The organism is Streptomyces sp. MMG1121 (genome assembly GCF_001280015.1).
In the GTDB taxonomy this organism is placed as follows: Bacteria; Actinomycetota; Actinomycetes; order Streptomycetales; family Streptomycetaceae; genus Streptomyces.
Genome location: NZ_LGDV01000213.1, coordinates 1 through 224,612, shown reverse-complemented (window position 1 = coordinate 224,612; position 224,612 = coordinate 1). Strand labels below are relative to the sequence as shown.

Annotated in this window: 209 protein-coding genes, 11 pseudogenes and 1 riboswitch; of the genes and pseudogenes, 117 read left to right on the top strand and 103 right to left on the bottom strand. The window is 71.4% G+C overall.

What is annotated here, in order from left to right; all coding sequences use genetic code 11:
• Positions 1-99: 99 nt before the first annotated feature.
• The 4 genes from ADK64_RS30705 to ADK64_RS30690 all read left to right on the top strand — a co-directional run bounded on the left by ADK64_RS30705 (position 100) and on the right by ADK64_RS30690 (position 4,406).
• Positions 100-1,281 carry a CaiB/BaiF CoA transferase family protein gene (locus ADK64_RS30705; RefSeq protein WP_053664251.1) on the top strand — a complete coding sequence of 394 codons (1,182 nt, stop codon included), beginning with the start codon at positions 100-102 and terminating at the stop codon, positions 1,279-1,281.
• A 36-nt stretch (positions 1,282-1,317) separates the two neighbouring features.
• A complete protein-coding gene (locus ADK64_RS30700; protein WP_053664249.1) occupies positions 1,318-2,109 on the top strand; it encodes an enoyl-CoA hydratase/isomerase family protein in 792 nt (263 codons plus the stop codon).
• 87 nt (positions 2,110-2,196) lie between these two features.
• The gene (locus ADK64_RS30695) at positions 2,197-3,315 is read left to right on the top strand and encodes an acyl-CoA dehydrogenase family protein (protein ID WP_234384759.1); all 1,119 of its coding nucleotides are present in this window, start codon (positions 2,197-2,199) and stop codon (positions 3,313-3,315) included.
• Between the two features lie 8 nt (positions 3,316-3,323).
• On the top strand, positions 3,324-4,406 hold the full coding sequence (locus ADK64_RS30690) for an acyl-CoA dehydrogenase family protein (RefSeq protein ID WP_053664245.1): 1,083 nt from the start codon (positions 3,324-3,326) through the stop codon (positions 4,404-4,406).
• 253 nt (positions 4,407-4,659) lie between these two features.
• On the opposite strand, the gene ADK64_RS30685 is transcribed toward ADK64_RS30690, so the two are convergent.
• Complete coding sequence (locus ADK64_RS30685) at positions 4,660-5,424, bottom strand: SDR family NAD(P)-dependent oxidoreductase (RefSeq protein WP_053664243.1); 765 nt, start codon at positions 5,422-5,424, stop codon at positions 4,660-4,662.
• A 315-nt stretch (positions 5,425-5,739) separates the two neighbouring features.
• Here ADK64_RS30685 and ADK64_RS30680 point away from each other — a divergent pair, with 315 nt between their 5' ends.
• A complete protein-coding gene (locus ADK64_RS30680) occupies positions 5,740-6,504 on the top strand; it encodes an alpha/beta hydrolase (RefSeq protein ID WP_053664242.1) in 765 nt (254 codons plus the stop codon).
• Between the two features lie 64 nt (positions 6,505-6,568).
• Here the strand turns inward: ADK64_RS30680 and ADK64_RS30675 are convergent.
• Positions 6,569-7,770, bottom strand: a pseudogene (locus ADK64_RS30675) (cation:proton antiporter).
• A 533-nt stretch (positions 7,771-8,303) separates the two neighbouring features.
• Between ADK64_RS30675 and ADK64_RS30670 the strand changes: the two are divergent.
• On the top strand, positions 8,304-9,512 hold the full coding sequence (locus ADK64_RS30670) for a helix-turn-helix domain-containing protein (protein WP_053664240.1): 1,209 nt from the start codon (positions 8,304-8,306) through the stop codon (positions 9,510-9,512).
• Here ADK64_RS30670 and ADK64_RS30665 read toward each other — a convergent pair.
• Complete coding sequence (locus ADK64_RS30665) at positions 9,502-11,373, bottom strand: alkyl/aryl-sulfatase (protein WP_053664237.1); 1,872 nt, start codon at positions 11,371-11,373, stop codon at positions 9,502-9,504. The genes ADK64_RS30670 and ADK64_RS30665 overlap by 11 nt on opposite strands.
• A 238-nt stretch (positions 11,374-11,611) precedes the next feature.
• Here ADK64_RS30665 and ADK64_RS30660 point away from each other — a divergent pair, with 238 nt between their 5' ends.
• The gene (locus ADK64_RS30660) at positions 11,612-12,226 is read left to right on the top strand and encodes a hypothetical protein (RefSeq protein WP_159046370.1); all 615 of its coding nucleotides are present in this window, start codon (positions 11,612-11,614) and stop codon (positions 12,224-12,226) included.
• Between the two features lie 67 nt (positions 12,227-12,293).
• On the opposite strand, the gene ADK64_RS30655 is transcribed toward ADK64_RS30660, so the two are convergent.
• The gene (locus tag ADK64_RS30655) at positions 12,294-12,572 is read right to left on the bottom strand and encodes a hypothetical protein (RefSeq protein WP_053664233.1); all 279 of its coding nucleotides are present in this window, start codon (positions 12,570-12,572) and stop codon (positions 12,294-12,296) included.
• A gap of 207 nt (positions 12,573-12,779) precedes the next feature.
• Here ADK64_RS30655 and ADK64_RS30650 point away from each other — a divergent pair, with 207 nt between their 5' ends.
• The 4 genes from ADK64_RS30650 to ADK64_RS30635 all read left to right on the top strand — a co-directional run bounded on the left by ADK64_RS30650 (position 12,780) and on the right by ADK64_RS30635 (position 17,670).
• A complete protein-coding gene (locus ADK64_RS30650; protein ID WP_053664231.1) occupies positions 12,780-13,439 on the top strand; it encodes a zinc ribbon domain-containing protein in 660 nt (219 codons plus the stop codon).
• 109 nt (positions 13,440-13,548) lie between these two features.
• A complete protein-coding gene (locus tag ADK64_RS30645) occupies positions 13,549-13,911 on the top strand; it encodes an ArsR/SmtB family transcription factor (protein ID WP_053664228.1) in 363 nt (120 codons plus the stop codon).
• The gene (gene mgtA, locus ADK64_RS30640) at positions 13,904-16,573 is read left to right on the top strand and encodes a magnesium-translocating P-type ATPase (RefSeq protein WP_053664226.1); all 2,670 of its coding nucleotides are present in this window, start codon (positions 13,904-13,906) and stop codon (positions 16,571-16,573) included. The genes ADK64_RS30645 and mgtA overlap by 8 nt, the downstream gene beginning before the upstream one ends.
• Positions 16,574-16,749: 176 nt before the next feature.
• Positions 16,750-17,670, top strand: coding sequence for an undecaprenyl-diphosphate phosphatase (locus tag ADK64_RS30635; RefSeq protein WP_053664224.1), 921 nt, complete (start codon positions 16,750-16,752; stop codon positions 17,668-17,670).
• Positions 17,671-18,273: 603 nt separating this feature from the next.
• On the opposite strand, the gene ADK64_RS30625 is transcribed toward ADK64_RS30635, so the two are convergent.
• Together ADK64_RS30625 and ADK64_RS47710 are read right to left on the bottom strand one after the other, a co-directional pair.
• Positions 18,274-20,019 carry a TIGR03767 family metallophosphoesterase gene (locus ADK64_RS30625; RefSeq protein ID WP_053664222.1) on the bottom strand — a complete coding sequence of 582 codons (1,746 nt, stop codon included), beginning with the start codon at positions 20,017-20,019 and terminating at the stop codon, positions 18,274-18,276.
• Between the two features lie 157 nt (positions 20,020-20,176).
• Positions 20,177-21,018, bottom strand: a pseudogene (locus ADK64_RS47710) (hypothetical protein); the annotation flags it as partial.
• Positions 21,019-21,023: 5 nt separating this feature from the next.
• Between ADK64_RS47710 and ADK64_RS46760 the strand changes: the two are divergent.
• Complete coding sequence (locus ADK64_RS46760; RefSeq protein WP_053664215.1) at positions 21,024-21,305, top strand: hypothetical protein; 282 nt, start codon at positions 21,024-21,026, stop codon at positions 21,303-21,305.
• Here ADK64_RS46760 and ADK64_RS30605 read toward each other — a convergent pair.
• Both ADK64_RS30605 and ADK64_RS30600 read right to left on the bottom strand, forming a co-directional pair.
• Entirely contained in the window at positions 21,261-22,685 is a 1,425-nt protein-coding gene (locus ADK64_RS30605; RefSeq protein ID WP_053664213.1) for a M1 family metallopeptidase, read from the bottom strand. The two genes, ADK64_RS46760 and ADK64_RS30605, sit on opposite strands and share 45 nt — an antisense overlap.
• The gene (locus ADK64_RS30600) at positions 22,682-26,539 is read right to left on the bottom strand and encodes a Pls/PosA family non-ribosomal peptide synthetase (protein ID WP_053664420.1); all 3,858 of its coding nucleotides are present in this window, start codon (positions 26,537-26,539) and stop codon (positions 22,682-22,684) included. The genes ADK64_RS30605 and ADK64_RS30600 overlap by 4 nt, the downstream gene beginning before the upstream one ends.
• A 662-nt stretch (positions 26,540-27,201) precedes the next feature.
• Between ADK64_RS30600 and ADK64_RS30595 the strand changes: the two genes are divergently transcribed.
• Positions 27,202-27,819 carry a TOPRIM nucleotidyl transferase/hydrolase domain-containing protein gene (locus ADK64_RS30595; RefSeq protein ID WP_053664211.1) on the top strand — a complete coding sequence of 206 codons (618 nt, stop codon included), beginning with the start codon at positions 27,202-27,204 and terminating at the stop codon, positions 27,817-27,819.
• Between the two features lie 356 nt (positions 27,820-28,175).
• Here the strand turns inward: ADK64_RS30595 and ADK64_RS30590 are convergent, their stop codons facing one another.
• The 3 genes from ADK64_RS30590 to ADK64_RS30580 all read right to left on the bottom strand — a co-directional run bounded on the left by ADK64_RS30590 (position 28,176) and on the right by ADK64_RS30580 (position 31,464).
• Positions 28,176-29,468 carry an alpha/beta hydrolase family protein gene (locus ADK64_RS30590; RefSeq protein ID WP_053664209.1) on the bottom strand — a complete coding sequence of 431 codons (1,293 nt, stop codon included), beginning with the start codon at positions 29,466-29,468 and terminating at the stop codon, positions 28,176-28,178.
• Positions 29,469-29,638: 170 nt separating this feature from the next.
• The gene (locus ADK64_RS30585) at positions 29,639-30,598 is read right to left on the bottom strand and encodes an asparaginase (RefSeq protein WP_053664207.1); all 960 of its coding nucleotides are present in this window, start codon (positions 30,596-30,598) and stop codon (positions 29,639-29,641) included.
• 461 nt (positions 30,599-31,059) lie between these two features.
• On the bottom strand, positions 31,060-31,464 hold the full coding sequence (locus tag ADK64_RS30580) for a hypothetical protein (RefSeq protein ID WP_053664205.1): 405 nt from the start codon (positions 31,462-31,464) through the stop codon (positions 31,060-31,062).
• A gap of 462 nt (positions 31,465-31,926) precedes the next feature.
• On the opposite strand from ADK64_RS30580, the gene ADK64_RS30575 reads away from it, so the two are divergent.
• Positions 31,927-32,469, top strand: a complete 543-nt coding sequence (locus tag ADK64_RS30575; RefSeq protein WP_053664204.1) for a GNAT family N-acetyltransferase — start codon at positions 31,927-31,929, stop codon at positions 32,467-32,469.
• A gap of 295 nt (positions 32,470-32,764) precedes the next feature.
• Here ADK64_RS30575 and ADK64_RS30570 read toward each other — a convergent pair whose 3' ends face one another.
• On the bottom strand, positions 32,765-33,271 hold the full coding sequence (locus ADK64_RS30570) for a carboxymuconolactone decarboxylase family protein (protein WP_053664202.1): 507 nt from the start codon (positions 33,269-33,271) through the stop codon (positions 32,765-32,767).
• A gap of 181 nt (positions 33,272-33,452) precedes the next feature.
• Between ADK64_RS30570 and ADK64_RS30565 the strand changes: the two genes are divergently transcribed.
• Complete coding sequence (locus ADK64_RS30565) at positions 33,453-33,749, top strand: hypothetical protein (protein WP_063789976.1); 297 nt, start codon at positions 33,453-33,455, stop codon at positions 33,747-33,749.
• Between the two features lie 49 nt (positions 33,750-33,798).
• On the opposite strand, the gene ADK64_RS30560 is transcribed toward ADK64_RS30565, so the two are convergent.
• The 3 genes and pseudogenes from ADK64_RS30560 to ADK64_RS30550 all read right to left on the bottom strand — a co-directional run bounded on the left by ADK64_RS30560 (position 33,799) and on the right by ADK64_RS30550 (position 35,664).
• The gene (locus tag ADK64_RS30560; RefSeq protein WP_053664416.1) at positions 33,799-34,743 is read right to left on the bottom strand and encodes a hypothetical protein; all 945 of its coding nucleotides are present in this window, start codon (positions 34,741-34,743) and stop codon (positions 33,799-33,801) included.
• A gap of 33 nt (positions 34,744-34,776) precedes the next feature.
• Positions 34,777-35,168, bottom strand: a pseudogene (locus tag ADK64_RS30555) (alpha-L-rhamnosidase C-terminal domain-containing protein); the annotation flags it as partial.
• 67 nt (positions 35,169-35,235) lie between these two features.
• Positions 35,236-35,664, bottom strand: a complete 429-nt coding sequence (locus tag ADK64_RS30550; RefSeq protein ID WP_159046369.1) for a hypothetical protein — start codon at positions 35,662-35,664, stop codon at positions 35,236-35,238.
• 731 nt (positions 35,665-36,395) lie between these two features.
• Here ADK64_RS30550 and ADK64_RS30545 point away from each other — a divergent pair.
• Complete coding sequence (locus ADK64_RS30545; protein WP_053664197.1) at positions 36,396-36,671, top strand: hypothetical protein; 276 nt, start codon at positions 36,396-36,398, stop codon at positions 36,669-36,671.
• An 11-nt stretch (positions 36,672-36,682) separates the two neighbouring features.
• Here the strand turns inward: ADK64_RS30545 and ADK64_RS30540 are convergent, their stop codons facing one another.
• The 4 genes from ADK64_RS30540 to ADK64_RS30525 all read right to left on the bottom strand — a co-directional run bounded on the left by ADK64_RS30540 (position 36,683) and on the right by ADK64_RS30525 (position 39,026).
• The gene (locus tag ADK64_RS30540) at positions 36,683-36,925 is read right to left on the bottom strand and encodes a hypothetical protein (protein ID WP_234384758.1); all 243 of its coding nucleotides are present in this window, start codon (positions 36,923-36,925) and stop codon (positions 36,683-36,685) included.
• A gap of 91 nt (positions 36,926-37,016) precedes the next feature.
• Positions 37,017-37,214, bottom strand: coding sequence for a hypothetical protein (locus ADK64_RS30535; protein WP_053664414.1), 198 nt, complete (start codon positions 37,212-37,214; stop codon positions 37,017-37,019).
• Positions 37,215-37,364: 150 nt separating this feature from the next.
• Positions 37,365-38,420, bottom strand: coding sequence for an alpha/beta hydrolase (locus ADK64_RS30530; protein ID WP_053664193.1), 1,056 nt, complete (start codon positions 38,418-38,420; stop codon positions 37,365-37,367).
• A 213-nt stretch (positions 38,421-38,633) separates the two neighbouring features.
• On the bottom strand, positions 38,634-39,026 hold the full coding sequence (locus ADK64_RS30525) for a winged helix-turn-helix transcriptional regulator (protein WP_078992927.1): 393 nt from the start codon (positions 39,024-39,026) through the stop codon (positions 38,634-38,636).
• Between the two features lie 105 nt (positions 39,027-39,131).
• On the opposite strand from ADK64_RS30525, the gene ADK64_RS30520 reads away from it, so the two are divergent.
• Positions 39,132-39,962 carry an alpha/beta fold hydrolase gene (locus ADK64_RS30520; protein WP_078992926.1) on the top strand — a complete coding sequence of 277 codons (831 nt, stop codon included), beginning with the start codon at positions 39,132-39,134 and terminating at the stop codon, positions 39,960-39,962.
• 261 nt (positions 39,963-40,223) lie between these two features.
• On the opposite strand, the gene ADK64_RS30515 is transcribed toward ADK64_RS30520, so the two are convergent.
• The 5 genes from ADK64_RS30515 to ADK64_RS30495 all read right to left on the bottom strand — a co-directional run bounded on the left by ADK64_RS30515 (position 40,224) and on the right by ADK64_RS30495 (position 44,700).
• Positions 40,224-41,477 carry an NAD(P)/FAD-dependent oxidoreductase gene (locus ADK64_RS30515; protein ID WP_199829748.1) on the bottom strand — a complete coding sequence of 418 codons (1,254 nt, stop codon included), beginning with the start codon at positions 41,475-41,477 and terminating at the stop codon, positions 40,224-40,226.
• Positions 41,474-41,668, bottom strand: a complete 195-nt coding sequence (locus ADK64_RS30510) for a ferredoxin (RefSeq protein ID WP_053664187.1) — start codon at positions 41,666-41,668, stop codon at positions 41,474-41,476. The genes ADK64_RS30515 and ADK64_RS30510 overlap by 4 nt, the downstream gene beginning before the upstream one ends.
• A gap of 37 nt (positions 41,669-41,705) precedes the next feature.
• Positions 41,706-42,935 carry a cytochrome P450 gene (locus ADK64_RS30505; RefSeq protein WP_053664185.1) on the bottom strand — a complete coding sequence of 410 codons (1,230 nt, stop codon included), beginning with the start codon at positions 42,933-42,935 and terminating at the stop codon, positions 41,706-41,708.
• 112 nt (positions 42,936-43,047) lie between these two features.
• Positions 43,048-43,665 (bottom strand): TetR/AcrR family transcriptional regulator, encoded by a 618-nt coding sequence (locus ADK64_RS30500; protein ID WP_053664183.1) that lies wholly within the window; start codon positions 43,663-43,665, stop codon positions 43,048-43,050.
• Positions 43,666-43,824: 159 nt separating this feature from the next.
• Positions 43,825-44,700, bottom strand: a complete 876-nt coding sequence (locus ADK64_RS30495; protein WP_053664181.1) for a helix-turn-helix transcriptional regulator — start codon at positions 44,698-44,700, stop codon at positions 43,825-43,827.
• Positions 44,701-44,774: 74 nt separating this feature from the next.
• Between ADK64_RS30495 and ADK64_RS30490 the strand changes: the two genes are divergently transcribed.
• The 5 genes from ADK64_RS30490 (at position 44,775) to ADK64_RS30470 (ending at position 50,388) form a co-directional block, all read left to right on the top strand.
• Positions 44,775-45,488: an SDR family NAD(P)-dependent oxidoreductase gene (locus ADK64_RS30490; RefSeq protein WP_053664179.1), complete on the top strand. Its 714-nt coding sequence runs from the start codon at positions 44,775-44,777 to the stop codon at positions 45,486-45,488.
• A 207-nt stretch (positions 45,489-45,695) separates the two neighbouring features.
• Positions 45,696-46,322, top strand: a complete 627-nt coding sequence (locus ADK64_RS30485) for a hypothetical protein (protein WP_053664177.1) — start codon at positions 45,696-45,698, stop codon at positions 46,320-46,322.
• A gap of 176 nt (positions 46,323-46,498) precedes the next feature.
• Positions 46,499-46,744 (top strand): Smr/MutS family protein, encoded by a 246-nt coding sequence (locus ADK64_RS30480; protein ID WP_053664175.1) that lies wholly within the window; start codon positions 46,499-46,501, stop codon positions 46,742-46,744.
• A gap of 465 nt (positions 46,745-47,209) precedes the next feature.
• Positions 47,210-47,410 carry a DUF6229 family protein gene (locus ADK64_RS30475; RefSeq protein WP_199829747.1) on the top strand — a complete coding sequence of 67 codons (201 nt, stop codon included), beginning with the start codon at positions 47,210-47,212 and terminating at the stop codon, positions 47,408-47,410.
• 143 nt (positions 47,411-47,553) lie between these two features.
• Entirely contained in the window at positions 47,554-50,388 is a 2,835-nt protein-coding gene (locus ADK64_RS30470) for a type 2 lanthipeptide synthetase LanM family protein (protein ID WP_053664173.1), read from the top strand.
• A gap of 13 nt (positions 50,389-50,401) precedes the next feature.
• On the opposite strand, the gene ADK64_RS30465 is transcribed toward ADK64_RS30470, so the two are convergent.
• On the bottom strand, positions 50,402-50,974 hold the full coding sequence (locus ADK64_RS30465) for a TetR/AcrR family transcriptional regulator (protein WP_053664171.1): 573 nt from the start codon (positions 50,972-50,974) through the stop codon (positions 50,402-50,404).
• A 110-nt stretch (positions 50,975-51,084) separates the two neighbouring features.
• On the opposite strand from ADK64_RS30465, the gene ADK64_RS30460 reads away from it, so the two are divergent.
• Together ADK64_RS30460 and ADK64_RS47705 are read left to right on the top strand one after the other, a co-directional pair.
• A complete protein-coding gene (locus ADK64_RS30460; RefSeq protein ID WP_053664169.1) occupies positions 51,085-51,969 on the top strand; it encodes an SDR family oxidoreductase in 885 nt (294 codons plus the stop codon).
• A 445-nt stretch (positions 51,970-52,414) separates the two neighbouring features.
• Positions 52,415-54,376 (top strand): S53 family peptidase, encoded by a 1,962-nt coding sequence (locus ADK64_RS47705; RefSeq protein ID WP_234384757.1) that lies wholly within the window; start codon positions 52,415-52,417, stop codon positions 54,374-54,376.
• 27 nt (positions 54,377-54,403) lie between these two features.
• Here the strand turns inward: ADK64_RS47705 and ADK64_RS47700 are convergent.
• Positions 54,404-54,589: pseudogene (locus ADK64_RS47700) on the bottom strand (SDR family oxidoreductase); the annotation flags it as partial.
• Here ADK64_RS47700 and ADK64_RS47695 point away from each other — a divergent pair.
• Positions 54,578-54,826 (top strand): hypothetical protein, encoded by a 249-nt coding sequence (locus tag ADK64_RS47695; protein ID WP_053664167.1) that lies wholly within the window; start codon positions 54,578-54,580, stop codon positions 54,824-54,826. The pseudogene ADK64_RS47700 and the gene ADK64_RS47695 overlap by 12 nt on opposite strands.
• Before the next feature lie 38 nt (positions 54,827-54,864).
• Here ADK64_RS47695 and hypE read toward each other — a convergent pair whose 3' ends face one another.
• The 6 genes from hypE to ADK64_RS30420 all read right to left on the bottom strand — a co-directional run bounded on the left by hypE (position 54,865) and on the right by ADK64_RS30420 (position 60,936).
• Positions 54,865-55,854 carry a hydrogenase expression/formation protein HypE gene (gene hypE / locus ADK64_RS30445; RefSeq protein ID WP_078992937.1) on the bottom strand — a complete coding sequence of 330 codons (990 nt, stop codon included), beginning with the start codon at positions 55,852-55,854 and terminating at the stop codon, positions 54,865-54,867.
• A 91-nt stretch (positions 55,855-55,945) separates the two neighbouring features.
• The gene (hypD, locus tag ADK64_RS30440; RefSeq protein WP_053664163.1) at positions 55,946-57,067 is read right to left on the bottom strand and encodes a hydrogenase formation protein HypD; all 1,122 of its coding nucleotides are present in this window, start codon (positions 57,065-57,067) and stop codon (positions 55,946-55,948) included.
• Complete coding sequence (locus tag ADK64_RS30435; RefSeq protein WP_053664161.1) at positions 57,064-57,402, bottom strand: HypC/HybG/HupF family hydrogenase formation chaperone; 339 nt, start codon at positions 57,400-57,402, stop codon at positions 57,064-57,066. Before ADK64_RS30435 ends, hypD begins: the two co-directional genes overlap by 4 nt.
• Before the next feature lie 10 nt (positions 57,403-57,412).
• Positions 57,413-59,779 (bottom strand): carbamoyltransferase HypF, encoded by a 2,367-nt coding sequence (gene hypF, locus ADK64_RS30430; RefSeq protein ID WP_053664159.1) that lies wholly within the window; start codon positions 59,777-59,779, stop codon positions 57,413-57,415.
• Positions 59,776-60,543, bottom strand: a complete 768-nt coding sequence (hypB, locus tag ADK64_RS30425; RefSeq protein WP_053664157.1) for a hydrogenase nickel incorporation protein HypB — start codon at positions 60,541-60,543, stop codon at positions 59,776-59,778. The genes hypF and hypB overlap by 4 nt, the downstream gene beginning before the upstream one ends.
• A gap of 3 nt (positions 60,544-60,546) precedes the next feature.
• Positions 60,547-60,936 (bottom strand): hydrogenase maturation nickel metallochaperone HypA, encoded by a 390-nt coding sequence (locus tag ADK64_RS30420; protein WP_053664155.1) that lies wholly within the window; start codon positions 60,934-60,936, stop codon positions 60,547-60,549.
• 77 nt (positions 60,937-61,013) lie between these two features.
• Between ADK64_RS30420 and ADK64_RS30415 the strand changes: the two genes are divergently transcribed.
• A complete protein-coding gene (locus tag ADK64_RS30415; RefSeq protein WP_053664153.1) occupies positions 61,014-61,421 on the top strand; it encodes a helix-turn-helix transcriptional regulator in 408 nt (135 codons plus the stop codon).
• On the opposite strand, the gene ADK64_RS49185 is transcribed toward ADK64_RS30415, so the two are convergent.
• The 8 genes from ADK64_RS49185 to ADK64_RS30380 form a co-directional block, all read right to left on the bottom strand.
• Positions 61,397-61,513 (bottom strand): DUF6893 family small protein, encoded by a 117-nt coding sequence (locus ADK64_RS49185; protein WP_420713058.1) that lies wholly within the window; start codon positions 61,511-61,513, stop codon positions 61,397-61,399. The genes ADK64_RS30415 and ADK64_RS49185 overlap by 25 nt on opposite strands.
• A gap of 2 nt (positions 61,514-61,515) precedes the next feature.
• On the bottom strand, positions 61,516-62,046 hold the full coding sequence (locus tag ADK64_RS30410) for a hydrogenase maturation protease (RefSeq protein ID WP_053664151.1): 531 nt from the start codon (positions 62,044-62,046) through the stop codon (positions 61,516-61,518).
• Positions 62,043-63,452 (bottom strand): hypothetical protein, encoded by a 1,410-nt coding sequence (locus ADK64_RS30405; RefSeq protein WP_053664149.1) that lies wholly within the window; start codon positions 63,450-63,452, stop codon positions 62,043-62,045. Before ADK64_RS30405 ends, ADK64_RS30410 begins: the two co-directional genes overlap by 4 nt.
• Complete coding sequence (locus tag ADK64_RS30400; RefSeq protein ID WP_053664147.1) at positions 63,449-64,099, bottom strand: DUF6084 family protein; 651 nt, start codon at positions 64,097-64,099, stop codon at positions 63,449-63,451. Before ADK64_RS30400 ends, ADK64_RS30405 begins: the two co-directional genes overlap by 4 nt.
• Positions 64,096-64,728 (bottom strand): DUF5947 family protein, encoded by a 633-nt coding sequence (locus ADK64_RS30395; RefSeq protein WP_053664144.1) that lies wholly within the window; start codon positions 64,726-64,728, stop codon positions 64,096-64,098. The genes ADK64_RS30400 and ADK64_RS30395 overlap by 4 nt, the downstream gene beginning before the upstream one ends.
• On the bottom strand, positions 64,725-65,603 hold the full coding sequence (locus ADK64_RS30390; protein WP_053664142.1) for a NifU family protein: 879 nt from the start codon (positions 65,601-65,603) through the stop codon (positions 64,725-64,727). The genes ADK64_RS30395 and ADK64_RS30390 overlap by 4 nt, the downstream gene beginning before the upstream one ends.
• 25 nt (positions 65,604-65,628) lie before the next feature.
• Positions 65,629-67,410 carry a nickel-dependent hydrogenase large subunit gene (locus tag ADK64_RS30385; RefSeq protein WP_053664140.1) on the bottom strand — a complete coding sequence of 594 codons (1,782 nt, stop codon included), beginning with the start codon at positions 67,408-67,410 and terminating at the stop codon, positions 65,629-65,631.
• Positions 67,411-67,492: 82 nt separating this feature from the next.
• Entirely contained in the window at positions 67,493-68,575 is a 1,083-nt protein-coding gene (locus tag ADK64_RS30380) for a hydrogenase expression protein HypE (protein WP_053664138.1), read from the bottom strand.
• A gap of 209 nt (positions 68,576-68,784) precedes the next feature.
• Between ADK64_RS30380 and ADK64_RS30375 the strand changes: the two genes are divergently transcribed.
• The 3 genes from ADK64_RS30375 to ADK64_RS30365 all read left to right on the top strand — a co-directional run bounded on the left by ADK64_RS30375 (position 68,785) and on the right by ADK64_RS30365 (position 70,554).
• On the top strand, positions 68,785-69,222 hold the full coding sequence (locus ADK64_RS30375) for a TIGR03618 family F420-dependent PPOX class oxidoreductase (protein ID WP_053664136.1): 438 nt from the start codon (positions 68,785-68,787) through the stop codon (positions 69,220-69,222).
• A gap of 100 nt (positions 69,223-69,322) precedes the next feature.
• Entirely contained in the window at positions 69,323-69,661 is a 339-nt protein-coding gene (locus ADK64_RS30370; RefSeq protein WP_053664134.1) for a PadR family transcriptional regulator, read from the top strand.
• Entirely contained in the window at positions 69,658-70,554 is an 897-nt protein-coding gene (locus ADK64_RS30365; protein WP_053664131.1) for a hypothetical protein, read from the top strand. Before ADK64_RS30370 ends, ADK64_RS30365 begins: the two co-directional genes overlap by 4 nt.
• A gap of 67 nt (positions 70,555-70,621) precedes the next feature.
• Here the strand turns inward: ADK64_RS30365 and ADK64_RS30360 are convergent, their stop codons facing one another.
• On the bottom strand, positions 70,622-71,398 hold the full coding sequence (locus ADK64_RS30360; protein WP_053664129.1) for a class I SAM-dependent methyltransferase: 777 nt from the start codon (positions 71,396-71,398) through the stop codon (positions 70,622-70,624).
• Between the two features lie 794 nt (positions 71,399-72,192).
• A complete protein-coding gene (locus ADK64_RS30355) occupies positions 72,193-72,429 on the bottom strand; it encodes a hypothetical protein (RefSeq protein WP_053664127.1) in 237 nt (78 codons plus the stop codon).
• A gap of 376 nt (positions 72,430-72,805) precedes the next feature.
• On the opposite strand from ADK64_RS30355, the gene ADK64_RS30350 reads away from it, so the two are divergent.
• Positions 72,806-73,750: a C45 family autoproteolytic acyltransferase/hydolase gene (locus ADK64_RS30350; RefSeq protein ID WP_053664125.1), complete on the top strand. Its 945-nt coding sequence runs from the start codon at positions 72,806-72,808 to the stop codon at positions 73,748-73,750.
• Positions 73,751-73,804: 54 nt separating this feature from the next.
• Here ADK64_RS30350 and ADK64_RS30345 read toward each other — a convergent pair whose 3' ends face one another.
• The gene (locus ADK64_RS30345; RefSeq protein WP_053664123.1) at positions 73,805-74,188 is read right to left on the bottom strand and encodes a hypothetical protein; all 384 of its coding nucleotides are present in this window, start codon (positions 74,186-74,188) and stop codon (positions 73,805-73,807) included.
• Between the two features lie 110 nt (positions 74,189-74,298).
• Here ADK64_RS30345 and ADK64_RS30340 point away from each other — a divergent pair, with 110 nt between their 5' ends.
• A complete protein-coding gene (locus ADK64_RS30340; protein WP_053664121.1) occupies positions 74,299-74,802 on the top strand; it encodes an LURP-one-related/scramblase family protein in 504 nt (167 codons plus the stop codon).
• A gap of 75 nt (positions 74,803-74,877) precedes the next feature.
• Complete coding sequence (locus ADK64_RS30335; protein ID WP_053664119.1) at positions 74,878-75,579, top strand: metal-dependent hydrolase; 702 nt, start codon at positions 74,878-74,880, stop codon at positions 75,577-75,579.
• Positions 75,580-75,591: 12 nt separating this feature from the next.
• Here the strand turns inward: ADK64_RS30335 and ADK64_RS30330 are convergent, their stop codons facing one another.
• Positions 75,592-77,160, bottom strand: a complete 1,569-nt coding sequence (locus ADK64_RS30330; RefSeq protein ID WP_053664117.1) for a purple acid phosphatase family protein — start codon at positions 77,158-77,160, stop codon at positions 75,592-75,594.
• Positions 77,161-77,428: 268 nt separating this feature from the next.
• Positions 77,429-78,166 (bottom strand): MgtC/SapB family protein, encoded by a 738-nt coding sequence (locus tag ADK64_RS30325; RefSeq protein ID WP_107093130.1) that lies wholly within the window; start codon positions 78,164-78,166, stop codon positions 77,429-77,431.
• A 269-nt stretch (positions 78,167-78,435) separates the two neighbouring features.
• Between ADK64_RS30325 and ADK64_RS30320 the strand changes: the two genes are divergently transcribed.
• Positions 78,436-79,446 carry a PP2C family protein-serine/threonine phosphatase gene (locus tag ADK64_RS30320; RefSeq protein ID WP_053664406.1) on the top strand — a complete coding sequence of 337 codons (1,011 nt, stop codon included), beginning with the start codon at positions 78,436-78,438 and terminating at the stop codon, positions 79,444-79,446.
• Between the two features lie 29 nt (positions 79,447-79,475).
• On the opposite strand, the gene ADK64_RS30315 is transcribed toward ADK64_RS30320, so the two are convergent.
• The gene (locus ADK64_RS30315) at positions 79,476-80,732 is read right to left on the bottom strand and encodes an amidohydrolase (RefSeq protein ID WP_053664114.1); all 1,257 of its coding nucleotides are present in this window, start codon (positions 80,730-80,732) and stop codon (positions 79,476-79,478) included.
• Positions 80,733-81,235: 503 nt separating this feature from the next.
• Between ADK64_RS30315 and ADK64_RS30310 the strand changes: the two genes are divergently transcribed.
• The 5 genes and pseudogenes from ADK64_RS30310 to ADK64_RS30290 form a co-directional block, all read left to right on the top strand.
• The gene (locus tag ADK64_RS30310; RefSeq protein ID WP_324614454.1) at positions 81,236-81,712 is read left to right on the top strand and encodes a hypothetical protein; all 477 of its coding nucleotides are present in this window, start codon (positions 81,236-81,238) and stop codon (positions 81,710-81,712) included.
• A gap of 176 nt (positions 81,713-81,888) precedes the next feature.
• Positions 81,889-83,004: a Gfo/Idh/MocA family protein gene (locus ADK64_RS30305; RefSeq protein ID WP_053664110.1), complete on the top strand. Its 1,116-nt coding sequence runs from the start codon at positions 81,889-81,891 to the stop codon at positions 83,002-83,004.
• A complete protein-coding gene (locus ADK64_RS30300) occupies positions 83,001-83,933 on the top strand; it encodes a PmoA family protein (RefSeq protein ID WP_053664108.1) in 933 nt (310 codons plus the stop codon). Before ADK64_RS30305 ends, ADK64_RS30300 begins: the two co-directional genes overlap by 4 nt.
• Complete coding sequence (locus tag ADK64_RS30295) at positions 83,927-84,760, top strand: cupin domain-containing protein (protein ID WP_234384756.1); 834 nt, start codon at positions 83,927-83,929, stop codon at positions 84,758-84,760. The genes ADK64_RS30300 and ADK64_RS30295 overlap by 7 nt, the downstream gene beginning before the upstream one ends.
• Positions 84,694-85,245 (top strand): annotated as a pseudogene (locus tag ADK64_RS30290) (zinc-binding dehydrogenase); the annotation flags it as partial. The gene ADK64_RS30295 and the pseudogene ADK64_RS30290, both read left to right, overlap by 67 nt.
• A 115-nt stretch (positions 85,246-85,360) precedes the next feature.
• Here the strand turns inward: ADK64_RS30290 and ADK64_RS30285 are convergent.
• The 3 genes from ADK64_RS30285 to ADK64_RS30275 form a co-directional block, all read right to left on the bottom strand.
• Entirely contained in the window at positions 85,361-86,599 is a 1,239-nt protein-coding gene (locus ADK64_RS30285) for an MFS transporter (RefSeq protein WP_078992922.1), read from the bottom strand.
• Positions 86,600-86,697: 98 nt separating this feature from the next.
• Entirely contained in the window at positions 86,698-87,876 is a 1,179-nt protein-coding gene (locus ADK64_RS30280) for a hypothetical protein (RefSeq protein WP_199829746.1), read from the bottom strand.
• 246 nt (positions 87,877-88,122) lie between these two features.
• Positions 88,123-88,713 carry a cysteine hydrolase family protein gene (locus ADK64_RS30275; RefSeq protein WP_053664106.1) on the bottom strand — a complete coding sequence of 197 codons (591 nt, stop codon included), beginning with the start codon at positions 88,711-88,713 and terminating at the stop codon, positions 88,123-88,125.
• A 143-nt stretch (positions 88,714-88,856) separates the two neighbouring features.
• Here ADK64_RS30275 and ADK64_RS30270 point away from each other — a divergent pair, with 143 nt between their 5' ends.
• Positions 88,857-89,852 carry a GlxA family transcriptional regulator gene (locus tag ADK64_RS30270; RefSeq protein ID WP_053664104.1) on the top strand — a complete coding sequence of 332 codons (996 nt, stop codon included), beginning with the start codon at positions 88,857-88,859 and terminating at the stop codon, positions 89,850-89,852.
• Positions 89,853-89,875: 23 nt separating this feature from the next.
• Here the strand turns inward: ADK64_RS30270 and ADK64_RS30265 are convergent, their stop codons facing one another.
• Positions 89,876-90,661 carry a hypothetical protein gene (locus ADK64_RS30265; RefSeq protein ID WP_199829745.1) on the bottom strand — a complete coding sequence of 262 codons (786 nt, stop codon included), beginning with the start codon at positions 90,659-90,661 and terminating at the stop codon, positions 89,876-89,878.
• Between the two features lie 120 nt (positions 90,662-90,781).
• On the opposite strand from ADK64_RS30265, the gene ADK64_RS30260 reads away from it, so the two are divergent.
• The gene (locus ADK64_RS30260; protein ID WP_159046368.1) at positions 90,782-90,970 is read left to right on the top strand and encodes a hypothetical protein; all 189 of its coding nucleotides are present in this window, start codon (positions 90,782-90,784) and stop codon (positions 90,968-90,970) included.
• 121 nt (positions 90,971-91,091) lie between these two features.
• Here ADK64_RS30260 and ADK64_RS30255 read toward each other — a convergent pair whose 3' ends face one another.
• Together ADK64_RS30255 and ADK64_RS30250 are read right to left on the bottom strand one after the other, a co-directional pair.
• Entirely contained in the window at positions 91,092-92,234 is a 1,143-nt protein-coding gene (locus ADK64_RS30255; protein WP_053664101.1) for an RNA polymerase sigma factor, read from the bottom strand.
• Positions 92,235-92,242: 8 nt separating this feature from the next.
• Positions 92,243-92,650 carry a YciI family protein gene (locus ADK64_RS30250; protein ID WP_053664099.1) on the bottom strand — a complete coding sequence of 136 codons (408 nt, stop codon included), beginning with the start codon at positions 92,648-92,650 and terminating at the stop codon, positions 92,243-92,245.
• 162 nt (positions 92,651-92,812) lie between these two features.
• Between ADK64_RS30250 and ADK64_RS30245 the strand changes: the two genes are divergently transcribed.
• The gene (locus ADK64_RS30245) at positions 92,813-93,427 is read left to right on the top strand and encodes a 2'-5' RNA ligase family protein (protein WP_107093129.1); all 615 of its coding nucleotides are present in this window, start codon (positions 92,813-92,815) and stop codon (positions 93,425-93,427) included.
• Positions 93,428-93,570: 143 nt separating this feature from the next.
• On the opposite strand, the gene ADK64_RS30240 is transcribed toward ADK64_RS30245, so the two are convergent.
• Positions 93,571-94,878, bottom strand: coding sequence for an MFS transporter (locus ADK64_RS30240; RefSeq protein WP_063789975.1), 1,308 nt, complete (start codon positions 94,876-94,878; stop codon positions 93,571-93,573).
• A 109-nt stretch (positions 94,879-94,987) separates the two neighbouring features.
• On the opposite strand from ADK64_RS30240, the gene ADK64_RS30235 reads away from it, so the two are divergent.
• Positions 94,988-95,506 carry a MarR family winged helix-turn-helix transcriptional regulator gene (locus ADK64_RS30235; protein WP_053664095.1) on the top strand — a complete coding sequence of 173 codons (519 nt, stop codon included), beginning with the start codon at positions 94,988-94,990 and terminating at the stop codon, positions 95,504-95,506.
• 60 nt (positions 95,507-95,566) lie between these two features.
• Here ADK64_RS30235 and ADK64_RS30230 read toward each other — a convergent pair whose 3' ends face one another.
• Entirely contained in the window at positions 95,567-95,953 is a 387-nt protein-coding gene (locus tag ADK64_RS30230) for a hypothetical protein (protein WP_053664093.1), read from the bottom strand.
• 89 nt (positions 95,954-96,042) lie between these two features.
• Here ADK64_RS30230 and ADK64_RS30225 point away from each other — a divergent pair, with 89 nt between their 5' ends.
• Positions 96,043-97,359: an MFS transporter gene (locus ADK64_RS30225; protein WP_234384754.1), complete on the top strand. Its 1,317-nt coding sequence runs from the start codon at positions 96,043-96,045 to the stop codon at positions 97,357-97,359.
• A 136-nt stretch (positions 97,360-97,495) separates the two neighbouring features.
• The gene (locus ADK64_RS30220) at positions 97,496-97,897 is read left to right on the top strand and encodes a PPOX class F420-dependent oxidoreductase (protein ID WP_234384753.1); all 402 of its coding nucleotides are present in this window, start codon (positions 97,496-97,498) and stop codon (positions 97,895-97,897) included.
• A 250-nt stretch (positions 97,898-98,147) separates the two neighbouring features.
• On the opposite strand, the gene ADK64_RS30215 is transcribed toward ADK64_RS30220, so the two are convergent.
• Positions 98,148-98,984, bottom strand: coding sequence for a YhjD/YihY/BrkB family envelope integrity protein (locus ADK64_RS30215; RefSeq protein ID WP_053664088.1), 837 nt, complete (start codon positions 98,982-98,984; stop codon positions 98,148-98,150).
• Positions 98,985-99,396: 412 nt separating this feature from the next.
• Here ADK64_RS30215 and ADK64_RS30210 point away from each other — a divergent pair, with 412 nt between their 5' ends.
• Positions 99,397-100,719 (top strand): hypothetical protein, encoded by a 1,323-nt coding sequence (locus tag ADK64_RS30210; protein ID WP_053664086.1) that lies wholly within the window; start codon positions 99,397-99,399, stop codon positions 100,717-100,719.
• A 130-nt stretch (positions 100,720-100,849) separates the two neighbouring features.
• On the opposite strand, the gene ADK64_RS30205 is transcribed toward ADK64_RS30210, so the two are convergent.
• Entirely contained in the window at positions 100,850-101,335 is a 486-nt protein-coding gene (locus tag ADK64_RS30205; protein WP_324614453.1) for a hypothetical protein, read from the bottom strand.
• A 278-nt stretch (positions 101,336-101,613) separates the two neighbouring features.
• On the opposite strand from ADK64_RS30205, the gene ADK64_RS30200 reads away from it, so the two are divergent.
• From ADK64_RS30200 to ADK64_RS46215, 3 genes are all read left to right on the top strand, one after another.
• Positions 101,614-102,057 (top strand): DUF7144 family membrane protein, encoded by a 444-nt coding sequence (locus tag ADK64_RS30200; RefSeq protein WP_053664084.1) that lies wholly within the window; start codon positions 101,614-101,616, stop codon positions 102,055-102,057.
• Positions 102,057-103,886, top strand: coding sequence for a glycoside hydrolase family 15 protein (locus ADK64_RS30195; RefSeq protein WP_053664082.1), 1,830 nt, complete (start codon positions 102,057-102,059; stop codon positions 103,884-103,886). Before ADK64_RS30200 ends, ADK64_RS30195 begins: the two co-directional genes overlap by 1 nt.
• Positions 103,887-104,186: 300 nt before the next feature.
• Positions 104,187-104,432: a hypothetical protein gene (locus ADK64_RS46215; RefSeq protein ID WP_053664079.1), complete on the top strand. Its 246-nt coding sequence runs from the start codon at positions 104,187-104,189 to the stop codon at positions 104,430-104,432.
• 33 nt (positions 104,433-104,465) lie between these two features.
• Here the strand turns inward: ADK64_RS46215 and ADK64_RS30185 are convergent, their stop codons facing one another.
• The 3 genes from ADK64_RS30185 to ADK64_RS30175 all read right to left on the bottom strand — a co-directional run bounded on the left by ADK64_RS30185 (position 104,466) and on the right by ADK64_RS30175 (position 106,418).
• On the bottom strand, positions 104,466-104,966 hold the full coding sequence (locus tag ADK64_RS30185; RefSeq protein WP_053664077.1) for a nucleoside deaminase: 501 nt from the start codon (positions 104,964-104,966) through the stop codon (positions 104,466-104,468).
• Positions 104,967-105,096: 130 nt separating this feature from the next.
• Positions 105,097-105,567: a cyanase gene (gene cynS, locus ADK64_RS30180; RefSeq protein WP_053664075.1), complete on the bottom strand. Its 471-nt coding sequence runs from the start codon at positions 105,565-105,567 to the stop codon at positions 105,097-105,099.
• Between the two features lie 242 nt (positions 105,568-105,809).
• Complete coding sequence (locus tag ADK64_RS30175) at positions 105,810-106,418, bottom strand: carbonic anhydrase (RefSeq protein ID WP_053664073.1); 609 nt, start codon at positions 106,416-106,418, stop codon at positions 105,810-105,812.
• Positions 106,419-106,544: 126 nt separating this feature from the next.
• Between ADK64_RS30175 and cynR the strand changes: the two genes are divergently transcribed.
• Complete coding sequence (cynR, locus tag ADK64_RS30170) at positions 106,545-107,456, top strand: transcriptional regulator CynR (protein WP_053664071.1); 912 nt, start codon at positions 106,545-106,547, stop codon at positions 107,454-107,456.
• 76 nt (positions 107,457-107,532) lie between these two features.
• Here cynR and ADK64_RS30165 read toward each other — a convergent pair whose 3' ends face one another.
• Complete coding sequence (locus tag ADK64_RS30165; protein WP_053664395.1) at positions 107,533-110,301, bottom strand: ATP-binding protein; 2,769 nt, start codon at positions 110,299-110,301, stop codon at positions 107,533-107,535.
• Positions 110,302-110,521: 220 nt separating this feature from the next.
• On the opposite strand from ADK64_RS30165, the gene ADK64_RS30160 reads away from it, so the two are divergent.
• Both ADK64_RS30160 and ADK64_RS30155 read left to right on the top strand, forming a co-directional pair.
• Entirely contained in the window at positions 110,522-111,436 is a 915-nt protein-coding gene (locus tag ADK64_RS30160) for an MBL fold metallo-hydrolase (RefSeq protein ID WP_053664069.1), read from the top strand.
• A gap of 22 nt (positions 111,437-111,458) precedes the next feature.
• Positions 111,459-112,949, top strand: a complete 1,491-nt coding sequence (locus tag ADK64_RS30155; RefSeq protein WP_053664067.1) for a carboxylesterase/lipase family protein — start codon at positions 111,459-111,461, stop codon at positions 112,947-112,949.
• Positions 112,950-113,010: 61 nt separating this feature from the next.
• Here ADK64_RS30155 and ADK64_RS30150 read toward each other — a convergent pair whose 3' ends face one another.
• From ADK64_RS30150 to ADK64_RS30135, 4 genes are all read right to left on the bottom strand, one after another.
• Positions 113,011-113,586, bottom strand: a complete 576-nt coding sequence (locus ADK64_RS30150; RefSeq protein WP_053664065.1) for a dihydrofolate reductase family protein — start codon at positions 113,584-113,586, stop codon at positions 113,011-113,013.
• A gap of 249 nt (positions 113,587-113,835) precedes the next feature.
• Positions 113,836-115,365: a CoA transferase gene (locus ADK64_RS30145; RefSeq protein ID WP_053664393.1), complete on the bottom strand. Its 1,530-nt coding sequence runs from the start codon at positions 115,363-115,365 to the stop codon at positions 113,836-113,838.
• A gap of 86 nt (positions 115,366-115,451) precedes the next feature.
• Positions 115,452-116,429 carry a 3-hydroxyacyl-CoA dehydrogenase family protein gene (locus tag ADK64_RS30140; protein WP_053664063.1) on the bottom strand — a complete coding sequence of 326 codons (978 nt, stop codon included), beginning with the start codon at positions 116,427-116,429 and terminating at the stop codon, positions 115,452-115,454.
• A gap of 32 nt (positions 116,430-116,461) precedes the next feature.
• Positions 116,462-117,196: an acetoacetate decarboxylase gene (locus tag ADK64_RS30135; RefSeq protein WP_053664061.1), complete on the bottom strand. Its 735-nt coding sequence runs from the start codon at positions 117,194-117,196 to the stop codon at positions 116,462-116,464.
• A 290-nt stretch (positions 117,197-117,486) separates the two neighbouring features.
• Between ADK64_RS30135 and ADK64_RS30130 the strand changes: the two genes are divergently transcribed.
• From ADK64_RS30130 to ADK64_RS30015, 24 genes are all read left to right on the top strand, one after another.
• The gene (locus ADK64_RS30130; RefSeq protein ID WP_053664059.1) at positions 117,487-117,930 is read left to right on the top strand and encodes a MarR family winged helix-turn-helix transcriptional regulator; all 444 of its coding nucleotides are present in this window, start codon (positions 117,487-117,489) and stop codon (positions 117,928-117,930) included.
• 232 nt (positions 117,931-118,162) lie between these two features.
• Complete coding sequence (locus tag ADK64_RS30125) at positions 118,163-119,632, top strand: hypothetical protein (protein WP_053664057.1); 1,470 nt, start codon at positions 118,163-118,165, stop codon at positions 119,630-119,632.
• Between the two features lie 42 nt (positions 119,633-119,674).
• Positions 119,675-120,145: a DUF5990 family protein gene (locus ADK64_RS30120; RefSeq protein ID WP_053664055.1), complete on the top strand. Its 471-nt coding sequence runs from the start codon at positions 119,675-119,677 to the stop codon at positions 120,143-120,145.
• Positions 120,146-120,688: 543 nt separating this feature from the next.
• Positions 120,689-121,216 carry a GNAT family N-acetyltransferase gene (locus ADK64_RS30115; RefSeq protein ID WP_053664053.1) on the top strand — a complete coding sequence of 176 codons (528 nt, stop codon included), beginning with the start codon at positions 120,689-120,691 and terminating at the stop codon, positions 121,214-121,216.
• Positions 121,217-121,328: 112 nt separating this feature from the next.
• Positions 121,329-121,964, top strand: a complete 636-nt coding sequence (locus tag ADK64_RS30110; RefSeq protein WP_053664051.1) for a DUF1345 domain-containing protein — start codon at positions 121,329-121,331, stop codon at positions 121,962-121,964.
• A gap of 1,721 nt (positions 121,965-123,685) precedes the next feature.
• Positions 123,686-124,363, top strand: coding sequence for a TetR/AcrR family transcriptional regulator C-terminal domain-containing protein (locus ADK64_RS46210; protein ID WP_159046367.1), 678 nt, complete (start codon positions 123,686-123,688; stop codon positions 124,361-124,363).
• Positions 124,363-125,202 carry an alpha/beta fold hydrolase gene (locus ADK64_RS30100; RefSeq protein ID WP_053664047.1) on the top strand — a complete coding sequence of 280 codons (840 nt, stop codon included), beginning with the start codon at positions 124,363-124,365 and terminating at the stop codon, positions 125,200-125,202. The genes ADK64_RS46210 and ADK64_RS30100 overlap by 1 nt, the downstream gene beginning before the upstream one ends.
• A gap of 695 nt (positions 125,203-125,897) precedes the next feature.
• On the top strand, positions 125,898-126,653 hold the full coding sequence (locus tag ADK64_RS30095; protein ID WP_053664045.1) for an aspartyl/asparaginyl beta-hydroxylase domain-containing protein: 756 nt from the start codon (positions 125,898-125,900) through the stop codon (positions 126,651-126,653).
• Positions 126,654-126,971: 318 nt separating this feature from the next.
• Positions 126,972-128,372: an MFS transporter gene (locus tag ADK64_RS30090; protein WP_107093127.1), complete on the top strand. Its 1,401-nt coding sequence runs from the start codon at positions 126,972-126,974 to the stop codon at positions 128,370-128,372.
• An 86-nt stretch (positions 128,373-128,458) separates the two neighbouring features.
• The gene (locus ADK64_RS30085; protein ID WP_053664043.1) at positions 128,459-129,529 is read left to right on the top strand and encodes a beta-ketoacyl-ACP synthase 3; all 1,071 of its coding nucleotides are present in this window, start codon (positions 128,459-128,461) and stop codon (positions 129,527-129,529) included.
• Positions 129,526-129,780, top strand: coding sequence for an acyl carrier protein (locus tag ADK64_RS30080; RefSeq protein ID WP_053664041.1), 255 nt, complete (start codon positions 129,526-129,528; stop codon positions 129,778-129,780). Before ADK64_RS30085 ends, ADK64_RS30080 begins: the two co-directional genes overlap by 4 nt.
• Positions 129,781-129,846: 66 nt before the next feature.
• Positions 129,847-130,737, top strand: coding sequence for a TauD/TfdA dioxygenase family protein (scoE, locus tag ADK64_RS30075; RefSeq protein WP_199829744.1), 891 nt, complete (start codon positions 129,847-129,849; stop codon positions 130,735-130,737).
• Positions 130,734-131,282 (top strand): FcoT family thioesterase, encoded by a 549-nt coding sequence (gene scoD, locus ADK64_RS30070; RefSeq protein ID WP_053664039.1) that lies wholly within the window; start codon positions 130,734-130,736, stop codon positions 131,280-131,282. Before scoE ends, scoD begins: the two co-directional genes overlap by 4 nt.
• A 44-nt stretch (positions 131,283-131,326) precedes the next feature.
• On the top strand, positions 131,327-132,907 hold the full coding sequence (locus ADK64_RS30065) for a long-chain-fatty-acid--CoA ligase (protein ID WP_053664037.1): 1,581 nt from the start codon (positions 131,327-131,329) through the stop codon (positions 132,905-132,907).
• A 36-nt stretch (positions 132,908-132,943) separates the two neighbouring features.
• On the top strand, positions 132,944-133,198 hold the full coding sequence (locus ADK64_RS30060; protein WP_053664035.1) for a phosphopantetheine-binding protein: 255 nt from the start codon (positions 132,944-132,946) through the stop codon (positions 133,196-133,198).
• Positions 133,185-137,519: a non-ribosomal peptide synthetase gene (locus ADK64_RS30055; protein ID WP_053664033.1), complete on the top strand. Its 4,335-nt coding sequence runs from the start codon at positions 133,185-133,187 to the stop codon at positions 137,517-137,519. The genes ADK64_RS30060 and ADK64_RS30055 overlap by 14 nt, the downstream gene beginning before the upstream one ends.
• Before the next feature lie 92 nt (positions 137,520-137,611).
• Positions 137,612-138,652, top strand: a complete 1,041-nt coding sequence (locus ADK64_RS30050) for an ABC transporter substrate-binding protein (protein ID WP_053664031.1) — start codon at positions 137,612-137,614, stop codon at positions 138,650-138,652.
• A gap of 56 nt (positions 138,653-138,708) precedes the next feature.
• On the top strand, positions 138,709-139,674 hold the full coding sequence (locus ADK64_RS30045; protein WP_053664029.1) for a FecCD family ABC transporter permease: 966 nt from the start codon (positions 138,709-138,711) through the stop codon (positions 139,672-139,674).
• A 13-nt stretch (positions 139,675-139,687) separates the two neighbouring features.
• Complete coding sequence (locus ADK64_RS30040; protein ID WP_053664027.1) at positions 139,688-140,536, top strand: ABC transporter ATP-binding protein; 849 nt, start codon at positions 139,688-139,690, stop codon at positions 140,534-140,536.
• A gap of 173 nt (positions 140,537-140,709) precedes the next feature.
• Positions 140,710-141,522, top strand: coding sequence for a hypothetical protein (locus ADK64_RS30035; protein WP_053664025.1), 813 nt, complete (start codon positions 140,710-140,712; stop codon positions 141,520-141,522).
• Positions 141,523-141,670: 148 nt separating this feature from the next.
• A complete protein-coding gene (locus ADK64_RS30030; RefSeq protein WP_053664023.1) occupies positions 141,671-142,261 on the top strand; it encodes a sigma-70 family RNA polymerase sigma factor in 591 nt (196 codons plus the stop codon).
• 379 nt (positions 142,262-142,640) lie between these two features.
• Positions 142,641-142,901: a hypothetical protein gene (locus tag ADK64_RS30025; protein ID WP_053664021.1), complete on the top strand. Its 261-nt coding sequence runs from the start codon at positions 142,641-142,643 to the stop codon at positions 142,899-142,901.
• Complete coding sequence (locus ADK64_RS30020) at positions 142,901-145,186, top strand: heavy metal translocating P-type ATPase (protein WP_053664019.1); 2,286 nt, start codon at positions 142,901-142,903, stop codon at positions 145,184-145,186. Before ADK64_RS30025 ends, ADK64_RS30020 begins: the two co-directional genes overlap by 1 nt.
• A gap of 73 nt (positions 145,187-145,259) precedes the next feature.
• On the top strand, positions 145,260-145,763 hold the full coding sequence (locus tag ADK64_RS30015) for a copper chaperone PCu(A)C (protein ID WP_053664018.1): 504 nt from the start codon (positions 145,260-145,262) through the stop codon (positions 145,761-145,763).
• Between the two features lie 20 nt (positions 145,764-145,783).
• On the opposite strand, the gene ADK64_RS30010 is transcribed toward ADK64_RS30015, so the two are convergent.
• Positions 145,784-146,152: an ArsR/SmtB family transcription factor gene (locus tag ADK64_RS30010; protein WP_053664016.1), complete on the bottom strand. Its 369-nt coding sequence runs from the start codon at positions 146,150-146,152 to the stop codon at positions 145,784-145,786.
• Positions 146,153-146,242: 90 nt separating this feature from the next.
• A riboswitch (cobalamin riboswitch) is annotated at positions 146,243-146,442 on the top strand.
• Between the two features lie 32 nt (positions 146,443-146,474).
• Here ADK64_RS30010 and ADK64_RS30005 point away from each other — a divergent pair.
• The 5 genes and pseudogenes from ADK64_RS30005 (at position 146,475) to ADK64_RS29990 (ending at position 151,947) form a co-directional block, all read left to right on the top strand.
• Positions 146,475-147,614, top strand: a complete 1,140-nt coding sequence (locus ADK64_RS30005; RefSeq protein WP_053664014.1) for a HoxN/HupN/NixA family nickel/cobalt transporter — start codon at positions 146,475-146,477, stop codon at positions 147,612-147,614.
• Positions 147,615-147,758: 144 nt separating this feature from the next.
• Positions 147,759-148,526, top strand: a pseudogene (locus ADK64_RS49180) (alanine racemase); the annotation flags it as partial.
• 321 nt (positions 148,527-148,847) lie between these two features.
• Positions 148,848-149,870, top strand: a pseudogene (locus tag ADK64_RS49175) (pyridoxal-phosphate dependent enzyme); the annotation flags it as partial.
• Positions 149,867-151,096, top strand: coding sequence for an aminotransferase class V-fold PLP-dependent enzyme (locus ADK64_RS29995; RefSeq protein WP_053664012.1), 1,230 nt, complete (start codon positions 149,867-149,869; stop codon positions 151,094-151,096). The pseudogene ADK64_RS49175 and the gene ADK64_RS29995, both read left to right, overlap by 4 nt.
• An 83-nt stretch (positions 151,097-151,179) precedes the next feature.
• On the top strand, positions 151,180-151,947 hold the full coding sequence (locus tag ADK64_RS29990; RefSeq protein ID WP_053664010.1) for a class I SAM-dependent methyltransferase: 768 nt from the start codon (positions 151,180-151,182) through the stop codon (positions 151,945-151,947).
• Positions 151,948-151,975: 28 nt separating this feature from the next.
• Here ADK64_RS29990 and ADK64_RS29985 read toward each other — a convergent pair whose 3' ends face one another.
• The 3 genes from ADK64_RS29985 to ADK64_RS29980 form a co-directional block, all read right to left on the bottom strand.
• A complete protein-coding gene (locus tag ADK64_RS29985) occupies positions 151,976-152,539 on the bottom strand; it encodes a GNAT family N-acetyltransferase (RefSeq protein ID WP_053664008.1) in 564 nt (187 codons plus the stop codon).
• Between the two features lie 54 nt (positions 152,540-152,593).
• Entirely contained in the window at positions 152,594-152,752 is a 159-nt protein-coding gene (locus ADK64_RS46205; protein WP_159046366.1) for a hypothetical protein, read from the bottom strand.
• 147 nt (positions 152,753-152,899) lie between these two features.
• Positions 152,900-153,580 carry a TetR/AcrR family transcriptional regulator gene (locus tag ADK64_RS29980; RefSeq protein WP_063789974.1) on the bottom strand — a complete coding sequence of 227 codons (681 nt, stop codon included), beginning with the start codon at positions 153,578-153,580 and terminating at the stop codon, positions 152,900-152,902.
• Between the two features lie 276 nt (positions 153,581-153,856).
• On the opposite strand from ADK64_RS29980, the gene ADK64_RS29975 reads away from it, so the two are divergent.
• Together ADK64_RS29975 and ADK64_RS29970 are read left to right on the top strand one after the other, a co-directional pair.
• Positions 153,857-154,633 carry an SDR family NAD(P)-dependent oxidoreductase gene (locus tag ADK64_RS29975; protein WP_053664004.1) on the top strand — a complete coding sequence of 259 codons (777 nt, stop codon included), beginning with the start codon at positions 153,857-153,859 and terminating at the stop codon, positions 154,631-154,633.
• A gap of 159 nt (positions 154,634-154,792) precedes the next feature.
• A complete protein-coding gene (locus ADK64_RS29970; protein WP_053664002.1) occupies positions 154,793-155,923 on the top strand; it encodes a hypothetical protein in 1,131 nt (376 codons plus the stop codon).
• 182 nt (positions 155,924-156,105) lie between these two features.
• Here the strand turns inward: ADK64_RS29970 and ADK64_RS29965 are convergent, their stop codons facing one another.
• Complete coding sequence (locus ADK64_RS29965; RefSeq protein ID WP_053664000.1) at positions 156,106-156,960, bottom strand: alpha/beta fold hydrolase; 855 nt, start codon at positions 156,958-156,960, stop codon at positions 156,106-156,108.
• A gap of 33 nt (positions 156,961-156,993) precedes the next feature.
• Positions 156,994-157,695: an alpha/beta hydrolase gene (locus ADK64_RS29960; protein WP_053663998.1), complete on the bottom strand. Its 702-nt coding sequence runs from the start codon at positions 157,693-157,695 to the stop codon at positions 156,994-156,996.
• Positions 157,696-157,892: 197 nt separating this feature from the next.
• On the opposite strand from ADK64_RS29960, the gene ADK64_RS29955 reads away from it, so the two are divergent.
• Positions 157,893-158,498 carry a CGNR zinc finger domain-containing protein gene (locus ADK64_RS29955; RefSeq protein ID WP_199829743.1) on the top strand — a complete coding sequence of 202 codons (606 nt, stop codon included), beginning with the start codon at positions 157,893-157,895 and terminating at the stop codon, positions 158,496-158,498.
• A gap of 146 nt (positions 158,499-158,644) precedes the next feature.
• On the opposite strand, the gene ADK64_RS29950 is transcribed toward ADK64_RS29955, so the two are convergent.
• Positions 158,645-159,166 (bottom strand): MarR family winged helix-turn-helix transcriptional regulator, encoded by a 522-nt coding sequence (locus ADK64_RS29950; RefSeq protein ID WP_053663994.1) that lies wholly within the window; start codon positions 159,164-159,166, stop codon positions 158,645-158,647.
• Between the two features lie 254 nt (positions 159,167-159,420).
• On the opposite strand from ADK64_RS29950, the gene ADK64_RS29945 reads away from it, so the two are divergent.
• Both ADK64_RS29945 and ADK64_RS29940 read left to right on the top strand, forming a co-directional pair.
• Positions 159,421-160,494, top strand: coding sequence for an alkene reductase (locus tag ADK64_RS29945; RefSeq protein WP_199829742.1), 1,074 nt, complete (start codon positions 159,421-159,423; stop codon positions 160,492-160,494).
• Positions 160,495-161,606: 1,112 nt separating this feature from the next.
• The gene (locus tag ADK64_RS29940) at positions 161,607-162,383 is read left to right on the top strand and encodes an SDR family oxidoreductase (protein WP_053663993.1); all 777 of its coding nucleotides are present in this window, start codon (positions 161,607-161,609) and stop codon (positions 162,381-162,383) included.
• A 69-nt stretch (positions 162,384-162,452) separates the two neighbouring features.
• Here ADK64_RS29940 and ADK64_RS29935 read toward each other — a convergent pair whose 3' ends face one another.
• The 6 genes and pseudogenes from ADK64_RS29935 to ADK64_RS29915 form a co-directional block, all read right to left on the bottom strand.
• Positions 162,453-163,349, bottom strand: a complete 897-nt coding sequence (locus tag ADK64_RS29935) for a LysR family transcriptional regulator (protein ID WP_053663991.1) — start codon at positions 163,347-163,349, stop codon at positions 162,453-162,455.
• A gap of 194 nt (positions 163,350-163,543) precedes the next feature.
• Positions 163,544-163,624: pseudogene (locus ADK64_RS47680) on the bottom strand (TetR/AcrR family transcriptional regulator); the annotation flags it as partial.
• 128 nt (positions 163,625-163,752) lie between these two features.
• On the bottom strand, positions 163,753-164,826 hold the full coding sequence (locus ADK64_RS29930; protein ID WP_078992918.1) for an acyl-CoA dehydrogenase family protein: 1,074 nt from the start codon (positions 164,824-164,826) through the stop codon (positions 163,753-163,755).
• A 25-nt stretch (positions 164,827-164,851) separates the two neighbouring features.
• Entirely contained in the window at positions 164,852-165,895 is a 1,044-nt protein-coding gene (locus ADK64_RS29925; protein ID WP_053663987.1) for an acyl-CoA dehydrogenase family protein, read from the bottom strand.
• Positions 165,895-167,064, bottom strand: a complete 1,170-nt coding sequence (locus ADK64_RS29920; protein WP_053663985.1) for an acyl-CoA dehydrogenase family protein — start codon at positions 167,062-167,064, stop codon at positions 165,895-165,897. The genes ADK64_RS29925 and ADK64_RS29920 overlap by 1 nt, the downstream gene beginning before the upstream one ends.
• Positions 167,064-167,921: an enoyl-CoA hydratase gene (locus ADK64_RS29915; RefSeq protein WP_053663983.1), complete on the bottom strand. Its 858-nt coding sequence runs from the start codon at positions 167,919-167,921 to the stop codon at positions 167,064-167,066. The genes ADK64_RS29920 and ADK64_RS29915 overlap by 1 nt, the downstream gene beginning before the upstream one ends.
• Positions 167,922-168,021: 100 nt before the next feature.
• Here ADK64_RS29915 and ADK64_RS29910 point away from each other — a divergent pair, with 100 nt between their 5' ends.
• From ADK64_RS29910 to ADK64_RS29895, 4 genes are read left to right on the top strand one after another with little or no spacing between them, the layout of a single operon-like run.
• Entirely contained in the window at positions 168,022-169,188 is a 1,167-nt protein-coding gene (locus ADK64_RS29910; RefSeq protein WP_053663981.1) for an acyl-CoA dehydrogenase family protein, read from the top strand.
• Positions 169,185-169,970, top strand: coding sequence for an SDR family oxidoreductase (locus ADK64_RS29905; protein WP_053663979.1), 786 nt, complete (start codon positions 169,185-169,187; stop codon positions 169,968-169,970). Before ADK64_RS29910 ends, ADK64_RS29905 begins: the two co-directional genes overlap by 4 nt.
• Before the next feature lie 42 nt (positions 169,971-170,012).
• Complete coding sequence (locus ADK64_RS29900) at positions 170,013-170,621, top strand: TetR/AcrR family transcriptional regulator (RefSeq protein ID WP_053663977.1); 609 nt, start codon at positions 170,013-170,015, stop codon at positions 170,619-170,621.
• Between the two features lie 22 nt (positions 170,622-170,643).
• A complete protein-coding gene (locus tag ADK64_RS29895; protein WP_053663975.1) occupies positions 170,644-171,801 on the top strand; it encodes an acetyl-CoA C-acetyltransferase in 1,158 nt (385 codons plus the stop codon).
• 58 nt (positions 171,802-171,859) lie between these two features.
• Here the strand turns inward: ADK64_RS29895 and ADK64_RS29890 are convergent, their stop codons facing one another.
• The 5 genes from ADK64_RS29890 to ADK64_RS29870 form a co-directional block, all read right to left on the bottom strand.
• On the bottom strand, positions 171,860-172,795 hold the full coding sequence (locus ADK64_RS29890) for a tyrosine-protein phosphatase (RefSeq protein WP_053663973.1): 936 nt from the start codon (positions 172,793-172,795) through the stop codon (positions 171,860-171,862).
• An 88-nt stretch (positions 172,796-172,883) separates the two neighbouring features.
• Positions 172,884-173,948, bottom strand: coding sequence for an NAD(P)H-dependent flavin oxidoreductase (locus ADK64_RS29885; RefSeq protein ID WP_053663971.1), 1,065 nt, complete (start codon positions 173,946-173,948; stop codon positions 172,884-172,886).
• Positions 173,945-174,715, bottom strand: coding sequence for a CoA-transferase subunit beta (locus ADK64_RS29880; protein WP_053663969.1), 771 nt, complete (start codon positions 174,713-174,715; stop codon positions 173,945-173,947). Before ADK64_RS29880 ends, ADK64_RS29885 begins: the two co-directional genes overlap by 4 nt.
• Complete coding sequence (locus ADK64_RS29875) at positions 174,712-175,560, bottom strand: CoA transferase subunit A (protein WP_053664382.1); 849 nt, start codon at positions 175,558-175,560, stop codon at positions 174,712-174,714. The genes ADK64_RS29880 and ADK64_RS29875 overlap by 4 nt, the downstream gene beginning before the upstream one ends.
• A gap of 14 nt (positions 175,561-175,574) precedes the next feature.
• Positions 175,575-176,339: an enoyl-CoA hydratase family protein gene (locus ADK64_RS29870; RefSeq protein ID WP_053663967.1), complete on the bottom strand. Its 765-nt coding sequence runs from the start codon at positions 176,337-176,339 to the stop codon at positions 175,575-175,577.
• A gap of 78 nt (positions 176,340-176,417) precedes the next feature.
• Here ADK64_RS29870 and ADK64_RS29865 point away from each other — a divergent pair, with 78 nt between their 5' ends.
• From ADK64_RS29865 to ADK64_RS29825, 9 genes are all read left to right on the top strand, one after another.
• Entirely contained in the window at positions 176,418-177,194 is a 777-nt protein-coding gene (locus ADK64_RS29865) for an SDR family oxidoreductase (protein WP_053663965.1), read from the top strand.
• 80 nt (positions 177,195-177,274) lie between these two features.
• Positions 177,275-178,186, top strand: a complete 912-nt coding sequence (locus ADK64_RS29860) for an SDR family oxidoreductase (RefSeq protein WP_053663962.1) — start codon at positions 177,275-177,277, stop codon at positions 178,184-178,186.
• 333 nt (positions 178,187-178,519) lie between these two features.
• A complete protein-coding gene (locus ADK64_RS29855) occupies positions 178,520-179,302 on the top strand; it encodes a 2-keto-4-pentenoate hydratase (protein WP_053663960.1) in 783 nt (260 codons plus the stop codon).
• Positions 179,303-179,309: 7 nt separating this feature from the next.
• Positions 179,310-180,221 (top strand): acetaldehyde dehydrogenase (acetylating), encoded by a 912-nt coding sequence (locus ADK64_RS29850; protein ID WP_053663958.1) that lies wholly within the window; start codon positions 179,310-179,312, stop codon positions 180,219-180,221.
• A 12-nt stretch (positions 180,222-180,233) separates the two neighbouring features.
• Positions 180,234-181,256 carry a 4-hydroxy-2-oxovalerate aldolase gene (gene dmpG, locus ADK64_RS29845; RefSeq protein WP_053663956.1) on the top strand — a complete coding sequence of 341 codons (1,023 nt, stop codon included), beginning with the start codon at positions 180,234-180,236 and terminating at the stop codon, positions 181,254-181,256.
• A 36-nt stretch (positions 181,257-181,292) separates the two neighbouring features.
• Positions 181,293-182,447 carry a Rieske 2Fe-2S domain-containing protein gene (locus tag ADK64_RS29840; protein WP_053663954.1) on the top strand — a complete coding sequence of 385 codons (1,155 nt, stop codon included), beginning with the start codon at positions 181,293-181,295 and terminating at the stop codon, positions 182,445-182,447.
• A gap of 1 nt (position 182,448) precedes the next feature.
• Positions 182,449-182,691: a hypothetical protein gene (locus ADK64_RS29835; protein WP_053663952.1), complete on the top strand. Its 243-nt coding sequence runs from the start codon at positions 182,449-182,451 to the stop codon at positions 182,689-182,691.
• On the top strand, positions 182,684-183,748 hold the full coding sequence (locus ADK64_RS29830; RefSeq protein ID WP_234384751.1) for a ferredoxin--NADP reductase: 1,065 nt from the start codon (positions 182,684-182,686) through the stop codon (positions 183,746-183,748). The genes ADK64_RS29835 and ADK64_RS29830 overlap by 8 nt, the downstream gene beginning before the upstream one ends.
• A gap of 63 nt (positions 183,749-183,811) precedes the next feature.
• Entirely contained in the window at positions 183,812-184,591 is a 780-nt protein-coding gene (locus ADK64_RS29825; RefSeq protein WP_053663948.1) for an SDR family oxidoreductase, read from the top strand.
• Between the two features lie 87 nt (positions 184,592-184,678).
• On the opposite strand, the gene ADK64_RS29820 is transcribed toward ADK64_RS29825, so the two are convergent.
• Positions 184,679-185,557 carry an IclR family transcriptional regulator gene (locus ADK64_RS29820; RefSeq protein WP_053664380.1) on the bottom strand — a complete coding sequence of 293 codons (879 nt, stop codon included), beginning with the start codon at positions 185,555-185,557 and terminating at the stop codon, positions 184,679-184,681.
• A 178-nt stretch (positions 185,558-185,735) separates the two neighbouring features.
• Here ADK64_RS29820 and hsaA (ADK64_RS29815) point away from each other — a divergent pair, with 178 nt between their 5' ends.
• The 10 genes from hsaA (ADK64_RS29815) (at position 185,736) to ADK64_RS29770 (ending at position 195,723) form a co-directional block, all read left to right on the top strand.
• The gene (gene hsaA, locus ADK64_RS29815; RefSeq protein WP_053663946.1) at positions 185,736-186,902 is read left to right on the top strand and encodes a 3-hydroxy-9,10-secoandrosta-1,3,5(10)-triene-9,17-dione monooxygenase oxygenase subunit; all 1,167 of its coding nucleotides are present in this window, start codon (positions 185,736-185,738) and stop codon (positions 186,900-186,902) included.
• 121 nt (positions 186,903-187,023) lie between these two features.
• The gene (hsaA, locus tag ADK64_RS29810) at positions 187,024-188,190 is read left to right on the top strand and encodes a 3-hydroxy-9,10-secoandrosta-1,3,5(10)-triene-9,17-dione monooxygenase oxygenase subunit (RefSeq protein WP_053663944.1); all 1,167 of its coding nucleotides are present in this window, start codon (positions 187,024-187,026) and stop codon (positions 188,188-188,190) included.
• Positions 188,191-188,202: 12 nt separating this feature from the next.
• Positions 188,203-189,072, top strand: a complete 870-nt coding sequence (gene hsaD / locus ADK64_RS29805; RefSeq protein ID WP_053663941.1) for a 4,5:9,10-diseco-3-hydroxy-5,9,17-trioxoandrosta-1(10),2-diene-4-oate hydrolase — start codon at positions 188,203-188,205, stop codon at positions 189,070-189,072.
• A 38-nt stretch (positions 189,073-189,110) separates the two neighbouring features.
• Positions 189,111-190,004 carry a VOC family protein gene (locus ADK64_RS29800; protein ID WP_053663939.1) on the top strand — a complete coding sequence of 298 codons (894 nt, stop codon included), beginning with the start codon at positions 189,111-189,113 and terminating at the stop codon, positions 190,002-190,004.
• Positions 189,992-190,474, top strand: coding sequence for a flavin reductase family protein (locus tag ADK64_RS29795; RefSeq protein WP_078992917.1), 483 nt, complete (start codon positions 189,992-189,994; stop codon positions 190,472-190,474). The genes ADK64_RS29800 and ADK64_RS29795 overlap by 13 nt, the downstream gene beginning before the upstream one ends.
• Positions 190,474-191,343, top strand: coding sequence for a MaoC/PaaZ C-terminal domain-containing protein (locus tag ADK64_RS29790; protein WP_053663937.1), 870 nt, complete (start codon positions 190,474-190,476; stop codon positions 191,341-191,343). Before ADK64_RS29795 ends, ADK64_RS29790 begins: the two co-directional genes overlap by 1 nt.
• A gap of 45 nt (positions 191,344-191,388) precedes the next feature.
• Positions 191,389-193,104: an FAD-dependent oxidoreductase gene (locus tag ADK64_RS29785; RefSeq protein WP_053663934.1), complete on the top strand. Its 1,716-nt coding sequence runs from the start codon at positions 191,389-191,391 to the stop codon at positions 193,102-193,104.
• Between the two features lie 13 nt (positions 193,105-193,117).
• On the top strand, positions 193,118-193,885 hold the full coding sequence (locus ADK64_RS29780; protein WP_053663932.1) for a glucose 1-dehydrogenase: 768 nt from the start codon (positions 193,118-193,120) through the stop codon (positions 193,883-193,885).
• A 162-nt stretch (positions 193,886-194,047) separates the two neighbouring features.
• The gene (locus ADK64_RS29775) at positions 194,048-194,812 is read left to right on the top strand and encodes a glucose 1-dehydrogenase (RefSeq protein WP_053663930.1); all 765 of its coding nucleotides are present in this window, start codon (positions 194,048-194,050) and stop codon (positions 194,810-194,812) included.
• Positions 194,809-195,723: an alpha/beta hydrolase gene (locus ADK64_RS29770; RefSeq protein WP_053663928.1), complete on the top strand. Its 915-nt coding sequence runs from the start codon at positions 194,809-194,811 to the stop codon at positions 195,721-195,723. Before ADK64_RS29775 ends, ADK64_RS29770 begins: the two co-directional genes overlap by 4 nt.
• Positions 195,724-195,820: 97 nt before the next feature.
• On the opposite strand, the gene ADK64_RS29765 is transcribed toward ADK64_RS29770, so the two are convergent.
• Together ADK64_RS29765 and ADK64_RS29760 are read right to left on the bottom strand one after the other, a co-directional pair.
• Positions 195,821-197,434 carry a flavin-containing monooxygenase gene (locus ADK64_RS29765; protein ID WP_053663926.1) on the bottom strand — a complete coding sequence of 538 codons (1,614 nt, stop codon included), beginning with the start codon at positions 197,432-197,434 and terminating at the stop codon, positions 195,821-195,823.
• Between the two features lie 72 nt (positions 197,435-197,506).
• Positions 197,507-199,051 (bottom strand): FadD3 family acyl-CoA ligase, encoded by a 1,545-nt coding sequence (locus ADK64_RS29760; RefSeq protein ID WP_053663924.1) that lies wholly within the window; start codon positions 199,049-199,051, stop codon positions 197,507-197,509.
• A gap of 591 nt (positions 199,052-199,642) precedes the next feature.
• On the opposite strand from ADK64_RS29760, the gene ADK64_RS29755 reads away from it, so the two are divergent.
• Positions 199,643-200,221: a Type-2Aa cytolytic delta-endotoxin gene (locus tag ADK64_RS29755; protein ID WP_053663922.1), complete on the top strand. Its 579-nt coding sequence runs from the start codon at positions 199,643-199,645 to the stop codon at positions 200,219-200,221.
• Between the two features lie 160 nt (positions 200,222-200,381).
• Here ADK64_RS29755 and denD read toward each other — a convergent pair whose 3' ends face one another.
• Complete coding sequence (gene denD / locus ADK64_RS29750; RefSeq protein WP_053663920.1) at positions 200,382-201,416, bottom strand: D-erythronate dehydrogenase; 1,035 nt, start codon at positions 201,414-201,416, stop codon at positions 200,382-200,384.
• A 180-nt stretch (positions 201,417-201,596) separates the two neighbouring features.
• Positions 201,597-202,178 (bottom strand): DinB family protein, encoded by a 582-nt coding sequence (locus ADK64_RS29745; protein ID WP_053663918.1) that lies wholly within the window; start codon positions 202,176-202,178, stop codon positions 201,597-201,599.
• Between the two features lie 89 nt (positions 202,179-202,267).
• On the opposite strand from ADK64_RS29745, the gene ADK64_RS29740 reads away from it, so the two are divergent.
• A complete protein-coding gene (locus tag ADK64_RS29740; protein WP_053663915.1) occupies positions 202,268-203,104 on the top strand; it encodes a class I SAM-dependent methyltransferase in 837 nt (278 codons plus the stop codon).
• A gap of 244 nt (positions 203,105-203,348) precedes the next feature.
• Here ADK64_RS29740 and ADK64_RS48730 read toward each other — a convergent pair whose 3' ends face one another.
• Positions 203,349-203,990, bottom strand: coding sequence for a transglycosylase family protein (locus ADK64_RS48730; protein WP_053663913.1), 642 nt, complete (start codon positions 203,988-203,990; stop codon positions 203,349-203,351).
• Between the two features lie 669 nt (positions 203,991-204,659).
• On the opposite strand from ADK64_RS48730, the gene ADK64_RS29730 reads away from it, so the two are divergent.
• The 3 genes and pseudogenes from ADK64_RS29730 to ADK64_RS29720 all read left to right on the top strand — a co-directional run bounded on the left by ADK64_RS29730 (position 204,660) and on the right by ADK64_RS29720 (position 206,205).
• The gene (locus ADK64_RS29730; RefSeq protein ID WP_053663911.1) at positions 204,660-204,872 is read left to right on the top strand and encodes a hypothetical protein; all 213 of its coding nucleotides are present in this window, start codon (positions 204,660-204,662) and stop codon (positions 204,870-204,872) included.
• Between the two features lie 354 nt (positions 204,873-205,226).
• A pseudogene (locus tag ADK64_RS29725) lies at positions 205,227-205,490 on the top strand (SDR family oxidoreductase); the annotation flags it as partial.
• A 316-nt stretch (positions 205,491-205,806) separates the two neighbouring features.
• Complete coding sequence (locus tag ADK64_RS29720) at positions 205,807-206,205, top strand: VOC family protein (protein ID WP_053663909.1); 399 nt, start codon at positions 205,807-205,809, stop codon at positions 206,203-206,205.
• Positions 206,206-206,431: 226 nt separating this feature from the next.
• Here ADK64_RS29720 and ADK64_RS29715 read toward each other — a convergent pair.
• From ADK64_RS29715 to ADK64_RS29700, 4 genes and pseudogenes are all read right to left on the bottom strand, one after another.
• Positions 206,432-207,345 (bottom strand): annotated as a pseudogene (locus ADK64_RS29715) (YceI family protein).
• A 129-nt stretch (positions 207,346-207,474) separates the two neighbouring features.
• On the bottom strand, positions 207,475-208,554 hold the full coding sequence (locus ADK64_RS29710; RefSeq protein ID WP_053663907.1) for a maleylacetate reductase: 1,080 nt from the start codon (positions 208,552-208,554) through the stop codon (positions 207,475-207,477).
• Positions 208,551-209,456 (bottom strand): intradiol ring-cleavage dioxygenase, encoded by a 906-nt coding sequence (locus ADK64_RS29705; RefSeq protein ID WP_053663905.1) that lies wholly within the window; start codon positions 209,454-209,456, stop codon positions 208,551-208,553. Before ADK64_RS29705 ends, ADK64_RS29710 begins: the two co-directional genes overlap by 4 nt.
• Before the next feature lie 47 nt (positions 209,457-209,503).
• Positions 209,504-211,243, bottom strand: coding sequence for an FAD-dependent oxidoreductase (locus tag ADK64_RS29700; RefSeq protein WP_053663903.1), 1,740 nt, complete (start codon positions 211,241-211,243; stop codon positions 209,504-209,506).
• A gap of 179 nt (positions 211,244-211,422) precedes the next feature.
• Here ADK64_RS29700 and ADK64_RS29695 point away from each other — a divergent pair, with 179 nt between their 5' ends.
• Both ADK64_RS29695 and ADK64_RS29690 read left to right on the top strand, forming a co-directional pair.
• Positions 211,423-213,138, top strand: coding sequence for a helix-turn-helix domain-containing protein (locus ADK64_RS29695; RefSeq protein WP_053664376.1), 1,716 nt, complete (start codon positions 211,423-211,425; stop codon positions 213,136-213,138).
• 324 nt (positions 213,139-213,462) lie between these two features.
• A complete protein-coding gene (locus ADK64_RS29690) occupies positions 213,463-214,677 on the top strand; it encodes an FAD-dependent monooxygenase (RefSeq protein WP_053663901.1) in 1,215 nt (404 codons plus the stop codon).
• 3 nt (positions 214,678-214,680) lie between these two features.
• Here the strand turns inward: ADK64_RS29690 and ADK64_RS46200 are convergent, their stop codons facing one another.
• Positions 214,681-214,851: a hypothetical protein gene (locus tag ADK64_RS46200; RefSeq protein WP_159046365.1), complete on the bottom strand. Its 171-nt coding sequence runs from the start codon at positions 214,849-214,851 to the stop codon at positions 214,681-214,683.
• Here ADK64_RS46200 and ADK64_RS29685 point away from each other — a divergent pair.
• The gene (locus ADK64_RS29685; protein WP_053663899.1) at positions 214,850-215,077 is read left to right on the top strand and encodes a hypothetical protein; all 228 of its coding nucleotides are present in this window, start codon (positions 214,850-214,852) and stop codon (positions 215,075-215,077) included. The two genes, ADK64_RS46200 and ADK64_RS29685, sit on opposite strands and share 2 nt — an antisense overlap.
• A gap of 123 nt (positions 215,078-215,200) precedes the next feature.
• Positions 215,201-215,356 (top strand): hypothetical protein, encoded by a 156-nt coding sequence (locus tag ADK64_RS46195; RefSeq protein ID WP_159046364.1) that lies wholly within the window; start codon positions 215,201-215,203, stop codon positions 215,354-215,356.
• Between the two features lie 89 nt (positions 215,357-215,445).
• Here ADK64_RS46195 and ADK64_RS29680 read toward each other — a convergent pair whose 3' ends face one another.
• The 10 genes and pseudogenes from ADK64_RS29680 to ADK64_RS29645 all read right to left on the bottom strand — a co-directional run.
• A complete protein-coding gene (locus ADK64_RS29680) occupies positions 215,446-215,931 on the bottom strand; it encodes a DUF3761 domain-containing protein (RefSeq protein WP_053663897.1) in 486 nt (161 codons plus the stop codon).
• The gene (locus tag ADK64_RS46190) at positions 215,928-216,362 is read right to left on the bottom strand and encodes a hypothetical protein (protein WP_159046363.1); all 435 of its coding nucleotides are present in this window, start codon (positions 216,360-216,362) and stop codon (positions 215,928-215,930) included. The genes ADK64_RS29680 and ADK64_RS46190 overlap by 4 nt, the downstream gene beginning before the upstream one ends.
• 23 nt (positions 216,363-216,385) lie before the next feature.
• The gene (locus ADK64_RS46740; RefSeq protein ID WP_053663896.1) at positions 216,386-216,640 is read right to left on the bottom strand and encodes a hypothetical protein; all 255 of its coding nucleotides are present in this window, start codon (positions 216,638-216,640) and stop codon (positions 216,386-216,388) included.
• Positions 216,641-216,646: 6 nt separating this feature from the next.
• Positions 216,647-216,883, bottom strand: a pseudogene (locus ADK64_RS49170) (hypothetical protein); the annotation flags it as partial.
• On the bottom strand, positions 216,844-217,068 hold the full coding sequence (locus ADK64_RS29670; protein ID WP_053663894.1) for a hypothetical protein: 225 nt from the start codon (positions 217,066-217,068) through the stop codon (positions 216,844-216,846). The pseudogene ADK64_RS49170 and the gene ADK64_RS29670, both read right to left, overlap by 40 nt.
• A 599-nt stretch (positions 217,069-217,667) precedes the next feature.
• The gene (locus tag ADK64_RS29665; protein WP_234384750.1) at positions 217,668-219,530 is read right to left on the bottom strand and encodes a trypsin-like serine peptidase; all 1,863 of its coding nucleotides are present in this window, start codon (positions 219,528-219,530) and stop codon (positions 217,668-217,670) included.
• 451 nt (positions 219,531-219,981) lie between these two features.
• Positions 219,982-220,599 carry a DUF4232 domain-containing protein gene (locus ADK64_RS29660; RefSeq protein WP_053663892.1) on the bottom strand — a complete coding sequence of 206 codons (618 nt, stop codon included), beginning with the start codon at positions 220,597-220,599 and terminating at the stop codon, positions 219,982-219,984.
• A gap of 522 nt (positions 220,600-221,121) precedes the next feature.
• A complete protein-coding gene (locus tag ADK64_RS29655; protein WP_053663890.1) occupies positions 221,122-221,613 on the bottom strand; it encodes a hypothetical protein in 492 nt (163 codons plus the stop codon).
• A gap of 254 nt (positions 221,614-221,867) precedes the next feature.
• On the bottom strand, positions 221,868-222,731 hold the full coding sequence (locus ADK64_RS29650) for an LLM class flavin-dependent oxidoreductase (protein ID WP_053663888.1): 864 nt from the start codon (positions 222,729-222,731) through the stop codon (positions 221,868-221,870).
• Between the two features lie 1,608 nt (positions 222,732-224,339).
• The coding region (locus ADK64_RS29645; protein ID WP_078992916.1) for a hypothetical protein at positions 224,340-224,612 on the bottom strand (273 nt) is incomplete at its 5' end.

Genomic DNA, 224,612 nt, shown 5'->3' with positions numbered 1-224,612 from the left:
CCGGAAAGAAGTATTGGACGGTATGAACCGGTGAGGGCTTGACTGGCTGTCAACGGCCCGGCGTACGGAGCCGGCCCCGATGCGGATCGGAGACATGTCATGTCGGCGGAACAGGAAACGCCCGGTGGCCCGGGGCCGCTGAACGGCGTACGGGTGGTCGAGCTGGCCAGCGTGATCATGGGACCCTACGCGGCCCAGCAGCTCGGGGATCTCGGCGCGGACGTGATCAAGGTCGAGGCGCCGGCCGGCGACATGACCCGTCAGTACCCGCCGACCCGCAGCCCGGGGATGGGTGCGCTGGCGCTCAACCTCAACCGCAACAAACGCAGTGTCGCGATCGATCTGAAAGCCCCGGGCGGCCGTGACGCGCTGCTCGCCCTGCTCGCGACCGCGGACGTGTTCATCACCAACATCCGCCCGCAGGCACTGCGGCGACTCGCCCTGGGCTACGAGGACGTGGCGGCCGTCAACTCCGGCCTGGTCTATCTGAACGCCCAGGGATTCCGCAGCGACTCCGCGCTCGGCGGACACGCGGCCTACGACGACGTCGTGCAGGCGGCCTCCGGTCTGGTGTGGCTGAACGAACAGGTCAGCGGCGTACCGCACTTCGTCCCCACCGTGCTCGTCGACAAGATCTGCGGTCTGGTCATCGTCCAGTCGGTGCTCGCCGCACTCCACCATCGAGACCGCACCGGTCAGGGACAGCGTGTCGAGGTCCCGATGGCCGACACCATGCTGGCCTTCAACCTGGTCGAGCATCTGGCGGCGGCGACCCCGGACCCGCCGCAGGGTCCGATCGGCTATGCGCGGGCGCTCAGTTCCCGGCGCAGGGCCACGCGCACCGCGGACGGCTGGATGTGCGTCCTGCCCTACAGCGACCGCAACTGGCGTGACTTCTTCGCGTTCGTCGGCCGCCCGGAACTGGCCGACGATCCCCGCTTCGACTCGCTCGCCGACCGCGCCCGCAACGTCGACGAACTCTACGTTCTGGCGGGCGAGTTGACCGGCCGTTTCACCAGCGCCGCATGGCAGGAGTTCTGCGACACGGCCGGCATTCCCGCGGCCCCCGTACTGAGCCTCGACGAGGCGGCCGGCAGTGACTACGCCGCCGAAGGCGGCCTGCTGCGGACGGTCGAGCACCCCACCGAGGGCGGTTACCGCCTCATCGGCCAGCCCGTGCGTTTCTGGGCCACCCCGGCCGGCCTGCACCGGCACTGCCCGCGGATCGGCGAGCACACCGAGGAGGTCCTCGCCGAGATCGGTCACCAGCCGTCCGTATGAGCGTCTGCCTGCATCACCCCCGGAAAAGAGGAGCCCATGAGCGAGCAGGAACCGCTGAGCATCGAGCACCGGCCGAACGGTGTCACCGTGCTCACCTTCGACAACCCCGACCGACGCAACCCGATGACCGCGCGGCTGACCGAGCAGTGGCAGCACACCATGCGGTCCCTGCGCGAAGCCCCCGACCTGCGTGCCGTCGTGGTCACCGGCACCGGCCCCGCGTTCTGCTCGGGCGCCGACCTCGACGAACTGGCCGACCGGCACGCCCAGGGCCTCCCCGGCGCCCGAGCCCGTCTGTCGGCCTTCTACCGGGCCTGGCTGACCGTCCGCGACCTGCCCGTCCCCACCGTGGCGGCCGTCAACGGCCATGCGGTGGGCGCCGGACTCGCCCTGGCGCTGGCCTGCGACCTGCGCTACGCCGCCGAGGAGGCACGACTCGGCGCGCCGTTCGTCCGGCTCGGCCTGCACCCGGGCATGGCCACCACCGCCCTGCTCGCCGAGGCTGTCGGCCTGCCGCGCGCCCGTGAACTGCTGCTGACGGGACGGCTGGTCAGCGGTACGCAGGCGGCCGCCATGGGCATGGTGCACGAGGCCCTGCCCGCCGAACAGGTACTCCGGGCCGCGCTCGCGGTGGCCGACGAGATGGCCGCCGCGGCCCCGCTGGCGGTCCGCCTGGCCAAGAGCGGACTGGCCCAGGGGCAGCCCACCGTCGAACAGGCGCTGACCTGGGAGGCGCTCGCTCAGCCGGTGACGACCACCACGGACGACTTCCGCGAGGGCATCCAGGCCCACCGGGAGCGCCGGCCCCCGCACTTCACGGGCGCCTGACCCCCGACCGGCCACGGACCACCACCTGTGAGGAGCACCCGAATGTCTCTCTCCGTCCTCGATGTCGGGGCAGTCCGACTACCTTCAATGACACAGCAGTTGAGGCGCGAGGTGCGAGCCTTCCTCGACGAGGAGCGCGCCGCCGGAACCGTCCTGGGCCGGCCCGACTCCTGGCTGACCGGCTGGGACCCCGCGTTCACGCGCCGCCTCGCCGCGCGCGGCTGGGTCGGCATGGCGCTGCCGCGGGAGTACGGCGGTGGCGGGCGCGGCAACCTCGAGCGCTACGTCGTCATCGAGGAGTTGCTCGCGGCCGGAGCGCCGGTATCGGCCCACTGGGTGGCGGACCGGCAGGCAGGACCGTCCATCCTGCGGCACGGCACCGAGGAGCAGCGCCGCCGCTTCCTGCCGAGGATCGCCGCCGGCCAGTGCTTCTTCTCGATCGGGATGAGCGAGCAGAACAGCGGTTCCGACCTGGCCTCGGTACAGACCCGGGCGGAGCGGGCCGGCGACGGCTGGCGGTTGTCCGGCACCAAGATGTGGACGGGCGGCGCGCACGTCAACGACTACGCGATCGTGCTCGCCCGCACCGACGCCGACGAGGACCCGCACGCCGGGCTGAGCCAGTTCATCGTCGACCTGCGCGATCCGCACCTGCGCGTCGAGCCGGTCCGTCTGCTCAGCGGGGAGCACACCTTCAACCGCGTCCACCTGGACGACGTCGAGCTGGGCGCCGACGCACTGCTCGGTCGCCCGGGCGACGGCTGGCAGCAGGTCACCGGGGAACTGGCCCTGGAGCGCAGCGGCCCGGAGCGCTTCCTGTCCACGCTGCCACTGCTGACCGCACTCGTGGGACAGCTGCGGCGCACCGCGTGCGGCCCGGACCAGCACGCGGGTGTGGGCCGTCTGACCGCACGGCTGGCCTCGATCCGGCAATTGTCGCTGGGCGTGGCCGCCGCGTTGGAGGCCGGCCGCCCGGCCGACGTACAGGCCGCGCTGGTCAAGGATCTCGGCACCCGCTTCGAGGGCGAACTCGTCGACGAGGTCCGCCGGATCCTGCCCGTCACCGCCCGCTTCGACACCACGCGCGGCACCTTCCCCGAACTGCTGGCCACCGCGATCCTGCACGCGCCGGGGTACACGCTGCGCGGCGGCACCAACGAGATCCTGCGCGGAATCATCACCCGAGGCCTGGAGCTGTCCTCATGAGTACCGAAATGAGTACCGAGTCCGTCATCGAACGAGCCGCCGCCGTACCGGTCGGAGCGGACGGGACCGGCGCCCCGGAGCGGACCGCCGACGCCGACGCCGACTCCGCCCGGCCGGTCCGGGACGAACCGCGCGGCGCCGACGCCCTGCCGCCCCTCGGCACCGACCCGGCCGCCCTGGTGGCCCTGGTCCGCGAGGCCGGCCACCGGGGCACCCCGGCTCCGCTCGCCGAGACGCTCCTCGTGGCACGCCCGCTGCTGGCCGAGGCCGGACTCGCCGTCCCGGCCGGCCTGCTCACGGTCGCCTCCGGCCCGCTCGACGTACGGTTCACCCACGTGGACGCGGGCAACAGGGTCGGCCCACCGGGTACGCGCGGCACCGACGACGCCCTGCGTGTGAGCGGCACACTGCACCGGGTGCCGTGGGCCCGCGCGGCCGACGCCGTGGTCGTACTGGCGCAGGGACCCTCGGCCGGACCCGTGCTTCTGCTCCTCGAACCCGCCGACTGCACGCGGGTCGAGGGCGTGAACCTGGCGGGCGAGCCCAGGGACGACCTCGTTCTGGCCGACGCCGCCGTACCCGCCGAGCGGGTCCGCCGGATCCCGGCCGCACTCGTCCGGGAGGGGCGATGGCGCTCGGGCCTGGCGCGGGCCGCCCTCATCGCCGGCGCGGCGCGACGCTGCGTCGAGCTGACGGTCGCTCATACGACGTCCCGCGTGCAGTTCGGCCGCCCGCTGGGCCGCTTCCAGGCGGTCAAGCAGGAGGAGGCCAGGCTGGTCGAGGAGGCGGCGCTGATCATGGCGGCCGTCGAGGCGGCGGCCGCCGCCCTTGCCGAACCGGACACCGCCGAGTTCGCCGCCTGGATCGCGGCCGCGCAGGCCTCCGCGTCGGTGGCCGAGATCACCCGCATCGCCCACCAGCTGCACGGCGCGATCGGCTTCACCGAGCTCAGCCCGCTCCGTCTGGCCACGACCCGCATGTGGTCCTGGCGCGACGAGGACGGCAGCGAACATGCCTGGTTCCGGAGGATCGGGCGGCACGTGGTGGAAGGCGACGGCGACCGCCTGTGGCCACAGGTGACCGGCGGCTGACCCGGCGTGCGGACCGGCGGCCAGGCGCGGACGTCGCGCACCTGACGGCTGCGCGCGGTGCCGCTGGCCGGGCTGGGCCCGGATCGATGCGGCCGGGGCAGCATTCCTGTCGGATCGGCCCGCGGTCCGCGGTGCCGTGCAGCGCAAGGCGGAGGGTCGCCCTGGTACGGGGGACGTACACGGGCGTGCCCGGCAGCGCGGCGAGGCGCGGTGGCGGGCGCCGTGGGCCGGGCGAGTCCGGTCGGACGGTCACTCAGCGCGTGACGACCGCGGCCGTCGTCCGTCCGCCGTCGACGTCCAGGACGATGCCGTGGACGAACGAAGCCTCGTCACTGGCGAGGTAGACCGCGGCGTGTGCGATCTCCTCCGGCCTGCCCGGTCGCCCGGCCGGGGTCCCGTTCATCATCGCCACGCCCGGGTGCACCTCGCCCGGCGCCGGATCCTGCACCACTCCCGGGGAGATCGCGTTCACGCGCACGCCCTGCGGGCCGAACTCGGCCGCCCAGGCACGGGTCAGGGTCTCGACCGCGCCCTTGGTGGAGCTGTAGAGCGCACCCATCGGAATGCCCAGGCGGGCGATCCACGAGCCCAGGTTGATGATCGCGCCGCCGCCGGCCTGCGCCATGGCGGGTGCGACAGCGGCGGTGAGGAAGTAGGGGGCCTTGACGTTCACGGCGTAGACCTCGTCGAACGTCTTCTCGTCGGTCGCCGTGGTGACGTCGCCGGGATAGACGCCCGCGTTGTTGACCAGGATGTCGAGGTGCCCGCCCAGCGCGGCGGTGGCGCGAGCGGCCAGTGTGCGGGAGGCCTCGGCACTGCCGTCGAGCCGAGCCCGTACGAACTCGGCACGGCCGCCACGGGCCCGGATCCCGTTCACCACCTCTGTGCCGCGCTCCTCGTTGCGTCCGGAGATCACGACATGGGCCCCCTCGGCGGCGAACGCCTCCGCGATCGCCCGGCCGATGTTGCTCGTGGCACCGGTCACCAGTGCCGTCCTGCCCCGCAGGCGCCCGGTCATGTGCTGCTCCCTGTTTCCTCGCCGACGCGTTCAGCGCGTCGCGTTGTGCGGACACCGGGAACCGTAGGACGCAAAAAATGGACCGACAAGTCCAATCAGGTGGGGGTGCCCTACGCCTGGAAAAAGGGTTGGGGGTGATCACGTACGGCGGGTAGCGTGTGGAACACCGTGACACCGTGTCATCGAGCGAGGAGGTGAGACCCATGAACGCTGTATCCGAGTGGGTGCTCCCTCTCTTCGTCACGGTCAGGCGATCGACGTAGGTGTCGCCGGGAGCGCCTCACCGAACAAGGCACTCCCGAAAGGCAACACACCATGCATTCTGTGCAGTTCACCGCGGAGACGTCGTCGAACGGCGTCGTCGAACGCGACTTCACCGTGGGCGGGATCCCCGGCGTCCTCTGGTCGCCCGCTTCCGGCCCCGATCGGGCACCCCTGGTACTGATGGGCCACGGCGGCGGCACGCACAAGCGATGGCCGGCGATGACCGGCCGTGCACACCGCCTCGTGACCGGCGGCGGTTTCCACGTCGCCGTCATCGATGCGCCCGGCCACGGCGATCGGCCGCGCACCGCGCACGACGAGCAGGAGATCGCCGCGCTGTACCGGGCCCGGGCGGCGGGCGAGCCGGAAGGCCCGGTCGTCGTCCGCTACAACGCCCACCTGGCGGATCGCGCCGTGCCCGAGTGGCAGGCGACCCTGGATGCCCTCGAGGAGCTTCCGGAGATCGGCGCCGAAGGGCCGGTCGGCTACTTCGGTCTGAACATGGGCACCGCGATCGGGGTGCCGTTCGTGGCGGCCGACCCCAGGATCACCGCCGCGGTCTTCGGCCTCCACTGGCCCGATGCGCTCGCCGAGACGGCGAGGCGGATCACCATCCCGGTCGAGTTCATGCTCCAGTGGGACGACGAGCACATACCGCGCGCCTCCGGTCTCGCGTTGTTCGACGCCTTCGCCTCTACGGAGAAGACGTTGCACGCCAACGCCGGCAGGCACAAGGAACTGCCCAGGTTCGAGGCCGACAGCGCGGTCCGGTTCTTCGCCCGTCACCTCCGCCGGGCGGTCACGGCACCGGCCTGAGTCCGAGGGGTGTCGGCGCCCGGACCCCTGCCGGGCGCCGACGCCGCCGCGACCGGACGCGTGCTCACCACGCTTCCGCGTCCTCCGTCTCCACCGAGGGGCGCGCGGCCGGGCTGCGCAGCCTCAAGGCGGTCAGCGGGAAGACCAGGACGGAGATCATGGCCGCCCCGACCAGGGCGGCCGCCTCCCCGGAGCTGATGGTCCTGTCGTCGACGCCGATCGTCGTGATGGCCACGACCAGCGGCAGGCAGGTGGCGGAGCACAGCAGCAGGCCCGTGCGGTCGCGGCGGTTCAGGTCGCGGGGCGCTAGAAGCGCGGCGGGGACCCCGCGGACGAGGAGGAAGAGCACGAGGAAGACCGGCAGCAGGAGCAGCGGCCGGCCGCCGTGCAGCAGGGCGCTCAGGTCGAAGTCGATGCCGGTCACCACGAAGAAGAGCGGCACGAGGAAGCCGAAACCCATGGCCTCGACCTTGGCGACGATCGCCGCGCTGCTGTCGGGAACGGCACCCTGCAGGACCAGCCGGGTGAGCAGGCCGACCGCGAAGGCGCCCAGCAGGGTGTCCAGTCCGAAGACGGCGGCCAGGCCGAGCATGGCGGCGAGCAGCAGCATGACGAATCGGACCGCGAACTGGGCGCTGGAGTGGAGCGTCGTCGTGACGACCCGCGAGAACCAGGGGCGACGCGGGTGCAGCGCCCAGTGCACGGCGAGCGCGGTCAGTGCCGCGAAGGCGACGAGCAGGACGGTGGACCTGCCCGGGTTACGGCCGCTGAGCAGCAGGGAGATCGCGATGATCGGGCCGAACTCGCCGAGGGCCCCGCCAGCACCACCGTGCCGAACCGGCCGCCGAGCAGACCGCCGTCCCGCAGGATCGGCAGGACCGCGCCGAGGGCGGTACTGGTCAGCGCGGTGCCGACGACGAAGCTCCGCTGGACGTCACCGCCGTTGAGGGCGAAGGCGAGGCCGAGGCCCGCCGCGAGCGAGACGAGCCAGGCACCCGCGGCACGATGCAGGATCTCGCCGCGCACCTCCCCGAACTCGATCTCGTACCCGGCCAGGAAGATCAGCATGGTCAGGCCGAGGTCGGACAGCGTGTCGATGGTCTGGTCGTGGTGCGCCCAGCCCAAAGCGTCCGGCCCGACGACGATGCCGAGCACGATCTCGAACACGGCCACCGGGACGGGAAGCCGGCGGTTCAGCGCGTAGCTGAGCAGCGGGGCGAGCACCGCGATGGCCATGATGAGGATCAGCGTCCCGGGATGCGACATGCTTCATATCTAAATATTCTCGGGCAAACCGGACAACCTGAGGGGGGAGTGGAACCTGGTCGAGCCGGAGGTCGCGCTCGTGGTCGAGTACCGCGGGCCGCGACCGCATGCGCCGCGTGGGACGGTGTCATCGGACTGCCCCCGGGCGCCAAGATCGTTCCCGAACTCGCGTCCTGCGGCGGTCAGTTGGACAAGACCACGTCGTAAGCTGGTCGGGGCGCCCGGCTTTCACCGGCGCCGCGCCCGCAACGGTCGCGGACCGGCACCTCCCGCCACCGCGAGGAGTTGTGCGTCGCGCTCGGGACGCAGCCGCAATGCCCACGTCGTCCGCCAGCCCGTGCTGTGCCGCGTCATAGGGGACATGAGGATCCTCCGCAGGGTCCGTCGCACGGTCGCCCGTACGTTTCTTCGCCTGGTCGCATCACCGGCGTGGCGCCGATCCTGCGGGCAGCGCGGCAGGAAGGTCACCCGTCGGGATCACAGACGTGGTCGGCCAGTACTGTGACGGATCACAGTCAGCGGTGAGGTGGTCCATGGAGTACGCGGAGCGCTCGTACGACGGGCAGTCCACCGGGCTGTCCCCGGCAGCGGCGGCCCTCGCCGCCCGCTGCGAGCCGCGCGTCAACGCACTGGCCCGGCGCATGGCCCGCGGGGTCTTCGAGCAACTGCGCGGCTACTCCGAACTGCCCTCCGACGTGAAGGACGTGGAGATCGCCGCGACCGCCCGGCACGCCATGCGCCTGTTCCTGCGCGGCACCGCGGAAGGCGCGGGTCCCGACGCGCTGGAGTACTTCCGCGAACGCGCCGCACAGCGCGCCGAGGAAGGCATGCCGCTGCACCTGCTGCTGCACACCTACGGTCTGGGGGTACGGGAGCTGTGGCGGGCCCTTCGGGAAGCCGCCGCCCCCGACGAACTGGCCCCACTGGCCGAACTGGCCGAGGCGCTGTTCACGGCCGAGGACCTGATCGTGGGCGCCGTCACCGAGAGCTACCTCGACGAACAGGCCGCCCTCGTCGCCGAACGGCAGGAGCGGCGCCGCTCCCGCGCCCGGTCCGTGCTGGAGGGCCGGACGCCCTTGGACGGGCCCGCGCTGGTGGTGTTCGTGCGCTTCGGCGGCTCGGCGGCCCGGGGCGCCGGCTCCTCACCGGTGGCGACCCGGCGCCTGCTGCGCCGGGTCCAGGCCGCACTGGACCGCGCCTTCGCGACGGAGACCCTGGCGCTGCTCGACGCGCACGGAGGCCACGCCGTCGTACCCGGTGCCACCCGTCTGCCGGAGCGGGCCCGGGAGTCGCTGTGCGAGACGGCCGCCGACCCGGACCTGCGGCTGGCCGCCGCCGTCGCGGCCGGCGCCACGGACGCCCCGGACGCGGCCCGGCTGGCCCGGGAAGTGGTCGGGATCGCCGCCGCATGCGGCCACGAACCCGCCGTCCACCACCTGGAGGAGGTGCTGCTGGAGTACCACCTGTCCCGCCCGAGCGAGGGCAGCGCCAGGATCGCCGCTCGTCTCGCACCGCTGGACGGACGGCCCGAACTCGTCCAGACCCTGCGCACCCACCTGGCCCAGCGCCAGGACCGCCGGGCCACCGCCCGCCTGCTCAGCCTCCACCCGAACTCCGTCGACAACCGCCTGACCCGCGTTCAGGAACTCACCGGCCTGGATCTCGCCGACCCCCGGGACGTGGCCCTGGCACTCGCGGCGCTGTTGCTGCGGGAGACGCGGCCGGACGAGATCAGGGGGTGACGATCGCGAAGTCCGGGTCGGGCGCGTCCAGCAGCGCCCCGAACGTCAGCAGGGCCTGGACATCACCGTCGAGGACCGCACCCCCGCCCGCGATCTCGGCCGCGAACGTCGTACGACCGCCCAGCACCGCGTTCAGGGTGGTGCGGGCCAGCCGCAGGGTGACGGCGGGCCGTTCACCGCGCGGGGCGTCCCCGGGCATGGGGGTGAGCGCGCCGTTGGACAGCAGCAGCGACCAGGCCTCGCCGGTGTCGGTGAACTCCCAGCGCAGCAGCAGCCGTCCGGCCTCGGCGGCGCGCGGACCGTTCAGCCGTACGGCCATGGACTGGAAGACCTGCCGGGCGGTGAGCGCGGCCAGGATGTCCGGCGCGGAGCGCGTCGGAGTGCCGAGGATCCCTTCGCGCAGTTCGGCGGCACCCACGAGATAGAAGTTCCGCCAGGGGCCGCACTCGGATCCCTGCCCGAGCCGTTCGAAGGTGTCGGCCTGCAGGCCCCGGGCCCCGGCGTGCCCGGGCTCGGCGAACAGCACGTGCGCCAGCACCTCCGCCACCCACCTCAGGTCCCCGTCCTCGTACGACTTCCTCGCCTTGGCGACCACCGTGTCAGCGCCGCCCATGAACTCCACGTACCGGCGGGCCGCCTCGACGGGCTCGTGCTGCCACAGATGGGCCGGGTTGCCGTCGAACCAGCCCATGTACCGCTGGTAGACCGCCTTGGCGTTGTGGCTGAGCGAGCCGTAGTAGCCGCGCACGTGCCAGGCCCGCTCCAGCGCGGGCGGGAACCGCAGCTCCTCGGCGATCTCCGCGCCCGTGTGCCCGGCGTTGATCAGCCGGACGGACTGGTCGTGCAGATAGGCGTAGGCGTCGCGCTGCTCCTCCAGGAAGCGTACGGCCCGCTCCCGCCCCCAGGTGGGCCAGTGATGGGAGGCGAAGACGACGTCGGTGGCGTCGGCGAACAGCCGGACCGTCTCCGTCAGATAGCGCGCCCAGGCGCTCGGGTCCCGCACCAGCGCGCCGCGCAGGGTCAGCACGTTGTGCAAGGTGTGACAGGCGTTCTCGGCGACGCACAGCACCCGCAGGTCGGGGAAGTGGAAGTTCATCTCCGCCGGAGCCTCGGTGCCCGGGGTGAGCTGGAAGACCATCCGGACCCCGTCGACGGTCTCCTCCTGCCCGGTCGCGGTGATGTCGAGCGTCGGCGCGATCAGGCCGACGGTGCCCGTCGACGTCGTCTGCCCGAGGCCGCACCCGATCTGCCCGGCCGGCCCCTTCGGCAGCGCCGCCCCGTACATGTAGCCGGAGCGGCGGGCCATGGCGGTGCCGGTGAAGACGTTCTCGCTCGCCGCGTGCTCCAGGAAGCCGGCCGGCGCGATGACCGGCACCCGCCCGGCCGCCACCTCCTCCGGATCGACCACGCCCCGCACGCCGCCGAAATGGTCGACGTGCGAGTGGGTGTAGATCACGGCGGTCACGGGCCGGACACCGCGGTGCTCGCGGTACAACTCCAGCGCGGCGGCGGCCACCTCCGCGCTGATCAGCGGATCGACGACGACGACACCGCGCTCGCCCTCCACGAACGTGATGTTCGACAGGTCCAGGCCCCGCACCTGGTAGATGCCCGGCACCACCTCGTACAGCCCCTGCCGCGCCACGAGTCCGCTCTGCCGCCACAGCGAGGGATGCGCGGAGGGCGGACACTCCTGCTCCAGGAAGCCGTAGGCATCCGCGTCCCACACCACCCGTCCCCCGGCATCCCGCACCACACCGGGCTCCAGCCGGGCGACGAAGCCCCGCCCGGCGTCCGCGAAGTCCCGCTCGTCATCCCAGTCCGGCCCGCCGCCGACGAGGCCCAGATCGCTGTCGCTCATGGTCGACGATCCTCACATCCCCGCCCCTGTCGCGCCTGATGACAGGTCACAGACGACCCGCTGACGCATCACAGGCGTCCGTGGCGAAGGCGAACGCGGGGCGACACCCCGGCCGGTCGATCCGCACTTATGAGTTGCGCAATCAGGCAACTGTTAGACTCCCGCTCTCCGGACGGCGACGCTTTCCTTTCGCGGGGGAGACATGCAGGGGCCCGAACCTTCAGAGGCAGAGATCAACGTGACGTTTGAAAGGGCCTTGGACAAGGCCCTGAACTCACAGCAGGTCAAGGACGCGCTGGACCGCTCCGCCGCTCTCGACCGCGAACAACTGCGCACCAGGGCGCTGCGGGCGCGCGCCGCGATCACCGGTGCCGCGGCCGTGGAGTATCGCGCGTTCCTCGAAGTCCGGGCGGCGGCAGCGACGAGTGGGCGGGACGACGAGGTCGGCCTCCATCGGACCGGGGCGCGAGGCGGTGGCGGCCTGCTCCCCCTGCTGGCGGTGCTCGTACCCGGTGTGGCGGCCGCCGCGGCGGCCGCCCTCCTCGTGTCTGGGTACGGCCTGCGGGCGTTCGGGGGCCGCCTCCATGTCGCTGACGGACTGATCACCGCGGGAGTGATCGCCGCGGTGGTGACCGCCGGAGTGCTGATCGGGGACCTCGTCCACGTGCTGGTGGCGGCGGCGCGCAACCGATCGGACGATCCGGCGGATCCGCAGGACGGCCCGGCCCAGGATCTGCCCAGGGCGCGCGAGGAGTGGGAACTGGCTCTGCTCGAGCGCGGCGTCATCCCCTTCCTGCTGGGCCGCCTGGAGGAGGCGACCGTGACGGGGCGCGGCGGTCGCCGACCTCGTTGAGCCGGGCGGGGCGTGGGCCGGCGGTCCATGTGCCGCGGGTGTGAACACCCTTGTGGCGAGGGGCGGTTCAGGCATCGGAGCCGGGTTGGACGCCGGCTGCGGAGTGCACCGGCGAGGTGCTGCAGCTGGGCCAGCCGTCGCCGATCACCAGGGTCAGGCCGCTGCCGCTGCCCAGTTCGAGACGCGAGGCGGGAAGGCCGAGGGCACCGGTGACCGCCTGGGCCGCGCCGTTCCGGCCGGTGCCGGTCTCGATCTTCACGGCTGTCCGGCCGACCAGCTTGCCGACACCGCCCAAGCCGTCGTCGAGCGAGACGCCGTGGATGGCGCCGTTCAGGTCCTCGCACATCATCCGACGCCCGCCGCCACCAGGACCAGCACCGACAGGCACATGGCGAGGGTGCCCAGCACCCGCCTGCCGCTGTCCGGCCGGTGGCCCGGCTTCTGCACCGCGGCTGTCTCGGGTCCGGGGTCGGATGCGACGGCGAGAACCAGTACGTCTCCCCCAGCGTCGTACGGCAGTGTGTGCCGACGGCCTGACCTGTGGGGGGACCACATGACCGGCGAGATCTACTTCAGCCACAACTACCGAGACCTGTGCGAGCGCAACGGCACGGGCGCGGGTTTCCAGTTCGAGTTCTCGTGCGCGCGCTGCTACGACACCTGGCGCTCCCCGTTCGAGCCGTACACCGGCGAGCGGGCGGCCACCTGGCTCCGCAAGGGTGTCGACCTGGCCTGGGGGGTGCTGGGCCGGACCGGCGGTGGTCTCACCTCCGCGGCCGACGGACTGGTGGGGGCCGGCTGGGGACGGGCCCGCGACCACGCCTTCGAGCGGGCGATCAGCAACGCGCAGGGGCACTTCAACCGTTGCGCGCGCTGCACCGACTATGTGTGCGGCCGCTGCTGGAACGCGGCCCAGGGCCTGTGCCTGCACTGCGCCCCGGACACCGCGGCCGAGGCGGTGGCGGCCCAGCAGCGCGGCCTCAACGACATGGCCGCGCAGCGGTCGTACGCGGCGGGCCGGCAGGCCGGGCAGGGCTACGACCCCACGGCAGCACGGCAGTTGGTCTGCCCGCAGTGCGGTACCGAGACCCACGGCGCCGCGTTCTGCTCCGGCTGCGGCCACCGGCTGGCCCAGCCCACCCGGTGTTCCTCCTGCTCCACCGTCGTGCCGGACGGCGCCGCCTTCTGCCCGGGGTGTGGTGCACGGAGGTAGCGGACGGCACACCTGAGCGCAGATCTCTGCGCACAGGTCACGTCGTCGGCACCCCTACACTGGGTGGGCACGCGTGCGGTGGCTGTGATGTGGCGGACGGGAGAGAACTGTGGCGCAGGTTGCCGACGGTTTCGAGGATCCGTCCACCGAGGTGCTCGCCGAGGCGGCCGCCGCCTTCGGGCTGTTGGCCGCGGCGCCGCGGCTGCACATCATGTGGGCGCTGTCCCAGGGCGAGAGCGACGTGAGTCGTCTCGCGGACCGGGTCGGCGGGGCGCTGCCCGCGGTCAGCCAGCATCTGTCGAAGCTGAAGCTCGCGGGACTCGTCCGCTCCCGCCGCGAGGGACGGCGACAGATCTACTACGTCGGCGACCCCGATGTCGTCATGGTCGTCCGGGTGATGGTGGGGCAACTGGCCCAGCGCGCCGCGGAACCGCCCGCTCCGCCGCGCGGGCTGCAGGGGACCGGTGCCTAGGGCGGTCCCGGTCCGGGGAGAGGACGCCGAGGCGCCGATTCCCGGGGCCGTGCCGGGCGCGCGAGCGGCGGGCGAGCCCGAGCCGGCTGCCGGTGCATCGGGCGCGGTGACCGCACTGCAGGTCCTGCGCCGCCTGGGCGCCGGGCCGCGTGGGCTGACGGAGGAGGAGGCCGCGCTCCGGCTGGCCCGCTTCGGGGTGAACACGCTGCCGGCCCGGAAGGACGCGTCCTGGCCGAGGCTTCTCGTGCGCAGCCTGCGCGACCCCTTCACCGCGGTGCTGCTGTGCCTGGCCCTGGTCTCCGCCGCCGTCTTCGCCTGGTCCACCGCCTGCGTGATCCTCTCGCTGGTCGCGGCCAGCTGTGTGCTGCGGGCTTCGGGCGAGTACCGCTCCGACCGGTCCATGGCCGGGCTGCGCGAGCTGGTCGCCACCACGTCCACCGTCCTGCGCCGCGCCGAGGAGGCCGCGGCACCGGCGGCCCGGGAGATTCCGGTGGAGGAGCTGGTCCCCGGCGACATCGTCAAGCTCGGCGCGGGGGACCTGGTCCCGGCGGACATGCGGCTGCTGCGCGCACGGGGGCTCACGGTCCACCAGTCGGCGCTGACCGGGGAGTCGGCCCCCGTCGTCAAGCACGCGGCGGACCTTCCCGCGGCCGCCGATACCGCGGGGTTCGAGCAGCCGCAGCTGTGCTTCCAGGGCAGTAGCGTCGCCACCGGCAGCGGCACCGCGGTCGTGGTGGAGACCGGCGGGCGCACCCGGTTCGCGGCCGCGCACGAGCGCACGGTCGGACGGCGGGAGGCGAGCGCCTTCGACCGGTCCGTCTACGGCATCTCGTGGATCCTGATCCGGTTCATGCTCCTCACCCCGCCACTGGTGCTGATGGCCAACGCCGCGCTGCGTGACCGCGGCCTGGAGACCCTGCCGTTCGCGGTGGCGGTGGCGGTGGGGCTGACACCGGAGATGCTGCCCGTCGTCGTCACCACGTGCCTGGCCCGCGGGGCGGCGCTGCTGGCCCGCGCGCACGGCGTGATCGTCAAACGGCTCCCCGCACTGCACGACCTGGGCGCCGTCGACGTACTGTGCCTGGACAAGACGGGCACCCTCACCCAGGACAGGCCCGTCGTCGAGCGGGGCCTGCACGCAGACGGCGGCACCGATCCCGAAGCGGTGCGCTGGGCCGCCGTCAACGCCTGGTGGACCCTGCAACTCGCGGAACTGCCCGAGCCCGACGCCCTCGACGAGGCGCTCCTGGACGCGGCCGACGAGGACGACCTCATGGCGTACGACGGCGTAGCGGCGCTCCCGTTCGATCCCGTGCGCCGCCTGTCCACGGCGGTGGTCCGCACCCCTGGCCGGCTGGGCACGCACACGCTCGTCGTCAAGGGTGCCGTGGAAGCCGTCCTGGAACGCTGTGACCTGGAGCCGGACGCGACGGAACGGCTCACGGAACTCGCGGACCGGGCCGCGCGGGACGGACTGCGGGTACTGGCCGTCGCCACGGCCGAACGCCCGGCCCGCCTGCGTGACTACACCCCGGCCGACGAACGTGGCCTGGCCTTCCGCGGCTTCGTCACGCTGCGCGACGCCCTCGCGCCGACCGCCGCGCCCGCCCTCACCGCGTTCGCCGAGCGCGGTGTCACGATCAAGATCCTCACCGGTGACCACCCCGGCACCGCGGCGCGCGCCTGCCGCGACCTGGGCATCTCGCTCGGCCCGCACGACGTCCTCACCGCCGACCGCATCGACGGCCTGACCGATGCCGAACTGGCCGCGCTGGCCCGTCGTACGACGGTCTTCGCCCGCTGCACCCCGGAGCACAAGGCACGGATCAGTGCCGCGCTGCGCACCGGCGGCCACACGGTGGGCTTCCTCGGGGACGGGGTCAACGACGTGTCCGCGCTGTGGGCGGCCGACGTCGGAATCGCCCCGCAGGGCGCCGCCGACGTGGCTCGGGAGGGCGCCGACGTGGTACTCGCCGACAAGGACCTCACCGCCATCGACCACGCCATCTCCGCGGGCCGCCACAGCGGGGGCAACATCGCCACGTATCTGCGCATCACCCTGTCGTCGAACCTCGGCAACGTCATCGCGATGCTCGCCGCGGGCCTGCTCCTTCCCTTCCTGCCGATGCTCCCGGCCCAGGTGCTGGTGCAGAACCTGTGCTTCGACACGGTGCAGCTCGCCTTCGCCTACGACCGCCCCCACCCGTCTCTGCTGCGCCGCCCGACCGCGCTCGACCCGCGCGCCCTGCTGCGCTTCATCACCGGGTTCGGCGTCCTCAACGCCGCTGCCGACCTGGCGACCTTCGTCGTCCTGGCCCTCGCCCTGAACGGCGCCGGGCCGGGGGAGGACGAGGCGGTCTTCCACTCCGGCTGGTTCACCGAGAACCTGATCACCCAGAGTCTGGTGATGCTGCTCCTGCGCACCGGCCGTCGGCTGTTCGAGGGCCGCACGCCCGGCCCGGTCGGCTGGACCGCGGCCGCCCTGGCGGTCATCGGCGTGGTCCTCCCGCCGTCACCGCTCGGTCCGCTGCTCGGCCTGACCGCGCTGCCGCTGGAGTATTACCTGCTTCTCACCTTCGTGCTGGCGCTGTATGCCGCCGGGCTCGTGCTGGCCCGGGGGCGCTACGAGAGGAACCTCATCGGCCCGGAAGAACCGCTGTAATCCGGGCATTCCTGCCGCTGGAGCCGCAGCGGCGGAACGGCGTCGATCGGTGAACCGGGCGCATCACGCGACCTGATCGGATTCTTGCACTCGGCCAGTAGCTTCTGCGTGCGGAGCCGCCGAGAGCGTTGTCCTGGGCTCCGTCCTCTCGCGCACCCGGAGTCAAAGGCCAGCCCATGTCCGTCCTGACCTATCCCGAAGCAGTGGGCGTCGGTCTGCTGCAAGGCGTCACCGAACTGTTCCCGGTGTCCAGCCTCGGGCACAGCATCCTGATACCCGCCCTCCTGGGCGGGCACTGGAAGCACGATCTGGACGTTTCCGCCGACGGGTCCCTGTACCTGAACGAGCTGGTCGGTCTCCATCTGGCCACCGCACTGGCGCTCGTCGCCTACTTCTGGCGGGACTGGGTGCGGGTTGTCCGCGGGCTGGCGACGTCGATCACACAGCGGCGCATCCAGACCGTGGACCAGCGGCTCGCGTGGCTGATCGTCACGGCCTGTGTCCCGGTCGCCGTGGCCGGCGTGGCACTCGACAAAGTGTTCCGCACCACTCTCGGCCGGCCCGTACCGACAGCGATCTTCCTGGCCCTGAACGGCATCGTGCTCTTCGTCACCGAGCAGCTGCGGCGCGGTGGAACGGGACGCCGGCGTGCCGGAGCCGCCGCAACGGCGCAGGAGGAGCAGCTGACCCCGGAGGAACTGTCGGACCAGCGGATCACCGGGATGTCCATGCGGCAGGCGATGGTGATCGGCGCGGCCCAGATCCTCGCCCTCCTTCCCGGCATCAGCCGTTCCGGCTCCACGATCAGCGCGGGCATCTTCCGTGGCCTCAATCACGAGGACTCCGCACGCTTCGCGTTCCTGCTGGCCACACCGGTGATCGGCGGTGCGGCCCTGCTCAAGCTGCCCCCGCTGCTCGGGGCACAGGGCAACGGCCTGCGCGGTCCGCTGCTGGCGGGCAGTGTGGCCGCCTTCGTGGCGGCGTATTTCGCCACGCGCTACCTCGTCCGGTACTTCGAGAACCGGACCCTCATCCCGTTCGCCGTCTACTGCTCCGTCGCCGGACTCGGCAGCCTCGCCTACTTCGCGATCGGGTGACCGGTCCGGCGCCGGTCCACGCCGTGCCACGGCCGGCTCCTCGAGGGCCTCAGCACCCACGTCCATCCCGTCGCCTCCTGAGCGATGATGGAACGGAGGAGCCGAGCGATGGCGTGGATCTTCGTCGACGGTGACGATGTGGCCGTACGTCTGGCGTGGTGGGAAAAGGCAGCCGCACGCCGGGGCGATGTGCGTGTGCCGCTGACGGCGGTGTGCCGCGTGACGGTCGAAACCGCCTGGTGGCGTGCCCTGCGAGGGGTACCGCGGCGCGGTGTCTGGATTCCCGGGGTGCGGTGCGTCGGTACGCGTGGCCACGAGGCGGGTCTGGATTTCGTGAGCGTACGGTCCGGCAGGCCCGTCGTGTGCGTCGAGCTGCGGCCGACCGCTCCGTTCCGCCTCCTTGCCGTCTGCGTGCCGACCGGTGCGGAGGCGGGGGCCGTCGCTCGATCGCTCGGCCGGAGCGCGCCGAGGATCGACACGTCCACGCCCTGCCGCCAACCGCTTCCGGTGCCTGCGGAGACCTCCGAGGTCACGGCCGTACGAACCGGGCATCGGCGGCGCTGATGCCCGCGGCGGGGCGTGCGGCGTCGCCTTCGCCGGCTGCTACGTCGCGGGCTTGGTCAGCAGCAGTTCGGTGTTGTGGTCGGCGGCCGTGCCGATGCGGGCGGCGGGGGTGGCGTAGGGGTCGTTGTAGGCGAGTTCGCGGTACAGGGCGGCCAGTCCGGGGTCGGAGGTGTCGGTGAAGTCGGTCCGGTACGGTGCGGCGGACTCGACGAGTGTGGTGAACAGCGAGAGGGTGCCGTCCTGGTTGTCGGCCACCTCGATGATCCGGGCGTGGTGCGGGTAGTCCACGTGGGAGGCGGTGTTGATCTCCCAGAAGGCGCGCTCGGGGACGGTGTGGCCGTGCGGGATGATCTGGTTGGTGTGGGTGTGCCCGTTGACCCAGGCCACGACGTTCGGGAAGCGCTGGAGGAGAGCGACGAGTTCGTCGCCGCTGTGGCGGCCTTCGAACGGGTGGTACGGGTCGGGCAGCAGATTGCCCATCGTGCCGCTGGTGTGGTGGCTGAAGACGACGATCAGGCGCCCGTCGGATCCGCCGCGCACCACGCCGCCGTCGGAGTCGTACCAGTGACCGCTGTGCGTCTTGAGGACCGACTCCAGCCAGTTCAGCTGCCCGGTGCCGAGTGAACCGTCGGCGAAGCCTGCGCGGTTGGTGGTGTCGAGGCTGATGCCGAGGACGCCGTCGGCGAGGTCGAAGGTGTAGTAGAGGTGCCCGCTGCTCACCGAGTCCTTGGTGAATCCGTGGCCGACGGGGCCGGGGCCCGTGTACGCGGGGTTCAGGTGGGCCTGGGCGAATTCGACGGGCGTGAAGGGGTGGCGGCGCTCGTCGGGCGTCACCGTACGGATCGCACCGCCGCCGGCCAGCAGCTTGCCGAGCAGGACGACGGCCTGGCCCGGGTCGTGCAGCAGGGCGTCCGCCAGCGCGGCGGCGGTGGCGTCGTCGCAGCCTTCCACCTTGAGTGAGCCCGTGTAGAGGTCGCCCAGCAGACCGAGGTCGGGCAGACTGCCCTCGACGCTGTCGTCGTGGTTGCCCACCGTCGTGTACCACGGGACGCTCAGGCCGGGCGCGTCGAAGGGACGGACGGCACCGCTCAGGAATCCGGGGATGCGCGGCAGGCCCTTGGCCTTGTAGCTGTCCTGGAGAGCCGACTCGGGATTCCAGTACTCGGCGCTGCCGGAGTTCTGCACGCCCTCGTACCGCGCGAGGTCACCGCTGTTGGGGGTGATCCGGCCGCCGCTCATGACCGACAGGTACCAGTCGAGTTCGATCCGCTCGTGGTTGTCGGTGTTGTCACCGGTGGCCATGACCAGACTGAACGGCAGCCCGGTGTACGGACCTTGGCGCACCGCGTTGACCCGTTCGACGAGCGACGAGGCGCCCCGCACGGTCAGCGCCTCCTGCGGCCGGTGCGCGCTGTCGATGAGCCGCGCCAGGTACTCGAACCGCACCGGCGACTCGGTGTCCGTCAGATGCAGGTCGGTGAACTGGACGAAGGAGGCGAGCCCGGTCCGCCGGTCGTCCCGCCCGGACGCGGCACCGGCCAGTTCGGCGCGCACCACCAGCGGCCAGCCGGGACCGGCCGCCAGACGCTTGTACGCACCGTCGCCGACCGGCGTCGCCACCTGCTCCAAAGTGGTGCCGTCGATGCGCACCGCACGCGCGGCCGTCGCTGCCAGGGCCCTGTCCTGCGCCAGTGCGCGGCCCGGAGTCAGGACCGGCCACAACGCCGCGCCGGCAACGGCCGCGGAGGCTCCCGACACGAACCGACGACGGCTCAACCCGCTCATGAATCCCCCTGTCCACGGCGGCATTCGAGTGTCACGCCCGAGGGCCGGACGCGTCCGCCGGGGCAACCTTACTGACGGGTAGACAAGTGTCCAGGGCACGGATGGAAACTTGGGGGAAACAGGGGGAACGAGGGGCGGCGAGGGATTTGGCGGACCCGCGTGGCGCGATGCGCAGGATGCCGGCGATGGTGCCTTCGTAGAGGACGCCGCCGGGCGCGAGGGTGCCGACCTGCTGGAGGGTGTCGTAGGGTACGCCCGCGCCCAGGGGGAGAGTGCGGCTGACCTTGCCGGTGCCGGGGTCGATCTGGACGTAGGCGAACCGGTCCCGGGGCGAAGGAGCCGTGGAGCCCGGTGTCGCCGGGTTACGCAGCACGGTGTGGATGCGGTCGTCGCCGAGGGAGAGCCGTGGCACGGCGGCCGAGCGGAGGGTGTTGTCCCACTTCAGCTCGCCCCCCCCTTGCCGTCGGGGCGGACGTCGACCCGGCTCATGCCTCCGGTGAAGCCGGCCGACGGCGGCACACTCGGCCCGGAGCCGGGCGGCAGGGCGGGGTACGGGTAGCCGTAGGTACTGGCCACGTACACCGAACGCCCCGCGCCGATCGGCGAGTTCTCGCTGCCGCTGCCACCTGCTCGCAACACCGGGACCTCGCAGACCTGTCGGCCGTCACCGGCGCGGTAGACGAGGAGGTGCACGGTGGGGGAGGCGTTGTCGACGAGGGTGACGTAGTCGGTGCCGGTGCGCGGGCCGAAGAAGGTCGGGGTCGACCCCGTACCCCGGCTCAGCTGCCCCGGCTTGCGGCCCGGACCACGGTCGTACGCCCGCCGCCAGCACACGTGCGGGGTGCCGTCGGCGGAAGCGGTCAGCAGATAGGTCGCGTAGGTGGTCGCGACCAACGTGCCTTGCGGAGCGGTGGAGATGCTGTTCGCGATCTGCTCACCGGCCGGCAGGGCAAGGGACTTGACCGTGCCGGTGCGGTCGTCGGCGGTTCCGACGAGGCCGTGCCGTGCCCACCCCCTACGACCTGCTCGTCCTGCTCGCGGTCTCCCCGGCCTGTCACGCCTGGGCGGTGCGCAGCGGATGCCGCACCCAGCAGCTCGTCCACGCCCGCTGGGAGGACTCCCCGGATGTCCGCACGACACCGGCCGGGGAGCCGGAGTCCCGACGCGCCCGACTCCTGCGCCCCGGCGAACGGCCCGTCCGAGGCATCGCGGTCTCGGACGGGCCGCCGGACAGGGCCGGTTCAGGCCTGCGCGCCCACGGGCCCCGGCCGTGGCAAGGGCGGTAGCCGCCTGTCGTAGAGCCAGGCGCGCAACAGGGGCTCGATCGTCGAGGGACGGGAGCGGCCGGCATGAGCGATGAACGCGGCGGTGTCCGCGCTCTTGCCCTGGTGAGCCTCGTGCCAGCCGCGCAGCACCGCGAAGAAGCGCTCGTCGCCCAACGTCAGGCGCAGCGCGTGCAGTGCGCACGCGCCCCGGTTGTAGACGCGGTCGTCGAAGATACGGTGCGGTCCGGGGTCGGCGATCCGCAGGCTCTGTGAACCCTTGGCGAGCGTGTGCCACGACTCCCGGGCGATGGTGTCCGCGGAGTCCTCACCGATGTGCTCCGACCACAGCCACTCGCCGTAGGTGGCGAAGCCCTCGTTGAGCCAGATGTCGCGCCAGTCCCGCAGACTGACGCTGTTGCCGTACCACTGGTGGACGAGTTCGTGCGCGACGAGCGTCTCACAGCTCCGGTCGCCGTCGATGTGGTTGCGTCCGAAGACGGACACGGTCTGGTTCTCCACGGGCTCGTCCAGGTCGGCGTCCACGACGACCGCGCCGTACGTCTCGAAGGGATACGGCCCGAACCAGCCGGTGAACGCGCTGAGCATGGCGGGCTGGCGGCCCAGATCGTGCCGGGCCTGACGGGACAGGCGCGCGGGGAAGGCATTGCGGCCGGTGATACGGCGGCCCGTCGCGGTGTCCTGGGCCTGCCAGCTCTCGTGGGCGAAGCGGCCAGTGTACAGCGAGGCGAGATAGGGGGCCATGGGGCCCCGGTGGTGGTAGGTCCAGCACGCCCCGGTGCGCGTCTCGCTGCGCTCCAGCAGCGTTCCGTTGGCGAGTGCTTGGTGGCCGCGCGGCACGGTGACCCGGAAGGTGAACTCGGCCTTGTCGTCCGGGCGGTCGTTGCACGGGAACCACGACGGGGCGCCGAGCGGCTGGGAGGCGACCAGTGTTCCGTCGTGCGCGTCGCCGGTACGGTCCCAGCCGATCTGCCCGAACGTCGTGTGCACCGGCCGCGGCCGGCCGCCGTAGCCGATCTCCAGGCTGAAGGGGGTACCCGCGTGGATGGGGCGCGGCGCGGGCAGGAGCAGCTTGTTCCGCCTCCTGCCGGGCCGGACCGCGGTGCCGTCGATCCTCGCGTCGTACACGGTCAGCTTGGACAGGTCGAGTTCGACCTGCGGCAGCGTCCGGTCCGCCACCGCCCGGATGTGCGCCCGCCCGTCGAGCGTGCCGGCGACCGGGTCGTACGCCAGGTGCAGGTCGTAGGAGAGGGTGCGGTGACCGTCCGTTCCGTGGCTCGCGAAATAGCGCTCGGCCTGCCACGGCACGTGGTCCGCGACCGTCGCCGTGAGCGGGAGGAGTGCCGCGCCGCGGATGAGCGCGCGCCGGCTGCACCAGCTCATGCCGCCTCACCTCCGGCGAGCGGGGCGACGGTGGCCGGCGCGCCGACACCGGCGATGGGGTTGCCCGCCCAGCGGGTGCCGTCCGGCACCGTCTCACCGCGCATCACGAGCGAAGCGGCGGCGATGGACGCGCCGGCGCCGATCTCCGTGCCGGGCAGGGCGATGCTGTGCGGGCCCAGGGAGGCGCCGGCCGCCAGGTGCACGGTGTCCATCCGCATGATCCGGTCGTGGAAGAGATGCGTCTGGAGCACACATCCGCGGTTGACGCTGACCCCGTCGCCGAGGCTGACCAGGTCGGTCTCCGGCAGCCAGTACGAGTCGCACCACACCCCGCGTCCGATGCGTGCGCCGAGGCTGCGCAGCCACCAGTTCAGCACGGGTGTGCCCAGGTGCGCCCCCGCCCCCCACGGCACGGCCAGCACCTCAACGAACGTGTCGAACAGCTCGTTGCGCCACACGAACGACGACCACAACGGCCGTTCGCCGGGCTGGAACCGGCCCACGAGAAGCCACTTGGCGCCGGTCGTGGTCAGGCACGCCACCAGGGAGGCGGCCATCAGCAGCGGCGCGGCGGCGAGCGCGGCCAGCGGCAGCCCGCCGAGGTCCAGGGTCTCCTGCGAAGTGACGAACAGGCACTCCGCCAGCACCGTGCCGAGGATCACGGGCAGCAGACGGCACAGTTCCACCGCCGCACGGGCCACCACCAGCCGCCGGGGCGGGGCGAACGTCCGTGCCGGGTCACCGGTCTCCGGCAGCCGCGGCAGCGGCATCGCCGGCCGTCCGATCCAGGACATCCCCGGCTCGCCCTGCGTCGGCGCGTCGGACAGCACACCGACCAGAGCGCGGTCGCCGACGTCGCGGCCGGGGCCGACGATGCCCGAGTTGCCGACGAACGCCCGCTCACCGATGCGCACATGCCCCAACCGCATCCACCCACCGCGCAGTTCGTACGGCGCGACGAGGGTGTCGTCGGCGAGGAACGCCCCGTCGTCCACCCGGAGCAGGGACGGCAGCGGCAGCACCGTCGAGATCTCGGTGCCACGGCCGACGCGCGCGCCGAGCAGCCGCAGCCAGTACGGCGTCGCCAGGCTCGCGTACAGGGGGAAGAAGCCGGCCCGGGCACCGTCGAGCAGACGCGACACCAGCCAGGCGCGCCAGGCCACGCCCCCGTCCGCGCGGTGCAGACCGGGCTTGATCGAGCGGTTCAGCAGCCGTACGGCGAGCGCGGTCAGCAGCATCCCGCACACCGTGGTCACGACCGCGAACAGCGGCGCGGCGGCCAGCAGGCGCAGGGCCGCGCCCGACAGCGCAGGCGTGTGGCGCACCAGCAGCCAGGTGGTGAACAGAGCCGGGGCCGCGGCCAGCAGGGACAGCAACGGGAGCCCGGTGAGGGACAGCGCGTAGGCCAGGTGCCAGCGGCGACGGCGGCCCTCCGGCGGCGCCGGCCAGCCGACACCCGCGAGACGCTCGGCGGCCTCGGCCGGCCTCGCCGGCGAACCGGTCCATACGGTGCCGTCCGGAATGCGGTCGCCGAGACAGCTGCCGCCGGTCAGCTCCGCGCCACGGCCGACGACGGCGCCCGGCAGGAGCGTGCTGCGGTGACCCACCCGCGCACCCGCGCCGACGCTGACCCGGCCGACGTGCAGCGTGTCACCGTCGAGCCACCAGCCCGCGATGTCCGCCTCGGGTTCGATGCTGCACCCCTCGCCCAGGTCGGCCAGGCCGGTCACCGGGGGCATGGTGTGCAGCCGTACGTCGCGTCCGGTCCGGCAGCCGAGGAGGCGGGCGTACACGGCCGCCCACGGCGTGCCGAGCAGCGACGGCACGCCGAACGTCGCGACCGCCCGCTCCGCGCTCCACAGCCGCAGATGCACGCCTCCGCCGCGCGGATGGGCGCCCGGAGTGACCGAACCGGCCAGCGCGCGGGCCAGGGACGCGCCGATCAGACAGCGCAGGGGTGCGCTGAACAGCACCGCCCAGCCGACCAGGACCAGCCACCAGGGCGTGTGCGGGGCCCACTTGTGCGGCGCGATCCAGCCGAGCACGTTGTCCGCCGCTGCCAGGCCGACCAGCCCGCGCAGCCCGGTGATCCCGTAGCCGGCCAACTGGACGAAGAACTGCACGACGGCGGTCCGCCGAGGCACCGGGCGTGCCGGGCGCACCTCCTGCGCGGGACCGGCGAGGGAGTCGAGATGGGCGGCCATGCGGTGCAGCACCGAGTGCCGGTAGAGGTCCGCGACGGACAGGCCCGGATACTCCTCGCGCAGCATCGAGGCCATGCGGGCGGCGGTCAGACTGGTGCCGCCGAGCGCCACGAAGTCGCTGTCGGGGCCGGGCCGCAGACCGAGCAACTGCTCCCAGACGTCGGCCAGTCGCGCCGCCGTCCCGGTGAGCCGGTGCGCCGCGTCACCGCCGCCGTCGGCGCCACCCGCCAGCGGCACCGGCCAGGGCAGCGCCTTGCGGTCGACCTTCCCAGAGGCACGCGTGGGCAGAGTCGTCACCTCGGCCAGCACCGGCACCAGCGGAGCGGGCAGCCGCTCGGCCAGCAAGGCCCTGGCCCGGCCGGCCTCGAACGCGGACCGCCCGTCGGCGGCCGGGTCCGCCATGACGTAGCCCACCAGGATCTGCGCGCCGGCCTCCGTCGACTGCACGGCCGCGGCCGCGCCGCGCACCCCCGGCAGCGTGAGCAGAGCCGCGTCGATCTCACCCAGCTCGACGCGCCGCCCGCCGAGCTTGACCTGGTCGTCGACGCGTCCGAGGAACACCAGCCCCTCGGCGTCGGCGCGCACCAGATCGCCCGAGCGGTAGGCGCGCGGCGAATCCAGCGCGGGGCACGGCCGGAACCGTTCCGCATCCTTCGCACGGTCGAGGTAACGCGCGGTACCGGCCCCGGCGATGACCAGCTCGCCCTGCTCCCCGTACGCCACCGGTTCCCCGGCCTCGTCGACCACGGTCAGTTCCCAGCCCGCCAGCGGCAGTCCGATGCGCACGGTACGGCCGGGCTCCAGACGGGCGGCGCACGCCACGACGGTGGTCTCCGTGGGGCCGTAGGTGTTCCACATCTCCCGCTCGGGACCGGCGAACCGCTCGACCAGGCCGGGAGGGCACGCCTCGCCGCCCAGGATCAGCAGCCGCACCCGCCGCAACGCCTGTTCGGGCCACATGGCCAGCAGGGTCGGCACGGTGGAGACGACGGTGATGCGCCGGTCGTCGAGCCAGGCCCCGAGTTCATGCCCGGCCCGGACCAGCGAGCGTTCGGCCGGCACCAGGCAGGCGCCCGAGCGCCACGCCAGCCACATCTCCTCGCAGGAGGCGTCGAAGGCGACGGACAGTCCCGCCAGGACCCGGTCGCCCGGGCCGAGCGGCCGGCCCGGCAGGAACAGCCGTGCCTCGGCGTCGACGAAGGCGGCCGCGGACCGATGGCTGACGGCCACGCCCTTGGGCGCGCCGGTCGAGCCGGAGGTGAAGATGATCCACGCGTCGTCCTCCGGAACGGGCGCGCGGCGGTCGTTCGCCGCTCCCGCGGGTACCCGCAGGCCGGCGGGCTGCGGCTGGGGTCCGAGCACGAGGCACACCCCGGCCTCGCGGAAGACGGTGAGGGCCCGCTCCTCGGGATCGTCCGCGTCGACCGGGACGTAGGCCGCTGCGCAGTGCAGTACGGCGAGGATGGACAGATACAGCTCCGCGGTACCCGAGGGCACCCGGATCCCCACCCGGTCGCCGGGACCGACGCCCTGCGCGGTGAGCCACCGGGCACGGCGGAGAACCTCGGCGCACAGCTCGCGGTACGTCAGCACCTCGGCCCCCGTGTCCAGGGCGGGAGCGTCCGGGTGCCGGGCGGCGGTGGTGTGCAGGACGTCGACGAGGGTACGCGGGGGTGAAGCGGGCGCGGAACGGAAGAGGGCCCGGTCGTCAGGCGGTGTGAGGGGTGCGAGGGGTGGGAGCGGTGTGAGGGGCGGGAGGGGCGCATCGAATGCGGGCGAAGACAAAGTGGTGCCTCTGGTGTGCGGTGCCGAGGGATGCGAAGTCCATTACGGCTTGTCAGAGGGGCTTGCTCCCCGGGACGTTCACCAACTGAATGCAATTAATCCACGACCGGCTCATGGGGGTAAGTTGATGAACCCCAAACCGTTATTCGACCATTGGGATTGACGTACACTTTTTCTTTCCGATTCGGGAAAGAAAAAAGCGTGAGAACGGTTTGATTTCTGCGTGATCAGTGGGTGACCTGCTACGTCGCTCAGGGTGGGCGGCCTTTTGTTCGATGCGCAGGGGCAGTTGGGGCCGACGTTCGGCGAGACACGGCAGGATCCCGCCTTCGCCCGGCCTGGCCACCGGCTGCCGTCGAAGCGAGGCGTGCCCACACGGTCAAGAAATTCAACGACCAGTTCGGGTCCGCAATGCGCGAACGCGGCCATGGCCGAAGCGCGCAACGCGCACCTGGGTCATGCGACATTCCCTCCGCTCCGGCCGAAATTCCCTACCGCGATGACCGGCAAGGGCGGACACTCGTCTCATGGCTGACATGGGCACGTTCCGGGAGGCGGTCATCGCGTGGGCGGCCGGGGGCCCCGGCGACCCCGCACGTGAACTGGCCGCGAGGCTGTCCGTCCGCACGGGCGTCCTGCTCGAAGGGCCGAGCGACGCCGCAGCGGTCGGCGCGCTGGCCGCGCGGCGGGGCCGCAACCTGGCGGCCGAAGGAGTCTGCGTCCTGCCGATGGGCGGTGCGATGAGTGTCGGACGCTTCGCCCGCCTCCTCGGGCCACTCGGCCTCGGCCTGCGCCTCACGGGGCTGTGCGACGAGGCGGAGCGTAGCTATTACGCCCGCGGTTTGGGGCGGGCCGGTGCGGCACAGCAGAGGTTCTTCGTCTGCGCGGCGGATCTGGAGGACGAGTTGATCCGCGCGCTGGGTGTGACCCGGGTGGAGGAACTCGTGAGGGCGGAGGGCGATCTGCGTGCCCTGCAGAGTTTCCTGCGCCAGCCCGCACAGCGGAGCCGTACCTCACAGCAGCAGTTGCGGCGCTTCCTCGGCACGAAGAAAGGGCGCAAGATCCACTACGGGCGTGTACTCGTCGAGGCCCTCGATCCCGACCGCGTACCCGCCCCACTCGACGGTCTGCTCTCCAGCGTCTGAGCGCTGGGTGGTGTCCGATCCAACAGCCCCGCCTGATGCTCCCGCCCAGTGCCCAGTGCCCAGTGCCCAGTGCCCAGCGCTGTGCCGCGCCGCACCGGGAACGTCTCTTCCGTCCGCTCCCGACTCGGTCCGGTCGCAGAGGCCGGCGGAGGTGCGATTGCCTGGACGCACATGGAATGCCGTGATGATTTCCGCCCGCCTTGCATGAGGGGATCCGCGCTTCCACGACATCCGGCTGCAGTCGCACGAACGACCCCGTGCCCGGACCGACGCCGGACGCGGTGACACGGACACGGACTCACCGGGGCCGGACTCGACATCGGCCAGCTGGGCGACTTGGCTTGCATCGGGTTGGCTCAGTTCACGAACATCATGTCGGGGTACTTCGCCGACGGCCCTTCCAGCAGCTCGCCGCTGCCACCGCGCAGCCAGTGGTCGAAGTACGCGGAAACATAAGCCTCGTTGGTGCGAATCGCGGTGGTCGGGCTGATGGTGCCGAGGTCGGCCGTCCGGACGGAGCAGGGCAGATGCAACTGCGGGAGGAGCGCCTCCGCATCGGTGAAAGAGGCGTGTTCCGAGCCGCGCAGGGTGAGCTGTCTGGTCCAGCCCGGAGTATGGGCGCGGAACGCCTGCCAACCCGGCCCGGTGTCGGTGTCGCCGTCCTTGCCCAGGAGCAGGAAGGGCCGGTCGAGGCCGTGCTGGGCGACCGGCATGAGTGAACCGTCGATATTGGTCAGGTTGCCGTCCATGTTGATCCCTGCGGCGATCCGATGGTCGGCGTCCATCGCCTGCGCGGCGGCGGTGCCGCCCATCGAGTGGCCGAACATGCCCACTTCGGACAGGTCCAGGGCGCCGGCCAGGCCGTCGGGCAGCCGTCGGCCGTCCGCGTCGGGGTTTCGGCCGCTGTCCAGCGACTGGAGTTGGTCAAGGACGAAGCTGGTGTCGGCGACCCTGATGGCCAGTGACTTGCGGACGTACGCGTCGGGATCGGCGGGCGGCGACATGGTCGCGAGGGTGCCGTTCGGGAACTGGACCTCGGGCGATTCGTAGGTGTTGTCGACGGTGACGACGACATAGCCGTGGCCCGCCAGATCGGCCGCCAACGTGGTGCCCCAAGTGCGGGGTTCGCCGAGCCCGGGGGAGTAGAGCACCACGGGCAGGTGCCCGCTGCGTCCGGCCGCCACGGGAGCGCCCGTCGCAACATGGGTGACGGTACCGGCCCAGTCCGCCCGGCCGACCGGAAGGTCCATCCCGAGGTAGTCATTGGCGGTGACCTGGTCGAAATGCGTGGCAGCCGCGGGCAGCATGTACGGGGCCGGCGGATGGTGGGTCGTCCGGGTCGTGGGGTAGTAGACGGTGATCATCAGCTCCCGGTACTTCTGCCCGGGCTGCCAAGGACCGGGGCGTGAGCGGTCCACCAGATGGAGAGGCACCGCACCGACGTGATGTCGGCCGGACGGGACGGGCAGGGTCAGTTGCCGGGCAGGCGACGCGGCGGTGGCGGCGGGGACGGCCGCGTCCGCGGGTGGGACGGCAGCGCCAGCGGGCAGAGCGGTGGCCAGGGCGCAGAGTGGTGCTACAGCGCAGGCGGCGAGTGCGCGCAGCCACGTGGCGGCCGTACGACGACGGTGCGGGTGACGGTTCGTCATGCATCCAGGATCATCCTTCGCGGACCCCCGCACATCAGGGAAACCCCGGATCGCCGTTCGGGGTCCCACCAGGTTCTCCCCGACTGGCACACAGGGTCCGGTGACCGGGTCGAAGACCGCCGCGGAGCGGTGCGCTGCCGGAAACGCGGACTGCGCGCGGGGTGCGGTGACTACTCCTGCAAGATCTCCGCGGGGCGCACGGCGCCGACCGGCTTGCCGTGTCCGAGGACGGGGGTCGTGGCCAGCTCGGCGAGCGTGGGGTGCGTGTCCGTGGCGACACCCAGCCGACGCAGCGCGGCGATCAGGACCACGGGCCGGGCCAGGGGCGAGCCGTCGGCGATCTTCAGGGCGACGGAGGAGCCGTCGGGAAGCGCCATCGCGTAGACGCCTTCCGCGCCGTCCTTGGCGACCGAGCCGGGCAGCGCGTGCATCAGGCGGGTCACGTCCCGGCCTGTGCCCCCGACGTATTCGGCGTGCCGGTTCATGGCGTCGGCGATCCGTCGCTCCAGGGATCCGGTCGGGCTCGTCGCCAGCTCGGCGAAGGCGCGGGCCAAGCCTCGGTAGCCGATGGCGAACAGCGGTGCACCGCAGCCGTCGACACCGGTCGCGGCTGTCTTCTCTCCGGCCAGATCCTCGACGGTCTCGCGCAGGGCACGCTGCAACGGGTGGCGTGGATCAAGGTACGTCGCCGTGTCCCAGCCGTTCGCGACACAGGTGGCGAGCATCGCGGCGTGCTTGCCCGAGCAGTTCATCGTGAGCCGTGTGGGTCCGCCACCGTCCGCGACGTGGGCGCGCAGCGCGGCCTCACCGATGGGCAGTCCCGGCGTGCACCGCAGATCGCCGATGTCCAGGCCGGCGCCCTCGAGGATCTCGCGTACCCCGTCCAGGTGGAAGGCCTCGCCGGAGTGACTCGCACAGGCCAGCGCCAGCAGCTCGCCGTCCAGGCCGAGCCCGGCACGCAGCATGCCGAGCGCCTGAAGCGGTTTGTTGGCCGACCTGGGGTACATCGGCCGGTCCGGCTCGCCGACGCTCAGCACGGTCTGTCCGTGCGGCCCGGTCGCATGGACGGTTCCGTGGTGCACCGATTCCAGGAAGTCGCCTCGCCAGACCTCCGCCACTATCGCGTGCACAGGGTTCCCCCTTCTCTCCGGTGGCCCGCGCCTGACCGGTCGGACCGGTCGGACCGTCAACACCTATCACTTGCGGGCGTGGCATGGTCGACCTCGATGCTCGCCTGCGCGAACACCCTGCCCCGTAGTGGGCGAACTGGAAACTGCGCAGCAACCCCTGTGTGAGATACCTGAGTTGGCGCGTGGAGGATCAAAAATCGCAGCGGATCACCCGGACCGCGAAGGACCCGGTGGAACTCTGCCGGGCGATCGTGGTGGTGATGTCGGCCCAGGGCCGGACGGTCAAGGACATCAACCAGACTGATGCAGGTCGGTGAGGACTACGTCGGCGATGTCGTCCACGCCTGCGACGAGCGGGGATTCGACGCACCAGGGCGTCTCTGGTGGGTCGGGGCATGGTCCCCTTGCGCCCGGATCCGGATCCGGCTGCGTGTGTGACCATGCCCCAGGACTCTCGGCACTCAGGAACCTGCTGGGGCGTCCTCGATGTCCGAGATGAGCTTGGTGCTCAGATCACTCTGCACCGACAGCTGGGTGTGCCCGGCGTCAGGGCCGGTGCCCCAAGTGAGGGTGACCGTGGTGAACAGGTGCCCGGCGCCGCTGTCGAAGTACCGGACCTCCCAACGGGTGGGCACGTCCTGGGCGCGCAGGACACCATCGGCGTGGTTGGCTTCCTCCCAGGCGGCCAGGCGCTGGCGAAAGTCTTGCGTCAGGTAGTGGGCGCGCAGTTCGTCCGACAGATCGTCGGTGCCGTCAGAGACGGCGTCGATGTACGCCCCGTAGAAGTCGGCCACCCGGTCCACTGCGGAGTCCGGGCTCCCGCTCCGGACCGTGTCCTGCGCTGTGTTCGTCTGGCTGTCCGGCATGGATTCCCCTCTTGATCAACACTGTTCGTCCCGTTCCTGGATCGGCTATGGGACGTCCCCAACCTCCCCGGCGGTGTTGGCGCGACACCCCGCAGCACATCCATCCACCCAAACGAATGATCACTTTTCCGCCGCCGCTTTTCTGTTGTGGCAGCCGGTCTGATCAACCAGAGACACCCGACGTGAACACCGGACCGGCGCTACGCACACACGGATTGGCCACCCGGTGGAGAGCTGATCGCACGGCGGGTGCTAAGAACGCGCCCCCTCAGTTCGGCACGCGGACCTCCCGGCACTCGCGCACCGCGAGTCCGATTTCCGTGTCGGACAACAACGAGGTCAGCCGAATGACAGCCACCTTCAACCACACCGTCATCGCTGCACCCGCCCATGGCGTGAGCCCGCTGCCCGACCGCCTCTGCGCTGAGGGGGTGTGTCAGAGGCGGGTGTCATGATCCCGGGATGACCACAAGCACCATCGCCTTCCAACAGTTCACGACCGCCAAGGACGTCGCCCCGGAGCTCCGACAGACTCTCGCTGATTGCTGGGTCGAGGTCACCAATGCAGGCGGCGCGGCCGGATTCCCGTTTCCTCCCGTCGATGCCGCCACCGTGCTGTCGGCTCTCGACCGCATCATCAACCAGCTCTGCCCGGACACCTGTCGACTCCTCACGGCAAGGGTGGACGGGGAGCTTGCGGGCTGGCTCAACATCCGGCGTGACCCGTTCGAGCTGATCGCACACTGGGGAACCCTCCACCACGTCCAGACCCGCACCTCCGTGCGCGGGCAAGGTGTCGGGCGTGCCCTCATGGAAGAAGCCCGCAGGATCGCGCGGGACGAGATAGGGCTGGAACAACTGCATCTCGCCGCTCGCGGCGGTGTGGGCCTTGAAGGCTTCTACCGACGGCTCGGCTGGCAGGAGATCGGCCGGTGGCCAGGCGCTCTGAGGTTTGCGGCAGGCGACGACTGTGACGAGATCCTGATGATGCTCGCCCCGCTCTGACACTTCATGCCGCCCATGCCACCCATGGCGCCGCGGCTCCCGCACGGCCTCAGGCCCTGGCGAGCCTTGTCCCAGCCTGGCGCCCCCTCCCAGCGGGGCCGGTGCGGAGTCTGGTGAGGATTCGCCAGTTCTGGAGGTGGGCGAAGCCATGCCCGACGGGGGCGCGTTGGCGGTGGTGTTTGCCGGAACAGATCGGTTGGTCCTTCCGGTAGGGCGGTGGGTGGGGACGAGGGTGCCGTCGAGCAGGACCACTTCCCCTTGGGGACTTCTTCGAGGGCCGGCGGCCCGGGTGGCCTCACTTCCACGGGGCGGAGAACGACCGACCCGGCACCGGCTTGGCTATCAGCGCCACCGGGACGAAGAAGTTGACCTGGCCGATCGCGAACATGAGCGTGGCGAGCGCCTTGGGTCCATAGTGCCCGGCTGCCTGCGCGTACAGCTCGTCGGAGACCCGCTCGCCGTCTGCGGACGGCTGCAGCACCGCCTCCACCAGGGCCAGCGCGGCACGCTCGGCACCGGTGAAGTACGGCGAGTCCTGCCAGGACACCACCGACGTGATCCGCTCGTCCGACTCCCCGGCCTTGCGCAGGAAGCCCGCGTGCAGGACGGTCAGGTAGGTGCTGCCGACGATCTGACCAGCACGCAGCTGCGCCAGGCTGATCGTGGTGCGCGGAACCGAACCGTTGCCGGTGACCTTGAACAGCGCCGCCGACACCGCGGCCAGCTCGGGCACGAGGTCCGCGGGGTCCTCGGACATCCGGGGAGCCATCGGAACCTCCGCCGTGATCGAACGTGTCTCCATCGCCGTCTCCTTCGGGCTTTCTGTCGTGGTCACTGCCCTGACGGATCGCGCCCGAGAAATGTGACCGACGCCGCCGGACGTGTGGGAAACGTCCGAGACCGACCGGCTCCTACTCCCCTAGGCTGCACTCAAGGCTGCTCGACCGAGGGGGAGATCGATGAGCCAGGAACGGTCCGGACCCATGCGCCGCACCTTCGTATCCGGCCGTCGTCTGACTCTCCTCGGGGGCGGTTTCTCCACCGACGACGACGGTGAACCGGGCCGCCGCTCCTCCTACCGGGCCGCCGTGGCAACCGGCGCGCTGTCTGCCGGTTGGGCGCTCGAAGACGGCGTCGGGGCCCTCTTCGTGGATGGCTCGCTGTCGGACGCCGTGACCCGCGTGCCGCAGGCCCGTCTGTACCGGGTGGAGCCGGGCGACGGCGGCGGCGGGACCGAGGAGCGGGCCTTGCCGTGCCGCGCGCTTGTCGCGGCACAGTGACCTGGTCCAGTGCCGTCGGCAGCTCAGAAACCTCAGCACCCGCGCCGCGTCACACCGTTGCCCCGCCGCCCGCGGGCCACTCGCCGTCGGTCACCTCGTGTGCGACGCGGCGCCAGTGGACTTCCCCACCCGGAAGAGGCCAGGCCCAGCTCGGCTGTCGGGCCGTGTGCAGTTCCTGGAGGCGCCGGGCGAGGGCCGGTCCTGCGATGGCGGCACCGTCCGGGACGCCGGCGCCGTGGGCGGTGCGGAGTTCGGCGAAACGGGCCAACTCGGCCTCGTAGAGGTGTATCGCCTGCTCGGTGCCCGCGGCCACCTCGTCGCTCGGGGCAGTGCGGTGCAGATGCAGCAGTGAGGGTGCGGTCGACTCGGCGATCGCCGCGGCGAGCCGGGCGTGCCCGTCCAGGATCAGATGGCAGTCCAGACCGCTGACCCACCACAACAGAACGGGCGGGAGCGTTCCCTCACGGGCCTGCTTGCGATACGCCTTGACCCGGCTGTCGTCCGCGTCGGGCATCGGGCGCAGCGGGAGGACCTCCCACGAGCCGTTGTGGATGAACCAGTCGATGTATCCGTCGGGATGGCCCTCGACGAGCATCGACTTCCAGTACTCGGCCTGCGGCCGGCGTCCGTGGTTCCAGCGCAGGAGCGGGCTCTCGCGGGAGAGCAGCCAGCGGCCGTCGTGCAGCGGGCTGCCCGATGCGTCGAGCAGGTGCTGTACGAAGCGGTACGCCCAGCGGTCAAGGCGGTCGGCCAGAGCCCGTCCCGTCGCGGCACGCAACGGCGGGAGAGGAGAGCGGTAGGCGTCCGTGCGCCAGAACTCCACTCCGCAGAAGTCCTCGTCGACGGCGGCGAGGAGCGTCACTCGTGACTGCTGTGCAAGAAGCAGCCGCCGCTCGGCGCTGAAGAGGCACAGGCCTGGCTGCCGGCGTGCCTGGACCTCCAGAGACAAGCCCGTCCACGTGCCGTCGCCGTGAATGATGTCCGTGCGCCACATGCCGACACCGTACAAGGGCAGAAAACGGGCACTTCAGTGGGCTTCTCGGTCCTCCGCCCCCGTGGGTATGAGCGTTGCCGTCAGGTCGTAGTGTGCCCCGACGGCAGCCGGTACGAGGCCGTGCCGTTCGTGAAGCCCAGGTACTGCACGCCCTGGACGCGGGACAGGGGTGTCCTGCCCTCGCGGACGGTGGACGGGTCCGTGGTGGGGATGGACAGGGTCGCCGTGCTGTTGGCGGGGATCGTGGCCCGGTAGGCGAGGGTCCCGTGTTCGGTCCGCCATTCGCTGACGATCTCGCCGTACGGCGACACGTGCGAGCCGGACACGTGGGTGATCCTCCCGGTCGGGTCGAGGTGAGGGCACAGGAAGAAGTGGCGGAAGCCGGGGCCGGCCGGGTCCTTGGCGATGCCGGCCATGCCCTCGTACGGTCTGGCTGGTCCATTGAAACCGTTCAAAAACGGAACGGGCCGTCGGCGTGGTCCGGCCCCGGGATCAGCCGATGAGCGAGCGGAACTGCTCGAGCGTACGGCGCCTCATGGTGAGGAAGGCGAGCCAGGAGCCGTCGGCGTAGTGCAGCCGGAAGCGGGCCATCAGCTGGGTACGAGGCCGGCGTTCGACCCGGGTGACCCAGGTCCGCGGCACCTCCCACACCGGGGTGCCGTCGAGAGGCTTCACCAGTCCCACCCGCTGGTCGGTCACGCGCAGCAGCAGCGCGCCGGAGCTGCGCGGCATACCCGCGGCGATACTGTCGGCTCCGCCGGACTGAGCGCCGACGGCGCCGACCAGCTGGTTCGCGAGGGCGCCCCCGATGTTCACGCTGATGCCCTTGGCGCTCTTGGCGGGGACGACGGAGCCGTACCCCAGGAGTCGCTCATCGGGGGCCAGTTGACTGAGTGCGGAACGCTCGTGCAGGGCGGACATGCTCATGATCATAGATGCCCGGGAGGGCGCATCCGGCACGGGTTGCCACGTACCGGCCCGTCGGCGGATCGGTCCGCGGATCCGCCCCGTGCCGGTGTCCGGAGGAGAAGCCTCGGCCGTGGTCTTCCCGGCCGAGACGGAAGTCGTCCGGACGGTCGCGGCGGCGCTCCTCATCGCGCCGCGCGAAGACATCGACGGCCCGCGCGACGTTCGGCCGCACACTTCACCGCGTGGACCGCGACATGCCGGAGCGCCGGACTGCGCGGTCGACGTGGTGCCCCTTGATTCAGGACTGCCGCCTGTCGACGGTGACGGATTGGATCCCGACGTCCGTGAGGGGGCGGCCGTTCCGTGCTGTCGGGGCCTCGGCGATGGCGTCCACGACCTCTTGCCGTGGATCACCTCGCCCGGTTTCCCGGTTCGCGGGTCCCGCCACTGCCTGGATCCATCCGTGAGGCCGGCGAAGTTCGCGACGGTTTCACCCTTCCCGGGCTGCGGCCATCTCTTCCGCGCCGGAGTCGTGCGATGCCTGGATCACCTGCCCACGCGAACCGCGAGAGCAGGTCGGCGAGCGCCTGCCTCTGGGCCGGGTGTGTGGTCGGTACGGCGTCCGGATCGGCGCTCATCGGCCAGTCGAACGGCACGGCGGCATCGGGCACCCGCCTACCGTGTTCGCCTGTCGGCAGGCTGTGGCTTGCCTCAAAAATCGAACAAGCGATCTAATTCAAGGCATGCGTCACGTCGACCACGGCGAAGCGCCGGCACCCCGACAGGTCGGGGCCGTGCTCGGCCTGCGAAGCCGGCCTTTGACCGGCCCCGGCCGGTACCACTTGCTGCTCGCCCGCGACGGTCGTCCGGTGCAGCACGGCTGGTGGCGGATCGAGGAGATCGCCCGCGGGAAGTTCCGTAGCTGGGTCCGCGGGTACGTCGGCATGGCCGGCGCCCGCGTCACCCTCACCGACGAGGACACCGGCGATGTACTGGGCACCTGGCCCGAGCGGTCCTAGGACCCGCGCGGCTATTCGACCGCCGGGTCCTCCTGGGCATGCCGCACGGCCTTCTTCACGGCCTGCTCCACGTCATAGCGGCTGGCTTCGGTGGCCGCGGCGTGCGCGGTGATGGCCGCCTGTACCGCGTCGGACGCCTGGCGCCAGCGCCGCAGCTGAGCGTCGTACTCGTCACCGGTGAGGCCCGCGAGCTTCGCGCGCTCTTCCTCGGCGGATCGTTCCAGCTTGATCAACTCATCGGGGACGTCTGCCACGGGCACGGATCCTAGACCCCTCGTGCGACGCGTATGCCCCCTTGCCTACCCCCCGATCGGGTAGAAGTACTCCCGGTAGAAGTGGTCGAGGTCACTGCTCGCGCCTCTCGGCGGCGGCGAACAGTGCGCAAGCCAGGATGATCAGGATGAAGCTCACGATGGCCTCGTAGCCATGGAAGAACGACAGGCGTCGCACCAGGCCTACGTGCCACTGCGTGAACTCCTGCACCAGCCCCAGCGCACCTTGCACCAGGGCGATGAACCCGACTATTTCCAGCACCTTCTTCATGCACACGACTCTGACCTCAGGCACGCGCCCGTGCTATCGGCCGTGCGTCGAGGCGTCGTCGCCGAAGGTGCGCGCTCCGGGCGGGGCAGTCATCCCAAAGTCGGTCTCGCCGCTACTTCGGTCGCCTCCGCCTGTCGCCGGACGGCTTGGTCATGCCTTCGGCGCGGTGGTGTGGCGGCTCAGGAAGTTGAAGGCCGCCGGGTACAACCGCGTCCAGGTGTTGTAGTTGTGGCCGCCGTTGGGCAGCACCATGGTCTGCGTCTGGACCTTGGTGGTGGCAGCGGTCTTCGCGAACTGCTCGATGTAGTGCGGCGGGCTGAGCCGGTCCTCGGCCGACGTGGCCAGGAACAGGCTCACCGATGCTGTGGTGTGCGTCACCATGTACGTCGGGCTGGTGTGTTCGCGTGTTCGCGGGTCCGTGATCACGCCCGTGTCGCCGGTCAGCGGATCGGGATCCAGTGCGGCGCCGACGCCGAAGACCTTCGGGTAGGCCAGGGGGAGCCGCGCGGCGCAGAAGCCTCCGGTGGAGAAGCCCATGACGCCCCAGCCCTTGGGACCGGAGAGGGTACGGAACTTGTGGCCGATCAGTTCCGGCACGTCACGCGCCATCCAGGTGGCGACCTTCCGGCCGGGCTGATCGGTGCAGTCGGTGTCGATGCCGCCCGGATCGACCACCGGCATGGCCAGGATGAACGGGTGTGAGGTGCCCGTCTTCATCAGTTGCTGGAAGTCCTGGGGCATGCCGCCGTGTTCCAGCCAGGACGCGGGACTGCCCGGCACGCCGTGCAGGAGCAGCACGACCGGGAAGCGCGTGTGGCGGTACTGGGGCTGGTTGTACTGCGGCGGCGTCCACACGATGACCTGCCCGGACAGTTGTGAGTGCTTGCCGCGGAAGTAGGTGTCCAGGAGTCCCGCGTCGCTGTGGGTGAACTTCGCGCGGTCGGCCGGGGGGCCGGGCATGGCGACGGCCCCGTTGTTCCTGCCCAGGAGATCGTCCCAGGAGGCATAGAGGCCGTAGTCGTTGTTGATCCAGGTCGCGACCACCGAGATTGCCGTGAGCTGGCACAGACCGATCATGATCAGCCGTAGCAGCCAGCGCAGTGACTGGGGACCCCGTAGATGTGACCAGAGCACCATGGTGCCGACCACGCACAATGCGGTGGCCGCGATCAGCAGGACCAAGAACGGTGTCCCCGTCAGACTCATGGGCGATCCCCCTGGCAGTTCGATGGTGAAGTGATAGCCGTGCGCCACATAATCACAGTTGGGCGCTTTGTGAGAGCCGTGATTCCGTCGCGGCCCAGGCGTGAGAACCGGCACACGGACCGCTTCGCGAAGCGCCGGCCGGTTGCCCCGGTGCCGTCGTGACGATGGTCACTCGGTCGGGAGGGCGCGCCTCCGGGATCCGCGACCGCACCGTCAACAACGCCCTCCCGGCGGCTCGTCGGCCTGGCGCCGGTTCAGTTCCGCGATCTCCGGCATGTGCTGTTCGGCCCATGCGCGCAGTGCGGCGAGCGGCTGCTCCAGGGACAGACCGAGGTCGGTGAGGCGGTAGTGCACCGCTGGAGGCACGGTCGCCTCCACGCGGCGGGCGACCAGACCGTCACGGACCAGGCTCTGCAGGGTGACGGAGAGCATCTTCTGCGAGACACCCGGCATGCGGCGCCGCAGGTCCGCGAAGCGGATCTCGCCAGGGGCTTCCTCGGCGAGGACCTTGACGGCCATCGAGGTCCACTTTGTCCCGATCCGGTCCAGGAGCTGTCGTGTCGGACACAGCGGATCGAAGAGGTCACCGCGCTGCGACGTGGTCACGCCGGACTCACCACCTGAGGGAAAAGTGCCGTCTTGGGACCTCAACGGTAGTTCCCTACGGTTGCTTCGTCACCGATGGATACTGCTTCCCGCATGGAGATACGTATGCCTGAGCTGCGTCGAGTCGCCGTCAACGGTGTGGAACTGAACGTAGCCCTGGACGGGGCAGGCCCCGCCGTTCTGCTGTTGCACGGGTTCCCGCACACGTGGGAGCTGTGGCGGCAGATCATGGCCGGGCTCGCCGACCGGTACACCGTCATCGCGCCGGACCTGCGCGGCTTCGGGGCGAGCAGCCGTGCCGCGTCCGGATACGACGCCGGTACCCTGGCCGACGACGCCGCGGCACTGCTCGCGGAACTCGGGGTGTCCGGCGCCGCGGTGATCGCCATCGATGCCGGGACGCCTCCGGCGTTTCTCCTGGCCATGCGCCGACCGGACCTGGTGCGACAACTCGTCGTCATGGAGTCCCTGCTCGGACGGTTGCCCGGTGCCGAGGACTTCCTCGCGGCGGGCGCCCCGTGGTGGTTCGGCTTCCATGCGGTGCCCGGCCTCGCGGAGCACGTCCTGAGCGGCAACGAAGCCCGCTACATCGCCTGGTTCCTCACCGCTGGGACTCTCGGTGAGGGAGCAACGCCGCGGATCCGGGACGCCTTCGTCCGGGCCTTCACCGGACGGGAGGCGCTGCGCTGTGCGTTCTCGTACTACCGGGCCCTGCCCGAAAGCGCGGCGCAGATAGAGCAGGCCGTCGCTGACGGAAGGCTGACCGTACCCACGATGGCCGTGGGCGCACACCCCGTCGGTGCGGCCCTGGAGAACCAACTCCGCCCCATCACCGACGATCTGACGGGACGTCGTATCGAGGACTGTGGACACATCATTCCGCTGCACCGCCCGCGGGCCCTCCTTGATCTGCTGCGGCCCTTCCTGGCGGGTTGAGCAGGACGACGCCCCAGGCTACGGAGAAGATCCGTTCTCCGGTGCAGGAGGCCGCGGACCTGCGTGCCGCCCCGGACGTCAGCCGCTGCTGCGCCGCCTCCCCTGGCCGCATTGCCCTTGACCAGGAAGGGCTCCATGGTGGCGGTCGTCATCGGCCTGCCCGGCGCCACGGAGGCGCGGCCGTCGACGCCGACGGCAGCCTCGCGCCCGGTTCGGGGCGCGCGAGCAGGCACGATCGTCCGCGGATCGGCACGGCGAACGTCAGCCCGGCCCGCTGCCCTGGGCCACTGCCGCGGGCCGGGGCGGCCCCGTCCGGTCGGTGACGGCCTCCTGCCATACGGACTTGGCGGCGATGGCGTTCCGCCACCGGCGCAGTTCGCGCGGGGGCATGCCCACGGCCAGTGCCCCGGTGAGTGTCCGGCCGGCGCGGTAGGCGACGAGGAAGCGGCCGTCCGCCGGGTCGCCGTCGAGCACCTGCGCCTCGTCGTGGCCGCGGAGGTTGCCGAACGCCTGGATCCTGATCCCGTACTGGTCGGACCAGAAGTAGGGGATGGGGGCGTACGGCCGCGGCTGTTCGGGACGCAGCAGATTGCGGGCGGCGGCCATGCCCTGTTCGGCGGCGTTGGTGCGGTGCTCGACGCGCATGCTCGTGCCGAACAGCGGGTTGAACCAGCGGGCCACGTCCCCGGCCGCGTACACGCCGGGCGCGGCCGCGCTGTACATGTCGCACTCCACACCGTCGGTCGTCCGCAGGCCGCTGCCTTGCAGCCAAGCCGTGTTGGGCCGGGAGCCGACGGCGACCAGTACGTCGTCCGCCGGGACGACCGTCCCGCTGTCCAGCCGTACTCCGGTGACCCGTCCGGCAGCCGTCTCGATCCCGGCGGCCGTCGTGCCCGTCCGCAGATCCACGCCGTTCTCGCGGTGCACCTGTGCCAGGTATGAGCCGACCTGCCGGCCGACGGCGTGGGCGAGCGGGACGGAGGCGGGTTCGACGAGCGTGACGGCCGTGCCCAGGGTACGGGCGGCGGCGGCGACCTCGGCGCCGAGGAACCCGGCGCCCACCACGACGAGTCGGCCGCCGGCGGCCAGCCTGGCGCGCAGGGCGAGGGCATCCCGCAGGTCGCGCAGCACGTGCACCCCCGCCACGTCGCACTCGGGCAGACGGCGCGGCCGGACTCCGGTGGCGATGAGGAGTCCGTCGTAGGCGAGTTCGGTGCCGTCGGCGAGTGTCACCGTGCGTGCGGCGGGGGAGAGGGCGGTCGCGCGCACGCCGAGCCGCATGTCCAGGCCGAGCGCGTCCAGGTCCGTGGTCCGGCGCAGCTGGACGCGCTCGGCCGGCCAGGCGCCGGTGAGGATCTGTTTGGACAGCGGCGGCCGGTCGTAGGGGAGATGCCTCTCTTCGCCGACGAGCGTGAGGGAGCCGTCGAAGCCCTCGCGTCGCAGCGTCTCGGCCGCCGTGAGCCCGGCCGCCGAGGCTCCCACGATGACCACGCGGCGGGGTGCGCCGACGGTCACTCCGCCACCAGCCGGATCGCCGCGGCGGGACAGATGGCCGCAGCGTTTCGGACCCCGTCCTGGTGCGCGGCGTCCGGATGGAGGTTCAGCAGCTCGACGATGCCGTCGTCGTCCTGGTCGAAGATCTCGGGAGCCTCCAGGACGCACTGTCCGGACGCCACGCACTTGGGCTGGTCGACTTCCACACGCATGGGTTTTCCCTTCTGACGCACTGGTGACCGGCGGGGTTTACCAGGTGATCGGGAGTTTGTAGACGCCGTAGACGATGCCGTCGTGCTTGAACTCCAACTGGTCCATCTCGCAGGCGAGTTGCAGGGTCGGGACGCGGGAGTGCAGGGTGCTGAAGGCGACTTGGAGTTCGATGCGGGCCAACGGCTGGCCGAGGCACTGGTGCACGCCGTATCCGAAGGCGACGTGGTGGCGTGCGTTGCGGGTGATGTCGAGCCGGTAGGGGTCGGGGAAGGCCTCCGGGTCACGGTTGGCGATGTCGCCCGCCAGGACGACTCCGTCGCCCGCGCGGATGACCTGCCCGTCGATCTCGATGTCCGCCAGCGCCGTACGGCGGCGCCCGGAGTGGGTGATGGTGAGGTAGCGCAGCAGTTCCTCCACCGCCGCGGCCACCGCCCTGGGGTCGTCGGTGTCGCGCAGGAGGGCGAGCTGATCGGGGTGCTGGAGCAGGGCGAGGGTACCGAGCGTGATCATGTTCGCCGTGGTCTCGTGGCCCGCGCCGAGCATGAGGACACCCGTCTTCGCGGCTTCGCCCTGGGTCATCTGGCCGGTGTTCACGCGCTCGGTGGCGAGCGCGGACAGCAAGTCCGTTCCGGGGCGGGTGCGTTTGGTGCTGAGCAGATCGTCCAGATAGTCGGTGAGGGTCGTCTGTGCCGCGAGGACCTCCTCGGGTGTCGACGTACGGCGGACGATGACTTTGGTGTTGCGCTGGAAGAGGTCGTGGTCCTCGTACGGCACCCCGAGCAGTTCGCAGATGACCAGGCTCGGCAGGGGCAGCGCCAGTGCCTCGACCAGATCGGCCGGCCGGGGACCGGCGAGCATGGTGTCGATCAGGGCGTCGGTGGTCTTCTGGATGGACGGGCGCAGTGCCTCGACCTTCTTGATGGCGAAGGGTGCCGTCACCATGCGCCGCAAGCGGGCGTGCTCCGGGTCGTCCATGGTGAGGAACGTGCGGCGGACCGAGTCGGTCGCCTTGCCGCCCGCGTTGCGGTGCGGGTATCCGGGACGTGAGGCGTCGGCGCTGATCCGGGGGTCGCCGAGCAGTGTGCGCAGGTGGTCGTAGCGGGTGACCAGCCACGGGCTGGTGCCGTCCCAGATGCGAACCCGGGAGAGGGGTTTGTCCGCTTGGAGGGTCCGCAGCGCGGGCGGCGGATCGAAGGGGCATCCGGTCGCCCTGGGCAGCGGGAACGGGAGCTGTTCGGTTGTCGTGTCCGCCGATGTCTCAGCCATACGTGCCTCCTCGGCAGGAGTGGTCACGGCACACTCCTAACGGCGTTAGGTGCTCAAGGCAACGATATGGATTCTGTCCGCCGCATCAACCACGCCTCATGGTTCACAGTCGCTATCCGGCCATGATGCGCTCGAGCAGGTTGTCCGCTCTCCGTGCGATTGCTTCCCTGTCGGCCTCGAACGGCAAGGCCATGGCGATGGCCACGATGCCGTGCAGCGAGGACCACAACAGAAGGGCGTCGAGTTCGCTGTCCGCCGACGCACGGCGGGCGCCCCGGCAGGCTGCGACCGCGTCCTCCCAGGTCTCGTACAAGGCCCACACCGGATGCAGTGGCGACTGTGCGCGCGGCGCCGTGATGCGCTGTAGGCCGAACATCAGCCGGTACCGGCTGGGCTTCTCCACTGCGAACAGGCAGTACCGCTGGGCCATCGCGCGCAACGCCGCACGGGGTCCACCGTCCTGCTCCCGGGCCCACGCCTCACGCAACTCGGCGACCAGTCCGTCGTACGCCCGTTGCGTCACCGCCGCCACCAGCTCGGACCGGTCCTTGAAGTGCAGATAGATGCTCGGCGCCGAGATCCCGACCTCCCGTGCGACCGCGCGCAACGACACGGCCTCCTCCCGGCCGGACTCCGACAAGAGCCGCGCGGCGGCCGCGAGGATCTCCTCCTTCAGGGCACTGCCCTCGCCCCACTGGCTCGGCGTGCGGCGCTTGAACGCTTCCGTCATCCCGGCTCCCTCCGCCCTCCTGGCGAAGCATTATCGAAGGTGGCCGGATTACGGGCCCCGCGCGGTCCGCCTCGCGCTGTCGGCGTGCGGCCCGGGCAGCCAGGAGACCGCCGTCCGGCGGTACCTCGGCCGGGACCGTGTGTACACCGTGATCTTCGCCTACGAGAGCGGCCGGTCCGCGTCGGAGCCTGGCCGTCCCCCTCCGTCAGGGCTTTCTCCGGTGACCGGGGTGGCGACGGCGAGGGACTCCAGGGCACGGGCGGAAGGCGAACCCGGGTCGGCCGTGACCAGAACCACCTCCTGGTCGTCCTCCGGCACCAGCAGCACGTCGCAGTTCAGCCGCAGCCTGCCCAGCTCCGGATGGTCGAGGGTCTTGGTGCGATGGCCCGGCGCGTGCACCGGGTGGGTGCGCCAGATCTTCCGGAACTCCTCGCTGCCGGCGTGCAACTCGTCGAGCAGGGCGGCGAGTCGGGTGTCGTGGGGGTAGCGCTCGGCGGCTCGGCGCAGCCGTGCCACCGCGATGGGCCCGAACTCCCTTGTGCTGGAGGTCTCGTAGGTTCGCCCTTCACCGAGGAAGCGGCGCCGGGCCAGGTTGGTCGTGCGACGCCCCAGATCGTCGCCGAACAGGGCCCGGGCCGCCGGATTGAAGGCGAGGAGACCGTAGGCGGCGTCGGTGACGATCGCGGCGGTTCCGGGCAGCCGCTGCAGCATCCCCGCCACCTGCGGGCGCACCCGCCGTACGGGCCGGGCGGCGGGCGGTGCGGCCGACCCGGCCAGCCGGAACAGGTGACTGCGCTCGGCCGGGGCGAGCCGCAGCGCGGTGGCGAGCGCGTCCAGGACGCGGGGAGAGGGCCGGGGGCCACGAGCCTGTTCGAGCCTGACGTAGTAGTCGACCGACATGTGGGCCAGCTCCGCGACCTCCTCCCGGCGCAGGCCGGGCGTACGGCGTGGGGCGCCGTCCGGCAGGCCGACCTCTCGCGCCGTGAGCCCCGCTCGGCGTTCTCGCAGATAGCGGGCCAGTTCCTGCCTCGCCATGCCACTGCCTCCTCGTCCTGCCTGGTACAGGTGATCCCTGGCAGGACGGCGCCGGCCGGGGAACCGTGGCTGACATGAACGATCGCACAGCACTCGTCACCGGTGCCAACAAGGGCATCGGCCACCACATCGCCCGCCAGCTCGCCGCCGAGGGGTTCACCGTGTACGTCGGCTCCCGCGACGCCGGCCGCGGGGAGGCCGCGGCCGCGGAGATCGGCGCCGACGCCCGCCCGCTGGTCCTCGACGTCACCGACGCGGACGGCATCGCACACGCCGCGGCCCGAGTCGACCGCCTGGACGTACTCGTCAACAACGCCGGCATCGCCGTACCCCTCGACCCGCCCGCCGAGGCGACCGTCGCTGACTTCCGGCGGATCTACGAGACCAACCTCTTCGGTGTCGTCGCCGTCACCAACGCCTTCCTGCCCGTCCTGCGCCGCTCGGCCCGGCCCCGCATCGTGAACGTCTCCAGCGGCACCGGTTCCCTGACCTGGAGCACCGGCCCCAACCCCCAGTTCACCCCGGGCGTAGGCTCCGGCGCCGCCTACCGTTCCTCCAAGGCCGCGCTGAACGCGCTCACCGTCTTCTACGCCCAGACACTCGGCGCCCCCTTCAAGGTCAACGCCCTCGCCCCCGGAGTGCGGGCCACCGACCTCAGCCCCGGGGCCAGGGACCGGGGCGGCGATCCGAAGGAGGGCGCGTGGGGGGCCGTACGGCTCGCTCTGCTGCCGGACGACGGGCCGACCGGAGCATTCTTCTCCTGGAACGGGACACCGGTCCCCTGGTGAACCCTGTGCCGCCGGCAGCGTGAGCCTGGCGGCCTGACCGGCCTGGTCCGGTCAGGCCGGGCTCGGGCGGTCACCCGAGCCACGACTCCCGCCCCCGGGGCGCCGCTTCGGAGAACCCGTTGACGCGCAGGCCCCCGACCGCCATAGTTACCGGCCGGTAGGGGATCGCTGTCGCCGTCGACGGCTCGACCAGGGGGCTCGCAGAACATGACCGACCACGCCCGCGCGGCGCTGCAACTGCTGCGCGAGAACGGCCACTTCCAGTGGTACGTCATCCCTCTCCTGCTCTTCGTGATCTACGTCTACGCCGTGGAGGCGGAACGGCGCAACTGGAGCGTGTTCTTCGCCGGCCTCGCGTTGTGGGGCATGGACTGGTTCAACGAGATAGGCAACGCACTCGTCTTCCACTTCACCGGACGGGCCCCGGTCTGGGGCGCGTCGGGCAGGACGGCCTATCAGATCCTCATCGGCCTCAACATCGAGATCTGCTTCATGTTCGCGGTCATGGGCATCGCGGCGGCGAAGCTCCTTCCCCCGCGCGGCACACGCGTTCTGGGGCTCCCCAACCGGCCCGTGCTCATCGCCGTGAACTCGGCCGCGTCCGTGGTGGTCGAGATCTGGCTGCACCACGTGGGCGTGCTCACGTGGGACTGGAGCTGGTGGCAGGCGGACGCTCCCTATCTCATCCTCCTGGTCGGGTACGCCCCGTTCTTCGTGGTCAGCTTCCTCGTCCACGACATGCCGCGGGTGCGGACCAAGGCCATGACGGTCAGCGCGATCCTCGGCATCGACGCCGTGGCCCTGCTGGTGTTCGGCTCCCTCGGCTGGCTCTGACCGACGGCCGTGGGCGGCTCCGCGGCTTCCTGGAGTCAGAGACGCCGCGCATCCAGGGCGGTCGAAGCGCGCACGACCGGCCGGCCGGTGGGGCCGCGGTGTTCATGAGAGGCTGCCTGGGCCGCCGCAGCGGTCGTTATTCCGGGCACCCGTGCCGCGTCACCAGGAGGTTCCGCATGATGTCGCTCGATCTCCACCCGATCTTCCGCAACAACCGCGACATCGAACTGGCGCTGCGTCAGTTCCTCTTCAGGGCCAACCACTCGGGCGAGCCGGTTGCGGAGATCATTCCTGGCAAGGGTTCCGGGCGGCTCAAGGCTCGCGTTCTCGCGTTCCTGGACCAGCAGCACATCAGGAAGCTGTACGTGAGACGCGAGGTGGACACGGACAACACCGGACGCATTCTCGTCTACTTCCACTGATCGGCGCACCCGTTCCTCGTAGACCCCCTGGAGCGTGCGGCCCGTCGCGCGGCGCACATCCGGGCCACGGTCCGCCGCAAGGGCCAAACAGGGCAGGTCGCTTCGGGCAGTGCGAGGGCGGGAGGCCGTGGACGGGGCCGCATCCGGCACCGCACTCCTGCCGCCCTCGCATGTGGTTTTCGCCGCAGACGCTGGGGCGTGTGGCGTGGGCATACCGATCCGGCGGGGCCCGGTCGCTCGCTTCCGCCCGGCCCTGCGCACCGGCGGATCCGGTCGGTCTGTCGAACGCCGCTCCCCGTCCCGGTCATCGCTCGATCATGGCGTCGTACCGCCGGTCCCACATGCCCCGGGCGCCTCGCACGACTCAGGCGACTGTGGCCGGATTGGCCGTCTCACGCGTGGCCGAACCCCAACATACTCAGAGCCTGCCCAGTCCATCCCCTCGCTCATCCCTGGAGGTCGACCATGCCCCAGAGCAGTGTGCACGCCCACGCGGTGCTCGACGCCTGGCTGACAGGCGCCGAGAGTGCGTTCGGGCAGGTGAACCCCGCCGGCCCGCTCTACGTCGGCGGTGCCGCCGCGGAGGCCGCACTCACCGACCCGAGTGACTCGCTGTACGGCTTCTGCTCCAGCCCGAGCGGATCGCACGGCAGCTGGTGCTGCTGATCGTCCACACGGCCTGAGCCTCGTTCGCGTTCGCGGACCAAGGGCGCGGGTCCAAGGACCGTGACGCGGGGAACAGCTCTGTGTTCCCCGCGTCCTGGGGCACCGCGAGCAGCGCGCGTGCGACGCCGAGGGGAAGGCCGAGGGTGACCGGAACAGTACCGCGCAAGCCGCAGGACGAGGACGAGACCCAGTGGTTCGCCCGGCCCGTGCGGCGTATCGCCCAGCCGTGGCGGGACGAACTGGCCCGGCGGCTCGCCGCCGTGGACGGCCTGGACCGGGCAGAACGGGACGTGGTGCTGGACGCCGGGCACGTCGCCCTGCTGAAGTCCCTGCACGCGAAGCTGTCCCGGCTGTTCCTGATCGAACTGCACGCGCTCCGCCTGGCCGCGGGCGACGGAGGCGCGCAGGCCGGATCCGACACGCAGACCTGGGCGGCCTTCATCGAGGAGGCCGGCCGAGAGGGCTACCTCGACCGGCTGGCGGACCGGTACCCGAGTGCCGGTCCGCGGGTCGCGTCCGTGGCACGGCTGTGGCTGACGGCGACGGCCGCCTTCGCCGAACGGCTCGCCGCGGACCGCGAGCGGTTGCGTCCGCTGTCGGGAGCACCCGCGGGTGCGGTACGTGCGGTCTCGTTCGGTGCCGGCGACAGCCACAGAGGCGGACTCACGGTCAGCCGGGTCGACCTCGACGGCGGCACTGTCATGTACAAACCCCGGCCGTCCGAGGCGGACGTGGCGCTCGGCGCGTTGCTGGAGGAGCTGTTCGCGTCCTTCCCCGATGCCCCGGCACCGCATGAGCGCATCCGCGTGCCGCGTACGCTCGCGTGTGCCGGGTACGGATGGGCCGAGTTCATACGCCACCGGTTCTGCGCCGACGAAGCCGAACTCGCCGCGTTCTACCGCAACGTCGGCCACTGGCTGGCCGTACTCCGCTTCACCGGCGGAACCGACATGCACGCCGAGAACATGATCGCCGCCGGCCCGGTCCCGGTGATCGTGGACGCCGAGACGCTCTTCGACGCGCCCGCGCCCTTCCCGCCCAGCGGCCGCGGTGACGCGGTGGACGTGGCCGCGGCCGCCATCCGCCGTACGGTGCTGCGTACCGGACTGCTCCCCGTACGCGGCACGGGTTTCGCGCTCGGCGGGGTGGACATCTCCGGTGTCGGCGCGTTGCCCGGTCAGCAGCCGCTCATCCCCAACCCGGTGATCGCGGACGCGGGAACCGCCGCCGCCCGTTTCCAGGTGGACCTCGTGGCGATGCCCGTCGCCGGCAACCATCCCAGCCGTACTCCGGTGCTCAGCACGTACTGGGACCGGATCCTGTACGGGTTCCGGGAGATGACCGCCTACCTGCGTCGGCCCGGAACAGATCCGTCCGCGCTGCTGCGCCGTTTCCAGGGCACCTGGGCACGCCGCATCCTGCGCCCCACGCAGGCCTACGTCGACATCGGCCGGATGCTGTGGCACCCGGCGTCCCTGCACGACGAGAAGGCGGCCGTCGAGCGGGCCCGGGACATCCTCCGGCGCAACGCCGAGGTCCTGCCCGGAGCACCGTCGGACCGGGCGGCCATCGACGGTGAGACAGCCGACCTGCTGGCAGGCGACGTACCGATGTTCGGCTTCACCGTGGACGCGGCCGCGATCCGGAACACGGTCGAGGACTGGCGCACCGCCGATCTTGCGCTGGAGGAGTCGGTGATCCAGGACGCGCTGGTCGGCGCGTACCTCAACGAGCGTTCGCTGCCCGCGCGGGAGCAGGCCGCGGCCGTTGGTCCGCACGCCCGTGACCGGGAGCGGCGCCGCCGTGCTCTGGCGGCCCGGATGGTACGGCGGCTGTGCGACGGGGCGGTGCGCGGGGAGGACGGCACGGTCACCTGGATCAGTCCGGTGTTCACCCCGGCCGGCTGGTCCATCCGCGTACTGCCCGCGGACCTCTACACCGGTCAGGGCGGTGTGGTGCTCGCGCTCGCCGAATACCTGAGCGAGGTGCGGGCCGGGCGCGCGGACGGGATTCCCGGCGTCGCCGAGCACTTCGCAGGGGCGTTGCGGGTGCTGGTCGGTACCGAGGACCGGACGCCCACGCCGTCCGCCGGAGCGTTCAGCGGCGCCGCGTCGCAGGTGTGGACCTGGCTGGCGCTGCACCGGGTGGTGGGCGAGGACTGGATGCTCCAACGGGCCGCCGAACGAGCCGCGTTGCTCGCGCCGGGCGCCAGGCTCGTCGAGGACGACGTCGAGGTGGACCTTCTGAACGGCGCGGCCGGTGCGGTCGTACCGTTGCTGAACCTCGCGGGGGCGACCGGCCAGGAGCGCTGGCTGGCCGCCGCCGCCCACCTCGGGCGTCGGCTCTCCGGGCAGGCCACGCTGGACGCGAGCGGTGCCCGCTGGGTCACCCGCCTCAACCCCGAGGGCATCGGCGGGTTCGCCCACGGGGCCACCGGCATCGGCTGGGCGCTGGCCCGGCTCGCCCTCAGCGAGGCCGGATCCGCCACCGAACGGCGCGGCTGGGCCGACCTCGCACGGCGGGCCCTCGCCTACCAGGAGTCGCTGTACCAGCCGGCCGCGGGCAACTGGCTCGACGTCCGCATCGGCGCCGAGGAGGACTTCTTCACCAGTTGGTGTCACGGCAGCGCGGGCATCGGCGTCGGCATGCTCGACCTTCACCGGCGGACCGGTGACCCCGGGCACCTCGACATGGCGCAACGGGCCGCGCAGGCCTGCGCCGCGGAGGGCTTCGGCTGGAGCCACACCCTGTGCCACGGCGACCTCGGCCTGTGGCAGTTCCTGACCACCCTCGGCTTCGGTGACCCGTCCGACCTCGACGGCGAGATCCTCACCGGTCTGGAACAGCGCGGTCCGGTCGGCGGTCTGGCCCGCGAAGCGTTCTCCCCGAGCCTGATGTCGGGCCTCTCCGGAGTCCTGCACACGCTCCTGCGCATGCATCACGCGGCCGATCTGCCTGATCCGCTCGTTCTGGACTGACCTCGACCAGGTACTAGCCGAGTGCGGCCGCCGCGGCTCGGAGTTCATCGAGGGCGTGGCCGGTGAGTTCGGCCAGCGTCTGCCGGTTGGCCGGATCGGCCCACTGCTCGAAGGCGTCGTAGAAGGCGCGGATGCCGAGCTCGGCGGCGAGGCTCGCGGTCGGCTCCGGTACGCCGCGCTCGCGGAGTGCGTCGGTCACGGCCCCGGCCAGCCTGGCGCGCTTGAAGGCGGCGCGCTCCTGCAGCTCGCTGTTGGCGGCCATGACCGGGCGGAGCTGGGCGCTGAACGCGCGGCGGTCGTCCGTGAAGGTGGCGGTGATGGCGTCGAGGGCCGCCCGGACCGCGTCGAGAGGTGTGGCCGGGCCGGGTGCCGCGGTGATCGCGTCGGCGAGGAGCCGGGCGTGCGTGTCCTGGCCGGCGAACAGCACTTCCCGCTTGTCGGGGAAGTGCCGGAAGAAGGTGGTCTTGGTCAGACCGGCTCGATCGGCGATCTCGTTGACGGTGGTGGCGTCGTAGCCCTGTTCGGTGAACAGGTCGAGTGCGGCGCGCACCAGCCGTTCCCGTGCGTTCGGTTCCCATCGAGCCATGGGAACAGCATAAGTGATGTGACTTGGTACCGTCATCTCGAGTATGGTGATGGAACCAAGTCACATCACTTCGTCCCGCCCGGGCGGAGCCACGTCCCAGGAGGCCACTCATGCGTGTATTCGTCACCGGCGCCGGCGGTCACATCGGATCCGCCGTGGTGCCCGAACTGATCCGGGCCGGACACCAGGTCGTCGGCCTGGCCCGGTCCGCGGCCTCGGCCGCCGCGGTCGACGCCATGGGCGCAGTGGTGCGCCGCGGCGACGTCGACGACCTGGACGGTCTGCGGGAGGCCGCCGTCGACGCGGACGCGGTCATCCACCTCGCGTTCGACCACGGAGCCATCGCCGCCGGGAAGTTCGCCGACGCGGTGGCCGCCGACCTGACCGTGGTGCGGACGCTCGGCGACGCGCTGGCCGGCACGGGCAAGGCACTGATCGGTGTCGGCCTGACGCGCACCGGCGACGCGAAGCGCGACAGGGCGATCGACGCCAACCCCCGGTCCGCCGTCGCGCGGGCGATCACCGGCTTCACCGAACGCGACGTGCGGACCGTGCTCGTCGCGATCCCGCCCGTCACGCACAGCGCGCGGGACAGGACCGGCTTCATCCCCACGCTGATCAAGATCGCCCGCGACACCGGCGTCTCCGGCTACGTCGGCGACGGCGCCAACCGCTGGCCCGCCGGTCACGCCCTGGACGTCGGTCACCTGTACCGACTGGCGCTGGAGAAGGCCCCGGCCGGCTCGCAGCTGTACGCGGCGACCGAGGAGGGCATCACGGTGCGTGAGATCGCCGAGACCATCGGCCGCCATCTGGACGTCCCGGCCGTGAGCATCCCGCCCGAGCGGGCCGCGGACCACTTCAGGGCCTTCCCGTTCATCACGCTCGACATCACGATGTCCCACACGGACACCAGGCGGTTGCTGGGCTGGGAGCCGTCCCACCCCGGCCTGATCGCCGACCTGGAGGACGGCCACTACTTCGCCACCGACTGACGCCGGGCCAGCCGTGGCCGATGGCATCACTTCGCCGGGCGGCGTGCGCGCGAGCGCGGACGGTGTCGTCCACGCCGTCGGTCAGCCTGCCGGCCGTCGGTCTCCAGGCCCCGGTCGATGGCGTCGGAATGTTCCCTCAGCCGGTCGATCTCCCGGCGCAGCCAGGACCCGGGACCGGTGGCGCGTCCGGCGCGCGGGTGAAAGTCGCGCGGCACCCGGTGGCGGGTGCCCGACGGGCGGCACGGCACCATGTCGCGCCTGCCGCCGGTGTCCAACCGCCCCGGCCCCGCAACCCGACTGTGCTCGGCAGATCACTGCAACCCGGGGCCCCGGTGCCACGTCATACGAGGAGCGGGGCCGGGATCCGCCGGGTGCCGGAGCGATCGGGCTGGGCTGGGGGACAGACGTGGCAAGAGCGTTGTCGAAGAGGTGGGGAGTGGCTTCCGTGACCGGAGGCCGTCGCAGAGCCGCAACCGCCTTGGTCGGCTGTGCCGTTGTGGTGGCCGCCGGAGCGGGGCTGGAGGTGCCCGGCACCGCACAGGCGGCGTCCACCGCGCAGGTGCCGGGAACGGCTGCCCCCGCTGTGTACGCCGGGCCCCTTGCCGGTGCCGTGTCGGCGTCGCAGCATCTGACCGTCCAGGTGTGGCTGAAGCCTGATCTGGCCGGAGCCGCCAGGTTCGCCGACGCGGTCGCCACCCCGGGCAGCGCCGAGTTCCACCACTATCTGAGCCCCCGTGCCTACACCGACAGATTCGGTCCTTCCGCCGCACACGCCAAGGCGCTTGCGGCGTGGCTGAGCGCCGAGGGCCTGACACAGGTCCACGTCAGCGGCGACCGTGACTACGTCTCCGCGACAGGGCCGGTGTCGCAGGTGCAGTCGGCATTCCAGGTACGGATCAACCGGTATCGGGGCAAGGACGCGAACGGCAGGCCCAGGGTGATCCAGTCCAACGACCGTGACGTGTCGGTGCCGGCCGCGCTGGCGCCCGAGGTGCTGGGAGTGACCGGGCTGGGCGGCCCCCGGCCGGCCGCGCCCCGGAGCGCGGCCATGCTGGCGGCGGGCCGGTCCGCCGAGGCGGTGAAAGCACCGGCCTGCTCCCGGTATTGGGCGCAGCGCACACAGACCTTCCACCCGGCCTACCGAGGGCTGACCCAGGGATCGCTGCCGGTGTGCGGCTACACCGCCGGCCAGATCCGTGCCGCCTACGGGGCGACGTGGACGGACACCGGCAAAGGCCAGACCGTGGCGCTGACCGAGGACGAGACGCCGACCGCGATGTTCCAGACGCTGAAGGACTACGCGAAGGCCAACCACCTCCCCGCACCGAAACCCTCTCAGTTCCGGGAAGTCCGGGCGGGAAAGTCATGTGGCACCACCCCCGCCCCCACGCACGGTGCGGCGCAGTCCGCCGCCGTCAATGACGAGGCGGAGATGGACTCCGAGGCCGTCTACGCTCTGGCGCCGGACGCCAACCAGCTGATGGTGATCGGAGAGGGCTGCGACGAGGATCAGGCACTGCTCGACGCCGCTCTCGCCGTACTGACCGGCGACGGGCACCGGCCCAGCGCCTCCATCGAATCCAACTCGTGGCAGATTCCCCTGGGCGAGGTGCCGGAGCAGACCGTGCACGCCATCGACCTGCGGGCCGCTGCCGAGGGGGTCGGTGCGTACTTCGCCTCCGGCGACACTCCGGGCCTGACGGCGACCGACTCCGACCCGTACGTCATGGCGGTCGGTGGCACCAGTCTCGGCATCGGGGCGGCGGACAACCGGGTGTTCGAGACCGGATGGTCCGACGACTACGGTTCCCTGGACCACGGCAAGTGGACCGACCTGGGCGTCAGCGGGGGCGGCGGAGGCACCAGCCTCGACTACGGACAGCCCGCCTACCAGAAGGGCGTCGTCCCCGCGTCGATGTCGCGCGTCCGGATCGGCAAGCGGATCGCCACCGACCGGGCCGTGCCCGACCTCGCCGCCGACGCCGACCCCGACACCGGCCTTCTGACCGGGTACACCGAGTCGGTGGGCAACGGGAAGCCGGGACCGTACCGGACCATGGTGAACGCAGGCACCAGCCTGGCGTGCCCGCTGATCGCCGGCCTCGTCGCCGACGCTCAGCAGGGCCGCACATCGGCGTTCGGCTTCATCAACCCGCTGATCTACCGGCTCGCCGGCACCCGGGCGTTCCACGACATCCTGCCGGTCAGCGCGTCGGCGCCCCAGCAGAACCGGGGTGCCTACCTCCCGGCGAACGGACCGGCGGACAGCGCGGGCGTCGACGTCTTCGACTCCCAGGAACACGCCTACACCCAGCAGGTCACCGCCAAGGGCTACGACACCATGACGGGCCTCGGCACCCCGAACGGCGCCGCCTTCATCACCGGACTGCGCCACGCCGCACACTGACCGGCCGACACGGCCGTAGCGGGCGGGCAGGGCGATGCCGGCGTTGCCGACGAGCACGTCGAGTCCGCCGTCGGCCTCGATCTGGGCGAAGGCGGCCGCGGCCGCGGCGTCGTCCGTGACATCGAGCTGGACGAAACGGGCACCGGATTCCTCCGCGGCCGTCCGGCCGCGGGCCTCGTCGCGGGCACCGATGTACACGTCGTGCCCGACGGCGAACTCCGGGACTCCGACGCCCCGGCCCCACTCCCGGACCTGCCGGAACGCAAGGTCGTCGACCACCCCGCGGTCGGCCGGACCGCGCTCGACTGCGACACGCTCCTCGTCGCCCTGGACGATCTGCGCACCACGGTCCGCACCGCCGAACCCGGCACCGAGGACGCCGAGCGCCTCGCCCTCGCCCCCGTTCTGGGCACCCAGGCGGATCACCTCAAGGACATCGGGGTCTCGTAGGGCGGTCTCGAACGTTCCCTCCGCGCGCCCCCGGTCCCTCAGCAGATCCTGGGCAGTTGTTCCCCGAGAGGCATGTCCACCACGCGTGTTCCGCCCAGGCCGGTGGCGGAGACGACCATGCCCGGATGGTCGGTCACACACCGGCCGATGGCCACCGCCTCCTTGCCGAGGGGGTGCGCGCGCAGGGCTGCCAGGCACTCGTCCGCCTGATCCGGCGGGACGAAGGCGACGAGCTTTCCCTCGTTGGCGACGTAGAGGGGGTCCAGGCCCAGCAACGCGCACGCGTTGGCGACCGTGTCCGGGACCGGGAGGCGGTCCTCGCGCAGGACGATCCCGACGCCGGACGCGGCAGCGATCTCGTTGAGCGTGGTGCCCAGCCCGCCGCGCGTCGGGTCGCGCAGGACATGGACGTCGGGGCAGGCGGCGAGCAGATCGACGACCAGGTCGCCCAGCGCAGCGGTGTCGCTCTCGATCTCCACGCCGAACTCCAGGCCCTCGCGGACGCTCATGATGGCCACGCCGTGCACCCCGATGAGGCCGCTGACCAGGACGACGTCGTCCGGCTGGGCGCGCCCGGGACCGATGTCGACGCCGTCGGGGATCCTGCCGATGCCGGCGGTGTTGATGAACACGCCGTCCCCGTGCCCGGCTTCGACCACCTTGGTGTCCCCGGTGACCACGGTGACCCCGGCCTTGCGGGCGGCTTCGCCGAGGTCATGGGCCACCCTGGCGACGACGGCGAGTTCGACGCCCTCCTCCAGGATGAAGCCGCAGGAGAGGAAGAGCGGGCGGGCGCCGGCCATGGCGAGGTCGTTGACGGTGCCGTTGACGGCCAGGTCGCCGATGCTGCCGCCGGGGAAGAACAGGGGTCGCACGACGAAGGAGTCCGTCGAGAAGGCGAGCCGTTCGGCGGACGCGGGCAGGCGGGCGGAGTCGCCGAGTTCGGCAAGGATCTGGTTGCCGAAGGCTGGGGCGAAGAGATGCTCCACCAGCTCGGCGGAGAGGGTTCCGCCACCGCCGTGGCCCATGACGATCCGCTCGTGGTCGCGCAGTGGCGCGGGGCAGGTCCAGCCGGAGAAGTCGGCCGGTGGGTACTTCGAGCCCGCTGCGTCGGGTGCGTCAGCCAAGGGAACTCGCCTCCTCCCTGGGCGGGACCTCGAGCCTGCGGTACAGGTAGTAGGCCGCGCAGGCGCCCTCGCTGGAGACCATGGTGGCGCCGAGCGGGTTGCGCGGGGTGCACTGTTTGCCGAAGGCGGCGCACTCGTGCGGCTTGATCAGCCCCTGGAGGACCTCGCCGCTGCGGCACACGGTGGACTCGCGGGTGTTGATGCCGGTCACCGAGAAGCGGTACTCGGCGTCGTAGTCCCGGTACTTGGGGGAGAGCCGCCAGCCGCTGCGGGGAATCATGCCGATCCCGCGCCAGGACCGGTCGGTCACCTCGAAGACGTCGGCGAGCATCGCCTTGGCGGCGGGGCTGCCACCCGGCTGAACGGCACGCGGGTAGGCGTTCTCGACGGTGTGCCGGCCCTCCTCCAACTGCCGCACCGCGCGCCGGATTCCCTCCAGGATGTCCAGCGGCTCGAAGCCGGTGACCACGATGGGAACCTTGTGGCGTTCGGCGAGTTCGGGGTACTCGGCGGTGCCCATGACCGTGCAGACGTGCCCGGCCGCGAGGAACGCCTGCACCCGGCAGTCGGGAGCGTTCATGATGGCGTCGATCGCCGGCGGTACCCGGACGTGGGAGACGAGCAGGCTGAAGTTGGTGATGCCGAGCTTCTTCGCCTGGTAGACCGTCATGGCGTTGGGCGGCGCGGTGGTCTCGAACCCGATGCCGAAGAACACCACCTGCCGGTCGGGGTTGGCCTCGGCGAGGCGCAGTGCGTCCAGCGGCGAGTACACCACCCTGATGTCCCCGCCCTCGCTCTTGACCTTGAACAGATCACGGCCGCTGCCGGGTACCCGGAGCATGTCGCCGAAGGAGCAGAAGATCACCTCGGGACGGGCGGCGATGTCCAGGGCCTTGTCGATGATCTCCAGAGGGGTGACGCAGACGGGGCAGCCCGGACCGTGGATGAGCTGGATCTGCCCGGGCAGGAGTTGATCGATGCCGTGCCGGATGATCGAGTGGGTCTGCCCACCGCACACCTCCATGAGGGACCATGGGCGGGTCGTGATCGCTCTGATGTCGTCGAAGAGGCGCTTCGCGAGCACGGGGTTGCTGAACTCGTCGAGGTACTTCATGACCGTCCTTCCTCGTCGGCGGACTCCGTGGCATGGGGTGCGGTGTCCGCGGGACGCTCCGCACCGGCGTCGCGGGCCGCTTTGGCCCAGGCGTCGCCGAACTCCTCCTCCAGCACCCCGAGGTTCTCGAAGAGTTCCAGCGTCTGTTTCGCCGACTCCTCGTCCAGTCGCTGCAACGCGAAGCCCACGTGGACGATCGCGTAGTCGCCGACCTGCATGTCGGGTACGTATTCCAGGCACACGTCCTTGACGACTCCGCCGAAGTCGACCTTCGCCATGCGCGTCGCGTCCCGTTCCTCGATCTCCAGCACACGGCCGGGAACGGCCAGGCACATGATGAGCTCCTCACTCTCCGGTCCGGGCGGCGACGATCAACTGGCCGAGGGCCAGGCCGCCGTCGTTGGGGGGCACCCTGTGGTGCGCGAGTACGGTGAAGCCGTCCTGTTCCAGTGCGGTGCGGCAGCCCGAGACGAGCAGGGTGTTGCAGAACACCCCGCCCGACAGGGCCACCGTGTCGAGTCCCGTGCGCACTCTGGCCGCGTCGCACACGTCGTGGACGAGGGCGACGACGGCGTCGTGGAAGCGGCGGGCGACGCGCGGCGCCGGGACCCCGGCCAGGGTCTCCACGGCCACGGCCGCCAGCACCGGCCCGGCGTCGGCCACCAACGGGGCTTCCCGCGCTTCGGATTCCGGGTGCAGAGCGAACCGGTAGGCACCGCCGGCGGTGCTGTCGCCGTCGGACAGCGCAGCGTTCTCCAGCTCCATCGCGGCCTGCGCCTCGTAGGCGACCCGGTGGCAGACCCCGGTGAGGGAGGACACCGCGTCGAAGAGGCGGCCCATGCTGGAGGTCGGCACGCAGTTGAAGTCGCGCTCCAACTGCCTTCTCAGCAGGGACCGTTCGTCCGCGGTGGTGACGGCGACGCTCGGCAGGTCCGCGCTCCAGGGCAGGCCGGCCGCCCACAGGTGGGCGAGCGCCATCCGGTACGGGTTGCGTACCGCCGCGTCACCGCCGGGCAGCGGGACGTAGCCGAGACGGGCGAAGCGCCGGTAGCCGGCGTAGTCGGCCAGCAGCACCTCGCCGCCCCAGACCGCGCCGTCGTCGCCGTATCCGGTGCCGTCGAAGGCGACGCCGATCACCGGGCGGGAGCCGTCGAGACCGTGCTCGGCCATGGCGGAGGCGATGTGCGCGTGGTGGTGCTGTACGCGTACGACCGGCAGGTCACGCGCCTGTCCCGTGCGGACCGCCCACTGGGACGACCGGTAGCCGGGGTGGAGATCGGCCGCCAGGAGGCGCGGGGTGACGCGGGTGAGGTCCGCCAGCTGGGCGGTGGCCCGCTCGAACGCGGTCAGCGTGGCCAGGTCGTCCATGTCGCCGACGTGCGCGGAGAGCCAGGCGTAGCGGTCGTCACCGACGCAGAAGGTGTTCTTCAGGTCGCCGCCGACCGCGAGTGCGGGGACGACGGGTGCGGGCAGCGCGACCGGGAAGGGGGCGTAGCCGCGGGAGCGCCGTACGGGCAGTTCCGCGCCGTCGCAGACGCGGACGACGGAGTCGTCGCACGGCACGTGGATGGGCCGGTCGTGCAGCAGCCAGGCGTCGGCCAGGCCGTCGAGCCGGACCAGGGCGTCCCCGTCGTCGGTGGCGATGGGCTCGCCGGCCCGGTTGCCGCTGGTCAGCACGAGCACGCTGGGGCCCGGCGGATCGCCCGGCAGACCGAGCAGCAGCCGGTGCAGCGGGGAGTACGGCAGCATGACGCCGAGGTCGGGGCTGCCGGGCGCGACCTCGGCTGTCACGTCGGGCGGGGCGGGATCGCGGCGGCGCAGCAGGACGATCGGTTTGCGCGGGCCGAGCAGGAGGGCGCGCTCGGCATCGCCGACACGGGCGATGCGTTCCGCCGTGACGAGGGAGTCGGCGAGCACCGCGAAGGGCTTGGCGCCACGGTTCTTGCGTTTGCGCAGGGTGCGTACGGCGAGCGGGTCGGAGGCGTCGCAGGCCAGGTGGTAGCCGCCGATCCCCTTGACGGCCACGACGGCCCCGTCCGCCAGCATCCGCCGGGCCTCGGCCAGCGCCTCGGCGTCGCGTACGGCACCGGGCGCTCGTACGGCGTCGGGCAGGGTGTGGGTGGTGCCGGGTGCGTGCAGCAGGGCCAGGCGCGGGCCGCAGTCCGGGCACGCGATGGGCTGGGCGTGGAAGCGGCGGTCGGCGGGGTCCTCGTACTCGCGGGCGCAGTCGGGGCAGAGGGGGAAGCCGGCCATGGTGGTGGTGGCCCGGTCGTAGGGCAGGCCGGTGATGATCGTGAAGCGGGGGCCGCAGTGGGTGCAGGTGATGAACGGGTGCCGGTGGCGGCGGTCGGCGGGGTCGGCGAGTTCGGCCAGACAGGCGTCGCAGGTGGCGGTGTCCGGGGAGACCAGGGTGCGGCCCGGTCCGGCGCCGGAGGGCCGGATGGTGAAGCCGCTGTCGTGGCCGAGGGGGACGGCGTGGTGCGCCACGGACTCGACGAGGGCCAGGGGCGGCGCGCGTGTGCCGATCTCCGCGCAGAACGCGTCCACGGCGGCGGCCGGGCCCTCGACCTCCGCGTCCACACCGCGGGCGTCGTTGGCGACCCAGCCGGTGAGCCCGTGCTCGGCCGCGAGCGCGTGCACGAACGGGCGGAAACCGACACCCTGGACGACGCCCCGTACGGTGACGTGCCGACGCGCGCGGGTCGTGGTCATGGCAGGCCGGCCGCCCCGGGGCCGGTGTCCGCGGACGCGGGACGCGGGTGGTCGTGGTGGTGCGGGGGGCGGTCATGTGCCCGCGCGAGTACGGGCTCGTGCGGGGTCCCGCCGTCGGCGCAGGCCAGTGCGTGGGCGAGGAGCGCGTCGACGCCCTCGCCGGTGCGTGCGGAGGTCTCGATGACGGGAACGCCCGGGTTGACCTGCCGTACGCCCGCCAGGAAGGCCGGCCGGTCGAAGCCGACGGCCTCCGCGAGGTCGCTCTTGGTGATCACGACGGCCTGGGCCAGCCCGAAGGCGGCCGGGTACTTCAGCGGCTTGTCCTCGCCTTCCGTCACCGAGACCAGCACGATCCGCAGGGTCTCGCCGAGGTCGTAGGAGGCGGGGCAGACGAGATTGCCGACGTTCTCCACGAACAGCAGCCGGGTGCCCTCGGGGAGCCAGGGTTCGAGCCGGGCCTGGAGCAGCGCGGCCTCCAGATGGCACAGGCCGTCGGTGAGGATCTGCTGGACGGGGGCCCGGGAGCGGGCCAGGCGCCGGGCGTCGTTCTCGGTGGCGAGGTCGGCGGTGACGGCGGCGACCGGCGTGCCGCGCTCGCGGGCGCGGGTGAGCAGCAGCTCCAGCAGGGCGGTCTTGCCGCTGCCGGGGCTGGACATCAGATTGACGGCGGTCGTGCCGTGCCGGTCGAGGTAGCGGCGGAGCGCGGTGGCGTTCTCGTCGTTCCTGGCGAGTACGGCTCGGTGCAGATCGACCGAGCGGCACATGGGCTACCTCCCGGTGGTGGAGTGCTCCGTGACGGGGACGGCGGGGTCCGGCGCGGGGCGGGGGTCCGTGACCAGCCGGACGATCTCCAGTTCGCGGCCGGAGAGCAGGACGAGCGGCCGACCGCACGGGTCGCACCAGAGCATCGGCGGCATCCCGGTGGGGCCCGCGTGGCCGCAGCCGTCGCAGCGGGCCCGTCCCTCAACAGTCTCGATCAACAGGTCCGCGCCCGCCAGCGGGGTGTCCTGGGTAGCCACCGCGAACGCGAGGTCCAGCGCCTCGGGAACGACCGCGGCCAGCTCACCGATCCGCAGCGTCACCGAGCGGACGAGGTCCGTGCCCACGAGCGGTGTCACCGCGTCGACGACGGCCGTGGCGATCGACAGTTCGTGCATGGCCCTCACCTCCCGTGCGTCCCGTCCGCGCCCGACGAGTGGGGAGGGGCGGGGCGGGTGGCTAGGCTGGAAGAGCGATGAACGCACACGAGACCGAGCGCCGGATGCTGCTCACCCCGGTCCTGCTCCTGCTGCTGGCCGAGCGTCCCGGACACGGCTACGAGCTGGTGCAGCGGCTGGACCCGATGGGCTGGCCGGAGACGGAGTCCGCACACGTCTACCGGGTGCTGCGCGGGCTGGAGGCGTGCGGTTCCGTGGTCTCCCGCTGGGACGCCTCCGACCACGGACCGGCGCGGCGCGTGTACACGCTGACCGACCAGGGCGCCATGGAACTCGCGCTGTGGTTCGTCCGCCTGGGCGAACTGCACGGCATCCTCCATGTCTTCCTCGAACGGTATGTGCAACTGAAGGACGCGGCGGGCCCCGTCGGCGGCCCGGAGCCGGAACCTCCGGCGCACCGCTACATGCGTCGGATCCGCAAGTAGCGCTGTACGTCCGGCAGGTTGCGCGCCATCTCGTAGGCGATCACCAGACCGGCCGCCAGGCCGATCCACGTCAAGCCCGAACGTGCCCACATCGTCAGCTCCTCGTCGTTGGGTGTGCGGCCCGGTGGGTGAGACCGAGCACGAGATCGACCGCCGGGTCCACGGCTCGCGCCACCGGCGGGGTGAGCCCCAGGCCGTCGCCGACGTCGCCGGGTTCGCACCCGACCACGTAGACGTGATCCGGCAGGCTGCCGCCCACCGCGGCGCGCAGGCCGTGGACCAGGCGCAGTACGGCCGCCGGATCCATGGAGTGGCCGTCCATGGCCACCCGCCCGGGGGCGGTGTCGTCGGCCGCGGGGTGGCCGGCGTCGATGGTGTAGAGCGTGCCGGGCGGTCCGTCCCGGTGCACCGCGTCCACCAGGACGAGGGTGCCGCAGCCGTCCAGCAGCCGGTAGGCCAGGTCCAGTCCGCGGATCCCGGCATCCACCAGTTCGACCCCGGCCGGCAGTGCGGCAAGGGCGCGGCCGGCCAGTCGCCGGACGGTCTCGACGCCGAATCCGTCGTCGCGCCGGAAGATGTTGCCGACACCGGCCACCAGCACGGCCGGGCCGGGGTCCCCGGTCACGGCGTCTCCCCGGTGAGCGGCGCGACCTCGTCCGGCTTGAAGTACAGGAACCGGCCCTGGGCGCGGCGCAGATCCGTGCCGGGGTCGTCGTCCAGGACCACCGCGAGGTGCGTCTCCCCGTCCAGGTCGGTCACCACGGCCTCGACGGTGGCGTGCCGCCCGCGCAGGAAGATGTCCTGGGCGTCGCTGCGGCGAAGACCCGGCGTGAGCACGACGCGGCTGCCGGCGCCGAGCGGTACGCCGTGCACGACGACCGTGGCGGCCCCGTCCGGGGACCCGGGATCCTGCTCCGGGTCCCACCAGGGGTGTCCTGTCCCACCGGGCAGTTCGAGCCCCTGGCCGGGCCGGGTCCCCGGCTCCGGGGCGAGGTCGCGCAGCTCGCGGATCGCGCCGTGCAGCCGGTCCCGCACGGCGGCCGGCATGTCGTCGACCAGGTCGATGACCTCGGCGGCGCGCGGGTCGGTGCCCCGTGCCTCGCGCTTCTCCCGGTCGGTGAGGGCAGCGGTGCGCAACGAGAGGATCTCGTCGATCTCCGTGGCGTCGTAGAGCGGGCCCGGGCTCTCCTCGGCGAGTGCGGGATGGTCCTCGAGGATGATCGGCGCGGACAGCACGACGTCGTCGCTGTGGTGGGCACCGGCCAGGACCGGCCAGGTGTGGTCGTTGTGACACTCCGCCACCTCGGGCCGCGCCCACTCCGGCGGATCGGTCATGGACAGGAAGTGGCCGCCCGGCGCGGCGAGCAGCAGATGGGTGCCGATCATGGAGTGGGCGAGAGCCGCTGCGCGGTCGGTACCCGCGTCGGTGGTTCGGGTGGTGTTGCGCACGGTGACGGTGAGCCGGAGCACGCGGTAGGGGCCGGGCACCTCCGCCAGCTCGGGGCTCAGCGTCCCGGTCACCCGTGCGGTACGCCGCACCAGTCGCCCCACGGTCCGCCCGGCCGGGTCCGTCACCGGTTCGCGGCTGGTGCCCGCCGGAAGGTCGAAGGCGACGTCCCAGTCCTCGTCGTCCGAGGTCAGGTCCCGGGCGGGCAGATGGATCCGGACCCGCTCCTCGGCTCCCTCGTCCCACGGCACGAGGATGCGGTCGTGCAGCTCCAGTTCCGGTACCTCGGTGTACGTTCCGCCGGCCCCGAGGCGTTCGACGGTGCGCCGTCGCACCCGCAGGAAGCGCAGTTCGGCGTCCACCCTCGGCGCGCCGCGCGGTTCCAGCAGGCACTGCGTGCGCTGGGTGCTGCTCTCGCCGAGGGCGGAGGCGGTGGGCGGGGCGAGGACGCCGAACTGCCACCGGACGCGGTTCTTGGCGGCCGAGGCACGGTAGGGGTAGAGGACGTAGCCCTCGTAGAGGACGGCGTCGGCGACCGCGCGTGCGTGGTCGAGGGTGTCGTCGGTGTGCACGGCTCGGCTCATGGTGGCGGGCCCCCTTTCGTCCGGCCGGCGGCGAGGAGTTCGGCGAAGACCTGCTCCCAGGAGGGCAGGGCGCGCTCGGACCGGTAGCGGCGCAGCGCCTCCAGACAGTCGTCGCGCACGCGGATCCACCCGGTGCCGGGGAAGTAGGCGTCGATCAGCTCCCGCCACACCCGCACGGGCATGCGGTACGCGGACTCCTTGTGCCAGGGGACCGGTTCCGCGTGGAAGCCCTGGGGGCCGATCGTGAAGACGGTGCCGGAGTACAGCAGCAGGAGCGGGATCTCGCCCCCGGCGAGCGCACGGAAGTAGGACGCGGAGGCCACTTCCGTGTCGTAGGTGCACGGCACCGGCAGCTCGACCTCGGTTGCCCCGGTGAACCCGGGAACGGCGAGGGACGCGTGCGCGAACTGCAGGGGTTTGAGCGTGGTGTCCCAGCGACCGGGTTCACCGAAGAGGTCGGCGAGCATGTCGATCTCCTCCGGTGCGTAGGTGCGGCGAGCGGGCTCGATGCGGATCTGGCAGCGCAGCGCGATCGCGTGGACGGGCCGGTGGTCGCTCTCCTCGATCCGCAGCCCGAACAGGAGGGTGGGACTCGCACCGTACGGTTCGGGCCGTACGCCGGTGCAGCTGAACTCCAGGTCGGTCACGGCGCGCCCCCGGGGTCGTCCGGCAGCGTGCGGGCGGCGGAGCGTACGCGCTCGAAGAACGCCGCGAGGTCGGCACGCGCCTCGGCGCCGCCGTCGAAGCCCTTCCAGTGCAACCGCATCCGGCCGACCAGTTCGTAGCAGACGTCGACCGGCACGAGCGCGCACAGGGTGGGCCCGCCGCGCTCCTGGTGGACGAGGAGGGCCTCCACGTCGGGTTCCAGCAGCGCGGCCAGCCGGGTGCGGCCGAGGACGTCGTCCCAGGCCTGGGGATCGAGTTCGCTCTCGGTGGCGCCGGCCGGGCTGGGGTAGAAGGCGCAGAGCCGGTCCAGGACGGAATTGCGGAAGAAGAAGGCGAGGCCGACGGGGATCTGGAGCCGGCTCCGGTCCCGCTCGTCCAACTGGAAGGACTCGTCGAGGAGATAGCGGCCGGGCACCGCACGGAACCGGCCCTGCCCGGCACCGGGCCGGTCGAGCAGCAGGTGACAGGCCGGGCACACGCACTTGAGGCTGCGCTGCCGGGTGTCGACGAGGTGCCGGTGCTCGGCGGGCAGCGGCTCGTCGCACAGCTCGCACCGCTCGCCGCGCCGCTCGGGCCGGCGGGTGAACTGCCGCAGGACCTCGGCGGTCACGGCACGGCCTCCTGGCGTTCGGGCAGAGCCACGCGCACGGCTCCCGCGTCCTCCAGCAGGGGCAGCGGCTCCAGGTGCCCGCGCGTGCCGGTGCCCGCGTGCCGTACGTCGTACTCGGCCGCACAGCCGGCACAGCGCAGCAGGTCACCGGCCAGGGCCGCTTCGGCGAGCCGGGTACCGCAGCCCGGACAGCGGTCGCGGTAGGCGTACAGACCGCCCGGCAGCCGTACGAACAGCAGGGTGGTGCCGTCCACCTGCACCGTGGCGAAGGCGTGCTCTCGGGCGGGCAGGCGGTCGGCGCGGACGGAGTGCCAGTGCGCGGCCGGGCCGGGTGCGTCCTCGGGCCGGTGGGGGAGGATCTGCAACAGGTGCGGTCCGGTGGCGTCGGTGGCGCCCTCGACGTCGACGCGGGCGATCTCGGGTGCGACGCGGGCGACGGCCTCCTCGATGGTCCAGCGCACGGTCTGGGCCGAGGAGGGGCAGCCGTCGCAGCTGCCGCGCAGCCGCAGCCGCAGGACGGGGCCGTCCGCCGTGCCGTCGTCGAGACCGAGGACGTCGACGTCGCCGGCGTGGGAACCGAGGTAGGGACGCACCTTGTCCAGGGCGTGCTCGACCCGGGTCAGGGTGTCCTCGGGGTGCAGGTCGTGCAGGATCAGCAGGTCGGCGACGAGTTCGTCGGCGGCGAGCACGGCCAGGGGGTCCGCTCCGTGCGGGGCGTTGCCGAGCAGCCGGACCGCGCGGGACAGACCCTCGCCGTAGAACTCGACGAGGGTGCGGACCAGTTCCTCGGCGGTCGCGCGGACCTGCGGATCGGCCGTGCGCGCGACTTCGTCCAGGAGAGCGGCGATCCGCTCGCCCGTGTCCTGTCCGGCCATCGACGGCCCCTTTCCCCGCGTCGGGTCAGACGGCGAGCCCGCTCAGGCCGGTGGGCATGTGTGTGTGCTCCACGGTCCGGCCGCCGCCGACGTACATGTGGACGCCGCAGGGCAGACAGGGGTCGAAGCTGCGCACGGCGCGCATGATGTCGATGCCCTTGAAGTTCTCCGGCGGGTTCTCCTCGAAGATCGGTGTGTTCTGCACCGCGTCCTCGTACGGGCCCGGCGTGCCGTAGGAGTCGCGCACACTGGCGTTCCAGGGAGTCGGCGGGTACGGGTGGTAGTTGGCGATCTTCCCGTCGCGGATCACCATGTGGTGGCTGAGCACGCCGCGCACGGCCTCGGTGAAACCGCAGCCGATCGACTCGTCGGGGACGTCGAACCGCTCCCAGGTCTGGGTGTGGCCGGCCCGGATCTCGGCCATCGCCTGTTCGGCGAAGTGCAGGGCGGCGGCCGCCGCGTAGGCCTGGAAGTAGGTGCGGGCCCGATTGCGTTCGATGGCGTTGCTCCACTTCGGGATGTGCCACTCCAGGGTCGTCTCGGGCTTGGTCATGGTGCGCGGCAGGTTGATCACCACGCTGTCCCCGGTGGCCTTCACGTATCCGATGTCCACCAGCCCGGACAGCGCCGTGGACCACAGGCGGGCGATGGGACCGCCGCCGGTGTCCAGGGCGAGGTAGTTCTCGCCGTCGAACCAGCGCGGGGACATCACCCAGCTGTACTTGTCCTCGAAGTCCCGTTTCTGCGGGGCGGGGACGGTGTGCTGGTTCCACGGGTGGCGTTCGTCGACCGGATTGCCCAGCGGATCGAACTCGACGAACTTCTCCATACCGGCCCAGTCCTCGTAGTAGGAGCTGCCGAGCAGGATGCGGATGCCGAGGTTGATCTCGGTGAGGTCGTTCGTGACGAGCTCGCCGTCGACGATGACACCGGGGGTGACGAACATCCGCCGACCCCAGTCGGTCATGCGCGCGTAGGTGAAGTCGCAGTACTCGGGGTCGTTGAGCGCGCCCCAGCAGCCGAGCATGACGCGGCGTCGGCCGACGTTCTCGTATCCGGGCAGGGCCTCGTAGAAGAAGTCGAAGAGGTCGTCGTGGAGCGGGACGACACGCTTCATGAACTCCACGTACCGGGTCAGGCGGCTGAGGTAGTCGGTGAACAGCTGGACCGTGGCGACCGTGCCGACACCGCCCGGGTAGAGGGTGGAGGGGTGCACATGGCGGCCCTCCATCAGGCAGAACATCTCCCGGGTGTAGCGGCTGACCTGGAGGGCCTCGCGATAGAACTCGCCCTCCAGGGGATTGAGCGAGCGCATGATGTCGGCGATGGTCCGGTACCCGTGGTCCGCCGCGTGCGGCGCCTCGGTCCGCTCGGCCAGTTCCAGGACACCCGGATTGGTCTCCCGGACCATCTTCTCGCAGTAGTCCACCCCGACGAGGTTCTCCTGGAAGATGTTGTGGTCGAACATGTACTCCGCGGCCTCGCCGAGGTTGATGATCCACTCGCCGAGATGCGGGGGCGCGACGCCGTACGCCATGTTCTGGGTGTACACCGAGCAGGTGGCGTGGTTGTCGCCGCAGATGCCGCAGATGCGGCTGGTGATGAAGTGCGCGTCACGAGGATCCTTGCCGCGCATGAAGATGCTGTAGCCGCGGAAGACCGACGAGGTGCTGTAGCACTCGGCGACCCGTTTGGCCTTGAAGTCGATCTTCGTGTGGATGCCGAGGCTGCCCACGATGCGCGTGATGGGGTCCCAGGACATCTCCACGAGGCCGCCGCCGGCCGGTTTGCCCGTCACCGTCGCCATGATGCCGCTCCGATTTCCTGTCGAGTGCTGTGCGCGGCGCTCACGCGGGTGGCGTGGTCCGCGCAGGTGTCCGCCCGGCCGGTCACCATGGCGCCCGGTAGCCGGTGCTGAGCTTCTCGCCCTTGGTCCGCCACTTGGGTTCCCTGTCCACGGTCTTCTCCGTGAAGTGCCGCAGTCGCCGAACGACCGAGCCGTAGACGCTGCTGGCTGTCGAGGAGACGTGTCCGCCAGGGGGTTCGTCCATGAACGGCATGAACTTGTCAGGGAATCCGGGCATCGTGCAGGCGATGCAGATACCGCCGACGTTCGGGCAGCCGCCGACCCCGTTGATCCAGCCCCGCTTGGGGACGTTGCACTTGACCACGGGGCCCCAGCAGCCCAGTTTCACCAGGCACTGCGGCGATCCGTACTCCTCCGCGAACTGTCCCTGTTCGTAGTATCCGGCCCGGTCACAGCCCTCGTGCACCGTGGCGCCGAAGAGCCAGGTCGGCCGCAGTTCCGCGTCCAGCGGGATCATGGGTGCCGCGCCGGTGGCCTGGTAGAGCAGGTAGAGCAGTGTCTCCGAGGCGTTGTCCGGGTGCACCGGACAGCCCGGGATGCACACGATCGGGATTCCGGCCTGGGACTTCCATTCCCAGCCCAGATAGTCGGGCACGCCCATCGCACCGGTGGGGTTGCCCGCCATCGCGTGGATGCCGCCGTACGTGGCGCAGGTGCCCATCGCCACCACGGCGAGCGCCTTCGGCGTGAGGCGGTCGAGCCACTCGCTGGTAGTGATCGGCTGGCCGGTCTCCGGGTCGTCGCCGAAACCGCACCAGTACCCCTCCGCCTTGACCTTCTCGTTGGGGATGGACCCCTCGACGACCAGGACGAACGGGTCGATCTCGCCCCGTTCTCCCTTGAAGAACCACTCGATGAACGTGTCCGCTCCCTGGACCGGCCCGCACTCGAAGTCGATCAGTGGCCAGTGCACGGCCACCTTGGGGAGCCCGGGCAGGGCTCCGAGCGCGAGCTCTTCGATGCTCGGCTGGGTCGCGGCGGTCAGCGAGACCGAGTCCCCGTCGCAGCTCAGCCCGGCGTTGATCCACAGAATGTGTACGGTCGGTTTGTCCTGCTGATCGGCGAATGCGGCTGATGAGGCCACAGTGTCGGTCGAGGCGTTCATAAGCCCTCCTCGGATCCGCGCAGGGCACAGAACGGCTGGAGTCAGCCTTTTTCCCGGTGTATCACCGCCGCCGGGCGGCGGGTAAGTGTGATCTGGCCTTACGGAGGCTGTTCCGATGTCCCGCCGGGGCCCGACAGCCCGCTGGATCCGTGAGGAGAACGGCTGTGACACAGTGGCTCCGCAAGAGATGATCAAGGCAAGGAGCGGTCATGGCAGCGGAGTTGACCGAGCTGGTACGCAAGCGGCTCGAGGAGCCGAACTTCTGGTACGTGGCCACGGTGACACCGGACGGGGCGCCGCATGTCACGCCGATGTGGGTGGGGCTGGAAGACGGGCTGATCGTCTTCAACACCTCGGTCGGCCGGGTCAAGGAGGAGAACCTCCGCAATGACGCCCGGGTCTACTTCTCGCACGCCGACGCCGAGAACCCCTACGACCGGGTGCAGATCTCCGGCCGCGCGGTGCGCTTCGTGGAGGGCGAGGAGGCCGAGCGCGGCATGGACCGACTGGCCCGCAAGTACCTGGGCCTGAACGGGTATCCGTGGCTGGTCGAAGGCGAGCAGCGGGTCCATGTCGTGGTCGAGCCGGAGCGCGTGCGGCACATCGTGGGCGTCGAACCGTTCCGGCCTGGAGTCGTCCCCTCTTGAGCCTGACAAGGTGATGGCCCGCGTCGTCGTGGGTCCGGCCTGACCTCCCGGCCGCCACCGCCCAGGCGGTATATGCCGGTGGGTGACTTATGGTGGGGGCATGAGTGACCGTGCGATGCAGGAACCGACGCTGCTGCTCCTGACCGCGCTCGCGGACGAGCCACGCCATGGCTATGCGATCGCGCGCGAGGTGGAGAAGATCTCGGGCGGGCGGGTGACGATGCGGACCGGCACCTTGTACGGCGCTCTGGAGCGACTGCTGCAGCAGGAGCTGATCGAGGTGCACAAGGAGGAGGTCGTCGAGAGCCGACTGCGCCGCACCTACACGCTCACCTCCGCCGGCCGCCAGGTCCTGGCCGCCGAGGCCGAGCGAATGGTCGCCACCGCGCACGAGGCCACCCGGCGCCTGGGCGCAGCCGGGGAGGCGGCCACCGCATGAACTCCTTTCTCCTGCGCTTGTACCCGGCGGACTTCCGCCGGGTGTTCGGCGACGAGATAGCCGAGTCATACCGGGAGGCGACCGAGGGGGCCGGTCGAACGGCCCGCCTGCGTGAGGCCTCTGACGTCGTCGCCCACGCCCTGCGACTGCGTCTCGGTGTCGGCTCGGCCTACCCCGGTGGCCGGCTCTTCGCCGCGGTCGCCCCTTTCGCGCTGGCCGCGACGGCCGCGTACGCCGCCTTCAACCTCATCTCGACGCTTGGCGACATGTACGCCATCGGCGACCCCGCCTTCCTCGCGCCGCTCGTCTACACCATGAACGGCTGCTACCTTCTGGCGCTCCTCGGCGCCGTCGTCGCGCTGGGCGGCCGCTTCGTCCCCGGTGCGCTGTGCGCGCTGGCCGGAATGGTGGGCGCCTCCGTCTGCTTCGTCGCCCCGCTGGGGCTCTGGTCCGACCTGCCTCAGCCGTTCGCATTCGCGTCCTTCCTGCTCGCTCCGGTCCTGGTGGCCGCCCTCCCGCTGGCCTGCCCGCCCGATCTGCGCCCGGCCCGCCGCGTGCGCAGTGCCGCCGGGATCGTGGCCCTCGTGATCTGGGCCCTGCTGCTGTTGGCGGCCGTTGTCGTGATCGACCCGAGCGGTCTCGGCCTCGTCTTCTGCTGGCGCTACGGCGTCCCGATGCTCGCCGCCCTGGCCCTGGCAGGCCGCCCGGCCTTCGCCCGGATCCGCACCGCCGGCCGATTCACCTGTGCCGCCGTACCGTTCCTCGTCACGGGGTACTACGCCGGAGTGGTCCACAACGAGGAACTGCTCCCGCTCCTCGGTGCCCTCGCCGTCACCGCCGTAACCCTCCGCCTCCGCCGGGGTGGCGACTCCGGCACGGCGAACTCCGTTTGACATGGCCTGAGTTGACGGCGGCAACGGGTGGCGACCCCGGCCGTGAGCGCGGTGCAGGCGGGTGCGCTCAGCCGGCGGTGACGCGGATCTTGGACTGGCCGTGTCCGAGCGCCTCCCAGTCGTCCATGAAGCGGGCATGCAGCCCATGCTTCTCGGCGAGGGACACGAGGGTCTCCGTGCGGTAGTAGAAGTCCTCGCGCAGGACCTGGTGTTCGGCACCTGACGTGCGATCGAAGGTGAAGTCGAAGAAGCCGCCGGGAGCCAGCACGCGGCCCACGTGGGCGAGGCACTCGTCGATGATGCCGATCGGCGAGTGCGAGAAGACGCTGTGCGCGTGGACGACGTCGAAGTGTCCTGTGGGCAGGAAGTCCAGGGTCAGGTTCTGCGTGATGGTCAGATGCGGAACCTTGTCCTGGAGTCCCTGTGCGGTCAGCGTCCGCTTCGCGGCGATGAGGATGTCCGGGGATATGTCGATGCCGTAGTAGTGGCCGGGTTCGAGGTGCTCGATGAAGCGCCACCCGGCCCGCAGGTTGCCGCAGCCGATGTCGAGCATGCGGGACCCGGGGGTGAGTCCGTGCCGCGACAGGTAGTCGAACTGCATCTGTCCCAGCGCCAGCCATCGCTCGTGCGTCTGGCTGCCGACCGCGGCCTCGGGGTTGCGGCGGGTGTCCGAGGCCATGACGGCGCGGTAGTAGGCGACGTGGTCGGGGTGCTTGAAGGCGAGCCACCGGTCCCGTGCGGCCCGCTTCAGGTAAGGGCCGATGTGCTGCGGCCGGGTCACGGCGTACCGGACCTTGTGCGCGAGCGTGCCCCGGTTGACCACGAGGTTCTTCTTGCTGGCCATGCGTGCTCCATCCCTTCGATTCCACAGGGTCCGCCCCTGGAGCGGCGGCGCGTGTCGCTCAGACTGTATATGACGTTGACCGACGTATACAGGTGAGGGGGATATGACGTCGTCATGCTGCCGGGTTGTGGTGGGGAAGATCTGCGTGGAAGCGGGAGGCGTCATGGCCGAGTTCGGCGCCCTGGTGCGCCGTGTCCGGGCGAACCCGGCCCGTCACGTTCCTCGCGGACCCCGGCGATGGTCCAGTACGTGCGCCACCGTTCGTCGGCGCGTGGATCGCCGAGGTCCGCTACGCGCAGGACGCTGGTCGCCCGGGGTGCGTCTTGATGAAGTGCCGGAGCCAGGCGGGCGCCGAGATGCTCGACGGCGTCGGTGGATTCCGCGCCTGGGGCAGCAGCACCGTGCCGGCCGGGCGTGCGTCGGAGGAGGGCGACACCGAACTCGGTTTCGAGCTGGGGGATGGCTCTGCTCGGCGGCGGGCGCAGGCGCTTCGTGGCGCGGCCCCCGGCGGAGTCAGGGTCGGCGCTCTACCTGCGTCGTCCCGCCGGCGGCCCGCACACCGCACCGAGAGTGCGGGCCGCCGGCCTTGCGCCGACCGGGGAGCCGGCTGGCCACGCCGGACCTGGTGTTTCCACCGCCCGGCCCGGACGACGTTCTTCGGTACGTGTGACTCCAGCCGGGCCCGAGGCCCGCCACCTGGGCGACGACCGGCGTGGATCGTGGTCCCGGCCGCATCCGAGCCGCGGCAAGGGCGGCCGAGATCCGACCCGGGAGGAGCCTGTCACTGGCCTGGTTCACGCTCCGGGCAGGAACCCGTCCCCATGAGCGGAGATGTGGGCCTCCAGGGCCGAGAGGGCCTGCTGAGTGACGTCCGGTGTGCCGGAACCACGGCGCTCGGCGTAGTACGCCGCACCGAGCTTCTTCAGCAGATCGTTGCCAGCACGCTGTTGCTGGACCTCGTCCACCTTTTGCTTGCCCTGGTTCAGGGCGCTCTGAGCCTGTTCCTTGGCCCGGTCGAGAAAGCCTGCCACAACCGCCTCCATTCGCACGTACTGCTCTTCGCTTCCCGCTGCCCCCTCACACATGCTCACGCGAACGGCGGACGGGCCAGGCGGTGCCGACGGATCAACTTGCCCCTGAGCATGCCCGCCAGGGGCGGTCACAAGCCAATCACACATCAATGCGCCTGGCGCTGCCATCCGCCGGCCGGTGCCTGGTATCAGGCGGGTGCCCTGCCGTGCCCGGTCCGCTGCACCACGCCGGCAATCCGGCATGCCCCGTACGAACAAGGCTTCCGCCCCGGCATGGAGCTGAAGCGCGTCCAGGTCTGTCTCGGCATCGTGAATTGCCTGCGAATTCAGCTAGGTTGCCATCACTTCACCTGACCCCGACAAGGGAGCGGCACTCATGAGCCAGCAGCAGAAGACCTTCCGTGCCATCGAGGTCGGCGACGGCAGCGATGGACAGTGGGCTGCCCATGCACAGGCCCTGTGGCCGCTCGGTGAGGGGTGGATGACCGAGGAGCGTCGGACCCCGGAGGGCGCGGTTCGCGCTCGGAGACTTTTCGAGGCACACATGCCGGAATTGGTCCCGGTGCTCGATCGTCTCGCCGGTCAGCTCGACCGGCCCGATGGGGAAACCTTTCTCACGCTCGCGAACCTGCGACCGTTCTTTTCGAACTGCACGCAGATCGGCGACAACGGCACCCTGCTGCGCAACTACGACTTCAGCCCCGACGAATGCGAGGGCACCATAGTCTCCTCCCACTTCCTGCGCCCGGTGATCGGAATGCAGGACGCGGCCTGGGGCCTGCTGGACGGGATGAACGATGCCGGGCTCGCGGTCTCGCTCACCTTCGGCGGCAGGTTCATCCATGGCCCGGGCTTCGCCATCCTCATCGTCCTGCGCTACCTGCTGGAAACGTGTGACACCGTTGACGAGGCGGTCGGCAAGCTGCGGTCCCTGCCGATCTCCCTACCGCAGAACGTCACCCTCGTCGACCCGGTCGAGGCGGTGACGGTGTTCGTGGGACCGGACATGCCCTTGACCGAGGCGCCGGACGCCTGCGCTGCCAACCACCAGCATCTGCCGGTGCCTGACGAACAGGAGCGGTCCTCCCAGACCCAGGAGCGCCTGGAGGCCGTTCGCGCGGCGGGCACGGACGTGGCGGCGATGCTGAAGGCGCCGCTGTATCGGTCCGGGGACGACGAGGGGTCGGGAACGGTCTACACCGCCCACTACAAGCCCTCCGAAGGCCAGGTGACCTACTACTGGCCCGGCGAGTCCTGGGCACAGTCCTTCGACGGCTTCACCCCGGGGTCCCGCACCGTGACGATCGGCCGAGCCGGCTGAACGAAGAAGGCTGGGCCCTGGGTAACCCGGGTGCGCCCGGGCGGCGCCGGGACCTCAGTACTCGCGCCTCCCGCGGAAGGCCCGGCGGATGAGGCGGATCACGAGCCAGACGGCCAGGACGATGAAAAGGATCACGAGGACCACGAGGACCAGGAGGAAGATGCCGAGCTTCTTGAGGAAGCTCTTCTTCTTGGTCGTCGTCCTGTGGAGACGGACCGCCGACGCGTGATGTGTAGAAGTGGTGTGCCTTAGGCGGATGGTGGAGACGGCACCCTGAAGGGTCGGCGCGGTGCGTACGGTACCGATGGTCGTCGTGTTCTGCCTGGCCGCGGTCGGTGCGGCGGCGGCCGGTGTCGCCGCCAGGCCGAGGCCGAGCAGCAGCGTCACCAGTACGGCCACGGCACGGCCCTTGCGGCCCTGCCGGTGTGTGTGGGTCATGCGAGTCTCCCCGTGTCACGTGTGGATGCCGTTGCTGTCTTGCGCAACGCCGCAACTATTATCGCTGCGGACAGCGATTCTTCCCATCTCCGGATCTGGACGGGGTTCTGATGCGTTATCTGATACGCGACCGCATGCTGGCTTTCCACGAGGAGGCCTGGGTCGAGACGGAACACCGGGAGAAGCTGTTCAAGGTCAACCGCAAACTGCTGCGGCTGCGCACCACGTTCGACTTCGTCGACACCGGGGGCGACCAGGTGGCGAGCATCGTCAAGAAGGCGCTCACCTTCCACCACACGATCCTCATCAAGCAGAACGGTGAGATCGTGGGCCGCATCAGCAAGCGGACGTTCCGGATATTCGGGGACCGCTTCAAGGTGAGCCTGCGCGGCGGGCGCCGGCTGCGCATCGCGGGGAACCTCTTCGACCGCGAGTTCGACATCGCGGACGACAGCGGCACCCTGGCACACATCTCGCGCCGCTGGTTCACCATCCGGGACGCCTATGCGGTCGACGTGATGAGCGACCCGGACTGGCTGCTGCTGATCATTCTCGCGGTGTGTGTGGACCACATCATCGAGGACCGCGAGGGCGAGCAGCTCACCAACCTCTGACGCAAGCACATCTGTGTCACTCGGACATCGACGCGCCGTTGTCGCGGCGCCGAATCGGGGGAGAACCACCTCACCATGATGGGCCATTCGCACGCCGTGAGCGGCGCCCTGCTGTTCGCCGGCACCGCTCCCTATCTGCCGCCCGTGCTGCTGCACACGCACCTGTCGCCCCGCGAGATCCTCATGGGCACGGTCCTGTGTGCGGGCGCCGCACTACTGCCCGACCTGGACCACCACGACGGCACGATCGCGAACTTCCTCGGTCCGGTCTCCCGGCTGCTGTGCCGGTTCGTCGCCTTCGTCTCCGGCGGTCACCGCCATGCCACCCACTCCTTGTTCTTCGTCGCCCTCATGACCGTGGGTACCTGGGCCGGAATCGCCTATCTGGGCAGGCCGTTCACGCTCGCGATGTGCTTCTTCCTGCTGGCGCTGGCGGTGCGGGCACTCAATCTCTGCCCGCCCGGGCACGGTTTCCACGCCTGGGGAACCATCGTGGCGATGTCCGCGCTGGGCACCGCCGCCATCGCCAAGTTCATTCCCTCCGCGCCGGGTTGGCTGCCCTACGCGATCGGCCTGGGCTGCGTGGCCCATCTGCTGGGCGACTCGATCACCAAGCGGGGCGCGCCCTGGTTGTGGCCGCTGAAGACCCGCTACGAGATCGTGCTGATCAAGAGCAGCGGCAACAAGGTGGAGACGGAGATACTGACACCGCTGATGGGCGCCGGGACCATCGTCCTGCTCTGGCTGACCGTCCTGGCGCCGCATCCCCTGCACTGAGCCGGGTCGGCGTCAGCGGTCGCCCCGTGGACGGGTGAGGGTGAAGCGGTCGACGGGGACGAGGTCGCCGTAGGGTCCGCTGACCGTGTAGTAGGTGACGTGGATCGAGGTCGTGCCACCGCGACGGCCGGGGTCGACCTCGAACGCGGCGAAGCCGTAGGGGTGCTGGCCGTCGCGCACCGCCGACCAGGGGGCGTCCTCGATGACGTAGACAGGCGGCCGTTTGCCGGTCGCCGGGTCGGCCGGGCCCACCTTCGTGATCACCCGGCACTGCGGGGTGGGGAAGAGCAGCTGGTTGGAGGGGGCCGAGGTGCCGCCCCCGCCGATCACCATGTGCACGGTGCCCTTGGTGGTGTCGACGGTGTGCGTGTCGGTGGCGACCGGGATCGGCGTGCGGGTGTCGTTGGGCTGCTGGCCCCGGACGGGGTGCGAGCGCTCGTAGTGGTGCTCGTGGCCGCAGACGACCAGGTCGACGCCGTAGCGGTCGAAGAGCGGCACCCACTCCTCGCGGACGCCGAGGTCGGCGCCGTTGAACTTGTCCGCCGTCGAGATCACCACCTGGTGCATGCACACGACGACCCAGTCGATGTCGGGGTTCGCGCGGGAGGCGGCGAGTTCGGCCTCCAGCCAGCGCTTCTGGGCACCGTCGGAGTAGCCGTGCACGTAGGAGCTGCCGGCGTCCTGGAAGGCGACGTCGTCGTTGTTGAGGCTGATCACGCGCACCGCTCCGGCGGTGAACGCGTACCACAGGCCGTGCAGTTCGGCGTCGGCTCCCGAGTCGGGCAGGCTGAAATAGGTCTGGTAGGCGCCGTAGCCGATGGGGCCGTTGCCGAGTTCGTTCTCGTGGTTGCCGGCGGCCGGCATCCAGGGACGGTGGCGGGCCGATCGGGAGTTGTTCTCGAACCAGTCGGACCAGGTGCGCACCCGGTCCGTGGACAGGTTGGCGTAGCAGAGGTCGCCGTTGACCAGGTGGAACAGCGGAGCGATCCGCTCGACGCCGGCGGTGGTGTCCCCGGCGGCGGGGGAACCGAGGTTGTCGTTGACGTAGAGGCCGGCGGCGTTCTTCTGGCCGAGGGTCGGTGTGCCCTGGTCGCCGAAGCTGGTGAAGGTGAACGCCGACCTGCCGCGCGGGGCGGTGCGTACGGTGCCGAACTCGGCCTGCGCGCCCTCGTGTACGGCGGCGTAGACATAGTCGGTGTCCGGCCTGAGGCCGCTCACCCGGGCGTGGTGCACCTGCACCTCGGTGCCGGACTTGGCGTCACGGTACGTCGTGGTCTGCGCGGGGACGCTACGGCCGAGGCCGCCGGCCGGGGTGCCGAGCAGCACGCGGGGCCGCGACACGGAGGCGGCGGTGTGCCAGGAGACCACGACCTCACGGGAGGCGTCGGTCCCGAACTGCAGATGCAGACCGGCGACCCTCGGTGCCCCCAGCGCACCCGGCTTCTCCCACAGCATCGGGCTCGCCGCGGCCGAGGGCGCACCGGCCAGTCCCACGGCACCGGCCAGCCCCGCCCCGGACGCGCCCGCCAGCAGCGTGCGTCTGCTGGGGCCTGAACGGACAACGGATTCAGGTGTGTTCATGACCGGCGATTCTCTCCGGGAGCCGATGAACGGCACGGTGAGATCCGGGTGAACGAAACGTCAAACGTGACGTCGGCGGCCTGTGCGCGCCACCCGGTCGCGCATGCGCCGGCGGCGAGCCCATGAGGGGCGGGAGGGGCGCCGGACGCCTGCGGTCCGGCAGCGTCCCAGGAGGGGCGAGGACCGTATGGTCCGCGTGGCTGGGCTGACGTTGCCGGCGCAGTCACGCACAGCACGGGAAACACGGCGGACCGGCGTGGCGAAGCGGCTATTCGTCGTCCGCGGCGGCGGTGATCTCGACCTCGAGCACGCCCTCGTCGTGGAACAGTTCCGAGGTCAGCCGAGCGGTGTCGGCACCGCCTTCCAGGTGCAGCAGTACGCGCGCGGCGTCATCGGTGCGGCCGGGCAGTCGGTCCACCCTGACCTGCACGATCCGGTAACCGTGTTGGGTACAGGCCTGCATGAGGCGGGGCAGCAGCGCCGTGCCGGTCCGGTAGGTCAGGCGCGCCTCGAAGGCCGCGGCGGTGGTGCCGGGCTCCAGCCGGGAGGTGAACACGGGGTAGCCGCGCACCACGAGGAAGTGCAGGGCCGTCACCGCCAGCGCGAGGATCGGCAGCCCGCCACCACAGGCCATGCCGACCGCGCAGGTCAGCCAGATGGTGGCGGCCGTGGTGAGGCCCCGTACGGCGTCTCTGCGCACGAAGATCAGGCCGCCGCCGATGAAACCGATCCCGGAGACGATCTGCGCCGCCACGCGAGAGGGGTCGAAGGAGACGGTCTCCGTTCCGAGCATCGCCGTGAACCCGTGCTGGGAGACCTCCATCATCAACGCGCTCGCGATGCCGACCAGGGTGTGGGTGCGCAGGCCGGCGCTCTTCTGCTGGGCGGCGCGTTCCCAGCCGATGAGGCTGGACAACAGCAGTGCCAGGGCCAGCTCGGCCAACTGCCGTGGTCCCTGGCCGTTGTGGATGTCCCACAACGGCGCCGACACCATTGCCCCTGCCATACCCACCTCGCACCCCTTCCGGCCGTTCCGTCGATTGCGACGCCTACCCCGCGCCGGGCCGGTGACGCCGACGGCGCGCCGGTGACGCCAGTTGAACCGCTGGCCGAGATGCCCGAGTTCGGTGCGGCGGGGGTGGTTCGAAGGCGGTGATGTCGTCTATTTACCAGGAGCGACGGGTACGTCTGCGATTATGCGCCGTGCCGGTCAGGGTGCGCGGGAGGGGTTTCAACGACGTGTCCACAGAGAACCGCCAGTCGCGGGTGCTGTCCATGCTGCCCTTCGTGGTCATGGGCGCCGTAGCCGTGGTCGACCTGGCGTCCGGCCCGTCGGTGGGCTACTTTCCGCTGGTGGCGGTGGGCCCGGCGTTCGCCCCGCTGGTCGGCGGGTGGAAGCGCACCGCCTGCGTCGGCGGGCTGTCCCTGCTGCTCTGCACCGCACTGAGCTGGTACGACGAGATGACCAACCTCCGGCGCGGCGCCACGATCCTCGTCTCGGTCCTGGGCATCACCGTCGCCGGACTGGTGGCCGTGTCCATGCGCCGGAAACGGGAAGCGGAGCTGGACAGCGTCCGGTCGATCGCCGAGGCCGCGCAGCGGGTGCTGCTCAAGCCGGTGCCACGGCTGGCCGGCCGGCTGCGGGCAGCCGTCTCCTACACGTCCGCCGTGGCCGAGGCCCGCATCGGCGGAGACCTGTACGAGGTCGTCGCCGCCCCGCAGGGCGTACGTGTGATCGTCGGCGACGTGCAGGGCAAAGGACTGGAGGCAGTGGAGACCGCGGCCCTGGTCCTCGGCGCGTTCCGCGAAGCGGCCCTGGACGAAGCGGACTTGATCCAGGCCGGACGCAGACTGGCCCGCTCCGTCGACCGGCAACTGGACGGCGATAAGTTCGTCACCGCCATCCTCGCCGAGGCGAGCGCGCATCGAGTGACATTCCTGAACTTCGGCCACCCCGCCCCGATGCTCCTGCGTGACGACGGCACCGTGGAGCTGCCGGAACCGGCCTCCTACGCACTGCCGCTCGGCCTCGGCGCACACGGCACAGCCGAACCCGAGCCCTACGACGCCGCCTTCCTCCCCGGTGACCAACTGCTGCTCTACACCGACGGCATCATCGAGGCCCGCGACCACGCGGGCCGCTTCTACCCGCTCACCGAACGTGCCCATCTGCTCAAGGAACACGATCCCGAGACCGCGCTGGAGACGCTGCGCCAGGATCTGCTGCAGCATGTCAGCGGCCCCCTTGACGACGACGCCGCGATGCTGCTGCTGCGCTACAGGTGAAGCGGCCCGCCTCGTCCCGGCCCCCTGGATCAGGGGGCGGCGGTCCCGGCCAGCCAGGTGCGGGCGGCGACGACCAGGGTCTGGACTCCGGTGCTGAGCGTGGGCTCGATGACCGGAGCGAAGTGCGGTGAGTGGTTGCTGGGCAGGGAATCGGTGTTCCCGGAGCTCAATGCCGCCATGGCCGTCTCCGCGTCGAGTCCGCCCCAGAACCAGAAGACGGTCGGGACGCCGGCTGCCTCGCCGAAGACACCGACGTCCTCGCTCGCGGCGACGAGCGGCATCGGCAGCAGGCGCTGCTGTCCGAAGTGGGCTGCGAAGGCGGCGACCGTGGCCGTCGTCGCCTCCGGATCGCTGACCAGCAGCGGGGCGCTGTGCGTCCACGTGATCTCCGGCGGTTCGGGGGCCGCGCCGGCCGTGCACTCGGCATGGATGATGCGCTCGATCGCCTCCATGACGCGGGTGCGGACCTGGGGGGAGTAACTGCGCACATTGATGCCGAGTTCGGCCGTGTCCGGGATGATGTTGTCCTTGGTCCCGGCCTGCAGCCGGCCGACGGTGACCACGGCCGCTTCCGCGGGCGGGACCTCCCGGGCGACGATGCCCTGAAGCCGGGTGACCACGTGGGCGGCCATCAGGACCGGGTCCACGGTGGCTTCCGGGCGGGAGCCGTGACCGCCCCGCCCGTGGAGCACGACGGACGCGCTGTCCGCCGCGGCCATGAGCGGTCCGCCGGCGTGACCGATGAACCCGGCGGGGAGCGGTCCCACGTGCTGGCCCAGTACGATGTCCGGCTTCGGGAAGCGCTGGAAGAGGCCGTCCTCCACCATGTCCCGGGCCCCGCGGGCCAGTTCCTCGGCGGGCTGGAAGACGACCAGCAGCGTGCCGGACCAGGAATCGGCGGCACGGGCCAGCAGGGTGGCGGCGCCCACCAGGCAGGTGGCGTGCATGTCATGCCCGCAGGCGTGCATCACGGGGACCTCGCGTCCCTCGGCGTCGGTCGCCCGCGCGCTGCTCGCGTACGGCAGGCCCGTCTTCTCCTCGACGGGCAGGGCGTCGAAGTCGGCGCGGAGCATGACCACCGGCCCGTCGCCCTTGCGCAGTACGCCGACCACCCCGGTGCCGCCGACCCGTTCGGTGACCTCGAAGCCGGCGGAGCCCAGGGCCTCGGCCACGCGCCCTGCCGTGCGGTGCTCCTGAAGGGACAACTCCGGGTGCTGGTGGAGATCGCGATAGAAGTCCGCGAGGTCCGCACTCAGCTCTTCAAGGTCACGCCAATCGCTCGCCACGGGCCTGGGCTCCTTCGTTCCGTCGCGGCAGGGACCACACCTGCGCCTGAGCCGATCATTGCACTGTCCACCCGTCCCCGAGCAGGCCAGGTGGTCTCTCGTGTCCGGTCGCGGGGCCGTCGCTCCTGGGGCACCATGAACGAGACGATCGAGGGGAATCCGGGCAGGGTCGGCATACCGGCCGCCACGGGCGTTCTGTCGCCTCGGGTGTCCAGTGGGGTGTCGGCCAGGCCACCACGTTTTCTCTGTGCCGCGTGCCCGCCGCGACTTCTTCCTCCGCGCAGGCGGGATGCGGCGAAGTCCGGTGGGATGTGGCAGGGAAGGGAGTCGATGCCATGGGAAGCGGCGCGTCTTGGGGCGGACGACCACGGCGGTATCACGGCGCCGGCGTTGTCGCAGGAGTCGTTCTGGCTGCTGCGGGAAGCCTGTCGCTCGTGGCATGCGGTGGCAACGGTGGCAAGGACAACGGCGGTGCGTCGTTCAGTGCCCGTCCCTCGCCGCCCGTGACGGCGTCGTTCTCGGGTACCGCGCCTTCCGCGCTGGCCTCGGCCGCCTCCTCCGCCGTGGCATCGGCCCACGCGTCGGCATCCGCCGCGGCCTCCTCGGCCTCGGCCCGGGCCTCGGAGTTCGAGGCGTCGGTGTCGGCCGAGACCGAGCGGGCGAACGCCGCGGCCCGCGCCGAGCTGGCGAAGGTCAAGGGGCGCGGCAACGCGACGTCCGATGTCTCCCTCACCGGCCTGCCGCGGTCGGAGACCGGCGGGCTGCTCGCGCTGCACGTCAACATCCGCAACTCGACGGCCAAGACGGCGTCCTACGCTGTCCAGGTCGATTTCCGCAACTCCGACGGGAAGGTCGTCGAGACCCGCTACGTCGGCACGGAACACCTCAAGTCCGGTGGGACGGTCCATCCGCTGGCCATCAGTCATCAGCCTCCGGAGCCGAGGCTGACCGCCGAAGTCGCCAAGGCGCAGCGGTACTGACGTACTGACGTCGTCGCCGACAGGGCCGGGAGCCGGCCCTGTCCCTCTCGCACCTGCGAATCCCTCCGCACAAGGGGTTGTCCTGACAATCCCCGCGCCCCTAGGGTCGCCTCGTACGGAGCAAGCGCTTACTGCATGGCGCTCGACTCCGTCTGCCGAGCCTTCAGGAGCGCCGTATGTCCCTGCCCGCACCCCGCCGCCGCGTCGCCGTCATCGGCACCGGCGCCATCGTCACCGGCAGCCATCTCCCCGCCCTCAGAGCCCATGGCGAGCGCGTCGAACTCGTCGCCGCCGTCGATGTGGACGAGAGCAGACTGGCCGCCTTCCGGCAGGAAGCGGGTGCGCAGGTCACCGGTTTCACCTCGACCGAGGCCATGCTCGACGCCGTACGCCCCGATCTCGTGCTCATCGGCACCCCGCCGGCGCTGCACCGGGAGCAGACCGTCGCCGCGCTCAAGGCGGGTGCCTGGGTGCTGTGCGAGAAGCCGTTGTGCCTGTCGCTCGCCGAGTACGACGACATCGCCGCCGCGGAGGAGGCCTCCGGCGCCTACGCCTCGGTGGTCTTCCAGCACCGCTACGGCTCCGGAGCCGTACATGCCCGGGACCTGATCGAGCGCGGCGAGCTGGGTACCCCACTGCTGGCGCACTGCCAGACCACCTGGCACCGGGACACCGGCTACTACTCCGTACCGTGGCGCGGCCGCTGGGCGACCGAGGGCGGCGGGCCGACCATGGGCCACGGCATCCACCAGTACGACCTGCTGCTGCACTTGCTGGGGGAGTGGGCCGAGGTGCGGGCCATGGCGGCGCGGCTGGTCCACGACGTCGAGAGCGAGGACGTCTCCACCGCCCTGGTCCGCTTCCGTAGCGGCGCGCTCGCCACCGTCGTCAACAGCGTCCTGTCCGCGGACGAGGTCAGCCGTATCCGTGTCGACTGCGCCGACGCCACGCTGGAACTGACCCATCTGTACGGGCACGGCAACGCCGACTGGGTCTACACCCCCGCACCGCACGTCGACCCCGGGCGTGCCGAGGTCTGGCGCACCCCCGCCACCGACGTGCCCAGCTCGCACAGCGCTCAACTCGGCGCCCTCCTCGATGCGTTGGACCGCGGTGTGCGGCCCCCGGGCAGTGGGACCGGCGCCCGCATCACCCTGGAGTTCGCCGCCGCCCTGTACAAGGCGGCGTTCACCGGGCAACCGGTGCGGGCGGGCGAGATCGGCCCCGGCGACCCCTACTACGCGGCCATGCACGGCGACCACCCCGACTGGGCACCGAAGGAGCGCGCATGAGCATCCGAGTCAGCCACGTCCACGGCGACCACCTCGCGGTCGAGGCACCGAACGGCACCGAGATCCTCCGCTACGTGTACCGCCCCGACCCGGACGCCTTCGAGGCCCGCAAGCCCTACGCCCACCCCGTGCGCACCCTCGCCGGACGTACCGTGACCGGGTACCGGCCGAACGACCACCGCTGGCACAAGGGTCTGCAGATGACGGCCAGCCATCTGTCCGGGCAGAACTTCTGGGGCGGCAACTGCTATGTGCACGGCGAGGGTTACCTCCGTCTGCCCGAGCGGGTCGGCTCGATGCGGCACGACGGCTTCACCGGCCTCACCGTCACCGACGAACGCCTCGACCTCACCGAGGAGTTGACCTGGGTCGAGAACGGCGGCCGGGAGTGGGCCCGCGAGGTGCGCGGACTCGCCGTGCACACGGTGGACGAGGAGGCCGGCGCCTGGACCCTGGACTGGTCGATCCAGCTCGCCAACATCCATGACGAGCCCCTGCTGTTCGGCTCGCCGACCACCGCGGGCCGCGAGATGGCCGGCTACACCGGACTGCAGTGGCGCGGTCCGCGCGACTTCACCGGCGGCGGTGTGTTCACACCCGACTCCGAACCGGGCTTCGGCGCCGACAAGGTGATGGGCAGTCAGGGGCCGTGGCTGGCCTACACCACCGAGCACGACGGGACCGACGGCCACTCCACGCTCGTCTTCGCGCACGCCCCGGAGAACCTGGACGAGTCGTCCGCGGTCCACGCCTCGCACTGGTTCGTGCGCTCCGAACCGATCCCGACCGTCGCGTTCTCCTGGGCCTTCTTCGAGGAGTTCGCCCTGCCACCGGGGGAGAGCTTCGACTACCGCTACCGGATCGTGATCGCCGACGGCGCCTGGGACCGCGAGCAGGTCGGCCGCCATCTGGAGGCCCTGGCGTGGTGAGCGAGGCGAAGCCCGCGCCGACCCGGCCGTTGCCCGGTGCCGTCGGACTGTCGCACCTGAGTGCCTACGACTGGGAGGCCGCCGACGGTGTCTGCGGCGGCAGCCCGCATCTGCACCTGGTGTGCACCGAGGCGTACGTCGTCACCGCCGGCCGCGGCGCGGTACAGACCCTGAGCCCGGACGGCTACCGCGACATCCCGCTGGGACCGGGCTCCCTCGCCTGGTTCACCCCGGGCACCGTGCACCGCTTGGTGCAGGGCGGTGGTCTGCGGATCACCGTGCTCATGCAGAACAGCGGACTGCCCGAAGCCGGGGACGCGGTGTTCACGTTCCCGCCCGAGGTGCTCGCCGACCCCGAGCGGTACGCGGCCGCCGCCACCCTGCCGCCGGGCACCGGAGCGGACACCGAGGCCGCCGCCCGACGCCGCAGGGACCTCGCTGTCGAGGGCTATCTCGCCCTGCGCGAGGCCATGACCGCCGGGGACAGCGGCCCGTACCGTGCCTTCCAGCAGTCCGCCGCCCGTCTGGTGCGGGCCCGGGTGCCCGCCTGGCGCGAGCTGTGGCGGGCGGGCGCGCTCGCCGCCGCCGAACGCACCGGCGCCCAGCTCGACGCCCTGGAGTCCGGCGAGCCCGCCTATCTCGACGACGCGACCGCGTACCGGAGCGAGCCGAGCCGCCTGGGCGGCTTCGGGATGTGCGGGCGCCGCGACGAGTACGCCCTGCCGGGGACGACGCTGCCGTACGAGGACGAGTCCGCGCGCGCGGTGCGTCGAAGGTGTTCGTCGTGGACCGCGTGCTCGAGCGGCTGCAGAAGGCCGAGGAGATAGGGGCGATCCCGATCAACTTCGCCGAGGGCAACCCGGTCGAGCAGATCAAGGAGCAGACGAACGGTGAAGGTACGGACAAGGGCATCGACGCGGTCGGGTACCAGGCCATGGCCAAGGGCGCGGACCGCGAGGAGCCCGCGGCCGTCCTGAACTCGATCATCGACAGCGTCCGGGCGACCGGAGCGCTCGGCATACCCGGCCTGTACGTGCCGGCCGACCCGGGGGCGCCGGACGAGCAGGCCAAGCACGGCCGGCTCATGGTCGCGATCGGCAAGCTCTTCGAGAAGGGTCTGCGTCTGGGCACCGGGCAGTGCAATGTGAAGCGCTACAACCGGCAGTTGCGCGACCTCATCATCTCGGGCCGCGCACGGCCGAGTTTCGTCGTCTCCCATGAGCTGTCCCTGAACGACGCGCCCACGGCCTACGACAAGTTCGACAAGCGCGTCGAGGGCTACACCAAGGTCGTTCTGCACCCGGGGCAGTAGCTGCTCGCAGTGGCCGCCCGTGGGCTCGGCGACCGGTCCCGTCAGCTCGCTGGGCGAGTCCGCAGAGGTGCCCCCGCTCCAGGACCGGGCGGGGGCACCTCCCGTATCAGGGCAGTCAGCGGACGGCTTGCAGCTGGGGCAGGTCGCGGTCGCGGCCGGAGCCGGCCCCGGCCGCGACGAACGCGGGGCGGCCGGCGAGCAGCCCGGCGGCTGCCTCGGGGACGAGGAGGGCGAGCAGGAGCAGGAGCGGTATCCGCCAGCCGCCGGTGAGGCTGTGCAGGAGGCCGATCATCAGGGGCCCGGCGCCGGCGATCAGATATCCGCCGGTCTGGGCCATGCCGGAGAGGCGGGCGGCGATCTGTGGGGTGGGGGAGCGCAGGCTGAGCAGGGTGAAGGCGAGCGGGAAGGCGCTGCCGGTGGCGAGGCCGAGCACGCAGATCCACAGCCATCCGGCGTGGGGCGCGAGGAGCAGGCCGGTCAGGGCTGCGGCCTTCGTCGCGGCGACGGCGGCCACGAGCGGGCGTTGGGTGGCCATGCGGGTGGCGAGAACGGGAACGGCCAGGCCGAGGGGAATGCTGATGATCTGCACGGCCGACACCATCATCCCGGCCTCGGCCGGCCGGTAGCCGTCGGCGTGCATGATCTCCGGCAGCCATGCCATGAGGGCGTAGAACATCAGGGAGACCAGGCCGAGGAAGGCGGCGACCGCCCAGGCGAGCGGAGAGCGGATCAGGGACACCGTGGCGTCGGGTGTGCTCGGCCGGCTGTGGGCGCGGCGCCGGTGGCCGCGTACGGCGAGTGGCCCCCAGGCGAGTGCGGCCAGCAGGGAGGGCAGCGCCCAGGCGGCGAGCGCGGTGCGCCAGCCGGCGGCGTCGGCGAGGGGGATGGCGAGGGCGGCGGCGAGGGCCCCGCTGGCGGCCATGAGCATCATCGCCACACCGGTGAGGGAGCCGACGCGGGCGGCGAAATGGCGTTTGATGACGGCGGGCAGCAGGACGTTGCCGGCGGCGATCCCCGCACCGGCGAGGACCGTGCCGGTGAACAGCGTCAAGGGGGAGGGCAGGGCCCGGAGGAGGATGCCCAGGGTGAGGAGGGCGAGGGCGGCGGTGATGGTGGTCTCGGTGCCGATGCGGCGGGCGATCGGCGGCGCGAGGGAGGCGAAGACGCCGAGGCAGAGCACGGGCAGCGTGGTCAGGATGCTGACCTGGGTGCCGGAGAGGTGGAAGGCGTCCTGCAACTGGCTGAGGACGGGGGAGATGCCGGTGATGGCGGCGCGCAGGTTGAGCGCGAGGAGGACCAGGCCGCCAAGTGCCCAGAGTCTGGCCGCGCGATGAATGACGCGTGAGTTTTTCACTGTTTCCCTTGGAAATGCCCGAAGGCTTCCCCCTGCCGGAGACGGTGTCTCCGGGTTCGGGGGAAGCCTTCGGGGCGTGGTGCCGGGGTTGCGGCGGGTCAGACGAGGGCCGGGGTGGCGGCCGACCGGTTGTGGAAGGGGCAGACGAGCTGGTTGGCCTGGCCCTTGGTGAGCGCGGCGGCGCCGGACGCGCCGGTACCGGCTCCGCCGAGGAGCTGGAGGATCTCGGTGGACAGCAGATCCTGCCTGCCCTTGAGGGCGTCGGCGGTGGTCTGGTCGGTGGAGAACACCATCTCGGCGGCGATGTTGTCCATGACGATGCGGGCGAGGTTGTCGAGGGCGACGGCCACCGGGTCGGCGGCGGACTGCGCGGTCATGAGGTCGATCAGATGGGAGCCGACCTTGTCCTGGTTCATGAAGTTCTTGATGATGATGCTGTTCTGGTTCAGCTCGTAGGTGGTCCACAGGGACAGCACCACCACGTACAGGCCGGACCAGGCGGCGTCCCCGACCTTCTGGCGCCAACGGGTCATCAGGTCGCTGACGCCCTGGATCTGCACCTTGGACGACCAGTACATGTTCGTGCGGATGCTCGGGTACACGGAGCCGGAGAAGTCCTCGAAGGCCTTCATGTCGAACTCGCGCCTGCTGATCGTGGCGGCGATGTAGTCGTGGGCCTTGTCGAGGATGAACGCGCAGGAGTCCTGCAGATCGGCCGGGAGCTTGGCGTCCGCGAGGGTCTTGCGGGCGGTGTCCAGGGTGGCGGAGAACGTCTGGAGCGGGGTGATCCAGCTCGTGTCCTTCGGGCCGTTGAAGGCGACCATGGCCAGATCGTGTGCGTCGGTGTAGGGGGCCTGGGCCGGCGGAATGTAGTTCGGGTCCAGAGAGGGCGCGCAGATGGAGTAGATGCCGAGCGGGGTGTGGGCGATGGACTTGGCCAGCTCGAACACCTCGTCGACGGGCTTGACCGTCTCCAGTACGGTCCCGTTGTTCACGAGGTAGTACGTGCCGCCGACCATGTCGTTGTTGACGATGACGACCGGGCCGAGGTGCTTGCTCAGGTTGCCGCGCAGGGTGTCGTAGTTGGTGCGCATGCCGGTGTCGACCGCACGGATGTTGTCGCGAGCGGCCTTCTTCCGGGCGGCCTCGGCGGTGCTGGTGTCGGGAGTTCCGCCGTCGGCGTTCGCGGTGCCGGACGCGGCGAGGTTGGTGAAGGCGGCGGTCGCCGCGGTGGCGGCGCCGGCGGCGAGAACGGTTCTGCGGTTGGGTATGGGCACTTCCTGTCATCCCCCTCTGGAATGGACGCGCGGCATCCCCGTGTACGCGCGTTGTGTGGTGTGGTGCTTGTCCCCCGGCGGGCACACGTTTTCGGCCATTTCGGCGGTGCGCCCCGATCGATCACAGGTGCGATCACAGCAACATCCCGCCCCGCACGACGGGGATGGCCGCGCCGCCGCGGAGAGCGGATCGCGCGGGGGGCAAGTGTTCTTCTCCGCGGCGGAGTTCGGTGTTCCGGTCTGCCGTCAGCCCAGGACGTCGGCGGACGGGACGACGACGCCGTACAGGTCGGCGATCGTCGCGAGAGCGCCGTGGTGGAGCTGGGCGGCCGACACCTCCGCGACGTCGGTCTTCAGGGACCTGGTGGCGGTGGCGTCGGCGACCACGGTGGGCCTGTTGCCGCGCAGGAACGCGCCCTGGGCGGTGAACGCGATGCACATGTGTGTCATGAAGCCGGCCAGGATCAGGTCGGTGTTCCCGGCCTCGTCCACCAGCTCGCCGAGGTCGGTGCCGTGGAACGCGTTCGGGGCCTGCTTCGTGACGACCGGCTCACCGTCGATCGGGGCGACCCGCTTGTGGATCTGCCCGACCTCGGCGTTGAGGTCGTACGGGCTGCCCTCGCCGCCGTCGTGCCGGACGTGAATGACCTTCGCACCGGCGGCGCGGGCGTCTTCCAGCAGCTCGGACGCGCGGTCCAGGGCGGTCGGCCAGCCCTCCAGCTCCATCACGCCCCGGGTGTAGGTGTTCTGGACGTCGATCAGGACCAGCGTGGAGTTCGCGAGCACCGCCGGGGTCTGGTCGAGAGAGCTGAGGTCACGCAGGGTTTTCGAAGGCACAACTGCCCCTTGTCGTAAAGATCATGTGGAGATTTTCGGCCAACTGTGTGGGCGGAGTAGACGCTACGATCCGGCCAGGTCGGCGGCAATGTCGTAAAACTTGCAGAACCTGACATGCCGCCCGGACACCCGGGGGGAACCGAATGAGCCAGATTCGAAGACTCGTCGTCATCGTGCTGTTCGAGGGCGTCGACCTGCTCGACGTCACCGGACCACCGGAGGTCTTCGCGCTCCTGCGCCGCGAGATGGACGGCGATCCCGGCTATGACGTCGCGCTCGCCGCCGAAACCCTGCAACCCGTCACCACGTCCGCCGGAGTTCGCATCGTCCCCGACCTGACGCTCGACGACGCCGCCCGCCGCCGCATCGACACCCTCCTCGTCCCCGGCTCCGTCGAAGTCGACCACCGCCGTCAGGTCCACGCCCTCGTGGACCCCGCGGTCGTCGCCCGGGTCGAACAGCTCGCCGCTCGTTCGCGCCGTATCGCCTCGGTGTGCGTCGGCGCGCACCTGCTCGCCGCGGCCGGACTCCTGGACGGCAAACGGGCGACCACCCACTGGTCGACCGCGCCGCAGCTCGCCGCCGACCACCCGGCCGTCGAGGTCGACGCCGACCCGATCTTCATTCGCCAGGGCAACGTCTGGACCGGCGCAGGTCTGACCGCGTGCCTCGACCTGTCCCTGGCCCTGGTCGCCGAGGACTTCGGAGAGCCCGCCGCCGTCGCCGTCGCCCGCCAGCTCGTCATGTACCTCAAACGCCACAGCGGCCAGAGCCAGTTCAGCGTGCCTCTCGAAACCGGCCCCACCTCCCGCCGCATGGACGACCTGCGGCTCCACATCAGCCAGAACCTCACCCGGCCACTGTCCGTCGCCGACCTCGCCACGCACGCGAGCATCGGTGAACGCCACCTCAGCCGCCTCTTCCGCGACGAACTCGGCACCACACCCGGCGCCTACGTCGAGTCCGTACGCCTCGAAGCCGCCCGGGCCCGACTGGAGACCACGGACGACACCCTCGACCGCATCGCCGCCCTCAGCGGCTTCAACACCATCGACACCCTGATCCGCGTCTTCCGCCGCCGCCTCAACACCACCCCCAGCGACTACCGCAAACGGTTCCGGCACGTCCCGGCGCCCTGAACCCGAAGCGGCGGAACGGCCGGTCAGCGCGTGGTGCGGGAGCCGTGGCCGCTCGTGAGCACGGCCACGGCGGCGAGCAGGGCCAGGACGACACCGGTGAACCACGTCGTCGCCGCGGTCACGGTCATCGAGCGGCTGGCCACGCCCAGGCCGACGGGGAACAGGGCCAGGCCCAGGTAGCAGGCGAGGAAGAGACCCGCGAGGGCTTCACCGCGCCGGGCCGCGGCGGCCGTACCGGCCACAAGGCCGACGGCAGACTTGAACAGTACCCCGGCCCCCGCACCGGCGGTGAGCACGAAGACCGGCAGGCCGGTGACGTGCAGGGCGACCGCGAGGAGGGTCATCCCCGCGGCCTGGGCGAGCAGGCCGACCGTCCACCGGGTCCGGTCGCGAAGGCGGCCGGTGAGAACCTGGGCCGCCGCGGCGGCACCGAACACGGTGAACACGATCAGCCCGGCCAGCGCGTGGGAGGGGTGGTGCAGGGTCCCGCTGACGAACCCGGGGGCCACGGACGCGAACAGGCCGAAGACGGCCATGGACGCGAACCCCGCCGCTGCCGCGCCCGGGTATCCCCGCTCGCCCAAGGCGGCGCCGACCCGCTGGGGCCGGTACGACGGCCGGACCGCCGGCTTGCGTACGGTCTCCGGAGTCAGGGCGATGGCGGCGACGCCCGTCAGGAGCAGCACGCCGAAGACCGCGTACGGCAGGTGCAGCGGCGCGCCCAGGTACTGGGCGAGCACCCCCGCGGCGAGCGGGCCGAGGCCCAGACCGCCGACGTTGGCCGCGGTCGACACGAGCGTCAGTGACACGGACCGCCCGCGCCACCCTGCCGGCAGCCGGGCAGCTGCGCGCGGCGGTCGACCTCGTCCGGGGCGAGCCGTGCGGCGAGACCACGGTCGGCGTGACGCAGGGGGCTCCACCCCCGCCCCTTGGTGCCGCAGGCACCCGAGTGGACGCTCGGGGTCGTCCAGCCCCGCGGCCTGCCGCCGTCCGCGGCCGCCGCCGAGCCGGGCGTGGCCCGGGCGACGGTCCGCGCTGCGGCAGTCGGCACTCGCGTCTCGGCCTCGCCTGCCGTGATGACCGGGCGGGGCTTCTACGACCACCACCGCGAGGGCTGACCGCGAACGAGCCGCGAGACGTGGTCACCGGCACACGGCACTCGCCGGCACTCGACGGTTTCCGGGGCACGGCCGCGGCTCACGTCGGGCCACGTGCCGCGGGGAGTCCGAGCACGACCCCTCAGCGGCGGCGGGCGTTGAGCCGGGCCGCCTGGCGCGTCAGGTAGTCGCGCTCGGCGCGGGCGGGTGCCTTCTGGGCCGCCTCGGCGTACAGCCGTGCCGCCGTCGCCAGGTCGCCGTCGCGCTCGTGGAGGTACGCCGACACCGCGGCGTAGCGGGGCAGCGAGTCGTCCAGCGGTGCGAGCGCCGCCAGCCCCGCGCGCGGTCCGTCGGCCTCGCCGACGGCCACTGCGCGGTTGAGGCGAACGACCGGGCTGTCGGTCAGGCGGGCCAGCTCGTCGTACCACTCGACGATCTGCACCCAGTCGGTCTCCCCGGCGGTGGGCGCGTCGGCGTGGAGCGCCGCGATGGCGGCCTGGGCCTGGAACTCGCCCAGCCGGTCGCGGGCCAGGGCCGCCTGCAGGATCTCCACACCCTCCGTGATCGACTGGGTGTCCCACCGGCTGCGGTCCTGTTCGGCGAGCGGCACCAGGCTGCCGTCGGGTGCGATCCGGGTGGCCCGCCGGGCGTGGTGGAGCAGCATGAGGGCCAGCAGCCCCGCCACTTCGGGGTGATCGATCGCGGCCGCGAGTCGCCGGGTGAGCCGGATGGCCTCGGTGGCGAGGTCGACGTCGCCGGAGTAGCCCTCGTTGAAGACCAGATAGAGCACGCGCAGCACGGTGGCGACGTCGCCGGGCCGGTCGAACCGCACGCCGGAGACGGTGCGCTTGGCACGGCTGATGCGCTGCGCCATCGTCGCCTCGGGCACCAGGTAGGCCTGCGCGATCTGACGGGTGGTCAGCCCGCCGACGGCGCGCAGCGTGAGGGCGACCGCGGACGACGCCGTCAGCGACGGGTGGGCGCACAGGAAGTAGAGCTGGAGCGTGTCGTCCACGGCGGGCGCGGGCCCGGGCGCCGGTTCCTCGTCGACGAGGTCCTCACGCCGGCGGCGGGCGGCGTCCGCCCGGGTCGCGTCGAGGAACCGGCGCCACGCCACGGTGACCAGCCAGCCCTTCGGGTCTCGCGGCGGGTCGGCCGGCCAGACGCGCACGGCCTCGACCAGCGCGTCCTGCACGGCGTCCTCGGCCGCCGCGAAGTCGGCTCCGCGGCGGACGAGGATCCCGAGCACGCCCGGCGTGAGGCTCCTCAGCAGGACCTCGTCCATCGATGTGGTCACTCCGTGATGGTGGGCGGCTCGGTCAGGAAGGGGCGCAGTTCGAGCCACTCGTGGATCGGCCTGCCGCCCGCGCCGGGGGCCGCCGACAGTTCTCCGGCCAGCTCGACCGCGCGCTCGTAGGTGTCGACGTCGATCACCATCCAGCCGGCGATGAGGTCCTTGGTCTCGGCGAACGGGCCGTCGGTGACCGGCGGGCGCCCCTCACCGTCGTACCGGACGAACGTGCCCTGGGGAGCGAGCGCCTGACCGTCGACGAACTCGCCGGTCTTCTCGAGCCGGGCCGCGAAGTCGTTCATGTACTGCACGTGCGCGGAGATCTCCTCCGGCGTCCACTGGTCCATCGGCACGTCGTTGACCGCAGCCGGAGCGCCGCGGTAGTGCTTGAGCAGCAGGTACTTGGCCATCGTGGTTCTCCTCGGTGCTGGTGCGACCCATTGTGGTCGCGTTCACCACTGGGACGGAGCCGGCCACGGGTTCTCGACATCGCCGGCCGAAGATTTTTCTCCGACCGGGTCGTCACGGCAGGTGGTCCACCGCGCCGCGGACGACCTCGTGCCCTGTTCCGCATGAATCATGGCAGTGTGGACGGAAACCAGATTTTCGGTGAGGGCGAGCCGATGGACGCGCTCGAAGTGGCGCGGACACCCAGGACGGCGGTGGCGTGGCTGCCGCCGCAATCGCTCTGGCCGGTGATCCAGGACATCCGCTGGGAGCACGATCCGCAGGTACGGCGGTGGCCGCCGCACGTGAATCTGCTGTTCGGCTTCGTACCGGAGGAGGAGTTCGCGCGGGCCGTGCCGCTGCTCTCCGCGGCCGCGGCGCAGAACCCGGCGTTCACCGCGCGTCTGGCCGGCGTGCGGTACTTCCGGCATCGGTACGACGCGACGGTGTGGCTCGATCCGGCAGCGGCGGGCCTGGCACCGTGGGCCCGTCTCCAGGGGGCGCTCGAGCTGCGGTTCCCGCTGTGCCACGGGCGCGGTGGCCGCTTCACCCCGCATCTCTCCCTCGGCCGCGCACGCGACCCGCGGCGACTGGCCGCCGAGTGCGCTGCGCGGCTCGGCACTCTGTCGGCGGTGGTGGAGGAGGTGGTCGTGCTCAGCCGTCGGGGCGAGGAACCCATGCGGCCCCGGGCCGTGATCACGCTGGGCACCGGCGAGGCCCGCCGCCTGCCGGAGCGCTGAGGCGGCCGCCGTCGGCCCTCGGTGACCGGCCGGGCGTCTTCGGCGAGGGGCCGGGCCGGCATCGGCTCCGATCCGGCGGCGTCGAGGTCCCGGTCGGACTCACGCGCGGTACCGGTCCCTGGCGAAGACCGCACCAGGCGCGGTCACCCGGTGCGTCCGTGCTGGTGCTCGGTCGATGCGTGCGCCGGTTCGGTCGAGTGCTCTTCGCCGTGATGGTTCTCGGGTGAGTTCGCGCGGGTGAGCGGGGTCGCTACTCCGTCGGTGGCGGTGAAGCGGCGGACGCCCGGTACGGCCGCGGTTCCGGTGCAGGCCAGGCCCACCGCGATCGCGGCGGCCCACAGGGGAGCCCGTGGGCCCCACGCGTCTGCCGCGAGCGGGGCGAGGACGTAGCCGAGGGGCGTGGCGCCCAGGGAGAGCAGCCAGTCGTACGACGTGACGCGGGCGAGCACCTTGGGCGGGATGGCGGCCTGGACGGAGGTCTCCCAGACGGGGTTGAGGAAGCCGAGGCCGGCCAGGGCGAGGCCGTAGGCGACGATGACGGCGACGGCTGGGGCGCCGGCTGCGAAGAGGGCGAGCGGCAGTGCGTATGTCGCGATGCCCAGGTTGGCCACCAGGATCGGCCGACGAGGGCGGGCACGTCCGGCGAGGAGGGAACCGAGCAGCAGTCCGACGGCGCCGGCCTGGAGGATGGCCACCCAGGTGCCCTCACCGCCCAACTGCCTTACGGCCAGGGCGGGTCCGAGCGTCGACAGCACGGCCGCGGCACCGTTCCAGACGGCGTGCGCGATGAGGCTCGTCCAGTACCAGTCACGGCTGCGGACCTCCTGCCAGCCCTCCACGAGGTCGACCCGCAGCGAGCCGCGCTCTCCCGGGAGGTGGGCGATGCGGATCAGGGCGAGACTGGCCGCGCTGACGGCGAAGGACGTGGCGTCCACGATGAACGCCCACCCGGGTCCGGCGGTCAGGATCAGCGCTCCTGCCAGGGCCGGGCCGCCGAAGCCGGTGGTACTGCTGACCACGCCGAGCGCGGAGTTGGCGGCCTGCCGGTCCTCCTCTCGCACCGTGCCGGTGATCAGCCGTGGCAGGGTCGGCATGGCGAACGCGGAGGCGGCGCCGCCGACCGACGAAGCGAGTGCGATCTGCCACAACTCGGCTGTGCTGCCGAGGAGTTGGATGCCCACCCAGAGTTGTGCGGCACACCGGACGAGATCGGTGCCGAGTGCCACCGTGCGGGCGTTGAACCGGTCCGCGACGACTCCGCCGAGGGGCAGCAGCAGAAGCCGCGGGACCATCGCGCAACCGAGGACGAGTGCGAGGGCCGACGTGGACCCGGTGGCCCGCAACACGGCGAGGGAGAGTGCGGCGGGCACGACGGCGTCGCCGACGAGGGACAGCGACCGTCCGAGGAAGAGCAGCCGGAAGGCGCGGTTGTGCAGCAGTCGGTAGGGCATGGCGGCGAATGTATTTCGATGCCAAAGATTCGTCAACGAAATATATGGCAGCGAAATATGAGGTGCCGAAATATCTGAAGCCGAAGCGCCACGCCGTACCCTGGGAGACATGGAGCGGACGAAGCCCACAGGGCACGACCGGACGGATGAGCACGTCACCCGCTGGAAGACGGTGCTGCCCGACCTCGACCCTGACATCGAGGGCGCGGTGACCCGGATGCAGAAGATCACCTCGCATCTCGGCAAGGTTCGGGAGCGGTCGCTGGTCAACTACGAACTGGAACGCCACGAGTTCGAAACCCTGCACAGGCTCGCCGCCCGCGCGGGCCGGGCGGCCCCGTCCGAACTCGCCGCCGATCTCGACCTCGCCCCGGCGTCGGTCACCGGCCGCCTCGACGCCCTGGAGCGCCGCGGCTTCGTGCGCCGCACGCCGTCGAAGACGGACCGGCGCCGCGTCGACGTCGAACTGACCGAAGCCGGCCGTGCGATCTGGCTGGGCGCGATGGACGTGCTCGGTGACGAGGAATACCGGCTGCTCGGCACTCTCTCGCGCGAGGAACGCCGCACCCTGTCCGACCTGCTGCGCCGCGTCGCTCTCGCGGCGGAGGCACCCGGCCGGCGGTCCTGACGGCCGGCGGTCGAGCCTGTCCGGGCCGACCGTGGCGCCCGGGCCCGGCACGTCCGGGGCTCAGGCGGGCGTGTCCATCCGCTGGGCGCCGATGACCTTGAGGAGTTGCAGGTTCCGGTAGGCGCTGGAGCCCGGTTCGGCGGTGAAGAGCACTACTTGCTGCTCGCGGTCCGGCACGGTGAGGAGGTCGAAGTCCAGCTCGATCGGGCCGACCTGCGGGTGCTGGAAGACCTGCCGGGCATGGTGGTCGATTCCGAGCTCCTGGGAATTCCAGAGCCGGGCGAAGTCCTCGCTGCCGGCCAGGAGTTCGGCGATGAGCGGGCGGACCTCGGCCCTGTCCGGGTAGCGGGTGGTGGCCACCCTCGGATGGCTGACGGCACTGATCACGAGCCGCCGGTGGTCGTGCCTGATCGCGAACGCCCGGCAGGACGGAGTCGCCACCTGCATCGGCGACGGCAGGCGGTGCAAGCCGAAGTCTATCGATATCAAGTATCTTGATGTCGAGATTTGACCTACGGTGGAACGGGGGCCTCGCCATGCGAGGGGACAGGGACGGACTGATAGCGCAGCTGCGGCGGCCGCCGGGCGGGCGGGACGCGCGGATCATGCTGCTCGCGCAGTGCGTGGACCGGACCGGGACGGGGGTGTGGGCGGCGGCCTCGGTGCTGTACTTCACCTTCGTGAGCCGGCTGGACGCGCGCCAGCTGGGGCTGCTGCTGGGGGTGGGGGCGATCGCGGGGATCGCCGGGTCACCGCTCGCGGGCCGGGCCGCCGAACGGCTCTCCGTGCGCGCCCTGCTGATCGGCTGTCATCTGCTGCGACTGGGTACCATGCTCCTGCTGCTGGTCGCCGACGACTTCGCCGCGCTGCTGTCCGTGGTCGCTCTCACCTGCCTGGGGGAGCGAGCGGCGAAGACCCTGGAGATGCTCTTCGCCACCCGGGTCGCGGGCGAGCGGCGATCCACCTACCAGGCGCTGTTCCGTAGTGTGGCCAACGCCGGATACGCGATCGGCGCGGGCATCGCCGCGCTCGGCCTCGGCGTGGGCACCGCGAACGCCTACCGTGCTCTGATCCTGGCCAACGCGCTCTCCTTCGTCCTGGCCGCCGCACTGGTCTGGCGGACCCGGGAGCCGGTCGGCCACGGCCTGGTCGTGGCGCAGAACGACAGCAGTACCCCTGGCGAACCGTCGTCCGCCCCCAGCCCCTGGCGGGACCACGGATACCTGCTCTTCGTACTGCTCGACATCCCCATGAACCTGGACGACTCGGTTCTCAACGTCGGCCTGCCGTTGTGGCTCGTGCATCACACCAGCGCGCCGCACGCAGTGGTCCCCGCCTTCCTGGTGGTCAACACCGTGCTCGTCGTGGTCCTCCAGCTCCGGGTCTCGGCCCGGGCCGAAGGGGCGCGCGGAGCGGCTGCGGCAGTGGGCTGGTACGGCATGACCTTCCTCGCCTGCTGCCTGGTACTGGCGACCGCCACCGGCGGCAGGGCCTGGTCGGCCTCATTCGCCATGCTGGGAGCCGCGATTCTGGTCACCCTGGCCGAACTGTTGCGCTCGGTGAGTTCCTGGGAGCTGGCGGTCAGCCTGGCTCCGCCGCGTGCCCGGGCTTCCTACCTGGGAGTGGCCGGGATGTCCCAGTCGGTGCAGAAGTCGGTGGGTCCGCTGCTGCTCACCGGTGCGGTGATGACGGCCGGTCCGGCGGGCTGGCTGGCCCTGGGTGCGGTGGTCACCGGGCTGAGCCTGGTGCAGCGACGGACCGGCCTGCGTCGACTGGCGACCCTCGCCGGCCCGGCCGCGCCCCGACAGGCGGCCGGCGCGGCGAGGGTCGCCAGTCGGGCCGACCAGTCATAGGAGCTATGGAGCCATGCAGCCGTGCAGGCGCGGTGCAGTTGGTGGTCGTCGGTCTCAGGGGGGAGGGGAGGGCCGGTTCCGTTGCCGGGGCTACCGTTGCTCCAGCCCCCTTCGTGCCGACCCCGGGAGAGCCCCCGTGCCCGTGCCCCTCGACGACGACCTGGTAGCGCTGCTGCGCCGCCCCAGCACCTGCTACATCGCTACGACGATGCCTGACGGTTCGCCCCAGCTCACCCAGACCTGGGTCGACACCGACGGCGAGCACGTCCTGATCAACAGCGTCGAGTCGCATCAGAAGACCCGGAACATCGCGCGTGACCCGCGGGTGGCCGTCGCGGTCGCCGACCCTGCGGAACCGTCCTCCTACATCCAGATCCGCGGCCGTGTCGTGCGCGTGACCACGGAGGGCGCGGTCGACCACATCGAGACGCTCGCGCAGAAGTATCTCGGCGGGCCCTACCCCTGGTTCGGCGGTCGTGACCAGGTTCGGGTGATCTATGTGATCCGACCGGAGCGGATCAGCGGACCTGGCCGCTGACGTTGGTGAGGCGCGTGTCTCCCGTCCCGATCCCCACCCTGCCGATCCCGGCGGAGGTGAGCCGGGGCGTCACAGACCCGCGTCGCGCTCGGAGAACGCGCGGACACCGCCCAGGGCCAGTGCCGTGACGATCTTTTCCCCGGGGCTCCCTCCTTGGCCCCGCCCGAGTTGCCCGGCGCGGGTTGGGCACCACAGGTGTCCGGTCGGCATGTCGCACCAGCTGTCCTGGCCGGAGGCCGTCCGACCAGGGCTACGATCCCCGCTTCGCCGCCAGATACCTGCTCAGTGGCGGCTCCTGGGCCAGCACCGCTCCGATGGTCACCGCGAAGGTGATCGCGGCGGACAGGACGATCAGCCAGGACAGCAGGGCGAGGACCATGCCGAAGGAGCCGTACTCGTTCAGGGAGCGGTTGAGGGCACCGGGCATGTACAGCCGTGCGGTCAGGCTGAGCGCGGTCGTGGCGGCCGAGGCCAGCAGTGCGCCCGGCAGGAGCGTCAACCAGGGAACGCGGCCGGCCAGCAGCAGGTGCTGCGTCCCCAGCCAGATCCCGATGCCCACCAGGAAGACGAGAGGGGCACCGAGCCAGAGGCCGGAGCCGAAACCGTTGCGGACCGGCCCTTGGAGAAGGACGACCAGCACCAGTGCGAGCAGCCAGACCACCCAGCGCCAGGCGGCGATTCGGGTGCCCAGCCTCGGCAGACGCCAGGCGCGCTCGCAGACCCGGGCCATGGCACGGCTGAAACTGGTCGCGGAGATCAGGGTGATGAGCAGGCCGACGGCCCCGCTCGTGTCCCGTAGGGCCGTGTCGGTGGACGGGGTGAGAACCTGTTGCACCTGCTGGTCGGCAGGGCCGGTGAGACCGAACAGGGCCCGCAGCGACTCGCTGAGCTGCTCGCGGACGGCCTGCGGGGTGAACGCCGCGATCGCGAACAACAGAGGTACGCAGGCCAGGAATGCCTGAGCCGCCAGCCTCGTGGCCGCGTCCAGCAGGTTCGCGGACAGCAGGCGGCTCGTCAGCGCGGTGACGACGGGGAAACGCCGTTCGGCGTCGGCTCGCAGACGCACCAGCCGTGCCGTCCACGACATACCGCCTCCCGACCGCGTGCCGCCCTGTCGTAGGACAGTCAAAGCGGCCCGACACGTGGGCGGCGAGCGGGGCGGGCCCGATCGGGCGCGCTCAGCCGTCACGGGGGGGCGCGAGGGCAGGCAGCCCGCCCAGGCCCTGTGGACCGGTCGGTTCGGCGGGGGTCCGGCAGCATGGCGGCGGTCAGCCGCTCCAGAGAGCGTTCCGGCGTTCGATCACCGGACCTCGTCGGTCCTCGGGAGCCGGCCAGGAGCGGGTCGGGCAGTGCGTGCAGCGGCCCGGCCGACCGCGGGGGACGGAGCGCGTACGGCGGTGTCGGCGCCGCTGACCCGAACGGGCTACCCCTGGTCGCGTGGCCGCCCCGTTACAGGTCGGCTGAACAGACTTGGAGGTGGAGGCGGCGAGGAGGTACCGGTGGCTGACGGCGACGCACATCCGGAGGACCCTGCGGAACGGCCCGATCCGGAACAACCGCGGGCGCGGGCGGCGGCCCTCGAAGGCGAGCAGGCGCGGCCGCCCCGGCACCGCCTCACCTCCTTCCTCGCCGCTGTGCTCATCGTCGTCGGATGTGTCCTCGCCCCGCTCTCCGTCATCGCCGTGTGGGCGGCCGACGAGTTGGGCGACACCGACCGCTACGTGGCCACGGTCGCCCCGCTCGCCTCGAACCCCGAGGTGCAGAACGCCGTGGCCAACAGGGCCACCGACGCGCTCATGACCCACCTCGACCTGCCCGCACTGCTCTCGGAAGCGGTCCCCCAGGACCGGCCCCGTCTGCAGAAGGCGCTGGGCGGCAGGCTCGGCGACTCGCTCGAAGAGGCCGTGCGCAGCTTCGTCCACGACAAGGCCCGGGCGGTCGCCGCGTCGGACGCCTTCAAGACCGTCTGGACCGACGCCAACCGCAGGATCCACAGCTCTCTCGACAAGGCCCTCACCGGCAGCGGCGGCGGCGCGGTCCAGCTGAAGAACGACACGGTCACTCTCGACCTCGCTCCCCTCATCGACCAGGTCAGAACGCGCCTCGTCGATGCCGGGATGTCCGTCGCCGCACACATCCCCACCGTGCACACCGACTTCACCCTCGTCAGATCCGAGCAGGTCGGCAAGGCGAGGACATACGTCCGGCTGCTCCAGCTCGCGGGCAACTGGCTGCCGGTGCTGGCCGTCGTGCTGATCGCCGCCGGCGTCCTGCTCTCGGTCCGGCGGCGCCGGGCCCTGGTCGCCGGCTGCCTCGGCGTCGCCGTCGCCACCGGGGTGCTCGGCATCGGACTGCGCGCGTTCCGCGTGATCTACCTGGACCGGCTGCCCGCCGACGTCTCCCAGGGCGCGGCCGGCGCCGTGTACGACGCGCTGACCCACTTCCTGCAGACCACCGTGCGCATGGTCGTGGCCCTCGGTGTCGTCATCGCCCTGGGCGCCTGGCTCACCGGCCCGGGCCGGCACGCGGGGCTCGTCCGACGGCTGTGGACCTCCGGCATCGGAGCGGTACGCGTCACCGCCGACCGCGCCGGTCTGCGCACCGGGCCGGTCGGTCCCTTCGTACGCCGTCACCGCACGTGGCTCACCTGGATCCTGGTGGCTCTGTCGTTGCTGGTCTACCTGTTGTGGTCGTACCCCACCGGCTGGGTGGTGGTCGGCATCGCCCTGTGCCTGCTGTTCCTGCTGGCCGTGGTGGAGTTCCTGGCGGCAGAGCCGTCGGCCTCGCCCGGCGAGCAGGCCGCGGCCGGGGCGTCCGCCTGACATGCGTCCGCCCCCGCCCGGCCGGTCAGCTCTCGTCCCCGCCACCAACGCGGGAGGCGGGCATGCGCGCCGGGCGTCCACACCACGCCAAGACCACGCCGGCCATGCCCATGCCGTGGCCGCTGCCGCGTCAATACCGCACAGCGGCACCGACCTCGGCCTGCACCGTTGCGGAGAGGTCGCGGGTGCTGCGCGCCGTCGCCGTGCCCGACGTGCCTGCCGCCACATCGGGGACCGTCACCACGACCACGTCCAGCAGATTCCCTCCCGAGTCCCGGAAGTCGACCTGAACGGCGAAGGACTTCTTCGCGTCCGTGGTGTTGTCCGCCGTCACCGTGACGGTGCTGCGCCCGCTGCCGTCCGTGCCCCTGGCGCCGAGCTTCACATCGGCCTTGGTGTCGATGCCGCCCTTGACCGAGTCGATTTCCCGGCGGGCCTCGGCGTTGGCCGAGGCCAGGGCATCGGCCGCCCCAGAGCCCACGGACGCGGCCGCGGAGGCCGCCTTGCTCGCGACGCCCGACGGAGTACCGGTGTGGTCCGAGCATCCGCTCGCGCAGAGGGCGACAGACGCCAACAGCACGGTCACCGTCGCACCCCGTCCCATGTCGCCCAGCACGCACCGGCCTCCCTGCCCCCGTGGTCGGTCAACTCTTGCGGTCCTCCGAGTGAAGTACCAGCGGCCGAAACCCGCATGTCCAGGTCCGGGCAGGCGGAGGCCCGACAGCACACGTGCGGCCCCGGGCCCAGCCGTGCGGTGGGCCACGGCAGCTCCCGGCACCCCTCACCCGAGCGGCGTAACGCCTGTGGCCGAGTCACCTGTCCGGCCCCACGGTCGAAAGGGCGAGGACGTGGCGCCCGAGGGCGCCGTCCGCCCCACGAGAACGGAGCGCCACCATGACCGCACAGCCCCACTCCGGACCGTCCTCCGGTGGCTACGGCCCGGGCCCCGCCCCGAAGAATTCCTGGGCCACCGGCGGCGCCACCTTCGCCGGCGTGCTGATGCTGTTGAACGGCATCCTGGCCATCTTCCAAGGCATCTCCGCGATCGCCGCGGACGACGTCTACGCCCGCATCGACCACTACGTGTACAAGGCCAACCTCACCGGCTGGGGCTGGATCCTGCTGGTTCTCGGTGTCATCGCCGCCGTCGCCGGCTGGGGCATCCTCTCCGGCGCCGCATGGGCACGCGCGGTCGGCATCGTGCTGGCCTCCCTGAGCCTGGTGGCCCAGTTCCTCTTCCTCCCGTACGCACCCCTGTGGTCCGTGATCATGATGGCCATCGACGTGTTCGTCATCTGGGCGCTCGCGGTCCACCAGCCGGAAGCCACGCGTCGCTGATGCGTCGCTATCCGCCCATCGCCGACCACGGCATGGTCGGCGACCTCCAGACGGCGGCCCTGGTCTCCTCCGAGGGAGTCGTCGACTGGTTCTGTTCGCCGCGCTTCGACTCGCCGAGCCTCTTCGCGGCACTGCTCGACCACGATCGCGGAGGCCACTTCGCGATCAGCGTGGCGGGCCCCGACGTCACCACCCGCCAGCTGTACCTCGCCGACACCGCGGTGCTCATCACCCGCTTCCTCACCCCGGACGGCGTCGGCGAGGTCGTCGACTTCATGCCGCCGAACCGCAGTGGGAGGGCCACGGACCGGCACCAGTTGGTCAGGGTCGTACGGGTGACCCGGGGCAGAATCCGCTTCAGCCTCTCCTGCCGTCCCCGCTTCGACTACGCCCGGGCCTCCCACCGGCTCGACCTGCGCGGTGACACGGCGCACTTCTCCGGCCCCGGCACCGACGCCCGCCTCCAGGTCACCGGAGCGGGCCCGATACACCTGGAGCGCGACGGCCAGGACGTCACGGCCGTCGCCGAGCTGGAGCAGGGACAGTCGGCAGCCGCCGTACTGACCGTGTATGCGACGGGCGGTGAGGCGCCCCCGGAACCGACCGAACGGAGCATACGTGCCGACTTCGAGGAAACCTGCGCCTACTGGTACCGCTGGATCCGGCGCAGCCGTTACCGGGGACGCTGGCAGGAGACGGTCAACCGCTCCGCGATCACCCTCAAGCTGCTCACCTACGCTCCCACCGGCGCACCCGTCGCGGCGCTGACCACGGGCCTGCCCGAGCAACTCGGGGGCGAACGCAACTGGGACTACCGCTACACCTGGGTACGCGATGCCTCCTTGTCCGTCCACGCCCTCTTCGGCCTGGGCTTCGCCGACGAGGCCCATGCCTTCCGCCGCTGGATCATCGAGCGGGTGCTGGCCGGCGGCACGGTCACCGGTGAACCCCTGCAGATCATGTACCGCGTCGACGGCGACCCCCACCTGGGCGAGGAGATCCTCGGCCAACTGGAGGGCTACGGCGGCTCGTCCCCCGTCCGGATCGGCAACGCCGCCGCCGACCAGCTCCAGCTCGACATCTACGGCGAGGCCGTCCACGCCCTCACCCACACCGACGACCTGGCCCACTTCATGGGCTACGACGGCTGGCGCGGCCTGTGTCGCGTACTGGACTGGCTGGTGAAGAAGTGGGACCGGCCGGACGAGGGCATCTGGGAGACCCGCGGCGGCCGGCAGGACTTCACCTACAGCCGTGTGATGTGCTGGACGGCCTTCGACCGTGGCATCCGCGTCGCTCACGAACTGGCCCGACCCGCCGACGTGCCCGTCTGGACCGAGGCCCGTGACACGATCCTCCGGCAGATCATGGACCGCGGCTGGAGCGAGCGCCGTAAGGCGTTCGTCCAGCGCTACGGCAGCGACGTCCTCGACGCCTCCCTGCTCCTCATGCCGGCGGTCGGTTTCATCACGCCACGCGACCCGCGCTGGCTGTCCACCCTCGATGCCATGGACGCGGAACTGGTCTCCGACAGCCTCGTCTACCGCTACGACCCCGGCGCGTCCCCCGACGGCCTGCGCGGCAGCGAAGGCACCTTCTCACTGTGCAGCTTCCTCTACGTCGATGCCCTCGCCCGCGCCGGCCGACTCGGCCAGGCCCGCTACGCCTTCGACAAGATGCTCACCTACGCCAACCACGTCGGCCTCTTCGCCGAGGAGATCGGTGCCAGGGGCGAGCAACTCGGCAACTTTCCCCAGGCGTTCACCCATCTCGCGCTCATCACGGCGGCCATGGCGCTCGACGGGGAGCTGGACCGCGCGGACTGGTGAACCGTGTGCTGCTTCCTGGGGGAGGGGCTGCTGCTGGGTCACGCAGTGGATTCCGCCGCCAGCGCGTTGCCGAGGTCGACGGAGTTCGGACCGTGCGGCGCGAGCCAGGGGGCGAGTAGCGCGGCGGGACTCAACAGGGCGACGAAGCCCAAGCAGAACAGCTGCCGCGGTGACCGCGCGGCCGCGGACCGCAGTGCGGCCAGACGGGTCGACGCGTCAGGACGACGCTCATGCCGCAGACCTCCTCGCCCTGAGGGTGATCCGCGGGTCGACCAGAGGCAGCATCAGGTCGACGACGAGGTGCACGGTCATGAACAGGGCGACGATGACCAGGGAGATGGCCTGTACGGTCGGGAAGTCCTGGGTCGCGGCGGCCAGTTCGAGAAGCTGCCCGAGCCGCCCGCGCCGGACGCGCTCTCCACGAGGACCGTGCAGACCAACAAGATCGAGACGATCAGCCCTCCCGTGGTCAGCACGGTGCCCGGCGCGTTGCGCAGCACATGCCGGCGGATCACGTGCCGCTCGCGCCCGGGCAGCACGTCGTAGGGCACCTCGTCGACCAGGTCGGGGACGGCGGGGTCAGCCGGCAGTCGGGGCGCCGGACACACGGCGTTCGCCGCCGTTGCCTTCCTGCCAGAACCGGTAGACCTCGACGGCGTCCTCGTGCGGCTCGTAGCGCATGGGCAGCCGGCGCTCGGCCCAGTTCCTGGCGAACTCGCCGTAGAAGGTGTCGAGTTCGAAGTACCTGCGGTCGTCGACGTAGTGGGGCTCGTAGGCATCGCGGGTGGTGAGGAAGACGACCTCGTCCGGCGAGCAGTAGTACAGCGAACCCAGGCACATCGGGCAGGGGTGGGCGAGGACGTAGATGGTGGCCCCGGTCAGATGCTCGGTGCCCTGCTTCATACAGGCCTCGCGGATGGCGAGGATCTCCGCGTGCGCGGTCGGGTCGTTGGTCTGGGCGACCCTGTTCGGGCTCTCGGCCAGGATCTCGCCGTCCTTGACGATGACGGTCGCGAACGGGCGGCCGCCCTCGGCGACGTTCTGCCGGGCGATGTCGATGGTGCGCTGGACGAAGTCCATGGGATCTCCTCCGTGGGTGAAGGGCGGGTGCCGCCTCGCAGGGCGGTGTGGTGGGGGGAGAGGCGTCGCGGGGCCGGACCGGACCGGTAGGTGGTCCGTCCCTGCCCCGCTTGCTGGTACGGCCTCCGGATCAGAAGGGCTTGGTCGGCAGGTACTTGCCGTCCAGGGTGATCACGGCACGCTCACCGCCCTCGGGGTCGGCGACCTTCTTCACGTCCAGCTTGAAGTTGATCGCGGAGATGATGCCGTCGCCGAACTGCTCGTGCACCAGGGCCTTGAGGGTCGTGCCGTAGACCTGGAGCATCTCGTAGAAGCGGTAGACGGTCGGGTCGGTGGGAATGCCGCCCGGGATCGAACCGCGGGTCGGGATCGTCTGGAGCAACAGCGTCGCGTCCTCGTCCAGGCCCAGCAGCTCGGCGACCGCCTCGGCGGACGCCTGGGGGAGCGGGTGCTGGCCGAGCACCGCGGCGGTGGTGAAGGCGACCGACAGACCGGAGGCGTCGGCGACCTGCTGCCAGGAGAGGTTCTTGCGGACCTTGGCCTCGACGGCCACGATCGCGAGCTGCTGGCGGGCGGTCGAGTCGAACTGGGCGTGCACCATGAGAGGGCTCCTTTTTCTGGGGTGCCGGTCCGTACGGAATGTGCGGCACAGCGGGTTGTCAGGGGGACGGTCCCGGGGCCGTGCCGCGGGCGGGACCACGTCAAGGGCTCAGGGACCGGGGCCGTGGACGAGGGCCCGGGACAGGGCCTTGGATCGGCTTGGATCGGTCTTGGATCGGTCTTGGATCGGGCCTCGGATCCGGCCTTGGATCGGCTTGGAGTGGTCTTGGAATCCGGCCTTGGTCAGGACGCCAGGGCGGCGGTTTCCGTGCCGGTGACACCGAGGGCTTCGACGCGCCCGGTGGCGATGTCGAAGACCCATCCGTGCAGCGTGACCTTCTTCTCCGCCAGGGCCCGGGCCACGGAGGGGAGCGTGGCCAGGTTGGCCAGCTGGGCGAGCACGTTCTGGCGCACCAGTGCCCCTGCCTTCTGCGGGCCCGCCGCCAGGCCGGCGGTGCGGGCCAGTGCGGCGTCCGCGTGCCGCAGCCAGTCGGCGACCGCCGGCGCGCCAGTGAGGTCGTGTTCTTCGGCCAGGGCGGTCATCGCGCCGCAGGCGGAGTGCCCGCACACCACGATGTCGGTCACCCCGAGCACGGCGACGGCGTACTCGATGCTCGCCGTCACGCCGTTGGCGCGGGGGGTGTAGGCGGGGACGAGGTTGCCCGCGGTGCGGATGACGAAGAGTTCACCCGGTTCGCCCTGGGTGATCAGCTCCGGTACGACCCGGGCGTCCGAGCAGCCGATGAACAGTGTGTGCGGTGTGTGGTGCGCGGCCAGATGGGCGAAGAGGTCCGCCTTGGCCGGGAAGACGTCCTGCTGGAAACGGGCGATGCCGTCGGCGAGGTCAGGCATGGGTCACTCCCTTCGATAGCTGTCGAGCCCCTCGGGGTCGACGAGATCCACCATGCATGACCTGGGTCTATAGAGTCCAAGAGTCAATAACCATGACCCCTATTGATGTCATCTATAGTTACTCCCATGGCTGCTCTGGAACTGCGTCACCTGCGCTACCTGCTGGCCGTCGCCGAGCACGGGCACTTCACCCGCGCCGCCGAAGACCTGCATATCTCCCAGCCCACCCTGTCGCAGCAGATCAAACAGCTCGAACACACCCTTGGCGTGCAACTGCTGGACCGCACCGGCCGCACGGTGCGGCTCACCGACGCCGGCGCCGTCTACGCCGACCACGCCCGGCGAGCGCTGCGCGACCTGGCCGCTGCCGAACGCGCCGTCCACGACGTCCAGGACCTCTCCCGCGGCCATCTGAGGCTGGCGGTCACCCCGACCTTCACCGCCTACCTGGTCGGCCCGCTCACCGCCGAGCTGCACACCCGCCACACCGGCATCAGCCTGACCCTGGTGGAGATGAACCAGGACCGTATCGAAGCGGCCCTGCTCGCCGACGACCTCGATCTCGGCATCGCCTTCGCCCGCCCCCACCCGACCGGCCTCAGCGCCGCACCGCTGTTCACCGAAACGCTCAGCCTCGTCGCCGGCACCGGCACCCACCGCGACCAGGCGGCGGACTGCCTACCGGTCGGGTCGCTGAGAGGTCGTCAACTGGCACTGCTCAGCGGCGATTTCGCCACCCGCGGCCATATTGACGCGTACTTCGCCGACCACGGGGTCGCTCCACGCATCTCGGTCGAGGCCAACTCCATTCAGGCCCTCACCGAGATCGTCCGGCGCACCCCGCTGACCACGGTCCTGCCCGACGCCATCACTCACGACCACCCTCACCTCACACCCGTCCCCCTCGACCCGCCCCTGCCCACCCGCACCGTCGCCCTCCTCCGGCGTGAAGGCGCCTACCACAGCGCCGCCGCCCGCGCATTCACCAAGCTCACCCACGACCTCGTCCGCACCCGCGGCTACGCCCCACCCCTGTGACCCGTGTCCGGACGACTCCTCACTTCCGAGGGGGACCGCACGCACACCGAGGGGAAGGGGGCTTTCGGGCCTGCCCTCAAGTCTGATGTCCGGCCGTCGCGCGGGTGCCCTCGACGAGGTCGCGGAGCTGGGAGCGGGCGGTGACGCCGAGCTTGGGGAAGGTGCGGTAGAGGTGAGAGCTGATCGTGCGCGGGGAGAGGAACAGCCTCTCGCCGATCTCGCGGTTGGTCAGCCCGCGGGCAGCGAGCCTGACGATCTGCCGCTGCTGTGGGGAGAGTTCGGCGAGCACGTCGGGAGCCGCGTCCGTGACGTCGAGGCCGGCGGCACGTGACTCGGACCGGGCGCGTTCGGTCCACGGGCGTGCGCCAAGGCGCCCGAAGGTCTCCAGCGCCTCGGTGAGCAGAGGTCGCGCCTCCGCGATCCGCCGCTGACGCCGTAGCCACTCTGCCAGGTCCAGCTGGGTCTGGGCGCGCTCGAAGGGCCAGTGCCGCCACGCCGGGTCCGCCAGGGCCGCCCGGAAGTGCGGCTCGGCATCCTCGGGGTCCGCCAGCAGGCCCCGGGCCCGCCCGAGCAGCGCACGCAGACGGGGTGAGGTGTTGTCCGCGAGCGCGCGTGCGGAACGCTCGACGAGCGCGGCGGCCTCCTCGCGCCGCCCGCAGCGCGCGGCGACGGCGGCCAGATCCGCGAGAGCCGGATAGGAGGCGTGGTAGTGCACGGGCGCGCCGTCCGGTGCGAAGACCGTACGGAGCTGGTCGTAGGCGGTCGCGTAGGCGCCGTCCGCGGCTGCCGCGACACCGAGCGCACGGCGGGCGTAGACGGAGACGGAGCGGCTCTCCAGCGGATCGATCAGGGCGAGCGCGTCACGGACCCGTGCGCGGGCCGCCGCCGTGTCCCCCTGGAGGGCCAGCACGGTGGCATCCGCGGTGGCCGCGCAGGCCACGGCGTGGTCGAGGCCGGTTGCCGAGCCGACCAGGGTGGTGCGGGCGCAGGCCTCACGTGCCTGGTCCCACCTTCCTCGTTCCACATGGGCCCAGGCGACCGCACCGCCCAGTCCCTCCGGCAGCGCTCCTTGCAGCGTCCAGTGGTCGAGGGCCTCGTCGAAGGCGCGGACGGCCCGCGGGGTGTCGTCCAGGATCCACGCCATGATCCCGAGAGCGGCGAGCTGCTCGGGCCGGGCATCTGCATCGGCCATCAACTGGCCGAGTGAGCTGACGAGTTGGGCGCGGTCGTCGAAGGGATCCGTGACGGCTCTCACCCAGGTGCGCAACCAGGTGCGGGAGGTGTCCTCGGGCAGGTTCCGCAGGATTCGCTGGATGCGGGTGCGCTGGCCGTCCTCTCCGGAGTAGAAGCGGACCACGGCGGCGCTGCCCAGAAGGTCCAGCGCGGTGGTGGGCTGCGAGACCGCCAACTGTTCGGCGGTGTGGGCCAGTCGGGCGAAGACCACGGTATGGCGTGCCGTCAGGGCCGCCAGCCGTCCGGCTCGCACGGCGGCGGTGGCCAGCAGCGACGCGTCATCGGTGCGCGCGCGTGCCCCGGCGGTCAGTTCCTCGACCCAGGCGATGTCCCCGGTGAACACAGCCGCGTCGGCGGCCCCGACCAGCAGCCGGGCACTGTCCTCGCGCCCCGGCGCCAGCTCGGCGGCGCGCTGCAGCGCCCTGGCCGCCGCCGCATGGCCACCGCGCCGGCGGGCCCGGTCGGCGGTCCGCTCCAACTCCGCCGCTACGGCCGCGTCCGGGCCCGGGCAGGCGGCGGCCAGGTGCCAGGCACGCCGATCCGGTTCGTCCCGCAGCATCGCGGCGAGGACCAGGTGGGCCTTGCTCCGGTCGTCGAAGGACGCGGCGTGATACACGCCGGACCGGACGAGCGGGTGGCGGAACCGGACGACCGGGCCGGTCCGGCGGACCAACCCGGCCTGCTCGGCGGGCAGCCAGGCGTCGTCCGATGCGTTCGGCAGCCCGGCGGCGACGGCGATCGCGGAGTCGACGGTATCCATGGCGGCGAGCAGCAACAGGGCCCGCGTGGTGGCGGCGGGAAGGCGGGCCAGACGGGCGCCGAAGACGCGCTCCAGGTGATCGGTGAGCGGGAGCGGACCTGCCGACGGCAGCGCGGGCGGCGGTTCGGCAGCCGTGTCCTGTACGGAAGCCGCCCTCGCCAGTTCGGTCAGCGCCAACGGGTTGCCGCCGGCCTGGTCGAGGATCCGCGCTCTGGTCCGGCCGGTGGGAGCCTTCGGCTGTACGTCCAGCAGTCGGTTGGCCGCGACCACGTCGAGCGGCTCCACGGTGAGCGTCGGTACGTGACGGTCGAAGCCCGGGAGGTGCTCGCCGCTACGGGCGCCGATCAGCAGCGTGACCGGTTCGCCCGACAGCCGTCTCGCGGCGAAGGACAGTACGTCCAGGGAAGAACGGTCGAACCACTGGGCGTCGTCCAGCACCACGAGAACGGGATGCCGCTCGCCCAGGGCCGACAGCAGGCTCAGCACGGCGACCCCGGTCAGCATGAGGTCGGGGCCCGACGCGGCCGGTCCGGTGCCGAAGGCGTCGTACAGCGCCGCCCGCTGCCTCTGCGGCAGCACGTCCACCTCGGCCGACACCGGCCGCAGCAGCTGATGCAGCGCGGCGAACGCCAGGCTCGACTCCGACTCGCTTCCCTCGGCGCGCAGTACACGGGCGCCGCCGGACTCGGCCCGGCGCAGCACGCGGTCCAACAGCACGCTCTTCCCCGTGCCCACGTCACCCACCAGCACCAGAGCGGGATCGGCCGCCGCCGAGTCGACCGCACGGAACAGGCGCGCCAGCTCCTCGTCCCTGCCGACGATCAGATCCCCCGGAGCCTGCCCCGCTCCCATGACAGTGCTGAGGCCGTCTGCCTGCTCGTCCACGGACTCTCCAGGAATCGTGGCTCTTGGACCGGAGCCGCCTCGCCTCGTCCAGCCCAGGCTACAAGCGGCGAGTCCGGTGTCCGGGTGCGTGTGCGCAGGTGCAGTCAGGTGACGGATACCGGGCCCGGCGGGGCCGCTCGTACGGTTCCGGGGAAAGCCGAAATCCTGCGGACACCAGGGATGCCTCGTGGAACAGATCAAGCTCGGCGATGTGAGCGTCACCAGGGTCTGGGAGTACTACGGTTCCGTCGACATGACGCCTGACACCTTCTTCCCGGACAGCCCGAAGGAGGTGTGGGACGACGGGGGCTCCTGGCTGACCCCGCATTTCCTCGATCCCGAGTCCACCGTCGTGAACTGCGCGATCCAGACCTGGGTGCTGCACAGCGAGGGCAGGACCATCCTCGTCGACACCGGCGTGGGAAATCACAAGGAGCGCCCGTACGCCCCGGTCTGGCGCCACCTCGAAACCGACTTCCTGGCCGGTCTCGCCCGGGCCGGCGTCGCACCCGAGGACGTGGACATCGTGATCAACACGCATCTCCACGTCGATCACGTCGGCTGGAACACGTACTTGGACGGGCGGAACTGGGTGCCCACATTCCCCAACGCCACGTATCTGATGCCGAAGGACGACTTCGACTTCTGGAATCCCGTCAACGGCCACACGTCGGTGCTCGGCCGCGGCAACCAGAACGTGTTCGAGGACAGCGTGGCCCCCGTGCACGCATCCGGTCGGACACGACTCTGGGAGAACAGCTACCGGATCGACGCCGGCCTCCGCCTGGACGCCGCTCCCGGGCACACCCCCGGCTCCTCCGTGCTCACTCTCACCTCGGGGACGGACCGCGCGGTGTTCGTCGGCGACCTGCTGCACAGCCCCGTACAGATCCTCGAACCGGACACCAACAGCTGCTTCTGCGAGGACCCCGCGGGTGCCCGCGCCACCCGCCGCAAGGTGCTGGGCTGGGCCGCCGACAACAACGCGCTCGTGATCCCGGCGCACCTGGGCGGGCACGGCGCCGCGGAAGTCACGCGCGACGGGGACACGTTCGCCATCAAGGGCTGGGCGCCCTTCGCCCCGTACCTCGAACAGGCCTGAGAACTCACGGAAAGGCACCACCGTGGCCCATCACCCCCACCCCGTCGTGACCACCGCTCAGGGCGCTGTCCGCGGCCTGTCCCAGGACACCACCGCCATGTTCCTGAACATCCCTTATGCCGCTCCTCCCAGCGGTGCCGGCCGGTTCGCGCCGCCTGAGCCGCACGCGCCCTGGCACGGGGTACGGGACGCGACCGTGCCGGGGCCCAACGCGCCGCAGTCCGAGCGCGGGCTCGGCGGCATCGACATGTCCCCGTACTTCGGCACCGGTTGGAGCCGCGGGGAGGACTACCTCACCGTCAACGTCTGGACGCCTGCCGTCCCCAGCGGTGACCTGCCTGTCATGGTCTTCGTCCACGGCGGCGGATTCGTCGCCGGATCGACGCGGTCCGCGCTGTACGACGGCTCCGCCTTCGCCCGCGACGGCGTGGTCTTCGTCACCCTGAACTACCGGCTCGGCATCGCCGGATTCCTGGACCTCCCCGGAGCGCCGTCCAACCGAGGCCTGCTCGACGTCGTCGCCGCGCTGCGCTGGGTACGGGAGAACATCGCCGCCTTCGGAGGCGACCCCCACAAGGTCACCCTGCTCGGCCAGTCGGCCGGGGCGACCATCGTCGGCGGCGTCCTTGCCGCCTCCCGGGCGACGGGCCTCTTCCGCAGGGCGATCGTCCAGAGCGGCAGCGGTCTGGGGGCGTTCACGGCCGAGCAGGCCGCCCGCGTCACCGGAGCGGCGGCCGAGTTCCTCGGCACCGAGCCCCATGCCGACGCCTTCGCGAAGATCTCCGACGACCGCCTGGTCGAGGCCGCTTCCCGACTGGCGGGCATCGACCTGCGGACCGAGACGCACTACGACCCACTGATCGGGCTCAGCCCCTTCAGCCTGGTCCTCGACACGCAGCCCGCCGAGTCCGTCGCCGCCGGTCTCGGCGCCGACGTCGACCTCCTCATCGGGACCAACGCCGAAGAGGGGAACCTCTACCTCGTCCCCGTGGGCAAGTACTCCACCTCGACCTCCGAGGACGTCGCCGCGGCGGCAGCAAGCTCGCACCCGGACCCGGCGCAGCTCGTCGAGACATACCGGAAGGCACGCCCTGCGGCGTCCTCCGGCGAGTTGCGGTCCGCCATCATGGGCGACGCGCTGTTCGGCGCGGGCACCTGGGCCCTGGCCGACGCGCATGCCGCCCACCCCGAATCCGCCACCTACGGCTATGAGTTCGCCTGGCGGTCACACGCCCTCGGCGGAGAACTCGGCGCCGCCCACGCGATGGAGCTGCCTTTCGCCTTCGATCTCGCGCACCTTCCTCAACTACGCGGTCCTGACGCCCTGTTCGGCCCCGACAGGCCCCCCGCGGGGCTGGCCGCCCGTATGCACGAGACCTGGATCCGATTCGCCGGAACCGGCACCCCTGACTGGGATCCGTACGAGACCACACGCCGGGCCACGATGCGCATCGGCGCCGAGTGGACGCAGGTGGACGACCCCCGCCGCCGGGAGCGACAGGCCTGGAGCTGATCCGGCGGACGGCATCGCTGAGCGGTTGGCGCCGGCACGGGGCAGCAGGACGCCCGGGGCGTCATCGGCGGACGACGTCGAAGACCTGCTTCTGCACCCCGTTGCCGTAGACCTCGTGCTCGACCAGCCTCAGCTTCTGGGTGTCCTTGTCCGTGGTGCTGAACAGGCGCTTGCCGGCGCCGAGCAGCAGTGGGTAGACGAGCAGGTGGTAGCGGTCGATCAGGCCCGCGTCCGAGAGGCCGTGGTTCAGCGCGGCACTGCCGTGGGCGATGATCGGGCCGCCGTCGGTCTCCTTGAGGGCGGCGACCTCGTCGAGGGAGCGCAGGATGGTGGTCTCGCCCCAGTCGGAGACCAGCTCGTCCTCGGTGAGGGTGCTGGAGACGACGTACTTCGGCAGCGTGTTGTAGTGCGCGAACTCCGCCATGTCCGGCCATACCGGGCTGAACGCCTCGTAGCTGACCCGGCCCATCAGGATCGCAGCGGACTCCCGCTGCTCACGCTCCTTGATCTCGAACGCGTCGGGGACGAACTCGACCTCCTTGAAGGTCCATCCGGAGTTGCGGTAACCGGGCTCGCCGCCCGGCGCCTCCATGACGCCGTCGAGCGAGATGAAGGCCGTGCTGATCAATGTGCGCATGGGAGCTGTTCCTCGGTGTCGTGGACGTGGACGTGCGGTGTCTGGCTGCGCGGCGCCCGCATGGGCCGCCTTCACCGCGCATGAGCCGCATTCACGGCATGGGCGCCCCTGAGGTCACGGCGGCATCCAGCACTGCTCCAGTGTCTGACCGACGAAAAAAATTGTCAAGGAGAGGAAAGTTGTCGGTGGCTGGATGGCAAGGTGCGGCCCGGGGCGGGGGCCCGGGCCGCACGGACCGGTCAGTGAGGGTCAGCTGTGGCGGGGGAGCCAGACGGGGGCGCTGCTGCCGCGGGGGACCAGGATGGTGCGGAAGCGTCCGGGGGTCCTGGACATGATCACCTGGTCGGTGACGCCCTGGTAGTGGCCGCAGGGGGTGTCGGCGGTGAAGGTGTCCGGGTCGAGGTAGGCGTGCGGGGAGGCGGGGTCGGGGTTGAGGGCGACTTCGTGGGCGTAGGCGCGGTCGAACACGCCGAGGCTGAGGATCCAGGTGGCGACACGGGTGAGGTTGAGGGTGACGCGGTAGCTGCCGCCGTCCGTGGCACGGCGCATCAGGGCGGCGAGCGCACCGGTGGTGGCCAGCCAGGAGAGGACGTAGTCGTTGACGACGCTGATGTAGGGAAGGGCCGGCGCACTGGTCGGCCGGGCCGCGACACCGTCCTCGCCCTCCATGAGCATGATCCCGCCGAGGGCACCGGCGGTCTGGTCGAAGCCGACGCGGTCGGCCCATGGCCCGGTCTCCCCGGCGAGAGAGAAGCTGAGGTGGATGATGCCGGGGCGGATCGCCGCGGCCTCCTCGGCGCTCAGGCCGATCTTCTGCAGGTAGCCGGGGCGCCGGTTGGCGTAGAAGAGGTCGGCGTCGCGCAGCAGATTGCGGATCCGTGCCTGCCCCTCGGGGCCGTAGGGGTCGATGGTGGTGGAGCGGACACCGACGTTGGCGGTGTTGTACGTGGAGTCGTGCTCCAACTCGTCGGGCCGCCAGATGTTCAGCACGTCCGCGCCGTGCTGGGCCAGGTCCCGGCCGACGCCTGCGCCGGCGATGATGTGGCCCATGCCCAGGGCACGTACGCCCGAGAGCGGCTGGTCGACGGCGGCGGGCAGGGGTTCGGGCTCGCTGTCGCCGATCCTCTCGATCTTGATGAGCGGTTCCTGGGCGATGTACTCGTACGCCGGTTCCCGCAGGAACTCCTCGGTGGTGCGCAGCATCGGCATGACCACGCCGATCTCATCGCCGGCCTGCTCCAGGTCGGCGGCGTTCCATTTGCCGATGGCGTCCGCGACGGCCGCCTTCTCGGGCCAGGTGCGCAGCAGCTTGTAGACGGAGTTCTTGATCTTCGGATACGGGTTGAGCGGCATGACCCAGCGGCCGTCGCGTGCCTGGTAGAAGTCGAAGCCCAGGGGGTTGGCCGGATCCGAGGGCGTGCCGCCGGGGTAGCCGTTGAGCAGTTCCCACTTCTTGTCGTAGAAGGGGCAGAGCCGGTGCGGGGCCTTGCGCAGGTCCATCGTGATGTCCTGGCCTTCGCCGCCGCGGTGCCGCCACAGCGCGGCCAGGGCAACGGACTTGGCGGTCATACCCAGCGCCGGGACGGCTCCCAGGCGCATGATGCTCGGGACGATCGGGTCGCTGCCGATGAACGTGATCGTTCCGCCGCTGTCCTCAGGGTGGAGGCCGACCGTCGCGAGGATTTCGCGCAGGGCCTGGTGGATGTCGAAGCCGTCGTCGTGGGTGAGCGGGTTGGCGATGGCCCTCTGGATGCGGTCGGTGAGTTCGTCGGCGCTCATGGACACTGCAGCCTTTGCTTCGTGGTGAGGTGGTCGGGTGGGGCTGGTCCGGGCGGCGCTCGCGCGCGGCGGCCCGGGACGGCCGATCAGACGTCGAAGGTCTCGCCGAGGGCGTGCATGATGGCGATCTGCTTGCGGTCGCGTTCGGCGGCGAGTTCGTCGATGGTCGCGCCGAAGTCCTTGGCCTGTGCGGTCAGCAACTGTCTGGTGGGCTCGTCGAACGCGACCTTCTCCTGCTCCATCGCGGCCCAGCGGCGCTCCATGCCGATGCCTAGGTGGCTGATGAAGTGGGCCAGACCGCCCTCGCCGCCGCCGAGGTGGAAGGAGCGGAAGGGGCCGGCGACGGCCCACCGTTGGCCGATGGACGAGGTGACGACGTCATCCAGCTCCTGCATCGTGACCACGCCTTCGCTCACGAGGTGCACGCACTCGCGGAAGAGCGCCGACTGCAGCCGGTTGGCGACGAAACCGGGCACCTCCTTGCGTAGCACCTGCGGCCGCTTGCCGAGTTGGCGATAGAAGGCGCGGGCGCGTTCGGTCGTCTCGGCCGAGGTCCGCTCGCCGGGCACCACCTCCACCAGCGGCACCAGGTGCGGCGGGTTGAACGGGTGGCCGACGACGAGCCGCTCCGGCGCCTTGAGGACGGTGGCGATCTCGGTGGCCGGGATACCGGAAGTGGAGGTGGCGAGCAGGGCGCCGGCGGGCGCGTTGGCCTCGATGGTGCGCCACATCTCGTGCTTGACGTCCAGTCGCTCCGGTCCGTTCTCCTGCACCATGTCCGCCTCGCGGACCGCGGCGGCCAGGTCCGCCTCGAAGGCCAGGCGACCGGTGAGGTCCGCGGTGTCCAGCCCGAGCGCCTCCAGTGCGGGCGCGGCCTCCGCGATGTGTCCGCGCACCGCCTCGGCTGCGCCGGGCTGCGGGTCGCTGACGGTGACGGAGAGACCGCGGGCCAGGAACAGGGCCGCCCAGGAGGCGCCGATGACACCTCCCCCGACCACCGTGACCTTGCGGATGCCGGCGATGCCGTCGTTCTCGGACATGGGGGAGGGCGTGGGGGAGGACATGGGGACCTTCTCGGCTCGGTGGGTGGGGGAGGTCAGGCCAGGTAGTCATGGACGACCCGGGCTCGGCCCAGGGTGAGGTCGGTGAGGATGTGGGCGGCGGAGACCACCTCCAGGACCGGCAGGTCCGCGAGCGGGGCCAGGGCGTGGGCGAAGAGCTGCAGCCGGGCGGGACCGGTCCAGGAGCCCTTGACCGTGAGATCGCTGATCCGCGACCGGACGAGTTCGCAGATGCGCGGCGAACCGTCGTAGTTCGGCAGCTTCTTGAGCATGTACGTGGGCCGCGTGAGCTCCTCTCGCGCCTGCTCCGCGGCCAGCGGTGCGTGTTTGTAGCCCATCGTCGCGCGGGCGACCGGCAGTGAGCCGTAGTCGAGGGTGCCGGCAAGGGTGTCGTGGTCGACGAACAGCCGTGGCCGGCCGAGCTTCTTCGGGAAGGCGCCGGTCTCGCGCCCGCTGGCGATGGCCGGGAAGTTGTCCACGTACATCGACAGGCTGTACTCACCCGGCTCGCCCTCGTACTCGACGACGGCGAGCTGGCCGGACTCCGTGTAGTCGCCCAGTCCTGTGACGTCCGGCATGCGCATGACCTCGAACCGGACCAGCGGCTCCACCACCCGCAGCGGCTGCGGCACGACCCTCTCCAAGGCCTCGGGGTCCGTCCGGTAGGTGATGTTCAGATACTCGCGGTCCACGAACCGGTACGGGCCTGTGGGGAAGGCTGGTGCGTCCAGTGGCGTGGTCGGTACCCGGACGACGTTCTCGGCTCGCATGGCTCTCGCCCACCTTTCTCGTCCCTCGGCCCAAGTGGACGATACCGGGATGAAATACCGCACACATCTCATCCGTCGCCCCGGAGAGGCGCACGATGGACAGCGGGTTGCATTTTGCAACAAGTTCACCGTAAACCCGGAGAGTGCTGTGTTGCAAACTGCAACTCACGAGGGGTGCGGTATGTGTGATCATGCACGGGATGAGGATCGCCCGTGCCGGACCTCGCCCGTCCGGTGTCTGCGGGCGGTGTCGCGGCGGGGCGCGCGGGACCGAAGGGAAGGACCAGCACGTGGCCGATGACGACCGAGAGCTCCAGGGGCTCGTCCGCGAGCTGGTGACCCTCTCCCGGCGCTTCCGGGCCAACGCCGAACGGCTCCACCCGGACCTGAGCTTCGTCGACTACTCCCTGCTGTCCGAGATGGCCGAGCGGAACGGGGCCCGCGCGGGAGACCTGGTCGGCCTCTACGGCATCAACAAGTCCACGATCAGCCGCCAGGTCGCCGCCCTGCAGCGCGCCGGCCTGGTGGTACGCGAGACCGCCCCGGACAACCGCCGCGTCCAGCTGCTGTACCCCAGCGACCAGGGCCGGGAACTCCTCGCCCGCGCCGATGCCCTGATGCACCGCGAGGTCGACACCCGCACCGACGGCTGGTCCCCGGGCGAGGTCAGGACCCTGCGCAGCCTCCTCGCCCGCTACAACGCGGCTTCCTCGGCGATCACAGAGGACACCTGACAGGGAGAACTCGGCCGATGATGTGCCGAGCCGGAGGGCGAGGCCGCCGCCGAGATCGCGGCGGTGGGACGCGATCGCCCGACCAGGTGAGTACGGCAGACCGGCGAGCCGGCCGCGACACGACGTTTCGTCTGGAGGGCGGCGGCCTGCTGTGCGCTTCGCCGCGCTGGGTGCCCCGCGGTCACGGTCGTCTCCATAGAATGTCCTGCCTCACTACCCATCAGGAGCGGTGATGCGTACCTACGGCGAGGCGCGGCACGAGGAACGGCAGACCCGCGCGAACGCCACTCCCCACGCGCGGTCGTGTCCCGATCACCGGGGGCTCCCGGACCTGCAGCGGGCAGCGGGCAACGCCGCGGTGACGCGCATGATCGGCCGGGTCTCGACCTCGCGGGACGGGCTGGGCGGACGCCCGGACGTCCAGCGCTTTCCGAAACAGTCCGAGGTGCGGCAGGAGGAGTTCCACCGGCTCGCCACAGGGGCTCCGAACAACCTGTCACCGTCCCAGGCACACGATCTCCATGTCACCGCGGTCGGCACCCTGCGGAGCGATTTCGAAAAGCCGACCGACCATGAAGCGACCATGCGCCGGGCTGCCGAGCATGTGCGGGCGGCGGAGGCGATGCGGGTGCGCGGCGCGTCCCAACGGGTGGCGAGCGCCTTCGCGATCAGCGTGGCGGTCCGCAATCTCGGCGGCCTGAACGCGCTCATGGGACACAACGGCGCCGACAGCCTGCTCGACACCTTCACCCACTGCGTCTCCGCGGCCATGGACAAAGTCGGTGGAAGCGTCTCCAAATTCCGGTTCGGTCCCCGTCTGGAGTTCATCGTCGTCGGCGACGACGTGCGGCGCAGCCACATCGAGGCACAGCTGATGGCTGCTCAGGCAGAGATCCAGCGGCAGGCCACGGCAAGCGGTCTCGACGCGGTCGGACACCCGAAGTACCAGAGTGACCTCTCCGAGAAGGGAAGCGGAATCCGATACGGCATCCGTCCCATCAGGGCCGCCGACAGCCCGGCCGGCCAGGAACGGGGCACCGCCGGCACTCCTGGTCACGGACGGGGAACCGCCTTCAAGAGTTCCGCCCAGGAACGCAAGGAGAAATTCCTCGGGGCAGCCGTGGACAGCTACGGGCTCTCGTCCTCCGGCGCCGCGGAACTGTTCGCGAGCAGCGGCGCGGACGAGGTCGACGAACTCACAGGATTCGACAAGGCCGCCGATCGACGCCTCACCCTGGCCAACGCCGTCCGCTACGTGGCCGAGGCCGCTGCCACGGGCGTCTACGTCGAGGTCGATCTGCGCAATCTGGGCGGCTTGACGAAGGAACTGGGCAGGAAACGGGCCGACGAGGTCTACGCCGCGATGTCGGCCATGACCGAGAAGGCGGTGATGGGCCTCGACGCCGACGTCTCCCGATTCCGTCACGGCGGAGACGAATTCAGCTTCATCGTCGTGGGACACGACGCCACTCCGAGTGCCGTGGACTCGGCGCTGGTCTCCGCACAGCAAGCCATCAAGCAGTACGTCGAGGCCCAGGGGCTCAGCGAGATCCGGCATCCGAAGCATCCGGACGACCTCGGCAGACAAGGCACCGGCATCATCTTCGGTGTCGCCTCGATCACTCCTGCCACAGAGAACGTGGACAGCGTCGTCAACACCATCCTGTCGGCTGCCGACCGGCAGGTGGAAGCTAAGAAATAGGCCCTGTCACCATGCGCGGAAGTGGCCAAGGAGGATGGGCACATGCAGATCCGGATCGAGGCATTCGACCTGCCGGGCCGTAGATGTGGTGCGAGCCCGGACTTTCCCGGCTACGACAACATCCACGTCGCGGTCCAACGACGCGGCCTCAGGGACGAGTTGCTCGATCCTCACCCCGGCGACGCCCCCTCCGCGACCTGGACGCTGGACTGCACGGCGACACGGTCCGCGTCCGGCATCGACCTGAAAGGGCCGTACATCCAGGGCCGGCCCGGAGGCCGGTTCGTCTACCTGTCCTGGGGCACCGTCGACGAGGCCGGGACCTTCACCCTGTTCCGCCGGGCGAAGCTGATGTTCGACGGGATCGACTCGGGTGTCGCCGAGGCCGCGATGGGCTCCGGACTGCTGCTGGCGCGCCTGGGACTCACCGACGCCAAGGGCCATCCCCTGTGCGCCGCCGTGCGGCCACCGCACATCGAATGGTCCGCCGCGGCCACGGGCGGGACTCGCTGACATGCCGCACCAGCCGGCGGCGCCGGGACTTCGGTATGGGCCATCAGCAGGCTCCCGCCCTGCTCTCCGTCCACCAGACCGGGCCGTCGCATGCGCCCCGCTCGGCGCGCGGTCGTTCCAGTGAGGCGGTGAGACGTGTGCCGCCCTCGTCGCGGGTGTCGAGGTCGGTCGCGAACGACAGCGGGATGTGTCGGTGTGCGCTGGGCCGAACTCGCTGCCGACGCGTACGGTGACCTCCCGACGCCCGCCACCTCGCCGACTCGTTCGTGACGCAGTCGGCCATGGTGGCCCGCGGCCTCGGTGTCGCTCTCGTCCCCGACGCGACAGCATCGCGCACGTTCCGGCAGCCGTCGCCTACCGGCCGCTCACCGAGCGCGCCGACATCGCCGAACTCCTCGTCGTCACCCGGGCAGGCACGCGCGAACCGCTGGTCCAGGGGTTCCTCCATCTCGCATCGGGCATCGGTCCACCCGGCACATCCCGGATGACTGAGACCAGTCCGCGAGCCCCCGGCCTCGATCCGCCCAGCTAGGGTGACGGGCTGTGAACGCTCCTCGGCTCCGCACGGCCCAGGCCATCGGCACCAGGCGGCTGGACCTGCTGCCCCTGCGGGTCGAGCACGCCGTCGAGATGGCCGCGGTGCTGTCCGATCCGGCCCTGCACACCTTCATCGGCGGCACTCCGGACACCCCGCACCTGCTGCGTTCGCGCTACCAGCGCATGACCGCAGGCTCCCCCGACCCGGCCGTCTCCTGGCTGAACTGGGTGATCCGGCTCCGTGCCGAGTCCTGCCTGACGGGCACGGTCCAGGCGACGATCCGCTCCTCCCGCCCCGGCCCCACAGCCGAGATCGCCTGGGTGGTGGGGACCCCGTGGCAGGGAAGAGGCATCGCCACCGAAGCAGCCCGAGGACTCGTCGAGTGGCTCGCCATGCAGTCGGTGCACACCGTGATCGCCCACATCCACCCCGATCATCGCGCGTCCGCTGCCGTCGCTGCCGCCGCCGGGCTCAGCCGCACCGATGCATGGCACGACGGAGAGATCCGATGGCGACGTCGCATCGGGCGGTGATCGCACCGGTCCACAGATTTTGCCCCTCGCAGTCGCCGCCCGCGTACAGCCGGGGCCCCTGATGGCGTCCTCACCGCGCTGACCAGCGGCGGGACCGCTACGGTGGGGCCGTATGAGCATGAGGCTGCCGGTGTCCGCGGTCCGTAGGCTGGCCTGCTCGGTGGCCGTCGGCGCGGTGGTCGGTGCCGCCGTCGGCATGGCGACGCACGCACTGCTGGGGAACCTCGCCGGGATCGCCGCGACGGGAGCCGTCTTCAACGTGGCGGGGTGGCTCGTGCTCTGGCCGATGGACGCCTCCGCCACCCACCGCAATGCCGGACGCGAGGATCTGCGGCCCCTCGCGGAGGAGTTGGTGGTGGTGGCCGCCGCCCTGTGCGGCCTGGTCGCGATCGTCTCGCTGCTGCTCGTGAACGACGCCGGGACCAGCCGTGCCGCCGCCCCGACCGCACTCGCCGGTGTGTTCCTGGCCTGGGCCGCACTGCATCTGATGTACGCCGGCCGCTACGCCTACCTGTACTACGGCGAACCCGCCGGCGGGATCGACTTCAACTCCCAGCAGCCGCCCGCCTACCGGGACTTCCTGTACTTCAGCTACAACCTCGGCATGACCTATCAGGTCTCCGACACCGACGTCTCCAGCCCGGTGATCCGTGCGATGGTGCTGCGGCACACACTGCTGTCGTACGTCTTCGGCACCGGCATCCTCGCAACCACCCTCAACCTGGTCGTGAGCATGGTCACCGGGTGATCGGCCAGGCATTGCGGGCCGCGTGCAGGGTGAACTCCATCGAGACCGGGAACCACTGGCGTTCCTCGCGAGTACGGCCCGCGATGCGCACCCGCAACCGGACCGCGGGAACTTGCCCGGCTCGGGCTGGGCGGCGGCCGCCTCCTTGGTGATCGGGCCCACGCCGACCCAGGGTTCAGCGGACGACCGGTGTGGTCGGTTCGGTCGGTGTGACCGGCTGGTCGAAGTCGATGTGGTGCCCCTGCAGCCACATCATCGACTCGCCGCCGTCCTTAGCCGCCTTGCGGAACATGACCGGCAGCATGAGGTCGCGGATGACGCGGGCCACCGGACCGGCCAGCGCCGAGTGAAGGCGGTCCGGCCGATTCGGTGCAGGAACGTGGCCATGGGAGTGCGACAACTTTCCGTCTGTGGGTGCGGACGGGGTCCGTGGGTGCGGGCTCTGGGTGAGCGGGCCCAGTGCGGACGGGATCAGCGGGGAAGGACTCCGTGGGAACGAACTCTGTGCGGACGGGGCCGAGCGGCGGCGTCCTCCGGGGCGTCCAGGCGCGGCACCGGAGCCGTGCGAAGCACGGTGCGCATGACTTCGGCCTTCGGGCCGTCGAGTTCGGCCTCGCCCATGGGGGCGCAGATGACGCCGGGGTCCGATGGAGTTGATCCGCGCCTCGCGCTCGGCCAGGACCGGCCGCCCAACCGGGAAGCCGCCCGGTTCGGCGCGCTTGGCGGAGCCGTACGACTGCCCCGTGTCGGCGAGGTTCTTCTCCTGCGTGACCGGCAGGGACGGAAGACTCCTGGGCAGCGGTGGGGCGCGGTTGCAGTCGCTCCTCGGCGGTGAGCCGGTCTGCGTAGGAGCGACCGGCGGTGTGCACGACGTCGGCGACCGGACCCGGCGCCGCCCCCGCTCGTGCCGGCTCGGCGACGGAAGCGGGGGAGCAGACGTCGACCTGGCACCCGCTCCGCCGACGACCAGTGCACCGTGATTCATACGACCTCTGCTTCCTCAGGAGAAGGGTCCGGCACGCCGGGAAAGCACTCGGTCACCGTGGGCCGGACCCTGTCTCTCGTCCTTTGTCCCTCGTCTCTCACCCCGAGGCGTGCTGGCCGGCGGCCGGGCCCTCGGGGGGTGGGGCGCCCGCTGCCGCGGTCACCATCGTTGTACCGGGCAGGGGCGTACCGCGCCGGTCGTTCGTACCCGGCGCGCACCGGCCTGTCGGCCATTCGGCCGACACCGCTCACCGGGTCCGCCGCCGATGGCTCCGCCTCCGCCGCTTGCCGATGCTGCGGCTCCCGTCGAGGCCCGCACGATGGGTGGTGGCCTCGTCCTGACACACGAGGAGGTTCGCGAGCCGGCAGTCGGATTCGTGCATCGCCTCATGGAGTCGGGCTGTGTCGCCCTGGTCGTCATCTTCGGCACCTTCGCCACGGCGTGGCGGCGTTGCGCCCCGGACAGGCCTACCTGCCGTGATCTTCCAAGGGATCGGCGTGCCTCGTGTTCAGGGACACCCGGCACCCCGACGAGACGTGTCGCGCCGCTGACCCCGGCCCGTGGCGCGGCAGCCGTCGTGATCAGCCGTAGCTACCACCCCGACGAGCCATGTCTGAGCGGCGAGGACGGCGTGCGGTACGTGCTGCGCTGCCCGGGGCCGAGCCCAGCCGCCGAAGTCCCCGTCGCGTCCTCTCGCACCCTTGCACTATGCGTCCATTGGACGCATAGTGGCGCCATGAAGGCGGGATCGGCGCCATGGTGGCGGGCGCGGTACGCGGCGTTGGGGCGGCAGCGGCCGCGTGCGGGCGGGCTTGAGCTGGGGCGGATCACCAACGTGGCGCTGGAGATCGTGGACGCCGAAGGGCTTGCGGCGCTCACCATGCGCAGGGTGGCCGAGGAGATGGGTGTGCGGCACACCTCGCTGTATCGACACGTGGCCAGCAGGGACGAACTGCTGGTGGAACTCGTCGACCAGGTGCTGGGCGAGGTGGTGCCGGCGGTGACCGGCAGAGGATGGCGAGCGGATCTGGAACACGTCGCATGGGAGTTCAGGCGGGTTCTGCTCGCGCATCCCGCGATCGTTCCGCTGCTGACGATGGGGCAGTTGCTCGGGCCCAACGCCCTGCGCGGACGGGAGATCGGGCTCGGACTGTTGATCCGGGCCGGATGGGAACCGTCACGGGCCGTCCGGATCTATCTGACGGTCGCGCATTTCGTCATCGGCGCCGCACTGCTGGGCACCGGCGGCGCGGCGCGCGGCGTCGTGGAGCGGAACGCCATGAGGGACCTGTTCGCCGGGCTGCCGCAGTACCCGCTCGTACGGGAACTCGCCGAGCCACTCAACCTTCCCGACGGTGACGAGGAGTTCACCTTCGGTTTGAGCGCCCTCCTCAACGGTATGGGAGACCCCTGATGAGCCTTGCCGACTGGATCGCCGGCGGCGACAGGGTGGAGCTGACCGGGCATTGCCTCTTCGTCCGCCAAGACGGCGCAGGCAGACCTGTGACGCTGCTGCACGGCTTCCCCACCTCGTCCCACGACTGGGCGATGACCGTCCCGCACCTGGTCCAGGCCGGATGCCAGGTGACCACCGTGGATCTGCTCGGGTTCGGACAGAGCGACAAGCCGTCCCGCCACCGCTACTCCATCCATGAGCAGGCCGACCTGATCGAGGCCGTCTGGAGGCATCTGGGCATCGGCGAAACCGCGCTCGTCGCCCACGACTACGGCGTCTCGGTCGCCCAGGAGCTGCTGGCTCGTGACCCGGGTCGCCTCACCCGCACCGCCCTGTTGAACGGCGGCCTCTACGCCGACCTGCACCGCCCGATCTTCGTACAGCGCCTCCTGCACAGCCGTGTCGGCCCGCTCCTGGCCCGGCTCACCGACGAGAAGAGGTTCAGCGCAAATCTGCGCAGCGTCCTGGCCAAACCCGTGCCGGACGAGCTTCTGCACGACATGTGGACGTCCGTGATCCGTGAGAACGGCCACCACCTGGCCCCGCGTCTGCTCCAGTACATCGACGATCGCCGCGCGCACTTCCACCGCTGGACCGGCTCCCTCGAGCAGTACGAGGGCCCGCTCCTGTTCGTCTGGGGGCCGGAAGACCCCGTCAGCGGGGCCCACGTCCTGGAACGCCTCCGCCAACGACGCCCCCGGGCCACCTTCACCGTGTTGCACGGCGTAGGCCACTATCCGCAGGTCGAAGCGCCTGAGGAGACAGCACGGGCGCTGGCCGCGTTCCTTGCGGGCTAGTGCCCCGAGTCGCCTGGCCGCATTACTCCATTACTGCATCACTCCATCGCTCCATACTCCCGACGACGAATCGCCGACTCATCCTGGCGAGCGGACCGGTCCGCACAAGGACGGTGAGCTGATCGCCTCGGGCGTCCCCCGCCCCATCCCGGGGCGGGTGCACCGGTACTGTTGCCCGACCAACTGTGATAGGTGCAGCGTGAGTTCGGGCTGAAGCCGGTCGTCGGCGAGTGGAACGCCGCTGCGCGGAACCAGTGCCGCACGGTGAGATCCGGGTCGGTGACCCGGGGCCGGAGCGGCCGTGGCTGTCCAAGCCGCGCGTCACCCTGCCGATGGCCTCCAGCGCCCCTCGGCGCCCGTCGTTGCCCCCGTCCGCGACGGTCAGTGCCCCGCCGCTGGTCTCCGCCGGCAACCGCCCGGTCGACGTGCCCCCTTCGCGGCCCGACACTCAGCCCTGCCGCCCCACCGGCCGAATGGGCCGAAAGTCTCGGGAACTCATCGTCCTGACGGTCCGACTTCTAGTTCGGCAGGCTGAAATCACGGACCTGTAGGGCCAGGACACGGGCCCGACGCTGGAAGGTGGCGCCGATGGCACCCTGCACATCCAGGGCGGCAAGGGAGCAGTGGTGTGCGCGGAAATCCGACGCCTGCCGCGGGAGGTCTGTCCGCCCTCCCTTCTTGTCCCGGAGGCTCATGTGACACCCGAGATAGACGACGCTTTCGATGCCATACGCGCGGAGTTCGGACCGGATTCGATCTCGCGCGTGGAGGAGATGCTCGCGCCGCGTCGAGGCGACGAACGGCACCCGTTGCAGAAGGGTGCGAAATGGATTCTGCCGGGCCTTTCGCCGACTCCCTGGCACGATCCCTACGGGTATCCGGAACTCGCCCCGTGCGTGAATGCGCTGGAGGAGAGTCACCGGGCGATCAAGGAGGAACTCGCCGCGGCCTGGACCGATCACCGGGAGGTCTTCTCCGACTACGAGCACCATGTGACGCGTCAACGGGACTGGCAGGCCCTCTATCTCTATCGTGGTGGCGCCCTTCTTCCGGCTTCGGCGGCCTCCGTGCCCACCGCCTACCGGGTCCTCGAGGAGTTCGCCGTCGACACCGGGACGATCTGTCCGCTCCTCGAGTGCCACTTCTCCACCCTGTTGCCCGGCGCGGCCATCGCGCCCCACTGCGATCTGTGGAACTTCAGCATCAACTTGCATCTCGCGGTCGACATTCCGGAGGGATCCAGCATCACGGTCGCAGGTGAGACGCGCACCTGGGAGGAGGGTCGCTGCCTGCTGTTCGACTACTCGTTCGAGCATGAGGCGCGTAACGACGGGGCGCGTCCGCGAACCTGTCTGCTCGTGGATCTGTGGCATCCGGAAACCACGCCGCCTGAACGACGTGCCCTGGTGGCACTGATCACGGAAATCCGTCGGCTCATGGGGGAGAAGTGATGCGGAAAACAGAGCTCGCCTAATTACGCCTGCATTCTCGACCGGCCGCCCGCGCTCACCCGACAGTCTACGGCTGTCGGGATTTCGTGCTGCATTCTTTCAGGAATTGGAGAATAGGCACTCCGCTCAATTCGGCCGTTTCCAAGCCTGGTTGAGGATGCTATGGTGACTGAAAAAGATCGAACTCTTGATCTGTTGATCGCCCTCGTGGGTGGTTATTGTTCGTGCTCGGTTCGTGTGTCCCGTGTTCTGTCGGTGATATCGAGCCGAGTGGAATTCGCATTCACCGTTCCGTATTCTGAACCCGAGGGGTGGCCGATGATGTCCGTGACCGAACCGGCCCGGGCACCGCATCGTGAACGGCTCGGACTTCCGCTGCTGGTCCTGGCAGCGGGGCAGTTGGTGATCTCGCTCGACTACAGCATCGTGTACGTGGCGCTGCCCGGGATCGGGGAGCGGCTGGGCTTCTCGGACCACGACCTGCAGTGGGTGGTGAGCGCCTATGTCGTCACCTCCGGTGGCTTCCTGCTGCTGGGTGGCCGGGCTGCCGATCTGCTGGGCCGGCGTCGGATGTTCGTCGTCGCCGCGCTGCTCTACGCCGGATCGTCCCTCGTGGGCGGCCTCGCCCAGGAGCCCTGGCTGCTCATAGCCGTCCGGGCCGTCCAGGGCATCGGAGGGTCCTTGCTCTTCCCGGCCACCCTGTCCCTGATCAACACCCTCTACGAGGAAGGCCCGGTCCGGAACCGGGCGTTGGCCGTGTGGGGCGCCGCCGGGGCCGGTGGACTGTGCTTCGGATCGCTTCTCGGCGGGGTCCTGGTGGAGACGTTCGGCTGGCCATCGGTGTTCTTCGTCAACGTGCCGGTGGCGACCGGCATCGCCCTGTCGGGCCGTGCGTTGTTCCCGGCCGACCGCGTCCGCGACGGCTCAAGGCGCTTCGACGCCGTGGGCGCGCTGACGGCAACGGGCGGCCTGACACTGCTGGTGTTCCTGCTCGTGCACGCACCCGCCGCCGGCTGGCGCAGCCCGGGCACCCTCGCGAGCGCCGCCGCCTCCCTCGTCCTGCTGGCCCTGTTCGCGGTGGCGGAGTCGCGCTCCCGCGACCCGCTCGTGCCGGGGCGTCTGCTGGCGCACCGCGGGCTGCCCGCCGCCATGGCGGTGACGGCCCTGTTCAGCGCGACGTTCAGCTCCGCGCCGTACTTCCTCACGCTCTACTTCCAGCGGGTGCACGGCTACAGCGCGCTGGCGACCGGCTTCGCCTTCCTCGTCCCGGCCGTGGTGGTGGCCATCGGCACCCAGGCGGGCGCGCGGTCCGTGGCCGCCTTCGGTATGCGCCGCATGCTGGCAGGAGGCCTGGGTCTTGGCACCGTAGGAGCGGTGGCCCTCGCGCTCGCACTCGGCGGCGATCGAGGCTACGCCGTACTGCTGCCCGGCATCGTGCTGTTCGGAATCGGACAGGGCGCCGCCTGGACCGGTATGTGGATCGCCGCGTCCTCGGGTGTGGCACCCGGCGACCAAGGCGTCGCCTCGGGCATGGCGTCCACGACCCTGCAGATCGGCGGGGCCGTCGGGCTGGCGGTGCTGGTCGCCGCGTCCGGCGGGGTCGGCCAGGGATCCGACGGCAGCGCGCTCCTCGACGGCATCCGCACGGTATTCCTGGTGTCCGCGGCAGCTCTGGCCTGTGGCGCGCTCGCCACGCTGACCGTGCGCCGGAGCACCTAGCGCCCGCGACCCGTCCCCGCCCCGCACCCCCAAGAACCGCTCTCCCGGCACCTGTTGCCGCGCCCCGTTCCCGCCTGGAGTACCCCATGCCCCCTGCCGTCCCCGGCCCGCCCGCGCCGGCCGTACCCGCCGCCGTCCTGTGCGGTCTGGGCGGCTGGGTGCCGCCCCAGGTGGTGACCAACGACGACCTCGCACGACGGCTCGACACCGATGACACCTGGATCCGTACCCGGACCGGCATCCGGCGTCGTCATGTGATCGGGCCCGGGCAGGCGACCTCCGACCTCGCCGTCCGGGCGGGCCGTCGCGCGCTCGCCTCGTGCGGCCCTTCGGCCGTGGACGCCGTGGTCGTCGCCACGACCACCCCTGACCGCACCTGCCCGGCCACCGCGCCGCTGGTCGCGGCCCGACTCGGTCTGGCCGGCGCCGCCGCGTTCGACGTCGCCGCCGTGTGCACAGGATTCGTGTACGGCCTCGCCGCCGCCGCGGGACTCATCGCTTCCCAAGTGGCCCGAGGGGTACTGCTCATCGGCGCGGACGCCTACTCGACCATCGTGGATCCGCTGGACCGTGCCCACGCGATCATCTTCGGGGACGGTGCCGGAGCGGTCGTGCTGCGCGCAGGCCATCCCGACGAGCCCGGCGCGGTCGGCCCGTTCGACCTCGGCAGCGACGGCACCCACGAGGACATGATCATGGTGGCCGCGGGCGGCTCCCGCCACCGTGCGACGCCCGGCCGGACCGCTCCCGCCGACCTGTACTTCGCCATGCGGGGCAAGGAGGTCTACCGGCATGCCGTGACCCGCATGGCCGCGTCGGCGCGCACGGTGCTCGCGCAGGCCGGCTGCAAAGCCGGCGACATCGACCACTTCGCACCGCACCAGGCCAACCTGCGCATCCTGCACTCGGTCGCCGACGACCTCGGACTGCCCCGGGAACGCTGCCTCACGCACGTCGAGTCGGTCGGCAACACGGGCGCCGCGTCCATCCCGCTCGCCCTCGCCGACGCCGCGGCCCGGCGCACACTCACCCCCGGTGACCGGCTGCTGCTCACGGCGTTCGGAGGCGGCCTCACCTGGGGTTCCGGCCTCCTGACCTGGCCGACGCTGCCCGCGCCGGTCCCGCCCCACGAACAGGGAGAGGAAAGCACCCCATGACCACCACCTACGGGCGACTCGTAGAGATCCTCGCAAGACTCCACGACGCCCCCGCCGACCGGATCCGGCCCGAGGCGACCTTCGCCGAACTCGACGTCGACTCGCTGACGATGGTCGAGATCAGCATCCGCATCGAACGCGATCTCGGTGTCACCGTCGCCGACGACGAACTCCGGTCCGACCTCACGCTCGCCGCGACCGCGGTGCTGATCGAGGCCGGACTGGCGGCCCGCCCCCGGCCCCTGCCCTAACGGCCGCACGGCGTCGGCCGGTTGCCGCCATCACGTTCACCACCTCACCCCGAAGGACGCCTCACCATGAGGATCACCGACCAGCCCGGCAAGGCCATGGGCGCCACGGTCGAGGGCTTCGACCACGTCACCGCCTCCGACGCCGACATCGAGACCCTCAAGCAGACCGTCTACACGAAGAAGATCGCCGTCCTGAAGAACCAGGACCTCTCCCCGCAAGCCTTCCTCGACCTCGGAAAGCGCCTCGGCCGGCCGGAGACCTACTACGAGCCGATGTACCACCACCCGGAGATCGAGGAGATCTTCGTCTCCTCCAACGTCCCCGAGAACGGCAAGCAGATCGGTGTGCCCAAGACCGGCAAGTTCTGGCACGCCGACTATCAGTTCATGCCCGACCCCTTCGGGATCACCCTGATCCACCCCCAGGTCATCCCGGAGAAGAACCGCGGCACCTACTTCATCGACATGGGCACCGCCTACGAGCGGCTGCCCGGGGGACTGAAGAAGGAGATCGCCGGAACGTACTGCACGCACTCCGTGCGCAAGTACTTCAAGATCCGGCCGCACGACGTCTACCGGCCCATATCGGAGATCATCGAGGAGGTCGAACAGAAGACCCCGGCCGTGCGCCGGCCGACCACCTTCACCCACCCGATGACCGGCGAAACCGTCCTCTACATCAGCGAGGGCTTCACCGTCGGCATCGAGGACGCCGGCGGCACCCCGCTCGACGAACACCTGCTCAACCGGCTCTTCGAGGCAACCGGCCAGCTCGACGGCACCTTCGAGCACCCCGGTATCCACCTGCAGGGCTTCGAGCGGGGCGATCTGCTCGTCTGGGACAACCGCAGCCTCATCCACCGTGCCCGGCACACCACTACGCCCGAACCGACGGTCTCCTACCGCGTCACCGTCCACGACGAGCACGAGCTGTACGACGGGATCACCGCCGCATGACCACCACCGCTCCCACCGCCCCCGCTGCCGAGCCGGTGGCCGCCTACGACACGGACGAGGACCTGCTCGCGCGAGTCCTCGCGCCCTACAAGGCCCACTGTGCGTATCTGCGCTCCGCCGTCGTCACCGCACACGACGGGCTCTCCGCCGCCCGCTGCGAGTTCGCCATCCCCGAGTCCTGCTACATCGACGACACCGGCCATCTCAACGCGGTCGAGGTGAACATCGCCTACAACCAGATGATGTACTACCTGGTCGCCAAGTCCGTCCAGGAGCGACTGCTGACCGGCTTCGAGGACTGGACCCTCGACGACTTCTGGCGCCACCAGCTCCCGGACATCCTCATCGCCCGCTTCTCGGCCCGGTTCCGGCGGCCGGTCGACCCCCGTGCCTTCCACGGCGAGCTGGAGTTCCGCTCCGTGGCCCGACGCACCCCCGCCGCGTCCCGTCCGTTCCTCCACGCCCAGACCGTCCACCGGTACTGGGACGCCGACGGCGGACAGTGCGACGGCGAGACCACGCTCGCCTTCGTCAACCTGCCCTGAACCCGCCACCCACCCGAGGAACGACACAGGACGGAGACACCGGTATGGACAGCCCCACGGCCGCGCGGGAGCCAGGACACGAGCTACGAACCCTGGTGCAGACGGCGCGCCTGCACGCCGAGCGGCAGCCGGACACCCCGGCCGTGCTCTGCGAGGGCCGCACTCTCACCTACGGCGGGCTGCACCGCGAGAGCAACCGCATCGCGCACGCCCTCAGGGCCGCCGGCATCGGTCCCGGCGACCGGATCGCCTATCTGGGCAAGGAGTCGGAGCACTACTACGAAGTCCTCTTCGGCTGTGCCAAGACCGGAACCGTCCTGGTCCCGGTGAACTGGCGGCTGACCGCACCCGAGGTCAGCCACATCCTCCAGGACTCCTGCACCCGCCTGCTGTTCCTGGAGGAGGAGTTCCGGCACATCGTCGAGGCCATGCCGACCGATCCGCCCAAGGCCGTCGTCCCCCTCGACACCGACGACGGCTTCGCCGCCTGGAAGGCGGCGCACCCCGCCGACGAGACCGACTCCGTCGAGGCCACCCCCGACACCCCGATCGCGCAGCTCTACACGAGCGGTACCACCGGACTGCCCAAGGGCGTCGTCCTCGCCCACCGCAGCTTCTTCGCCATCGCGCGCGCCATGGCGGACGCGGGCGTGGACTGGATCGACTGGCTGCCGGGCGACAAGGCCCTGATCGGCATACCCGGTTTCCACATCGGCGGCCTGTGGTGGGCCACACAGAACTTCAACGCCGGCACCACCGTGGTCGCGATGCGCGCCTTCGCCGCCCGCCAGGCCGTCGACCTGATCCGGGACCTCGGTATCACCACCGTCTGCGTGGTCCCGGCCATGCTGCGCATGATGCTGTCGGAACCCGGCGTGAACGCCGAGGACTTCACCACTGTGCGCAAGACCGTGTACGGCGGCTCACCCGTCTCCGAGGCCCTCCTCGCCACCAGCCTCGCGGTCCTGGACTGCGAGTTCGCGCAGATCTACGGCCTGACCGAGACCGGCAACACCGCGATCTGTCTGCCGCCCGCCGCACACGTGCCCGGCACTGGTCTCCTGCGGGCGGCCGGCCGGCCCTATCCCGGCGTCCGCGTCAAGGTGATCGACGGCCAGGGCCGCGAACTGCCGTCCGGAGCGGTGGGCGAGGTCTGCCTCGCCACTCCCGCGCACATGGTCGAGTACTGGGGGCTGCCCGACAGGACCGCGGAGACACTCGTCGACGGCTGGATCCGTACCGGAGATGCCGGATACGTCGACACCGACGGCTACCTCTTCATCCGCGACCGCATCAAGGACGCCATCCTCGTCGCCGGCGAGAACGTCTACCCCGCCGAGATCGAGAACGCCCTGGAGCACCACCCCGGCGTCGCCGAGGTGGTGGTCGTCGGTGCCCCCGACGAACGGTGGGGCGAGTACGTGCACGCCTTCGTCGTCCCCGCGGCCGGCGACCGGCCAAGCCCCCGCGACCTGCACACCTTCCTGGTCCCGCGGCTCGCCGCGTTCAAACTGCCCGCCCGCTACGAGTTCATCGACCACGTGCCGCGCAACCCCAGCGGAAAGATCCTGCGCCGCGAACTGCGCGACCGTTTCTGGGGCGAGGCCGAACGCAAGGTCAACTGACCACCGCCGACCAGCTACCGAAAGAGACCGACACCCATGGCTTCTCCCCTCACCCTGGCGACGTTCCGCGCCGACCTGGCGGAATGCCTCCACCAGCACCCCGACGAAGTCGACCTGGACAACGGCGCGCTGGACGCGGGCATGGACTCGCTGCGCATCGTGACCCTGATCGAACGCTGGCGGGAGACGGGCGTGGACGTGACCTTCGTCGAACTCGCGGAACGCGCCACGTTCGCCGACTGGTGGCACCTGCTCGCCGAGCGGACGGGGGCGGTCCGTGCCGACAACTGACCGGGCCGCCGGACCAGGCCGCCCGCTGCTGGCCGCCCAGGAGGGCATCTGGACCGGTCAGCAACTGGACCGGGGCAGCCCTGCCTACAACACCGCCGAGTACGTCCTCATCGACGGTCCCGTGGACACGGGCGTCTTCGACACCGCGCTGCACCACGTCGTCGCCGAGACCGAGGCGCTCAACACGGCATTCACCGCCGACGAGCAGGGCCGCGTGCAGGAGGTGCACGCGCCTGCCACCGCCGACTGGCGGCTGTACCACGCCGATCTCACCGCCGAGCCCGACCCGCACGGCTCCGCACTGGCCTGGATCGCCCAGGACATGGAGCGGCCGGTCGACCTCACGAGGGGCCCCGTCTTCGGGCACGCCCTGCTGCGTCTCGCGGACGACCGCTTCCTCTGGTACCACCGGGTGCACCACATAGCCCTCGACGGCTTCGGCCTTTCCCTGGTGGCCCGGCGGGTCGCCCAGGTCTACACGTCGCTCATGGCCGGTGAAGCCGTAGGCGACAGCGGTTTCGGCACGCCGGCCTCGGTGTTCGAAGAGGAGAGCACCTACCGTGCCTCCGAACGATACGCCCGGGACCGCGCCTACTGGACCGAGCGCTGCGCGGACCGGCCCGAGGTGGCCAGCCCGGCCGGCCGCACGGCGCTGCCCGCCCGTACCTTCCACCGGCGCGAGGCCGACCTGGACCCCGAGCGCACCCGGGCGCTGCGGGCCGTCGCCCGCGACCTGTCGGTGACCTGGTCCGAGATCGTGCTCGCCGTCACGGCGGCCCATCTGCACCGCGTCACCGGAGCCCCGGAGATCGTCCTCAGCGTCCCGGCGATGGGCCGTCTCGGCTCCGTCTCGCTCCGCGTGCCCTGCACGGTCCGCAACATCCTGCCGCTGCGCGTTCCGGTCTCGGCCACCGACACGCTGCGCGACCTGGCCGTCCGCGTCTCGGCGGAACTGCGCGCCGCACTGCCCCACCAGCGCTACCGGTACGAACAACTGCGCCGCGACCTCAAACTGGTCGGCGGACAGCGCAGGCTGTCCGGACCCGGCGTCAACATCATGCCGTTCGCCTACGACCTGCACTTCGCAGGCCACCGCAGTACCGTCCACAACGTCTCCGCCGGCCCGGTCGACGATCTCGCCTTCAACGTCTACGACCGGTCCGAGGGCGGGGGACTGCGCTTCGCCGTCGACGCCAACCCGGATCTCTACGACGCCGCAGACGTGACCGAGCATCAGCAACGCCTGTTCGCGCTGCTGAACGCGGCCGTGACCGCCCCCGACCGGCCCCTGGGCGCCCTGACCCCGCACGGCGCGACCGCCGTGGCTCCTGTGCTCCTGGACGGCGGGCCGCTGCCCGGGCCGGAGCGCCCGGTGCTCGCGCTGATCGCCGGCCACGCGGCCCGGCGCGGCGGGTCGACCGCCGTCGAACACGACGGCCGACACCTCACGTACGCAGGACTGTTCGGTGCGGCACGCGAGGTCGCCCGCCGGTTGGCGGACCGCGGCGTCGGCAAGGGCGACCTGGTCGCGGTGGCCCTGCCCCGCGGCATCGACGCCGTCACGGCTCTGCTCGGTGTCCTGCTGTCGGGAGCGGTGTACTGCCCGCTCGATCCCGCGGCGCCCACGAGCCGCAGCACCGAACTGCTCGACTCCGCCCGACCCGCACTCGTCCTCACCACCGGTGAGGCGGACGCCGCCCGCTTCGCCGCCCACCCCGTCCTGCGCCTCGACGTCGCCGGCCGTGCGCCCGCGACCCCCCTGCCCCCCGCCCCCCGCCTGGACGACCTCGCGCATGTCATCCACACCTCCGGCTCCACCGGACGGCCCAAAGGCGTGGAGACCGGGCACCGGGCGCTGGCCCGCTTCGTCGCCGGTGCCGGCCACCGCTACGGGCCGCGCCGTGCGGACCGGGTCCTGCAGTTCGCGCCCCTGCACTTCGACGCGAGCATCGAGGAGATGTTCCTGACCCTGTGCACGGGCGCCACCCTCGTGATCCGTCCCGACGGCATGACCGACTCGATCGCGGGATTCCTCGGGGAGTGCGAGCGCCTGCGGGTGAGCTTCCTGGACCTGCCCACGGCCTACTGGCACGAGATCGCCTACGCGGTCTCCAGCGGCGCGGCCACCCTGCCCGCCACCGTGCGGACCGTCGTCATCGGCGGCGAGGCGGCCCTTGCGGACCGCGCCGAGCGGTGGCGCAAGGCCGTCGGCACCTCGGTCCGCCTCTTCAACACCTACGGGCCGACCGAGGCGACGGTCGTGGCCACCGTCGCCGACCTCCACGATCCCGCCCTCGCCCCCGGTGACGTCCCGATCGGACTGCCGCTGCCCGGAACCCGGGCGGCCGTCGTCGACGGCGAGCTGTATCTGCTGGGCGGCAACCTGGCCGACGGCTACCGGGGCGCGTCCGCGGCTGACGCGGCCAGGTTCGCGCCCCTGCCCGTGCTGTCCGGTGCGCCCCGTGCCTATCGCACCGGCGACCTCGTTGACATCGGGTCCGACGGACAGTTGCGCTTCCGGGGAAGGACCGACGACGAGTTCAAGATCAGCGGACACCGGGTGCACCCGGCCGAGGTGGAGAACGCGCTGCTGGCCCACCCGGACGTGCGGGACGCGGCCGTCGTGGGCCGTGTGCTCCGGGACGGCACGCGCCGACTGGTGGCCCACCTCGTCCCCGGCACCAAGACCCCGACGGCCGCCGCCGTCCGCGACCACCTGAGGGCGCGGCTGCCCGCAGCCATGATCCCGTCCGCCATCGAGTTCCGCGACCGTCTACCCCGTACCTCCTCCGGAAAGACGGACCGCGCCTCTCTGGCCGCCGGCGCGACGGACCGGTCCGACGTCACCGAGAGGTCCGGCCTGCCACTGGAACGCATCGTCACCGCCGTCTGGGCGCAGGTGCTCGGGGGCGCCGAAGTGGGCCCGCAGGACGACGTGTTCGACCTCGGCGCGCACTCTCTCCAGGCCATCCAGGCCGCCAACCGCCTGGGTGTGGAACTCGGCCGGGACATCAAGGTCGCCTGGCTCTTCCAGTACTCCACGCCTGCCGATCTGGCCCTGTTCCTGGGACGGGAACCCGAGCGGGCGGAGCAGCCGACAGCCCCCGGACCACAGTTGCCCGCGACGCTGCTCGCCGACGCGGTTCTCGACCCGGACCTGCTGGCGGGCGACGGCACCCGGCCGCCCCGCGAGCCGGACCGGATCCTGCTGACCGGCGCCACCGGATTCGTCGGCGCGCACCTGCTCGCCCGCCTCCTGGACCGCACCGGCGCCGACCTCGTCTGCACCGTCCGGGCCCGGGACGCGGCCGAGGCGACCGACCGCGTCCACACCGCCCTGCGCGCGCACGGAGTCCTGCCGTCCGCCACCGCACTCGACCGGATCACCGCCCTGCCCGCCGACCTCTCGCTGCCCCGACTCGACCTCGACGAGGCCCCGTTCGCCGACCTCGCCGCCACCTGCGACGCCATCTTCCACAACGGGGCGACGGTCAGCATCATGCGTGAGTACGCCACCCTGCGTGGCACCAACACCGAGTCGACCCGGCAGCTGCTGCGGATGGCCGCGCCGCGCGCGATCCCGCTCCACTTCGTCTCCACCCTGTCGGTGGCGCCACCGCGCTCGCTCGCCCCGGACGTACCGGAGGACTTCCTACCACCGCACCCCGGACTGCGCTACGGCTACCAGCAGTCCAAATGGGCCTCGGAGCGACTCCTGGAGCAGGCCGCCGAACGCGGCTTCCCGGTGACCGTGCACCGGCTCGGCCGGATCGTCGGCCCTGCCGCCACCGGATACGTCAACGAGCGGGACTTCCTGTGGAGCGTCATCAGGGCCGGTGTGCCGACGGGATTGCTTCCCGATCTGTTCGAGTCGGAGATCTGGACCCCGGTCGACCAGGCGGCCGCCGCCGTCGTCCAGCTGAGCCTCGCCCAACACCCGGCGAACGCAACGGTGTTCAACCACGCAGCCGACGCTCCGGTCCGGCTGGCCGACGTCCACGAATGGCTGACGGAATACGGCTACGCCGTCCAGGTACTGCCGCTGCCCGAGTGGCGCGCCCGCCTGTCGCCCTCCTCGCCGGACGCCGCGACCCTGCTGGCCTTCTTCGACTCCACGACACCGCGTACCGACGCGGCCACTGACCTGAGCCTGGGAGCGGTTCGCGCGGACAACGTGTCGGCCGGTCTGCACGGCAGCGGTGTCCACCGCCCACCGGTCGACCGCGCCCTGTTCTTCCGCTACCTCGACCACTGCGTCGCCTCCGGCGCGCTGCCCGCCCCGGCCGACGCGCGACCCCGGCCCGCCCGGTCCGCGCACTAGTGGCGGATCGCCGGGAACCAGCCCCGACGTCCGCCCGACTACTGCAACAGAACCCCACGTCCCACCACGACTCCGCACCACAAGGAGCCAGCATGCCGAAGCAACGGCGGTTCGCCGTCGCCCTGGTCGCATCCCTCTGTCTGATCACGGCGGCATGCGCCGGCTCGTCGGCCGACACCGCCGGCGAGAAGTCCGGCAAGGCGTCCACGACCGCGCGGACCGGCTACCCCGTCACCCTCGACAACTGCGGAGTGAGCGAGAAGTTCACCAAAGCGCCGAGCAGGGTGGTCGTGATGAACGGCGCCTCGGTCGCGGAGGTCTCCACCCTGCTCGCCCTCGGCCTCGGCGACAGGATCGTCGCCAACCAGCAGAAGTACGGGATGTCCGAGGTCCCGGGCCGGGCCGACGCCATCAAGAAGCTGCCCACCGGCGATGTCAAGGTCAACGACGCCTACGACATCCCGCGCGAGGCCATGCTCGGTCTGCGCCCCGACCTGGTGCTGTCCACCACCTCCTACGGCTTCGACGAGAAGAACGGCTTCGCCTCCCGCGACCAGCTGCGGCAGGCCGGCGCCCACACCTACGTCTCCCCGCAGGGCTGCGACCAGAACACCTCCCGCATGACCATCGCCGACAGCTACCGACTGGTGCGCGACATGGGCAGGATCTTCCACGTCGGGGACCGCGCCGAGAAGCTGATCGCCGCCTCGCAACAGCACATCGCCGCGGTCTCGGACAAGGTCAAGGGCGAGAGGCAGCCCAAGGTGATGGTGCTCTTCTCCAACATGGCCATGGGCGGCAACGACTTCAGTTCGGTCGTCGCCAAGGGCATCTACAACGACATCCTCGCCAAGGCCGGCGGCACCAACGCCTTCGCGTCGGCGTCCAGGACGTCCTTCGCCGACCTGAGCAAGGAGAAGGTGGCCGCCACCGACGTCGACGCCCTCGTCGTGATCGGCTACAACGACCCGAACCCGACGGCGTACGCCAAGAAGCTGCTCAAGGAGTTCCCCCAGTGGCCCGCCGCCAAGAACAACAAGTACGTGGTGCTGTCCGACTCGATGTACCTCGGCCCGAGCAACGACCTGGCCGTGGAGAACATCGCCAAGATGCTGCACCCGGACGCGTTCTGAGCCGCCTCCGGCCGGCCGCCGCGTTCGTCGGCCTGCTCGCCCTGCTGATCGCCGTCATGGTGGTGGCGATCAGCATCGGCGCGGTGAACATCCCTGTCGGCGACGTGTGGGGCATCGTCGTGCACCACGTCTGCGGACAGGGCACGACGAGTGACATGGCGACCGACCAGATCGTCTGGAACTTCCGCACGCCGCGGGTCGTTCTGGCCGCGCTGGTCGGTGCGGGACTGGCCGTGGCAGGCGCGGTGCTCCAGACGCTCGTCTCGAACCCGCTGGCCGATCCCACGGTCCTCGGTTTCTCCTACGGCGCCTCCCTCGGGGCCGTCCTGGTCATCACCCTGGGCGGGGCCGCGCTCGGCGGCATCGGGGTGTCCGGTGCGGCGTTCGTCGGCGCGCTGGCGGCCGGCGCCCTCGTCTTCGCCCTGGGGCGGCGCAGGGGCCGGCTCGCCCCGACGCGGCTGGTCCTGGCCGGCGTCGCCGTCGGCTACGTGCTGCTGTCGGCGACCAGCTTCGTCCAGCTGGAGGCGACGCCCACCGAACTGCGGACCGTGATGTTCTGGATGCTGGGCAGCGTGGCCGGCGCCCAGTGGAGCCAACTGCCCACGGTGGCCGCCGTCGTGCTCGCCGGCACCGCGCTGCTCTCCCTGTTCGGCCGGCGGCTGAACGCGCTCCTCGCCGGGGACGAGTCCGCGACCGCGCTCGGCGTCGACGTCAACAGGCTGCGCGCGCTCCTGCTGGTCATCAGCGCGCTGCTCACCGGAACCGTGATCGCGGTCGCGGGCGGCATCGGCTTCGTCGGCCTGATGATCCCGCATCTGGTCCGCCTCACGCTCGGCGCCGACCACCGCAGACTGCTGCCCCTGACCGCGCTCCTCGGCGCCGTCTACCTGGTCCTCGTCGACCTGCTCTCCCGTACCGTCAACCGCCCCAACGAACTTCCGCTGGGCATCCTCACGGCGCTTGTCGGCGCCCCTTTCTTCCTGTGGCTGCTGCGTCGCGACAAGGGCATGGACTCCGGATGAAACCGAACACCGCATGAAACTCACCGTGGAACAGCTCCGCATCACCCTGGACCGGGTCCCGATCCTGCGTGACGTACGTCTGGAGGTCTCCTCCGGCGACGTCGTCGGACTCGTGGGACCCAACGGCAGCGGCAAATCGACACTGTTGCGCGCGGTCTACCGCTCCCTGCGCCCCGCCGCCGGCGTCGTCCGGGTCGGCGGGGACGACGTATGGGCGCTGTCGGCGCGCACCGCGGCCCGCCGTACCGCTGCCGTCCTGCAGGACGGCGGGGGCACCGGCGGTCTGTCGGTCACCGAGATCGTCGCGCTGGGCCGCACCCCGCACCACGGCCTGCTCGGCCGGGACGGCGAGGAGGACCGCCGTGCCGTGGACGAGGCGATCGACCGCTGCGGGGTCGGACCGTTCGCCGACCGGGACCACTCCTCGCTCTCCGGCGGCGAACGCCAGCGCGTCCTGCTGGCGCGCGCCCTCGCCCAGCGGCCCCGACTGCTCGTCCTCGACGAGCTCACCAACCACCTCGACATCCGAGCCCGCTTCGAGCTGCTCGACCTCATCCGGGCCACCGGCATCACCACGCTCGCCGTGCTGCACGACCTCGATCTCGCGGCCCGGCTGTGCGACCGGCTCGTCGTCCTGCACGGTGGCAAGGCCGTCGCCGCCGGACCCGTCCTGGACGTGCTGACGCCCGCCGTGCTCCGAGACGTCTTCGGCGTCCGGGCGAGCACCGACCGCCACGCCGATGGTGTCGTTCGCATCACGTATCACGCCCAGCCCCTCGCTGACGGACAGCAGAGCGGAGAGGCGAGCGCCGGCACTCCGGAGCAGGAGGGCCGGACGGCCGGGGCCGTCATGGAGCACTGACCGAGTCCGGCCACTCCCGAGACGCTGGCGCCCCCGCATCAGGAGTCGTACGGGGACCCCGCCGGGTTCCCGGCACGGTGGGCGGTCTGGTGCGCACGCGCCCGAGCGCGGATGCTGCCTGATGCGTATCCCGGTCGCCAGCGCCCGGTCACCGGATGTCAAAATGGGGCGTCATGTCTGTGGGTGGGGTGTTCCGCGTGCTGCGGGCCGCGGTGTTCGCGGCCGTCTGTGTCGTGCTCGCGGCCATCGGCCACGTCCTGATGTCGGGCTCCCCGATCTCCTGGTGGGTCCTGCTCGGCTGTACGACGGCAGTGGGGGGCCTCGCCTGGGCGTTGGGCGGCGCCGAGCGCGGCCGGTCCGCCGTGGTCGCCCTGACGGTCGCCGTGCAGACCTGCCTGCACATCTGCTTCACGCTCGCGCAGACGGGCCGCCAGCCGGCCATGGCCGCACCGGACGACGGGGCCGCGATCCGGCAGTGGGCCTCCTATCTGCTGTGCGGGGCCGATCCCGACCCAGGGGCCGCGGCCCGGGCCTACGACCTCGCCGTGCGTGCCGGACTGACGCACAGCATGCGCCTCCCGTCGTCGCAGGGCACCGGGACCATGCGTCATGCCGGCCATGTGATGCCCGGCACGGGTGACATGGCAGGTATGCCTGGCATGTCGAGCATGCCAGGCATGACCGGCATGCATCACATGGACGGCATGACGGGGACGGCCTCATGGGGCATGCTCCTCGCCCACCTCCTGGCCGCAGTCCTGTGCGGACTGTGGCTCGCCCAGGGCGAACGCGCCGCGTTCCGGTTGCTGCGCGCCCTGGCGGACCGGGCGTTCGTCCCGCTCCGGCTCGTGCTCGCCGTGCTGCTGCCGGTCCCGCGCCGGCCACTGTGCCGCCCCCGGCGTCGTCGGGTACGCCGACCACGGCGCCTCCTCCTCGTCCACACGCTCACCACCCGAGGTCCGCCAAGGGAGATCGCTGTCCTCTGACAGCCGGTTCCCCGCCCCGCGGCATCCCGCGGCGCGGGTCCCGTTCGCGTGTCCGCGGACGGGTCTCTCCCCCTCGTGCGCGACCGACGGCGGCATCGTGCCCGCCCGCCGGATCCGTCGCACGGATTCAGTGAAAGGACCACGGGTAATGAGCCCTGCCCTGCCCGCCGTGACCGACGAGACGGTCACCGCATGGGCCCTCGCCGCCGCGGGCGGCGACAGCGACGCGGTCGACCGGTTCGTCCGCGCCCTCCAGTGCGACGTGCGCCGCTACGTGGCACACCTGGCCGGGGACCCGCAGACGGCCGACGACCTCACCCAGGACACCTTCCTGCGTGCCCTGGGCAGCCTGCACCGGTTCGAGGGGCGCTCCTCGGCCCGGTCGTGGCTGCTGTCCATCGCCCGCCGTGCGGTGGTGGACAGCATGCGGTACGCGTCCGCCCGGCCCCGGCTCTCGGACACCGGTGACTGGCAGAGCGCGGCGGAGCGCAGCCAGCCGCTCGGCCTGCCGGGATTCGAGGAAGGGGTCGTCCTCATGGACCTCGTCGACGCCCTGCCGCCCGACCGGCGCGAGGCGTTCGTCCTCACCCAGTTGCTCGGGCTGCCCTACGCCGAAGCGGCGGCCGCGAGCAGCTGCCCGGTCGGCACCGTGCGCTCCAGGGTCGCGCGTGCGCGGCTGAGTCTGGCCGGGGTGCTGGAGGCCGACCTCGTGCGTGAGACCGAGACGGCCGCCGCCTGACGGCGCGCGTCCGGCGCTCCCGGGCGGTGCCCGGTCGCAAGACCGTAGGCAACCGTTCGGAGCGGCGGACGCGCATGTCGGACGGCTGATGCCGGACAACGTCAGACACGCCGCCCCACCGGATGAAGGTGTGCTGACGGTCATCGGGAATCCACGGGAACTCCCTGCATCAAGAGCCGACTCCTCCTGCGGACTGTAGGGATCGGTTGACGACACCCCGGAGGAGAAGGCCCGGCCAGGGCGTGGAAGTGATGTCCGTCCTGCCCGTGTGACCCTTGCCACGATCTTGCCGCGGAACTCGGACGTCGACGCGTCCGACCTCTGCAGTGGTACGGCTCGACAGGACGGTTGCCGTACGACGCGACCTGGAGAACCACACATGGACCAGATCCCGACACGTGCCGTCGGCACCGTGGCCGAAGCCTCGCGCACGGCGCTTCCGCCGCCCGCCCTCTGTGCGTTCCTGCTGTTGCTGGTGGTGATGTTCGGCGTCGCCCATGCCGTCGGAGCGTCCGTCGGGCCCGTGGCCCCCGGCATGCACGCAACCCGTTCGCCCCAGGACGGCACAGGTGGCCGCGGCGCCGGATCGGACATGGGTGACATGGGCGGCGCGCAGATGATCCACGGGAGCGGGGGCTGATGACTGCCGAACCGACGCGGCAGGAGGTCGTCACCGACCTTCAGGTCGGCGGAATGACCTGCGCGGCCTGCGTCGGACGGGTCGAGAGGAAGCTCGGCAAACTGGACGGCGTCACGGCCGGCGTGAACCTGGCCACCGGCCGCGCTCGCATCAGCCATCCACCGCAGATCGGCCCGGACCAGCTGATCGCCGTTGTCGAACAGGCCGGCTATACGGCCGAGTTGCCCGACCCGCCCCGTACGCGGCGCGGCGAGGACCAGCCCGAGGCCGAGTCCGCGGAATCGAGGAGGGAGCGGGATCGGCTCGTCGGCACGGCCCTGCTCGCCGTTCCCGTCCTGGTCCTGTCGATGGTCCCCGGCCTGCAGTTCCGCAACTGGCAGTGGCTCTGCTTCGTGTTCGCCGCACCCGTGGCCGGATGGGGGGCCTGGCCGTTCCATCTGCGTGCGGTGCGCGGGTTGCGGCACGCGGCGGTGACCATGGACACACTGGTGTCGCTGGGCGTGGCGGCGTCGTTCTCGTGGTCGGCGTACGCGCTGTTCCTCGGCGGTGCGGGCGACCCCGGTATGCGGATGCCGTTCAGCCTCGTGCCCTCCGCCTCGGAGGGCGTCGCACACATCTACCTCGAAGCGGCCGTCGCGGTACCCCTGTTCGTGCTCGGAGGCCGGTTCCTGGAAGCGCGAGCCCGCCGCGGAACCGGTGCGGCGCTGCGCTCGCTGGCCCGGATCGCCGCCAAAGAGGTGTCTGTACGCCACGCCGACGGGGAAAGGCTCGTCCCCATAGAGCAGTTGCTGGTCGGGCAGGTCTTCGTCGTCCGGCCCGGGGAGCGAGTCGCCACCGACGGCACCGTGGTCGAGGGCAGCTCCGCCGTCGATCTCGCCCTGGTCACCGGGGAGGGCGAACCGGTCGAGGTCGGCCCGGGCGCCGCGGTCGTCGGCGGTGCCGTCAACGCCGGTGGGCTGCTGCTCGTGCGGGCCACCGCGGTCGGCGCCGACACCCAGCTGGCGCGCATCACCCGGCTGGTGACCGAGGCCCAGGCCGGCAAGGCGCGCGCTCAGCGGCTGGCCGACACGGTCGCCGGCGTCTTCGTCCCGGTGGTGCTGGCCCTGGCCGCCACCACGCTGGGATTCTGGCTCGGCGCCGGTGTGCAGCCGCAGGTCGCGATCACCGCCTGCGTGTCCGTACTCGTGGTCGCCTGCCCGTGCGCCCTGGGACTGGCGACACCGACCGCGCTGATGGCCGCGACCGGCCGGGGTGCCCAGTTGGGCGTCCTCGTAGGCGGCCCACAGGCGCTGGAGGGATTGCGGCACATCGACGCCGTGGTGCTCGACAAGACCGGCACCCTCACCTCGGGCCACATGAGCGTCGCCCGGGTCACCGCCGTGCCCGACGGGCTCGGCGCCGGGCAGGTGCTGAAGCTGGCGGGAGCCGTGGAGCAGGGCTCGGAGCACCCGCTGGGCCGGGCTGTCGCGGCCCACGCCGTACGACTGCTGGCCGAAGACCGACTGCCCTCGGTACGCGACTTCGTCGCCCTGCCCGCGCGCGGCGTGCGCGGTCGGGTCGGGGAGCACCTGGTCGAAGTCCTGGTCCCGGACGGCGAGTTGCCCGCGCCCCTCGCAGCCGCCCTGCCGGGCGCCGAGGCCGCCGCGCACACGGTGGTCATGGTCCGGGTGGACGGGAGAGCGGAAGCCCTGATCGAGATCGGGGACGTCCTGCGACCGGGAAGCTACCGGGCCGTGGACCGGCTGCGCCGGCTGGGTGTGCGCCCCGTTCTCGCCACCGGTGACCGTGCGGCCTCCGCCCGGGCCGTCGCCACCGACCTGGGTATCGACGACGTGCACGCCCGGTGCACGCCCGAGGACAAGGCCGCCCTCGTGCGCGCGTTGCGGAGCCGGGGACACCGGGTCGCCGTGGTCGGCGACGGCGTCAACGACGCCGCGGCCCTGGCGGTCGCCGACCTGGGCATCGCCATGGGCAGCGGAACAGACGTGGCGATCGGCGCCGCCGACGTGACGCTGGTCCGGGGCGACATCGAGACCCTCGCGGACGCGGTACGACTCGCCCGCAGCGCGCTCGGCACCATCCGCGCCAACCTCGTATGGGCCTTCGGCTACAACGTCCTCACCGTGCCACTCGCCATGGTCGGCCTGCTCAACCCGATGCTCGCGGCGGCGGCCATGTCCGTCAGCTCCCTGCTCGTGGTCGGCAACAGCCTGCGGCTGCGCGCCTGGCAGCCGTCACCGGTACGTGGTCGCACGCTGCGGCCGGCCGCCAGGAGCACGCCATGACGCCCGGCGGCCCTGCCCTGGGACGGCCGCCCACCCGCCCCCGCCCCTCGACGCCGATCGGAAGCCGCCATCCATGACCGTGCACCCCTGGATCCCGACCCGCCGCCGCCTCGCCGACGCGCTGATCGCCGCGATCGCCCCGGTGAGTGCCTGCGTTCTGGCTCTGGGCGGCCTGTCGGGGTGGGCGGCCTCCGGAAACGCGGGCAGCCCACCGCGCATCGGGGTCACCCACGCTCGGCTCTATCTGCCGTACGCGGGCGTGCCCGAGACCGCCGCGTTCTTCGGGATCACCAACACGGGAGGAGCACCGGACCGGCTGGAGAAGGTGACCTCGCCCGACATCGAGGACGGCATCTCCCTCAGCCGCCACCGGATGAACCAGGGCGCCTCGGCCTACCGCGAGGTCGCCGACACCCTGCCCGTCCCGGCCGGCGCCACGCTGGACATGTCGCCGCTCACGACCGACGTGACCGTACCCGTCACCCGGCGGTGGAAACCCGGCGATCTGGTGCCGTTCACCTTGCACTTCGAACACGCCGGACGCGTCCAGGCCCTTGCCGTGGTGGTCCGTCCGTGAAGCGCCCGCCGGCACCTCACCTACACAGCGCTGGCCGGACTCCCGCGCAGTTGGTCGAGGAAACCGGCCACCTGCGGGTCGGTGAGCCGGTAGCGCACGACACGACCGTCCTTGTGCGCGCTGACGGTTCCCGAGGCACGCAGCAGGCGCAGGATCTGGGACACGCCGGTGTCACTGACGCCGGTGGCGGTGGCCAGGTCGGTGACGGCGATGGGACCGGCGTGGTGCAGAGCCAGCAGCACGGCGAGCCGGTGGGGTTCGCCGAGCAGAGCGAAACGGTCGGCCCAGGCCGTGAGGCGGTCCGGGTCACCGATGCCCTCGATGGCTTCGCAGACGGTGTGGTCGTCGATGGCCGTGCGGTGGGAACGCTCGGCGGGCACGAGATGCATGCGGCTCATTTCACCGGCGCAGGCGGTGAAGCGCAACGTTCCGCAACACCTGCGCAACTGTGCAGCCTTGTACCGGACCAGGGCGGGAGCCTAGGGTGAGGGCGCCGTGGTGCTCGGGAAGACCGGTTCAAAATCCGGAGCGGCCCTCGCCACTGTGATCGGGAAGTCCTCGCGCCGATTCCCCCCGCTTGCCGGGGAGGGGTCACTGGGCACGCGGGTGTCTGGGAAGGCCGGGCGCGCGGACGTTTCACCCGTAAGCCAGGAGACCGGCCACGGCACCGTACGAGACCCATCCACGAGGTGCTGGAGAGGCTGGCCCGAAATGCCCCTGCCCGAAAACCCGTCCGCCACCGCGGTCCTGCCCGGGGCCATACCGGCGACGCCGGTCATACGCTGGGAGCGGCGGGACTGGATACGCACCGGCTGGCTCCTGGCTGTCGTCGCGGCCATGCACCTCGCCGCGTTCGGCATTCTCGTGATGCTGGTCCTGCCGCACCACTACAAGGTCGGAACGCAGGTCTTCGGCCTCGGACTGGGCGTCACCGCGTACACCCTGGGGATGCGGCACGCCTTCGACGCGGATCACATCGCGGCCATCGACAACACCACCCGCAAGCTCATGGCCGAGGGCAAGCGCCCCGTCTCGGTCGGCTTCTGGTTCGCCCTCGGCCACTCCACCGTCGTGGTGCTCCTGGCCGCGGGAATCGCCGGCGGGGCGCGGCTGGCCACCTCGCTCACCAGCGACAGCTCAAGTACCCGCCAGGATCTCGGCGTGGTGAGCACCCTGGCCTCCGGAGGCTTCCTCTACCTGATCGCCGCACTCAACCTGGTCTCGCTGTTCGGGATCTGGCGCGTCTTCAAAGCCATGCGGGCCGGCCGGTTCGACGAACACGAGCTGGAGAAGCACCTGGACGGCCGCGGTTTTCTGAACCGCATCCTCGGCAGGCTCACCGGATCCATCACGCGCTCGGGCCAGATGTACCTCGTGGGGCTGTTGTTCGGCATCGGCTTCGACACCGCCACCGAGGTCACCCTCATGGTCATGGCCGGTTCGGGAGCCGCCGCCGGACTGCCCTGGTACGCCATCGTCTGCCTGCCCCTGCTGTTCGCGGCCGGCATGAGCCTGTTCGACACCCTCGACGGCACGTTCATGAACTTCGCCTATCACTGGGCGTTCTCCAACCCGGTGCGCAAGGTCTACTACAACCTCACCGTCACCGGACTCTCCATCGCCGTCGCCTTCCTGATCGGCACCATCGAACTCGTCGGGGTCCTGCACGACCAGCTCGGCCTCCACGACCCCGTGACGAGCGGTATCTCGAACATCGACCTCAACAACGTCGGTCTCGTCATCGTCGGCCTCTTCGTCCTCGTGTGGGCATGCGCGCTGGCGTACTGGCGCATCGCCAAGGTCGAACACCGCTGGGACCGCACGGCCGCAGCGCGCGACGACGCCGGGTGAGAAGGCGCAAGCCGGGAAACCGTCGGCCAGGACGTGGCCGTGACCTGACCGCACAGCAGCGCTTAATGACCGTTGTAGGTGGAAATGAATACGCGCGGACGGTCGACGGGGGCCCAGGTCGGCCGATAGGAGGGGGAAGGGAGGGTGCCCTTCGTGGGTGTGCCCTTGTATCTGCGACCACGACTGGAGCCGCCGCTCACCGCGCTGCTGGACGACGCACCGTTCCTGCACTCGCTCGTCGACGCCCTCGGCTCTCCGCTGAACGTGCTGCTGCCGGAGCGGATCGCCGAGAACGCCGATCGCTTCCGTGCTGTCCTCCGCGACCACCGTCTCGCCGGCCGGGTGTACTACGCGCACAAGGCGAACCGGTCCAGCGCGCTGGTGCGGCGGCTGGCCGCGGCGGATCCCGCCGGGGTCGGCGTCGACGTCGCCTCGCTGGGGGAACTCCGGCATGTCCTGGGCTCCGGCGTCACCCCGGACCGCATCATGGCCACCGGACCGAAGGACCCGGAGTTCCTGTTGCTGGCCGCCCGCACCGGGGCGACGGTGAACGTCGACTCGGGCGGCGAGCTGGAGCAACTGGCCGGGATGGTGCGGAAGTACGACCTCCCCCGGACCGACGTCCTGCTGCGCCTGTCGGCGTTCGAGGCGGCCGGGGACTCGACAGGCGCGGGAGTGCGGGTGCTGTCGCGGCGCAGCCGCTTCGGTACACCCGTGGGAGAAGCGGGCGAGCTGCTGTCCGCGGTCGAACGCCACCGGGACGCCGTCGAGTTGACGGGTGTCGCCTACCACCTGGACACGACGGCCCTGGCGGAGAAGGTCCGCGCCCTGGAACGCTGTGTGACGGTCATGGACGAGTGCCGCGCCCGGGGCCTGGCACCACGCGTCATCGACATCGGCGGGGGCTTCGGGGTCGGCTACGTCGCCGACGCCGGTCAGTGGGAGCGGTACACCACCGCGCTGACCGAGTCGGTGCTCGGCATCCGCCCGCCCCTGACCTGGCGCGGGTACGGCTACGGGCTGCGCAACGAAGGCGGCACGGTACGCGGGGCCGCCGCCCTCTACCCCGCCCACCGCCCCACCGCCGGCCCTGGCTACCTGGACGAGCTGCTCTCGCAGACCGCGCCCGCCCTGGGCCGCCCGCCCGCCACTCTGCTCCTGGAGCACCTCTACGACCTGTACGTCGAACCGGGCCGGGCCCTCGTCGACCAGTGCGGGCTCTCGCTGGCACGGGTCCTGGACGGCGCCGAGATCGAGGAACTGCCCGGCCAGAGCGAGTGCCTCGACCCCACCGACACGGACGATCCGCTGACCCGTTTCCACCAGGTGCTCTCGCAACCGGGCAGCGAGTACGTGCACACCGACCAGTATTTCAACCCGCGCAACACGGAAGCCCACGCGGCGGGCACCGGCCCCGAGATCGTCAAGGACCTGGACGGGCGGGCACCGGACTGGTTCATCGCCTGTGTGGGTACGGCCGGTTCGTCGACCGGCGTGGCCAGGGTGCTGCGCGAGCACGACCCGGAGGTACAGGTCCTCGGCCTGGTCGCCCAGAAGTCGGACTTCATCCCCGGGATCCGGACCATCGACGAGGTGCGCCAGGTCGGCCTGTTCGACCCGGCGACCTACGACACGATCGAATCGGTCACCTCCGAGGAGGCCATCGACGGCATGCTGACCCTCATCCGCCGTTGCGGTCTGCTGTCGGGGCCGACCGGGGGAGCCGCCTATCAGGGAGCAATACGTCATCTGCGGGCGGTGGACGAGGAGTTGCCCGAGTCTGAACCGCGCCGGACGGCGGTCTTCGTCGTCTGCGACCGTGCCGAGAGCTATCTCAGCTACGTACGGCAGCGACGGCCCGAACTCCTGGGCAGCCCTCGCCGCGGACCTTCCGTCACCGCCCTGACGGAAGCCGACGTACGTGCCGAGGGCAAGGCCATCGGCACCGACGACGCCCGGCGATGGATCACCGGCGGGGAGCCGCCCCCGCTCGTCGTGGACCTGCGGGGCCCGCACGCCTACGCGGCGCTGCACATCGAGGGATCGGTCAACATCGTCGACGAGATCTTCGAGGAACTCGTCCGCGGCGGACTGCCCTTCAGCAAACGGCGGCCGGTGCTGCTGTCCTGCCCGGTCGGTGAGAAGTCCGCCCGGTACGCTGCGCTGCTGACCCGGATGGGACATCCCGACGTGCGCAGCCTGGCCGGCGGCATCGTCGCCTGGCGGGACGCGGGCGCTCCGCTGGTGCGGGAGTGAGTGCTCTGCACCCCGTTTTCGGACAGGACCGGGACGAGGCGGCCGACTGGCAGCGTGAGGTGCGGGAGCAGTTCCCCATCATCGCCGCCCACCCCGAGCTCGCCTACCTCGACAGCGCGGCCACCGCGCAGAAGCCGCGGGCCGTACTGGAGGCCGTGCAGACGTATCTCACGACGTCGAACGCCAACGCGGGGCGGGGCGCCTATCCATGGGCGAACCGGACGACGGACCTGGTGGAACGGACCCGACGGCGGGTCAAGGAGTTCCTGGGCGACGCCGATCCCCAGCGATCGGCCGTCCACTTCACCAGCGGCACCACAGAGGGACTACGCACCGTCGCCCGGGACTGGCTGGCCACCTGGCTCACCGACGGCGACGAGATCCTCGTCCCGTTCGCCGACCACCGGGCGAACCTGGACCCCTGGCTGGAGGCCCAGCGGCTGCTGGCCGACCGCGGGATCCGCGTCCATGTGCGAGCACTTCCGTACCAGCGGGATTCGGGCGACTACGACCACCGGGCGTTCGACCGGGTCATCGGCCCGCGCACCCGTTTCGTGGCCGTCACGCACGTCCATCACGTGTACGGCGGCGACATGAACGTGCACCGCATCCGCGACGCCGTGGGCCCGGACGTACCCATCTGTCTGGACGCAGCCCAGAGCGTCGGCCATCTGCCGGTCCGGGTCGGCGCGTCCTCGCTCGACGCGGACTTCGTCGTCTTCTCGGGGCACAAGGCACTGGCGCTGCCCGGCTCAGGGGCGGTCTGGGCGCGCAACACACGCGGCCCGGCCTTCCGGCCCGGTGGCTGGCAGGGCACCCCCAACACCGTGGGCATCGCCTCGCTGGAGGCCGCGCTCGACTGGCTGGACGAGGTCGGCACGGACCGGATCGCACACTGGACGGCCGCCCTCACCACCCGGCTCACCGACGCGCTACACCGCCTTACCCCCTACGAGATCCTGGGGTGTGGATCCAGCCTGGCCGCCGGCTCCGCACTCCCCGCCGGACAACGACGCCACGGCATCGTCACCTTCAGACACCGTGACATCCCCTCGGACGACCTCGGCTTCATCCTGTTCAGTCACGGCTTCATGGTCCGGGCGGACAACCTGTGCCAGGCCGGCACGGACGAGAGGAAGGACGGTTCCGTACGGGTCAGCCTGCACGTGTACAACACCGTCGACGAAATCGACCGCCTTCTGGCCGTACTCACCTCGCTCGGGTGAATCCGCGATGAAAACCGTTTCCACCACCTGTACATTCGGCGGTGTCCTTGACAGGTGTGAGACCGAAGAGGTGGTGCGACCAGATGGGCGTGAGCATGGCGACGGCCAAAGAGTGGGTGGAGCGCTGGGAACGGCAACAGCAGCGCTACGCCGTCGACCGCGAGGAGCGGTTCACCGTGATCGCCGACGTGGTCGAGCACGTCACGGCGGGCCGCGCCGGACCACTGCTCCTGGACCTGGGCTGCGGGCCCGGTTCCCTGGCGGCCAGGCTCGCCCGGCGCCTGCCGGACGCGGAGATCGTCGCCGTCGACATGGACCCGCTCCTGCTGGAACTCGGCCGCACCCACCATGCGGGCGCCGCCCGCTACGTGGACGCCGTGATCGGTGACGACCGCTGGACCGATGCCCTGGCACTGGACCGCCCGCTGGACGCGGCCGTCTCCACGACAGCCCTCCACTACCTCCCGGAGCCGACTCTGCTGCACACCTACCGGCGCCTCGCGGAACTCCTGCGCCCGGGTGGCGCCCTGGTCAACGGCGACCACTTCCCCCAGGACGCCCCACGCTGCTCGGAACTCACCGCGCACGTGGGCCGCCGCCGGGCCGAGCGCGCCGGCAGCCATGCCCACGAGGACTGGCAGTCCTGGTGGAGCAGGGCGGCCCAGGACCCGGAGCTCGCCGACCTGTTGGTCCAGCGCGAGCGCCGCCCGTCCGGGCACGCCCGTGGAAGCACGGGCTGCCACCTGAGCGCGGACCGCCATGCCGCACTCCTGCGGCAGGCGGGCTTTCACCATGTCACGCCGGTCTGGCAGTTCGGCGACAGCCAGGTCCTCGTGGCGGTCAAGGACTGATACGCCCAGGCCTCCGCGGCCGCGGCTGTCAGAGGACGAGGCTCATCAGGATCTCGTCGCGGTCGTCGCCGGGCGCCACCCGCAGCGCCCCCGGCCATCGACCGACCTCGACCCACCCCAGCTTGCGGTAGAACTCCTCCAACCCCAGGCCCGCCCTCGCGCCGAGCCCCAACCGTTCCAGCCCCATCTCGTCGCGGGCGATGTCGCGGACGCGGTCCATGAGCGCGACGCCGACGCCCAGACCGCGGAACCGGGGGTGCGTCTGGACATGGTTGACCACACCGCAGTGCGCTACGAGCGGGTGCGGATCCCGGCGCAGGATCAGCCAACCGGCAAGTACACCGTCGACGGTGGCCACCAGCAGCCTGCATCGCCGCGGATCGAGTCCGTCGACGATCCGGTCCAGTACCGGCCCGACCTCCCGCGCGCTCACCGGCGGCGGCGGAAACCCGTACGGGATGACCGCCCCGCCGGCGTTGCTCACCGTCACCCAGCAGTCGACGAGATCCCGTCTGAGGCCCGAGGTGACCTCGCCTGGCAGGGTGATCTGTGCGACCTGTGGTGGCGTTGCTCCGGCCCCGGCGCTTCTCATGGTGGTCCTGCGGCTCCTTCACACACGTACGACCGCTTGTCCGATGAGTTGCCTTCAGGTCGGCACTGTAGCTGCCTGCATGAGGGCGAAGACGCCCCAGCCCAGGTGCTCGGAGCGCGTGGAGCGGACGGGGCCGGTGCTGAGTTCCTCCCGGAGCGCCGCGGCGAGTTCGTCCTCGGGGTTGCTGTCCAGCCAGCGGCGGATGTTGAGCACTGGGGCCCAGTAGCGGGTCTCGCTGGTCGGCGACCGGGACCATGCTGGCCATGGGCTGTCGGCCGCAGTGTCGCCGTCGTCCGTTCCGAGAGGTCGTGTGGGTGGACCTGTTGTCGCAGGTCACCCAAGTGCTTTCGGCCGGCGGTCTCAGCTCTCGGCGAGCCCCGTCCGGTCGAGCCCCGTCCGTAGGTGGACGGTCAGCTCTTCGTGCGTCGGGGACGGGGGGAGCGGCCGGGAGCTGTGCGGGCGCAGTCCGTCCACGAAGATGTGCACGTGCCGGGTGGCGAGGGCGGTGGCCTCTTCCTCGGGGAGGTACGGCAGAGGGCGACAGACCAGGGCCCCGGTGGTGATCAGGTCCATGTGCGTGGCATCCGGGCGGATGGCGCCCTCGGTGCGCGCGTGTGCCAGAAGCTCTTCGAGGAGGGGGGCGATCCGGCTCTGGAGCTCGGCCGCTTCGTGAGTGGCGGGAACGGGGCCACCGATGAGGGGGAGCACGAGCGTGTCCCGCTTCTCGACGAGGCGCAGCAGGAACCCCTCGATGGCGGCCAGGGGGTCCTGCGGGGCGGCGTCCAGTGCCTGGTGAGCGGCCTCGATCACCAGGGTGAACCCGTCGAGCACGACCTGCTGGACGAGGGCGTTGCGGTCGGGAAAGCGCCGGTAGAGCGTGGCGATGTTCACTCCCGCGCGGCGGGCGATCTCGTCCAGGGGCGCGGCAGTGCCCAGTTCGCGAAAGGCGGTGCGCGCGGCGGCGAGGATCTGGGCCCGGTTGCGGGCCGCGTCCGCCCGCAACCGCGGCCTGCCGCCCTCACTGACGCTGCGGGAAGTCACGGTGACTCCGTCCTTTCTCGATCACGTCGCCCGGCCCCGACGTCTGCCGGTCGACGCCTTGAGATTACGTCACCGTGGGCCATCTGAAGTTCTAAGTGAAGGATTTCCTGCACTTTGGTGTTACGGTTGCCGAGACCGCTGGCGGCACGCACTGCGAGGAACCACGGGGACCTCCTCTGGGACCCGGTGCCCCGGCCGGCCGCGCGTTCGGGCGCCGCAGGCGTCGCTCGTCGCGCCTTCCCCGCGTAACCCGAGACAAGAGAAGTGGTGTCATCCGTGCAGAGGACACGTTTCGAAGGCAAGGTCGCGGTAGTCACCGGCGGCAGCCGGGGGATCGGCGCGGCCGTCGTGCGGCGGCTGGCCGGTGAAGGCGCGGCCGTGGCGATCGGCTACCGCGGCAACAAGGAGGCGGCGGACGCGCTCGTCGCCGAACTCGTGACCGCCGGTGGCCGGGCGATCGCGCTCCAGGCCGATGCCGCGCACCCCGAGCAGACCGGCGAGCTGATCGAGCGGACGGTGTCCGAGTTCGGCCGGCTGGACGTGCTCGCGTCCTGCGCCGGTATCGAGCACTTCGACGCGCTGGAGAAGATCGCGCCTGCCGACTTCGACCGCGTCTTCGCGGTCAACACGCGCGGGCAGTTGTTCGCCGTCCAGCACGCCGTCGCCCGCATGAGTGAGGGCGGTCGCATCGTGCTGACGTCGTCGGTGAGCGCGTCGAGGGCGTTCTTCCGGCACACCCTGTATGCCGCCAGCAAGGCGGCGGTGGAGTCGATGGTGCTGAACCTGTCCGCCGAACTCGGTCAGAAGGGCATCACCATCAACGCCATCGCCCCGGGTGGCACCGCCACGGACATGGCCGTGGCGCACGGGGCGAGCTATCTGCACCCCGACCTGGTCGGCAAGCAGGATCTGTCCGCGTGGCTCAACGTCGGGGTCGCACTGCGGCGGCTGGCGGAGCCCTCGGAGATCGCCGCCGGATACGCCTTCCTCGCCTCCGACGACGCGGCCTACATGACCGGCCGCACCCTGCAGTTGGACGGCGGGATGTTCTAGCGGACGGTACGGCTTCGGTTCGCCAAGGGGCGGTGCACCCGGCTCCCGCCCCGACCGCCTCCTGTCCCGACCGCCCTTGCCCGTCCGGCTCGCGGCCTCGTCGGGAGCACACCACCCCAGGGGGCTGCGGCCCCGCGACCTCGGAGAGTTCCTCACCACATGCACCACCCCACGACGTTCCCACCCGGGGCCCCGCCCGACTTCACCCCGCACGCTCCGAGCGCGGACTACGCGGCCGAACACGGACGACACGCGAGGCACGCGCTGGTCGACTCCGAGCCGGGCCTTCCCGCGCCCGTGCTCGCGGCGGCGGCCGGCGTCCGCAAGGCGGTACTCGTGCCGGTGGTCACCGCCCTGGCCATCGGCACCGTGTTCGTCGCCGTGTACCTCGCGGCCTTCCACGCACCGTCGGCGCGGCATCAGCCCGTGGGCATCGCCGCATCCGACAAGGTGGCCGCCCGCACGGAACTCGCCCTCAACAACGCGGCGCCCGACGGATACACCTTCTACCGCTATCCGGACGCCGAGGCCGCCCGCCATGCCGTCACCCACGACGAGGTCCCGGCCGCCCTGGTCGCCGACCGCGACGGTACGCGCGTGCTGGTGGCCGGTGCGCAGGGGCCGTCCACCGTTTCCAGCCTCGCCACGGCGATGACGGCGGCCGTCGGAAAGCCGGTTCCCGTCAAGGACGTACTGCCCCTGGCGGCGGGGGACTCCCGCGGGTTGTCGGTGTTCTACGCCGCCTTCGGCGTGGTCCTCGCCGGCTTCCTCTTCGCGGTGTCCTCCTACCAGATCGCCCCGCGCCTGAGGCTGGCCGTCCGCGTCGCCTCGATGCTGGTCTTCTCCGCCGCGTCCGGCGTGGTGGTGGCACTGATCGCGCACACCGGCTTCAGCGCGCTGCCGGGCTCCTTCGCCGTGATCACCCTCGTGGTGGGCCTGCTGGCGTGGGCGTCCGCCGCGGCGGCCGGGCTGCTGCTGCGCCTGTTCGGGCCGCTCGGCATGCCGGTCGCCTCCGTGGTGCTGCTGATACTCGGCAACGCCACCTCCGGTGGCATCCTGCCGGCCACCTTCCTGCCCGCCTGGCTCGCGCCGCTCGCTTCGGTCATGCCTCCGGCGGCCGCGGTGCGTGGACTGCGAGGCGCCGCGTACTTCCACGACACGCATCTGGCCGACGCCATAGGCACCCTGGCGCTCTGGGCCCTGGGCTGCCTCACCGTCCAGTACGCGCTGGACCGCGTCGCCACCCGTCGTACGAGGGCCGGGATCCCCGCCACCGTCGCCGGGCGCTGAGTCACCCCTGACACCGTGTCTCCCGGCGCCGACCTCCCTGCGACAGGGACGGCTCCACCCAGATGTTCTGGCCCGTCCGGGCGAGGTGGGAGCCTCGGGGCCGGGTCGGTTCGGCAACCGTGAACCGACCCGGGACGCCCTCGTGGGCAAGCCCGTACTGCCGGCCGCCACCCGGGCGAGGTTCAGGCCTTGAGGAATTCACGGATGGCAGCAGCGACCACCTCTGCGTGCGTCTCCAGCGCGAAATGACCGGTGTCCAGCAGCCGGACATCGGCGTCGGGGATGTCCCGCTGGAACGCCTCGGCTCCAGCGGGCAGGAAGAACGGGTCGTTGCGGCCCCAGACGGCCAGCAGCGGCGGCCGGTGGGTCCGGAAGTACTCCTGGAACGCGGGATAGAGCCGCACGTTGCTCGCGTAGTCGAGAAAGAGGTCCAGCTGGATCTCGTCGGCGCCCGGACGCGCTAGGTAGTGGTTGTCGAGCGTGTAACCGTCGGGCGAGACCGACGACGGCTCGGTCACCCCGTGGGTGTACTGCCACACGGTCGTCTCGGGCTGCAGCAGGCTGCGGAGCGCGTCGCGGTTGGCCTGTGTGGGCTCCTCCCAGTACGCGCGGATGGGGTTCCAGCCGTCACTGAGCCCTTCCTCGTAGGCGTTGCCGTTCTGCGTGACGATCGCGGTGATCCGGTCCGGCCGCCGTACGGCCAGCCGGAACCCGATCGGGGCACCGTAGTCGAACACGTAGAGCGCGTAGCGGTCGAAGCCCACCGAGTCGGTGAAGCCTTCGACGATGTCCGTGAGGGCTTCGAAGGTGTAGGAGAAGCTGTCACGGTCCGGCATGTCGGACTGCCCGAAGCCGGGCAGGTCGGGTGCGATGACGTGGTAGCGGTCGGCGAGCTGCGGGATGAGGTCCCGGAACATGTGGCCGGCGCTCGGGAAGCCGTGCAGCAGGAGCAGCTTCGGGGCGTCCGAGGGCCCTGCTTCACGGTAGAAGACCTTCAGGCCGTGAACGTCGGCGGTGCGGTAGGCGATCGGGTTCATGGTGCGCTTGTCCTTCGTGTCGGTCGAGACGGACTACTGCTGGGGTGTCGCCGCATCACGCACGGCGTCGAGGACGATGTCCACGACGTCTTCGGGTGCGGTGATCAGCGGCGTGTGGTCGACCGGGCGGGTGCGGGCACGGGCACCCATGCGCTCGGCCATGAAGCGCTGTGTATCCGGGGCGATCATGCGGTCGTCCTCGGCGATCAGGAACCAGCTCGGGCGGTCCTTCCACAGCGGCCGCTCGACCGGGGCGCCGATACAGGACACCGCGATGGGGCGCTGCACGGCGGCCAGGACCGCCTGCTCCTCGGAAGAGGCGTTCTGCGCGAAGGCGCCGGCGAAGTCCTCGTCGTGCAGCCACACCAGCCCATGGGAATCGGGCTCCAGCTGCGGCGCCTTCGGATGCGGCTGACCTCGGTGGAACACGTCGCCGGCGGACTCTCCCTCGTCGGGCGCCAGTGCTGCGACGTAGACCAATGAGGCGACCTTCGCAGCGGACGCCGCCGCGACGACCGCGCCGCCGTACGCGTGGCCGACCAGCACCACCGGGCCCCGGAGCCGCTCCAGAACACGGTCGAGCGCCGCGATGTCGTCGCCCAGGGAGGTCAGCGGCAGGGGTGCTGCGACGACGTTGACGCCGTGAGCCTTCAACGGGCCGATCACCTTCCTCCAGCTCGATCCGTCGGCCCACGCCCCGTGCACGAGCACGACGTCGATGCGGTTGGTGGACATGTTTCCGTCCTCACCTGCCGGACGCGCGCCGACTGCCTCCGCCGGTGCCGAACCACCACGTCGCCCTAATGGTTAATGGAAGGCTATACACGTTAGGTCTATAATGGCAACAGGTCGCTCGTATCCGTTAGTCCTGGAGGTCCCGGTACGTTCGACTCGCGGCAGGATCGAGCAAGCTAATGGGTAACATTGAGTACATGACGAAAGGGCCTGGCCTTGAGGACGTACAGCGTGCCGGCTTCCCGATGGGCGGCGAACCCTTGGTCGCCCTGGACCTTGCGGACACCCTGCTGCTCGCCGCCCAGCCGCCCGTCGACCTGATCGACTCCCCGGCGGCCGGTGCGACCTGGTGGACGGTGCAGGCGGCACGGCTCCCCGAGGGCCCCACCCCCAGCCTTGAGGCCACCCGGGCACTGCGGGCCGCGATCCGCGACGTACTCGACGCCCATCTGGCGGGCCGCCCCCCGCTGGACACCTCCATCGAGGACATCAACGCGGCCGCGGCCGCCGTGCCCACGAGCCCGCGCATCGTCAGGACCCGGACCGGCATCGCCACACAGACCCGCTGGCACACGGAGCAGGGCGGCAACGCCGCCCTCGCCGCCCTCGCTCGCGAGACCATCGAACTGCTCGCCTCGCCCGAGCGACTGGCCACCCTTCGACGGTGCGCCAACCCGTCCTGCTCGATGCTGTTTCTCGCCGCGACCAAGCGGCGGACCTGGTGTGCGGCCAACGTGTGCGGCAACCGGGTCAGGGTCGCCCGCCACTACGAGCGCACACGCGGCGAGAACAAGAACCCTTGACGTCCCTCTCCGGGCGCGAGGAGTGGGGGGCGGATCCTGAGTCCGCGTCAGGCGCCTGGGCGGCCTTGACCGCCGTCGGGAAGCCGGCCTTCACCGGTGCCTTCCGCACCTTCAGGAATAGCGCCCCGGGCCTCGGAAGGCCGGGCTCACGCATCCTGTGACGTGGCGCGGATGAGGCTCTCCTCGATCCGTCCCAGGACTGCGACGGCCTCGGTCCGCTCGGCGGACGTCATGTGTTCGGTGAGGCTGGCTTCGAGGTCCAGCCAGACCTGTTCCACCTCGCTGCGCAGGGCGAGGCTGGCCGCGGTGGGCTCGACGATGGTCGCCCGCTTGTCGGTGGTGGAGGGGCGGCGGCGCACGAATCCCGCGTTCTCCAGGCGCTGGATGGTGCGCGTCATGGTGGCGGCGTCGGAACCGAGCAGGCGGACCAGGTCGGTCTGGCGCTGCGGACCGCGATCCCACAGCTGCATCATGACGAGTTCCTGGCTGGGATGAAGGCCGACGCGGCGCAGTAGTTGGCCGGCCAGCATCCGGTGAAGGCGCGCCACGCGGAAGATCGCGTGATTGATGGCGCCGGCCGCGACGGAATCCGGCAGGCGCACACTCGCCGGTCCGGCGGCGTCGGCCGCGGCGGGCCGACGGGTGTCGGTGGGTTCCGGCTGGCTCATGGGTTCCTCGTGTGACCTGTCGTAATTGCTTGAGCAGCTAAATCGTACCGCTCACCGGTGTCGGACGTGACTGCGGCCGCCCACGGGACGGTGCTGTCCATGCTTGGTGACGTGGATCATGTGTGCCGCGGGATGGTTCCATGAGATTTACTTGTTCGGACAGTAAACGGGTCGGGTGCGGCAGCGCCGGACCCTGCCGACGAGAGGCCGTCTCTCGTGCGGCCTGCCTCATTTCGTGAGCAAGGATGATGATCATGTCGAAGGCCTTCGAAACGTACGACCTGGGCGGCAAGCGCCTCGCCAACCGCATCGTGATGGCACCGATGACCCGCTCCCGCGCCTACGGCGAGGGCAACAGCCCCACCGACCTGATGGCCGAGTACTACGCCCAGCGCGCCAGTGCCGGCCTGATCATCACCGAGGGCACCCAGCCGTCGGCGATCGGCCAGGGCTACCCCGACACCCCCGGTATCCACTCGGACGAGCAGATCGCCGCCTGGCGCAAGGTCACCGACGCCGTCCACGCCCGTAACGGCGTGATCTACCTGCAGCTGATGCACACCGGCCGGGTCGGCCACCCGAGCCTGATGGGGCGCACCCCCGTCGGCCCCTCTCCGGTCAAGGCCGACGGACAGGTGTACACCCACGCCGGCCCCCAGGACTTCGTCACCCCCGCGGAACTCACCCACGACGAAGTCCTGGAGACGATCGCCGACTACGCCGCGGCCGCCCGCAACGCCGTCGCGGCCGGCTTCGACGGCGTGGAACTCCACGGAGCCAACGGCTACCTCATCCACCAGTTCCTCGCCCCCAACTCCAACACCCGAACCGACGCCTGGGGCGGCACGCCCGAGGCCCGCATCCGTTTCGCCGTCGAGGTCGCCAAGGCCACCGCCGACGCCATCGGCGTGGACAGGACGGGCTTCCGTATCTCCCCGGCCAACCCCTACAACGACATCGACGAGAGCGACCGCACGGACGTGGATGCCACGTATGCGGCTCTGGTGGACGCCCTCGCGCCCCTCGACCTGGCCTATCTGCACCAGATGGAGGCCCCCGAGGTCCGAGACCTCACCCTGCGCCTGCGCAAGGCCTGGCCCACCACCTTCATCCTGAACCCCTTCACCGGCAACGCCCCCACCGGTCCCGACGAACTCGCCCTGATCCAGGACGGCACCGCCGACCTCATCGCCTACGGCGGCCTCTTCCTCGCCAACCCCGACCTCCCGGCCCGCCTCGCCGCAGGCGGCCCCTTCAACACCCCGGACCGCGCCACCTCCTTCGGCGGTGACCACACCGGCTACACCGACTACCCCACCCTCGGCTGACACCTGGTCGAAAAAACCCTGCGCCTCCGGCTGGGCGAGGGCAGCGCCGCCCACCGGGTCGCGCAGGGGCCGGCCGCAACAGGTTCATTACCAGCGGGCGTACCCCGTCGCGGGTTCACTGGGAAGGGGGGACGGGCCGGCGAGGCGACGTGTTCCTCCCGGTGGCGGGGGTCCAGCACGGTGCACGCCGGCCGGATGGTGCCGCACCAGCGCACCGCGGGACCGCAGGGCCGTCGGTCGGGGCCGGCACCAGGCACTGTGTCGATGACGACGGCTCTCCGCGGGGGCCCATGGGAGCGGCGGTCGTACGGCTCGGTCCGCTCGCGACCGAAGCCGGCGTCGAGGGGTCGGGGCATGGTTTCGGATCGGGATGCCTGCGGACGGCTTGCCGCCCGGCCGCCTCCGTTCGGCCCCGGCGCCACGGCGGGTCGCCCACCGCAACTGACGGACTGCCTCTGCGTGTCTGCCCGAGGCCACGGTGTGGTGCGGGGCGTGCGCGGGACGCGCAGGCGTCGGGAGGCGAGCGGACGAGGTGATCGACCATGGCGAGAACACGCCGGTTTCAGTTCCTGATGCGGGGGAGGCGTGTCATCGTGGGGATGGCCCGGCCCGTCGCATTCCCCCGTAGCGACGGGCCGGGCCTTGCTGTGCCCGCAGGCCGAACTCGCCCTTGGCGTACGCGTACGAGACTGAAGAGATCCTGCACGTCGTCGGCGTGACATCCGTGCCCGGCGGCTGCGTCGTGACCCGGCCATGGGGCTACGGGCCGCGGACGCCGGGCGGGGAGGGGCCGTGTTCCGACAAGCGGTATCCGCTGTGAGTCCGCCCCGCCGAGGGTGCGCCACGGACTCCCCGCCGGGGCTTCACCCTTCGAGGGATTGACGAGTGGGCCCGCGCCCACGAATTCGGAACGGCTCCACAGGGGGCTGGAATGCCATAGGAACGCCCTATAGCGCGTACTGGAATTCCGTCTTTGCCGCTGGTTCATTTCCGGACGTACCGTGAAACAGCTCGACGACGTGCTCAGCGCGATTCTCCGAGGGTTCGCGCTCTGCGCACGTCGATTTCTCTTCTGTTGAGCGGACAATTACGCGATCGAGAGGACCGGTGGCATGACCACATTCGAGGACGGATCGGGAACGCGAGAACTCACGGGAAAGCGGGCCCTGGTCACGGGTGGTTCTCGCGGAATCGGAGCGGCCGTCGTGCGCCAACTCCTGGACGCGGGCGCCGAGGTGCTCACGACCGCCAGGTCGGCGACGAGCACGGTGCCGGAGGGGGCCAGCTTCGTGGAGGCCGACGTACGGACACGAGCCGGCGCGGAGGCGCTCGCCGCGGCCGCGCAAGAGGTGCTCGGCGGGGTGGACGTCCTGGTCCACAACGCGGGTGGGGCGCGCCCGCACGAGGGCAGCTCGGCCATCCCCGACGAGGAGTGGCAGGATGCGCTGGACCTGAATTACCTGGCGTCGGTGCGGCTGGACTCGCTGCTGGTACCGGGCATGCGGGAACGGCGTTCGGGCGTGATCGTGCACGTCTCGTCGGCCGCGGTCCTCACCCCGGTGGCACCCTTCCTGCACTACACGGCGGCGAAGGCGGCGCTGGAGAACTACAGCCGGGGACTGGCCCTGGAGCAGGCTCCGTTCGGAATCCGGGTCAACACCGTGACTCCCGGCAGAGTCGCCACCCCCGGCGGCGAAGCGACGCGGGAGCAGTGGGCGCGCCTGGACGTGGCGCCGGGTCGGACCAACGCCCACGACACCGCGCCGTTGGGGCGCGATGGCCAGCCCGACGACATCGCCCACGCGGTGTCGTTCCTCGTGTCCGACCGGGCGAGCTGGCTGACGGGGAGCAATCTCGTCGTGGACGGCGGTGAATTTCCCCGGGGCTGATGCCGACGGCGTTCCGGAACACCGGTTTCGGCACAAAGAAAGCGGCGGCGCCCGCTTCCTTCTCGGCCGTCAGGACACCGGCGAGAGGGAAGCGGGATCGTTCCAGGTCTCGTGACGCAGGAGTTCGAGCAGGGCTGTCTCCGCCGGGCCGGCGGCGGGCCGGACCACGGCGATGACGGGCTGGGACACGGCCGGGAACACCGGCCGCACGAGGTGCTCGTGACCGTGGGGCACGGCGGAGGCCGGGACGAGCGTCACCCCGAGGCCGTGGGCGGCCCAGCGCACGGCGGTCGCCGTCTGGGACACGCGGGCGGCCGTGGCAGGAGCCAGTTCGTTGTTCCGCAGCACGCTCAGCAGTACGGCGTCGAGCGCGCTGTCGCGGTCGAACCGCACCCACGGCTCCCGCTCCAGTTCGCGCAGCTCGACCCGGTCCGCGGCGAGCAGCCGGTGCCCGGCGCCCAGCACCACGACGAACTCCTCGTCGCCGAGGTGGTGGGCGTCGGCGGGGCTCCGCTCGCAGGCCGCCATCAGGGCGAGGTCAAGGACGCCCCGGCGGCACAGCCGCTCCAGCTCGGCGGAGCTGGGCTCCTCGAAGACGGTGACCTCAAGGCGCGGGAAGCGGTGACGCAGCGCGCCCAGGGCAAGCGGCAGCTGCCGCGTGCCAAAACCCATCTGCACCGCGACCACCAGCTCGCCCACCAGCTCATCGGCACCGGCCCGCGCCGTCGCCCTCGCCCGCCGCGCCGCACTCACCGCGGCCTCAGCCTCCCGCAGAAACGCGCGGCCGACCACGGTGGGTACCAGTCCGGTCGGCGTGCGGGCGAACAGTTCCACGCCGAGTTCCCGCTCCAGGCCGCGGATCTGCTGGGAGACCGACGGTTGAGCGACGTGCAGCAGCTCCGCCGCCGCTGTCACCGAACCCTCCTCGGCAACGGCCAGGGCGTACTCGAACTGGCGAAGGCTCATCGGTCCCGTCCCCTCCCCGCAACGATGACCACGGTCCGCCCCGTTGCCATCGTTGCCATAGTAAGTGAGCCCCTTTTCCAGCCTCGTCGCGCCGTAGGGAGGCCGACGCGTCGGCAAGCACACCAATCATCGGACGGGCCCTTCGCCGACGGGGTCGGCGCCCCGTACCGCGACGCGGAAAAGCTCCCTGCCCTGTCGTCGGGCAGTCCCGACGCTCGCAGAGCCTGCAGTACGCCTTCCTTGACCGGCCGGGAGCCGGCGCCGCCTGACGCGTAGTGCTCGTTTCTGGACCCACGGGGCCCCGTGTCCGCCATCTGCGCCCACGCCCCCCGGCTGTCGGCCAGGGCCCGGCTGCCAACGGATCCCGCCCCGAGCAGGTATGAGACAGCCGAGCCCCCTGTGATCAGGCCGCGTGCAGACCCAGGTCCGCTGCCAAGCGGGCGCGGTGCCAGCTGGGCGGGCCGAAGAGCTGGGCCGAGCCGTGGGCGCGCTTGAAGTAGCGGTGGGCGTCGTGTTCCCAGGTGATGCCGATGCCGCCGTGCAGTTGGATCATCTCGCCCGCCACCGCGGTGAACGCCTCGGAGCAGGCGGACTTGGCGGCGGCCGCGCGGCGGGTCAGTTCCGGTGTGCCGTCGGCGGCCGCGAAGGACGCGCCGAGTGCTGCCGAGCGTGCCGATTCCACCAGCACGTACGCGTCCGCGAGCCGGTGCTTGACGGCCTGGAAGGAGCCGATGGAGCGGCCGAACTGGACGCGCTCCTCGGCGTAGGCGACAGTGAGCTCAAGACAGCGCGAGGCGGCGCCGGTCTGCTCGGCGGCCAAGGCCGTACAGGCCAGGTCCAGCACGTGCCGCAGCACCCGGTCGCCTGCGCCCTCCGCCCCGACCAGCCGGGCTTCCGCACCGCTGAGCAGCACACGCGCCTGCGCCCGGGTGGTGTCCATCGTCACCATCGCCTGGCGGTCCACCCCGCCGCCGTTTCCCGGCACCTGGAACAGCGAGACCCCGGCGCCTGTGCGGGCCGCCACGAGCAGGAGGTCGGCCCCGGCACCGTCCAGCACGTGCTCCTTGGTCCCGGTGATGCGCCACGTCCCGCCGGGGCCCGGAACGGCCGAGGCCTGTACGGCTCCGGGATCCCAGGAACCGCGTTCGGCCCAGGCCAGGGCCCCCGTCGTAGCGCCCGAGGCAAGCCCGGGCAGCAACTCCGCGCACACCGGCGCGTCGCCCGAGGCGAGGAGCGCCTGCACCGTGAGGACCACGGAGCCGAGACAGGGGACCGGGCTCAGTTCGCGCCCCAGCTCCTCCATCACCACGTGCACTTCCCGGGCACCGCAGCCGGCACCGCCGTACTCCTGCGGAACGGCGAGGCCCGCGATGCCGATCTGCTCGGTCAGCGGACGCCAGGCCGCGTCCCCGGGGTGGCGTGCGAGCAACGCCCTTACCGCGGAGCGCAGTTCCTCCTGCTCCACCGTCAGTCTCATGTGTCCGAAATCCTTTCCAGCCGGTTCAGTGGGCCAGGACGCGGGCGCGGCAGGCGGCGGGGGTGCCCCAGGCGTCGCGCAGGGGACGCGCCTTGCGGATCCACAGGGACAGGTCCAGTTCCTCCGTGTAGCCGACGGCTCCGTGCAGGTGGAGGGCGGTGCGGGCGGCGGTGTACGCCGCCTCGCCCGCCGCGACCTTCGCCGCGGCGATCTCGGGGGCGGCGGCGGAGGTTCGAGATCCGGCTGGTTCCGTACCACCGCTGCCGGCTGAGGCGCGCGCTGTCGTCTCGCGTGACAGGGCCAGGGCGGCCGAATACAGCAGGGGCTGGGCGAACTCCAGGGCGATGAGGGTGTCGGCAAGCCGGTGCTTGACCGCCTGGAAGGAGCCGATGGCGACGCCGAACTGGGTGCGCTGCTTGACATAGGCCACGGTCCGGTCGAGCAGGGAGCGCCCGAGGCCGAGGGACTGGGCGGCGGTGGCCAGCGCCGCGACCTCGGCGGCGTGCGCGGCGGCGGCCACCACCTCGGGCCCCCGCGCCAGGACGCTGCCGCCGAGGGGGCGGGCCAGCCGGCGCGCCGGGTCGGCGGACGGCTGGACGGGGCCGGTGCGCTCCGCCAGGCGCAGCGTGTCGCCGTCCACGACGAGCACGGCGTCGGCGGCGTCCGCGTCGAGGGCGTAGGGGCTGCCCGCGGCCGGCGTGCACAGGGAGACGACCGCCTTGCCGGAGGCGATCCGGGGCAGCCATGCGGTCGCCGTCGGATCGTCGCCGAGACGGTCGAGGAGAGCGGCCGCGGACACTGTTTCGACGAGCGGACCGGGCACGGCGTGACCTCCCAGCTCGCCGAAGGCAACGGTCAGTTCGACCGGAAGCGGGCCCAGGCCCTCGTGCCGCTCCGGCACGGCGAGCGCGAAGACACCCGCCTCCGCGAGCCGGGACCACAGCGCGCGGCCCGGCGCGTGTTCCCCGCGCGTCCAGGCCCGTACGACGCCGGGGCTGTCGGCCGCGGTGAGCATTCCGTCCAGCGAGCGGGCGAACTCCCGCTGCTCGTCGTCGAGGAGGAACCGCATCACCGGCGTCCCTTCGGCAGGCCGAGCAGCCGCTCGGCGATGATGTCACGCTGGATCTCGTTGGTGCCGGCGTAGATCGGCCCGGCGAGCGAGAAGGTGTGCCCCTCGGCCCAACTGCCGTGTGCGGGAGCCTCGGTGGCCTCGTCGGACAGTTCGCCGAACGGGCCGAGGAGGTCCAGGGCGGTCTCGTGGAGGGCGATGTCCAGCTCGGACCAGAAGACCTTGTTGAGGCTGGACTCCGCGCCGATCGATCCCCCGGCGGCGATCCGCGAGGCGTTGGCGTAGGTGAACAACCGGTAGGCGCGGGCGCCGATGACGGCGTCGGCCACCCGGTCGCGCAGGGCGGTGTCGGACGGGTCGGCGCGCTCCCGCCACAGCTCGGTCAGGCGGTCGGCGGCGGCGGTGAAACGGCCGGGGCTGCGCAGGGTCAGGCCCCGCTCGTTGCCCGCCGTGCTCATCGCGACGCGCCAGCCCTGTCCGGGTGCGCCGATCACGTCCTGGTCGGGCACGAAGACGTCGTCGAGGAAGAGTTCGGCGAAGGCGGGCTTGCCGTCGAGCCGTCCGATGGGCCGTACGGTCACGCCGTCCGCGTCCAGCGGGAACATCAGATAGGTCAGACCCTGGTGCGGTTTTGCGGCGTCCCGGTCGTTGCGGAAGAGGCCGAAGGCGCGGTCGGCGAAGGCCGCCCGGGACGACCAGGTCTTCTGGCCGCTCAGCAGCCAGCCGCCGTCCGTCCGTACGGCGGTGGAGCGCAGGCCGGCGAGGTCGGAGCCGGACTCCGGTTCGGACCAGGCCTGGGCCCAGATGACCTCGCCCGCGGCCATCGCGGGCAGGATGCGGGCGCGTTGCTCGGCACTGCCGTGCTCGAAGAGGGTGGGGGCGAGCAGGTTGATGCCGTTCTGGCTGACCCGGCCCGGGGCGCCCGCCGCGAAGTACTCCTCCTCGAAGATCAGCCACTGGAGGATCGAGGCGCCCCGGCCGCCGTACTCCTCGGGCCAGGAGACCACCGACCAGCGGTCCGCGAACAGGGTGTGTTCCCAGGCGCGGTGGGCCGTGAAGCCCGCTTCCGTCTCCAGGGACGGCAGCGGAGCGGAGGGCACGTGGGCGGCGAGCCAGGCGCGGGCCTCGGTCCGGAAGGCCTCGTCGGCCGCGGAGAAGGCGAGGTCCATCAGGCATCCGCCGCCTTCATCGCGCGGATGTCCATGCCGCCCAGCGCGTCGGGGGCGGTCTCGGCGTTGTGGGCGTGCGCCAGGTGGTGCAGCCCGAACACCGCGTCCATGCCGGAGTGCAGGCCCTGCAGGTCTTCCGCCTGGTTGACCGCGCGCTTGGTCAACGCCAGGCCCATGCGCGGCATCTCGGCGATCCTGGTCGCCAACTCCATGGTCCGGTCGGCCAGTTCCGCACGTGGGACGACCCGGTTGACCATCCCGACCTCGTAGGCGCGCCGGGCGGTCATCCGGTCGCCGGTGTACAGCAGCTCCTTGGCGATCCGGGGCGGCATCACCCACGGATGGGCGAAGTACTCGACGCCGGGGATGCCCATGCGGACGACCGGGTCGGCGAAGAACGCGTCCTCGGCGGCGACGATCAGGTCGCACACCCAGGCGAGCATCAGGCCGCCCGCGACACACGCGCCCTGGACGGACGCGATCATGGGCTTGGGCAGTTCGCGCCAGCGTCGGCACATGCCGAGATAGACCTCGGACTCGCGGGCAAAGCGGCTCTCCGCGCCCGCCTTGTCCGAGTGGTCCCACCACAGTCCGGCCCTGCGGGCGAACGGCAGGTGCGCGTCGCGTTCCGGGGTGCCGATGTCGTGTCCGGCGGAGAAGTGCTTCCCCGCTCCGGCGAGGACGACGACCTTGACCTCGTCGTCGTCGGCCGCGCGGTAGAACGCCTCGTCCAGGGCGTACGTCAGCGCGGAGTTCTGGGCGTTGCGGTAAGCGGGCCGGTCCATGGTGATCACGGCGACAGGACCACGGCGTTCGTAGCGGACCGGGGCCGTCGGTGCGGTGCGGGCAGCGGACATCCGCCCTCCTTCCCTAACAAGTGTTTGGTAGGTTAACGTACGGGCCCTCGGCCGTCGAGAAGTCGAGCCCGCCCGTCGTCGAGATCGTCCGGAGCCGCCCATGAGCAGCGTCGAGGAGTTCCGCACCGAGGTCCGCAGCTGGCTGCGCGCCAACCTCACCGGCGAGTTCGCCGCACTGCGCGGGCGCGGCGGCCCCGGACGGGAACACGAGGCGCACGCCGAACGCCTTGCCTGGGAACGGCACATGGCCGCCGCGGGGTGGTCCTGCGTCGGCTGGCCCGAGGAGCACGGCGGCCGGGGCGCGACTCTCGAACAGCAGGTCGCCTTCCACGAGGAGTACGCCCTGGCCGACGCCCCCGCCCGCGTCAACCACATCGGTGAGCAGCTTCTCGGCCCCACGCTCATCGCCTTCGGCACACCCGGGCAACGGGCGCGCTTCCTGCCGCGGATCGTCGCCGTGGAGGAGCTGTGGTGCCAGGGCTACTCGGAGCCGGACGCCGGCTCGGACCTGGCGAACGTACGGACCCGCGCCGAGCGGGACGGCGACGAGTGGGTGGTCACCGGACAGAAGGTGTGGACCTCGCTCGCCCACGAGTCCGACTGGTGCTTCGTCGTCGCCCGCACCGAGCCCGGATCGACCCGGCACCGGGGTCTGTCCTATCTGCTGGTCCCCCTGGACCAGCCCGGCGTGCGGATACGGCCGATCGTCCAGCTGACCGGCACCTCGGAATTCAACGAGGTGTTCTTCGACGAGGCCCGCACCCACGCAGCGCACCTCGTCGGTGCCCCGGGCGAGGGCTGGCAGGTTGCCATGGCCACCCTGGGCTTCGAGCGGGGCGTGTCCACCCTCGGACAGCAGGTCGGCTTCCGCCGTGAGCTGGAGGCCGTCACCGAGCTGGCCCGGCGCAACGGCGCGGCGACGGACCCGCTCATCCGCGACCGCATCGCCCGGGCCTGGATCGGACTGGAGATCATTCGGTTCAACGCCCTGCGCATGCTCGACTCGGTCGAAGCCGGGGCACCCGGGCCCGAGGCGTCCATCGGGAAGATCTTCTGGGCCACCTGGCACCGCGAGCTGGGCGAACTCGCCATGGACGTCTGCGGCGCCGCCGGCATGCTGGCCGCCGGCGCACCGTACGACCTCACCGACTGGCAGCGGCTGTTCCTCTTCTCCCGCTCCGACACCATCTACGCCGGCTCCAACGAGATCCAGCGGAACATCATCGCCGAGCGTGTCCTCGGCCTGCCCAAGGAGGTCCGCCCGTGAGCACACCGCCCCCCTATGTGCCCGGCCACGGCCTGCTCGCCGGCCGCAGCGCCGTCGTCACCGCGGCCGCGGGCGCCGGTATCGGCGGCGCGACCGCCCGGCGGCTGCTGGAGGAAGGCGCGCGCGTCGTCGTCTCGGACGCCCACGCCCGCCGGCTGAAGGAGTCCGAGGCGGAGCTGGCCGCCGGGTTCGGCGCGGACCGCGTCGCGGCCCTGCCCTGCGATGTCACCGACGAGGCCCAGGTCACGGCGCTGTTCGACCTCGTCGAGGAGCGGCACGGACGCCTCGACATCGTCGTCAACAACGCAGGCCTCGGCGGCACCGCCGACCTGGTCGACATGGCCGACGAGCAGTGGTCCCGGGTGCTGGACGTGACCCTCAACGGCACCTTCCGCTGCACCCGCGCCGCACTGCGCCGGATGAAGGCCGCGGGTGCCGGGGGTGTGGTCGTCAACAACGCCTCGGTGATCGGCTGGCGGGCCCAGCAGGGCCAGGCCCACTACGCCGCCGCGAAGGCCGGTGTCATGGCGCTCACCCGCTGCGCCGCCCTGGAGGCCGCCGAGTACGGGGTGCGGGTCAACGCCGTCTCCCCGAGCCTGGCCATGCACCCGCACCTGGTGAAGGTCACCACCCCCGAACTGCTCCAGGAACTGACCGCCCGCGAGGCGTTCGGACGGTACGCCGAACCGTGGGAGGTGGCCAACGTGATCGTCTTCCTCGCCAGCGGCTACTCCTCGTATCTGACGGGCGAGGTCCTCTCGGTCAGCAGCCAGCATCCGTGAGGCGGGCATGGCCGGACGCCGAAGAGCAGCGGGACCACCGTGGTGAGCCCGGCACCCGAGCGGCGCGAGGAACTCCTCGCCACCGCGGCCGAGGTGTTCGCCGCCCAGGGGTACAACGCCACCACCGTCCGCAGGATCGCCGACGCGGCGGGCATCCTCGCGGGCAGCCTCTACTACCACTTCGACTCCAAGGAGTCGATGCTCGACGAGATCCTCTCCGCCTTCCTGGACGAACTGTGGGCCGGATACGGCGCCGTGCTCGCCGCCGGACTCGGCCCCCGGGAGACCATCGAGGCACTCGTCACCGAGTCCTTCCGGGAGATCGACCGGCACCGCGCCGCCGTCGCCGTCTACCAGAAGGAGTCCCGCCATCTCGCCGGCCGGCCGCGCTTCGGCTATCTCGCCGACGCCCAGGTCAGGTTCGAGCAGGCCTGGCTGCGGACCCTGGAACGCGGAGTGGCCGCCGGCGTCTTCCGCGCCGACCTCGACGTACGGCTCACCTACCGGTTCGTACGGGACACCGTCTGGGTCGCCGCGTCCTGGTACCGGCCGGGCGGACAGCACAGTCCGGACGAGATCGCCCGCCAGTATCTGTCGATGGTGCTGGAGGGCATCGCCGGGCGCACACCTGACAAGACAGCGTCGACATGACGGATCAAGACAAGGAGTTGCCATGGCCGAGGCCTACCTCGTGGAAGCGGTGCGCACCCCCGTCGGCAGGAGGAACGGCGGACTGTCCGCCGTCCACCCCGCCGACCTCGGCGCCCATGTGCTGAAGGCGCTGATGGACCGCTCGGGCGCCGACCCGTCCGCCGTCGAGGACGTCGTGTTCGGCTGCCTGGACACCGTCGGCCCGCAGGCGGGCGACATCGCCCGCACCTGCTGGCTGGCCGCCGGCCTGCCCGAGGAAGTACCCGGCGTGACGGTGGACCGGCAGTGCGGCTCCTCCCAGCAGGCCCTGCACTTCGCCGCCCAGGGAATCCTGTCCGGCACGCAGGATCTGGTGGTCGCCGGGGGAGTGCAGAACATGTCGCGGATCCCCATCGCCTTCGCCAGCCGCCAGGCCGCCGAGCCGCTCGGCCTGACCGAGGGCCCGTACGCCGGCTCCGAGGGCTGGCAGGCGCGCTACGGCGACCAGCCGGTCAACCAGTTCCACGGCGCCGAACTCATCGCGTCGAAGTGGGACATATCGCGGCGGGACATGGAGGAGTTCGCGCTGCGCTCACATCAGCGGGCGATCCGCGCCATCGACGAGGGCCGCTTCGACCGCGAGACCGTGCCCTACGGAGCGGTGTCCACCGACGAGGGGCCGCGCCGTGACACCACACTGGAGAAGATGGCGGGCCTCAAGCCAGTGGTCGAGGGCGGCCGGCTGACCGCCGCGGTCTCCTCGCAGGTCTCCGACGGCGCCTCGGCGCTGCTCCTCGCCTCGGAGCGGGCCGTACGCGAGCACGGCCTGACCCCGCGTGGCCGCATCCATCACCTCTCCGTACGCGGCGAGGACCCGATCCGGATGCTGTCCGCCCCGATCCCGGCGACCGCGTACGCGTTGAAGAAGGCAGGGATGACGCTCGACGCCATCGACCTGGTGGAGATCAACGAGGCCTTCGCCCCGGTCGTGCTCGCCTGGCTGAAGGAGACCGGCGCCGATCCGGAGAAGGTCAACGTCAACGGCGGCGCCATCGCGCTGGGCCACCCGCTCGGGGCCACCGGCACCAAGCTGATGACCACCCTGCTGCACGAACTGGAGCGCACCGGCGGCCGCTACGGCCTGCAGACGATGTGCGAGGGCGGCGGCCAGGCCAACGTCACCATCGTCGAACGCCTCTGACCGCCCGCATCCCCCAGGTGGCCGGTCCGTCGGGCCGGCCACCGGCACGTCCGGCCGGCTACCGCACCAGCCGGGCGCGAAGCTCCGCCAGGGTCCGGATGTCCAGGCCGAGGCCCTTGGTGAGATAGCCGTAGAAGCCGCCGTAGTCCTGCCCGACCTGGTCCAGGGCCGTGTCCAGATAGTCCGTGCGGGCCTCCTGCAGGGGGACGAGCAGGTCCGGGTTCTGCATGTAGCCGGCCTGCTTCAGCCCCTCGCGGGCCTTGCGGTCGGCGTCCGCGCGGAAGGTGTTGGACAGCAGGTAGTCCTGCTCGGCGGTCGCGGACGGCACGCCGACGGCGCGCAGGACGAGGTAGCTCAGCCAGCCGGTGCGGTCCTTGCCCGAGGTGCAGTGGTACAGCAGCGGGGCCTGCCCGGAGGCGGCGATGTCCCGGATCGTCGCGGCGAACTGGCCACGGCTGGCCGCATCGGTGACGAACGTACGGTAGATGTCCCGCATCAGCTGCTCCGCCCTGCCGTCGCCGAGCGCCTCCTGCTGCTTGACCGGGTCCTTGGAGCCGATGACCGCCGCGGTCGTCTCGTACAGCCCGAGGACGTCCACGGGACGGGAGACCGCGGCCAGGCCGTCCGGCAGCCGGTCGGCGCCGTCCCCCCGCACCTCCTGCGGGGTGCGCAGGTCCACCACGGTGCGCAGACCCAGCCCCGACAGGCTCGTGACGTCCGCAGCCGTCAGGTTGTTCAGCGCGTCCGCCCGGAACACCTGGCCGTAGCGGATCGCGTGGCCGTCGACCGTGCGGTAGCCCCCGAGGTCGCGGACGTTGACCGCGCCCTGGAGCGCGATATGGCGGACCGTGGCCGTCGTGACGGCGCCGGTGGGCCGCGCCGGAGCGGTGGCGGACGGCGCCGGGGTGGCGGCCGCGGCGAGGGCGGGCGGACCGCTGAGGGCGACGGCGCAGACGACCACGGCGGTCGTGTGCCGGATACGGCGAGCATGCATGGCGGCTACTCCTAGGAGAAAGGGTGTTCCCGGCGGTGCGGAGTACGGGTGCGGGGCACGGGCCCGGTTCGGGTGCGGAGCGCGGCGGTCAGCCCGTGCGAGGCAGTCCGCCGAGAGCGGCCCGCGCCTCGGCCATGACGCGGTCGACCAGTTCGGCACAGGACGGCAGATCGTCGATCAGCCCGGCGACCTGGCCGGAGGCCATCACGCCGAGATCGGTACGGCCCTGCACCATGGACGCCTTGAGCAGCATCGGCGTGTTGGCCGCCAACAGAATCTGACTCCACGTCAAGTCCTTGCCGTGCCGCATCGCGAGCCCGTCCCGGACCAGCTGGGGCCAGCTCATCGCGGACTCGCGCCGGAACGCCGCGGCATGCCGGAGCGCCCGCAGCAGCGAGGCGGCCCGGCCCGAGCGCTCCAGCGCGTCGACCAGTTCGGTGCGCAGCATCCGGTGCGGCAGGCCGTCCACCTTCGTGGTGACGGTGACGTCCGTGACCGCCGCGGCCAGATACCGGGCCTTCACCGCGTCGGGGACGGTGCTGTCGGAGGTGAGCAGGAAGCGGGTGCCCATGGCGATGCCGGCCGCGCCGTACGCCAGCGCCGCGACCAGGCCGCGCCCGTCGTGGAAGCCGCCGGCCGCGACGACCGGGATGTCCACGGCGTCCACCACCTGCGGCAACAGGACGGTGGTGGCGACGCTCCCGGTGTGCCCGCCGCCCTCGCCGCCCTGTACGACCACCGCGTCGGCGCCCCACGCGGCGACCTTCTCGGCGTGCCGCCTGGCCCCGATGGAGGGGATGACGACGACACCCGCGTCCTTGAGCCGGGCGATCAGTTCGCGGGACGGGGCGAGCGCGAACGAGGCGACCCGCACCCCCTCCTCGATGATGATCTCCACGCGCTCGGCCGCGTCCCCGGCGTCCGCGCGCAGATTGACGCCGAAGGGCGCTTGCGTGCGGGACTTCACCTCGCGTACCGCGCGGCGCAGCTGATCGACGCTCATCGTCGCCGAGGCGAGGATGCCGAGCGCGCCCGCATTCGCCGTGGCCGACACCAGCCGGGGGCCGGCCACCCACCCCATACCGGTCTGCACGACAGGGTGCCGCACCCCGACCAGTTCGGTGAGCGGTGTGGCGATCGTGACGTCGGTCATGCGGGAACCTCGCGGTCGCGCAGCCCCTTCGGGTCGATCTCCTCGCGGATCAGCCGCAGTTCCTCGGCGGTGGGCTCGCGGGTGTACGGCACCTCGTCGGGGACGGTCAGCTCGAAGCCGGTGGCCCGCGTCACCTGGTCCACCGTGACGCCGGGGTGCAGCGAGCGCAGCCGCATGGTGCGGTCCGGGGTCTCGAAGTCGAAGACGCCCAGGTCGGTGACGACGTCCGCGATGCGGTGGTAGCGGGTCGCGGCGGGACCGGCCGCCGCGGCCCGGTCGTAACCGACCCCGCAGACCATGTCGACCCGCTCGACGAAGACGCGGGCCGAATGCTTGGGCACCCAGTAACTGGTCGGATTGTTGAGGGTGTTGACGGGTGCGCCGCGGACCCCGAGCAGCTGGCGCTTGGGCCGTTCCCAGTCGCCGATGCAGCTGATGTTCTGGTTGCCGTACCGGTCGAGCTGACTCGCCCCCATCATCACGTGCCGCCGCCCGGTGGCGACCAGGGCCAGGTGCTGACGGTACGGCAGCCAGCCCTCCACGACCCGGGGCGCGGTGCCGATCGCCGGCACGTCCTCGATGAGCAGCGCCTCGCCGTCGCTGAGCAGCAGGTCGGGGGAGAAGGTGAGCCGCGCCAGCCGGGCCCCGATCGTCGGGACGGTACCCATGGGGCTCGCCAGCACCTCGCCCGCGCCCCGCCACGCCTCGGCGCAAGCCAGCACGCAGTACTCGGCCCGCGTCGCCGTCGTCGTACCGCGACCGCTCATGCTTCCTCCTCGTGGAAAGCCGCCACCGCGGCCTGGTACGCGTCCTCGTCGCCGGACAGGAACCGCTCGGTGAACGCCCGCCAGGCCTCGGGGGCGCGCGCGGCCTGGACGTAGGCGCGCTGGAACGTCTCGTCGCGGTCGTGGTCCGGGACGCAGGAGGTGAAGTGCGCGCCGTTCGGGGTCTCTACGACACCGTCCACGAAAGCCCGCTTGACCAGCAGCGACTGCGGTCCGGCGTCCTTGAGCAGCTCCGAGGTCTGCACGATCCGCTCGCAGGAGACGTAGGCGGTGTCGGCGGCCTCGCAGAACAGGTCGTCGAAGTACGGGTCGGGGCCGAGATACTGGCCGTTGCCCTGCGGATCGGCGCGGTTGAGGTGGACCAGCGCGGCGTCCAGGCGCAGCGCGGGCACGGCGACCAGTTCCTCGCCGTCGCCGTAGGGGGACCGGACGGTCCGCAGCGACGGATTGACGCGCAGCACGTCCGAGCCGAGGCCGGCCCGGATGGGCATGAACGGCAGCCGGTGCGCGGCGGCGGTCAGACCCCACATGACCATCGCCTCGTCCAGCTCCACCAGTTCGAACGCGCCACGCTGCCGCGCCGCGCCGAAGTGCGGCTCCAGCGGGACGGAGTCGAGGGTGGCGAAGCCCGCGACCAGCTTGCGGATCTTCCCGGCAGCGGCCAGCAGCCCGACGTCCGGGCCGCCGTACGAGACGACGGTCAGGTCGGTGATGTCCGACCGCAGCAGCGCCCGCACCAGTGCCATCGGCTTGCGTCGTGAACCCCAGCCGCCGATGCCCAGCGTCATCCCGCTGCGGAGGCGGCCGACGACATCCTCGGCGGTCATCGTCTTGTTCCTGCTCACGCCTGCTCCTTGTCCATGTCCGTCCCTGAGCCGAAGGCGTCGCGGACCCGGTCGGCGACGCCGCTGAGATTGGCCTCGAAGGTGAAGCCCTGCTCGAAGCGGTAGCTGCGGCGGACGTCCACCGGGTCGATGCCGTTGATCGCGGCCTTGGCCAGCCGGATCAGCTGCCCGTCCTTGGCGGCGATCTCCCGGGCCAGCTCCAGCGCCGCCTCCCGCAGCCCCGCGCGCGGGACGATCCGCCATACCGAGCCGTGGCGGAGCAGTTCCCCGGCGGTGACGGTGCGCGAGGTGTAGTACAGGGTCCGCATCAGGTGCTGCGGGACCAGCCGGGCCAGATGGGTGGCCGCGCCGAGCGCGCCACGGTCCAGCTCGGGCAGTCCGAACGTCGCGTCGTCCGAGGCGACGATCGCGTCGGCGTTGCCGACCAGGCCGATGCCGCCGCCCAGGCAGAAACCGTGGACGGCGGCCACCACCGGCACCTCGCAGTCGTACACCGCCGCGAACGCCTCCTGGCAGCCACGGTTGGCGCCGAGCAGGGCACCGTGCCCGGCCGAGCGCTGGATCTCCTTGATGTCGACACCCGCGTTGAACCCGCGGCCGTCGGCGGTGAGCACCACACAGCGCACCTTCGGATCGGCGCCCGCCGCGCGCACCGCGGTGGCCAGGTCGTACCAGCCCTGCACGGGAAGGGCGTTGACCGGGGGGAAGTCGACGGTGACGACGGCGATGCCCTCTTCCGGGGCGGAGGTGGAGACACCCATGAGCAGATCAGCTACCTTTCCACCAAACGTTTGTTAGGCGGAAGATAGCAGCGGTTCGCCCGCTGCGGGAGGTGTCCCTTGGCAGTGACCATCGATCTGTCGGGATCAGTCGCCGTCGTCACCGGCGGCACGAGGGGCGTCGGCGCGGGAATCACCCGGGCCCTGCTCGAAGCCGGCGCGGAGGTCGTGATCTGCGCCCGAAGGCCCCCCGACCGGCCCGTCGAGGCAGCGGGCCGCACAGCCCGCTTCCGCCCCGTCGACCTGCGCGACCCGGACGCGGTCGACGCGCTCTTCGGCCGGGTGCGCGGCGACCACGGGCGGCTGGACCTCCTGGTCAACAACGCCGGGGGCACCGGGTTCCGGATGCTCGGCGACGGCGGCGCCGCACGACACGCCCGAGTCCTCGAACTCAACCTCGTCGCCCCCCTGACCGCCTCCCTCGCCGCGTACGAGGTGATGCGCCACCAGAGCGGCGGAGGGTCGATCATCATGATCGGCAGCGTCAGCGGCACCCGCCCGTCACCGGGCAGCGCCGCGTACGGAGCGGCCAAGGCGGGCCTGGACAACCTGGCCCGCTCCATGGCGGTGGAATGGGCGCCACGGGTGCGGGTCAACACCCTCGTCCCCGGCATGGTGCGCACCGAACTGTCCCAGCTGCACTACGGGGACGCGGAAGGGATCGCCGCCGTCGGCCGCACCGTGCCGCTCGGCAGGCTCGCCGAACCCGCCGACATCGGCGACGCCTGTGTCTTCCTCGCCTCCGACCGGGCCGCGTACATCAGCGGCGCCAGTCTGCAGGTGCACGGGGGAGGGGAACGCCCCGCCTTCCTCGACGCGGCCAGCGCCAACAACTGACCTCCTTCGGCGAGCAGTTACGACAGCCGGAAGGCCCATCGGCCCGGTCCATCGGCCAGGCCCATCGAAAGGGACACACCATGACAGGACTGTGCAGCGGACGCGTCGTCGTCGTGACCGGGGCGGGCCGTGGGCTCGGCCGTGCGCACGCGCTCGCCTTCGCCGCCGAAGGAGCCAGGGTCGTCGTCAACGACCTCGGCGTCGGCATGGACGGCAGCGGCGGGGACGCGGGCCCCGCCCAGCAGGTCGTCGACGAGATCACGCGGTCGGGCGGAGCGGCCGTCGCCCACGGCGGCGACATCGCCACCACGGACGGCGCGGCCTCGCTGATCGCCACCGCCCTGGAGGCCTTCGGCCGCCTCGACACCCTCGTCAACAACGCCGGGTTCCTGCGCGACCGTATGCTCGTCAACCTGGAGGAGGACGACTGGGACGCGGTGATGCGTGTCCATCTCAAGGGCCACTTCCTGCCGCTGAAGCACGCCTCGGCGCACTGGCGAGCCGAGGCGAAGGCCGGCCGCATGCCCGAGGCCCGCGTCGTCAACACCTCTTCGGGCGCTGGCCTGTCGGGCAGCGTCGGACAGGGCAACTACTCCGCCGCCAAGGCCGGCATCGTCGGCCTCACCCTCGTCGCCGCCGCCGAGCTGGGCCACTACGGCATCCAGGTCAACGCCATCGCCCCCGCCGCCCGCACCCGGATGACCGAGCAGACCTTCGCCGAGACGATGGCCGCCCACGAGGGCACCGGCTTCGACGCGATGGCCCCGGAGAACGTCTCGCCCCTCGTCGTCTGGCTGGGCTCCGCCGTCAGTGCCGGAGTGACAGGACGCGTCTTCGAGGCCGAGGCCGGCCGGCTCACCGTCATGGAGGGCTGGCGCCCGGGCCCCACGGCGGACAAGGGCGCCCGCTGGACCCCGGTGGAGGCGGGGGAGACGGCACTGAAGCTGCTCGCGGAGTCCGAGCCGCAACAGCCGGTTTACGGGGCCCGCTGAACCGGGGATCGGCGCCGGCCTCTGCGGCGGGCCCTGCCGGGGGCGGACCCGGCCGTGGGGGAGGGCTTCGTCGCGGGGAGAGCTTTGCCGTGGGGGCCGGCCTCCGTCTCCCGGGCTCCCCACCTCGTGCCTGAGCACCGGCCACAGCGCCCTTCCCCACACCCGACACGCGGCGCGGGCCCGGCCCCCCGCGCCCTCCGCCGCAGGCGGACCGGCGTGTCAGCGCCCAGCCGACCCCCTTTCCCGCTCACCGGGAAATCGCGCTCCCCGCGCTCACCGGGACCGGCCTAGCCTCGCCGGACAGCCCCAACCGCCCCCCAGGAGGGACCCGTCATGCTCACGGACCGCCAGAGGCACGCGGCGGCCGAGCTGCTGCGCTCCGCCGAACTCGGTGTCACGCCGATCGCTCCGCTGACCGAGGCGTACCCCGGCATCGACACCGAGGACGCGTACGAGATCCAGCTCATCAACATCCGGCACCGTGTCGCGGCCGGGGCCGAGGTGCGTGGACACAAGGTCGGCCTGTCGTCCCCCGTCATGCAGCAGATGATGGGCGTCGGCGAACCGGACTACGGCCATCTGCTCCACGACATGGAGCTGGCTCCCGACGCGCCCGTCCCCGTCTCCCGCTACTGCCTCCCACGTGTCGAGGTCGAGGTCGGCTTCGTCCTCGGAGACGACCTGCCAGGGGAGACCTGCACGCCGGCGGACGTCCTCGCCGCGACCGAACGCGTCGTTCCCGCACTGGAGTTGATCGACAGCAGGATCCGCGACTGGCGCATCTCCATCGCCGACACCATCGCGGACAACGCCTCCTCCGCCGGATACGTCATCGGCGAGGGCCGCGACCCGCGCGAACTGGACCTGAAGGCGATCGAAGCGCGGCTGACCAGCGGGGGCGAACTGCTCGCCCGGGGACGTGGGGACGCCGTACTCGGCGACCCGGCCGTCTGCGTGGCCTGGCTCGCCCGGACCGTGGCCCGCTTCGGCGTGCCCCTGAAGAAAGGGCACCTGGTGCTGCCCGGCTCGTGCACCCGGGCCGTCGACGCGGTGCCCGGAGCGACCTTCACCGCCGAGTTCAGCGGGCTGGGCTCGATCTCCCTCCCCTTCATCTGAGGTGATGATGACCACCAAGACCAAGGCGAGCGCCGCGATCGTGGGATCCGGCAACATCGGCACGGACCTGCTGTACAAGCTGCTGCGTTCCGAACTCGTCGAGCCCCGCTGGATGATCGGCGTGGACCCGGCCAGCGAGGGCCTCGCGCGGGCCGCCCGCACGGGTCTCGAGACCAGCGCCGACGGCGTCGACCGGCTGCTCGCCCAGGACGAACTCCCCGACATCGTCTTCGAGGCCACCAGCGCCTACGTTCACCGGGCCAACGCCCCGCGCTACGCCGAACTCGGCATCAGGGCGGTCGACCTGACCCCGGCGGCCGTCGGCCCCGCCGTCGTACCGCCCGCCAATCTGCGCGCGCACCTCGACCAGCCCAACGTCAACATGATCACCTGTGGCGGCCAGGCCACCATTCCCATGGTGTACGCGGTCTCGCGGGTGGTCCCCGTGCCGTACGCGGAGATCGTCGCCTCGGTGGCCTCCGTCTCCGCCGGTCCCGGAACCCGGGCGAACATCGACGAGTTCACCCGGACCACCTCGCGCGGCATCGAAACCATCGGCGGTGCCGAGCGCGGCAAGGCGATCATCATCCTCAACCCGGCCGAGCCGCCCGTCATCATGCGCGACACCGTCTTCTGCGCGATCCCCGAGGACACCGACCGGGCCGCCGTCGCCGCCTCCGTCAAGGAGATCGCCGAGCAGGTCTCCGCGTACGTGCCGGGTTACCGGCTGCGCACCGAGCCGCAGTTCGACGACCCGCGCCCCGAGAACGGCGGGATGGCGCGCGTCGCGATCTTCCTGGAGGTCGAGGGCGCGGGCGACTACCTGCCGCCCTACGCCGGAAACCTCGACATCATGACCGCCGCCGCCACCAAGGTCGGCGAGGAGTTCGCCCGGGCGCTCCTCGCCCCGGGTACGTGAGGAGCACGCCGCATGCCCTACTCGGACACCCTCGACATCCGCATCACCGACTCCTCGCTGCGCGACGGCTCGCACGCCAAGCGACACCAGTTCACCGGCGACGACGTACGGTCCGTCGTCGCGGCCCTCGACGACGCCGGTGTGCCGGTGATCGAGGTGACGCACGGCGACGGGCTCGGCGGGTCCTCCTTCAACTACGGCTTCTCCAGGACCCCCGAACAGGAACTCATCAAGATCGCGGTGGACACCGCGCGGCGGGCGAGGATCGCCTTCCTGATGCTGCCCGGACTCGGCGTCAAGGACGACATACGGGCAGCCCACGCAGGCGGCGCGAGCATCTGCCGCATCGCCACCCACTGCACCGAGGCCGACATCGCCGTCCAGCACTTCGGGCTCGCCCGTGACATGGGTCTGGAGACCGTGGGGTTCCTGATGATGGCCCACTCGACGCCCCCCGAGCGGCTGGCCCGGCAGGGGCGCGTCATGGCCGACGCGGGCTGCCAGTGCGTGTACGTGGTCGACTCGGCCGGAGCCATGGTCATGGACGACGTCACCGCCCGCGTCGAGGCGCTGGTGGCCGAGCTCGGCGACGACGCCCAGGTCGGCTTCCACGGACACGAGAACCTGGCGCTGGGCACCGGCAACTCCATCGCGGCCATCAGGGCCGGCGCGCTCCAGATCGACGGCTCCACGCGCCGGCTCGGTGCCGGTGCCGGCAACACCGCCGTCGAGGCGCTGGTCGTCGTATGCGAGAAGATGGGCATCCGCACCGGCATCGACGTACTGAAGATCATCGACGCGGCCGAGGACGTGGTCCGCCCGGTCATGGACGACGAGTGCCGGCTCGACCGGCTCGCCCTGCTGATGGGCCACGCCGGGGTCTACTCCAGTTTCCTCAAGCACGCCTACCGGCAGGCCGAGCGCTACGGCGTCTCCGGTGCCGAGATCCTCCTGCGCGCGGGCGAACGCCGCCTGGTCGGCGGGCAGGAGGACCAGCTCATCGACATCGCCGTCGAACTCGCCGCACAGAACTGAACCGCACCGCCGCACACGAACAGCAAGGAGAGACCGATGACTGCTCCCAACGACGAGGTACGGGTCATCGACGCGGGCAGGCCGCCCACGCGCTTCGCCCGCGGCTGGCACTGTCTCGGCCTCGCCGACGGCTTCACGGACGGAAAGCCGCACGAGATAGCGGCGTTCGGCACCAAACTGGTGGTCTTCCGGGGGCAGGACGACGGGCAGCTCCACGTCCTGAACGCCTACTGCCCGCACATGGGCGGCAACCTCGGCCACGGCACCGTCAAGGGTGATGCCGTCGCCTGCCCCTTCCACGACTGGCGCTGGGCGGGCGACGGGCGGTGCGCCGGCATCCCGTACGCCCGCCGGGTCCCGCCACGCGCCAGGACCCGGTCCTGGCTCACCCTGGAGCGCAACAATCAGCTCTTCGTCTGGCACGACCCCGAGGGAAACCCCCCGCCGCCGGAGGTGACCGTCCCCGAGATCGACGGCATCCACGGCCCGGACGCCGACCGGTGGAGCGACTGGACCTGGAAGACCCTGCGGGTCGAAGGCTCCAACTGCCGCGAGATCGTGGACAACGTCGTGGACATGGCGCACTTCTACTACGTCCACTACGCCTTCCCCGAGTACTTCAAGAACGTCTTCGAGGGACACATCGCCACCCAGTACATGGAGAGCAGCCCGCGCGGCGACATGGAGCTGGGCACGCTCAGCTCCGGACGGCTGCGCTCCGACGCCTCCTACCACGGTCCCTCCTACATGATCGACCATCTCTACAGCGACGTCGGCGGCGGAGCGGAGATGGAGATCGTCCTGATCAACTGTCACTATCCGATCGACTCCGACAGCTTTCTGCTCCAGTACGGGGCGATCGTCAAACGGCTGCCCGGCATGACGGACGAACAGGCCACCGAGGCCGCCCGCCTCACCGCCGAGGGCGCGACCGTCGGCTTCGAGCAGGACGTCGAGATCTGGCAGAACAAGACCCGGATCGACAACCCGCTGCTCACCGAGGAGGACGGTCCCGTCTACCAACTGCGCCGCTGGTACGAGCAGTTCTACGTCGATGCCGCCGACGTCAAGGACGAGATGACCCGCCGCTTCGAGTTCGAGATCGACACCCAGCGGGCCAACAGGGCCTGGCGCGCCGAGGTCGAGGAGAACCTGGCCCGCCGGGCGGCTCGGCCGGGAACAGGAGCCTGATATGCGGCCGGTGGAGTGTGCGACCTGCGGCAACCAGGTCCTGTGCGAGAAGTTCAGCACGGCCCACACCTCCGTGCAGTGGACCGCCGACGCGGCCGTCGTCTGCGCGGAGTTCCGGGACCGGGTGGCCGAGGGCGGCACCGCCGCCCGGATACGCACCTGCCGGGCGCTGCGGACCAGCATCGACCGAGCGGTGGCGGACGGCAGCCTGGAGGTCGGCCCCTTGGAGGCCGCCGATGTCTGAACCGATGTCTGAGCCGACGTCAGGAGCACGTACCCACCGGCTGCGCATCACCGAGGTCATCGCCGAAACGGCCGACGCACGCTCCCTGGTGCTCCAGGCACCGCCGGAGAGCGCGGACCGCTTCACCTACCGACCCGGGCAGTTCCTCACCCTGAAGCTGCCTGGGGCGGACGGCGGGCCCGTCGCCCGCTGCTACTCCCTCGCGAGCTCGCCGCACGCCGGAGAGCCCCTGAAGGTGACCGTGAAGCGGGTGGCCGGCGGGTACGGGTCCACCTGGGTGTGCGACCACCTCGCGGCCGGGGACGAAGTGGAAGTGCTGCCTCCGGCCGGCACCTTCACCCCGGACTCCCTCGACCGCGACCTGCTGCTCGTCGCCGGCGGGAGCGGCATCACCCCCGTGCTCTCGATCGCCAAGTCGGCCCTCGTCGCGGGCCGGGCCCGGGTCATGCTCCTGTACGCCAACCGCGACGAGGGCTCCGTCATCTTCCGGGGCGAGCTGCGGAAGCTGACGGAGGATCACCCGGACCGGCTGCTGGTGGTCCACTGGCTGGAGGCGCTCCAGGGCCTGCCCGCCGCCGACCGGCTGGCCGCCGTGCTCGCGCCGTACGCCGACCGCCAGGCCTACGTCTGCGGTCCGGAGCCGCTCATGAACGCGGTCGAACAGGCGCTGCGCACGCTCGGCGCACCGGACGAGCGTGTCCACCGGGAGCGCTTCTTCTCCCTCGGGGCAGGCGTCTTCGCCCCGCCGGCACCGGTCGCGGCAGAAGGCACACCGGCCGACGGCGGCAGCACGGCGCTCGTGGAGCTCGACGGCGTGTCTCATACCGTCCTGTGGCCGTCGGGGACACCCCTGCTGGACGCGCTGCTGGCGGCGGGGGTCCAGGCCCCGTACTCCTGCCGCGAGGGCGCCTGCGCCGCCTGCACCTGCCGTGTCACGGCGGGCGAGGTGAAGATGGCCCGCAACGAGGTCCTGGACGGCCGGGACCTCGCCGAAGGGTACGTCCTGGCCTGCCAGGCCCTGCCGCTCACGGACCGGGTCGACATCACCTATTCCTGACGCACAACCACCATTGCCGAAGAGGCAAGAGGCAAGAGGCAAGAGGCAAGGGAGAAGGGACGGATGAAGGCTCGTACCTGTCTGGTCACCGGAGCGGCCTCCGGCATCGGCGCGGCCATCGCGGCCCTGCTGCGGGAGCGGGGCCACACCGTCATCGCGACGGATCTGAAGAGCGGCGACATCCGCGCCGACCTGTCCACCGCCGAAGGCCGGGCCGAACTCGTCACCCGAGCCGGCGAACTGACCGCCGGCCGCCTGGACGCTGTCGTCTCCTGCGCGGGCGTGGCGCACTTCGACCCGCTCACCGTCAAGATCAACCACTTCGGTGCCGTGGCCACGCTCGACGGACTGCGTCCGTTGCTGGCGGCCGGTACCGACCCGCGCGCCGTGGTCATCGGTTCCATCGACTCGGTGCACCCGACCGACCCGGCGATCGTGGACGCGGCGCTGGCCGGGGACGAGACGGCGGCGGTGACCGCTGCCCGGGCGGCCGTCGACCGGGACGAGGGGCACCTCGTCTACTCCTCCTCCAAGGCGGCCGTCTCCCGCTGGGTCCGCCGCTCCGCGATCACCGACGCCTGGGCCGGCGCGGGCATCGCGCTCAACGCCGTGGCCCCCGGAGTGGTGCTCACACCGCTGACCGGCCCGCTGCTGGACGATCCAAAGACGCGCGAACTCGTGGAGCGGAGCGTGCCGATGCCCCTGCACGGCCACGCCCGCCCGGAGCAGATCGCCCCGCTGGTCGCCTGGCTGATCTCGGCCGAGAACACGCTCGTCACCGGGCAGGTCGTCTTCGCGGACGGCGGTGCGGACGCCGTCCTGCGCGGAGACGGCACCTGGTGACGCCACGCGGTGAGGTGACCTCCGACGGGATGCGGGTGCCCTGCGCCGGCCTGGCCCGCCGGGCCCCCGACCTGTCGGAGCGACCCCTCACATCCACTCGCTGAACCGCAGCCAGGTCATCATGTTGTCCATCGACGGCTGCGGAACACCGGGAGCGCTCACCGCTCCGGCCTGCCGCGGCCGCTTGTCCGTCTGCCGGCCGGGCCCGAACATCGCCTGCCACACCGACCGCGCGCAGCCGCGCACGACGGGCGCGAGCCGTTCGAGTTCCCGGTGGACGCCGTGGCCGCACACCGAGACCGCGGCGATCGCCCGGCCGGCACCGCGCAACGGTGCGGCCACGCAGAAGACCCCCCGGTACCCCTCCTCGTGGTCGAACGCCACGCCGCGCTCCCGCGCCACCGTCAGCTCGCTGCGGAACAACTCCGGGCGGATGATGGTGCGCGGGGTGCGCGGCCGCAGTCCGTGCTGAATCACCTGCTCCACCTGCGCGGCGTCACTGAAGGCCAGGATCGCCTTGCCCGATGCCGTGCAGTACGCCGGCTGCCGCCCGCCCATCCGCGACGGTACGCCGGAGTTGTCCGACCCGCCGATCCGCTCCAGATAGACCACCTCGGCGCCGTCCAGCACGGTGAGGTGCACCAGATGGCCGGTGGACTCGTGCAGGGCGTGCAGATGGGGCAGCGCCGCCCGCCGCAGCCGGTTGTGGTGCGAGGCCATGGCCCCGAGTTCCAGCATGCCCATGCCCAGGCGGTAGTCGCGGCCCTCACGCTCCAGCCAGCGCAGCTGCACCAGCTGATCGAGGATCCGGTGGGCGGAGGACCGGCTGATGCCGGAATGCTGCACGACCTCGGTCAGCGTGAGCCGGGGCCCCGCGTTCTGAAAGGCGCTCAGTACCTTGGCGGCCTTCTCCAACAGGGACAGAGGCGGACATCCGGCCTCGGCATCGACAGCGCTTGTCGTCATCCGCACCTCCCACACGGGCGGCCCGGACCCCTGGCCACTCCGTCATCCGCGGTATTGCGTGGAGGTTGCCAGAGGGTGACGGTCACTGGGAAGAGTGTGTTTCGTCTCGGAACAGTAACGCGTATGTTCCCTACCGTCAGACCAGGACGGACGGGCCGAGCAACCGGGAGCGAAGCACATGTGCGACGAGGTGCTCTCCGCGGTCCGTGCCCTGGCTCCCGTGCTGCGCGAGCGCGCGGCCGAGGCCGAGGCGCTGCGCCGCCTGCCCGAAGCCTCCGTCCGGCAACTGGCCGACACCGGTTTCTTCCGGCTGCTCCAGCCCAGGGCCTACGGCGGACTCGCCGCCGAGCCGGCCGTCTTCCACACCGCGCTCAGCGAGATCGCCCGGGCGTGCGGCTCGACCGGCTGGGTCGCCGCCGTGCTCGGCGTCCATCCCTGGCACGTGGCCCTGTTCGACCCGCGGGCGCAGGAGGAGGTGTGGGGCGCGGACGGATCCACTCGGATCTGCTCCTCCCACGCACCCACCGGCACGGTCACTCGGGTCGACGGCGGCTTCCGGCTGTCCGGCCGCTGGCATTTCGCCGCCGGCTGCGACCATGCCCGCTGGGCCCTGCTCGGCGGTCTCGTCACCGACGGCGAGGGGCGGCCGGTGGACATGCGGACCTTCCTCGTGCCGTGCGCCGACTACCGCGTCGACGACGTGTGGGACGCCGTCGGCCTGCGCGGCACCGGCGGCAACGACATCGTCGTCGAGGGCGTCTTCGTGCCCGGGCACCGCACGCTCGGCTTCGGCCCCGTGACCGCTCTGCACTGCCCGGGACACGCGGTCAACACCGAGCCGCTGTACCGGTTGCCGTACGCCGCCGTCTTCACCACCGCCATCTCGACCACGATCGTCGGCATCGCCGAGGGCGCCTACGCCGGCTACATCGCGGCGGCCCGCGAGTGCCTGCGCTCCTCCGGTGGACAACGCCTCGCCGAGGACCCCTTCGCGCACGTGCGGATCGCCCGCGCGGCCAGTGACATCGACGCGAGCCGGCTTCAACTGGCCCGCAACACCGGGGAGATGTACGCCCTCGCCGAGCGTGGCGAGAAGATCCCGATGGAGCTGCGCACCCGGGCCCGCCGGGACCAGGTGCTCGCCACCGAACGCGCGATCACGGCGGTGGACCTGCTGATGGAGAACGCCGCCGGCAGCCCTCTGCGCGACCCGGGCGACATCCTGCAGCGCGCCTGGCGGGACCTGCACACCGGCCGTGGCCAAGCGGCCAACGACGTGGAACGGGCGCTGGTCCTCTTCGGCCGGGACGCCCTCGGCATCGCCGTGCACGATCCGATGCTCTGACCTTCCGGTCTTCCAGGGCGTTGCCAGTTCCCGCTCAGTGGGAGCGGCCCATTTCGGCACGGGAACAGCACGTCGTACGGTCCTGGCACTCCCTGCGCCACGACCCGAAAGGGGACGCCCCATGGCCGACGACGTCCTGGAAGCGATCCGTGCCCTCGCCCCCGTGCTGCGCGAGCGCGCGGCCGAGGCCGAGGCGCTGCGCCGGGTGCCCGACACCTCCGTCAAGGAGATCGAGGACACCGGCTTCTTCCAACTGCTGCAGCCCACGGCCTTCGGCGGCCGGGCGGCCGACCCGCTGGTCTTCTACACGGCGGTCAAGGAGATCGCCCAGGCGTGCGGTTCGACCGGCTGGGTCGCCTCGGTGGTCGGCGTCCACCCCTGGCACGTCGCCCTGTTCGACCCGCGGGCCCAGGAGGAGGTGTGGGGCAAGGACCCCAAGACCCGCATCGCCTCCTCGTACGCCCCCACCGGCAGGGCCGCCGCGGCCGACGGCGGTTTCCGGCTGTCCGGCCGCTGGCACTTCTCCTCCGGCTGCGACCACGCGCAGTGGGCCCTGCTCGGCTGTCTCGTCCCGGACGGCGAGGGCAACCCGGTGGACATGCGCACCTTCCTGATCCCGCGCACCGACTACCGCGTCGACGACGTCTGGGACACCGTCGGCCTGCGCGGCACCGGCAGCAACGACGTCGTGGTCGAGGACGTCTTCGTCCCCGAGCACCGCGCCCTGAGCTTCGGCCCGGTCAGCGCCCTGAAGGTGCCCGGCCACGAGCTCAACCAGGAGCCCCTGTACCGGCTGCCGTACGCCGGCATGTTCACCACCGCCATCTCCACCCCGATCGTCGGCATCGCCGAGGGCGCCTACCACTCGTACGCCGAGGCCACCCAACAGCGCTTCCGGGTCTCCTACGGCCAGAAGGTCGCCGAGGACCCCTTCGCGCAGGTGCGGATCGCCCGCGCGGCCAGTGACATCGACGCGAGCTGGCTGCAACTGACGCGCAACATGGGGGAGATGTACGCCCTCGCGGAGCGCGGCGAGGGGATCCCGATGGAGCTGCGCACCCGGGCCCGCCGGGACCAGGTGCTCGCCACCGAACGCGCGGTCGCGGCGGTCGACCTGCTGATGGAGAACGCCGGAGGCAGCGCCATGCGCACCGGCCCCGCCCCGGTCCAGCGCGCCTGGCGCGACGCCCACACCGGACGCGGCCACGCCGCCAACGACCCCGAGCGGGCTCTGGTGATGTACGGGCAGTGCGCGCTCGGCATCGACATCTACGACACCATGGCCTGAGAGGCGCCGTACATGACACAGCTCAGCTACGAGTCGACCTCCCGCACCGTCAAGGCGGCGGGTCTCACGCTCCACTACCACGAGGCCGGACCGGACCCCCGACCCGCCGGACCCGCGGTGATCATGCTGCACGGCGGCGGTCCCGGCGCCTCCGCCTGGAGCAACTTCGGCCGCAACCTGCCGGTCTTCGCCGGGCACTTCCGCACCCTGCTGGTCGACCAGCCGTGCTTCGGCCGCTCGGACAAGCCGGAACTCGACAAGGACTACTTCAGCTACAGCGCCGACGCGATCACCGCCCTGATGGACGAACTGGGCATTGGCCAGGCGCATTTCATCGGAAACTCCCTCGGCGGCGGCACCTCCGTCCGCATGGCCCTGAACCACCCGGACAAGGTCGCGAGGCTCCTGCTGATGGGTCCCGGCGGTGTCTCCGTCAACCTCTTCGCCCCGGACCCGACAGAGGGGACCAAGCGGCTCTTCGAGTTCAACGCCGCACCCCGGCCCAGCAAGGAGCAACTGCGCGCCTTCCTCGGCGTCATGGCGTACGACCAGTCGATCGTCACCGACGAACTCGTGGAGGAACGCTGGGCCTCGGCCACCGACCCCGACACCAGGGCGGGCAGCGCCAGGATGGCCGCCTCCTTCGCCAACCCCGCCTGGGCCGAGGACTGGATGCTCTGGCGCGAGGCCCACCGGATCACCCAGCCGGTGCTGCTCACTTGGGGCCGCGAGGACCGCGTCAACCCGCTCGACGGGGCACTGGTCGCCCTCAAGACCATCCCGGACGCCCGCCTGCACGTCTTCCCGCACTGCGGCCACTGGGCCCAGACCGAGCAGGCGGACGAGTTCAACCGCCTGGCCATCGACTTCTTCTCGCACTGACCGACCCGCTACCGCCCCGACGGAAGAGGTGCACCACCATGGACATCCGCGCTCTCGGCTATCTGCGCCTGGAGACCACCAAGCTCGACGAGTGGCGCCGCTACGCGCTCGACGTCCTCGGCATGGCGGAGGCGGCCGGCACCACCGAGGACACCCTGTGCCTGCGCCTGGACGACCGCGCGTACCGCATCGTCATCCAGGCCGGCGAGGGCGACCGGCTGCTGGCGGCGGGCTGGGAGGTGGCGAACGCCGTCGCGCTCGCCCGGGCCGCCGCCGAACTGGAAGCGGCGGGCGTCGCCGTCAAGGCCGCCGACGCCGGCGAACTCGCCGAGCGCCGCGTCCAGGGCCTGATCCAGGTGACGGACCCGGGAGGCAACGCGCTGGAGATCTACTGGGGCCAGGCCCAGGACCACGACCCGCTCGTCACCCCGTACGGCAACCGCTTCGTCACCGGCGACCTGGGCCTCGGCCATGTCGTACTGCCGGTGCCGGACATCGAGGCCGCGCTGGACTTCTACGAGAACCTGCTCGGCTTCCAGCTGCGCGACTCCATGAAGCTGCCCGCTCAGGCCGTCCCGACGGCCGCCGAGCAGCGGGAGTTCCACTGGATGCACTTCCTCAGCCCCAACCGCCGTCACCACAGCCTGGGGCTGTATCCCGGCGTGCTGCCTCCCGGCATCGTGCACTTCATGGTGGAGCTGGAGACCCTCGACGACGTGGGCCGCGGCCTGGACCGCACGAACGCGGCGGGCGTCCCCATCGCCTCCAGCCTCGGCCGCCACACCAACGACCGCATGGTGTCGTTCTACGCGCAGGCGCCCGGCGGCTTCCAGGTCGAGTACGGCTGGGACGGCCTGGTCGTCGACCCCGCCACCTGGGTGGCCAAGGAGATCACCGCCGACAGCTTCTGGGGTCACCGGTGGAACGGCTGATCGACCCCGCCGTCTTCCGCGACGTCCTCGGCCGTTTCGCGAGCGGCATCACCGTGGTGGCGGCGCTCGACGCCGGCCGGCCCGTCGGGTTCGCCTGCCAGTCCTTCGCCTCGCTCTCCCTGGACCCCCCGCTCGTCATGCTGGCCGTGGGCCACTCCTCCACCAGCTGGCCGAGGATCGAGCGGGCGGGCCGCTTCTGCGTCAACATCCTCGCCGAGGACCAGCGCGCCACCTGCGCCGCGCTCGGCCGCAGCGGCGACGACAAGTTCGCGGACGTGCCCTGGAGCGTCGGCGAACACGGCACCGTACGCCTCGACGGCGCCCTGGCCTTCGTGGAATGCGAACTGCGCGCCGTGCACCGGGCCGGGGACCACCACCTGGTCACCGCCCAGGTGGTCGCGCTCGACGCCGGCCAGGACGGCCGCCCGCTGCTCTTCTTCCGGAGCCGGTACGCCGTGGGGGCGTTCTGATGCCCATCGACGTGGGGAAGGTACTCTCGGCGCCGCCGGTGCGCACCGACGTCGTGTGGAGCGAGCGCGATGTGCGGCTGTATCACCTGGCACTCGGCGCGGGCGTGCCCGAGACCGACCCGAGCGAACTGCGCTACGTCTTCGAAGGACATCCGCGGGGACTGCAGGTCCTGCCCACGTTCGGCGTGGTCGCGGGCGGCACCGGAGGCGTCGGCTTCCAGGTCTTCGACCTGCCCGGGGTGGACGTCGACCTGGCGAAGGCGCTGCACGGCGGCCAGGAGATCACCGTGCACCACCCGCTGCCCGCCGCCGCCCGGGCGACCGCGGTCACCGGGGTGTCGGCCGTGTACGACAAGGGCGGGGCCGCCGTCATCGTCCAGGACTCCACCCTCCTCGACGCGGGCGGCGAACCGCTGATCAGCCAGCGCAACGAGATCTTCGTCCACGGAGAGGGCGGCTTCGGCGGCACCCGCGGCCCCGCCCGGCGCCCCGGCCCACCGGACCGGGAACCCGATCTGCTGCTGGACATCCCGACGCTGCGTCAGCAGGCCCTGCTCTACCGGCTCACCGGGGACTGGAACCCGCTGCACGCCGACCCCGGAGCCGCCCACCGGGCCGGCTACGACCGCCCGATCCTGCACGGGCTGTGTTCCTTCGGCATGGTGGTCAAGGCCGTCACCGACCGCCTGCTGGACGGCGACGCGAGCGCGATCACCAGCTGCCGCACCCGCTTCGCCGGGGTGTTCTTCCCCGGCGAGAGGCTGCGGCTGCGCATCTGGGACACCCCCGACGGCTACCGGCTGACGGCCACCGCCGCCGAGCGCGCCGACGCACCGGTGCTCACCGACGCCCGGCTCACCGCCCGCTGACCCGGCGGCCGGGGCAGCCGCTCCGATACGACGAGGTAGAACGCGATGAACAACACCTGGGACCACACCTACGACGTGGTGGTGGTCGGCTCCGGCGCCGCCGGCCTGGCCGCGGCCATCACCGCCCGGCTGCGCGGACTGACCGCCCTCGTGGTGGAGAAGACCGATGTCTACGGCGGCTCGACCGCCCTGTCCGGCGGCGCGATCTGGGTGCCGGGCAACTTCCACCTGGACGCCGCCGGGCTCGGCGACACCCCCGAGAAGGCCCGCGCCTACCTGGACGCCACCGTCGGTGACCGCGTCCCCGCCGAGCGCAAGGACGCCTATCTGGCCCACGGGCCGCGGATGGTACGGGAGTTCCACGACCGCACCGCCGTACGCTTCGTCTACACCCCCGGCTACAGCGACTACTACCCCGAGCGGCTCGGCGGCTACCCGCAGGGCCGCTCCGTCGAACCGCGGATCTTCGACCTCAACAGGCTGAGCCGCGAGCACCGCGCCACCATGCGCCGGGCCGGACTGCCGACCTACGGGCTCACCATCACCTCCAAGGACTTCCGGCAACTGAACATGGTCGGGCGCACCTGGGCCGGCCGGCGGACCGCGGCCAGGGTCGGCGCCCGGGCCGTCGGGTCCCTGCTCTCCAGGCAACAGCTCCTCTCCCTCGGCGAGGCGCTGATCGCCCGGATGCGGCACTCTCTGGACGCTCTCGGGGGCGAGCTGTGGCTGTCCGCGCCGTTGACCGAACTGGTCGCCGAGGAGGGCCGTATCACCGGCGTCCGGGTCACCGTCCCCCAGTCTCGACCTCGCTCGACCGGGGGGACCCCCATGGGCCGGGAGCTGGCGATCCGGGCGACCGGCGGTGTGGTCCTCGCCTCCGGCGGCTTCTCGCACGACCAGCGGCTGCGCGAGAAGTACCTGCCGGCGCCCACCTCGACCGAGTGGAGTGCCGCGGCCGAGGGACAGACCGGCGACGCCCTGGAGTTGGGCATCGCGCTCGGCGCGGCGACCGACCTCATGGACCGGGTGTGGGGCGCGCCGTCGGTGGTCCCGCCCGACGGCAAGCCGTTCTTCCTCGTCGCCGACCGGGGCATCCCGGGCATGGTGATCGTCGATTCGGCGGGCGACCGCTACGCCAACGAGGCCGCGCCGTACCACGAGTTCGTCGACGCCATGTACGCCAACGACAAACCCGGGGCCTCCACCGTGCCGTCCTGGCTGATCCTGGACGCCACGGCCAAGTCCCGCTACCTCTTCACGGGGCTGTTCCCCGGCCAGCCGTTCCCCAAGGCGTGGCTGGAGAGCGGCTTCGTCAAGAAGGCCGCGACCGTCGGGGAACTGGCGGCACGGATCGGCGTCGATCCGGAGCGGCTGCGTGCCACCGTGGAGCGCTTCAACGGCTTCGCCCGGGCCGGCCGCGACGAGGACTTCCACCGCGGCGACAGCGTCTACGACCGCTACTACGGCGACCCGACGCTGCCCAATCCCAACCTGGCCCCGCTGGAGAAGGGACCCTTCCACGCGATCCCGGTGCACCCCGGCGACATCGGCACCAAGGGCGGACTGGTCACCGATGCCACGGCCCGGGTGCTGCGGGAGGACGGCTCGGTCATCGACGGACTGTACGCCTCCGGAAACGTCTCGGCCGCAGTCATGGGGGAGACGTACCCGGGACCCGGCGCGACCATCGGCCCCGCCATGACCTTCGGCTGGCTCGCGGCCGACCACATCGCCCGCACCCGGCCCGGTGCCGGGCAGTGAGAAGGGGAATCCTGTGGCGGACCTGCGGGGCAAGACGGTCGTCATCACCGGCGGGGCCCGGGGGATCGGTGCGCAGACCTGCCGGGCGGCCGTCGCGGCCGGCGCCCGCGTGCTGCTCACGGACGTGTGCGAGGAGGAGGGACGCGCCGTCGCCGCTGAACTCGGCGACGACGCCCGGTTCGTCCGGCACGACGTCACCTCCGAGGACGACTGGCGCGCTGTCGTCGGGTACGCCGTCGCGACGTTCGGCCGAGTGGACGGTCTGGTCAACAACGCGGGCGTCTCGGGCGGTTCGCATCCGCTGGAGGAACAGTCGGTCGAGGCGTTCCGCCGCGTGGTCGACATCGATCTCACCGGTGTCTTCATCGGGATGCGGACCGTCGTCCCGGTGATGCGGGCGGGCGGCGGCGGTTCCGTCGTCAACATCTCCTCCGCGGCGGGCCTCATGGGCCTGGCCCTGACCGCCGGGTACGGGGCGGCCAAGTGGGCGGTGCGCGGACTGACCAAGGTCGCCGCGGTGGAACTCGGCGCCGACCGGATCCGCGTCAACTCCGTGCACCCCGGCATGACCTACACCCCGATGACCGCGCACACCGGCATCGAGCACGGCGAGGGCCACTTCCCGGACGCCCCCATGGGCCGGGTCGGCGAGGCCCCGGAGATCGCCGAGGCGGTCGTCTTCCTGCTCTCGGACGCCGCCTCGTACGTCACCGGCGCGGAGCTGGCCGTCGACGGCGGCTGGACCACGGGCCGGAGCAGCCGGCGCCGCACCGGCACCTGACCGGCCGCCGCCGGGCCCGGGGCACCGCGACCACCCGCCGTCTCCCACCCACCGGGAACGGGCGCTGTCGCCGAACGGCCCGGGCCGGGCAGGCTCGACGGACGCCCGTGCCGCCACGACACGTGGCGTCTTCCGAGTATCCGCAGACCAGGAGAATGGCTGATGTCCGTCGATCTGACAGGAAAGGTCGCGCTCGTCACCGGCGCGGCACGCGGCATGGGCGCGGCCGAGGCCCGCCTGTTCACCGCCCTCGGGGCGAAGGTCGTCCTCACCGACGTGCTGGCGGCGGACGGCGAGGCGACGGCCGCCTCCCTCGGCCCGGCCGCACGGTTCGTCCGGCACGACGTGACGGACGAGCAGTCCTGGACGGCCGCCGTGGCCGCCGCCGTGGACGGCTTCGGCCGGCTCGACGTGCTCGTCAACAACGCTGCGATCTACTCCACCTCACCCATCGTCGACGAGGACCCCGAGCGCCTGGAGGCGCTGATCAGGGTCAACCTGATCGGCCCGTTCCTCGGCATCCGCGCCGTGGCCGGGGCGATGCGGGCGGGCGGCGGCGGTTCCGTCGTCAACATCTCCTCGCAGGCCGGCCTCCAGGGCATCTGGGGGCACGGCGCCTACGGGGCCGCGAAGTGGGGGCTGCGCGGCCTGACCAGGACGGCCGCCCTGGAACTCGGCGCGGACGGCATCCGGGTCAACTCCGTCCACCCGGGGGCCATCGCCACGGCGATGACCAGCCACCTGGACACCACCGGCCATCCGGGCGCCCCGCTCGGACGGGTCGGTCAGCCCGAGGAGGTCGCCCGCCTCGTCGCCTTCCTCGCCTCGGACGCGGCGTCGTACCTGTCCGGTGCCGAGGTCGCCGTGGACGGCGGCGCGGCGGCGGGCCGGATGCCGGCCTTCCCGCGTCAGGAGACGGACGCGTGAGGCGGCCCGATCCCCGGGTCCGGGCGGTCATCGACCAGGCTGCCGCCCAGTTCCCGCCGCTGGGAACGGAGATGACGGACATCACCGAGGTGCGCGCCTTCTTCGCCGCACGCCCGCGGCCCGCCACCCCGCGGCTCGCCCTCGCCCGCGTCCGGGACGCGAGGGCGGACGGTGTCCCCGTACGCGTCTACGACGACACGGACCGTACGGACGCCCCCGTCGTCCTCTTCTGCCACGGCGGCGGTTTCGCCCTCTGCGACCTCGACAGCCATGACGGCTTCTGCCGGTCCCTCGCCCACGCCACCGGTGCGGTCGTCGTCGCCGTGGACTACCGCCGGGCCCCCGAGCACCCGTTCCCCGCCGCCCCCGAGGACGCCTATACGGCCCTGCGGTGGGCGGCGAGGACGTTGCCGGGCCGGCGGATCGCGGTCGCGGGGGACAGCGCGGGCGCCAACCTCGCCACCGTCCTCACGCTGCTCGCCCGAGACCGGGGCGGCCCCGGCATCACCTGCCAGGCGCTCTACTACCCGATGCTCGACCCCACCCGTTCCCGCCCCTCGCACCGCGAGAACGCCCGGGGATACTTCCTGACCGCGGACCATCTGCGCTGGTACTGGGACGGCTACCTGTCGCGGCCCGGCGCCTGGGCCGACCCCTACGCGGCCCCGCTCGCCGACGCCGACCTGTCCGGACTCCCGCCGGCCCATCTCGTCACCGCCGGCTTCGATCCGCTGCGTGACGACGGTCTGGCGTACGCGGACGCCCTCACGGCGGCCGGGGTGCCCGTGACGGCCCACCACTACGCGGGGATGTTCCACGGCTTCCTGTCCCTGGCCGACGCCCTCCCCGAGGCGGCCGCGGCGCGCGAGACCGCGTTCACCGTGCTGCGCACGGCACTCGGCCTCGGCTGAGCGCCCGGACGACCGGACCGGCCGTACGCGTGCGCCTCGTCTTCACCGGCCGGTGAAGACGAGGCGCAGATCATGCCGTGAGCATGCCAGGCCCGTGTCAGACCTGGATCAGCTCGAACCCCTGGTACCCCGAGGACGCCACACCAGTGATGATCTCCCCGTATGCCCCGAGGCCGCCGATGAACGGCATGAACACCCTTGGTTTGCCGGGAATGTTGGCGCCCAGGTACCAGGAGTCCGCCGTGGGGTAGAGCGTGGCGGCGGCCCGGTCGCGGCACTGTACGACCCACTCCTCGACGGCCTCCTCGCGCGCCTCGATCGCGTCGTAGCCGTGCTCGCGCAGATGGCGCAGGCAGTCGCAGAGCCAGTCGACGTGCTGCTCGGCGCACAGGACCACATTGGCGAGGACAGACGGGCTGCCGGGGCCGGTGAGGTTGAAGAGATTCGGAAAGCCGTCCACCCCCAGGCCCAGATACGTACGGGGCCCCTCGCGCCAGACGTCCCTCAGCCCCCTCCCGCCCCGACCTCGTATGTCGATCCGGTCGACCGCGCCGGTCATCGCGTCGAAACCGGTCGCGAACACGATGGCGTCCAGCTCCACCCGTGTGCCGTCGGCCAGCACGATCCCGTCGGCGTCGATCCGCGCGATCGCGTTCTCGCGCAGGCTGACGAGGCGCACGTCGTCCCGGTTGAACGTCTCGTAGTAGTGCGAGTCGGTGACGATCCGCTTGGTGCCGATCGGATGGTCGGTGGGGACCAGCAGGTCGGCGATGGCCGGGTCGTCGACGAGGGCGCGTACCTTCTCCTCCCAGAACGCGCGCGCCGCGTCGTTGGCGGCCGGGTCGGAGAGCTGGTCGGGGAACGTCTTGGCGTACAGGACGCCGCCCAGCCTCCAGCGTTCCTCGTACGCCGCCCGCCGTCGCTCCTCGGACACCTCCCACGTCCGCGCCGGATACGGCGTGTGCGGGGAACCACCGCCGCTCGCCCGGGACAGTCGCCGGCGCTCGGCGTACCCGGCCTTCTGCCCGCTCCGCGTCGCGTCGTCGAGAGGCGTGTTGCCTGCCGGGATGCTGTAGTTGGCGCTGCGCTGGAAGACGGTCAGACGGGCCGCCTGCTCGGCGATCAGCGGGATGGACTGGATGCCGGAGGAACCGGTGCCGATCACGCCGACGCGCAGCCCGGTGAAGTCCACACCCTCGTGCGGCCACGCGCCGGTGTGGTGAACGGCACCGGAGAACTCCCCGGCACCCGGTATGTCGGGCACATGGGCGCTGGACAGGCAGCCGACGGCGAACACACAGAACCGCGCCGAGACCACCTCGCCGCGGTCCGTGCACACCGTCCAGCGCAGCGTCTCCTCGTCCAGCGCGGCCGAGGTCACCGAGGTGGAGAACGTGAAGCTGCGCCGCAGCTCGAACCGGTCGGCGACGTGCCCCAGATAGCGCAGGATCTCCGGCTGGGTCGCGTACTTCTCGCTCCAGTCCCACTCCTGCTGGAGTTCCTCGTCGAAGGAGTACGAGTAGTCCACGGACTCCACGTCGCAGCGGGCACCCGGGTAGCGGTTCCAGTACCAGACCCCGCCCACGTCGTCCCCGCGCTCGAAGCCCCGCACGCGGAAGCCGAGACCGCGCAACCGGTGCACGGCGTAGAGGCCGGTGACGCCTGCCCCGACGACGACGACGTCGACGGACTCGGTGATGCTGTCGTTCACGCTCGTACGCTCCTCATGAGATCTCTCCTCATCCGATCCGTCCTCGTCCGGCGCAGGGCGCGCGGCGGGGCGTCACGCCGCCGTCTCGTCGGCCAGCCGTCGCAGAGCGCCCTTGTCGACCTTGCCCGCCGCGTTGTGGGGGAGCGCCGGCAGGCAGTGGAAGGCGCGCGGCGTCTTGAAGTTGGCCAGCCGCTCGCGCGTGTACGCGGTCAGCTCCGCCGCGTCGATCCGAGCGCCGGCCGCCGGTACGCAGTACGCGACGCCGACCTCCCCGAGCCGCCCGTCGGGCGCGCCCACGACCGCCGCGTCCACGACGGCCGGGTGACCGCGCAGCACCTGCTCCACCTCCGCCGGGTACACGTTGAACCCGCCCACCACGAACATGTCCTTCAGCCGGTCCGTGATCCGCAGGAACCCGCGCTCGTCCAGCACGCCCACGTCCCCGGTGTGCAGCCAGCCCTCCGCGTCCACCGCCTCGGCGGTGGCCTCGGGGTCGTCGAGGTAGCCGCCCATCACGTGCGGGCCGCGGGTGAGGATCTCGCCGGGCGTCCCGGGCGGCGCGTCGATCCGCAGCTCCGTGCCCTCCAGGGCCGTTCCGCAGGTGTGGGCCAGTGTCTCGGGCGACTCGTGCGGCGGGCAGACGCTGACCACCCCCGTCGACTCGGTCAGCCCGTACGCCGTGCTGACGCTCCGTGCCCCGAGGAACGCCCCGATCTCCTCGATCAGCGCGGTGGGAATGTTGGCCGCGCCCGTGACCGCCATGCGCATGGACGTCAGGTCGTACGCCGCTCGCTCGGGATGGCGGATGAGCGAGGTGAAGAGCGTGGGGGCCCCGGTGAGGACGGAGATCCGCTCCTCCTGCACCCGGCCGAGGACGGTCTTCGCGTCGAAGACCCGTTCCGGGACGATCGTGGCCCCGAACAGCAGACAGGCGATGACACCGGCCTTGTACCCGAAGGTGTGGAAGAACGGGTTCACCAGCAGGTAGCGGTCGCCCCGCCGGAGCGTGACGGCCCGGGCCCACGCGGCGTAGACGCGCAGGTTCTGTACGTGCGCGGCGGGAACGCCCTTGGGCCGGCCGGTGGTACCGGAGGTGAAGAGGATGTCGGCGGTCGCGTCGGGCCGGACGGCGGCGGTACGACGGCGACGCTCCTGCCCGCTCACCCGGTCCCCGCCCGCCAGGAACCGGGGCCACTGCGCGGAGTGCAGGGTCACCGTGCGCTCCAGCAGCGGGAGTTCCTCACCCGAGGCCGCGAGCAGTTCCCGGTAGTCCGTGCCCAGGAAGTCGTGTTCGGTGAACAGCAGACGCGTACGGGAACGGCGCAGGATGTCGGCCGCCTCCGCCGCCCGGTAGCGGGTGTTCACCGGGACGAGCACCCCGCCCGCCGCCACCGCACCCAGCGCGGCCACCACCCAACGGGCACTGTTGGGCGCCCACACCGCGACCGAGTCACCCGGTCGCACTCCCTGGGCGATCACGGCCCGCGCCGCCCGGTCGACCCGGTCACGCAGCTCCGCGAACGTCCAGCGGTCCCCGTCGCAGACAAGGGCCTCCTCGTCCCCGTACATCTGCGCGGCCCAGTCGGTGAGCCCGGCGATCGTCTGCGCGCCTGTCATGATCCGTCACGTCCTCCCTGCGGCCCCGCCCCTCGGCCGGGGCGCGGGCGTGGAACCACGGCGCAACGGAGCCTGGCAGGGAGAGCCGCACCGGCGCACGGGCCGGTTCCCGCTCAGTGGGAAGGCGGCGCGACTCCGGTCCCGGCGGGGGGAGGGCATGGGCGGAGCCGGGCCCGGATGCGGGCCCGGCTCCACAGGCCGGCAGGGGACGGCTGCCGACGGCTCGGAAGGATCAGGTGTCGACGGCGACCGCTCCTGCGTGCCGGGACGGCTCGACGCGTGCGAGGTACCGCGTCTCGGGCATGTGTCAGCCTCCTTGCCGCATCCGAGGAATCACCCCGTCCACGCATCGAAGTGGTCGTGCCGAACGCTATGAAGCCGAGCTGCACACCACAAGAAAGCGTTCGAGCCACGCGGCCCGCCTCCGGCCTGTTTCCACCCGCTGCGGGGACCGCGAAGCGCAGGTACCAGCCACGTTCCCCGCTCACGTCACGGCCCGGGCTTCCGGCTCCGGCCCGTAGGCCGGCGCGGCGGACGACTGCGGCATACTGACTCCTCGCCAGTTCAACAGATTGTTTAAGGAGGAGAAGGGTGACAGCCCGTTTCAGGCCGGTCATCGAGGTGGGCGCGGCCCATCTCGCCCAGGGGGAAGCCCTCTGCCGTGCCTTCCAGGAGGCCATCGCGCCCGCCACCGTCAACTACGACTTCGGACACATCCGCGACGCCGCCGCCGCGCTCCCCGACAGCGACGTCGTGAAGATGGTCCGCGGCTGGGGGCTCCGGGAAGAGGCACCGCTCCTGGTGATGGTGCTCTCCCTCAAGGAGGCGGTCCGCCAGGCACTGCCGCCCGAGGCGGCCCAGGCGTCGTTCTGGGAGACCATCGAGCGCGAGCTCGTGGATGCCTTCACCGGCCTCGCCGAGCAGGAGGGCGGACCGGGACTCGCCTACTACGAGGAAAGCCAGGACCGCACCCGCTACTACCGGGACTTGTTCTTCGCCCTCCAGGACGAGGAAGCCGGCGAGTGTCTGTACGCCGTCGCCTTCTGCACCGACGTCACCGTGGGCCTCGACAAGGACCGCGTGGGCACTCTCGGGATCACCGACACCGCTCCGTTCGCGGTCAGGCTCAACGCGATCGTCGTACGCCAGAAGCTCGCGAACGTGGGCTGACCACCGGGATTCGCCCGCCGCCGCACCCCGGGCCGTCCCGCATGCGCCCCGCGACCGGTCCCCGGCCGGCCCGCAATCCGTCACGGCCCGCCGTCCCGGGCCCGGACTTGCGACACTGCGGCGCGGAGGCGACGGAGTCCGAGGGCTCCCTACAGGCGGTCTACGGCCTGTGCGGCGCCGGTGACGTATCGGTGGTGGCCGCGTCGGCGTGGCTGGTGAGGTGGTCCCGCAGGATCGACAGGAAGTCCGGATCGGGTGCCAGGCCGAGTGCGGCCGCACGCGTGTTGTCGAAGACCGCGGGCCAGGAGGCCACGATGGCCTCGACGGCGGGGTCGGGTGCGACGGTGACCAGGTCGGCCACGGCGTCGCCGGCGACCTCGCGCAGCGTGGCGAGCATGTCGGCGACCGAGACGGTGAGCGCGGGAAGGTTGACCGGAGCCGGGCCCTGGAGCCGTCCCGGTCCGGTGCCGCGCTCGGCTTCCGCGAGGCGGAGGAGTCCTTGGACGGTACGGCGCGGCGATGCCAGGGCCACCCGCAGATCCGGATGCACGGGGCACACCGCCGGGAGTCCGGCGAGCGGTTCTCTGATGATGCCGGACAGAAAGCCGGAGGCGGCCGCGTTCGGCCTGCCCGGCCGGACCGAGACGGTCATCAGGCGGGCGACGCGTCCGTCGACGAAGCCGTGGCGGGTGTAGTCCGCGATCAGTTGCTCGCAGATGAGTTTCTGCGTTCCGTAGCTCGACTGCGGCACCGGCAGGCAGGACTCGCTGATGACCGGCGGCAGGCGCAGCGAGGGGTGGGCGCCGTAGACGGCGAGGCTGCTGGAGAAGACCACCCGCGGCGTCGGCCCGCCGCCGGCTGACTGCGACCGGGCGGCGTCGAGCAGGGCGCGGGTCGTGTCGAGGTTGGCGCGCATGCCGAGGTCGAAGTCGCGCTCGCATTCGGCCGACACGGCGGCGGCGAGATGGAACAGCACGTCGACCGGCATGGCGAACAGGTCATCGAGGCGGTCGGTCAGCTCGCCGTGCACGATGTCCACGAGAGGGTCGGCCACCGCCGGCGACTCGGGGCGCACCACGCGATCGGCGAGCACCAGCCGTTCGATCGGTGCGCCGCGGAACGTCCGTGTCCGGAGCAGCGCGTCGGCGAGCTGGGATCCCAGGAAGCCGAACGCGCCCGTGATGGCGATCCTCACGTGTTGTCTCCTCGGTGGTGGTCCGGCCGGCCGGGGCCGTGCGCGCCGAGCAGCCCCTGCGCCCAGCGGCAACGGCATCCTGCCGATCAGCAGGGTGCATGCCAACCCCCGAACCGGTCGCGGGTCCATCGGTACTACCGTTGGCTGAGATCAGTCGTGGCGTTGCGCGGTGCGGGCGGACTACCGCGACTCGTTGATCCGGGCCGCCCGCTCGATCTTCGCGTGCCGGGCTTCTTGGAGGGCCGCGTCGTGCTGCACGATCGCGTACGCGGCATGTGTCCCTGTCGAGCCGTCGAGCTGCTCGCGCAGGATGTCGGCGTGTCCGGCGTGCCTGCTGGTCTCGGTGAGCACGTGGACCAGGATGTTGAACAGCTTCACGTCGGGGCGTGGCCACCAGGGCACGTGGCCGGGGGAGTCGATGGCGAGGACGGTGATCGTCGCATCCGAGTGCTCCCCTACGCGACGGTAGCGGTCGATGATCTCCTCGCGCGTCTCGTGCTCGGGCGCCCACATGTCGGCGCCGTGCTCGGCACTGTCGTCCCACCGGGGCAGGGGCTCGGGGAACGGCCGGTCGAAGACCTCGCCGAAATACCTGGACTCCCAGACGGACAGGTGCTTGACCAGACCGAGAAGGTTGGTACCCGTCGCGGTCAGGGGGCGGCGGATGTCGTACCCGCCGAGCCCGTCGAGCTTCCAGAGCATCGCCTCGCGCATCTGCCGGAGCTCGCCGTGCAGGTACTCTTTCGCGAATTCGTCGATCATGGCGCACGAGCCTGTCACGTCCCACCTGCGGGCTCAACCGCACAACTCACGCCTGCCCCAAGGCGCCAGCGCTCAGCAAAGGATTCGCGATGAACGACAACGGGCGGCACGTCGATCTGGAGGGCGTTCCCGAGACGCTGCTGTGGAACCTCTACCAGCGGGCGTACGAAGCGCGGCAGCCACGCTCCGTGCTCGACGACCCGAAGGCGGTCGAACTCGTCGAGCGCATCGACTACCCCTTCGAGGAGACCTTCGGCACGCCCTCCCCGCTGCTCGCCCAGGGGCAAGCCCTGCGGGTGCGCACCTTCGACGCCGCCGTCAGGACCTTCCTCGAGGAGCACCCCGACGGCACCGTCGTCACCCTTGCCGAAGGCCTGGAGACGCAGTTCTGGCGGGTCGACAACGGACGTGCGCGCTGGCTGTGCGTCGAACTGCCGGAGACGGCGGAAGTGCGCCGCGCACTGCTCCCGGACGAGGAGCGCCGCCGCACGCTGGCCAAGTCGGCGCTGGACCTGTCCTGGCGGGACGAGGTGGACGCGTCCCAGGGCGTTCTCGTCACCGCCCAGGGCCTGCTGATGTATCTGCGCCCCGCCGAAGTCCAGGGGCTGATCGCCGGGTGCGCCGAAGGCTTCCCCGGCGGGACCCTGGTCTTCGACGCCGTACCGCGGTGGTTCAGCGAGCGCACGATGCGCGGCGAGATGAAGACGGCGCAGGGCTACGTCACTCCGCCCATGCCCTGGGCGCTCGACGCGGGGGAGCTGCAGAAGGTGCGCACGGCCCACCCGGCCATCACCGAGGTGCGTGAGCTGCCGCTGCCACGCGGGCGCGGCCCGTACTACGGCGCCGTATGGCCCGTGCTCCGGCGGCTGCCGGGAGCGCGCAACCTCCGGCCGACCATGACGGTCATGGCCCGCTTCGGCTCGTAGCGGATGCTGAGGAGGCCGTAAGCGGCCGGCGGCCGGCGATCACACCCGCGCCCTCACCCGACGCCGCGCCCCAGCCGCGGATCCGGGCTGCGGGCCGAAGCCCTAACTCGCCCCCGGCAGAGCTGCCGGCCTGACCCTCCACCAGGTCCTCGACGTCTTCCAGGACCTGGCGGAGTGCCGGGCCGGCGTGTGCACCTACCTGTGTTCGCTCCGCGCGAGGAGCGGAGTCAGAACCTCGGGGGCCCTACCGGTCGGCGGAGGGCAGGGTGAGCCGCTGTCCCGGGCGGATCACGTCCGGGTCCGTACCGATGACGCTCCGGTTGGCTGCGTACAGCCGCTGCCAGCCGCCGGGAACGACGGCCTGCAACGCCACACCGGACAGCGTGTCGCCGGCGTGCACGGTGTACGAGGTGGCAGGGTGCCGGCCGGTACCGCTGTGCGAGCGAGGCGTGGGCGCCGAGTGCCGGGGGGCGCTGGGACGACTGACCGACACGCTCCGCCCGCTGTTCCGCGTGAGGTGTGCCCGTACCGAGCAGACCGGCCACGCCCCGGGCCCCTGCCCGGCGAGCACCGCTTCCGCCACGGTGATCTGTGCCGCCCGGCTCGCCAGATCGGCCCGCGGCGCGTACGCCGTGCCGCCGTACGCCACCCACGTCGGCTGGGTGAACTGCAGGCCGCCGTAGTTGCCGTTGCCGGTGTTGGTGCTCCAGTCGCCGCCGCTCTCGCAACCGGCGACCCGGTCCCAGGCGGTGCCGGAGGCGGCGTGGGAGGAGGCCGGTGCCAGGAGCGGCAGGACGAGGCCGAGGGTGCCGATGGTGAGGGTGGTGCGGAGCGACGCCAGGAGTCGTGGGGACGTGGTACGGCGGTGCCGCGGTCGTGCGGTCATAGGCCTTCCTCTCCACTGCGGTTCCCGTCCACCGGCGGTTCCGGTGGGCTGTAGGCAGTACGGCAGTGACGCCCGGCCGCTCACAGGGCGCGAAGAGCTCACGGATGATCGTGCGCCGCCCTGTGCCACCGCCCGATTTTGTGACGATCCGTCAGCTTGGTGCGGACTCGACATGCAAGTAGGCACGGGTGCACGGACGTTGAGCCGCCCCGCCCCCGGAAGGCGTTACTCCCGAAGACAAGGCCGCGGGGGTGGCGCACGCCTACGGCGAGGTGCGCACGCTCCGCTCAGACGCCACGGCCAGGATGGCTCTGTCGCAGTAGCGGGCACTGCGGCGAACGGACCAGGAGGCGCACACGTTCACCAGTCGTGCGATGATCCGCGTCCTGGACATCACCAGGGGGATGGATCGGGGCGGTTCCGTCTGGACCACCGGGCCAGGTCAAACGGACGTCGGCCCGGGCCGAGACCGGTCAGGGGGCGCCGCCCGGCTCCGGGCCTCGGTAGCCGGGCCGGGAGGAGGTACCGCCGTCGCGGCCGACGCGCAGTGTTTCGTCGGCACGCTGCCCGACGGTTGCTTTCAGCCCCGTCGGCACACACGGCAGCAGCCCCTCCGGCAGCCGGCGCCGCAAGATCGACCTCGCGCGGGCCGTGCCGCGCACTACGCCCGTGCCGATCCACGACGAGCCCACGGCCGGACTCGACGACGCCTTCACGGCCCGGATCATGGCGCCGCTGCGCCGCCTCACCGCCGGGCGCGCGACCTGCCCCTGCGGGGGCGAGAGACGCTCCCGGCCCACGGCCGACGGCGCCCCCGGCGAGGTCGGGGACCGTCTCGGTGCCCCGGGCGCCAGCTCCGAGAACCTCCGAAGCCATTCCTGACGAGCGACATGTGTGTCATCGTAGGACTGTCCGGCCCGTAGCTCTCCCCCGTAGCGACGGGCCGGACGTCTGTCAGGATCCTGGTACTGGACGGCCGGAGGCGGTGCGGCGAGCACCGGTGCCGGGCCGAAACGATCACCGGAGTAACGCCGATCGGTCTCAGCGTCCGTTACTGGTGATACCGGTCAGGCCGATGGATGTGACGCTGTCGGTCCACCGTTTCCGGGCCGGTCAGCCACGCACTGCGGCCAGGCACTCGTCGTACAGGTCGATGATGTCGCCCCTGCCGCCGCCCGCTCCGCGGTCCGGACCGAGCGTGCAATGGACCAGGCACGCCGGTGATTCGGCTCCCTCGTCCTGCTCTTCCTCAACGCGGGCATCTCCCGTCCCGGTCCGATCGAGCCAACCGACGAAGCCGCCTTCGATGCCGTGTTCGACATCAACGTCAAGGGCGCCTTCTTCACCCTGCAGAAGGCGTTCCCGCTCCTGACCGAAGGCGCCTCGGTCGTGTTCACCGTGGGCGCCGGCGAAGGGGTCGGAGCCGCCATGACAGCCGCCAAGGGCGCTCTGGTGCCCCTCACGCCCGCCCCTGACGAGCAACTCCGCACCCGGTTCTGACCGGGAACGTTCGAGTGCTCCCGTCGGCCGAGGCCAACAGCACGGCAGCAAGGCCGAGAGCTACGAGCTCGACGCCAGCGGCATATACATCGTGCTCGGCGCCGGCGGTGCGATCAGCGCCCACCTGCACATGCCTGTCCGGCTGCGCGGTAGACACCTCCGGCGGTTCCACCGCAGCACCGGAGGCGTTCCTGCGGCCCCGAAGCCCTCCCGGGGGGTGTACCCACAAGTCTCCTGCGGATACCGGGCGGGTTCTGCCCGGTATTCCTCGTAGCGTGCAAGCAACAGCAGCAGCTACCGGCCAGGAGAGAAACCCATGAACTTCGTCTCGATCCGCATCATCACCGGCGATGTCGCCCGCCTCGTCGACTTCTACGAGCGTGCCACCGGAGTGCGGGCGAGCTGGTCCACCGAGAACTTCGCCGAGTTGAGGACCGCCTCGGCCACTCTCGCGATCGCCGGCACATCTACCGTCCCGCTGTTCGCGCCCGGTTCCGCCCGCCCGGCCGACAATCGCAGCGTCGTCGTCGAGTTCCTCGTCGACGACGTGGACAGCATCTTCCAGAACCTGACCGGCTTCGTGGCGGACTTCGTCAATGAACCCACCACCATGCCCTGGGGCAACCGCTCGCTGCTGTTCCGTGACCCCGACGGCAACCTCGTCAACTTCTTCACCCCGGTCACACCGGCCGCCATCGAGAAGTTCGCTCGTTGACGAAGCGCAGAGCTGCCCGAAGCCCCTCAGGTTCGATCTCCGGGCACACCGCAACCGTTGGAATTCCCGTCAGGGCTACCAATCGCTTCGTGGCCCGTGTGTTCCCCACGGAGATCGGCTTCGAGCACACCCGCTCGGCCCCCAAGGCCGCCTGCAGCGCCCGATGATGCCGTAGACCGGCGGCGGCGCCCGACGGGGCGCGCGCCGCCGCCGCGCGGACTCGGGCCTACTCCGGGGGCGTGGGCGTGTCGTGCGTCCGGTACATCGCCTGGATGTCCAGTTCCAACTGGACCGTCGGGCCCACCACCGCGATGCCACGGGCCAGCATGGAGCGCCAGTTCAGGGTGTAGTCCTCGCGGTGCAGCTCCGCCTTGGCCAGGGCCGCGCAGCGCAGTTCCTCGCCGTAACCGCCGTTCACCGTACCGAGGTACGTCGTGTCCAGGGGCACCGAGCGGCTCACGCCGTGCATGGTCAGGGAACCCTGCAGCGTCCACTTGCTGCCGCCACGGTAGGCGAAGCGCGTGCTCGCGAAGTCGATGTAGGGGAAGCGTTCGACGTCGAGGAAGTCGGCCGAGCGCAGATGGTTGTCGCGGGTGTGGTTGCCCGTGGTGATGCTCGCGGCGTCGATGCGGACGTGGACCCGGGACTGGGCCATGTCCCGGGCTATCTGAATGCCGCCGTTGAAGCGCTCGAAACGGCCGTGGACGTGGGCCATGCCGACGTGTTTGGCGATGAAGCGGATGGCTGTGTGCGGCGGGTCGAAGAGCCAGGTGCCTGGCACCGGCAGTTCCAGGGCCTGCGCAGGCTGCAGCCAGACGCGTTCGGCGGGCGCGGCCGTACCCGCCACGATCCCGACCGTCTCGCGGTGCGGCTGCAGCCCCTGCGCGGCGATCAGCAGGCTGTACTGGCCGGGGGCAGCGTCGCGAGGAAGAGGCCGTACGGGTCGGTGGTGCCGCGGGCCACGACGCGGTGCGTGTCCAGCGCGGTGACCGTGACGTCCGCGCCCGCCATGGGTGAGCCCACCGGGTCGACGACCTCGCGGCCCACAGCGCCCGCGCCTGGCGGGAGGGGGAGCGACTGGCCCGCCGCCTCGGCCGAGGTGCCTTTGGGCCACCGGCGCCGGAGCAGTGCGAGGGCCATGATGTTCACCTTTCTTCACGGGTGGCGCAGCCGCGTGGACAGCCGTCCGGGGCATGTCGACACGGCCGCGCCTGCATGCGGTCACACCCCCCAGTCGATCTTGGGACAGGCCGCGCGGTCACGGGTGTCTCAATATGAGACGGTCGGCTCCCGCCCCTCGTAGGCCGCTCGGAGCACCCCGAGGACCCCTTCCGCCGTGACCGGGCGCGGATTGGCACAGGGCTGCCCTGTCACCTGCTCCGCTGCCACGCTCAAGTCGCCTTCCGTCACACCGAGTTCGGCGAGCGAACGCGGTGCGCCCAGACGAACCGACAGGTCCCGCAGGGCACGTGGGGCGTCCTGTGTCCCAAGCGCCCGGCGCAGAGCGGCCAGCGCCTCCGGCGCCGCGGGCGCGTTGTAGGCGAGGGCGTACGGAAGCACCACCGTGTGTGTCTCCGCGTGCGGCAGTCCGAACGTGCCGCCGAGCACATGGCACAACGTGTGGTGCAGCCCCATGGTGGTCGCGCCGAGGCACGCTCCGCACAGCCACGCCCCGTACAGGGCCCGGCCGCGCGCGTCGAGGTCGGCGGGCCCGGCGGCCAGCCGCGGCAGCGCGCCCGCCATCGCGCGGACGCCTTCCTGCGCCATGAGCGAGACCAGCGGCGAGGTGTCCGGGGCGTACAGCGCCTCGACGGCGTGCGCCAGCGCGTTGACGCCGCTGGTCACGGAGAGCGGAACCGGGAGGGAGAGGGTGAGCTCGGCGTCGTAGACGACGCTGCGGGGCTGGACCACCGGGTCGCGTCCGGTGCGCTTGACCCCGTTTTCCGTCAGGCCCCAGACCGGAGTCAGCTCCGAACCCGCGTACGTGGACGGCACGGCGATCAGCGGCAGGCCCGTGCGCAGCGCGACAGCCTTGCCGAGGCCGATCGCCGAGCCGCCGCCGACCGCGACGCACCCGTCGGCCCCGACCGCCCGCGCCACCGCGGCGGCTCGGTCGGCGACCTCGACGGGAACGTGCATCCGGGCCTCGGCGTGCAGTCCCACGCAGACGTCGCCGAGCGCGTCCGCCACCGTACGGGCGGTGGCCTCGCCCCGGCTGCCGCAGAGCACCAACAGCCGCCGCAGGCCGAGGCGTTGGGCCTCGTCCGGGGTTGCGGTGACGGATGCGCCGGGTCGGAAGACGACCCGCACGGGCCGGGTCTCGTACGCGAAGTCGACGGAGAACGTCATGACGTGCGCTCCAGGACGAGGTCGAACCGCGCGTGCCGGAAGGGGTTCGGGACGCCGAACTCCCGGGCCAGAGCCGGGTCGTCGGTCTCCGCGAACTCCTGCACCAGGCTCTCCTTCACCGCGAACACGGCGTCGGAATCCAGATAGTCGCTGCCGGCCACGAAGATGTGCGTGGTGACGGACGTGTGGCCGTCGGCGGTGGCGATGAAGTGGATGTGCGCGGGGCGGTAGGGGTGGCGTCCGGTGGCGCGCAGCAGGGCGCCGACCGGGCCGTCGGTGGGGATCGGGTACGGGGCCGGCACACAGGTGCGGAACCAGAAGCGGCCCTCGGCGTCGGCGGTGAACCGCCCGCGGCCGTTGCCCGCGGGCTGGAGGGCCGGCTGCTGCACGTCGTAAGAGCCCTCGGCGTCCGCCTGCCAGACGTCCAAGGCCGCGCCGGGCAGCGGGCTGCCGTCCCGCGACCGCACCCGGCCGCTGACCACGCACGGCTCGCCGCCGCCCACCAGGTCGATGTCGTCGCCGAGTCGGCGGGCGGGCGACTCGGTCATGTGGAAGGGGCCGAGGACCGTCGATTCGGTGGCGCCGGGGCCGCGCTCGCCGTTGATGGACTCGACGAGCATCGAGAGGCCGAGGACGTCCGACAGCAGGATGAACTCCTGCCGGATGTCCGTGCAGGTCTGCCCGGTCGCGGTCAGGAAGCCGATGGCGTTGGCCCACTCCTCCTGGGTGAGCCGCGTCTCGCGCGCGAAGTCGTGCAGATGGCGGATCAGCCCGCCGAGCAGCTCGCGCAGCCGGGGATCGGCCGTCGCGCGCAGAGCCGCGAGGGCCTGCCCGGTGACAGCCTGCCCGCTGACAGCGCGCTCGGCGGCGGACTCTCCCGCCCCGGTGGTCTCGGTGGTCATATCTGCTCCTCGTCGTCTACGGCGACCCGCTGCCCCACGATCCCGTCCTAGCTGTGTCCGAGGATCCGCCGCAGCGCGTCCGTCAGCAGGTCCCCGGCGTCCGGGGCCGCCGACGGATGCCGGAAGGCGACGAATCCGTCGGGCCGCACCAGCAATGCACCCGAGTCGGACACCTCGCTCAGCCGCGCCCAGTCGCCGTACGGGTCCTCGTACTCCCGCCCGGGCCCGATGACCACGGCGGCGATGTCGATCTCCTGCGCCTGGGCCGCGCGCACCCAGCACTCGCCCCCGATCCCGGTCAGCAGGGTGAAACGGCCCTTGCCGACCGTGTCGAGCGTGGAGAGCCTGCGCGGGCCGGAGGTGATCCAGGCGTGCGGCAGTTTCGCGCCCGGGCGGGAGGAGGGCTCGTGGTACAGCTCCGGGTCGCGGCTGAAGCCGGGGTCGGGGGTGCCGTCGGGTACGACCGCGTCCGAGGCGTACCGCTGGTTGAGGTCGACGCCGTGCGCGTTGAACTCGTAGACCTTCAGCGCGATCGCCTCGCGCAGCCGGGCGCGCTGCTTCTCGGCGGCCTCCGTGGCGTCCTTGCGGGCGGCGATGTTGGCCCACAGCCGCTCGGGGGTCTGCGGGGAGAGCCCGTCCAGTGCCTCGAAGACGGGGGCGGTCTCGCCGATGGACTTGTTGGCGCGGGTGACGACCTGCCGGCCGATCGGGGCACGCTCGGCGGTGTACGTGTCCAGGAGCCGGGGCCCGGCGCGCCCGTCGAGGACCATCTTCAGCTTCCAGGCCAGGTTGTACGAGTCCTGGATCGAGGTGTTGGAGCCGAGGCCGTTGGACGGCGGATGGCGGTGGGTGGCGTCGCCGGCGCAGAAGACGCGGCCGTTCGCGTACTTCTGCGCGTACATCTCGTTGACCGTCCACGCGGAGGACGACTTGATGGTCACGGGGATCTCGTCGTCGCCGATGAGTGCGCGGACGACGGACTCGGCGTACTCGGAGGTCAGGTCGGGGGCGCCCGCGGTGACGTCGTACCCCCACACGATCAGCCACTCGTTCCAGGGGCGGACGCAGCGCACCAGCCCGGCGCCGATGCCCCCGACGGCCGCACCCGGGGCGAGCACCCAGTAGAGGGTCGACGGACGGTGTGCGGTGTACCGGGTCAGGTCCGCGTCGAAGACGATGTTGATGCTGCCCGCGACGCCCATCCGACCGCCCATGGGCAGGCCCGCGTCCTCGGCGACCTTCGAGCGGCCGCCGTCCGCGCCGATGAGGTACTTGGCACGGATCTCGTACGTGTCCCCGCGGAGCCGGTCGCGGACGGTGGCCGTGACGCCGTCGGCGTCCTGGGCGTGGGAGAGGTACTCGGTCTGGAAGCGCAGCCGGGTGCCGCGGGCGACGGCCGCGTCGACGAGGACCGGCTCCATGAGGTGCTGGGGCATGTCGCACATCCGGGTCGGGCTGGCGAGGTCGTGCGCGGCCTGGACCAGCGGGTCGTTGCCCCAGGAGCGCACCCGGCCGAGTTCCTCGCCGGCCAGACTGGTGCAGAAGGTCGTGTCGCCCATCAGCTGCTGCGGGGTCGCCTGGGCGATGACCTCCTGTTCGAGGCCGAGGTCGCGCAGCACCTCCATCGTGCGCTGGTTGGTGATGTGCGCGCGGGGCGTGACGGCGAGGCTCGCATGGCGGGTCACGACGAGGTTGTGCACGCCGTAGGTGCTCAGGGCGAGCGCGGCCGACGCGCCGGCGGGGCCACTGCCTACGATCAGGACGTCGGTCTCGACGACGGTGGACACGGGGTGCTCCTGAGGGGACGAACGGACTCCAGGCACTCGTGATCATGGAGCGACACAGGGGTGTGTGGGTGTCTCATTTCGAGACAGCCCGCCCACCTCGCCTTCCCCGTCGGGGCGGACCACGGCGGGGCACCGCACTTGTTGTCCCTTCAACCGAATCCGGTACGGTGGGCCGCGTCGTGACCACCACAGAGCATTCCCCCGCGGGCTTCGCGCTCACACCGCTGCGTCTCGCGCGCGAACGGTTCCTGACGGGGTGTCCCTTGCCCGACGGCGTACCGGACGAAGTGGTCGCCGCATGGCGGCGCGCGCGGTTCTTCGGGGTGCCGCACGATCTCGAGGAACCGGCCGTCACCGGGCGCGCACGGCCGGCGGAGTCGGTCCTGCTCGGTGCCGCCCGCCCCGTGCTGGACCGGATCGCCCCGGCCCTGGGCGCCGACCGGACGGTCCTGGTCCTCACCGACGAACGACTGCGTGTGCTGTGGACGGGCGGCAGCGCCCCCGGGCTCGAACGCTGCTCCGGTCTCTCGGAGCAGGAGGTCGGCAACAACAGCGCGGCCCTCGCCGCACGCACCCGCCGCCGGGCCGAGGTGCACGGTCCCGAACACTTCCTCGACCGATGGCAGGACGTGTCTGCGGTCAGCGTGCCGGTGCTCGCACCGGAGCGCGGGCAGGTGCTGGGCACGGTGACCGTCGCGACGGGGCTGTGCGCCGGCCGCGCACCGCATCCGGGCGCGGCGCTCGCCGAGGCCGCGGCCGGCGCGGTGGAGGCCGCGCTGCTCGCCCGGTCCCGGACGGCCGAGCGGGTCCTTCTCGATGCCTACCATCGGGCGGCCCAGGGGCAGGATCGCGCGGTGGCCGTGCTCGACGGCCGCAACCGGCTGCTCAGCGCGGCGGCGGAGCGGATGCTGTCGCCCCAGACGTTGGACGCGCTGGAGCGTGCGGCCATGGCCGCACGGCAGCAGGGCGCCCCTGCCGACCTGGGCGAGCTGTCCGAGGGCGCGGGGAGCACCGTGCGGGTGACTCCGGTACGTCATGAGGGCGCCGTCATCGGGGTGGTGGTCGTACTGCACCCGCTCGCCGGCACCGTACGTGCCGTGCCGTGCCCGGCCACCACCCCGACCGGATCCTCGGTTCCCTGGCGGTACGCCGTCGGCCGGGCGCTCGAACTGGCCGGCTCCGGGCAACCCCTCCTGCTGTCGGGAGAACGCGGCACCGGCAAGACGGCACTGGCGCGTCAGCTTCCCGCAGGACGTGCCGCCCGGGTCTTCGACGCGGCGGAGGACCCCCGACTCGACCGCATGCACGCCGAGATGACGCGGGGGCAGCCCGTTCTGCTCCGCCATGCGGAGCGGCTCACGCAGCCGGGCGTGGCCGCGCTCAATTCCCTGCTCGACACGCAGCCGGACGCGCCCCTGCTGGTCACCTACACGCCCGGCGCACCGCCCGGCCCCTGTCTCCAGAGGCTCCTGGACACGCTGGCCGCCCGCTCGGTCGCCCTGCCCGCGCTGCGCGAACGTCCCCAGGACATAAGGGAGTTGCTCCAAGAACTGGCGCCGCGCCCCGCGCCGGGCCGGACTCCGCTGACCTGGACGCTCGACGCACTGCGCGCTCTGGAGCAGTACCCATGGCCCGGCAACGTCACCGAACTGTCCCATGTCGTACGGACGTTGGCGCAGCATCGGCGAGTGTCCGGGCCCGTCCGGCGGGCCGAGCTGCCGGACCAGGTACGCGAAGCGCCCGCGGCACGGCTGCTCAGCCCGGTGGAGCAGGCCGAACGCACCACGATCCTGGAGGCGCTGCACCGCCACGGCGGCAACAAGGCGCGCACGGCGGCCGCCCTGGGCATCGGCCGGGCGACGCTGTACCGCAAGCTGCGGAGCTATCGCGGCTGAGCGGCCACCAGCCCCGGCAGCGGCGGACGACCTCAGTGACATGGGGCATGCCCGCAGAGCTGTGCCCGACGAGAAGGGCACCGGTCACCGGCCCGGACGAGACAGCGACACCACATGGCCGGGAGCGGCCGCCGGCGGAGGCGGAATCAGCCACACCAACCGGCACATGAAGACCTGGCAGGCCGGGCGGCCCGATACTGGGGAAGCGGCAGGGGGAGGAGGTGCGGACCCACCGTCGGCCATGTCTCCCAGAGCCCGCGGAGCAGGAATTCGCGAGCGCGGCCGTCGGGCTTCGCACGTGCGATCACGACAGGAAGGTTCGTCATGGTGACCACTCCGAGCATCCTCATCTCCGGCGCGAGCGTCGCGGGCCCGACCCTTGCCCACTGGCTCGCCGGCGCCGGCTGGGACGTCACCGTCATCGAACGCGTCGACCGTCTGCGCGACGAAGGCCAGAACGTCGACGTCCGCGGCGCCGGCCGCGAAGTGCTGCGCCGCATGGGCATCGAGGACGCCGTCCGTGCCGCTCACACGCACGAGACCGGCCTGGACTTCGTCGACGAACACGGCCGGCCGGTCGCGTCGTTCGCCGCCGGCACCGACGACACCTCGGGAACCACCGCCGAGCTGGAGATCCTGCGCGGGCAGCTCGGACACATCCTGTACGACCTGTCGTCCGCCGACAGCGCATACGTCTTCGGCGACCAGATCACCGGGCTGCACGATGACGGGCACGGTGTGGACGTCGAGTTCCTCCACGCACCGGCCCGGCGGTTCGACGCGGTGGTCGTCGCCGAGGGGCTCCGCTCGCGCACCAGGACGCGGGTGCTGGGGGACGCCCCAGTGCGCGAACTCGGCGTCTACAACGCCTATCTGACGATTCCACGCACCGACGCCGACAACGACCGGTGGCGGTGGTTGATCGCCGACCGCGGCCGAGGTGTGGCCTTGCGGCCGGACAACGTCGGGACGACTCGGGCCTCGCTGAACATGCGGAGCTCCGTGCGCGGAGTCGACCGCCTCGACCGCGAGGACGTCGTCACGATCCTGCGCGCGACGTTCGCCGACATCGGCTGGGAAGTCCCCAGGATCCTCAGTGCCCTCGACGACTGCCCCCTGTATTTCGAATCGCTAGGTCAGGCCCGACTCCCACACTGGAGCCGCGGCCGGATCGCCGTGCTCGGAGACGCCGCCTACTGTGCGTCGCCCTTCAGCGGCATGGGTACGACCCTGGCCCTCACCGGCGCGTACATCCTGGCCGGCGAACTCACCAGCCACGCCGAGCCCCAGGCCGCGTTCGCTCGTTACGAGGCGATCATGCGCCCGTTCGTCGAGAAGGCCCAGCAACTGTCGCCCGGACTCCCGAACCTCTTCTATCCCGGCACCCGGCTCCAGCGATCGCTGATCTGGGCGGGCCTGCGCGCCACGGCCAGCCCACTGGCCAACCGACTCGGCGGACTCCAGGCAATGCTGTTCAGCCCGCCCGCGGACGCACTCGACCTGCCTGAATACGCCCTGACGCCACGAAAAGACGCGTGAGCTCTATCCGTATCTGTACGGGACTTGGTACCGCCCGCCGGGAAGGCGGACTTCCAGCCTGCGCATCAAGTCGATCTCGGTCTCGTCGCCCGGCACGATGCCCAAGCTGTGCGGGAGGTGGGGGAACGCCTTGATGGTCAGGTGTTCCGCGACCGCGACCGCGATCACGCTCATGCCCGCCGTTCGCCGTTCGCCGTTCGCCGTCCGCCGTCCGCCGTACGGTGGGCTCGAGTTCACCGTGAACAACGCTGGTTTGACCTCGCTCCACCCGCGGCTCGGCCAGGTGTACCTGGCCGGGTTCGGGCGCATGGACCGGGTGCACTTCAGTCGGAATGTGGTCCACCTCGCGATCGTCCAGCCGGTGCTGTCCAAGGCGATCGACAGATCGAGCCCCGGCTAACCGTCCCGCTGCTCGTCCGCTAAGGCCGGCTCGTCCCGTCCGGGCACCCGCTGACCGGGCGCGTTGCGCTACGCATGTCCAATGTGGAGGGCGAGACGCTGTCGCGTGGGAAAGGAATCCCGGGTGCCTCCCCACTTGCTGGGCGAACCGGTCGTGGCAGGCCAGGTCTGCGTCCCGGTGACCGACGCACCGTCCAGCCGCCTCGCGTTCGCCTGCGACGAACAGGACAGTCCGGGTCCGCTGGCCGCTTCGTTCGTGGCCCCCGTGCTGAGTACGTGACGGCACGAGATCTGATCCGGCCTCGGCATACCTGACAAGCCGCCCGGTTCGGACGACGAGCGGCTCGTGTCTGGGAACTGCGGTGCGGCCTAGCGGTAGAAGACGGCCACGCCTCCGTGATGCGAGCAGGCGCCCTGGTGGTGGGCGGCGTAGGAGTACGTGCCGTCGTTGCAGAGCGCGGTAGCTCCGTTTCCGGCATCGCTGGAACCGCCCGAGGAGCTTGAGCCCCCGCTAGTGGAGGATCCGCCGGACGAACTTCCGCCGCTTCCTGAACCGGCGGCGTCCGCATGCGCGGTGACCGTCACCTTCACCTTGACCGTCTTCGTCTGAGTCACCGTCGGCCCGGGCTCTGGCGACGCCGTGGCCGTGGCCGTGGTGGTGGCTGTGACCGTGGTGGTCGGCTGCACTTTGTCGGCCGCCGGCTTGGCGTCCTTCCCCGTGTCGTGGCCGCCGGCGCCAGCGCCGATGCCGAGAACGAAGGCGAGACCGAGCGCGGGCAGCACGTATCGCTTGCGGGCCCATCGCGGGGCCGTTCTCACGGGCGGCTGTGGCGGCATGGTGTACGGGTTGGTCATGTGTCCCCCCAGGGCGCGTTGGAGGGTTGACCGTAGCTCCAGGCATGCCGACTCGTGTGATGATTTCGTGAAGGTGTCATCTTTTCGTGATGTCGCCAACGGGGCGGTGTCAACGCCCCCTGCACCGCCGTCATCGTGGACGGGCTCGAACCCACGGCCTCGTCGAGCGCCTGCCGCACCCGCGGGACCGGCGGCGTGAACTCGTCACTCTCAACGCCGCCGGCCAGGATGCCGTCGCGACCGTCGGCGGCATCATCCTGCGGCCGCCGCGAGCCCTCGACTTGCTTCGAGTCGAGGGCTTCGAGCACCTCGCCCGGGTCTTCATTCGCCTCGTCGACGCGGACGAGTCCGAAAACCGTCGTCGTCGATGCGGAGCACGGTGCTGCGCAGCGGTACCGCACCAGCGCCGACCAGGGCGCCGTCACCCGCAAGGGCGGAGACCTGTCGTCCCGTGTCAGCAGGCGATCGGCCGTCCCGCCGGCGCCGGGTAGTCCCCCCGTGCCTGCTGCAGGTCAGCGGCGTCGAGTCCGGCGGCCCGAACCCGGACCACCACGGCCCCCGGTGCCGAGGCCTGCTCGGTCAGGATTCCGTCGAGCGAGCCACCCGGCTGCGACAGATGTGCCGATTCCAGCGGACCGTCCAGCCACCGAGGGAACAGCGCGGCGGCGACACGGTTGCCCGGGCGTACCCGCCGGACATGCGGCCCCACGGCGACGACCTCGCCGGCACCGTCGGAGACCGGTACGACGTCCGGTTGACGGGCAGTACGTACTGCCCCCGCAACAACAGGAGTTCGCGGAAATTGAGGCAGGTGGCGTGGACCGCGACCGCGGCCCCTCCTTCCCCAGCCGTACGGGCCCCGGCGCGAGAGGCTCGACCGCCCGTACGGGGATCCGGCGCGACGAGGGCCGACTACACCTCGCCGGTGGCGAACAGGTCGAGGTGCCCGCACTGGGGGCAGCGGAACGCCTCTATCTGCCGCCGGGGCCGGCCCATCCGCTTGGCGCCCCCGAAAATCCCCCGCTCCAACGCGCCCTCTATCCAGCGCGCGTACCCCCGCGAGTGCTCGCCGGCATCCTCGATGAAACCTTCCGCCAGACCGACATTGCCGCAGTGCGTGCACGTGAAGTTCTTCATCCCGCGAGTGTAGGAAACGATGCGGCCAGGGCGTACCTGTCGGTGGCCTCGCCTTGGGCGTGGCGGGGCACGCCAACACGAGTTCCGCCGGTGCCCTTGATTCCTGGTCGCACCCCGGTGGACCGGCGCGTTCGGCGGGCGTCATCTACGCCGCGGTGAACGCGGTGCACCTGTCGGGTGCGCGGTCGCCGAGCGAGAGACCAGGACGCGGCACGAGGCACGATGCGCAGTGATGAGCCGTCAGCCGTCCAAGAGGTTCGGGGCGGGCAGCTGGAGCAGCCGGCAGCTTGACGGCGAGGTGACATCGGGTGGGCCGGCCGGCTCCCGGGTGTGGTGGGAGCCCGCACGCTGGGAACGGACGATGCCCTGTGGCGCGGCGAGGTCGTCGTCTCGGCCCGCACGGTGGATCTCTTACGGCCCGTCATGCCGGCCCCGGCCGGTCAGCGCCGGGCGTCGTGCCATGCGGCGCGTCGGGGCCGGCATCCGACACGAGACGAGCCAGGCGGCGTGGGCGCATTCGTTGCGCGGAACGGGCAGGTGATCGGCCTGCCCGTTCCGCATCACGACCACAGTCCTGTCCTGTCCTTTGGCAACCGAGATCAGGCGTGCGGAACCAGGGTCTGTTCGGTGCCGAGCGTGCTCTTCCCCGTGTCGACGTACATGCCGGTCTCGCCGTCGGACCAGCGGACGACGAGGTCGTCGGTGCGGTGGTCGGAGGTGAAGTCGCCCGTGGTCATGACCGTGTTGCGGGTCCACAGCCCGTTGGGGTTCTGGATGCGTGACTCGGTGCCGAGGGCGGAGGTGGTGGTGTTGACGTAGGTGTCGAGTTCACCGTCCGGCCACTGCACCATCAGATCCCACCTCTGGTTGCCGGAGAACTCGCCGGCCGTCAGCAGCGTGGCGTGGGTCCAGGTGGAGTTGGGGTCCTTGAGCTTGTGTTCCTGCCCGAAGCCTCCGGCACCCACATTGGTGTAAAGGGTGAGCTCACCGTCGGACCAGCGCACCATCAGGTCCGTGACATAGGCCGAGGTGTTGAAACGGCCCGCGGTGATCTGGGTGGCGTGCTGCCAGGTCGAGTTGGGGCCGATCAGCTGGATGCCGGCGACGTTGAGACCGTTGGTGCCGACATCGCCGTAGAGGGTCACCTTCCCGTCGGACCAGCGGACCATCAGGTCGAAACGGCTCGACCCGGTGAAGTCGCCCGCGGTGATGGTCGCCGCGTGGGTCCAGGTCGGGTTGGGGGCCAGCAGTCGGCGCTCTGCGGTGAAGTGGCCGTTTCCGTCGTCGGTGTAGAGGGTGACCTCGCCGTCGGTCCACACCACGATCAGGTCGCTGTGGCCGGTGCCGCTGAAGTCACCGGCGGCCATGAGCTTGGCGTGCTCCCACGTCGAGCCGCTGCCCATCGAGTAGGGGAGGGGCGGCTGGTCGTAGGGGCCGTGGTCGGTGTGCAGGCCCTTCTGGGCGTCGTCGTAGAGCTGGAAGAACCGGTCGCCGTGCAGTGGGCTGTACGTGATCCGGTTGTACAGCGGGTTGTCGGTCTTGACGTCAGGGCCGCCCTGAAGGAGGCCGCCGACGTTGCCGATGATCTCGCCTGTATCGCCCGAGGAGTCGAACTTGGAGAACCACGGTCCGCCGGAGACCCCTCCCCACATACCGGCACAGTCGATCTGCATCTGGTTGTAGGCCGGCAGGGGCGTCGTCCAGACGTCGGAGCAGTGGAAGGCGCGGTCCTGTGAGTCGTACTTGACCATGGGGTAGCCGATGACGGTCACCTTGTTGACGAACCCGGGTGTGGGGGCGAGGGAGTTGGCGCCCACGACGTCCTGGACGTCGCGCCCGCCGTTCTCGTTCAGGCTCGCGAAGGCGTAGTCCAGGTCGGAGTTGGCGCTGCGGTCCGAGGCGTACTGCGAGTCGCGGAACCAGTCACCGACCGGCCAGATTCCGTACGGCTGGTCGCCCGCGGGCTTGGTGTGGTCGTATTCGGGCACGAACGCAGCGTTGCGGCCGAGGCAGTGCCCGGCGGTGAGGACGAGGTTGTGCCCTGGGCTGCGTACCACGCTGGCTGTGCAGTGATGGGCCTTCATGTCACCCGTGGTGCTGAAGAGTGTGCCGACGGATTTGATGCCGTCGAAGTGCTCGCCGGTGATCCCGGTGGCGACGGATCGCTTACCGCGCGGCGTCTTCCAGCCCTGCGGCCGTGCGATACGGCCCGAGGGGTCGGTGGCCGAGGCCATGCGCTCGGGGGTCCAGAACCGTATGGCGTCCCGGACGGTCCACGTGCCGTCGTCGGCGGACGACGGTGTGACGGACACCGGCGGACGCGCGGCGGCGGTCGTGTGGCCGACGCGTGTCGACTGGGCCGTCGCCTGTCTGGTGGGGGCGGCAGGCGCCGGTGTGACGGCTCGGGCCGTCGCGGCGCTGCCCAGCAGAAGCGCGGCGCACAGTGCGAACACACTCCCCACGCCTATTCGTGTGCTATACAACTCTCTTTGCTCCAGGTCCGGTCGGCCGTGGGGCTCGACGAGCCGAGGCCGTGCAAGCGGTCGACGGCCGACGCAGAGTGCGAGGCCGGGTCTTCGCCGGGGGGAGTCAGTCGGCGTTACAACTCGGGTGGCTGGTCGTGATCATTGGCCTGGGGCCCTGCGGGGCGCACGATGCGCCCCGGCGGGCGACGGGCCCGACAGCGGGCCCGGCCCATGCCGACCGGCGCACGGATCATCACCTGCGGACAGGCGCCTGCGCCTCAGTAATCCCGCCCGGCTCACCATGCACCCCCCGATGCGTTCCCCCGTGCCGCCCGTGAGACGGCATCCGGTCGACCGTGGTCAGCGGTCGCCGTCGCCATGATCGCACAACACTCGAACGCGTGTGCATTTATATGTCCGGGCGTCAGATCCCGACCGAACGGGTCCGCTACCGCAGCCGGGGTGCGCCCAGATGAACGGTGTCGCAGAACACAGGGGTCACATTCCGGCCGTGCGAGTCGGTGATCTGCACGGCGGCGCCGTAGTCGGTGGACGCGCGGTGCGGCGGCAACACCTCGATGCGCGGGTGGTCGTCGACCGGGATGGAGCAGGAGCCGTCAGCGGCAGGGGACGCGGGGTAGAAGAGCGGGAAGTCGAGCGCGCTGCCGGGGTTCAGCACCAGGCGGACGGGCACCTTCGCCTTCGGCTCCGACCAGACGGCCGGGCCTTTGCCCGCGTAGGCGTGGAGCTTCGGATAGCCGTTGAAGACGCAGGATTTGGCACTGGTGTTCCTCGCGCTCAGCAGGGCCGTCGGCGCCTTGCCCGACGTGCCGGCGAGGCGCGTCAGTCTCCACCGCAGATGTCCGGTGCCGCATGCGGGACCGGGCCGGGCGCCTGTCGAGGCCGAGGGCGACGCGGTCGTCCGTGACGGTTCGACGGTCGGCGCCGTCGTCCGGGACGGCCCGGCGGTCGGCTGCGCGGCACCATGGTGCGCCGGGCCGCAGGCCGCAGCGGCCACGACCACCGCCAGGCTGATCGCCGAGACTGCCGCTGATCGCCGTGCCATGAGTACGTCCCCCTGGCGGAGCACCCTGCGGAGGCCTTGTGCCCCCGTTTCCGACTCCCGGACAAGGAGATGCACACGCTCTCCAAAAGGTTCCCCAGGCGGATGTCGGCCCCCGTCGAGGTCGATTGGCCGGCGCTGCGACAGAACACCAGGCGGCAGGATCCTGCACCACGGCGGTGATCGTGTGCGTGGTCAGTGGGCTGAGCCAGGTTGCCGGATCTTCCTCCACAACACTCGCTCGGAGCCGAACCGAACGTTGCCTCCGGTGGGTTGGCCGCCCAGGACTGGCTGCCGGGGGAAGTGTCCGGTCCGCAGTCAGCCACTCCAGCCCGCTCCGGTGCGCACCTCGCGCTGCTGACGAAGAAGGCCGCAGCCACCCGTCCCGACCCGCGCCGCGCGTGCACCAACTCCACGGCCACTACGTCGAGTTGAGGATTGACGGGGACTGTCCCCACCCACGTCCGGCAGCCAGCGCCCGCGCCGGGTGCGCCACCGCCGCCACCGTGCCCGGTACATCCTGCCTCAGCCCTGGTGCCAGCCGTAGACGCGGACGGGGTCGAGGTGCAGTTCATTGGGGCCCAGGCAGTCGGCAGCCCAGGTGGCCAGGCGCGAGCCGCAGGCGCAGGCCAGGTTGGGGCCGTGTGCGCCAGTGGGTCCGCAGCACCCGGTCCAGTTGTCCCCGCACGTGAACGGGGCGAGACGGGGCATGACGTCGTCGGGGTGGACGATGACGCTGTCGCGTGGGCCGGCGGAGGCGGAGGGGGTGAGGGTGGCAAGCCTGAGCAGCTCGCGGCCCGTGCTGCGGGTGTGCTGGCTGGACGCGGCGGCTGGCCCGAAAGGCGTGCCCCACGGGTCAGGGTCGATGGCGTAGTACCCGCGAGGAACAGTGGAACGGGCCCGCCGGGTCTCCTCGTCCCGGCCGTCATCCGGGTCGCCGATGTCCGGGACGGTGGGCAGAGCCTCCAGGTCCCCGGTGAGTGCGATAGCGCACTTGGCGCAGTAGAAGACGGTCATGCGTCGGGTTCTACCGCGTGGCGGGCCGACTCGTCACGCGGAGTCGGCTGTCTGACCGGAGCAACTCCGGAGCGTCGTCTTGCGGCAACTCGGTATCCGGAGGCGAGGAGTCAAGCGGCCAGGTCTGTCCCGTCCCTGAGGGCAGCCCTTCAGCGTCATGTAGGTCCCCATGTAGTTCCCCTGATTCCCCACCCGCGCGGTGCCGTTTCCCCAGGGGGATGCCGAACACGTCCGGCACGGCCTCGGACGGCTCATCAGAGCACCGGCGGCCCAGCCTCGATGCGGCGCAGCACCGGAGGGAGGCGGTCCAGGTCGGGGCCGGTCTGGATCTGTCGCTCGTCCCACCAGGTGGCGCCGGCGTCGTGCAGTGGGCCGATCACGTCCTTGGCCTTGGCCGGGTCCAGGGGCGTGGCACCGCCGAGCACGAACTCGAAGGGACGCTCGGCCGCGGCCGTACGGTGCTTGCGTACATAGGCGACCAGTTCCCGTACCTCCGCCGCGTCGGGCACGTGCCCGTGCCGGGCCGTCTCGAAGAGCGGCACCGCGCCGTCCCACCGTGCTGCCCGCCGCATGGGCAGGCGACGGGGCCAGAACCCGCCGATCCACACCGGCGGACCGGGCCGCTGCACAGTGGCGGGCAGCAGCGTCACGTCCCGGACTTGGTAGTGCCGGCCGTGGTGGTTCACCGGCTCGCCGGACCAGAAGCGGCACAACAGATCCAGTCCCTCGTCCAGCCGCTCGGCGAGGAGGCGTGGCTCGGCGGTGTCGCCGAAGCTGCGGTATTCGTCGTCGATCGGACCGCCCAGGCCCGCGGCGAAGATCACCCGGCCGCCGCTGAGGTGGTCCAGGGTGGCCACCTGGCGGGCCAGTTGCTGTGCACGGTAGCGGGGGACCGGCGTCAGCAGGGTGCCCAGTCGGATTCGGGAGGTCGCCAGCGCTGCCGCGGTCAGCAGCATCCAGGGATCTCCGAAGGGACGCCCCTGGTGCTGCCGGTGCAAGACGTGGTCCCAGACGAAGAGCCCGTCCCAGCCGGCCTGTTCGGCGGCAGCCGCCGCCGTCGCGACGTTACGGGGGTCGGCGAAGTCACCGAAGTTCGGGATGTTGACGGAGAAGCGCATCCCAGCAGGATGCGCAGAGGGCCACGAAGCGGCAACCGGATTCGGGAACAGGCGGCTTCACGGCAGGCCGTGGTCCACGCACGGTTCATCAGGATCCCCGAAGCACAGGTGGACGAGACAGAACGGGACATCCACGACCGCAAGACCGTGCGCCGGCTCTCGCGACGCGAGCCCCGGCCGATGGTCCCCCTCCGCCCGCGACGGTAGGCCCAACCGCCTGCTGGAGCCGTTCAAGGAGCGGCGCGACCCCTTGAGCCGGATACTGGCCGCGGAGTACGACGGCCCGGCAGCGGGCCCGGGCCGTGTCGGTCACGTAGGAGGCCGGAGTGATCCCCAGGAGCCCGTTCTTGTCGAGCGCTTTGCGCATGGCGGCGTGGCCCGAACCGGCGTAGTGCAGGCGGAGGTCCTCGCACAGCGTGGGCAGCGGGGACTGCCGCCACGTGCGGCGCGCGCCCACGGCAGATTCACCACCTGGCCCGCGTGCACTCGTCCCAGGAGGGCGCCGATCGTGGTGGCCGGGGTGAAACCTCGCGGCCCGGTATCGCCGTCGCGGAGGTTGAAGGCCAGTGCCACCCGCATCGGTACCAGCCTCTCGTTCGAGGCCAACTGCCTGATGCCAGGGCAGCTCTGGACGAGCAGAGGACCCGTCGTCTCGTGCTCCTGCTCCATGCGGGGGAGTGCCGGAAGTCACACAGACCGTCGGGCCCAAGTGGCCACTTCCGGCCGCGTGGAGGGCGGCCGGGACGTGGAGAACAACGGCCAGGAGAACGTTCTGCAGCCGTCTCGAATGTCTCAAACCAGCCGCCCGAACTGGTTGCACCGGTCGGCGGACCGCGGCTCGTCCGAGACGACACGCGGGACGTTTGCCTCGCGCGCCCGGGTGTGCGCCGATTGCCGCCACCGGCGCCTGGGCGGACGCTGGGTCACTTCCCTGGAAGTCGTTCTGTGTGGAGGTTGCCTGTGCCGAGCGGTGTGGTGAAGTGGATCGCACGGGGCCTGAGCGTCATTGCTCAGGGGGGCCGTGATGTCGCCGCCCGGAGCAGCGCTGTCTGTGGCGATGCGGGCCGAGAACGCGTTCCCGGTCCGCAGGTGTCCTTCGGCGTCACCAACGACGCGGCCGGTGACCGCGCCGAGAACGGCCGGCGGACGCCGGAATGGCGTGAGCCGTCCCAGGCGTCGGGAGCGGACCGGCGCGTGCGTGAACGCCCCGAGTGGCCGGTCCAGGCAGTCCCTGGCGCTGACGCGGTGGACACCTGCCAATGGTGCGTGCAGATGCGAGAAGCCGACGCCACGGAGCGGTGACCACGAACGAGAGTCGGCCTGCAGCACCGCACACCCAGGAAAAGCACCAGCGCCCGCGTGAGCGGGACACCGACGTCGTGGCCCGCGTCCCGGCCGGACAACCTCGGCGTCCCGCAGACACAGGCAACGGCCCGAGCCCAGGCCATCACGCACGCTTCGAAGGGCGACTCGTCCATGGCGGCCTGGCGCTGGGTGATCGAGCGGACCCTCGCCCGGCTCCACGGATTCCGATGCGTGGGCATCCGCGTCGGCCGGCCGACCCGGACGAGGCCAGGAATCTGGGGCCGACCCGGACGAGGCCAGGAATCAGGGGCCGGCGATGACTCGGCCCGGCATCGGCTCCGCGAGCGCGGCCCGCCGAGCCGGCGCGCTGAAGGGGTTGGCGAAGTACTGCGTCTCGTGTACCACGTGCTGGTCAACGAATTCCATGATGCTCACCGAATACGAAGGAATACCGTCGTAGGTGATGATGCATTCGCTCACCCACAGATGCGCGTGGCCGGTGATCCGCTGGACGCTGAAGTGCCGGTCGGCCGGGTGCCCACCGCGTTGCGCCGAAATCGTCGCGCGGCCCCGGAA

What these genes read in the sequence shown, in the direction of transcription:
- ADK64_RS30705 (WP_053664251.1), top strand. Translation starts at nt 100, where the DNA reads ATGTCGGCGGAACAGGAAACGCCCGGTGGCCCGGGGCCGCTGAACGGC.
- ADK64_RS30700 (WP_053664249.1), top strand. Translation starts at nt 1,318, where the DNA reads ATGAGCGAGCAGGAACCGCTGAGCATCGAGCACCGGCCGAACGGTGTC.
- ADK64_RS30695 (WP_234384759.1), top strand. Translation starts at nt 2,197, where the DNA reads ATGACACAGCAGTTGAGGCGCGAGGTGCGAGCCTTCCTCGACGAGGAG.
- ADK64_RS30690 (WP_053664245.1), top strand. Translation starts at nt 3,324, where the DNA reads ATGAGTACCGAGTCCGTCATCGAACGAGCCGCCGCCGTACCGGTCGGA.
- ADK64_RS30685 (WP_053664243.1), bottom strand. Translation starts at nt 5,424, where the DNA reads ATGACCGGGCGCCTGCGGGGCAGGACGGCACTGGTGACCGGTGCCACG.
- ADK64_RS30680 (WP_053664242.1), top strand. Translation starts at nt 5,740, where the DNA reads ATGCATTCTGTGCAGTTCACCGCGGAGACGTCGTCGAACGGCGTCGTC.
- ADK64_RS30670 (WP_053664240.1), top strand. Translation starts at nt 8,304, where the DNA reads ATGGAGTACGCGGAGCGCTCGTACGACGGGCAGTCCACCGGGCTGTCC.
- ADK64_RS30665 (WP_053664237.1), bottom strand. Translation starts at nt 11,373, where the DNA reads ATGAGCGACAGCGATCTGGGCCTCGTCGGCGGCGGGCCGGACTGGGAT.
- ADK64_RS30655 (WP_053664233.1), bottom strand. Translation starts at nt 12,572, where the DNA reads ATGTGCGAGGACCTGAACGGCGCCATCCACGGCGTCTCGCTCGACGAC.
- ADK64_RS30650 (WP_053664231.1), top strand. Translation starts at nt 12,780, where the DNA reads ATGACCGGCGAGATCTACTTCAGCCACAACTACCGAGACCTGTGCGAG.
- ADK64_RS30635 (WP_053664224.1), top strand. Translation starts at nt 16,750, where the DNA reads ATGTCCGTCCTGACCTATCCCGAAGCAGTGGGCGTCGGTCTGCTGCAA.
- ADK64_RS30625 (WP_053664222.1), bottom strand. Translation starts at nt 20,019, where the DNA reads ATGAGCGGGTTGAGCCGTCGTCGGTTCGTGTCGGGAGCCTCCGCGGCC.
- ADK64_RS30605 (WP_053664213.1), bottom strand. Translation starts at nt 22,685, where the DNA reads ATGAGCTGGTGCAGCCGGCGCGCGCTCATCCGCGGCGCGGCACTCCTC.
- ADK64_RS30595 (WP_053664211.1), top strand. Translation starts at nt 27,202, where the DNA reads ATGGCTGACATGGGCACGTTCCGGGAGGCGGTCATCGCGTGGGCGGCC.
- ADK64_RS30590 (WP_053664209.1), bottom strand. Translation starts at nt 29,468, where the DNA reads ATGACGAACCGTCACCCGCACCGTCGTCGTACGGCCGCCACGTGGCTG.
- ADK64_RS30580 (WP_053664205.1), bottom strand. Translation starts at nt 31,464, where the DNA reads ATGCCGGACAGCCAGACGAACACAGCGCAGGACACGGTCCGGAGCGGG.
- ADK64_RS30575 (WP_053664204.1), top strand. Translation starts at nt 31,927, where the DNA reads ATGACCACAAGCACCATCGCCTTCCAACAGTTCACGACCGCCAAGGAC.
- ADK64_RS30570 (WP_053664202.1), bottom strand. Translation starts at nt 33,271, where the DNA reads ATGGAGACACGTTCGATCACGGCGGAGGTTCCGATGGCTCCCCGGATG.
- ADK64_RS30565 (WP_063789976.1), top strand. Translation starts at nt 33,453, where the DNA reads ATGCGCCGCACCTTCGTATCCGGCCGTCGTCTGACTCTCCTCGGGGGC.
- ADK64_RS30560 (WP_053664416.1), bottom strand. Translation starts at nt 34,743, where the DNA reads ATGTGGCGCACGGACATCATTCACGGCGACGGCACGTGGACGGGCTTG.
- ADK64_RS30550 (WP_159046369.1), bottom strand. Translation starts at nt 35,664, where the DNA reads ATGTCCGCCCTGCACGAGCGTTCCGCACTCAGTCAACTGGCCCCCGAT.
- ADK64_RS30545 (WP_053664197.1), top strand. Translation starts at nt 36,396, where the DNA reads ATGCGTCACGTCGACCACGGCGAAGCGCCGGCACCCCGACAGGTCGGG.
- ADK64_RS30535 (WP_053664414.1), bottom strand. Translation starts at nt 37,214, where the DNA reads ATGAAGAAGGTGCTGGAAATAGTCGGGTTCATCGCCCTGGTGCAAGGT.
- ADK64_RS30530 (WP_053664193.1), bottom strand. Translation starts at nt 38,420, where the DNA reads ATGAGTCTGACGGGGACACCGTTCTTGGTCCTGCTGATCGCGGCCACC.
- ADK64_RS30520 (WP_078992926.1), top strand. Translation starts at nt 39,132, where the DNA reads ATGCCTGAGCTGCGTCGAGTCGCCGTCAACGGTGTGGAACTGAACGTA.
- ADK64_RS30510 (WP_053664187.1), bottom strand. Translation starts at nt 41,668, where the DNA reads ATGCGTGTGGAAGTCGACCAGCCCAAGTGCGTGGCGTCCGGACAGTGC.
- ADK64_RS30505 (WP_053664185.1), bottom strand. Translation starts at nt 42,935, where the DNA reads ATGGCTGAGACATCGGCGGACACGACAACCGAACAGCTCCCGTTCCCG.
- ADK64_RS30500 (WP_053664183.1), bottom strand. Translation starts at nt 43,665, where the DNA reads ATGACGGAAGCGTTCAAGCGCCGCACGCCGAGCCAGTGGGGCGAGGGC.
- ADK64_RS30495 (WP_053664181.1), bottom strand. Translation starts at nt 44,700, where the DNA reads ATGGCGAGGCAGGAACTGGCCCGCTATCTGCGAGAACGCCGAGCGGGG.
- ADK64_RS30490 (WP_053664179.1), top strand. Translation starts at nt 44,775, where the DNA reads ATGAACGATCGCACAGCACTCGTCACCGGTGCCAACAAGGGCATCGGC.
- ADK64_RS30485 (WP_053664177.1), top strand. Translation starts at nt 45,696, where the DNA reads ATGACCGACCACGCCCGCGCGGCGCTGCAACTGCTGCGCGAGAACGGC.
- ADK64_RS30480 (WP_053664175.1), top strand. Translation starts at nt 46,499, where the DNA reads ATGATGTCGCTCGATCTCCACCCGATCTTCCGCAACAACCGCGACATC.
- ADK64_RS30475 (WP_199829747.1), top strand. Translation starts at nt 47,210, where the DNA reads ATGCCCCAGAGCAGTGTGCACGCCCACGCGGTGCTCGACGCCTGGCTG.
- ADK64_RS30465 (WP_053664171.1), bottom strand. Translation starts at nt 50,974, where the DNA reads ATGGCTCGATGGGAACCGAACGCACGGGAACGGCTGGTGCGCGCCGCA.
- ADK64_RS30460 (WP_053664169.1), top strand. Translation starts at nt 51,085, where the DNA reads ATGCGTGTATTCGTCACCGGCGCCGGCGGTCACATCGGATCCGCCGTG.
- hypE (WP_078992937.1), bottom strand. Translation starts at nt 55,854, where the DNA reads ATGGGCCACGGCGGTGGCGGAACCCTCTCCGCCGAGCTGGTGGAGCAT.
- hypD (WP_053664163.1), bottom strand. Translation starts at nt 57,067, where the DNA reads ATGAAGTACCTCGACGAGTTCAGCAACCCCGTGCTCGCGAAGCGCCTC.
- ADK64_RS30435 (WP_053664161.1), bottom strand. Translation starts at nt 57,402, where the DNA reads ATGTGCCTGGCCGTTCCCGGCCGTGTGCTGGAGATCGAGGAACGGGAC.
- hypF (WP_053664159.1), bottom strand. Translation starts at nt 59,779, where the DNA reads ATGACCACGACCCGCGCGCGTCGGCACGTCACCGTACGGGGCGTCGTC.
- hypB (WP_053664157.1), bottom strand. Translation starts at nt 60,543, where the DNA reads ATGTGCCGCTCGGTCGATCTGCACCGAGCCGTACTCGCCAGGAACGAC.
- ADK64_RS30420 (WP_053664155.1), bottom strand. Translation starts at nt 60,936, where the DNA reads ATGCACGAACTGTCGATCGCCACGGCCGTCGTCGACGCGGTGACACCG.
- ADK64_RS30415 (WP_053664153.1), top strand. Translation starts at nt 61,014, where the DNA reads ATGAACGCACACGAGACCGAGCGCCGGATGCTGCTCACCCCGGTCCTG.
- ADK64_RS49185 (WP_420713058.1), bottom strand. Translation starts at nt 61,513, where the DNA reads ATGTGGGCACGTTCGGGCTTGACGTGGATCGGCCTGGCGGCCGGTCTG.
- ADK64_RS30405 (WP_053664149.1), bottom strand. Translation starts at nt 63,452, where the DNA reads ATGAGCCGAGCCGTGCACACCGACGACACCCTCGACCACGCACGCGCG.
- ADK64_RS30390 (WP_053664142.1), bottom strand. Translation starts at nt 65,603, where the DNA reads ATGGCCGGACAGGACACGGGCGAGCGGATCGCCGCTCTCCTGGACGAA.
- ADK64_RS30385 (WP_053664140.1), bottom strand. Translation starts at nt 67,410, where the DNA reads ATGGCGACGGTGACGGGCAAACCGGCCGGCGGCGGCCTCGTGGAGATG.
- ADK64_RS30380 (WP_053664138.1), bottom strand. Translation starts at nt 68,575, where the DNA reads ATGAACGCCTCGACCGACACTGTGGCCTCATCAGCCGCATTCGCCGAT.
- ADK64_RS30375 (WP_053664136.1), top strand. Translation starts at nt 68,785, where the DNA reads ATGGCAGCGGAGTTGACCGAGCTGGTACGCAAGCGGCTCGAGGAGCCG.
- ADK64_RS30370 (WP_053664134.1), top strand. Translation starts at nt 69,323, where the DNA reads ATGAGTGACCGTGCGATGCAGGAACCGACGCTGCTGCTCCTGACCGCG.
- ADK64_RS30365 (WP_053664131.1), top strand. Translation starts at nt 69,658, where the DNA reads ATGAACTCCTTTCTCCTGCGCTTGTACCCGGCGGACTTCCGCCGGGTG.
- ADK64_RS30360 (WP_053664129.1), bottom strand. Translation starts at nt 71,398, where the DNA reads ATGGCCAGCAAGAAGAACCTCGTGGTCAACCGGGGCACGCTCGCGCAC.
- ADK64_RS30350 (WP_053664125.1), top strand. Translation starts at nt 72,806, where the DNA reads ATGAGCCAGCAGCAGAAGACCTTCCGTGCCATCGAGGTCGGCGACGGC.
- ADK64_RS30345 (WP_053664123.1), bottom strand. Translation starts at nt 74,188, where the DNA reads ATGACCCACACACACCGGCAGGGCCGCAAGGGCCGTGCCGTGGCCGTA.
- ADK64_RS30340 (WP_053664121.1), top strand. Translation starts at nt 74,299, where the DNA reads ATGCGTTATCTGATACGCGACCGCATGCTGGCTTTCCACGAGGAGGCC.
- ADK64_RS30335 (WP_053664119.1), top strand. Translation starts at nt 74,878, where the DNA reads ATGATGGGCCATTCGCACGCCGTGAGCGGCGCCCTGCTGTTCGCCGGC.
- ADK64_RS30330 (WP_053664117.1), bottom strand. Translation starts at nt 77,160, where the DNA reads ATGAACACACCTGAATCCGTTGTCCGTTCAGGCCCCAGCAGACGCACG.
- ADK64_RS30325 (WP_107093130.1), bottom strand. Translation starts at nt 78,166, where the DNA reads ATGGCAGGGGCAATGGTGTCGGCGCCGTTGTGGGACATCCACAACGGC.
- ADK64_RS30320 (WP_053664406.1), top strand. Translation starts at nt 78,436, where the DNA reads ATGCTGCCCTTCGTGGTCATGGGCGCCGTAGCCGTGGTCGACCTGGCG.
- ADK64_RS30305 (WP_053664110.1), top strand. Translation starts at nt 81,889, where the DNA reads ATGTCCCTGCCCGCACCCCGCCGCCGCGTCGCCGTCATCGGCACCGGC.
- ADK64_RS30300 (WP_053664108.1), top strand. Translation starts at nt 83,001, where the DNA reads ATGAGCATCCGAGTCAGCCACGTCCACGGCGACCACCTCGCGGTCGAG.
- ADK64_RS30270 (WP_053664104.1), top strand. Translation starts at nt 88,857, where the DNA reads ATGAGCCAGATTCGAAGACTCGTCGTCATCGTGCTGTTCGAGGGCGTC.
- ADK64_RS30255 (WP_053664101.1), bottom strand. Translation starts at nt 92,234, where the DNA reads ATGGACGAGGTCCTGCTGAGGAGCCTCACGCCGGGCGTGCTCGGGATC.
- ADK64_RS30250 (WP_053664099.1), bottom strand. Translation starts at nt 92,650, where the DNA reads ATGGCCAAGTACCTGCTGCTCAAGCACTACCGCGGCGCTCCGGCTGCG.
- ADK64_RS30245 (WP_107093129.1), top strand. Translation starts at nt 92,813, where the DNA reads ATGAATCATGGCAGTGTGGACGGAAACCAGATTTTCGGTGAGGGCGAG.
- ADK64_RS30240 (WP_063789975.1), bottom strand. Translation starts at nt 94,878, where the DNA reads ATGCCCTACCGACTGCTGCACAACCGCGCCTTCCGGCTGCTCTTCCTC.
- ADK64_RS30235 (WP_053664095.1), top strand. Translation starts at nt 94,988, where the DNA reads ATGGAGCGGACGAAGCCCACAGGGCACGACCGGACGGATGAGCACGTC.
- ADK64_RS30230 (WP_053664093.1), bottom strand. Translation starts at nt 95,953, where the DNA reads ATGCAGGTGGCGACTCCGTCCTGCCGGGCGTTCGCGATCAGGCACGAC.
- ADK64_RS30225 (WP_234384754.1), top strand. Translation starts at nt 96,043, where the DNA reads ATGCGAGGGGACAGGGACGGACTGATAGCGCAGCTGCGGCGGCCGCCG.
- ADK64_RS30215 (WP_053664088.1), bottom strand. Translation starts at nt 98,984, where the DNA reads ATGTCGTGGACGGCACGGCTGGTGCGTCTGCGAGCCGACGCCGAACGG.
- ADK64_RS30200 (WP_053664084.1), top strand. Translation starts at nt 101,614, where the DNA reads ATGACCGCACAGCCCCACTCCGGACCGTCCTCCGGTGGCTACGGCCCG.
- ADK64_RS30195 (WP_053664082.1), top strand. Translation starts at nt 102,057, where the DNA reads ATGCGTCGCTATCCGCCCATCGCCGACCACGGCATGGTCGGCGACCTC.
- ADK64_RS30185 (WP_053664077.1), bottom strand. Translation starts at nt 104,966, where the DNA reads ATGGACTTCGTCCAGCGCACCATCGACATCGCCCGGCAGAACGTCGCC.
- cynS (WP_053664075.1), bottom strand. Translation starts at nt 105,567, where the DNA reads ATGGTGCACGCCCAGTTCGACTCGACCGCCCGCCAGCAGCTCGCGATC.
- ADK64_RS30175 (WP_053664073.1), bottom strand. Translation starts at nt 106,418, where the DNA reads ATGCCTGACCTCGCCGACGGCATCGCCCGTTTCCAGCAGGACGTCTTC.
- cynR (WP_053664071.1), top strand. Translation starts at nt 106,545, where the DNA reads ATGGCTGCTCTGGAACTGCGTCACCTGCGCTACCTGCTGGCCGTCGCC.
- ADK64_RS30165 (WP_053664395.1), bottom strand. Translation starts at nt 110,301, where the DNA reads ATGGGAGCGGGGCAGGCTCCGGGGGATCTGATCGTCGGCAGGGACGAG.
- ADK64_RS30150 (WP_053664065.1), bottom strand. Translation starts at nt 113,586, where the DNA reads ATGCGCACATTGATCAGCACGGCCTTCATCTCGCTCGACGGCGTCATG.
- ADK64_RS30145 (WP_053664393.1), bottom strand. Translation starts at nt 115,365, where the DNA reads ATGAGCGCCGACGAACTCACCGACCGCATCCAGAGGGCCATCGCCAAC.
- ADK64_RS30140 (WP_053664063.1), bottom strand. Translation starts at nt 116,429, where the DNA reads ATGTCCTCCCCCACGCCCTCCCCCATGTCCGAGAACGACGGCATCGCC.
- ADK64_RS30135 (WP_053664061.1), bottom strand. Translation starts at nt 117,196, where the DNA reads ATGCGAGCCGAGAACGTCGTCCGGGTACCGACCACGCCACTGGACGCA.
- ADK64_RS30125 (WP_053664057.1), top strand. Translation starts at nt 118,163, where the DNA reads ATGCGTACCTACGGCGAGGCGCGGCACGAGGAACGGCAGACCCGCGCG.
- ADK64_RS30120 (WP_053664055.1), top strand. Translation starts at nt 119,675, where the DNA reads ATGCAGATCCGGATCGAGGCATTCGACCTGCCGGGCCGTAGATGTGGT.
- ADK64_RS30110 (WP_053664051.1), top strand. Translation starts at nt 121,329, where the DNA reads ATGAGCATGAGGCTGCCGGTGTCCGCGGTCCGTAGGCTGGCCTGCTCG.
- ADK64_RS46210 (WP_159046367.1), top strand. Translation starts at nt 123,686, where the DNA reads ATGAAGGCGGGATCGGCGCCATGGTGGCGGGCGCGGTACGCGGCGTTG.
- ADK64_RS30100 (WP_053664047.1), top strand. Translation starts at nt 124,363, where the DNA reads ATGAGCCTTGCCGACTGGATCGCCGGCGGCGACAGGGTGGAGCTGACC.
- ADK64_RS30090 (WP_107093127.1), top strand. Translation starts at nt 126,972, where the DNA reads ATGATGTCCGTGACCGAACCGGCCCGGGCACCGCATCGTGAACGGCTC.
- ADK64_RS30085 (WP_053664043.1), top strand. Translation starts at nt 128,459, where the DNA reads ATGCCCCCTGCCGTCCCCGGCCCGCCCGCGCCGGCCGTACCCGCCGCC.
- ADK64_RS30080 (WP_053664041.1), top strand. Translation starts at nt 129,526, where the DNA reads ATGACCACCACCTACGGGCGACTCGTAGAGATCCTCGCAAGACTCCAC.
- scoE (WP_199829744.1), top strand. Translation starts at nt 129,847, where the DNA reads ATGAGGATCACCGACCAGCCCGGCAAGGCCATGGGCGCCACGGTCGAG.
- scoD (WP_053664039.1), top strand. Translation starts at nt 130,734, where the DNA reads ATGACCACCACCGCTCCCACCGCCCCCGCTGCCGAGCCGGTGGCCGCC.
- ADK64_RS30065 (WP_053664037.1), top strand. Translation starts at nt 131,327, where the DNA reads ATGGACAGCCCCACGGCCGCGCGGGAGCCAGGACACGAGCTACGAACC.
- ADK64_RS30060 (WP_053664035.1), top strand. Translation starts at nt 132,944, where the DNA reads ATGGCTTCTCCCCTCACCCTGGCGACGTTCCGCGCCGACCTGGCGGAA.
- ADK64_RS30050 (WP_053664031.1), top strand. Translation starts at nt 137,612, where the DNA reads ATGCCGAAGCAACGGCGGTTCGCCGTCGCCCTGGTCGCATCCCTCTGT.
- ADK64_RS30045 (WP_053664029.1), top strand. Translation starts at nt 138,709, where the DNA reads ATGGTGGTGGCGATCAGCATCGGCGCGGTGAACATCCCTGTCGGCGAC.
- ADK64_RS30040 (WP_053664027.1), top strand. Translation starts at nt 139,688, where the DNA reads ATGAAACTCACCGTGGAACAGCTCCGCATCACCCTGGACCGGGTCCCG.
- ADK64_RS30035 (WP_053664025.1), top strand. Translation starts at nt 140,710, where the DNA reads ATGTCTGTGGGTGGGGTGTTCCGCGTGCTGCGGGCCGCGGTGTTCGCG.
- ADK64_RS30030 (WP_053664023.1), top strand. Translation starts at nt 141,671, where the DNA reads ATGAGCCCTGCCCTGCCCGCCGTGACCGACGAGACGGTCACCGCATGG.
- ADK64_RS30025 (WP_053664021.1), top strand. Translation starts at nt 142,641, where the DNA reads ATGGACCAGATCCCGACACGTGCCGTCGGCACCGTGGCCGAAGCCTCG.
- ADK64_RS30020 (WP_053664019.1), top strand. Translation starts at nt 142,901, where the DNA reads ATGACTGCCGAACCGACGCGGCAGGAGGTCGTCACCGACCTTCAGGTC.
- ADK64_RS30015 (WP_053664018.1), top strand. Translation starts at nt 145,260, where the DNA reads ATGACCGTGCACCCCTGGATCCCGACCCGCCGCCGCCTCGCCGACGCG.
- ADK64_RS30010 (WP_053664016.1), bottom strand. Translation starts at nt 146,152, where the DNA reads ATGCATCTCGTGCCCGCCGAGCGTTCCCACCGCACGGCCATCGACGAC.
- ADK64_RS30005 (WP_053664014.1), top strand. Translation starts at nt 146,475, where the DNA reads ATGCCCCTGCCCGAAAACCCGTCCGCCACCGCGGTCCTGCCCGGGGCC.
- ADK64_RS29990 (WP_053664010.1), top strand. Translation starts at nt 151,180, where the DNA reads ATGGGCGTGAGCATGGCGACGGCCAAAGAGTGGGTGGAGCGCTGGGAA.
- ADK64_RS29985 (WP_053664008.1), bottom strand. Translation starts at nt 152,539, where the DNA reads ATGAGAAGCGCCGGGGCCGGAGCAACGCCACCACAGGTCGCACAGATC.
- ADK64_RS29970 (WP_053664002.1), top strand. Translation starts at nt 154,793, where the DNA reads ATGCACCACCCCACGACGTTCCCACCCGGGGCCCCGCCCGACTTCACC.
- ADK64_RS29965 (WP_053664000.1), bottom strand. Translation starts at nt 156,960, where the DNA reads ATGAACCCGATCGCCTACCGCACCGCCGACGTTCACGGCCTGAAGGTC.
- ADK64_RS29960 (WP_053663998.1), bottom strand. Translation starts at nt 157,695, where the DNA reads ATGTCCACCAACCGCATCGACGTCGTGCTCGTGCACGGGGCGTGGGCC.
- ADK64_RS29955 (WP_199829743.1), top strand. Translation starts at nt 157,893, where the DNA reads ATGACGAAAGGGCCTGGCCTTGAGGACGTACAGCGTGCCGGCTTCCCG.
- ADK64_RS29950 (WP_053663994.1), bottom strand. Translation starts at nt 159,166, where the DNA reads ATGAGCCAGCCGGAACCCACCGACACCCGTCGGCCCGCCGCGGCCGAC.
- ADK64_RS29945 (WP_199829742.1), top strand. Translation starts at nt 159,421, where the DNA reads ATGTCGAAGGCCTTCGAAACGTACGACCTGGGCGGCAAGCGCCTCGCC.
- ADK64_RS29940 (WP_053663993.1), top strand. Translation starts at nt 161,607, where the DNA reads ATGACCACATTCGAGGACGGATCGGGAACGCGAGAACTCACGGGAAAG.
- ADK64_RS29935 (WP_053663991.1), bottom strand. Translation starts at nt 163,349, where the DNA reads ATGAGCCTTCGCCAGTTCGAGTACGCCCTGGCCGTTGCCGAGGAGGGT.
- ADK64_RS29930 (WP_078992918.1), bottom strand. Translation starts at nt 164,826, where the DNA reads ATGAGACTGACGGTGGAGCAGGAGGAACTGCGCTCCGCGGTAAGGGCG.
- ADK64_RS29925 (WP_053663987.1), bottom strand. Translation starts at nt 165,895, where the DNA reads ATGCGGTTCCTCCTCGACGACGAGCAGCGGGAGTTCGCCCGCTCGCTG.
- ADK64_RS29920 (WP_053663985.1), bottom strand. Translation starts at nt 167,064, where the DNA reads ATGGACCTCGCCTTCTCCGCGGCCGACGAGGCCTTCCGGACCGAGGCC.
- ADK64_RS29915 (WP_053663983.1), bottom strand. Translation starts at nt 167,921, where the DNA reads ATGTCCGCTGCCCGCACCGCACCGACGGCCCCGGTCCGCTACGAACGC.
- ADK64_RS29910 (WP_053663981.1), top strand. Translation starts at nt 168,022, where the DNA reads ATGAGCAGCGTCGAGGAGTTCCGCACCGAGGTCCGCAGCTGGCTGCGC.
- ADK64_RS29895 (WP_053663975.1), top strand. Translation starts at nt 170,644, where the DNA reads ATGGCCGAGGCCTACCTCGTGGAAGCGGTGCGCACCCCCGTCGGCAGG.
- ADK64_RS29890 (WP_053663973.1), bottom strand. Translation starts at nt 172,795, where the DNA reads ATGCATGCTCGCCGTATCCGGCACACGACCGCCGTGGTCGTCTGCGCC.
- ADK64_RS29885 (WP_053663971.1), bottom strand. Translation starts at nt 173,948, where the DNA reads ATGACCGACGTCACGATCGCCACACCGCTCACCGAACTGGTCGGGGTG.
- ADK64_RS29880 (WP_053663969.1), bottom strand. Translation starts at nt 174,715, where the DNA reads ATGAGCGGTCGCGGTACGACGACGGCGACGCGGGCCGAGTACTGCGTG.
- ADK64_RS29875 (WP_053664382.1), bottom strand. Translation starts at nt 175,560, where the DNA reads ATGACCGCCGAGGATGTCGTCGGCCGCCTCCGCAGCGGGATGACGCTG.
- ADK64_RS29870 (WP_053663967.1), bottom strand. Translation starts at nt 176,339, where the DNA reads ATGGGTGTCTCCACCTCCGCCCCGGAAGAGGGCATCGCCGTCGTCACC.
- ADK64_RS29860 (WP_053663962.1), top strand. Translation starts at nt 177,275, where the DNA reads ATGACAGGACTGTGCAGCGGACGCGTCGTCGTCGTGACCGGGGCGGGC.
- ADK64_RS29855 (WP_053663960.1), top strand. Translation starts at nt 178,520, where the DNA reads ATGCTCACGGACCGCCAGAGGCACGCGGCGGCCGAGCTGCTGCGCTCC.
- ADK64_RS29850 (WP_053663958.1), top strand. Translation starts at nt 179,310, where the DNA reads ATGACCACCAAGACCAAGGCGAGCGCCGCGATCGTGGGATCCGGCAAC.
- dmpG (WP_053663956.1), top strand. Translation starts at nt 180,234, where the DNA reads ATGCCCTACTCGGACACCCTCGACATCCGCATCACCGACTCCTCGCTG.
- ADK64_RS29840 (WP_053663954.1), top strand. Translation starts at nt 181,293, where the DNA reads ATGACTGCTCCCAACGACGAGGTACGGGTCATCGACGCGGGCAGGCCG.
- ADK64_RS29835 (WP_053663952.1), top strand. Translation starts at nt 182,449, where the DNA reads ATGCGGCCGGTGGAGTGTGCGACCTGCGGCAACCAGGTCCTGTGCGAG.
- ADK64_RS29830 (WP_234384751.1), top strand. Translation starts at nt 182,684, where the DNA reads ATGTCTGAACCGATGTCTGAGCCGACGTCAGGAGCACGTACCCACCGG.
- ADK64_RS29825 (WP_053663948.1), top strand. Translation starts at nt 183,812, where the DNA reads ATGAAGGCTCGTACCTGTCTGGTCACCGGAGCGGCCTCCGGCATCGGC.
- ADK64_RS29820 (WP_053664380.1), bottom strand. Translation starts at nt 185,557, where the DNA reads ATGACGACAAGCGCTGTCGATGCCGAGGCCGGATGTCCGCCTCTGTCC.
- hsaA (WP_053663946.1), top strand. Translation starts at nt 185,736, where the DNA reads ATGTGCGACGAGGTGCTCTCCGCGGTCCGTGCCCTGGCTCCCGTGCTG.
- hsaA (WP_053663944.1), top strand. Translation starts at nt 187,024, where the DNA reads ATGGCCGACGACGTCCTGGAAGCGATCCGTGCCCTCGCCCCCGTGCTG.
- hsaD (WP_053663941.1), top strand. Translation starts at nt 188,203, where the DNA reads ATGACACAGCTCAGCTACGAGTCGACCTCCCGCACCGTCAAGGCGGCG.
- ADK64_RS29800 (WP_053663939.1), top strand. Translation starts at nt 189,111, where the DNA reads ATGGACATCCGCGCTCTCGGCTATCTGCGCCTGGAGACCACCAAGCTC.
- ADK64_RS29790 (WP_053663937.1), top strand. Translation starts at nt 190,474, where the DNA reads ATGCCCATCGACGTGGGGAAGGTACTCTCGGCGCCGCCGGTGCGCACC.
- ADK64_RS29785 (WP_053663934.1), top strand. Translation starts at nt 191,389, where the DNA reads ATGAACAACACCTGGGACCACACCTACGACGTGGTGGTGGTCGGCTCC.
- ADK64_RS29775 (WP_053663930.1), top strand. Translation starts at nt 194,048, where the DNA reads ATGTCCGTCGATCTGACAGGAAAGGTCGCGCTCGTCACCGGCGCGGCA.
- ADK64_RS29760 (WP_053663924.1), bottom strand. Translation starts at nt 199,051, where the DNA reads ATGACAGGCGCGCAGACGATCGCCGGGCTCACCGACTGGGCCGCGCAG.
- ADK64_RS29745 (WP_053663918.1), bottom strand. Translation starts at nt 202,178, where the DNA reads ATGATCGACGAATTCGCGAAAGAGTACCTGCACGGCGAGCTCCGGCAG.
- ADK64_RS29740 (WP_053663915.1), top strand. Translation starts at nt 202,268, where the DNA reads ATGAACGACAACGGGCGGCACGTCGATCTGGAGGGCGTTCCCGAGACG.
- ADK64_RS48730 (WP_053663913.1), bottom strand. Translation starts at nt 203,990, where the DNA reads ATGACCGCACGACCGCGGCACCGCCGTACCACGTCCCCACGACTCCTG.
- ADK64_RS29720 (WP_053663909.1), top strand. Translation starts at nt 205,807, where the DNA reads ATGAACTTCGTCTCGATCCGCATCATCACCGGCGATGTCGCCCGCCTC.
- ADK64_RS29710 (WP_053663907.1), bottom strand. Translation starts at nt 208,554, where the DNA reads ATGACGTTCTCCGTCGACTTCGCGTACGAGACCCGGCCCGTGCGGGTC.
- ADK64_RS29705 (WP_053663905.1), bottom strand. Translation starts at nt 209,456, where the DNA reads ATGACCACCGAGACCACCGGGGCGGGAGAGTCCGCCGCCGAGCGCGCT.
- ADK64_RS29690 (WP_053663901.1), top strand. Translation starts at nt 213,463, where the DNA reads ATGGTGACCACTCCGAGCATCCTCATCTCCGGCGCGAGCGTCGCGGGC.
- ADK64_RS29685 (WP_053663899.1), top strand. Translation starts at nt 214,850, where the DNA reads ATGCCCGCCGTTCGCCGTTCGCCGTTCGCCGTCCGCCGTCCGCCGTAC.
- ADK64_RS46200 (WP_159046365.1), bottom strand. Translation starts at nt 214,851, where the DNA reads ATGAGCGTGATCGCGGTCGCGGTCGCGGAACACCTGACCATCAAGGCG.
- ADK64_RS29680 (WP_053663897.1), bottom strand. Translation starts at nt 215,931, where the DNA reads ATGACCAACCCGTACACCATGCCGCCACAGCCGCCCGTGAGAACGGCC.
- ADK64_RS29670 (WP_053663894.1), bottom strand. Translation starts at nt 217,068, where the DNA reads ATGAAGAACTTCACGTGCACGCACTGCGGCAATGTCGGTCTGGCGGAA.
- ADK64_RS29660 (WP_053663892.1), bottom strand. Translation starts at nt 220,599, where the DNA reads ATGGCACGGCGATCAGCGGCAGTCTCGGCGATCAGCCTGGCGGTGGTC.
- ADK64_RS29655 (WP_053663890.1), bottom strand. Translation starts at nt 221,613, where the DNA reads ATGACCGTCTTCTACTGCGCCAAGTGCGCTATCGCACTCACCGGGGAC.
- ADK64_RS29650 (WP_053663888.1), bottom strand. Translation starts at nt 222,731, where the DNA reads ATGCGCTTCTCCGTCAACATCCCGAACTTCGGTGACTTCGCCGACCCC.